The 230,686-nt window shown below is 61.5% G+C and carries 195 protein-coding genes, 5 tRNA genes, 1 pseudogene, 2 CRISPR repeat arrays and 1 riboswitch (1 of these 204 running past the window's edge); of the genes and pseudogenes, 99 read left to right on the forward strand and 102 right to left on the reverse strand.

The annotated features are described in order from the left end of the window. The 3 genes in view from cas9 to cas2 are tightly spaced (at most 19 nt apart) and all read left to right on the forward strand, a layout consistent with a single transcriptional unit that may run on beyond the window. Positions 1–3,112, forward strand: the 3' portion of a protein-coding gene (gene cas9 / locus QWU43_RS00270; RefSeq protein WP_370916846.1) for a type II CRISPR RNA-guided endonuclease Cas9. It extends 206 nt beyond the left edge of the window; the window shows 3,112 of its 3,318 coding nt (coding positions 207–3,318); its start codon lies beyond the left edge, outside the window; it ends in the stop codon at positions 3,110–3,112. Between the two features lie 4 nt (positions 3,113–3,116). Continuing rightward, entirely contained in the window at positions 3,117–4,046 is a 930-nt protein-coding gene (gene cas1 / locus QWU43_RS00275; protein ID WP_370916847.1) for a type II CRISPR-associated endonuclease Cas1, read from the forward strand. Between the two features lie 19 nt (positions 4,047–4,065). Then, positions 4,066–4,356 (forward strand): CRISPR-associated endonuclease Cas2, encoded by a 291-nt coding sequence (gene cas2, locus QWU43_RS00280; RefSeq protein ID WP_370916848.1) that lies wholly within the window; start codon positions 4,066–4,068, stop codon positions 4,354–4,356. Positions 4,357–4,406: 50 nt separating this feature from the next. After that, positions 4,407–7,644: direct repeats of the CRISPR family, unit length 36 nt; unit sequence GAAGTGTATCAGGGGTAAGGAGAAATGAACCCCAGT. A 458-nt stretch (positions 7,645–8,102) separates the two neighbouring features. Here the strand turns inward: cas2 and QWU43_RS00285 are convergent. Beyond that, a complete protein-coding gene (locus tag QWU43_RS00285; RefSeq protein ID WP_370915634.1) occupies positions 8,103–8,768 on the reverse strand; it encodes a TetR family transcriptional regulator in 666 nt (221 codons plus the stop codon). Between the two features lie 11 nt (positions 8,769–8,779). Continuing rightward, positions 8,780–9,280: a thioredoxin-dependent thiol peroxidase gene (bcp, locus tag QWU43_RS00290; RefSeq protein ID WP_370915635.1), complete on the reverse strand. Its 501-nt coding sequence runs from the start codon at positions 9,278–9,280 to the stop codon at positions 8,780–8,782. Positions 9,281–9,451: 171 nt separating this feature from the next. On the opposite strand from bcp, the gene QWU43_RS00295 reads away from it, so the two are divergent. Then, positions 9,452–9,733, forward strand: a complete 282-nt coding sequence (locus QWU43_RS00295; RefSeq protein ID WP_370915636.1) for a DUF3618 domain-containing protein — start codon at positions 9,452–9,454, stop codon at positions 9,731–9,733. Positions 9,734–9,803: 70 nt separating this feature from the next. Here the strand turns inward: QWU43_RS00295 and QWU43_RS00300 are convergent, their stop codons facing one another. Then, positions 9,804–11,015 carry an Ig-like domain-containing protein gene (locus QWU43_RS00300; protein ID WP_370916849.1) on the reverse strand — a complete coding sequence of 404 codons (1,212 nt, stop codon included), beginning with the start codon at positions 11,013–11,015 and terminating at the stop codon, positions 9,804–9,806. A gap of 410 nt (positions 11,016–11,425) precedes the next feature. On the opposite strand from QWU43_RS00300, the gene QWU43_RS00305 reads away from it, so the two are divergent. From QWU43_RS00305 to QWU43_RS00330, 6 genes are all read left to right on the forward strand, one after another. Next, a tRNA-Lys gene (locus QWU43_RS00305) sits at positions 11,426–11,501 on the forward strand. 165 nt (positions 11,502–11,666) lie between these two features. Beyond that, positions 11,667–12,719 (forward strand): bifunctional diaminohydroxyphosphoribosylaminopyrimidine deaminase/5-amino-6-(5-phosphoribosylamino)uracil reductase RibD, encoded by a 1,053-nt coding sequence (gene ribD / locus QWU43_RS00310; protein ID WP_370916850.1) that lies wholly within the window; start codon positions 11,667–11,669, stop codon positions 12,717–12,719. Positions 12,720–12,750: 31 nt separating this feature from the next. Further along, complete coding sequence (locus QWU43_RS00315; protein ID WP_370915639.1) at positions 12,751–13,353, forward strand: riboflavin synthase; 603 nt, start codon at positions 12,751–12,753, stop codon at positions 13,351–13,353. Continuing rightward, positions 13,350–14,612, forward strand: a complete 1,263-nt coding sequence (locus tag QWU43_RS00320; protein WP_370915640.1) for a bifunctional 3,4-dihydroxy-2-butanone-4-phosphate synthase/GTP cyclohydrolase II — start codon at positions 13,350–13,352, stop codon at positions 14,610–14,612. Before QWU43_RS00315 ends, QWU43_RS00320 begins: the two co-directional genes overlap by 4 nt. Continuing rightward, the gene (ribH, locus tag QWU43_RS00325; RefSeq protein ID WP_370915641.1) at positions 14,609–15,100 is read left to right on the forward strand and encodes a 6,7-dimethyl-8-ribityllumazine synthase; all 492 of its coding nucleotides are present in this window, start codon (positions 14,609–14,611) and stop codon (positions 15,098–15,100) included. Before QWU43_RS00320 ends, ribH begins: the two co-directional genes overlap by 4 nt. A gap of 114 nt (positions 15,101–15,214) precedes the next feature. After that, the gene (locus QWU43_RS00330) at positions 15,215–15,775 is read left to right on the forward strand and encodes a nicotinamidase (RefSeq protein ID WP_370915642.1); all 561 of its coding nucleotides are present in this window, start codon (positions 15,215–15,217) and stop codon (positions 15,773–15,775) included. 278 nt (positions 15,776–16,053) lie between these two features. Then, a CRISPR array of direct repeats spans positions 16,054–20,901; the repeat unit is 29 nt; unit sequence GTTGTCCCCGCCTGTGCGGGGATGGTCCC. 133 nt (positions 20,902–21,034) lie between these two features. Here the strand turns inward: QWU43_RS00330 and cas2e are convergent. From cas2e to QWU43_RS00390, 12 genes are all read right to left on the reverse strand, one after another. After that, positions 21,035–21,376, reverse strand: coding sequence for a type I-E CRISPR-associated endoribonuclease Cas2e (gene cas2e, locus QWU43_RS00335; RefSeq protein WP_370916851.1), 342 nt, complete (start codon positions 21,374–21,376; stop codon positions 21,035–21,037). A 4-nt stretch (positions 21,377–21,380) separates the two neighbouring features. Further along, entirely contained in the window at positions 21,381–22,352 is a 972-nt protein-coding gene (cas1e, locus tag QWU43_RS00340; RefSeq protein WP_370916852.1) for a type I-E CRISPR-associated endonuclease Cas1e, read from the reverse strand. A 3-nt stretch (positions 22,353–22,355) separates the two neighbouring features. After that, positions 22,356–23,015 (reverse strand): type I-E CRISPR-associated protein Cas6/Cse3/CasE, encoded by a 660-nt coding sequence (gene cas6e / locus QWU43_RS00345; RefSeq protein WP_370916853.1) that lies wholly within the window; start codon positions 23,013–23,015, stop codon positions 22,356–22,358. Then, positions 23,012–23,737 (reverse strand): type I-E CRISPR-associated protein Cas5/CasD, encoded by a 726-nt coding sequence (gene cas5e / locus QWU43_RS00350; protein WP_370916854.1) that lies wholly within the window; start codon positions 23,735–23,737, stop codon positions 23,012–23,014. The genes cas6e and cas5e overlap by 4 nt, the downstream gene beginning before the upstream one ends. After that, the gene (gene cas7e, locus QWU43_RS00355; protein WP_370916855.1) at positions 23,734–24,891 is read right to left on the reverse strand and encodes a type I-E CRISPR-associated protein Cas7/Cse4/CasC; all 1,158 of its coding nucleotides are present in this window, start codon (positions 24,889–24,891) and stop codon (positions 23,734–23,736) included. The genes cas5e and cas7e overlap by 4 nt, the downstream gene beginning before the upstream one ends. After that, positions 24,888–25,559 (reverse strand): type I-E CRISPR-associated protein Cse2/CasB, encoded by a 672-nt coding sequence (gene casB / locus QWU43_RS00360; protein ID WP_370916856.1) that lies wholly within the window; start codon positions 25,557–25,559, stop codon positions 24,888–24,890. Before casB ends, cas7e begins: the two co-directional genes overlap by 4 nt. Beyond that, positions 25,552–27,198, reverse strand: coding sequence for a type I-E CRISPR-associated protein Cse1/CasA (casA, locus tag QWU43_RS00365; RefSeq protein ID WP_370916857.1), 1,647 nt, complete (start codon positions 27,196–27,198; stop codon positions 25,552–25,554). Before casA ends, casB begins: the two co-directional genes overlap by 8 nt. A 7-nt stretch (positions 27,199–27,205) precedes the next feature. Beyond that, positions 27,206–30,127, reverse strand: coding sequence for a CRISPR-associated helicase Cas3' (cas3, locus tag QWU43_RS00370; RefSeq protein WP_370916858.1), 2,922 nt, complete (start codon positions 30,125–30,127; stop codon positions 27,206–27,208). Between the two features lie 774 nt (positions 30,128–30,901). Next, positions 30,902–30,974 (reverse strand) — tRNA-His (locus QWU43_RS00375). A 70-nt stretch (positions 30,975–31,044) separates the two neighbouring features. Beyond that, positions 31,045–31,707 carry an oligoribonuclease gene (gene orn / locus QWU43_RS00380; protein ID WP_370915732.1) on the reverse strand — a complete coding sequence of 221 codons (663 nt, stop codon included), beginning with the start codon at positions 31,705–31,707 and terminating at the stop codon, positions 31,045–31,047. A gap of 3 nt (positions 31,708–31,710) precedes the next feature. Next, entirely contained in the window at positions 31,711–32,511 is an 801-nt protein-coding gene (gene cmrA / locus QWU43_RS00385) for a mycolate reductase (RefSeq protein WP_370915651.1), read from the reverse strand. A gap of 295 nt (positions 32,512–32,806) precedes the next feature. Continuing rightward, positions 32,807–32,883, reverse strand: a tRNA-Arg gene (locus tag QWU43_RS00390). A 481-nt stretch (positions 32,884–33,364) separates the two neighbouring features. Between QWU43_RS00390 and QWU43_RS00395 the strand changes: the two genes are divergently transcribed. The 6 genes from QWU43_RS00395 (at position 33,365) to QWU43_RS00420 (ending at position 40,488) form a co-directional block, all read left to right on the forward strand. After that, positions 33,365–33,967, forward strand: a complete 603-nt coding sequence (locus tag QWU43_RS00395; RefSeq protein ID WP_370915652.1) for a hypothetical protein — start codon at positions 33,365–33,367, stop codon at positions 33,965–33,967. A gap of 457 nt (positions 33,968–34,424) precedes the next feature. After that, on the forward strand, positions 34,425–36,638 hold the full coding sequence (locus tag QWU43_RS00400) for a cytochrome c oxidase assembly protein (protein WP_370916859.1): 2,214 nt from the start codon (positions 34,425–34,427) through the stop codon (positions 36,636–36,638). A gap of 150 nt (positions 36,639–36,788) precedes the next feature. Beyond that, positions 36,789–37,355 (forward strand): single-stranded DNA-binding protein, encoded by a 567-nt coding sequence (locus tag QWU43_RS00405; protein ID WP_370916860.1) that lies wholly within the window; start codon positions 36,789–36,791, stop codon positions 37,353–37,355. A gap of 125 nt (positions 37,356–37,480) precedes the next feature. Beyond that, positions 37,481–39,151 carry an energy-dependent translational throttle protein EttA gene (gene ettA / locus QWU43_RS00410; protein ID WP_370915655.1) on the forward strand — a complete coding sequence of 557 codons (1,671 nt, stop codon included), beginning with the start codon at positions 37,481–37,483 and terminating at the stop codon, positions 39,149–39,151. A gap of 216 nt (positions 39,152–39,367) precedes the next feature. Beyond that, positions 39,368–39,853 carry an acyl-CoA thioesterase gene (locus QWU43_RS00415; RefSeq protein WP_370915656.1) on the forward strand — a complete coding sequence of 162 codons (486 nt, stop codon included), beginning with the start codon at positions 39,368–39,370 and terminating at the stop codon, positions 39,851–39,853. Then, complete coding sequence (locus QWU43_RS00420; RefSeq protein WP_370915657.1) at positions 39,850–40,488, forward strand: hypothetical protein; 639 nt, start codon at positions 39,850–39,852, stop codon at positions 40,486–40,488. The genes QWU43_RS00415 and QWU43_RS00420 overlap by 4 nt, the downstream gene beginning before the upstream one ends. A 26-nt stretch (positions 40,489–40,514) precedes the next feature. Here QWU43_RS00420 and QWU43_RS00425 read toward each other — a convergent pair whose 3' ends face one another. Both QWU43_RS00425 and QWU43_RS00430 read right to left on the reverse strand, forming a co-directional pair. Next, complete coding sequence (locus QWU43_RS00425) at positions 40,515–40,913, reverse strand: globin (protein ID WP_370916861.1); 399 nt, start codon at positions 40,911–40,913, stop codon at positions 40,515–40,517. Next, positions 40,910–41,881 carry a mechanosensitive ion channel family protein gene (locus tag QWU43_RS00430; protein WP_370916862.1) on the reverse strand — a complete coding sequence of 324 codons (972 nt, stop codon included), beginning with the start codon at positions 41,879–41,881 and terminating at the stop codon, positions 40,910–40,912. Before QWU43_RS00430 ends, QWU43_RS00425 begins: the two co-directional genes overlap by 4 nt. 59 nt (positions 41,882–41,940) lie before the next feature. Here QWU43_RS00430 and QWU43_RS00435 point away from each other — a divergent pair, with 59 nt between their 5' ends. After that, positions 41,941–42,657, forward strand: coding sequence for an SDR family oxidoreductase (locus QWU43_RS00435; protein WP_370916863.1), 717 nt, complete (start codon positions 41,941–41,943; stop codon positions 42,655–42,657). Here the strand turns inward: QWU43_RS00435 and QWU43_RS00440 are convergent. Beyond that, positions 42,654–44,591 (reverse strand): FAD/NAD(P)-binding protein, encoded by a 1,938-nt coding sequence (locus tag QWU43_RS00440; protein WP_370916864.1) that lies wholly within the window; start codon positions 44,589–44,591, stop codon positions 42,654–42,656. The genes QWU43_RS00435 and QWU43_RS00440 overlap by 4 nt on opposite strands. A gap of 26 nt (positions 44,592–44,617) precedes the next feature. Further along, a complete protein-coding gene (pepN, locus tag QWU43_RS00445; RefSeq protein WP_370916865.1) occupies positions 44,618–47,239 on the reverse strand; it encodes an aminopeptidase N in 2,622 nt (873 codons plus the stop codon). Positions 47,240–47,533: 294 nt separating this feature from the next. On the opposite strand from pepN, the gene QWU43_RS00450 reads away from it, so the two are divergent. The 3 genes from QWU43_RS00450 to QWU43_RS00460 all read left to right on the forward strand — a co-directional run bounded on the left by QWU43_RS00450 (position 47,534) and on the right by QWU43_RS00460 (position 49,716). Further along, the gene (locus QWU43_RS00450; RefSeq protein WP_370916866.1) at positions 47,534–48,178 is read left to right on the forward strand and encodes a disulfide bond formation protein DsbA; all 645 of its coding nucleotides are present in this window, start codon (positions 47,534–47,536) and stop codon (positions 48,176–48,178) included. Between the two features lie 194 nt (positions 48,179–48,372). Next, on the forward strand, positions 48,373–49,089 hold the full coding sequence (locus QWU43_RS00455; protein ID WP_370915664.1) for a hypothetical protein: 717 nt from the start codon (positions 48,373–48,375) through the stop codon (positions 49,087–49,089). Between the two features lie 153 nt (positions 49,090–49,242). Further along, positions 49,243–49,716 (forward strand): ribose-5-phosphate isomerase, encoded by a 474-nt coding sequence (locus QWU43_RS00460; protein ID WP_370915665.1) that lies wholly within the window; start codon positions 49,243–49,245, stop codon positions 49,714–49,716. 94 nt (positions 49,717–49,810) lie between these two features. Here QWU43_RS00460 and QWU43_RS00465 read toward each other — a convergent pair whose 3' ends face one another. Both QWU43_RS00465 and QWU43_RS00470 read right to left on the reverse strand, forming a co-directional pair. Then, the gene (locus QWU43_RS00465; protein WP_370915666.1) at positions 49,811–50,608 is read right to left on the reverse strand and encodes a DUF1542 domain-containing protein; all 798 of its coding nucleotides are present in this window, start codon (positions 50,606–50,608) and stop codon (positions 49,811–49,813) included. Between the two features lie 297 nt (positions 50,609–50,905). Further along, positions 50,906–51,148, reverse strand: coding sequence for a helix-turn-helix transcriptional regulator (locus QWU43_RS00470; RefSeq protein ID WP_370915667.1), 243 nt, complete (start codon positions 51,146–51,148; stop codon positions 50,906–50,908). Positions 51,149–51,863: 715 nt separating this feature from the next. Between QWU43_RS00470 and QWU43_RS00475 the strand changes: the two genes are divergently transcribed. From QWU43_RS00475 to clpX, 6 genes are all read left to right on the forward strand, one after another. Next, positions 51,864–51,938 (forward strand) — tRNA-Gly (locus QWU43_RS00475). A 551-nt stretch (positions 51,939–52,489) separates the two neighbouring features. Continuing rightward, positions 52,490–52,563 (forward strand) — tRNA-Pro (locus tag QWU43_RS00480). 143 nt (positions 52,564–52,706) lie between these two features. Continuing rightward, entirely contained in the window at positions 52,707–54,077 is a 1,371-nt protein-coding gene (gene tig / locus QWU43_RS00485; RefSeq protein ID WP_370915668.1) for a trigger factor, read from the forward strand. 258 nt (positions 54,078–54,335) lie between these two features. Beyond that, entirely contained in the window at positions 54,336–54,935 is a 600-nt protein-coding gene (locus QWU43_RS00490) for an ATP-dependent Clp protease proteolytic subunit (protein WP_370915669.1), read from the forward strand. A 39-nt stretch (positions 54,936–54,974) separates the two neighbouring features. Next, positions 54,975–55,607, forward strand: a complete 633-nt coding sequence (locus QWU43_RS00495) for an ATP-dependent Clp protease proteolytic subunit (RefSeq protein WP_370915670.1) — start codon at positions 54,975–54,977, stop codon at positions 55,605–55,607. 141 nt (positions 55,608–55,748) lie between these two features. Then, positions 55,749–57,023: an ATP-dependent Clp protease ATP-binding subunit ClpX gene (gene clpX, locus QWU43_RS00500; RefSeq protein WP_370915733.1), complete on the forward strand. Its 1,275-nt coding sequence runs from the start codon at positions 55,749–55,751 to the stop codon at positions 57,021–57,023. Between the two features lie 62 nt (positions 57,024–57,085). Here clpX and QWU43_RS00505 read toward each other — a convergent pair whose 3' ends face one another. Further along, complete coding sequence (locus QWU43_RS00505) at positions 57,086–57,823, reverse strand: TetR/AcrR family transcriptional regulator (RefSeq protein ID WP_370915671.1); 738 nt, start codon at positions 57,821–57,823, stop codon at positions 57,086–57,088. A 536-nt stretch (positions 57,824–58,359) separates the two neighbouring features. Between QWU43_RS00505 and QWU43_RS00510 the strand changes: the two genes are divergently transcribed. The 9 genes from QWU43_RS00510 to rpmA all read left to right on the forward strand — a co-directional run bounded on the left by QWU43_RS00510 (position 58,360) and on the right by rpmA (position 70,224). Continuing rightward, on the forward strand, positions 58,360–59,334 hold the full coding sequence (locus QWU43_RS00510; protein WP_370916867.1) for a malate dehydrogenase: 975 nt from the start codon (positions 58,360–58,362) through the stop codon (positions 59,332–59,334). 102 nt (positions 59,335–59,436) lie between these two features. Then, positions 59,437–62,160, forward strand: a complete 2,724-nt coding sequence (locus tag QWU43_RS00515) for a valine--tRNA ligase (RefSeq protein WP_370916868.1) — start codon at positions 59,437–59,439, stop codon at positions 62,158–62,160. Then, positions 62,161–63,735 (forward strand): folylpolyglutamate synthase/dihydrofolate synthase family protein, encoded by a 1,575-nt coding sequence (locus QWU43_RS00520; protein ID WP_370916869.1) that lies wholly within the window; start codon positions 62,161–62,163, stop codon positions 63,733–63,735. After that, positions 63,732–64,169 (forward strand): DUF4233 domain-containing protein, encoded by a 438-nt coding sequence (locus QWU43_RS00525; protein ID WP_370915675.1) that lies wholly within the window; start codon positions 63,732–63,734, stop codon positions 64,167–64,169. The genes QWU43_RS00520 and QWU43_RS00525 overlap by 4 nt, the downstream gene beginning before the upstream one ends. Positions 64,170–64,189: 20 nt before the next feature. Beyond that, positions 64,190–64,711: a hypothetical protein gene (locus tag QWU43_RS00530; RefSeq protein ID WP_370915676.1), complete on the forward strand. Its 522-nt coding sequence runs from the start codon at positions 64,190–64,192 to the stop codon at positions 64,709–64,711. 47 nt (positions 64,712–64,758) lie between these two features. Beyond that, entirely contained in the window at positions 64,759–65,169 is a 411-nt protein-coding gene (gene ndk / locus QWU43_RS00535) for a nucleoside-diphosphate kinase (RefSeq protein WP_370915677.1), read from the forward strand. A gap of 627 nt (positions 65,170–65,796) precedes the next feature. Continuing rightward, complete coding sequence (locus tag QWU43_RS00540) at positions 65,797–69,393, forward strand: translation initiation factor IF-2 N-terminal domain-containing protein (RefSeq protein WP_370917186.1); 3,597 nt, start codon at positions 65,797–65,799, stop codon at positions 69,391–69,393. Between the two features lie 210 nt (positions 69,394–69,603). Then, positions 69,604–69,909, forward strand: coding sequence for a 50S ribosomal protein L21 (gene rplU / locus QWU43_RS00545; RefSeq protein ID WP_370915678.1), 306 nt, complete (start codon positions 69,604–69,606; stop codon positions 69,907–69,909). Positions 69,910–69,957: 48 nt separating this feature from the next. Further along, a complete protein-coding gene (gene rpmA, locus QWU43_RS00550) occupies positions 69,958–70,224 on the forward strand; it encodes a 50S ribosomal protein L27 (protein ID WP_370915679.1) in 267 nt (88 codons plus the stop codon). 196 nt (positions 70,225–70,420) lie between these two features. Here rpmA and QWU43_RS00555 read toward each other — a convergent pair whose 3' ends face one another. The 3 genes and pseudogenes from QWU43_RS00555 to QWU43_RS00565 all read right to left on the reverse strand — a co-directional run bounded on the left by QWU43_RS00555 (position 70,421) and on the right by QWU43_RS00565 (position 71,377). Further along, positions 70,421–70,804, reverse strand: coding sequence for a hypothetical protein (locus QWU43_RS00555; RefSeq protein ID WP_370917209.1), 384 nt, complete (start codon positions 70,802–70,804; stop codon positions 70,421–70,423). 64 nt (positions 70,805–70,868) lie between these two features. Then, a pseudogene (locus tag QWU43_RS00560) lies at positions 70,869–71,120 on the reverse strand (NAD(P)H-binding protein); the annotation flags it as partial. A gap of 41 nt (positions 71,121–71,161) precedes the next feature. Beyond that, entirely contained in the window at positions 71,162–71,377 is a 216-nt protein-coding gene (locus tag QWU43_RS00565; RefSeq protein WP_370916870.1) for a hypothetical protein, read from the reverse strand. A 53-nt stretch (positions 71,378–71,430) separates the two neighbouring features. Between QWU43_RS00565 and obgE the strand changes: the two genes are divergently transcribed. The 3 genes from obgE (at position 71,431) to QWU43_RS00580 (ending at position 75,310) form a co-directional block, all read left to right on the forward strand. Further along, positions 71,431–72,945: a GTPase ObgE gene (gene obgE, locus QWU43_RS00570; RefSeq protein ID WP_370916871.1), complete on the forward strand. Its 1,515-nt coding sequence runs from the start codon at positions 71,431–71,433 to the stop codon at positions 72,943–72,945. Positions 72,946–73,036: 91 nt separating this feature from the next. Beyond that, a complete protein-coding gene (gene proB, locus QWU43_RS00575; protein ID WP_370915682.1) occupies positions 73,037–74,188 on the forward strand; it encodes a glutamate 5-kinase in 1,152 nt (383 codons plus the stop codon). 207 nt (positions 74,189–74,395) lie between these two features. Beyond that, positions 74,396–75,310: a D-isomer specific 2-hydroxyacid dehydrogenase family protein gene (locus QWU43_RS00580; RefSeq protein ID WP_370916872.1), complete on the forward strand. Its 915-nt coding sequence runs from the start codon at positions 74,396–74,398 to the stop codon at positions 75,308–75,310. 18 nt (positions 75,311–75,328) lie between these two features. Here the strand turns inward: QWU43_RS00580 and QWU43_RS00585 are convergent, their stop codons facing one another. Together QWU43_RS00585 and QWU43_RS00590 are read right to left on the reverse strand one after the other, a co-directional pair. Further along, entirely contained in the window at positions 75,329–78,718 is a 3,390-nt protein-coding gene (locus QWU43_RS00585; protein ID WP_370916873.1) for a UvrD-helicase domain-containing protein, read from the reverse strand. A 4-nt stretch (positions 78,719–78,722) separates the two neighbouring features. Then, positions 78,723–81,695: a PD-(D/E)XK nuclease family protein gene (locus QWU43_RS00590; RefSeq protein WP_370916874.1), complete on the reverse strand. Its 2,973-nt coding sequence runs from the start codon at positions 81,693–81,695 to the stop codon at positions 78,723–78,725. 144 nt (positions 81,696–81,839) lie between these two features. Between QWU43_RS00590 and QWU43_RS00595 the strand changes: the two genes are divergently transcribed. The 8 genes from QWU43_RS00595 (at position 81,840) to holA (ending at position 89,473) form a co-directional block, all read left to right on the forward strand. Then, a complete protein-coding gene (locus QWU43_RS00595; protein WP_370917187.1) occupies positions 81,840–83,234 on the forward strand; it encodes a glutamate-5-semialdehyde dehydrogenase in 1,395 nt (464 codons plus the stop codon). Between the two features lie 74 nt (positions 83,235–83,308). After that, positions 83,309–83,965 (forward strand): nicotinate-nucleotide adenylyltransferase, encoded by a 657-nt coding sequence (gene nadD, locus QWU43_RS00600; protein WP_370915736.1) that lies wholly within the window; start codon positions 83,309–83,311, stop codon positions 83,963–83,965. Positions 83,966–84,164: 199 nt separating this feature from the next. Beyond that, positions 84,165–84,632: a ribosome silencing factor gene (gene rsfS / locus QWU43_RS00605; protein WP_370915686.1), complete on the forward strand. Its 468-nt coding sequence runs from the start codon at positions 84,165–84,167 to the stop codon at positions 84,630–84,632. After that, a complete protein-coding gene (locus QWU43_RS00610; RefSeq protein ID WP_370915687.1) occupies positions 84,629–85,339 on the forward strand; it encodes a histidine phosphatase family protein in 711 nt (236 codons plus the stop codon). Before rsfS ends, QWU43_RS00610 begins: the two co-directional genes overlap by 4 nt. 82 nt (positions 85,340–85,421) lie before the next feature. Next, a complete protein-coding gene (locus tag QWU43_RS00615; protein WP_370915688.1) occupies positions 85,422–86,255 on the forward strand; it encodes a DegV family protein in 834 nt (277 codons plus the stop codon). A gap of 77 nt (positions 86,256–86,332) precedes the next feature. After that, on the forward strand, positions 86,333–86,998 hold the full coding sequence (locus QWU43_RS00620; RefSeq protein WP_370915689.1) for a helix-hairpin-helix domain-containing protein: 666 nt from the start codon (positions 86,333–86,335) through the stop codon (positions 86,996–86,998). Further along, positions 86,995–88,551 carry a ComEC/Rec2 family competence protein gene (locus QWU43_RS00625; protein ID WP_370916875.1) on the forward strand — a complete coding sequence of 519 codons (1,557 nt, stop codon included), beginning with the start codon at positions 86,995–86,997 and terminating at the stop codon, positions 88,549–88,551. The genes QWU43_RS00620 and QWU43_RS00625 overlap by 4 nt, the downstream gene beginning before the upstream one ends. After that, positions 88,499–89,473: a DNA polymerase III subunit delta gene (holA, locus tag QWU43_RS00630; protein ID WP_370915691.1), complete on the forward strand. Its 975-nt coding sequence runs from the start codon at positions 88,499–88,501 to the stop codon at positions 89,471–89,473. Before QWU43_RS00625 ends, holA begins: the two co-directional genes overlap by 53 nt. 153 nt (positions 89,474–89,626) lie before the next feature. Here the strand turns inward: holA and rpsT are convergent, their stop codons facing one another. Next, entirely contained in the window at positions 89,627–89,890 is a 264-nt protein-coding gene (gene rpsT, locus QWU43_RS00635; protein ID WP_370915692.1) for a 30S ribosomal protein S20, read from the reverse strand. Between the two features lie 210 nt (positions 89,891–90,100). Further along, positions 90,101–90,664: a type II toxin-antitoxin system PemK/MazF family toxin gene (locus QWU43_RS00640; RefSeq protein WP_370915693.1), complete on the reverse strand. Its 564-nt coding sequence runs from the start codon at positions 90,662–90,664 to the stop codon at positions 90,101–90,103. A gap of 170 nt (positions 90,665–90,834) precedes the next feature. Between QWU43_RS00640 and lepA the strand changes: the two genes are divergently transcribed. The 6 genes from lepA to QWU43_RS00670 all read left to right on the forward strand — a co-directional run bounded on the left by lepA (position 90,835) and on the right by QWU43_RS00670 (position 98,112). Continuing rightward, positions 90,835–92,682, forward strand: coding sequence for a translation elongation factor 4 (gene lepA / locus QWU43_RS00645; RefSeq protein WP_198736938.1), 1,848 nt, complete (start codon positions 90,835–90,837; stop codon positions 92,680–92,682). A gap of 18 nt (positions 92,683–92,700) precedes the next feature. After that, positions 92,701–93,666: a GIY-YIG nuclease family protein gene (locus QWU43_RS00650; protein ID WP_370916876.1), complete on the forward strand. Its 966-nt coding sequence runs from the start codon at positions 92,701–92,703 to the stop codon at positions 93,664–93,666. 84 nt (positions 93,667–93,750) lie between these two features. Continuing rightward, a complete protein-coding gene (locus QWU43_RS00655) occupies positions 93,751–94,410 on the forward strand; it encodes a hypothetical protein (protein ID WP_198736940.1) in 660 nt (219 codons plus the stop codon). Between the two features lie 583 nt (positions 94,411–94,993). Further along, positions 94,994–95,965 carry a diacylglycerol kinase gene (locus QWU43_RS00660; RefSeq protein ID WP_370916877.1) on the forward strand — a complete coding sequence of 324 codons (972 nt, stop codon included), beginning with the start codon at positions 94,994–94,996 and terminating at the stop codon, positions 95,963–95,965. 224 nt (positions 95,966–96,189) lie between these two features. Beyond that, positions 96,190–96,828 carry a hypothetical protein gene (locus QWU43_RS00665; protein ID WP_370916878.1) on the forward strand — a complete coding sequence of 213 codons (639 nt, stop codon included), beginning with the start codon at positions 96,190–96,192 and terminating at the stop codon, positions 96,826–96,828. A gap of 516 nt (positions 96,829–97,344) precedes the next feature. Further along, a complete protein-coding gene (locus QWU43_RS00670; protein ID WP_370916879.1) occupies positions 97,345–98,112 on the forward strand; it encodes a hypothetical protein in 768 nt (255 codons plus the stop codon). A 233-nt stretch (positions 98,113–98,345) separates the two neighbouring features. Here QWU43_RS00670 and QWU43_RS00675 read toward each other — a convergent pair whose 3' ends face one another. The 5 genes from QWU43_RS00675 to paaZ form a co-directional block, all read right to left on the reverse strand. Then, the gene (locus tag QWU43_RS00675) at positions 98,346–100,244 is read right to left on the reverse strand and encodes a protein-arginine deiminase family protein (RefSeq protein ID WP_370916880.1); all 1,899 of its coding nucleotides are present in this window, start codon (positions 100,242–100,244) and stop codon (positions 98,346–98,348) included. 143 nt (positions 100,245–100,387) lie between these two features. After that, positions 100,388–100,801, reverse strand: coding sequence for a hypothetical protein (locus tag QWU43_RS00680; protein WP_370916881.1), 414 nt, complete (start codon positions 100,799–100,801; stop codon positions 100,388–100,390). A gap of 242 nt (positions 100,802–101,043) precedes the next feature. Continuing rightward, positions 101,044–102,723 (reverse strand): alpha-keto acid decarboxylase family protein, encoded by a 1,680-nt coding sequence (locus tag QWU43_RS00685; RefSeq protein ID WP_370915699.1) that lies wholly within the window; start codon positions 102,721–102,723, stop codon positions 101,044–101,046. A 530-nt stretch (positions 102,724–103,253) separates the two neighbouring features. Next, positions 103,254–103,655 carry a hypothetical protein gene (locus QWU43_RS00690; protein ID WP_370915700.1) on the reverse strand — a complete coding sequence of 134 codons (402 nt, stop codon included), beginning with the start codon at positions 103,653–103,655 and terminating at the stop codon, positions 103,254–103,256. A 17-nt stretch (positions 103,656–103,672) separates the two neighbouring features. Continuing rightward, a riboswitch (SAM riboswitch) is annotated at positions 103,673–103,788 on the reverse strand. Positions 103,789–104,028: 240 nt separating this feature from the next. After that, positions 104,029–106,101 (reverse strand): phenylacetic acid degradation bifunctional protein PaaZ, encoded by a 2,073-nt coding sequence (gene paaZ, locus QWU43_RS00695; protein ID WP_370916882.1) that lies wholly within the window; start codon positions 106,099–106,101, stop codon positions 104,029–104,031. Between the two features lie 221 nt (positions 106,102–106,322). Here paaZ and QWU43_RS00700 point away from each other — a divergent pair, with 221 nt between their 5' ends. Continuing rightward, positions 106,323–106,676, forward strand: coding sequence for a PaaI family thioesterase (locus QWU43_RS00700; RefSeq protein ID WP_370917188.1), 354 nt, complete (start codon positions 106,323–106,325; stop codon positions 106,674–106,676). Here the strand turns inward: QWU43_RS00700 and QWU43_RS00705 are convergent. From QWU43_RS00705 to paaA, 9 genes are read right to left on the reverse strand one after another with little or no spacing between them, the layout of a single operon-like run. Then, positions 106,673–107,533, reverse strand: coding sequence for a 3-hydroxyacyl-CoA dehydrogenase family protein (locus tag QWU43_RS00705; protein ID WP_370916883.1), 861 nt, complete (start codon positions 107,531–107,533; stop codon positions 106,673–106,675). The two genes, QWU43_RS00700 and QWU43_RS00705, sit on opposite strands and share 4 nt — an antisense overlap. Positions 107,534–107,557: 24 nt before the next feature. Continuing rightward, complete coding sequence (locus QWU43_RS00710) at positions 107,558–108,316, reverse strand: enoyl-CoA hydratase/isomerase family protein (protein ID WP_370916884.1); 759 nt, start codon at positions 108,314–108,316, stop codon at positions 107,558–107,560. Continuing rightward, positions 108,313–109,539 (reverse strand): acetyl-CoA C-acyltransferase, encoded by a 1,227-nt coding sequence (locus QWU43_RS00715; RefSeq protein ID WP_370916885.1) that lies wholly within the window; start codon positions 109,537–109,539, stop codon positions 108,313–108,315. Before QWU43_RS00715 ends, QWU43_RS00710 begins: the two co-directional genes overlap by 4 nt. Before the next feature lie 47 nt (positions 109,540–109,586). Continuing rightward, positions 109,587–110,369: an enoyl-CoA hydratase/isomerase family protein gene (locus QWU43_RS00720; protein WP_198736952.1), complete on the reverse strand. Its 783-nt coding sequence runs from the start codon at positions 110,367–110,369 to the stop codon at positions 109,587–109,589. 19 nt (positions 110,370–110,388) lie between these two features. Then, entirely contained in the window at positions 110,389–111,567 is a 1,179-nt protein-coding gene (gene paaE, locus QWU43_RS00725; protein WP_198736953.1) for a 1,2-phenylacetyl-CoA epoxidase subunit PaaE, read from the reverse strand. A gap of 1 nt (position 111,568) precedes the next feature. Further along, positions 111,569–112,102, reverse strand: coding sequence for a 1,2-phenylacetyl-CoA epoxidase subunit PaaD (gene paaD / locus QWU43_RS00730; protein WP_370916886.1), 534 nt, complete (start codon positions 112,100–112,102; stop codon positions 111,569–111,571). A gap of 5 nt (positions 112,103–112,107) precedes the next feature. Next, complete coding sequence (gene paaC / locus QWU43_RS00735) at positions 112,108–112,935, reverse strand: 1,2-phenylacetyl-CoA epoxidase subunit PaaC (RefSeq protein ID WP_370916887.1); 828 nt, start codon at positions 112,933–112,935, stop codon at positions 112,108–112,110. Beyond that, the gene (gene paaB, locus QWU43_RS00740; protein WP_198736955.1) at positions 112,932–113,222 is read right to left on the reverse strand and encodes a 1,2-phenylacetyl-CoA epoxidase subunit PaaB; all 291 of its coding nucleotides are present in this window, start codon (positions 113,220–113,222) and stop codon (positions 112,932–112,934) included. Before paaB ends, paaC begins: the two co-directional genes overlap by 4 nt. A gap of 60 nt (positions 113,223–113,282) precedes the next feature. Then, the gene (gene paaA / locus QWU43_RS00745; protein ID WP_370917189.1) at positions 113,283–114,242 is read right to left on the reverse strand and encodes a 1,2-phenylacetyl-CoA epoxidase subunit PaaA; all 960 of its coding nucleotides are present in this window, start codon (positions 114,240–114,242) and stop codon (positions 113,283–113,285) included. Positions 114,243–114,629: 387 nt separating this feature from the next. Here paaA and QWU43_RS00750 point away from each other — a divergent pair, with 387 nt between their 5' ends. From QWU43_RS00750 to QWU43_RS00760, 3 genes are all read left to right on the forward strand, one after another. After that, on the forward strand, positions 114,630–115,247 hold the full coding sequence (locus QWU43_RS00750) for a TetR/AcrR family transcriptional regulator (RefSeq protein ID WP_198736957.1): 618 nt from the start codon (positions 114,630–114,632) through the stop codon (positions 115,245–115,247). Between the two features lie 396 nt (positions 115,248–115,643). Next, entirely contained in the window at positions 115,644–116,957 is a 1,314-nt protein-coding gene (locus tag QWU43_RS00755) for an AMP-binding protein (protein WP_198736958.1), read from the forward strand. A gap of 45 nt (positions 116,958–117,002) precedes the next feature. Next, positions 117,003–118,334, forward strand: a complete 1,332-nt coding sequence (locus QWU43_RS00760) for an MFS transporter (RefSeq protein ID WP_370916888.1) — start codon at positions 117,003–117,005, stop codon at positions 118,332–118,334. A gap of 17 nt (positions 118,335–118,351) precedes the next feature. Here QWU43_RS00760 and QWU43_RS00765 read toward each other — a convergent pair whose 3' ends face one another. The 8 genes from QWU43_RS00765 to QWU43_RS00800 are packed head-to-tail and all read right to left on the reverse strand — an operon-like array spanning position 118,352 to position 125,043. Next, positions 118,352–118,765 carry a PaaI family thioesterase gene (locus QWU43_RS00765; protein ID WP_370916889.1) on the reverse strand — a complete coding sequence of 138 codons (414 nt, stop codon included), beginning with the start codon at positions 118,763–118,765 and terminating at the stop codon, positions 118,352–118,354. Next, a complete protein-coding gene (locus QWU43_RS00770) occupies positions 118,762–119,082 on the reverse strand; it encodes a hypothetical protein (RefSeq protein WP_370916890.1) in 321 nt (106 codons plus the stop codon). The genes QWU43_RS00765 and QWU43_RS00770 overlap by 4 nt, the downstream gene beginning before the upstream one ends. Beyond that, entirely contained in the window at positions 119,079–120,680 is a 1,602-nt protein-coding gene (locus QWU43_RS00775; protein ID WP_370916891.1) for an AMP-binding protein, read from the reverse strand. Before QWU43_RS00775 ends, QWU43_RS00770 begins: the two co-directional genes overlap by 4 nt. Next, positions 120,680–121,504, reverse strand: a complete 825-nt coding sequence (locus tag QWU43_RS00780; RefSeq protein ID WP_370916892.1) for an SDR family NAD(P)-dependent oxidoreductase — start codon at positions 121,502–121,504, stop codon at positions 120,680–120,682. The genes QWU43_RS00775 and QWU43_RS00780 overlap by 1 nt, the downstream gene beginning before the upstream one ends. Before the next feature lie 12 nt (positions 121,505–121,516). Then, on the reverse strand, positions 121,517–122,077 hold the full coding sequence (locus QWU43_RS00785; RefSeq protein WP_370916893.1) for a 3-phenylpropionate/cinnamic acid dioxygenase subunit beta: 561 nt from the start codon (positions 122,075–122,077) through the stop codon (positions 121,517–121,519). 28 nt (positions 122,078–122,105) lie between these two features. Continuing rightward, the gene (locus tag QWU43_RS00790) at positions 122,106–123,338 is read right to left on the reverse strand and encodes an NAD(P)/FAD-dependent oxidoreductase (protein ID WP_370916894.1); all 1,233 of its coding nucleotides are present in this window, start codon (positions 123,336–123,338) and stop codon (positions 122,106–122,108) included. After that, entirely contained in the window at positions 123,331–123,684 is a 354-nt protein-coding gene (locus tag QWU43_RS00795; protein WP_370916895.1) for a non-heme iron oxygenase ferredoxin subunit, read from the reverse strand. Before QWU43_RS00795 ends, QWU43_RS00790 begins: the two co-directional genes overlap by 8 nt. Positions 123,685–123,717: 33 nt before the next feature. Next, positions 123,718–125,043, reverse strand: a complete 1,326-nt coding sequence (locus QWU43_RS00800) for an aromatic ring-hydroxylating dioxygenase subunit alpha (RefSeq protein ID WP_370916896.1) — start codon at positions 125,041–125,043, stop codon at positions 123,718–123,720. 602 nt (positions 125,044–125,645) lie between these two features. On the opposite strand from QWU43_RS00800, the gene QWU43_RS00805 reads away from it, so the two are divergent. Beyond that, the gene (locus QWU43_RS00805; protein ID WP_370916897.1) at positions 125,646–126,443 is read left to right on the forward strand and encodes an IclR family transcriptional regulator; all 798 of its coding nucleotides are present in this window, start codon (positions 125,646–125,648) and stop codon (positions 126,441–126,443) included. A gap of 140 nt (positions 126,444–126,583) precedes the next feature. Here QWU43_RS00805 and dmpG read toward each other — a convergent pair whose 3' ends face one another. The 14 genes from dmpG to QWU43_RS00875 all read right to left on the reverse strand — a co-directional run bounded on the left by dmpG (position 126,584) and on the right by QWU43_RS00875 (position 142,978). Further along, entirely contained in the window at positions 126,584–127,594 is a 1,011-nt protein-coding gene (gene dmpG, locus QWU43_RS00810) for a 4-hydroxy-2-oxovalerate aldolase (RefSeq protein WP_370916898.1), read from the reverse strand. A 26-nt stretch (positions 127,595–127,620) separates the two neighbouring features. Next, positions 127,621–128,571: an acetaldehyde dehydrogenase (acetylating) gene (locus QWU43_RS00815; RefSeq protein ID WP_370916899.1), complete on the reverse strand. Its 951-nt coding sequence runs from the start codon at positions 128,569–128,571 to the stop codon at positions 127,621–127,623. 14 nt (positions 128,572–128,585) lie between these two features. Continuing rightward, positions 128,586–129,362 carry a 2-keto-4-pentenoate hydratase gene (locus QWU43_RS00820; protein WP_370916900.1) on the reverse strand — a complete coding sequence of 259 codons (777 nt, stop codon included), beginning with the start codon at positions 129,360–129,362 and terminating at the stop codon, positions 128,586–128,588. Between the two features lie 63 nt (positions 129,363–129,425). Then, positions 129,426–130,361, reverse strand: coding sequence for a 3-carboxyethylcatechol 2,3-dioxygenase (locus QWU43_RS00825; RefSeq protein WP_370916901.1), 936 nt, complete (start codon positions 130,359–130,361; stop codon positions 129,426–129,428). 22 nt (positions 130,362–130,383) lie between these two features. Beyond that, positions 130,384–131,259 carry an alpha/beta fold hydrolase gene (locus QWU43_RS00830; protein WP_370916902.1) on the reverse strand — a complete coding sequence of 292 codons (876 nt, stop codon included), beginning with the start codon at positions 131,257–131,259 and terminating at the stop codon, positions 130,384–130,386. Between the two features lie 182 nt (positions 131,260–131,441). Next, on the reverse strand, positions 131,442–132,866 hold the full coding sequence (locus tag QWU43_RS00835; RefSeq protein WP_370916903.1) for an MFS transporter: 1,425 nt from the start codon (positions 132,864–132,866) through the stop codon (positions 131,442–131,444). Between the two features lie 211 nt (positions 132,867–133,077). After that, positions 133,078–133,776, reverse strand: a complete 699-nt coding sequence (locus tag QWU43_RS00840) for a putative quinol monooxygenase (RefSeq protein WP_370916904.1) — start codon at positions 133,774–133,776, stop codon at positions 133,078–133,080. Next, complete coding sequence (locus QWU43_RS00845) at positions 133,773–134,840, reverse strand: hypothetical protein (RefSeq protein ID WP_370916905.1); 1,068 nt, start codon at positions 134,838–134,840, stop codon at positions 133,773–133,775. Before QWU43_RS00845 ends, QWU43_RS00840 begins: the two co-directional genes overlap by 4 nt. 7 nt (positions 134,841–134,847) lie before the next feature. Further along, complete coding sequence (locus QWU43_RS00850; RefSeq protein ID WP_370916906.1) at positions 134,848–135,399, reverse strand: 3-phenylpropionate/cinnamic acid dioxygenase subunit beta; 552 nt, start codon at positions 135,397–135,399, stop codon at positions 134,848–134,850. Further along, complete coding sequence (locus tag QWU43_RS00855) at positions 135,396–137,066, reverse strand: aromatic ring-hydroxylating dioxygenase subunit alpha (protein ID WP_370916907.1); 1,671 nt, start codon at positions 137,064–137,066, stop codon at positions 135,396–135,398. Before QWU43_RS00855 ends, QWU43_RS00850 begins: the two co-directional genes overlap by 4 nt. 229 nt (positions 137,067–137,295) lie before the next feature. Then, positions 137,296–137,817, reverse strand: a complete 522-nt coding sequence (locus tag QWU43_RS00860) for an NYN domain-containing protein (RefSeq protein ID WP_370916908.1) — start codon at positions 137,815–137,817, stop codon at positions 137,296–137,298. A 282-nt stretch (positions 137,818–138,099) separates the two neighbouring features. Continuing rightward, a complete protein-coding gene (locus tag QWU43_RS00865; RefSeq protein ID WP_370916909.1) occupies positions 138,100–139,110 on the reverse strand; it encodes a YeiH family protein in 1,011 nt (336 codons plus the stop codon). A 464-nt stretch (positions 139,111–139,574) separates the two neighbouring features. Next, on the reverse strand, positions 139,575–141,470 hold the full coding sequence (locus QWU43_RS00870; protein WP_370916910.1) for an FAD-binding monooxygenase: 1,896 nt from the start codon (positions 141,468–141,470) through the stop codon (positions 139,575–139,577). 134 nt (positions 141,471–141,604) lie between these two features. Then, a complete protein-coding gene (locus tag QWU43_RS00875) occupies positions 141,605–142,978 on the reverse strand; it encodes an MFS transporter (RefSeq protein WP_370915712.1) in 1,374 nt (457 codons plus the stop codon). 131 nt (positions 142,979–143,109) lie between these two features. Here QWU43_RS00875 and QWU43_RS00880 point away from each other — a divergent pair, with 131 nt between their 5' ends. The 7 genes from QWU43_RS00880 to QWU43_RS00910 all read left to right on the forward strand — a co-directional run bounded on the left by QWU43_RS00880 (position 143,110) and on the right by QWU43_RS00910 (position 151,089). Then, positions 143,110–144,588 carry a fumarylacetoacetate hydrolase family protein gene (locus QWU43_RS00880; protein ID WP_370915713.1) on the forward strand — a complete coding sequence of 493 codons (1,479 nt, stop codon included), beginning with the start codon at positions 143,110–143,112 and terminating at the stop codon, positions 144,586–144,588. A 13-nt stretch (positions 144,589–144,601) separates the two neighbouring features. Beyond that, the gene (locus QWU43_RS00885) at positions 144,602–145,309 is read left to right on the forward strand and encodes a GntR family transcriptional regulator (protein WP_370915714.1); all 708 of its coding nucleotides are present in this window, start codon (positions 144,602–144,604) and stop codon (positions 145,307–145,309) included. Next, on the forward strand, positions 145,306–146,805 hold the full coding sequence (gene hpaE, locus QWU43_RS00890; RefSeq protein ID WP_370915715.1) for a 5-carboxymethyl-2-hydroxymuconate semialdehyde dehydrogenase: 1,500 nt from the start codon (positions 145,306–145,308) through the stop codon (positions 146,803–146,805). The genes QWU43_RS00885 and hpaE overlap by 4 nt, the downstream gene beginning before the upstream one ends. Positions 146,806–146,906: 101 nt before the next feature. Beyond that, positions 146,907–147,998 (forward strand): 3,4-dihydroxyphenylacetate 2,3-dioxygenase, encoded by a 1,092-nt coding sequence (gene hpaD, locus QWU43_RS00895; RefSeq protein ID WP_370915716.1) that lies wholly within the window; start codon positions 146,907–146,909, stop codon positions 147,996–147,998. Between the two features lie 44 nt (positions 147,999–148,042). Beyond that, positions 148,043–148,828: a 2-oxo-hept-4-ene-1,7-dioate hydratase gene (hpaH, locus tag QWU43_RS00900; RefSeq protein WP_370916911.1), complete on the forward strand. Its 786-nt coding sequence runs from the start codon at positions 148,043–148,045 to the stop codon at positions 148,826–148,828. After that, entirely contained in the window at positions 148,813–149,598 is a 786-nt protein-coding gene (locus tag QWU43_RS00905; RefSeq protein WP_370916912.1) for an HpcH/HpaI aldolase/citrate lyase family protein, read from the forward strand. The genes hpaH and QWU43_RS00905 overlap by 16 nt, the downstream gene beginning before the upstream one ends. 3 nt (positions 149,599–149,601) lie before the next feature. Continuing rightward, complete coding sequence (locus QWU43_RS00910; protein ID WP_370916913.1) at positions 149,602–151,089, forward strand: NAD-dependent succinate-semialdehyde dehydrogenase; 1,488 nt, start codon at positions 149,602–149,604, stop codon at positions 151,087–151,089. 81 nt (positions 151,090–151,170) lie between these two features. On the opposite strand, the gene QWU43_RS00915 is transcribed toward QWU43_RS00910, so the two are convergent. The 3 genes from QWU43_RS00915 to QWU43_RS00925 all read right to left on the reverse strand — a co-directional run bounded on the left by QWU43_RS00915 (position 151,171) and on the right by QWU43_RS00925 (position 154,327). After that, a complete protein-coding gene (locus QWU43_RS00915) occupies positions 151,171–151,806 on the reverse strand; it encodes a thiamine biosynthesis protein (protein WP_370916914.1) in 636 nt (211 codons plus the stop codon). 241 nt (positions 151,807–152,047) lie between these two features. Then, positions 152,048–153,469: a heparan-alpha-glucosaminide N-acetyltransferase domain-containing protein gene (locus tag QWU43_RS00920; protein ID WP_370916915.1), complete on the reverse strand. Its 1,422-nt coding sequence runs from the start codon at positions 153,467–153,469 to the stop codon at positions 152,048–152,050. 72 nt (positions 153,470–153,541) lie between these two features. Further along, the gene (locus tag QWU43_RS00925; protein WP_370916916.1) at positions 153,542–154,327 is read right to left on the reverse strand and encodes a D-hexose-6-phosphate mutarotase; all 786 of its coding nucleotides are present in this window, start codon (positions 154,325–154,327) and stop codon (positions 153,542–153,544) included. Between the two features lie 53 nt (positions 154,328–154,380). Between QWU43_RS00925 and QWU43_RS00930 the strand changes: the two genes are divergently transcribed. Both QWU43_RS00930 and QWU43_RS00935 read left to right on the forward strand, forming a co-directional pair. Continuing rightward, on the forward strand, positions 154,381–155,676 hold the full coding sequence (locus QWU43_RS00930) for an alpha/beta fold hydrolase (protein ID WP_370916917.1): 1,296 nt from the start codon (positions 154,381–154,383) through the stop codon (positions 155,674–155,676). A 98-nt stretch (positions 155,677–155,774) separates the two neighbouring features. Then, positions 155,775–155,930, forward strand: a complete 156-nt coding sequence (locus QWU43_RS00935; protein WP_370915723.1) for a hypothetical protein — start codon at positions 155,775–155,777, stop codon at positions 155,928–155,930. Here the strand turns inward: QWU43_RS00935 and QWU43_RS00940 are convergent. The 7 genes from QWU43_RS00940 to QWU43_RS00970 form a co-directional block, all read right to left on the reverse strand. Further along, on the reverse strand, positions 155,921–156,847 hold the full coding sequence (locus QWU43_RS00940) for a ribokinase (RefSeq protein ID WP_370915724.1): 927 nt from the start codon (positions 156,845–156,847) through the stop codon (positions 155,921–155,923). The genes QWU43_RS00935 and QWU43_RS00940 overlap by 10 nt on opposite strands. 557 nt (positions 156,848–157,404) lie before the next feature. After that, a complete protein-coding gene (locus QWU43_RS00945; RefSeq protein ID WP_370916918.1) occupies positions 157,405–157,602 on the reverse strand; it encodes a hypothetical protein in 198 nt (65 codons plus the stop codon). 25 nt (positions 157,603–157,627) lie between these two features. Then, a complete protein-coding gene (locus QWU43_RS00950) occupies positions 157,628–157,978 on the reverse strand; it encodes a MauE/DoxX family redox-associated membrane protein (protein WP_370913676.1) in 351 nt (116 codons plus the stop codon). Between the two features lie 50 nt (positions 157,979–158,028). Further along, the gene (locus tag QWU43_RS00955; RefSeq protein ID WP_370916919.1) at positions 158,029–158,937 is read right to left on the reverse strand and encodes a fumarylacetoacetate hydrolase family protein; all 909 of its coding nucleotides are present in this window, start codon (positions 158,935–158,937) and stop codon (positions 158,029–158,031) included. Positions 158,938–159,112: 175 nt separating this feature from the next. After that, on the reverse strand, positions 159,113–160,831 hold the full coding sequence (locus QWU43_RS00960) for a phospho-sugar mutase (RefSeq protein ID WP_370916920.1): 1,719 nt from the start codon (positions 160,829–160,831) through the stop codon (positions 159,113–159,115). A gap of 39 nt (positions 160,832–160,870) precedes the next feature. Beyond that, positions 160,871–161,533: a deoxyribose-phosphate aldolase gene (gene deoC / locus QWU43_RS00965; RefSeq protein WP_370916921.1), complete on the reverse strand. Its 663-nt coding sequence runs from the start codon at positions 161,531–161,533 to the stop codon at positions 160,871–160,873. A 24-nt stretch (positions 161,534–161,557) separates the two neighbouring features. Continuing rightward, on the reverse strand, positions 161,558–162,850 hold the full coding sequence (locus tag QWU43_RS00970; RefSeq protein ID WP_370916922.1) for a thymidine phosphorylase: 1,293 nt from the start codon (positions 162,848–162,850) through the stop codon (positions 161,558–161,560). Positions 162,851–163,025: 175 nt separating this feature from the next. Between QWU43_RS00970 and QWU43_RS00975 the strand changes: the two genes are divergently transcribed. The 3 genes from QWU43_RS00975 (at position 163,026) to QWU43_RS00985 (ending at position 166,761) form a co-directional block, all read left to right on the forward strand. Further along, entirely contained in the window at positions 163,026–163,439 is a 414-nt protein-coding gene (locus QWU43_RS00975) for a cytidine deaminase (protein WP_370913681.1), read from the forward strand. 40 nt (positions 163,440–163,479) lie between these two features. Continuing rightward, positions 163,480–164,694: a NupC/NupG family nucleoside CNT transporter gene (locus QWU43_RS00980; RefSeq protein WP_370916923.1), complete on the forward strand. Its 1,215-nt coding sequence runs from the start codon at positions 163,480–163,482 to the stop codon at positions 164,692–164,694. A gap of 234 nt (positions 164,695–164,928) precedes the next feature. After that, positions 164,929–166,761 (forward strand): flavin-containing monooxygenase, encoded by a 1,833-nt coding sequence (locus QWU43_RS00985; protein ID WP_370917190.1) that lies wholly within the window; start codon positions 164,929–164,931, stop codon positions 166,759–166,761. A gap of 56 nt (positions 166,762–166,817) precedes the next feature. Here the strand turns inward: QWU43_RS00985 and QWU43_RS00990 are convergent, their stop codons facing one another. The 4 genes from QWU43_RS00990 to QWU43_RS01005 form a co-directional block, all read right to left on the reverse strand. Further along, on the reverse strand, positions 166,818–167,735 hold the full coding sequence (locus QWU43_RS00990) for a Rib/alpha-like domain-containing protein (RefSeq protein ID WP_370916924.1): 918 nt from the start codon (positions 167,733–167,735) through the stop codon (positions 166,818–166,820). Positions 167,736–167,826: 91 nt separating this feature from the next. Further along, positions 167,827–168,804 (reverse strand): sugar-binding transcriptional regulator, encoded by a 978-nt coding sequence (locus QWU43_RS00995; protein WP_370916925.1) that lies wholly within the window; start codon positions 168,802–168,804, stop codon positions 167,827–167,829. A 93-nt stretch (positions 168,805–168,897) separates the two neighbouring features. Further along, the gene (locus tag QWU43_RS01000) at positions 168,898–170,061 is read right to left on the reverse strand and encodes an aminotransferase class I/II-fold pyridoxal phosphate-dependent enzyme (protein WP_370916926.1); all 1,164 of its coding nucleotides are present in this window, start codon (positions 170,059–170,061) and stop codon (positions 168,898–168,900) included. After that, complete coding sequence (locus QWU43_RS01005) at positions 170,062–170,772, reverse strand: 6-carboxyhexanoate--CoA ligase (RefSeq protein ID WP_370916927.1); 711 nt, start codon at positions 170,770–170,772, stop codon at positions 170,062–170,064. 115 nt (positions 170,773–170,887) lie between these two features. Here QWU43_RS01005 and QWU43_RS01010 point away from each other — a divergent pair, with 115 nt between their 5' ends. The 7 genes from QWU43_RS01010 (at position 170,888) to QWU43_RS01040 (ending at position 181,867) form a co-directional block, all read left to right on the forward strand. Continuing rightward, entirely contained in the window at positions 170,888–171,937 is a 1,050-nt protein-coding gene (locus QWU43_RS01010; RefSeq protein ID WP_370916928.1) for an exonuclease domain-containing protein, read from the forward strand. A 402-nt stretch (positions 171,938–172,339) separates the two neighbouring features. After that, on the forward strand, positions 172,340–173,074 hold the full coding sequence (locus QWU43_RS01015; protein ID WP_370916929.1) for a VWA domain-containing protein: 735 nt from the start codon (positions 172,340–172,342) through the stop codon (positions 173,072–173,074). Between the two features lie 5 nt (positions 173,075–173,079). Next, a complete protein-coding gene (locus QWU43_RS01020; RefSeq protein WP_370916930.1) occupies positions 173,080–174,771 on the forward strand; it encodes a protein phosphatase 2C domain-containing protein in 1,692 nt (563 codons plus the stop codon). Continuing rightward, positions 174,764–175,780 (forward strand): hypothetical protein, encoded by a 1,017-nt coding sequence (locus tag QWU43_RS01025; RefSeq protein WP_370916931.1) that lies wholly within the window; start codon positions 174,764–174,766, stop codon positions 175,778–175,780. Before QWU43_RS01020 ends, QWU43_RS01025 begins: the two co-directional genes overlap by 8 nt. 88 nt (positions 175,781–175,868) lie before the next feature. After that, positions 175,869–179,009, forward strand: coding sequence for an FtsK/SpoIIIE domain-containing protein (locus QWU43_RS01030; RefSeq protein WP_370916932.1), 3,141 nt, complete (start codon positions 175,869–175,871; stop codon positions 179,007–179,009). A gap of 12 nt (positions 179,010–179,021) precedes the next feature. Next, a complete protein-coding gene (locus QWU43_RS01035) occupies positions 179,022–179,876 on the forward strand; it encodes a hypothetical protein (protein WP_370916933.1) in 855 nt (284 codons plus the stop codon). Between the two features lie 902 nt (positions 179,877–180,778). After that, on the forward strand, positions 180,779–181,867 hold the full coding sequence (locus tag QWU43_RS01040) for a hypothetical protein (RefSeq protein ID WP_370916934.1): 1,089 nt from the start codon (positions 180,779–180,781) through the stop codon (positions 181,865–181,867). Positions 181,868–182,544: 677 nt separating this feature from the next. On the opposite strand, the gene QWU43_RS01045 is transcribed toward QWU43_RS01040, so the two are convergent. The 7 genes from QWU43_RS01045 to QWU43_RS01075 all read right to left on the reverse strand — a co-directional run bounded on the left by QWU43_RS01045 (position 182,545) and on the right by QWU43_RS01075 (position 188,566). Then, positions 182,545–182,895 carry a transposase gene (locus QWU43_RS01045; protein ID WP_370916935.1) on the reverse strand — a complete coding sequence of 117 codons (351 nt, stop codon included), beginning with the start codon at positions 182,893–182,895 and terminating at the stop codon, positions 182,545–182,547. Continuing rightward, a complete protein-coding gene (locus tag QWU43_RS01050; protein WP_370916936.1) occupies positions 182,896–183,084 on the reverse strand; it encodes a hypothetical protein in 189 nt (62 codons plus the stop codon). Beyond that, positions 183,081–183,338 carry a transposase gene (locus tag QWU43_RS01055; RefSeq protein ID WP_370916937.1) on the reverse strand — a complete coding sequence of 86 codons (258 nt, stop codon included), beginning with the start codon at positions 183,336–183,338 and terminating at the stop codon, positions 183,081–183,083. Before QWU43_RS01055 ends, QWU43_RS01050 begins: the two co-directional genes overlap by 4 nt. A 269-nt stretch (positions 183,339–183,607) precedes the next feature. Continuing rightward, entirely contained in the window at positions 183,608–185,227 is a 1,620-nt protein-coding gene (locus tag QWU43_RS01060) for a dipeptide ABC transporter ATP-binding protein (RefSeq protein ID WP_370916938.1), read from the reverse strand. Beyond that, positions 185,224–186,018 (reverse strand): ABC transporter permease, encoded by a 795-nt coding sequence (locus QWU43_RS01065; protein WP_267174026.1) that lies wholly within the window; start codon positions 186,016–186,018, stop codon positions 185,224–185,226. Before QWU43_RS01065 ends, QWU43_RS01060 begins: the two co-directional genes overlap by 4 nt. Positions 186,019–186,068: 50 nt before the next feature. Further along, entirely contained in the window at positions 186,069–187,013 is a 945-nt protein-coding gene (locus tag QWU43_RS01070; protein WP_370917191.1) for an ABC transporter permease, read from the reverse strand. Further along, a complete protein-coding gene (locus QWU43_RS01075; RefSeq protein ID WP_370916939.1) occupies positions 187,010–188,566 on the reverse strand; it encodes an ABC transporter substrate-binding protein in 1,557 nt (518 codons plus the stop codon). The genes QWU43_RS01070 and QWU43_RS01075 overlap by 4 nt, the downstream gene beginning before the upstream one ends. A gap of 94 nt (positions 188,567–188,660) precedes the next feature. Here QWU43_RS01075 and QWU43_RS01080 point away from each other — a divergent pair, with 94 nt between their 5' ends. Both QWU43_RS01080 and QWU43_RS01085 read left to right on the forward strand, forming a co-directional pair. Next, a complete protein-coding gene (locus QWU43_RS01080) occupies positions 188,661–189,584 on the forward strand; it encodes an AEC family transporter (protein ID WP_370916940.1) in 924 nt (307 codons plus the stop codon). A gap of 170 nt (positions 189,585–189,754) precedes the next feature. After that, positions 189,755–191,584 (forward strand): BCCT family transporter, encoded by a 1,830-nt coding sequence (locus tag QWU43_RS01085; RefSeq protein ID WP_370916941.1) that lies wholly within the window; start codon positions 189,755–189,757, stop codon positions 191,582–191,584. Positions 191,585–192,229: 645 nt separating this feature from the next. Here the strand turns inward: QWU43_RS01085 and QWU43_RS01090 are convergent. The 4 genes from QWU43_RS01090 to QWU43_RS01105 form a co-directional block, all read right to left on the reverse strand. Then, positions 192,230–193,156, reverse strand: a complete 927-nt coding sequence (locus QWU43_RS01090) for a hypothetical protein (RefSeq protein ID WP_370916942.1) — start codon at positions 193,154–193,156, stop codon at positions 192,230–192,232. Positions 193,157–193,317: 161 nt separating this feature from the next. Next, positions 193,318–193,941, reverse strand: a complete 624-nt coding sequence (locus QWU43_RS01095; protein WP_370916943.1) for a hypothetical protein — start codon at positions 193,939–193,941, stop codon at positions 193,318–193,320. Between the two features lie 914 nt (positions 193,942–194,855). Beyond that, the gene (brnQ, locus tag QWU43_RS01100) at positions 194,856–196,484 is read right to left on the reverse strand and encodes a branched-chain amino acid transport system II carrier protein (RefSeq protein ID WP_370916944.1); all 1,629 of its coding nucleotides are present in this window, start codon (positions 196,482–196,484) and stop codon (positions 194,856–194,858) included. Positions 196,485–196,655: 171 nt separating this feature from the next. Next, on the reverse strand, positions 196,656–197,783 hold the full coding sequence (locus QWU43_RS01105) for a MalY/PatB family protein (RefSeq protein ID WP_370916945.1): 1,128 nt from the start codon (positions 197,781–197,783) through the stop codon (positions 196,656–196,658). Positions 197,784–197,929: 146 nt separating this feature from the next. Between QWU43_RS01105 and QWU43_RS01110 the strand changes: the two genes are divergently transcribed. Beyond that, positions 197,930–198,481, forward strand: a complete 552-nt coding sequence (locus QWU43_RS01110; RefSeq protein WP_370916946.1) for a hypothetical protein — start codon at positions 197,930–197,932, stop codon at positions 198,479–198,481. A gap of 20 nt (positions 198,482–198,501) precedes the next feature. Here QWU43_RS01110 and QWU43_RS01115 read toward each other — a convergent pair whose 3' ends face one another. Beyond that, positions 198,502–199,380, reverse strand: coding sequence for a phytoene/squalene synthase family protein (locus QWU43_RS01115; RefSeq protein WP_370916947.1), 879 nt, complete (start codon positions 199,378–199,380; stop codon positions 198,502–198,504). Then, positions 199,373–200,458: a polyprenyl synthetase family protein gene (locus QWU43_RS01120; protein ID WP_370916948.1), complete on the reverse strand. Its 1,086-nt coding sequence runs from the start codon at positions 200,456–200,458 to the stop codon at positions 199,373–199,375. Before QWU43_RS01120 ends, QWU43_RS01115 begins: the two co-directional genes overlap by 8 nt. A 47-nt stretch (positions 200,459–200,505) precedes the next feature. Here QWU43_RS01120 and idi point away from each other — a divergent pair, with 47 nt between their 5' ends. Next, positions 200,506–201,063 (forward strand): isopentenyl-diphosphate Delta-isomerase, encoded by a 558-nt coding sequence (gene idi, locus QWU43_RS01125; RefSeq protein ID WP_370916949.1) that lies wholly within the window; start codon positions 200,506–200,508, stop codon positions 201,061–201,063. Here idi and QWU43_RS01130 read toward each other — a convergent pair. From QWU43_RS01130 to QWU43_RS01140, 3 genes are read right to left on the reverse strand one after another with little or no spacing between them, the layout of a single operon-like run. Beyond that, positions 201,056–202,318 carry a hypothetical protein gene (locus tag QWU43_RS01130; RefSeq protein WP_370916950.1) on the reverse strand — a complete coding sequence of 421 codons (1,263 nt, stop codon included), beginning with the start codon at positions 202,316–202,318 and terminating at the stop codon, positions 201,056–201,058. The two genes, idi and QWU43_RS01130, sit on opposite strands and share 8 nt — an antisense overlap. 11 nt (positions 202,319–202,329) lie before the next feature. Next, positions 202,330–204,120, reverse strand: a complete 1,791-nt coding sequence (gene treS / locus QWU43_RS01135; RefSeq protein ID WP_370913710.1) for a maltose alpha-D-glucosyltransferase — start codon at positions 204,118–204,120, stop codon at positions 202,330–202,332. 45 nt (positions 204,121–204,165) lie between these two features. Further along, on the reverse strand, positions 204,166–205,551 hold the full coding sequence (locus tag QWU43_RS01140; RefSeq protein WP_370916951.1) for a carboxylesterase family protein: 1,386 nt from the start codon (positions 205,549–205,551) through the stop codon (positions 204,166–204,168). On the opposite strand from QWU43_RS01140, the gene QWU43_RS01145 reads away from it, so the two are divergent. Together QWU43_RS01145 and QWU43_RS01150 are read left to right on the forward strand one after the other, a co-directional pair. After that, positions 205,550–205,792, forward strand: coding sequence for a hypothetical protein (locus tag QWU43_RS01145; RefSeq protein WP_370916952.1), 243 nt, complete (start codon positions 205,550–205,552; stop codon positions 205,790–205,792). The two genes, QWU43_RS01140 and QWU43_RS01145, sit on opposite strands and share 2 nt — an antisense overlap. A 65-nt stretch (positions 205,793–205,857) precedes the next feature. Next, complete coding sequence (locus tag QWU43_RS01150) at positions 205,858–206,397, forward strand: hypothetical protein (RefSeq protein ID WP_370913712.1); 540 nt, start codon at positions 205,858–205,860, stop codon at positions 206,395–206,397. Between the two features lie 398 nt (positions 206,398–206,795). On the opposite strand, the gene QWU43_RS01155 is transcribed toward QWU43_RS01150, so the two are convergent. Then, positions 206,796–206,987 carry a hypothetical protein gene (locus tag QWU43_RS01155; RefSeq protein ID WP_370917210.1) on the reverse strand — a complete coding sequence of 64 codons (192 nt, stop codon included), beginning with the start codon at positions 206,985–206,987 and terminating at the stop codon, positions 206,796–206,798. On the opposite strand from QWU43_RS01155, the gene QWU43_RS01160 reads away from it, so the two are divergent. The 4 genes from QWU43_RS01160 to QWU43_RS01175 all read left to right on the forward strand — a co-directional run bounded on the left by QWU43_RS01160 (position 206,904) and on the right by QWU43_RS01175 (position 209,273). Beyond that, positions 206,904–207,095, forward strand: coding sequence for a M3 family metallopeptidase (locus QWU43_RS01160; RefSeq protein ID WP_370917192.1), 192 nt, complete (start codon positions 206,904–206,906; stop codon positions 207,093–207,095). The two genes, QWU43_RS01155 and QWU43_RS01160, sit on opposite strands and share 84 nt — an antisense overlap. Next, on the forward strand, positions 207,058–207,363 hold the full coding sequence (locus QWU43_RS01165; protein WP_370916953.1) for a hypothetical protein: 306 nt from the start codon (positions 207,058–207,060) through the stop codon (positions 207,361–207,363). Before QWU43_RS01160 ends, QWU43_RS01165 begins: the two co-directional genes overlap by 38 nt. Positions 207,364–207,573: 210 nt before the next feature. Beyond that, positions 207,574–208,821 (forward strand): hypothetical protein, encoded by a 1,248-nt coding sequence (locus QWU43_RS01170; protein WP_370916954.1) that lies wholly within the window; start codon positions 207,574–207,576, stop codon positions 208,819–208,821. 158 nt (positions 208,822–208,979) lie between these two features. Further along, entirely contained in the window at positions 208,980–209,273 is a 294-nt protein-coding gene (locus tag QWU43_RS01175) for a hypothetical protein (protein WP_370916955.1), read from the forward strand. Between the two features lie 269 nt (positions 209,274–209,542). On the opposite strand, the gene malQ is transcribed toward QWU43_RS01175, so the two are convergent. Next, on the reverse strand, positions 209,543–211,705 hold the full coding sequence (gene malQ / locus QWU43_RS01180) for a 4-alpha-glucanotransferase (protein ID WP_370916956.1): 2,163 nt from the start codon (positions 211,703–211,705) through the stop codon (positions 209,543–209,545). 197 nt (positions 211,706–211,902) lie between these two features. On the opposite strand from malQ, the gene QWU43_RS01185 reads away from it, so the two are divergent. The 3 genes from QWU43_RS01185 to hemW all read left to right on the forward strand — a co-directional run bounded on the left by QWU43_RS01185 (position 211,903) and on the right by hemW (position 215,813). Continuing rightward, a complete protein-coding gene (locus QWU43_RS01185) occupies positions 211,903–213,732 on the forward strand; it encodes a long-chain fatty acid--CoA ligase (RefSeq protein WP_370913718.1) in 1,830 nt (609 codons plus the stop codon). Between the two features lie 204 nt (positions 213,733–213,936). Continuing rightward, positions 213,937–214,638, forward strand: a complete 702-nt coding sequence (locus QWU43_RS01190; RefSeq protein WP_370913719.1) for a hypothetical protein — start codon at positions 213,937–213,939, stop codon at positions 214,636–214,638. Then, positions 214,635–215,813 (forward strand): radical SAM family heme chaperone HemW, encoded by a 1,179-nt coding sequence (gene hemW / locus QWU43_RS01195; protein WP_370913720.1) that lies wholly within the window; start codon positions 214,635–214,637, stop codon positions 215,811–215,813. Before QWU43_RS01190 ends, hemW begins: the two co-directional genes overlap by 4 nt. A gap of 10 nt (positions 215,814–215,823) precedes the next feature. Here hemW and QWU43_RS01200 read toward each other — a convergent pair whose 3' ends face one another. Genes QWU43_RS01200 through QWU43_RS01210 form a run of 3 tightly spaced genes read right to left on the reverse strand, consistent with a single transcriptional unit; the run spans position 215,824 to position 219,442 of the window. Further along, on the reverse strand, positions 215,824–217,098 hold the full coding sequence (locus QWU43_RS01200; RefSeq protein ID WP_370916957.1) for an ABC transporter permease: 1,275 nt from the start codon (positions 217,096–217,098) through the stop codon (positions 215,824–215,826). Further along, entirely contained in the window at positions 217,095–217,787 is a 693-nt protein-coding gene (locus QWU43_RS01205; protein ID WP_232958984.1) for an ABC transporter ATP-binding protein, read from the reverse strand. Before QWU43_RS01205 ends, QWU43_RS01200 begins: the two co-directional genes overlap by 4 nt. Then, complete coding sequence (locus QWU43_RS01210) at positions 217,784–219,442, reverse strand: HlyD family efflux transporter periplasmic adaptor subunit (protein ID WP_370913722.1); 1,659 nt, start codon at positions 219,440–219,442, stop codon at positions 217,784–217,786. The genes QWU43_RS01205 and QWU43_RS01210 overlap by 4 nt, the downstream gene beginning before the upstream one ends. A gap of 220 nt (positions 219,443–219,662) precedes the next feature. Between QWU43_RS01210 and hrcA the strand changes: the two genes are divergently transcribed. Further along, on the forward strand, positions 219,663–220,691 hold the full coding sequence (hrcA, locus tag QWU43_RS01215) for a heat-inducible transcriptional repressor HrcA (RefSeq protein ID WP_370913723.1): 1,029 nt from the start codon (positions 219,663–219,665) through the stop codon (positions 220,689–220,691). A 72-nt stretch (positions 220,692–220,763) separates the two neighbouring features. Here hrcA and QWU43_RS01220 read toward each other — a convergent pair whose 3' ends face one another. Further along, entirely contained in the window at positions 220,764–220,967 is a 204-nt protein-coding gene (locus QWU43_RS01220) for a hypothetical protein (RefSeq protein ID WP_370913724.1), read from the reverse strand. A gap of 286 nt (positions 220,968–221,253) precedes the next feature. Between QWU43_RS01220 and dnaJ the strand changes: the two genes are divergently transcribed. From dnaJ to QWU43_RS01265, 9 genes are all read left to right on the forward strand, one after another. Further along, on the forward strand, positions 221,254–222,387 hold the full coding sequence (gene dnaJ / locus QWU43_RS01225) for a molecular chaperone DnaJ (protein ID WP_370913725.1): 1,134 nt from the start codon (positions 221,254–221,256) through the stop codon (positions 222,385–222,387). Further along, positions 222,384–223,163, forward strand: a complete 780-nt coding sequence (locus tag QWU43_RS01230) for a 16S rRNA (uracil(1498)-N(3))-methyltransferase (protein WP_370916958.1) — start codon at positions 222,384–222,386, stop codon at positions 223,161–223,163. The genes dnaJ and QWU43_RS01230 overlap by 4 nt, the downstream gene beginning before the upstream one ends. Positions 223,164–223,305: 142 nt before the next feature. Continuing rightward, positions 223,306–224,241 (forward strand): PhoH family protein, encoded by a 936-nt coding sequence (locus QWU43_RS01235; RefSeq protein WP_370914270.1) that lies wholly within the window; start codon positions 223,306–223,308, stop codon positions 224,239–224,241. Next, positions 224,238–224,858 (forward strand): rRNA maturation RNase YbeY, encoded by a 621-nt coding sequence (gene ybeY / locus QWU43_RS01240; RefSeq protein WP_370913727.1) that lies wholly within the window; start codon positions 224,238–224,240, stop codon positions 224,856–224,858. Before QWU43_RS01235 ends, ybeY begins: the two co-directional genes overlap by 4 nt. Positions 224,859–224,860: 2 nt before the next feature. After that, positions 224,861–226,183, forward strand: a complete 1,323-nt coding sequence (locus tag QWU43_RS01245; RefSeq protein ID WP_370913728.1) for a hemolysin family protein — start codon at positions 224,861–224,863, stop codon at positions 226,181–226,183. Positions 226,184–226,322: 139 nt separating this feature from the next. Then, on the forward strand, positions 226,323–227,243 hold the full coding sequence (gene era / locus QWU43_RS01250) for a GTPase Era (RefSeq protein WP_370916959.1): 921 nt from the start codon (positions 226,323–226,325) through the stop codon (positions 227,241–227,243). 1 nt (position 227,244) lies between these two features. Beyond that, positions 227,245–228,012, forward strand: coding sequence for a DNA repair protein RecO (recO, locus tag QWU43_RS01255; protein WP_370916960.1), 768 nt, complete (start codon positions 227,245–227,247; stop codon positions 228,010–228,012). A 19-nt stretch (positions 228,013–228,031) separates the two neighbouring features. After that, the gene (locus tag QWU43_RS01260; protein ID WP_370914271.1) at positions 228,032–228,808 is read left to right on the forward strand and encodes an isoprenyl transferase; all 777 of its coding nucleotides are present in this window, start codon (positions 228,032–228,034) and stop codon (positions 228,806–228,808) included. Positions 228,809–228,832: 24 nt separating this feature from the next. Beyond that, positions 228,833–229,924 carry a VIT1/CCC1 transporter family protein gene (locus QWU43_RS01265; RefSeq protein ID WP_370913731.1) on the forward strand — a complete coding sequence of 364 codons (1,092 nt, stop codon included), beginning with the start codon at positions 228,833–228,835 and terminating at the stop codon, positions 229,922–229,924. Between the two features lie 22 nt (positions 229,925–229,946). Here the strand turns inward: QWU43_RS01265 and QWU43_RS01270 are convergent, their stop codons facing one another. Continuing rightward, complete coding sequence (locus QWU43_RS01270; protein WP_370913732.1) at positions 229,947–230,390, reverse strand: Fur family transcriptional regulator; 444 nt, start codon at positions 230,388–230,390, stop codon at positions 229,947–229,949. Positions 230,391–230,686 lie beyond the last annotated feature (296 nt).

A 230,686-nucleotide genomic window follows, 5' to 3' on the forward strand; every position in this document is an offset into this window, starting at 1 on the left:
ACTGTTCCGAAAGCGCCGACGTCGTCTCATCCAGTTGGATAAATTCCTGGAAAAACAGGGGTGGCCGGTGTCCGCAATGGAGTCCTATGATGACCCGTACCTTCCGTGGAAAGTGCGGGCAGAACTCGCGGCACGAAAGATCGAGGATCCTGTAGAACTTGGCGAGAAATTATCGATCGCGCTGCGTCACATTGCGCGCCACCGAGGGTGGCGGAACCCCTACTCCAGGGTCTCGTCACTCATGGTCGACGCTTCCCCGAGTAGCGCATTCGAAGAGATCAGGACCACAATCACGAAGACAACCGGAGTGAAGATTCCGGAAACCGCGACCGTTGGACAGATGGTTGCGGCCACGAGCTTCGGGCAACACAAGTTGCGGGGTGAAGGCGGGCTGCTCTGTTCTCGACTACTGCAATCTGACCACGCCCGGGAAATTCGCGAAATCTGCGCCAAGCAAGGAATCGATGGGGTACTGACGCGACAGATCATCGAGAAGGTTTTTGCTGCAGAATCGCCAAAGGGATCGGCATCGGGACGCGTGGGTAAGGATCCTCTCCAGCCTGAAAAAGACCGCGCGTTGAAGGCGTCGGATGCGTTCCAGCGCTATCGGATCGCTGCGCTCATCGGTAACCTTCGGATTCGTACCGACAGCGGGAAAAGGTTGCTCACCCTCGAAGAGCGGAATCTGATCAATGACTATCTTGTGAACCTGAAGCCCAAAGTAGAGGCTGACTGGAATGGCATCGCGGAGATTCTCGGTATTGACCGGGGTGAACTCCTTGGTACTGCGACGATGACTGATGATGGAGAGCGTGCGGGTGCCCGACCACCCGTGCACGATACGAATCGACAGCTCCTCACCTGCCCGGCGAAATCTCTCGCGAATTGGTGGAAAACAGCAGACGAGGCGCATCGGTCAGTGATGCTCAAAGCACTTGCGAAAGGTGAGATGACCGACTTTGACTCCAAAGAAGGAGTTGCGGTCCAAGAGTATTTCACGGCACTTGAAGATTCAGAACAGGAAAAACTAGATAAACTCCATCTCCCCATCGGACGGGCGGCATACTCGGAGGATACGCTCCGGCGCCTCACGAGAGTCATGTTGGAAGAAGGCGTCGACCTATATCAAGCCCGGCTCCGGGAATTCGGGAAAGGGCGAGACTGGAGACCGCCGGCACCGCGGATCGGTGAACCAGTTGGAAATCCGGCAGTTGATCGGGTGCTCAAAACTGTTGCTCGGTGGTTGGAAGCCGCAATTGATACCTGGGGGGAACCCCAGAGCGTGAACATCGAGCATGTTCGAACTGCGTTCACGAGTAAAGCAACAAGCGAGAAAATTGATAAAGACATGCAACGGCGCGCAAGTCGGAACGAACAACTCTATGCAGAATTGCAGGCAAAGCTTGGGAATGGTGAAGATGTTGGGGTTTCGAAGAAAATAGCGTTATGGCGCTATCAGGCTTTCCAAAGGCAAAATGGCAACTGTGCGTACTGTGGATCAGAAATCAAATTCGACAATTTTGAGATGGATCATATTGTGCCGCGTAAAGGGCCAGGTTCGACAAATAAACGAGAAAACCTAGTTGCGGTATGTCGTGAGTGTAACCGATCGAAGAGCAATCTCCCTTTCGCTCAATGGGCGCGGACCAGTGACCGTGAAGGAGTAAGTGTTGAAGAGGTCGTAGAACGCGTCAGGCATTGGATCACGGACCCCGGAATGCGGGAGAAAGATTTTAGGAAATTTAAAGAAGAGGTTTGTAAAAGATTTGAGAGAGAAACGGCTGACGAGGAAATAGATAATCGCTCTATTGAATCAGTTTCATGGATGGCGAACGAACTTCGAGCGCGCATCTGGCAGCGCCTCCATCGTGAAGGGGAGGAATCTGCTCAAGTACGGGTTTATCGGGGCTATCTTACTCATCTAGCACGCAAAGCTGCTGGCATTGAGGAAAAAATTACCCTTATTGATGAAGCCAGTCGCAAACAACAAGATAGGCGTAAAGGTGTTAAGAAACGCCTCGATCGGCGACATCATGTAGTGGATGCCGCAACAATTGCGTTGATGTCCGCTACTATTGCTGAAACTCTCACACAAAGGGATGAACTGCGATATTCCCAAAGGATACGCCGGGAAAAGAAAACGTGGGATAAGTTTAAGGGAGTTGACTCATTTCATCGTAAGAAGTTCGCTGAGTGGGAACTCAAGATGGCGTCAATGGCGGAGATAGTTCAAAACGCATTGGATGAAGACCGAATTGTGGTGATGTCTAATCTTCGGCTCCGTCTTGGAAACGGAGCTGTTCATGAAGCTAAGATTCATCCACTGAAAGAACTAAAAGTTGGAGATGCGATTTCAGTACAAGATATTGATCGTGCCTCTAGTGAAGCACTGTGGTGTGCGCTCACGAGGCATTCGGATTATGATCCCAAAAATGGACTTCCTGAAAACTCGGAAAGAACATTACGAATCCATGGTAGGTATTTGAACTCCGAGGACACGATCACCGTTTTCCCAGTGAAGGCCGCATGCCTTGCAGTGCGTGGAGGATTCGTGAAACTGGGATCGTCTTTCCATCATGCGAGGATCTATCGTTACCCAGTTGGTAAGAAGAGTATCTACGGGGTGATGGGGGTTTATACCGTCGATCTTCAACGCTTTCGAAATCAGGATCTCTTTTCCGTGGATATTCCTTCTCAGTCAGTAACCCTTCGCTATACGGAGAAAAAGCTACGTAGAGCCATTATGGAAGGAACCGCTGAGTACCTGGGGTGGTTGGTTTCGGATGACGAGATGCTCGTAGATACATCGGCTTTCGATAATAAATATTTAGTTGAAACACAAGAAGAAGTTGGAGTAATTAAAAGATGGAAGTTTGTTGGATTTGAGTCGAATACGAAGCTCCTTTTGAGACCTTTGCAATTAAGTGCTGAGGGGCTGGATGAAGGCTCTATATTTGGAGTTCGGGAGATTTTGAAGGCTCGAGGTTGGAGAGTCGCTGTAAACAAATTGTTTGAGCATGGTTCCGTCGCTGTGATCCGTCGAGATGCTCTAGGAAATCCCCGGATGGATAGTGCTGCACATCTGCCTATAACCTGGCAGATTGAGGCGTAGTTCGATGAATCCAGGTTGGCGGGTTCTTGACTTCACGGAATTTAGCGGTCGGATACATTACCGACGGGGCTGTATCCTTGTGCAAAAAGATGGTGAATGTGAAAGAACGTCTGTGCCTCTCACTCAAGTTGCCGTTGTTCTCATCGGAAACCAAACTTCTATCTCTGGTGCTGTCTTGGCGAAACTGAGTGACTATGATATAGCTCTTCTGATTTGCAATTGGTGTGGTGTTCCGGTTGCAGGGGCTATGCCATGGCGGAATCATACTCGTATTGGTGCCCGCCAGCGCGCGCAGGCAGATTTGTCATTACCCAGGCGTAAAAATGCCTGGGCACGGATTATTCGCGCAAAGGTTCTGGGCCAGGCAGCTACAGTTAGACCCTTCTCATCTACTGTGTCTGATAGCCTCTCAGAGCTGGCGAAGGGCGTCCGATCGGGGGATCCAGAAAATGTCGAGGCACATGCGGCGAAACGGTATTGGCAAGGAATTTCACTGCTCTATTCCGAGTTTAGGAGGAATCCTGGAATCGGTGACGGTGGACTTAATGGATGCCTTGACTATGCGTATACCGTTCTACGTGGATACGGAGTTCGTGCCGCCGTTTCAGCGGGTTTATCGGGAACGCTAGCGGTGTTCCACAGAGGTCGTGACAATCCGTATGCGCTTGTAGACGACTTGATTGAGCCCTTCAGGCCTGCTGTAGACGCTCGCGTCCTGAATCTTGGTTCTAACCTTGGTTTTGACGTGAGTTTAGCGGATGTGCGTGCGGGGCTTGTATCCGCAGTTGATGCGAAGTTTGATGAATCTGGCGCTACGATTCCAACCGTACTTACCGCTTTCTGTCAACAGTATGGGCTTTATGTAGAGGGTCAGCGGAAAATGCTGGAGGTACCAACTTGGAGGGGGGAGATCTGTGCCAGCGAAGGGGGCTGATCAGGTGTGGTGTCTGGTTATGTTTGATTTGCCAGTGAAAACGAAGGGGCAACGGACTGCCGCGACGAGATTTCGGAACGAGCTACTTGATATTGGCTTCTGTATGGTGCAGCTCAGTGTCTATGTTCAGTATCTTCCGCTTGCGGCACGGCTGAGCCAGATCGGGACTGCTATCAAGGCTGCCCTACCGTCGGGTGGTGACGTGAGGATTATATGTGTGACCGATACACAGTGGGCGAAGGCCCTACGGTTTTCGAGCGCTGTTGCTGTGAAACCGGAGTCAGAGCCGTCCCAGCTAACGATTTTTTAACACCTGGGGCGGGAATAACTGCAGGTCATCAGTGATTTTTCAGGCATGCTGAAGTGTATCAGGGGTAAGGAGAAATGAACCCCAGTGTGCTGGTCCAGAAAAGGTTCCGCGGGAGAAGTGTATCAGGGGTAAGGAGAAATGAACCCCAGTGAACGCTTTAGCGGTAGCGGACCCCGCCGAAGTGTATCAGGGGTAAGGAGAAATGAACCCCAGTCGGCGCCGTCGCCATGCTCACGAACCCCGAAGTGTATCAGGGGTAAGGAGAAATGAACCCCAGTTTCGCCGGTCGCATGCGGAGACTCGCCGGAAGTGTATCAGGGGTAAGGAGAAATGAACCCCAGTCACGGTCTTGTTCGCCGCGCGCGTGCTGGAAGTGTATCAGGGGTAAGGAGAAATGAACCCCAGTGGGTGCAGCGGCGGGGGGATCTCGCTATGAAGTGTATCAGGGGTAAGGAGAAATGAACCCCAGTGCGGTGAATCGGGATGGGCGCTGGCTGTGAAGTGTATCAGGGGTAAGGAGAAATGAACCCCAGTCCTCGTTCCACTTGTCGGAGATCGCCTTGAAGTGTATCAGGGGTAAGGAGAAATGAACCCCAGTGTGAGCTGTGGGAGGACGTTCGCGCCGAGAAGTGTATCAGGGGTAAGGAGAAATGAACCCCAGTACACTTCGGCGTGTCCGCAGAAACCGCGGAAGTGTATCAGGGGTAAGGAGAAATGAACCCCAGTACGGGGTCGCCGGCGAGGAATCGGCCTAGAAGTGTATCAGGGGTAAGGAGAAATGAACCCCAGTACATCGGGTGTCACTGATCCCGCCGATAGAAGTGTATCAGGGGTAAGGAGAAATGAACCCCAGTTTCGTGCCGTAGTCGATCCCCACCGACAGAAGTGTATCAGGGGTAAGGAGAAATGAACCCCAGTACCGCCACGGACAGGTCGGATACATCGAGAAGTGTATCAGGGGTAAGGAGAAATGAACCCCAGTCCGGTGGTTGAGTTGATCGGGTGCCAGAGAAGTGTATCAGGGGTAAGGAGAAATGAACCCCAGTGCCCGTGAATGAATCCCTAACGCAGCTTGAAGTGTATCAGGGGTAAGGAGAAATGAACCCCAGTGCCAGCTGCACGAGAACCGCGACGAGTTGAAGTGTATCAGGGGTAAGGAGAAATGAACCCCAGTCTATAGCTCTGCGCCTTAAGCCCCCGCGGAAGTGTATCAGGGGTAAGGAGAAATGAACCCCAGTACACTTCGGCGTGTCCGCAGAACCCGCGGAAGTGTATCAGGGGTAAGGAGAAATGAACCCCAGTGCGTGGCGGGTCTTACCACAGCGGTTCTGAAGTGTATCAGGGGTAAGGAGAAATGAACCCCAGTGCTGACAGTCGTGACACGACAGATTGGCGAAGTGTATCAGGGGTAAGGAGAAATGAACCCCAGTCAATGGGCTTGGATGAGGCGATACGTCGGAAGTGTATCAGGGGTAAGGAGAAATGAACCCCAGTCGATTGGGAATGAGATTATCGTCATTGAGAAGTGTATCAGGGGTAAGGAGAAATGAACCCCAGTGCGCGGGGTGCTTTGGTGCCGTCAGCTTGAAGTGTATCAGGGGTAAGGAGAAATGAACCCCAGTCCGTCGTCAGGGGGGGGCAGAGCTATCGAGAAGTGTATCAGGGGTAAGGAGAAATGAACCCCAGTAGGGAGGGGATGGGGGGCCGGGCGGTCGGAAGTGTATCAGGGGTAAGGAGAAATGAACCCCAGTACGGCACAGACGGGATCGGACGCCGCTGGAAGTGTATCAGGGGTAAGGAGAAATGAACCCCAGTACTCCCCACGCCTCCCACATGTCCCGACGAAGTGTATCAGGGGTAAGGAGAAATGAACCCCAGTGTAGGTCTAGTGCAGGTAGTGCGGGCGCGAAGTGTATCAGGGGTAAGGAGAAATGAACCCCAGTACGTCTGGATCGAGAACGCGCCACGGTTGAAGTGTATCAGGGGTAAGGAGAAATGAACCCCAGTGGTTTTCCAGCGCGGCAGCTTCGTCGCTGAAGTGTATCAGGGGTAAGGAGAAATGAACCCCAGTTCGTGGCTGCGGGCGGTTTCGTCGGGCTGAAGTGTATCAGGGGTAAGGAGAAATGAACCCCAGTTAGACCAGGACAGGACCGTCACCGAAGTGAAGTGTATCAGGGGTAAGGAGAAATGAACCCCAGTGCTACAGACCCCCGACGATCTACGGCGCGAAGTGTATCAGGGGTAAGGAGAAATGAACCCCAGTCCGCCGGTGTTGTGTCCGGGGCTGGCTTGAAGTGTATCAGGGGTAAGGAGAAATGAACCCCAGTAACCAGGCTGCGAGGTATTCGGGGGTGCGAAGTGTATCAGGGGTAAGGAGAAATGAACCCCAGTGGGCTGCACGTTCAGAAAGGAACCGAAAGAAGTGTATCAGGGGTAAGGAGAAATGAACCCCAGTGCCTTCTCCGAACCCGAAGCGAATGCGTGAAGTGTATCAGGGGTAAGGAGAAATGAACCCCAGTCTGTCCATCACTCCCCCCTTACTGCGCGGAAGTGTATCAGGGGTAAGGAGAAATGAACCCCAGTTTTCCGATTCTGTTGCGTCCTCTGCGCTGAAGTGTATCAGGGGTAAGGAGAAATGAACCCCAGTGAAACGGATCAAGACCGAGCGTCCCGCCGGAAGTGTATCAGGGGTAAGGAGAAATGAACCCCAGTACGGCGCAGACGGGATCGGACGCCGCCGGAAGTGTATCAGGGGTAAGGAGAAATGAACCCCAGTGCGCGGGCGCGGTGGCGCCACTGCGCGCGAAGTGTATCAGGGGTAAGGAGAAATGAACCCCAGTCCCACGGGGGCCTCACGTACTGCTTCGGGAAGTGTATCAGGGGTAAGGAGAAATGAACCCCAGTAGGGCGGCTGCTCCTTGTTGTGGGCAGAGAAGTGTATCAGGGGTAAGGAGAAATGAACCCCAGTCAGCAGCCGTATTTACGCACTGTCACTAGAAGTGTATCAGGGGTAAGGAGAAATGAACCCCAGTATGCACAAGTTCTCCATGAACAGTCTCCGAAGTGTATCAGGGGTAAGGAGAAATGAACCCCAGTTCGAGCACGTAGTACATGCACTCGACGTGAAGTGTATCAGGGGTAAGGAGAAATGAACCCCAGTTTGCCTCCGGGCGTACCCATTCTCGCCAGAAGTGTATCAGGGGTAATGAGAAATGAACCCCAGTCCTGTCGATACTGTGGAACGGTCGTCGAGAAGTGTATCAGGGGTAATGAGAAATGAATCCCAGCTTCCACGATAGCGCCGTACGCCGTCCAGGAAGTGTATCGGTACGATTAGATATGCGCTCCAGTCTTTCCAGAATTAAAACGTTCTGCTTAGAAAGGTTTTGGGACTGGCTAAATTTGCACCATTTAATGAGCGTTAGATCGTGGGGTGGCTGAACCGTATCTCGAGAAAGAGAAATAAGTGAACTGTAGCGGTGAATTAGTGAGATGGTGCTTCATGTAGAGAAGTTTCTCTCTGCTAGGAGAGTGTGAGCTTGCTATGAAACGATCTCTACTGAGGATTAGAAAAGTCCTGGGGTCGATCGCCGAGAAGGTTGTCGCATATGCCATCTTCGACAAGCTTCTTTAAGGATCACGTTTCATCCGGGTTTCGCCCAATGTAAGCGGATAAGCCAGCTCCTGTTGGGCAGCGGTGAGCTCGCCCTCCCGAAAGTCGTCGGTTTGTGGGTCTGTGCTTAGTGCTAACCCTGCGCCACCGAGAACAGGTAGGCCACTAGCATCCGCTTGATTTCTCTGACTGTGTAGTCGAAGCGGCTGTCGTCGATGCGGGGGTCGCGGACGGCGAAGTTGAGTAGGGAGCTGGCTGTGTGGACGAGGAGCGCGGCGAGTTCTCGGCGTTGTTCTTCACTGGCGTGGCTTGCCAGTGGGCGCATGGCCTCGGCGATGATGTCGAGGACTTCGGATTCGGTGGCGGCTGCTGTGGCGCGGGTTGCCGGGGTTGACTGGATGGCGTGCCATACTGCCCGGCGGGAGGGGTCGTCGTGCCAGAGTTTCGACACGTGTTCGATGAATTCGTCGAGGAATTCGGGCCACTGGAGTGCCGGGACTTGGTGTGCGAACGTGTCCAACTCGGCGACGACTCCGGCAGTGTCCTGGCGGTCTAGTTCGCAGATGAGGACGTACTTGTTGGCGAAGAACTGGTAGAGCGTACCGATGGGTACCTCTGCTCGGCGGGCGACTTCGTCGAAGGTGAAGGACTCGAATCCGACGTCGACTAGGACGCTCCGCGCAGCCGAGAGAATACGCTCGAATCGTTCACGGGACCGTTGCTGTGCGGGGCGGCGTCGTGGAACGAGGATCTCCGTGGAGTTCTGGTCCTGCGGGGGAGTGGAGGCTCTGGACGTCATCGGGCGGCAGGTCAGAGGTTCCGCAGAACGCGGGCAACGTGTCCCGTGGCACGAACGTTGTACTGTGCCGACTCGATCATGCCGTCGGCGTCGATGATGATCGTTGAACGGGTGACGCCCTGGACGATGCGACCGTAGTTCTTCTTTTCTCCCCACGTACCCCATGCCGCCATGGTGTTCTTTGATTCATCGGAGAGGAGAGTGAACGTCAGCCCCTCCTTCTCGTGGAAGGCCGCGAGATCCTCGACCGAATCGGGGGAGACACCAAGAACCGTGATCCCTGCGTCGGAGAAATCAGATAGATTATCCCGGAAATCACACGCTTCCTTGGTGCAACCAGGGGTTCCCGCCTTCGGGTAGAAGTAGACCAGTACCCGCTGGCCGACGAAATCCTTCAGGGAAACCGTCTTGCCAGTGTGGTCCGGAAGAGTCAGTTCCGGTGCTGTATCGCCGGGTTCCAGCCGTCGGGGAGCCGCTGGCGTGTTCGCGGCGGAAGGGGAGGGTGTAGACATGAACCACACCTTACCTGGGCCCGCCGGAGACGTTAATAACCCTTTTGTTGTCACCTTTTGTCGTGGTGTCGGCATCCGGGTGGTGTCGCAGGTGCGCATCACCCCTCCCATGAACTACCGTTGGAGTTATCAGTAAGTCTGACCACCACAATTTAAACCGGGAGTTCATCCGTGGCACGTGACATCGAAGATATCCAGCGCGAACTGGACCGCACCCGTAGGCAGTTCGCCTCCACCCTGGACCAGCTCGCGGAGCGTACCCGTCCGGAGAATATCGTGGATGATGCGAAGCGTTCCTTCACCGACAAGCTGAATGACCCGAAGGTCCAGAAGGTCCTCGCCGGTGTCGCCGGTGCGGTTGTTCTCGTCGTCGGCTTTGGGGTCTACCGTTCACGCAGGAAGAGCAATGACCTCAAGGAACTGCAGCGTATGCTCTCCGAGCGGCTCTCCTAGAGTTCTTTTTCAGGCGCAGGAAGGTGTCCACCCCGATCATTTCCAGGGGTGGGCACCTTTTTCTGTCGGGTCACTGATTCTCCGTTGCGTTGCCTGCTTTCCAGGTTTCCCACGGGATATTCCAATCGCCCAGGCCGTCCCAGCCGGAGAGCGGGCCTCCCTGCGTGTTTCTGACGATGACGACGTCGCCACGCTTGACGGTGTTCTGGAACCACTGCGCATTATCCGTCGAGACGTTCAGGCACCCGTGGGACACGTTCTGGCTGCCCTGCGCCCACACGGACCACGGGGCGGCGTGGACGTAGATGCCGGAATAACTCATCTGTGTCGCGTACTTCACGTTCGTTCGGTAGCCGTCAGGGTCGTCCACCGGTGTTCCGTACGTGGATGAGTCCATGACCAAGTCCGGGTACTGGTCGCCGATGATGTAGGTGCCGTTCGGGGTGGGGAAACGGGGTGATCCCATCGAGATCGGGATGTTCCTGAGCACCTCGCCGTTTCTGGTGACCTGCAACTGTTTTGTATTGTCGTCGGCGTAGGCGATGACGGAGTCCCCGATTGTGAAGCTTGTGGCGTTGTCGGACGCCCCCCAGATACCACCGCCGAGCTCTTTACCGTAAATGTCGGCCTTGACGGTCACGTTGGTGCCCGGTACCCAGAATTCTTCAGGGCGCCAGCGCACCTCGCGGTTGTTGAGCCAGTAGAAGGCGCCCTCGACAGGCGGATCCGTGGTCACTTCCAAGGCATCCTCGGCAGCCTGTCGATCCGGAATGTTCATGCCGAAGCGGAATGCGATCGTCTGTCCGATGCCCACGGTCGAGCCTTCGATCGGGGACAGTGCGACGGTGGATGTTTGTGCGGGTTGGGCTGTGCTGAATGTGGTGGTCCGCTTTGCGCCGTTCGAACCGGTAGCGGTGATTGTGTAGGTGCGGTAGTAGCCGAGAACCTCTGCGGTTTCCCAGGTCTTCCCGTCCTCGGAAAGCGTGGACTCGACCTCGTAGCCGTCCTCGTTGGTCATCACGACCTTCTTCAGCGTTCCCTCGATCGCTTTGACGATGACGGGTTCCTTCGGATTGATGCCCGTCGCATCGTCTGGGACGCTCACCACAGGTTTCATGGGCTCAGGGGCAGGTGTCGACGTGCCTGCCGATCCGTTCGCCCCATCCCCTGCAGTATCGGAACCGGATCCTACCGTGCAGGAAGTGAGGAGTCCTGCAGCCGCGACCACAGCCAGAACGCTGGACAGACGGCCGAGGTTAGGTAGGTGCATGCTGAAGGTCATTGTTCTCCATGGTCGTTTACGTTTCTGCACGGCGTGCTTCCCGATCAGGTGTCGTGGAAGTCGCTGGGGTTACGCCGTCGGGTGAAGCTTGGCGTTGACGAGATCGCGATACAACCAGCTTACTTCCTGGGGCGTACCGTATTAGGCATCTCTCGGACGTTTGTTCTGGAGCTGTGACCTTGAAACGTCTTCTCCGCAGATGTCCGGTTGTGGCTTCCACGCCCGCGTCTCAGGGCATTTGAGACATGATCCGCAGCGCCTGAAAACTGGTGGCTTCCGTGCCCGCGTCTCAGGGCGGTGCGATGGGTGCAGGGAACCCAAGATGGCTTATGACCTGCTGATTTTACAATCATTCGGACCACTTGTAATGTGTTTATTCGTTGCCGGGAAAGAAAAGACCGCAGCAGCAAGCGCCATTAGCTCAATTGGCAGAGCAGCTGACTCTTAATCAGCGGGTTTGGGGTTCGAGTCCCTGATGGCGCACCACGTTAAACAGGCCGGAGTTTGCTCTCCGGCCTGTTTTCTTTTCCCCTGATTGTGGTTACCCGAACGGGGTTGGGACGGGCCCGCAGTGGCCCAGGGGAATCAGGCGTCATACTCACTGACATCGTACTGTGCGGTGAGGTATCACCGCAGGAAGGCGGTCTCATCATGCCACTCTTTCCCGATCTGCTGCTGGACCGTCCCATCTCCGTGGAGCTGGCGATGCAGATCGCCGGCGACGCGGCCGAGCGGGTTCGTGGTACGACCCGCCCCAACCCGCCCGTGGGCTGTGTGATCCTCGACACCGCGGGAGTGCCCCGTGCAGTTGCAGCCACCGAGCCCGCTGGTGGCCCCCACGCGGAGGCGCAGGTGATCGCCGCCGCCGGTGAACAGATCAGAGGCGGGCATGCCGTGGTCACCCTCGAACCGTGCCACCATCAGGGACGCACACCGCCATGTACAGGGGCCCTCGTACAAGCTGGTGTGGCAGCACTGACCTTCGCGGTCACCGACCCGAACCCCGTTGCTGCGGGTGGTGCGGACTGGCTGGCATCGCAGGGCCTGGCTGTCACCCGTGGCCTTCTCGCCAAAGCTACGGCGGATGCGGCGCTCCGTCCCTGGCTGCATGTGCAGGCCACGGGACGCCCCCACTTCACGCTGAAAACGGCGGCGACCGTGGACGGCCGCGCGGCCGCCACAGACGGGACATCGCAGTGGATCACCGGCCCAGAGTCCCGGTGGCGGGTGCACGGTGATCGCTCTCGACGTGATGCCATCATCGTCGGCACCGGCACAGTCCACGCCGATGATCCCCGACTGACAGCTCGTGGCGCCGACGGCACACCGCTCGGAAACCAGCCGCTCCGCGTCGTCGTCGGGCGCAGCGATGTACCGCAGGACGCCGCGATCCGGGCAGGCGCAGGAGGCTTCCTCCACCTGCGCACCAGGGATCTCACGGAGGTGGTCGCCGCGCTCGCGGAACGCGAAATCATGGACGTGCTCATCGAGGGCGGTCCGCGACTCGCCGGCGCGTTCCTCCGGGCCGACCTGGTTGATGCAATCGAGTCCTACATCGCCCCGGCCGTGCTCGGTGCCGGAACCGCGGCCGTCGACACCGGCGCTGCAAATACCATCGCAGAGATGACCCGCTTCCGAACCATCCGGGTAGATCGCCTGGGGGATGACGTGTTGATCCGTGCGCTACGAGGGGCATCCGACTGAACCAGAGACTGCGGGGGTTACGCTGGTGACCATGTTTACAGGGATCATCGAGGAGGTCGGCCACATTGCGGGAATCACTCCCGACGGTGATGTGATCCGTCTCTCAGTTAGATGTACGGACGTTGTCAAAGATGCCGCTGAAGGCGACTCCATCGCCGTAAACGGAGTATGCCTGACCGTCGCACAACTCGACGGCAACGGATTCAGTGCCGACGTCATGCCGGAAACCCTTCGCCGTTCCTCACTCGGAACCCTCGAACCCGGCGACACCGTCAACCTCGAACGCGCGCTCGCCGTCACCGGCCGTCTCGGCGGGCACATCGTCCAGGGGCACGTCGACGCCACCGGCGAACTCATCAGCCGCACACCCGGCGAGCGTTGGGAGATCCTCCGCATCTCCCTGCCTGCACAGATCGCCCGCTACGTGGTGGAGAAGGGCTCCATCGCCGTTGACGGCACCTCCCTCACCGTCTCCGCCGTTGACGAGGACTGGTTCGAGGTCAGCCTCATCCCCACCACACTCGACAGCACCATCCTCGGCAGGCTCACCCCCGGTGCCATCGTCAATCTGGAGGTGGACGTGCTGGCGAAGTACGTCGAGAAGCTGCTCCGCCGTGAGGGGCCGAAACAATGACCGGGTTCGACACCGTTGAACGCGCGATCTCAGACATCCGAGCAGGCAAAGCCATAGTTGTCGTGGACGATGAGGACCGGGAGAACGAAGGCGACATCATTTTCGCCGCAGACCGCGCCACCCCGGAACTACTCGCCTTCATGGTCCGCTACTCATCCGGCTACGTCTGCGCCGCACTCACCGGAACCGACTGCGACCGCCTCGGGCTACCCCCCATGGTCGCCCGCAACGAGGACGCCCGCGGCACCGCCTACACCGTCACCGTGGATGCCGCGACCGGAACCACCGGTATCTCCGCCACTGACCGCGCCCGCACCATCCGTCGGCTAGCGGACCCCACCACCACTCGAGTGGATTTCACCCGCCCCGGCCACGTCGTTCCCCTCCGCGCACGGGACGGGGGAGTGCTCACCCGGGCCGGACACACCGAAGCCGCAGTGGACCTCGCCCGACTCGCCGGACTACGGCCCGCCGGTGTGCTCTGCGAAGTCGTGTCCGAAAAAGACCCGACCGGCATGGCACGTACCCCTGAACTACGGGAATTCTGCGACACCCACGACCTCCCCCTGATCTCCATCGAGCAGTTGATCGAATACCGGCGCCGCAACGAAATCCTCGTCGAGAAAGTCGCCGTCACCCGGATGCCCACCGACTTCGGCGAATTCACCGCCCACGGATACCGCAGCCTCATCGACGGAATCGAACACGTCGCCCTCGTCGCGGGAAATATCGATGACAATGGGGGAGAAGACGTCCTCGTCCGAGTCCACTCCGAATGCCTCACCGGAGACGTCTTCGCCTCCCGACGCTGTGACTGCGGCCAACAACTCCACGCCTCCATGCGGATGATCCAGGAAGCCGGCCGCGGCATCCTGCTCTACATGCGGGGACACGAAGGACGCGGCATCGGCCTGCTGCACAAACTCGAGGCCTACCAACTCCAGGACTCCGGAGCGGATACCGTCGACGCCAACCTCGCCCTCGGCCTCCCCACCGACGCCCGCGAATACGGTACCGGGGCCCAGATCCTGAGGGACCTCGGCGTCCGGTCAATGGCACTCCTCACCAACAATCCCACCAAACGCAGCGGACTCGGTGGCTACGGACTCCAACTCGCCCGCCGAGTCCCCGTACCCGTCGACGTCAATGACGACAACCTGCGCTATCTGCAGACCAAACGCGACCGGATGGGTCACGACCTACCCTGGCTCGACGAGCACATCAACCGCACGGCACAACTCGACGAGGAGAAACAATGAGTGGAGCAGGACTGCCCGAAATCGACGTCCCGGACGGGACAGGCCTCACCGTAGCCATCGTCACCTCCCGCTGGAACGAAGACATCACGGGCAAACTCCAGGAAGAAGCACTGGCAGCCGCCGCTGAAACCGGGGCGACCGCCCGCGCATACGTCGTCGTCGGCGCCCTGGAAATACCCGTTGTCGCCCAGGCCCTCGCTACCAAAGTGGACGCCGTCGTCGCCCTCGGATGCGTCATTCGCGGCGGGACACCCCACTTCGACTACGTTTGCGACGCCGTCACCGCAGGACTCACCCGCATCACCCTCGACACCGGCACACCCATCGGCAACGGTGTCCTCACCTGCGACACCCACGAACAAGCGGTCGCTCGCTCCGGCGTGGAAGGCGCAACCGAAAACAAAGGTCGGGATGCGATGATCGCCGCTATCCATACCGCCGACCTCCTACGAAAAATCAACAGCTACCCCGAAACGTCAGCCACATAATCATCTGAACTCCCGGCGCCCACCGACAGGGGAACGGTGCCCATGCAGGTCGATGCAACCGACCTACACTGTGAATCAACGGCAACCAGGTCCACCCGAAAGCGAGACAACAGCATGCGCGCACTCGTCATCGTCGACGTCCAAAACGACTTCTGCCCCGGAGGAGCCCTGGGAACAGAGCGCGGAAACATCGTCGCCGAACAGATCGCCCGCCTCCAACGGGACCCCGACAACGGATACGACGTGATCGTCGCAACGCAGGACTGGCACATCGACCCCGGAACACACTTCTCCGACAACCCCGACTACATCGACTCCTGGCCCGTGCACTGCGTCGTCGGAACCGGAGGAGCCGACTTCCACCCCGCCATCGACGAAGAAACCCTGCACCAGATCTTCCGGAAAGGCGAATACACCGCCGCGTACTCCGGCTTCGAAGGACACGCCGCCACCGACGACAACACCACCATGGCCGAGTGGCTCCGCGACAAAGGAATCACAGACCTCGATATCACCGGTATAGCCACCGACTACTGCGTCAAAGCCACCGTCCTCGACGCCCTCAAAGAAGGATTCACCGTGCGGGTACTCACCGACCTCTGTTCACCCGTACACCCCGACACCGAAGCGCAAGCACTCACCGACATGAAAAACTCCGGAGCCGAGATCGTGTAGTGCCGCCTCACCTGAGAACGGACGACACCGGACCCGTATCAGCGGGGAACCCGAGAAACCGGGACGACCACGGCACACGCGCATCCTTGCGGCCTGGAACATGGTGTCCTCGAACAAGGAGGCCTGCGCCGAGCCTTCAGCTCTCCATCGCGATTACACGCATCGTTGTCAACGAGACACCCACAATCAGGGTGGCGGAGAAACCAGACGTGCGGGACAAGAAAAACCAAGTGAAGGTAAACTGGCACCCGGGACACTATTTCCGCTGGTAAAAAAGCGTTGTCCCCGCCTGTGCGGGGATGGTCCCTGCCGCCGAACTGGTTCTTCGATAAATCCGACGTTGTCCCCGCCTGTGCGGGGATGGTCCCCGGCGGTCGGCTGATGATCGGTGATCGGATCGGTTGTCCCCGCCTGTGCGGGGATGGTCCCCATATGCTGACCCCCGGCGGAACATCACTGTAGTTGTCCCCGCCTGTGCGGGGATGGTCCCCAGTCCGGCGGCAGTTTCCAGGCTCGGGCGAGGTTGTCCCCGCCTGTGCGGGGATGGTCCCTCATAGACGCACTCGAAAACGCGATCACCTGGGTTGTCCCCGCCTGTGCGGGGATGGTCCCTAGGGACAGATCACGGACACCACCGGCAAGGTGTTGTCCCCGCCTGTGCGGGGATGGTCCCCAGGTGCTCATGTCCAGCCTTAAACCGCTGATGTTGTCCCCGCCTGTGCGGGGATGGTCCCCTCCTGCGACCTGTGCCGATATATACGACGATGTTGTCCCCGCCTGTGCGGGGATGGTCCCACCCCAAACCGGGAACCGAAACCCGCAAAACCGTTGTCCCCGCCTGTGCGGGGATGGTCCCCACGACACGCCGTTTACCCTCCTTCCTGCATTGTTGTCCCCGCCTGTGCGGGGATGGTCCCCCCGAGCCGGTGTACAGGCGCTTCAGTGCCGAGTTGTCCCCGCCTGTGCGGGGATGGTCCCAAGGGCACGAAGCAGGCAAATCTGCTGGCTGCGTTGTCCCCGCCTGTGCGGGGATGGTCCCCCCACTCGGCGGGGTCAGGTTGGTGCGCTGTTGTTGTCCCCGCCTGTGCGGGGATGGTCCCATCATGGCGAGGTCGGGATCATGGCGTGAAACGTTGTCCCCGCCTGTGCGGGGATGGTCCCTCATCGGCCCAAATGAGATTGTGGCGCTCACCGTTGTCCCCGCCTGTGCGGGGATGGTCCCCGCAGGGAGGACTACCGGGGTCGGATGATTTTGTTGTCCCCGCCTGTGCGGGGATGGTCCCCGAGTCTGTCCGGTCTTTGTGGCTCCATATCGGTTGTCCCCGCCTGTGCGGGGATGGTCCCGCGCCAGCGCGCTCGATAAGACCGATGGCCTTGTTGTCCCCGCCTGTGCGGGGATGGTCCGCGAAGCAGACGAGGAAGCGAAGCAGACGAGGAGTTGTCCCCGCCTGTGCGGGGATGGTCCCTGACTGCCGACCGCCGTGTTTCCCGATCATGCGTTGTCCCCGCCTGTGCGGGGATGGTCCCGTCTGAAGAATCAACTTTGCCACCGAGAGCATGTTGTCCCCGCCTGTGCGGGGATGGTCCCAAGCTACGAGCGGCGGCTAACCCCTCCGCAGGGTTGTCCCCGCCTGTGCGGGGATGGTCCCAAATGCCACATGATTCGGATACACCGGCTCTGGTTGTCCCCGCCTGTGCGGGGATGGTCCCACCGCGCCGCTGTACGTGGGATCTGGGAAAAGGTTGTCCCCGCCTGTGCGGGGATGGTCCCTCGGCTGAGGTGCGGAAGAAGATCGACACGAAGTTGTCCCCGCCTGTGCGGGGATGGTCCCGTGACGGGCTGCTCATCACCGCGTGAGCGGGTGTTGTCCCCGCCTGTGCGGGGATGGTCCTGGCGGGAACGCGCAATCGCCGAGGATCAGCAGGTTGTCCCCGCCTGTGCGGGGATGGTCCCGTCTACGCGCATGTGCTCGGGAATGACGACGCGTTGTCCCCGCCTGTGCGGGGATGGTCCCCCCCGATGGCTGGCAAATCCGCACTGCTGTCGTTGTCCCCGCCTGTGCGGGGATGGTCCCATCTCCGGTGCAAACGAGCGGGATGTCCAGCTGTTGTCCCCGCCTGTGCGGGGATGGTCCCTCGGGCCGGTGTACGTTTCACGCCATGATCCCGTTGTCCCCGCCTGTGCGGGGATGGTCCCTCCGACGGGGGGAGCTGCGCGTGAGCCGCGATGTTGTCCCCGCCTGTGCGGGGATGGTCCAGGCATCAAAACCTCACAAACGGAGCGGGGGCGGGTTGTCCCCGCCTGTGCGGGGATGGTCCCTCTCGCAGAGTGGCGGGTATCCGGGAACGTGAGTTGTCCCCGCCTGTGCGGGGATGGTCCCCCCACGGTTCCCCCTTTCTAGACGATCAGCAGGTTGTCCCCGCCTGTGCGGGGATGGTCCCCGTTCGCCTTTGGGCACTTAGAACGGGTGTTCGTTGTCCCCGCCTGTGCGGGGATGGTCCCATTGCAGAAAATGGCCGATGGAGCGATGGGGAGTTGTCCCCGCCTGTGCGGGGATGGTCCCAGCCTCGGAAGCTGCGTCAACGCCACCCCCACGTTGTCCCCGCCTGTGCGGGGATGGTCCCATACTGAGAGGCCGCCGAAACCCCTGGCGGCAGTTGTCCCCGCCTGTGCGGGGATGGTCCCAACAAGAAAGCGATGATGTAGCACCACGTGAAGTTGTCCCCGCCTGTGCGGGGATGGTCCCGATACACGCCGAACCCGCGCTGTAATCATCGGGTTGTCCCCGCCTGTGCGGGGATGGTCCCTGACCCTATCGAGCGATACGGCGTGTCGATTAGTTGTCCCCGCCTGTGCGGGGATGGTCCCAGCTTCGTCGTACGCTCCGTGAGGCCGGTGAAGTTGTCCCCGCCTGTGCGGGGATGGTCCCCGGTGTGTCCGGCGACGCCCGGCTGGAATCCGGTTGTCCCCGCCTGTGCGGGGATGGTCCCCGTATGCTGACCCCCGGCGGAACATCACTGTAGTTGTCCCCGCCTGTGCGGGGATGGTCCCAAAAAGGACGGCGCAAAAGTCGCAGGAAACGTGTTGTCCCCGCCTGTGCGGGGATGGTCCCGTTCGTGACCTGCATCCTAGTGATGACACTATGTTGTCCCCGCCTGTGCGGGGATGGTCCTTGATTCAATCTCCGCGAGCGCCGCCCGGAAGTGTTGTCCCCGCCTGTGCGGGGATGGTCCCTGCGCGTACCCCTGCGCTCCAGCTACCGACGTGTTGTCCCCGCCTGTGCGGGGATGGTCCCTCGACCATGGCGATTCCCTTCGGATGAGTCGTGTTGTCCCCGCCTGTGCGGGGATGGTCCCTATCTAGAGCTTCAGCCGTTCGACAGCTTCTAGTTGTCCCCGCCTGTGCGGGGATGGTCCCCTGTCACTGAAGCGGTCGTCGGGTGGGCGTGTGTTGTCCCCGCCTGTGCGGGGATGGTCCCTGGGGAGATGCCATCAGATGTGCTTTCCTTTTGTTGTCCCCGCCTGTGCGGGGATGGTCCTAACAAGGTCGCTGTAGTAGGCGCTGGCGTCCTGTTGTCCCCGCCTGTGCGGGGATGGTCCCAAGTCCGTGGAACCACTCGGACCGGGCCGTCCGTTGTCCCCGCCTGTGCGGGGATGGTCCCTTCTCACCGAGCAGACCACGGACGCGATGGGGGTTGTCCCCGCCTGTGCGGGGATGGTCCCTCGGACTCTGAGGGGCGGATACCGATCGACTCGTTGTCCCCGCCTGTGCGGGGATGGTCCCCTGGTTTCAAAGCCGAGTACATGTGCATGTGGGTTGTCCCCGCCTGTGCGGGGATGGTCCCGGCTTGCCGTCCACGAGGGTGTCCGAGATAAGGTTGTCCCCGCCTGTGCGGGGATGGTCCCTGTATGTAAAGAAGATTGACAGCGTGCTCGATGTTGTCCCCGCCTGTGCGGGGATGGTCCCTGATGGGTGCGGTGCTTTTGACCTGCTGGTCTGTTGTCCCCGCCTGTGCGGGGATGGTCCCTAGCCCGGTTGAGGCTCTAAAAGACACTCTGCGTTGTCCCCGCCTGTGCGGGGATGGTCCCCGGGTGGGCCGATCCCATAGGAGGAACCATGAGTTGTCCCCGCCTGTGCGGGGATGGTCCCCACAATCCGCTGTTTTCTCCCGCGAAGTTCGAGTTGTCCCCGCCTGTGCGGGGATGGTCCCGCTTTGGCGCGGTCGATGGAGCGGTTCCGGGAGTTGTCCCCGCCTGTGCGGGGATGGTCCCACCGCCGGGAATTGATGCTGTCCACCCGGTGTGTTGTCCCCGCCTGTGCGGGGATGGTCCCTCCTGCTCCTCCGCGACGACAATCACGTGCCCGTTGTCCCCGCCTGTGCGGGGATGGTCCCGAACTGGAGTCACTCTCGGAGTAATTGATTTTGTTGTCCCCGCCTGTGCGGGGATGGTCCTCAGGCGCGGTTCCTCCGGCGGGAGGTCGATCTGTTGTCCCCGCCTGTGCGGGGATGGTCCCCGTCGAGGTCCACCACGACGGATGGCGCAGTGGTTGTCCCCGCCTGTGCGGGGATGGTCCCCGTCGAGGTCCACCACGACGGATGGCGCAGTGGTTGTCCCCGCCTGTGCGGGGATGGTCCCAATGGGATGACGCCGCAAAATGGCAACACCGCGTTGTCCCCGCCTGTGCGGGGATGGTCCCCACGGACGGATTATGCGGATCATCGGCGCCTAGTTGTCCCCGCCTGTGCGGGGATGGTCCCGAACTGCCGAAGAAGTCACGCCCCGACATCTTGTTGTCCCCGCCTGTGCGGGGATGGTCCCCACCTCGTGGCGTCCATCGATGCAGGCTACGGGTTGTGCCCGCCTGTGTGGGGATGGTCCCTGGCCTGGAATACCGGAATCCGTGGGATTTGGGTTGTCCCCGCCTGTGCGGGGATGGTCCCCAGTAAGGAAAAACAATGGCTACCGTTCGTATGTTGTCCCCGCCTGTGCGGGGATGGTCCCAGCACCCGCATGAGCCCGGCGATGTCCTGCTGGTTGTCCCCGCCTGCGCGGGGATGGCCCCCAGAGCGGTCGCAAGTCCGACGAGTCCGGTAAGTTGTCTCCGCCTGCGCGGGATGATCTAATCACTGATCTTCAGCACTAGCTATCTTTTGTTATCCTGCTTTCGAGGGATGATTATAACGGTCCAATACTGCACTATTGGTGGGCGTCTTCCTGACTTTCTGATGTCATCTCTGCTGAAGATAGGACGTCTCTTTACCTTCTTATTCTTCTCCGTCGAGAAGCGTGGGACCATCCTTTGGGTGTTTTGGTTTTTCGTTTGGATATAGGGCGCATGATAAGCTGTAATCCGTCTAGGTCGATGGTTGTCCACTCGTGGTTGTACATCAGTATGGAGAATCCCTGCTCCTTAGTTTGATCGGGATAGGTCATGATCGCTCTACCGCTGCCCACCTCTTCGATGATGATCGCCCAAATCTTTTCTCGTAAGCGAGTATTTACCCGACCTACGTACACGCCGGTTGATACTTCAATGAGCCATCGTGTTAGATATCCTTGTAGGGAAGGTGGGCAGCAAGATAGGATTATCGTAATCATGGGTCTAAGGATCTATATCGTAGTTTATTCCCGATTCAACCGAATCTACCTTGTCGTCCCATAGTTCGACTACATCGGGGAGGGGTGTGTCATCTGCTTCTCCACCATCTTTATTTTCAGATAGTAGGTGATTTACGTCCTGTGTCACACGGCTGAGTATTTTGTTCTCCTTGAAAAGATCCCGGCATCTTCGCCTGATCTCGGAGGTTAGACTATCAGGAGTTAGCTCTTCATTGTGAAGCCTAGCGACAGTATCAAATGCGACCGGGATGGAAACCTCTGCCTTATAAAGATCTGCAATGTCATATACGAAACTTCGGTCGTGCCCTGTGTGCACAAACCCGAGTCCAGGAGAACATCCGAGGGCGACTATCACTGAGTGAACGACACCGTACAAAGCAGCATGAGCTGCTGACAGGGCTTGGTTAATGTCATCACTGGACAGAAAATCATTGGGGTCATATTGCCTCTTCGACCACTTCACTCCTGTCGTTTCAGAGCATCGCCGGTACACATCTCTCACTCGTGCGCCTTCTCTACCTCGAAGCTGCTGCATCGTGAGGCCCTCAGTTGATTCACCGCAAAACCGCATCTCATACATTCGCCGTGCAACTCGGAGTCTGGATCGGGTGTTTGAAACCAGGGCCGCCTGTTGTTCGAGGAGCCGAGTGGATCTGGCGAGCGGTCGGCCGTGCGCGTAATATCGGACACCATTTTCCCCACACCAGATGACACTTGTTCCGCTGTCTGCGGCTACCAGCATGGCTTGATGCGTTATACGGGTACCCGGCCCGAGTAGAAGTGCTCCCAGCGTTGAAGTTGGGATATGAAGGGTCCCTTCCTCAGTGGTCGCAGTTAAAGCACCATCATCTCTCCCTATGGTGCAGTGTTCCAGGTAGATGAAGCTAATCCGATCACTGGCGCGGGTGAGTTCTGACGAGCGAGTCGGTTTACCGACTCCTAATCCTCGTGCCATCGTTTATCTCGCTGGTGCCAGTGTTAGTAGGCCCATGCCGAATCCTTTCGCGCGACCAATCCCATCAGTGAGGGTCTTCCGTAGCTGGTTTGGGTCTGTGACGCGCAGGATTCCGTCGTATTGGGCTGTCGCTAGGGTGACAGTGCGTTGGCCTCTGCGGAATCGTTGCAGACCTTTCTTGGTGACCTGGAACATCAGGTCTTCATCCGGTCCAGGAGAGGTAATTGAAAAGCCCTTTTCTTCTGTTCGTTCAGTGAGCCATTTCGTTTGATCCGCTAATGTCAGTAAACCGACCTGTTTCCTTTCCCCGTTGTCGGTTCGAATCGTTTTGCTCGGGTTAGCAGTGAGTCGGAATCGGTAGATATCTCCTTCCTGCATTCGATTCAGAAATGGATCGTAGCGTACCGAGTCCCAGGAGGACTGATTTTCCCAGCCAGCTTGTTCCTGGAGGTGGATGAACGAGGGTTGATCTCTGCTGACGATGATGAGGCTGATTGCGTGCTCGGAGCGGTCTATCCGCCATAGGACGCGGTGGCTATCGTCCCCGGTTAACTCAGGGGGGAAACAGCTCATTACGGCTGCGTGCATTTTCCAGGGATTGCCGAGAAGTTCTGTGGTTCCACGTCGCCGTGGATGCAAATTCATGCGGGACAGGTAGCTCATGCTTCACCTCTCAGGAGGAGCATTGGGTCGTGGTTGGGTGTAGAGGTGTTGCCCGCATTGCGGGGTTCCGTGAAACCATGGACGACTCCCCGAAGATCGTGTGCCCGGCCATTCTCTCGGAAACTCCGAGGCGCGTCCCTGATGAGCTCGTCGTATTTCTCCCCAGGTAAAGCATCGCGGTAATAATGGAGCCGTACTGATTCATTGAGTGAATCGATGTAGGCCTCGGACGCGATCCAGCGGTACTCGTTTAGCACCTGTTCAAGGGGGCCTTCTTCAACACCAAGGAATACTTTCTTGCTTGGAGGGCATGATCGGCGACCGAGGAAGAGTGGATATCTCGGTTTTTGAAGTGCTCCGGCTATTTTGGAGATTTCTCCTTCCTGCCCTTCGAGCGCTGCAAGGAACACGGCGTCGCAGAGATAGTCCCGGCGCGTTAGCGGCTTTGACGCCTTCTTAATGTCGGCACTTTGGGCTTTCATGTCCCAGTCGAGCTCCGTCTGGAAATCTGTAAGGAGCGGGCCGGGCTGATCGACCCGTGTTCCGAAACGGAGGGTGGCCAAGTCATCAATGGGCTCTTCACGTGAACGACCGAGCGCTGCTGCTACCAGTCCGATGACGCCACTTTTTGTTGGGTGATCGAGGGTCTTTCGGTGGTTGAAACGACTCTCACTGCCCCATGCTTGTAATGATCCGGCAAGTTGGAGTACAACGACCGTCATTCCGGGCTCCCAAGACGGTTTTTGACGGAATCGACGGCAAAATTCCTGATATCCTGAAAAGTTCCAAAGGTTCCATATTTATCCAATTCGCTCTTTGCCTCTGAGGTTGCGGCAGATCCGGAGACAAAATATCGAACGGCGACCGGATCAGTGCCGTAGTCGGTGTCTTCGCGTACAGCATGCTGGGCGAGCTTGATTACCGCTTTTTCTCCGTATCCGGAATCAGATTTAATCGCTTTTTCGAAAGCGCCAACGAAGTTTACAGGCTGATCTTCGCGGATCGACACCATGACGAGTTCGGGCCGAGTCCTGTTTCCAAAGGTGTTTTGTTTACCGGTTGGCATGGACAATGTGAAGCAAGCTAGGAAAGCTTCGACGGCACGGCAGGCAGCATCGAGTGATCCCAGATGCTCGAAGAGTTTGGGAACATTAATCGTCGCGTAGCGATAGAGCGTAGATGATGTGAACTCAACGGTTCCGATCATTTCAGCTTCAGCCGTATCTTTGACTCTGTTGTCATCACGAGCGGTGAAATAATCGAACTCGGTGAGAGCAGGGTGCACTGAGATCGCATGCGCAACTTGGCAGGTGGCGTCGGAATTCAACTTCTGCGTATTTGGTTTAGTGGTGATCATTCTACCGAACAGTGCAATGTCGATGGAATGATCATTAGTAATTGCTGCCTGTGCCTTTTTCTTTGTTATTGATTTACCGGAGTCGTTCGACTCGATACCGAGTTTTGCCAAGTTTATAATCTGGCGGTGAGACAGAAAGAGCAAATACTCGGTGACTGGGCCAGTCGCTTTCTCTTCGCCTTCCTTTACCTTGGGTTCTTTCACCTTGATCCCGGACGCAGTCAGGGTTTTTACTGCGAGGTCTTTGGCAGTGCCGGTTTCGATATCCGGTCGAAGTTCGTGGATTTTTGAAGCGATTCGGTCGACAGCGACGAGAGTGCGTTCACCAAGTTCGTCAGTATTGAGGTAGTTTTTGAAATTCTCTCTCGCGGCGTGTTTCCAGGCCTGACTCGACACACGGGAACGCCGTACACCACCGTAGATGGCTGATTTCGGGCTTCCGGTGTCATCCCTGTTGATGCATGACGGTGGTACGGACTGGATGATGTGGATGTCGAGGTAGAGATTATTGGTTGTCATGAGATTACCTTTCGTGGGTTATTAGGGCAGGATTCGGGATTGGTTTTCGGGGCGGTACGGTGAAGCTGTCGTCCCCAGCGAAGTCGTACCCCGGGGGCGCTCTCGGCAAACTGTAGTTCATAGAGATCAACAGTGAGTTGCGCATAGTCGAGGGGTATCTTATGCGCTCGAAACTGCTGTATGAGACCCCGGGCATGATGTCTGGATGCTTCGAAGGTTTGAGCTGTTGCTAGGGCTCGGAATCTGCGTAGCGTTGATTGTTCGAATTCCTCCGTATTCGAGGGATCTGCGAGGCGTCGAACAGCGTCTCCGAATCCGGTGCGATGCCTGGACTCCAATCCGTCGTCCCGCATGGGTACGTGCATGGGGCTACGTTGGGACTGTTGATGGATTCCATATAATCCGAAGGCTGTGTACACCGCGCTTTCTGCGTAACTCGGCTCGTTGTATTGATTGCTGGTCGCAGGTAAGCCCGAAAGAACAAGCGGCCACATGTCGGGCATGTCACCGAGTTCTCTTGTTGTACTTGATCGCATGAGTGCTAGCTGTGCCTTGGCCCGGCTTTCCTCATGCAGGTAGCGGGTTTGAAGATCGGCAATTTGGCGGTTCATCTTGGCTCTTAGAACTGCCCTCATTGAACGCTGCTGTGTGTCGGTGATGTCAGTCATGAGGATTCTCGGTTTTCCCTTCTTCAGGAATGAGGGTAGCTTCTGTTTCTTCACGGGGGAGAATTCTATTGATCTCCGCCATGTACCGGGCGTGGACCAGCGGGGAGGTGTAGATGCGACCATCATGTTCTCTGCCCGTCCACGCACTTTCACCTGCGTTCACCACGAGATTTTCTGCTAAATCCAAGGCGAGTGCGCGGAGAGATGAGGCCCATTTAACCCTTTCCGCATCTTGATCGCACTGGGCGGTGATGCCGGTGAGCCATGTACGGAACATCGGATCCACCCGACTGAAATACTGAACGGAAGCGTGCGTTCGCTGTCCTTCCGGTGTTCCTCCTGTTGCGATCGCAAGATTTCCTGCGAGATTTGTGTATTCTCGGCCGACCTGGGTTGCACGTTCGACCGCAGAAAGGACCAGCCCCTGAAGGTTCTGCGCGTCAGCGGAGGCGAGTTCGCTGGATAGACTGAGGGAGTCATGGAGGATAGTGTTGACTACGGATTTCTGGGTGCCGTACTCAATGCTCACGACGTCGAGAACGATACGGTATGCGGGTGGAAGAAAACCATTGGTTAGTCGGCCGACCCAGGTGACGTTATGTGGGGGAATGGACCCGCGAACCTTGCTCTTGTTGGGGCCCACGACCATGCTCGGATCCGGGTTGGGGAGAAGTGTTTCAAGTCCCTGCCACATGGTCTGCCCACGGGTGAGGGTTCGGGGAATGTAGATGGAGCGTTTCGCTTTATTAGATTCAGACTTCGAATATTTGAATGGGGTCATGGTCTCGTTTTGGAGTTGAGCAGCGACGTCAATTTCATCTCCGTTGCAGACCAAGGCGCCGGTGACCACGCCGTCTTGAACTCGAAGCCGAATTCGCCGCTGCGGCCAGGTAAACAGTGCCATTTGGCCTGGTGGCCGCAAATCTGGCCTCGGCCCTGAAGGTAGCGGAGGCTCCTCCCACAGCGGGAGATCATCGACTTCTGGAACTCGGCCTGCGATGAAATTGAGAAGCAGCGTTTCGAGTAGTGTGCTGCCCACGACCGTCGTTCCGCCGAGCTGTCCACACCACCCGATTCCCATGGGGGAACCTCTTCCACCTGTAACCCGGGGATCATCACACTGGCCTGATTTGATTCCTGAGTAGTCCCATGCGTTCGCGTGGATCAGCCATCGGGCCCCCTCAGCCAACGATATCGGCGTAGTCGGGTCTGTGCGGGTGTACAGGGCAGCTCCCCCGGGACTGTCCGGGATGATCACTGAGAGATCCTTCCACGTCCCGGAGGGCTTCCGAAGCGTAGCGGCCTGGAGAAATGGGTGTTCTGAGTCGCAGAGGTCGAATCTGTCATGCCAGGTATCCAGGTACTCATCCACCATCTCGGTGTCGAGACTCCTTAGATCCCACATTTGCTTCCAGTAACCGAGAGGATCGTGTTTAAGCTCCTCTCTTAGTGCACGGTAGAGGATGGCTAGGAGTATCCGGAGAATCGCGAAATCCATGGTTGGGAGTTCTCCGCCCAGTTGTCTGTAGTTAGATGCTGAATGAAGCAGTTTTCGTGCCCCAACCTCTTCCACATCCCCGGTCTGGTTGATGACTTTTATCCAGGGTTGGTCAATGAGGTTAAATGTAGGAACGCTCATGATGTAGTCATGCTCCTGAGTTTGTGCCAGCGTCTTTTTCTATATTTAGGCCAGTTTCTGTATCGTACCAGATTTTGTACTGACCAATCGTTGTTGAAAAATACTCGTCGAGGACTAATGGAAGTTGTCCCCTCAGCCAGTGAGATTTTTGCCACACATCGATGTAGTTGGTTTCTAGTATGTCAAGAACGTCATCTCCCAGTTTACCTTTAGCAAGAAAGGCGGGAAGAGTCACAGTGCACATTGCAATATTACGTGCTAGCTCATCATCGACGCCAATAATTGGATTGACGACACATTTTCCATAGTCACCCAGCCAAGGGAGTGTTATCAGGCTGTCACCTTGACGCTGAATCACAATGACTTCGTAGGTTGCGTCTGCATCCCGAACCTGTGGAACTCCGATCTTTCGGTCACCTGGCTCTTCGTCACCGATGGTGGCCCACCCGACGGTTCCACCCCGGCTGGGAGGCGGTACCAAGAATGTGGACGCGCGAGCGCGGCTCTCGTGGCGTTGCTGAGTTTCTTTTTCGTGTGCGTTGCTCCATGTTTCTGCCCACGAAGAAGGATGATTTAGGTCTGTGGAGTAGGCGCTGTCGACGAGTGAACTTACATTTGTCGGAGATGTGATGACCGTGCCATGGCGAAGAAGCGTTAGCGTTGTGCGCAGGAGCGCAGCCTCCCCGTAGACGTACCTGGAACCTTTGGGGAAACTGGGGGGATCAACAGGTATTTCTGAACGCTCTAAATCCACGCCGGTGACTCCGGAGATGTGTAATATCGCTGACCGTAGATTCACTGGACGTCGGGCATTATTGGTCTGATGGCGGTGCATCCGGCCTGCTCGTTGTATGAGCAGATCCATGGGGGCTAGATCGGACACTAGTGCATCAAAGTCGATGTCCAGGGATTGTTCTATCACCTGAGTAGAAACAACGATCAGGCGAGCTGGACGTTGACCGTTCGGTCCGAGCAGTGTGAGTAGCTTCTTTTCACGTGATCTCCGGTCGACGGCGAGGAACCTTGAATGAAGGAGAAAGATCTCCTTTTCAGGAATAGATGCTGCTAGTGTGCTGTAGATTTCTTGGGCTCTGGACACCGTGTTGGCGATAATACCTACGCATCCGCCGCCACTTGTTATCTCGAGTGCTGTTTGTGCAATATCGTCCGCAGATTCCCCGATCGAGCGGATGAAAAAAGTTCTCGTGCGTCCGGATGGAGGGGGGGTTCGTACTTTTATCTCGCCGTTCGAGACGCATGATATTGCTGGGTAAGCGGTAACCTCAGTAGCCTTCTTCCACAGGTTTTCCTCGGGGTCGGGCAGAGAATCTTGTCTCCGTGCACGACGCTCGCTGAAACTCATTGACTTTGGGCGACCGGGCACGGAGCTGAGCTGCCCCCTCGCGTAGGCCGTACACATCTCAGCGCGTCGTGCGGGGGATAGCGTGGCAGAGAGAGCGATGACTGTGGTGCCGGCCGCTCCGAACCACTCCAAGACTCTGTCAAGGTAGACAGACATATAGGTGTCAGCGGAGTGAATCTCATCCAGTATCACGACCTTTCCGGTCAACCCCAGATGTCGAAGCATGACGTGTTTTGATGCGAGAGCAGAAAAAAGTACTTGATCGATGGTCCCGACACTGAAGTCTGCTAGTGATGATTTTTTTCGACCTTGCAGCCACCAGTGTGCCGAGATCTTTCCCCATTCATCATTGTGTCCGGATTCTCCGAGATCGTCGTATACCGGATGTAGGTGGTTCCGGCTTTCCAAAAGCCCGCGATACTCATCGTTGAACTGAGCCCGTGAGTGGCAGAGCACCGCCGATGCTTTCATATTCTCTGGTATGGCACGCTTAAGCCAGGAGAGAATTCTGTTGAATATCCCGTCGCTGGTGGCACAGGTAGGCAACGCTATAACGGCTCCGCCATATTGGAATCGGGATGCGACGATTTCGGCTGCGGCGAGTGCAGCTTCCGTTTTTCCTTCTCCGGTCGGGGCTTCGATGAGAATGAGGCCGGGGCCGTCGATCTCCGAGGCTGATTCCATCGCTGCAAGCTGAATGGTTCGCGGAGTGGATCCGGGGGGAAGGTCGAAGCGCGAGGAGAAAAGGGCTTCGGGGTTGGCGGGGATAGATGGAGACCATGGTGCCGGGAGTGCGAGGTCGCGTAGAGCTTGCTGGGTTCGACTGTTCCGGTCGGCATTGCGCGTCAGCGGAAACAGATCGGCATTGGACGCGATCCAGTCACACACTATGACGAAGCCCGTTAAAGAGTGGAGCGCGGATTGAGTCGGAGTGCAACAGGCCAAGGTCTCAATCTCGGCATCTGAGAGTCCGGCTGTTGCGGCTGCGCGATCCCACCATATGAGTCGGTCTTTACTCCAATGGAGGTGTTCTTCATTGGCAAAGGCGGACACGTTCATTGGAGTGCAGGTTCCGTCAGGATAGACGCCGTGATGTCCTCCGACAACACCTGCGAGAGCGCCAGCTCCAGGAGCACCCCAGGTGCCGGACTTTGCTTCGAACCATTTGAGCATACTGAGATAACTGATTATAGAGTGAGGGGCTCTGCGCCTTTCTCCGGGGGAGAGGGGGATGAAACGCATCCCCGCGTCACGCATCCGGTCGGCAAGTGGTCGGACCTGCATGGCAAATGCTGATGAATGTTTACCGATGTCATGGCCAGCGGCGAGAAATACCGCAGCTTTTTTCGCGAGTAGCTCGGTAGTGAACGACGTCGCCACCAAGCGTCGGGTGGCTTGTGGTAGCCAGTTTTCCCACATGATGTCGGCTACAGAGGCCGTGTCATCGAGGTGTATGTAAAGGGGAAGCATCTCCGTGCTGTCCTCGCCGTAACGCCGCGGGGATTTTGCCCAGGAGCTTGTGAGGGGGTTAGGTGGAGGGGGCTGTTGGTGAAAGACGCTCTGCATACTCGCTTATCCTGCCGTCGTGGTCCGGGGTACCTGTGGGGGCAACCAATACTCTGCCAAAAGTATGGGACACGTTGCCCGGAAAGATCGAATATAAGTTCGACACCCTGCTGTAGGGGGGGCGGTTTCGACAATGTCTGAGCGGGATGTTGAACCTGCTCATTCCGAAGAAGCTCGTCTCCGGTTGGGGATAAGGGTAGGAGCCTGCTGGGAAGTGGCGCAATGGGGTATAGCATAATTATTCACGCTGATGATCATGCTCCGTTTGGGGGTATGCACAATTTATCTGGCGGCGACGGTGGGGAAGATTGCTCGAACGGTCGGGGCGTGGACACTGTAGAGAAGTCGCTAAATTGAAGCAGGAGTTCAGCTAAGTGTTATGGCAATGGCGTCCACTACTCCTTTTTCTTGTCGCGGATTTCGGTATGAGGCTGGCAGATGGCTGTAAGTGAGCTGCTCTGAATCTTTTCTGTTGCACGAACAGGGTGTGGTGACAGTCTCGAAGACCTGACGTTGCTACTTGGATCCTCCAAGTATGGTCAAGGGCTTGTTGTCACATATCGGAAGTGATTTTCGGTCTATCCCAGTTGTCTCTGTGGGTATGTTGACCAAAGTGGGTGCTCCCGGGGCACTGGAAGGTCCGGACGGGATGTTTCTTGTGGCATGGTCCGGGGTTGTTGAAAAGCGTCGGACCCAGATGAGGGAACTCGGGGACATTCTGGGTGCACAAGAAAATCCCCGGATCTAAGATCCGGGGATTTTCTTCCACTTGGGGGTGGCTGACGGGACTCGAACCCGCGACACCCAGGATCACAACCTGGTGCTCTACCAGCTGAACTACAGCCACCATTGCTGACTGCACTGTCGGTTTCCCTGACTGTGAGCAGCGAGGAACAGCTTAACCCAGATCCCTGGTTTTACAAAAACCGGGCGTAGGCGTTCTCTGATTCGGTGGCTGCAACCTGGGTTTCCTCTGTTCCGGGGCCGGGTTGTGTGACGAAGATTGCGCGGCGGTAGTAGTCCAGTTCCCGGATTGATTCGATGATGTCCGCGAGTGCCCTGTGAGCCATTCCTTTGTCCGGCTGGCGGAAGTAGACCCGTGGGTACCAGCGTCGCGTGAGTTCTTTGATGGATGAGACGTCGATCATTCGGTAGTGCAGTGTGGCGTCGAGAAGTGGCATGTATGCCCTGATGAAGCTGCGGTCGGTGGCGATTGAGTTTCCTGCGAGTGGTGCAGGGTGTGCGGGATCGCAGTGCTCGGTGATGAGGCTCAGTACCGCTTGTTCGGCCTCTTCCAGCGATACCGTGGAGGATCGGATCTCTTCTGTGAGGCCGGAGGCCCGGTGCATTTCGGACACGAAGCCGTCCATCTTGGAGAGTTCCTCTTCCGTGGCGTGGACCACTAGGTCCACGCCTTCGCCGAGAATGTTCAGGTTGGCGTCCGTGATGACGGCCGCCACCTCGACGATCACGTGCTCGGATGGGTTGAGGCCGGTCATCTCCAGGTCTATCCAGACGAGCCGGTCGTTTTTCGCCGGGATTTTCGTGTCTTCTGTTATTTCGGTCTTGTTGTGGGGCATCATTCAACCCATTTTCTTGTAGAAGGATCCCATGATCGGGGAGATGAGGGCTGTGGGGGCCACCGCACTGATCCGGTCCATCGCCTTTCCGAGGGGGCCGGGGACGACGCGACGTCGATTTCCCGACATCGCGCTGAGTGTTTCCCTGGAGCAGGATTCGTAGGTGGTCCAGAGGAAGTCCGGGACTACTTTGTCGACGATTGATTTGTTCGCTTCATCGATGACTGCATCGCGGACGGGCCCGGGGGCGAGCAGCGTACAGGAGACACCGGTTCCCTTCAGTTCATAGTGCAGGGCTTCCGTGAACGCATTGACGCCCGCTTTGGTGAAGACGTAAGTCGCGTTGTTGGGGATCGGCATGTTTCCTGCCGCGGAACCCACGTTGCAGATCGCTCCTCGACCACGGTCCAGCATGCCCGGAAGCACTGCCCGGGTCAGTTCGAAGACCGCTGCGGCGTTTAACTGGAACTGTGCTGTCTCGTAGTTCCAGTCTTGGTCCATGAAGGGGCCGAAGCTGGCGATGCCTGCGGAATTGATGATGATGGTGATGTCCCGCTCCCGGATTTCGTCGATCAGCTCGTTGCGGGCGGCGGGATCGGAGAGATCGCAGGGGCGGACCTCGACGGTCACACCGTGGGTGGCGTGTAACTCGTCGGCGAATGCTCGGAGCACATCTTCGCGCCGCGCCACGAGAATGAGATTGTGTCCGAGACGGGCCAGGTCGCGGGCCATTGCCATGCCGATGCCCTGGCTCGCTCCGGTCACCAGTGCTCGGGCATCTTCGCGGGGGGAGGGTAAGGCCATGGGGGCTCCTTCTTGGGGAACGCGGGTCCTGAATTGGGGTGACCGGCTTATCGTACCGGTCTGACACGACGTTAGTGCCAGAGTCAGGATTGCGGGATCGGGTGCGGAGTTTTTCACGCTGTGGGCTTTTTATCGCAGATGCTCGATGAGGGTGGTTGGCCCCGGGCATTCATCGTTTCCGAACCTGGTGATGGTCGCTTCATCCCGATGGTGGCCGCTGGAACTGTGCGGTGCTCTGCATGGAAAAGCGGCGCCCACCCCGAACCATCATCCGAAGTTTGGGGTCGGCGCCGTATGGTGCCCCCGGCAGGATTCGAACCTGCGACCAGCCGGATAGAAGCCGGATGCTCTAATCCACTGAGCTACGGAGGCGTGTTGAAAGCCCCTACCGAGAGTCTCATCCGGTTTCACGGGCACATTGTGCGTTGCGGGTGGAAACCGGAACCCGTGAGGTGTCCGCTCAGAGCGGCTTGTCACACGTTGGGACGTGGTCGGGATCTTTCCGATAAGAGACTCTAGCCTACATTCAAGGTCTTGCTCCAATGGGAGTCTGGATGAGGGCTTCTGTGGGTGTTGGTGAATGGTGTCGTGATGATAGTGGACTGATGATTAGTGGAGGTTTAACTCAGGTAAGCCTTGGCGAAAGTGTGAGATCTGGATGCGTTGCCGTTAAGTTCCGGGGTGGTAAATTGAAGCGTGGCTTCTTTCGGGGGGAATCTTTTACTGCGGGACGATGATTATATTCGCAGGTAGGGACGGTTCTGCGGGGAAAAGCTCAGGAAACCGTGTGCTCCTACGTACGACTTAAGTTATGCTTCTGACGAACTGTAACTCACCACTCAAGGAGATTCTCTTGAAACTCAGCAAAAAAGCCCTGGCCCTGATGGTCGCAACCGCCCTCCCGTTGACCGTTGTCGCCCCCGCGTACGCGACCGAGGACAACAAGGACAACAAGCCCGTTCTCAGCTCCGAGGAGAACAAGGACGCTGCTGTCACGAGCGAGGATGAAGAGGTCATCGAGAGCTCCGTCAAGGTTGACGGAGAAGGCTCCAGCGACAAGGACAGTGACAAGATGGGCTCCAGCGATGAGGACGGCAACCCTGTCCTCACGAGTTCGGATGAGGAAGCCGGCGAAAGCTCCGTCAAGTCCGACGACTTCAACTTCGGTTCCAGCACCACTGATCCGCAGGATGACGGCGACAGCAAGGACAAGAACGGTTCCAGCGAGGACGCCGACGGCAACAAAGTCGATCTGGGCAGCGCATTCCTGGGTCTTGTAGCTCCGTTCGCTGTCTTCGCCGGTGTTATCGGTCTGATTACCGCTGGTATTTCCTGGGCGGTTTCCCAGGGCCTGATCCCGAACTTCTTCGGTGGATCCCATGCCGCTCCGGCTCCGGCTCCGGCTCCCGAGAACACCCATCCCGCGCCGAAGGGCAAGGGTATCCCGAAGAACTGATACGTTCTTCACCCGGTGTCGGTATCCTGACAAGAGGGATCGGATTTACGTCTGAGCTTTCAAAGTCGAGTATTGATCGACATGAACGAAAGACCCCGCACTACAGTGCGGGGTCTTCGCATGCCGGAACAAAAGTGTGCGCTGGTGCCCCTGTGGTTCGCAGTCCGTGGGGGGCGGTTACGGGGAAACGCACCCTCTGATTTCCGTGCATCGGTTCTGGTGTCGTTCGACGCCATGTGATTGACAGCATCGGGTGGACCGTCGATGACGTTTGTTCCCGTCACGTGGGTCTTGTCGTGCAGGCTAGGGTATCGGGTGGAGGTCGGGATACGCTGGCAACATGCATGGAGAAGCTGTGGATGTTGTGCGGGGTGACCGGCAGGTTGGGTCGGATGAGTCTCCCCGGAGAATCCGGTCGGGTGTGAAGTCCGCACGCCGGGCCCGAGGTTCATCCGGTATGTACCTTCTGTTCCTTCTGACGGCGGGTACGGTCGGGTCGGTTATTTCGTGGGGGTTTCTCGCGGAATCTTTGGCGGCCCTGGGTATTCCTGACCCCGGTCCGATCACCACCGCCGGGCTACCCATGCTCCGGGGGATCGCGATGATGCTGGTCGCGTTGTCGGTGGGTTCGTTTCTTTTCAGCGGGTTCTTGACCTCGCCGGTGGGGAGGCCACTCGCGACGGAGGAGATCCGGGAGATTCGGTCCGGGGTTGCTCCGGGCCGTGGTTCCCGTGTTGGGGGGCAGTGGGAGGGGACAGAGCAGTCTGATCCGCCATCTGGCGATCATGAGGTCGATCAGGATGCTGGTGATGAGATCTCGGAGGAATCCGGTCCGGATAATGTGACGACTGAGAGGCTGTACGCCGCGAAGTTGGGTGTGGATGGTTCGGTCGCCGCGCGGGAGGGGTCGTTGGCGGCAGCGTGCGTCGGGTTGATCGCGCTTCTGATGATTCCGCTGTATCTGTCTGATGTTTCCGGTCAGCCGTTCACTCTCACTGTCCGTCCGGAATCTTGGCTGATTGCGTTGTCGCAGGTGCCGACATCACTGGCATGGTTCGTTGTTGCGTGCATCGCTTTCTCTACGGCGATTCTCGGGTTGTTGTCGAGTCGGTGGATGATGCAGCCGATACTGCTTCTCGGGGCGATCGGTATGGTCGTGCCCCTCGGTCTCGAGGGGCACTCCGCCACGGGGGGTGATCATGATTTCGGTACGAACTCTTACCTCTGGCACCTGCTGTTCATGACGCTGTGGGTTGGTGGTCTGATGGCGCTCATCGCGCATGGACGTCGTCGGGGCACGCAGATGGATGTCGCTGTTCGGCGTTATTCGCTGATCGCCTTGGTATCGATCGGTTTCATGACGGTTTCAGGTCTCGTGAACGCCGCGATCCGCATCCAATGGTCTGATTGGTTCACCACCGGCTACGGATTTTTGATCACCGCCAAGACTGTGGGTGTGATCGTGCTTGCCCTCTTCGGGTTCATCCACCGACGGGTGACGATCTCAGCACTCAACCAGAATCCGGCGGATCATGCCTTGTTCCGCAGGGTCGCAGTGGTCGAGGTTCTGGTGATGGCCGCGATTACCGGGGTGGCGGTGTCGCTCGGCCGGACCCCGCCGCCGCCACCGCGGTCGGCAGATCTGAACACGATGGACATTCAGCTCGGGTACAAACTCTTCGAGGAACCGACACTGTGGAATGTGTGGACGATGTGGCGCTTCGATCTGGTCTTCGGGACAGTCGCCATCATTTTTGCGCTTGGGTACGGCTGGGCGGTTCATCGTCTGCGCCAGCGCGGTGTGGTCTGGCCGATGGTGCGCACATTCTGGTTCCAGGCGGGGAATGTGATGCTGCTGTTCACCATGTGCTCCGGTATCGGGATGAACATGCCGGCGACGTTCTCGATGCACATGATCGGGCACATGATCCTCACCATGGGGGTTCCTGTGTTTTGGGTTTTGGGGGGACCGTTCACTCTGTTCCTCGCGGCGCTGGAGCCGGGGAGTCCGGATACTCCGGGGCCCCGGGAGTGGTTACTTGTCGCCATCAATAATCCTGCCGTTCGTGTTCTCACTCATCCCGCGGTGAACACGATCCAGTTCGTGGTGCTCTTCTACATCCTCTATCTCACGCCGCTTTATGACGTCGCCGTGACGGAGCATGCCGGGCACCTGATGATGAATGTCGTGTTTCTGTGGTCCGGGTTCATGTACTACTGGGAACTCATCGGTGTCGACCCAGTCCCGGTGCAGCGCAGTCCGATGGGTAAGGGGGCATGGCTGTTCTTCTCCCTGCCGTTCCACATGTTCTTCGGCGTCACCCTTATGCAGATGCAGACGGTTCTCGCCTACGATTTCTACTCCACGCTGGGGCTGCCGTGGGACATCGATCTGTTGAAGGATCAGACGGTGGGTGGCGGTATCGCATGGGCGTCGGGCCAGTTTCCGCTGCTGATCATCTTTGGGGCGGTCCTGTTGCAGTGGTGGCGTGCGGATCGACGGGAGATGCGGATCTATGACCGTCGTGCTGACGCCACCGATGACGAGGACATGGCCGCCTACAACGAGATGCTGGCCAAGATGAATGCCGGGGAGAACTACTTTGACGAGTACTACGAGCAGGACATCAGTACATCCCGGAGGGCGAACGGTCGTGACGAGGGACGATAACCCGACTGTCGATGACTGGGGATAACTACTGAGGCCAGGCGCGTCGTCCACAGGAGACGAGAGTTGAGGGTTTGATTGGTGGGCTGTGCTGCGAGAGTGGGGGCGTGCATCCGGCACCCGGCCGGGTCCGTTCCGAAAGGACTCAATCTCATGGCTCAACACAGTTTCACGCTGACCGGGAACCTCGGGGCAGACCCCACCTATCACGGGGTCAGTGACAGTAACGGCGTTGCCAAGTTCCGGCTGTGCTCGAATCGCCGCCGTCCGGGGGAGAGAGAAGGCACGTGGATCGACTACGACACCCTCTGGATCGAGGTTCAGTGCTGGGGCAGGTTGGCTGAACACGCCCGTCGGTGCCTCCGCAAGGGGATGAGTGTGATCGTGGTCGGCACGGTGATTCTCGAGACTTGGACTGATGCCGACACGGACAGCAACCGTTCACGCATTGTTCTCCGGGCAAGCCACATCGGGCCCGACCTTAACCGCTATCTCACCACAGCGGAATTGCCCGGTGGGGAGACGGTCGCGCGGCCATTGACCGGTGGATGGGTGACATCGGGGCAGGTACCCGGCAACGGAACGGCCTCTCCTGTCGGTGTCCAGGCTAGGAAGGAGGCGGTCGGTGAAACGTCGGATGGTGGTTCCCGGACACCGGAGGGCCGTGCACTTGTGGGGGCAGCCTCCGGTGGTGACGGAGAAGCTGACCCGCCGTTCTAGGAGGTGATCGCAGGCCCGGGGACACTGTGGGACACCGGGCGCGTCTGCACCTCGGGTCTGCACGGGAGGTGGGGTAACCTCGTGGGGCAGGACTGCAACCGAGTAGAAAGCACTAAGGGACAAACATGGGCGAGTTCATCTACACGATGAAGAATGTGCGTAAAGCACACGGTGACAAGGTTATTCTTGATAATGTCACCATGGCCTTCTATCCCGGCGCCAAGATCGGCGTCGTCGGCCCGAACGGTGCCGGTAAGTCATCGATTCTGAAGATCATGGCTGGTCTCGATCAGCCCTCCAACGGTGATGCATTCATCGATCCGGGTTCCACCGTCGGTATTCTGCTGCAGGAACCGCCGTTGAATGAGGAGAAGACCGTCCGGGAGAACGTTGAGGAGGGACTCGGCGAGATCTTCGAGAAGAAACAGCGCTATGAGGCGGTCGCAGAGCAGATGGCCACCGATTACACCGATGAGCTGATGGAGGAGTTCGGCAAGCTCCAGGAAGATCTGGATGCGGCCGATGCGTGGGAGATCGATTCCAAGATCGATCAGGCGCTTGACGCCTTGCGCTGCCCGCCTGGTGATGAACCCGTCACGCACCTCTCCGGGGGTGAGCGACGTCGTGTCGCACTTGCGAAGCTGCTGCTCTCGGAACCTGATCTGCTGCTGCTCGACGAGCCGACCAACCACCTTGACGCCGAGAGTGTGCTCTGGTTGGAGCAGCATCTTGCCAAATACCCGGGCGCCGTTCTCGCCGTCACCCACGACCGGTACTTCCTGGATCACGTCGCGCAATGGATCTGTGAGGTCGACCGCGGCAAGCTGTACCCCTACGAGGGCAACTACTCCACCTACCTGGAAACTAAGGCGAAGCGCCTTGAGGTCGCCGGTAAGAAGGACCAGAAGCTGCAGAAGCGCCTCAAAGAGGAGTTGGCCTGGGTCCGTTCCGGAGCGAAAGCACGGCAGGCGAAGAACAAGGCACGTCTCGCACGTTACGAGGAGATGGCGACCGAAGCCGAGAAGTACAAGAAGCTTGATTTCGAGGAGATTCAGATTCCGACCCCGCCGCGCCTGGGTAACCAGGTAGTTGAGGCGAAGAACCTGACCAAGGGTTTCGACGGACGGACTCTGATCAAGGGTCTTTCTTTCACTCTGCCGCGCAACGGCATCGTGGGTGTCATCGGCCCGAACGGTGTGGGTAAGTCCACACTGTTCAAGACGATTGTCGGGCTTGAGGAGCCGGACTCCGGAGAGGTTGTCGTAGGACAGACTGTGAAGCTGTCTTACGTCGACCAGAACCGTGAGAACATTGACGGTGAGAAGACCGTGTGGGAGGTCGTCTCGGACGGTCTTGATCACATCGTCGTCGGCCAGAACGAGATGCCCTCCCGTGCTTACCTGTCGGCGTTCGGCTTCAAGGGGCCGGACCAGCAGAAGCCTGCGAAGGTGCTCTCCGGTGGTGAGCGTAACCGCCTTAACCTGGCTCTGACCCTGAAGCAGGGCGGAAATCTGATCCTGCTCGACGAGCCGACCAACGATCTCGATGTTGAGACGCTCTCATCTCTGGAGAATGCTCTCGTGCAGTTCCCCGGTTGTGCCGTGGTCATTTCCCACGACCGTTGGTTCCTGGACCGAACCTGTACCCATATCCTCGCGTGGGAGGGCAACGTCTCTGAGGGACAGTGGTTCTGGTTCGAGGGTAACTTCGAGGAGTATGAGAAAAATAAGGTCGAGCGCCTCGGTGCCGAGGCTGCCCGTCCGTCTCGGGTGACGCACCGTAAGCTCACGCGCTGATCTGGTGTGCCTCTTCGCGGGCGCACTGAAAAACCGGCTCCGGACGGTTGGTTGACCCTGATCGTCCGGAGCCGGAAGCATTCAGTATGCTTTTGATTTTGAAATGAAAATCGTCGTGTCGATCCCTCGGCAGGTATAGGTTGGTGGTTGAGCATCACCGCAGGACCGGGAACCCGTGGGCCCGCGACTCCCCAGTACGGAAGGATCCCCGAACACATGGCCAACAGCAGTGACCGCACCGTCGGTAACGCACCCGTTCACACCGCAGAGGTCCATGTTCGGTGGTCGGACTTCGACCGATTCGGACACCTCAACAATGCCGCCTACATTGAGCTCGCACAGGAAGCCCGCAACATTTTTGCGCTGGAGGAGTTCATTGGCCGTGGACACGAGGTGCCTGCGGTGTTCATCCGTCGCCTGGACGCCAACTATGTCAGCCCGATCCTCCCCGACACCTCTACCGTCGTGGTGGAGACCCGGGTGACCCGGATTGGTCGGACGTCCTTCACCACGAGCCAGTCCATCATTGACCGGCACGGGACCGTCGCCTGCGTCATCGAATGTGTCCAGATCGCTGTTGACCTGAAGACCGCCACGCCACGCTCCATCACCGCGAATGAGCTGAAGATCCTGAATCGGGCCGCCGGTACCGAGAGTGCAGTTGAACCCGATACCGAACAGGAGGAGGCTGGCCGGGAGTGACCGAGACCATCACCGTCACCGCAGGCGCCGAAGGCCTCAGTGCGCTACTCTCCCGCGCCATTGGTATCGACGCCGACGCCTCCGCCCGGTTCCGGAAGCGCACTGACGGTACCGTCGATGTTTTCGTCACCACTCCGTTCGATGTCGTCGCGACCCGGAGGATAGGAGGTGTCCCGGGGCGGGACGGTGCGGTTGTTCGGGCTGCGGATCTCCGCGATGCCCTCACGGAACAGCGCACGGACATCGGACCTGCCCGCGACATCGCGTGGCCGGGGGCATTGCCCCCGGCCGAGGGGTATATCCTCCTCGACACTCTCCCGGTCACCGTTGTGCGGCAGCTCGCAGACCAGGGGCAGGCACTAGCCCGCCAGTTCTCCGGGCCACTCGGCCCACCGCAGTCCCTTTTGGACCAGACCGTGCTCACCGTCACGGCCCCGGAAGAGGAGTGTACTTCGGCTGAGATAACCATGCGGATGGTATTCACCTGCACCTCTCTCGGACTCATCCCCGGTCCTGCGGCGCCCGAATCCATTCCCCGGCATCTCAGGGTCTCCACCTCGGGAACCTGGGTCCGCGTGGATGCGCCCTTCGGGAGTGTCTACCGCAACACTCGCCAGTCGGTACTCCAGCTCTGATCCGGCACCGCGACGCGCGGGCCGTTTCAGTCGAAACGGTTGATCAACATGTCCGCCACACGCACCATGTGCTCCCACAGGGCCTGCCGGTAAGGTCCGGGAAGGGTCTGCTCGTCTACCGTGTCGATTGCCCTCGCCATCATCTCCAGCCACCTGTCCCGTTCAGCCATCCCAATGGAGAATGGGTGGTGTCGCATCCGTAGTCGCGGATGCCCACGGTTTTCACTGAATGTCGGTGGACCGCCCCAATACTGGGCGAGGAACCACTTCAGCCGTGCCTCGGCGCCCTCCCAATCATCGACCGGATACATTGGACCGATGAGATTATCTTCGCGTACTTGCAGGTAGAATCGGTGCACGATGGTGGAGAAAGTCTCTTCACCGCCGATCGCCTCGTAGAAACTGGTCGGTTGTTGTCCCGTCATTTCAGCTCCCCTGCTGTACCGGCCCCTGCAGAACCCCTGGCTGAATCACTGTTCGACGGAGTCCCGGTGATTCCGATGCCGTGAGGGTACGGAGTGGAGATACCCTGCTTCTGCAGATCCGTGATGATGCATCCGAGAAGTTCACGGCGGATTCTCCACTGTGTTCCGGCGACAACCTTCACCCGGACTCGAATGAGCATGTGGTCCACCGCGAGAGCATGGACGCCATCGACATCAGGTACGCCAAGCACGGATTCCCGGAGCCCTTCGAGTGCCACCGCAGATTGTGCCGCATCACCGATAGCCCGCTTCGCGGCTTCAACGTCATTGGACAACCCCACGGGGACGTCGATGCGGGCGACGGCATGCCCCTTGGTGGAATTACCCACCTTCTGGATCAAGCCGTTGCGGATAAACCACAGTGTGCCGTCAACGTCCCGGATGGTGGTCAACCGGAGAGATACGGCCTCGACGGTTCCGACGACGTCCCCCACATCAATCAGGTCACCGACTCCGTACTGGTCCTCGATGAGCATGAAGATTCCGGAGAGGAAGTCCTTGACCAGAGACTGCGCACCGAAACCGAGGGCGACGCCGACAACCCCGGCGGAAGCAACGAGCGGGCCGACCTGCACCCCGAATTCGGTGAGTACAGCCAACCCCGCCCACGCCCACACGAAGATCGCGACGGCGGAACGCGCGACGGATGAGAGCGTCCGGATACGGGCTTCCCGGCGCGCGCGGTCGAGGGCATTCTCGGGTTCGGTGGCGATGGACTCGCTGAGCAGCGAGTGTCCCGGTCCGCGTTCGATGGCGTGGCTGGAGAGTCGCTTGATCAGCAGGATCAACGCCCATTGGATTCCGATGGCGACCACGAGTATCAGCCCGAGCGACAGTGTGGTGTCGATGAGCCCCGCAGTGGTGAACCCGGGTTGATTCCTGAATGCGTCCTGCAGCGTGTCTTTCACATCTGTAGAACCTACCGGGTACCTGCCCGGTTCCCAGCTTCGGAGCTAGGGTTGGACCCATGAGTAACAGACCTGTAGCAGTCATCACCGGAGCCACCGGCGGTATCGGCCGTGCGATCGTCGACAGACTCGCACCGGAGTTCGACGTGTTCGCTCTCGGTCGGAACCACGTTCTACTCGGGGAACTGGATACGCTGAACGGTGTTCGGGCGGTGCGGTGTGATCTGGTGGACGAGCTTCTCAACGCCGCTTCTGTCGCAGGTCTGCAGGAAGTACTGGCGTTGCCACGTGTCGATGTGCTGGTGCATGCCGCTGCGGTCGGGCACAGGTTATCGGTAGAGCTTGCGGAGCCAGCCCAGTGGCGGGAGATGCTTGATCTGAACGTCGTGGTGCCTGCGGAACTCACCCGTAGGCTGTTGCCCGCTTTGCGGCGGTCGGAGGGTACCGTTGTATTCATCAATTCCGGGGCTGGGAATGGGGCTCACCCTGGGACAACGGTGTACACCGCCACCAAACATGCGCTGAGGGGTCTCGCGGACAGTTTCCGCAAGGAGGAGGCGGCTGCCGGTGTGCGGGTGACCGGTATCGCACCGGGCCCCACTGACACGTCTATGCTCCGGGGTATCGTCGAGTCTGCTGGTGGGGTCTACACACCGGAGCACTACATAGATCCCGCTGAGGTTGCAGCAGCGGTTCACCTGGCGGTGAGTGCGGGGCCGACGACTCAGCTCACCGACATTGCGGTCCGTCCCCGGATTGAATTGGCCGACCGCTAGTCCACTCCCGTCAGAGCAGCGAGGGCGTGCACGGCGGCTGCGTCCGTTGTCTGCAGCATCGTGGCGTCCGTTCCGGGCATCGGACTGATTGTGGTGTCCGGCATCTGGGCGTGGGTTGGGATACCGATGAGATGCACTCGCGGGTCTGGTTTTCCGTCTGCGCCGATGATCCGCTGTGTCACCGGATCAACCTCCGGTGACGGTGTTGGTGTTCCGTCAGACAGTCGGAACACCCGCATCCGGCCGCGCTGGAGCAGGTCCCGCATCAACGGTTCAGCGGTGTGACGGATGTCGGGCGCCGGTAGTCGGGCGTCGAGAAGTACCCGTGCGGCGGTCGGCCGCCGGGTGGTGGGGGAGTGCATGCGGAAGACCCCGTCAGACACCTCGACGGTGGGATGCGCCCCCAGGAAAGACACGATCCCGGCGTCCACGAGCGCCAGAAGTTCACGGCTGCGGAACGCCGGAGGCCCCGATCCCGCCATGCGGCCGAACGCCATCATCCACGCGTAGCACCCGCGCCGCGATTCCGGCGTGTAGCGACCGCCTGCGCCGAGTACCGAAACTGGCTTCCGCGCGGATGCTATCGACCAGAGTCCCTCCTTCAGCGCGCTGTCCCGGCCGGCAGCGGCGTGGGCGATGTCCACCACCAGGCCGGCGGCGACGGCGTCGGTGAACGCCTCCGGGGACAATTCTCCGGAGAGTCCGCGGGCCGCCAACGGGTCAGCTTCCCTCACCGGATCGAAGACGGTGACCTCGGGAAGTTCCTCCGCCAGTACCCGGGGGATGTCCTGCACCGCGGTGGTGTCGATCACCGCCACCAGTCGTTCCGGATCTGGGATCAGCGTGGGATGCGTACGGTGCAGTGCCCGGTAGTACGCCTCGTGGGCGTCCCGGGCGACCGCGGGCCACACCTGTTCCGTGAAGTCGATGGGGCCGGTGGTGGCGGAGAGTTCCCGTGCAACGGCGCGCAGCCTGCGGTGCGGCATCCGGGGTGGCAGCGTGTGGTACTCGGATTTCGGGAACAACGGGTAGCCACGACCCGATGCCGCGACGATCCGTGGTTCCTGCCCGGAGGGGATGTAACGGAGGCCCGAGCGACTGGAATCGTTTTTCACGAAGCGTCCGCCGCGGCCCACCGTCAGCAGAACCATCGCATCGAAGAACCCCATCCCCAGGCCACGGATCAGCACTGTTTCTCCTGGTACCACACGGTTGAGTGGCTGGTCGGCGGGATTGCCGGGCTTGATCCACGTCAGATCATCCGGCGCACCGAGTTTGTCGATGTTCTCCGGTGCCGAGCGCTGCCAGCCGGGGGCGATCACCGTCGCACCCGCCGTGATGACGGAACCATCCGCGAGGGTGATCTCGTCGCTTCCGTCGGCATCCGCGGTGAGAGCGACCGCACGACTCCGGTGATGGCGCAGCGTTACCTGTGGTGGAAGGGTGCGTCGAGCGATGTGGAGGAACCAACGGAGATACGCACCGTAGAGACGACGACTCGGGTTCGACTCCGGCCGGGTTGCCCGGAGCTCATCGGAGAAGGCGACCGCCACCGCCGGGACGGGGCGGTACCTACGGAACATCTCGGCCACTGGGGTATCGATCCCAGCTTCGTCAGGTTTCTCCCCGCGCAGCAACTGAATCCACTCATAGAGCGTCGGGCCTCGGAACACCGGGGCGGAAACGGTGGAACCAGGTTCGGTGAACATGGTCACCGCCCCGGCGAGGGTATTCATGCACAGCTCGCCGGGTTGGTCGGTGCGCCAGACCTCTCCCGTCCCGTGTTGGGCATCATCAATGAGATGCACCGTCAGTGCTCCCTGATCCGGAATGGCCCGGACGGCGGCGCCGAGCCGCTCCAGCACCGACGTGCCGCGCGGCCCGGCACCGATGATCGCGATGGACTGTGCGGAGCCGGAGTTCGGGGAAATCACACAGCCAGGCTAGTCGACATCGCCGTTCACTCGCCGGCGTCGACCGCCCGGTTACGCAGTGCCCGCTCGACGCGGTCCCGGCCTTCGGCGACGACGCGCTTCAGACCCGCAGGGTGGTCACCGTCGAGGAGTGCACCGGCACGCGCGATGCCTTCCTCAGTGATGTCCCACGACGGGTAGAGTCCGTTCAGCGCGGCAAGCGCCATCTCCGGGGTAGCGTCGCGCCAGAAATCGGGCGCCAGATCAAAGTAGGCGTCGTTGAACTGCTGCAGGTTCGGTGCGGCGCCGGCCCAGGTAAGACCCTCGATCTTGTGCCGGATCGCCAGGTTCGACAGGCCCGAGCCCGGATCGGTGATTTCAGTGAAGATCTCCTTCTTCCGTTCAAGGGTGTTCACTGCGGCGTGTGCGGCCCACGCCCACTTCCGGCTGTCGGAGGAGCCGTCGCGGACGAGCTCCGCCTCGATCGCGGCCTCCGCGTCCTCGATTTCCCCGGTGGCGATGAGTGCGGTCACCGCCCGCCACCGCAAGTCGTTATCAACCTCGATGCCCTCGATCGGGGAAACCCCATCCCGGATCTTCCTGAACACGGCGATCTGCTCCGGGGTGTCAGCACCGAGTTTCCCACGGGAAAGGACCTGCAGGAACGTCAGCTGCGCATCAGAACCGGACTCGGTGTTGCATGCGCCGTCGAGAAGCGCGTCCGCGAGCAGCTTCCGTCCGGTCTGTTCCGCCCATGTGGGATCCGCATAGTTAGCCAGGGCGCTCGACGCCTGCGTGAGAATCCGTTCGAGAACGGCGATCTCCGTTTCAGCAGAGGCTCCGGAAGCCACGAGCGTGATGAAGTCACGGGCGCGCATCCGCCCATCGCGGACCATCTCCCACGTCGCCGACCAGCACAACGTGCGCGGCATCGGATCCTCGATGCGGGCGATGTTCTGCATCACGAAATCCAGGGAATCGGCGTCGAGATGGGTCAGGCAGTAGGTCAGATCGTCGTCATTGACCAGGACGAGGTCGGCGCGTTCCACGCCGACGAGCTCCGGAACCTCGGTGAACTCGCCGGTGACGTCCAGTTCGACCCGTTTCACACGGCGTACACCACCGTCACGGAGAGAATACAGGCCGACCGCGACACGATGGTCCCGAAGTTCCCCGGCTCCCGGCTCCGCACCATGCTGTCGGATACCGAAGGAGACGTAGATGTCACCCGACACCTCGAATTCTGCGGCGAGTGTGTTCACGCCCGTCGTCTTCAGCCACTGATTCGCCCAGTCGGACAGATCCCGGCCCGATGCCGACTCGAGAGCACCGAGGAGATCGTCGAAGGTGGCGTTACCGAATGCGTGGGTGGCGAAGTGTCGGCGAACACCGGCGAAGAACGCGTCCCGGCCGACGTAGGCTGCCAACTGCTTCAACACGCTCGCGCCCTTGGCGTACGTGATGCCGTCGAAGTTCTGCTCCACCGTCTCGATGTCGCTCGCATCCGTGGTGATCGGGTGTGTCGACGGAAGCTGATCCTGGCTGTACGCCCAGGACTTCTCGATGTTCGCGAACGTGACCCACGCGGAGTCGTACTCGGTTGCCTCAGCCTGGCTGATCGCCGCGGACCAGGTGGCGAAGGACTCGTTTAGCCACAGGTCATCCCACCAGCGCATCGTCACCAGATCACCGAACCACATGTGCGCCAGCTCGTGCAGCACCGTGTCGCAGCGCCGCTCGTAGCGGTACCGGTTCACCTTCGAGGTGAACACGTACTCGTCCCGGTGCGTGACACAGCCGGCGTTCTCCATTGCACCCATGTTGAACTCGGGCACGAAAACCTGGTCGTACTTGTGGAAGGGGTACGCCACACCGAAGTTCGCGTGGTAGAAGTCGAACCCCTGCTTCGTCTCGGTGAACAGGCGTTCCGCGTCGAGACTGTCTGCGAGAGACTTCCGGCAGTACAGGCCCATCGGCACGGTCAACTCGTACGGTTGACCAGCCGGGGTCTCCGGGTGGTGGGTGAGTTCACCGGTCCACTCACCCCGGACCTCGTGGTAAGGGCCGACGCAGATCGCTACCAGATACGTTGATAGCCGGTAACCGATACGGGAAACGTGGGTGCTGGTCCCGTTCCCATTGTCAGTCACGGTCTGATCCGCGTTGGAGATCACCCGCCAGCCGTTCGGTGTGGTGATCGTGAGATCATAGGTCGCCTTCAGGTCCGGCTGGTCGAAACAGGCAAACATCCTCTTCGCGTCGGCCGTCTCGAACTGGGTGTACATGTACACCTCGTTGTCCGCAGGATCAACGAAGCGGTGCAGCCCCTGGCCCGTCCGTGAGTAACGGCAGTCTGCGGTGATTCGCAGGGTGTGCGCGCCGGGCTCCAACCCTTTCAAGGTGATGCCGGCGTCCTCGTCGTAGCCATCGTCACTGAGCGTGACGGCGTCAGCGGTGATGTCCCGACCGTCCAGTAGTGCCTCCCGGACGCGGGCAGCGCGTAGATCGATGAACGTGTCGCCGGCGGTGGATACGGTGAAGTCCACGGTGGTGACGGAGGAGAACTCCGTGTCTCCACCGGTCAGATCAAGGGTGATGCCGTAATTGTCGACGTCGAGGATCGACGAACGCGTCTGGGCTTCCGCATGGGTGAGGTTGGTCGAGGTCACGTGACCGGAGCTCCTATCATCGAGGCGTGCGCGGGCCATCGGTGGCCCGCTCTCTTCAGGGGTGGTGAATCACCAGTGCACGGCACCGCAGCCGGGTGTACGTGGGGAGTCAGGGGAAAAGGGGATAAGGTAACGCCCCCACGCGTCGACGACGGCACCGCATGGCCAAGGATACGGGTCACCCATGGTGGTGGAACGTACAGGCACGGAATGCACCTATCCTGGGTGTGAACCGCCGGGGAACGAGGTTTTCCGGCGGATATGACGGAAACACTGCACAGAGAGAAGGTATACATGAGTCAGCCCATGAGATTCTGGTTCGATGTCACCTGCCCGTACGCCTGGATTACCTCTCGGTGGGCCATCGAAGTGGAGAAAGTCCGGGACGTGGAGATCACGTGGATCCCGATGAGTCTCGGTGTGCTCAATCAAGGCCGTGACGAACTTCCCGAGGACTACCGGCGCAGGATGACTGCGACCTGGGCACCGGCGAGGGTCTTCGCGCGGGTCGCCACCGAGTATCCGGACAAGGTCGGTGAACTCTACACCGTACTGGGGACGAAGATCCACAATGAGGGGCAGGGGGCGGCACTCAAGGAGAACGCCGGTGACGGAGATATCTCCGATCTCTTCATTCCCCTGATTCGAGAAGCGTTGACCGAGGTGGGCCTCGACGAAGGACTGGCGGACACCGGTCTCGGGTCGGAGTGGGATGACGTGCTGAAAGATTTTCACGGACAGGCAATGTCGGCCGTCGGTGACGAGGTCGGTACCCCGGTGGTCGAGGTGTCGGGTACGGCCTTCTTCGGCCCCGTACTCACCCGTATACCCCGAGGCGACGACGCCGGAATGATTTTTGATGGCGCGGTGGCACTCGCCGGGTACCCGCACTTCTTCGAACTCAAACGTTCGCGCACGGAGCGACCCGACTTCACCTGATGTAGCGGTAGCACAGCCACTCGTCTATGGTGGTATCAAACCACGGCCCGGTCGTTTCGGGGCACCGGGGTGGGGCCCGGTGCTCTGCTTCCGGCGCCCGGCGGCCTTGACGTGGCTAACCCGTCAGGGAAATCCGCTCCGGCGGGACACCCACGGCCGGAGCACGGCCGTACCATCAATCTCAGGAGACCACCATGAGTGATCGCCCCACCGCACCTTCGGACCACACCAATCCCGGGCAGTCCAACGAAAGTGGTTCTGTTCCCGTGGAACGCCGCAGCCGGAGTATTCTCCCGTGGATTCTCGGGATCGTCGCACTTTTCGTGCTCGGAACTCTCGCCTGGGCCCTGCTCGGCGGTGATGATGACGATGACAATGCTGATCCGTTGGCAGCCTCGACGACGTCGACCAGTGCGACTATTCCGGCAAGCAGCGTCAGCAGTTCCCCGGTGACACCCACCACCACCGCTATCGCCCCTGGTTCCATGAGTCCAGCCGAGCTTGCCTCAGCGCTCGGATTCGCCAATGTCAATACCCCTGGTGACACGTACATTGGAGATCGTGGCACCATCCAGGTAACCGATATCACCCGTGGCGATGACGGCGATGTCTGTGTCGTGACCAACGTTGTCAATGCCAGTGTGAATGATGAACTGACCTTCGCCACCGACCACGTGACGATCATCGATGCAGACGGCAACGAAACCTCCGTTCCGGCGGGCACCGACTTCGTTGATTCCACTGTGGACACCGATGATGGAGTGGTCACCGTCGCCGACGGTGCCGAGGCAACCGTCACCACCTGTGTCCCGACCGATGCTGATGTCGTGGGTGTCGTCTATCACGCGGACAAGGCTGACAACACCAGTGCAGCGCTTGTCGACAACCCCGTGTGGGCCACCAACCTCTGAGGAATAACACGCACTCCGGTTTCAATTATCCGGAGGTGACATCACGCCGTATCCGAGATTACCGCCTCCGGGTGGGGCGGATACGGCGTTCTGCTGTACAACTACCCGCGTACTGCACACGACATGCTCGATGTGCACGCTAGACTCGGACACATGCGCGTATATCTTGGAGCGGACCACGCCGGGTTCGAAATGAAGAATGCCATCGCCCAGCATCTCACCGACGCCGGACATGAGGTGATCGACTGTGGGGCCCACGTCTATGATGCCGAGGATGACTATCCCCCGTTCTGCATCGAAGCTGCGTCCAGAACTGTGAACGATCCGGGGTCGCTCGGCATTGTTCTCGGTGGCTCCGGGAACGGTGAACAGATCGCCGCGAACAAGGTCAAGGGTGCGCGATGCGCTCTCGCGTGGTCGGTTGAAACCGCGCGCCTCGCGCGGGAACATAACAATGCTCAATTGGTCGGGATCGGTGGTCGGATGCACTCCGAGGAAGAGGTACTCGCGATCGTTGATGCATTCCTGGATCAGGCTTGGAGCGAAGCTGAACGGCACCAGCGCCGTATTGACATACTCGCAGACTATGAAAAAACGGGTATCGCTCCGGTGCTTCCTGAAGCCTGACGCCCAAGTACCGCAGAAGGACAGTGTGCCCAGACCTCCCGGGAGGCCTGGGCACACTGTCCTTCTGCGGTGGGAGCCGCATCGGTGCATCGAATCAGAAATCGAACCCGCCGAAATCCATTCCACCGTCGCCCCCGAAGAATCCGCCGTCCTCACCCGAAAAACCGGGGTCGGTATCCCCAAGATCCTCTCCACCCGCACCTTCAGATGCGTCCGGGCCGTCACCACCGGTGTCTCCATAACCCTGCTCGAACTCCTGTGGCCCGTAGTGAACTCCGGACATACCTCCGAAGAGCATCGAAAACATCATCACAGAGCCTGCGGTCCACATGCCGGTGCGAAGAGCTGAGGACCACCAGGGTTCGGAATACCAACCGGCCGGAACCGGACGGCCGGCGACCATTCCGCCCGGATAGTAGTTCGGTGTCTGTGGTGTTGCCGTCGGTGATGCGGTGATCTGTTTTCCTTCGTGATCGATGGTGCGCTGTTCAGTGACGGCACCAGCCTGGCGTTGTCCCTCAAGTTGAGGCAGCTCGGGGCCTGAAGGCATACCCATGATCTCGCGTGCCGCATTGATGTAGTGGAGTCCCTCGAGTGCAGATTCCCGTGCGAGTTCAGCCTGACGTACTGTCTTTGCCGTACTGATCTGGCCGGATGCCGCGTTGAATCTTTCCGAAGCGTCTGCGAGTGCCTGGGTCGATGCGGTATCACTACCGGTGAGGGAAAGCACCTGGGAGCCGAGGCGCTCAATCCAGCGACGTGCGTCGGCAACGGCGTCATCGAGTTCGGATTCCTTAGAACGGCCTCCGCCGGAAGAACCTGATCGAGACAGCAGGAGAACGACGCCACTGATTATGACGGCGATCAGGAGTAATACGAGGAGAGAGGACATTGGCAGCCTTTTCCGGGCGTTGGATGACAAGATGGAGGGGCTCGCGGGGAACGTAGGAATTACCTGGAACGTGGGTGTTCCGCAGGTGGCCCCGTCTACAGAAACAACGTCCGATGTGTGTCGGGGGTTCCCGAAACGCATGTATGGATGGGAAACGATGTCCGGGTTCCGCGTTCGGTTCCGGACCATCGGTTGACGAGAACCCCCGCAGACGCGCCAAGGCACTGCGGGGGTTGATAGTGGGCCGGAACCCGGACGGTGGAAGAATGAACCGGATGAGGCTCCGGTCGGGGAGATCTAAGCCTCGGTGTTCTCAAGTGACTTGGCGGACTTGCGGCCGTTTTTACGTTCCTCGACCCATTCATGGATGGTCTGTGAATCCCAGAGGGTGAGCCCGTGCATCTTGGCGACGGGTTTCGGGGCGCGGCCGCGGCCCGCGTAACTCGTGAAGGTTCCGCGCGCGGTACCGGAGAACCTGGCACATTCGATGGCTGTCCAGAGCTCTCTGCCGGAGTCGGAGTCAATGATCTTAGGTTGCATGGGCGCCACGATACGTCAGCCAGCTAACGGCGTCCTGAGAAAAATGTGGGTGTGGCAACGCTCCTTTTGGAATTTGTTTTATGGTGAAAGTTGGGGCAGTGGAATTGCTGTTTTGTGACTATTCAATTGGTGGGGGCTATCTTTCGGGGGGTGACCTTGCCTCAGCAGTGGGTATGTTGAATGTGTAGCACCCCCGGAGCGGTATTTAGATGCAAAAGTCAACCCCATGAAGGATAGGCTATCCCGATTTATCGAGTTGATCTACTGATAAAAAGCTAAGATTGGGAAGATTATTTCTTTGTAACTTTTTCTATGGGGTTACAAAATTGGGTATTGGTACCGTGCCGGATCTGGAAGCGAGCGTCCGGGCATCGTTGACCTTGTGTCGAGTTGTTCTCGCATACGCGCACACGACCTTCGGTGCGGTCTTATGGTGCCTCTGCTGTGGGTCTGACTGGGGAGTGGGCGGTGACATTGTGGCTTGATGTCTTTAAGTGGGGGGCGTCAAACCAAATAGGCCAGAATATGGATACATGGCGAGCCGCCGGCGCGGGTGTCTGGTGGCCGCTGAGATGCTGTGTCACCTCGCTATTTTTCATCTTGGCCGTGGTGGGTTACACTGTTGCACGCTACGGAAAGAAGCTAGAGTCCCGCTAGGGGCTATGCTTAAACTCCCATGTTAAAATTGCATTTGCAGATTTTCCGGGGCTTCTATGGGAACGTCGTATAGTGGCTAATACCTCAGCCTTCCAAGCTGAAGACGCGGGTTCGATTCCCGTCGTTCCCTCCATGGAAAAAGCATCCCCACCAGTTCCTGCACTGGTGGGGATGCTTTTTTCATGCTCGAACAGTGTCGGGAGTTGACGTGGTTGTACGCTGACACGATTGCAGGCTGTGGCCATCTGCTCTATCTGGGTGTTGGTTCTCGTCCGATGGTGGGCGTGCTGTGGTGAGAGGTGGCTTTCGACGGATTCCTGGTGACCGTGCAGTGGGCGCAATTGGTTGTGCTTAGTCGTTGTTCACCCGCTGTGTTGAAAAAAGGTGGAGGCGTCGTCGCCTCCATGCTGGAAAGCTGCTTCCGGTATGAGGTGAACGTTCTTCTCTGTCGTCGAACAGGTCCTGTACTGGGGTTTATCAGGGGGTATCTGGGTTTACTGACAAGCTGGGAGCATATGCTTGGTGTGGGTTTTGATGCTGTGGAGGGGCTCTCTGTGGTTGTCTGACGCTCTGCTGGATCTGGTGGTGGCGGAGATTTACGGGGGGCTGTTGAACCTGTGCTTGGGGGAGCCGGTACACTTCTTTGGCAGCGGCCATTGATGGGTCGTGTCGCTTCAGTGACTACGGGGTATGGCGCAGTTTGGTAGCGCACCTGCTTTGGGAGCAGGGGGTCGCAGGTTCAAATCCTGTTGCCCCGACAAGGGCCCTTTATCTGAAGGATTCCGGCGTCGGTCCCGGGCACCACCGAATTAGGTGGCGCCCGGGACCGACGCCGGAAAAACACAGCGACGAAGGTCCAGTTAGACGAATCAATACAAACATTATTCCAGGAGAGTGACTCGTGAAGAGTTCCGTCGAGCATCTGAATGACACCCGCGTCAAGATCACCGTCGAGGTTCCCTTCGAGGACCTCAAGCCGGAGTTCGACCAGGCATACAAGGCGCTGGCGCAGCAGGTGTCCATTCCGGGTTTCCGGAAGGGGAAGGCTCCGCGCCAGCTTATCGAGGCACGCGTCGGACGCGGCCCGGTTCTCGAGCAGGTCGTGAATGACATGCTGCCGAGTCGTTACGGCGCGGCGGTGGAGGAGAATGACCTCAAGGTCATTGGCCAGCCCATCGTCGATGTGACCCGTATCGAGGATGGTGAATTCGTCGAGTTCACCGCCGAGGTCGATGTCCGACCTGAGATCGCTCTCCCGGACTTCTCCGAGATTTCGGTGGAGGTCGGTTCGCTCTCCACCGATGATGAAGCTGTTGATGCTGAGCTGGAGAAACTGCGGGAGCGTTTCGGTTCGCTGAAGAGCGTCGATCGCGCTGTCGCCGAAAATGACTTCGTCACCATCGATCTCTCCGCGACCGTTGACGGTGAAACCATCGAGGAGGCGACGACTGAAGGCCTCAGCCACCAGGTCGGCTCCGGTGAACTCATCGAGGGGCTCGATGAAACACTCAACGGTATGGAGGTCGGTGAGTCCCGTGAGTTCACGACGACCCTGCTCGCGGGAGACCACGAAGGCAAGGAAGCCCTCGTCACCGTTACGGTGAGCAGCGTCAAGGAACGGGAACTGCCGGTGGTCGATGATGAATTCGCTCAGCTCGCTTCCGAGTTTGACACCGTCGAGGAACTGCGCGATTCCCTCGTCCAGCGGGTCGAGGAGAGCGGTAAGGCTCAGCAGGCCGCGGAGATTCGCGATGAGGTTCTGAAGGCCGCCCTGGAGAAGTCCGAATTCCCGCTTCCCGGCTCGATCGTCGACGAGCAGGTAAATAATCAGGTGCAGCAGCTCGTCAGCCAGTTCGGGGGCGATGAAAAGAAGCTCAACGAGCGTCTGAAGCTGGAAGGTAGCTCACGCGAGGAATTCGACAAGGACGCCCGCGAGCAGGCCGAGAACGCCGTTCGCACCCAACTGTTCCTCGATGTTCTCGCGGACAAGATCCAGCCCGAGGTTTCTCAGGAGGAGATGACCGAGCACATCATCTTCACCGCCCAGCGTTACGGAATGGATCCGAACCAGTTCATCCAGCAGCTACAGCAGGCCGGCCAGATCGGTAACCTGTTCAGTGACGTCCGCCGGGGTAAGGCTCTGGCCGCTGCCATCTGTGAAGTTAAGGTCACTGATTCCGACGGTAACAGCGTGGATCCCGCCGTGTACTTCGGTGAGGAAGAAGTCGAGGAGTCCACGGATTCCGGCGACGACGCTAATACCGCCGAATAATCTCATCCCGGCGTTCCGCCTGCCGGTGGAAAGAGCCCGACCACCACTGGTGGCCGGGCTCTTTGCGGCCTGGCATGGGACGCCATCCTTTCCGGGAAAGCTGAGAGCGAACAGAGCAGCGCCACTGTCCTTGGCGGCGGTACCCTTGCGCTTACGGAACAATCAACAATGCCCAATACAGATGCCCACCCAGGCTCCGCGCCGCCGCAGTCATTGCGGCATCGGACCAGGGCGGCGAGAAGGTAGGTTTTGGAACCCATGACTGACACCACCCGGATGGCGGCCTCCACCAGCGGGCTCAACCTGAGCGACTCGGTATTCGAGCGCCTGCTCCGCGAGCGCATCATCTTCCTGGGGAGCCAGGTGGATGACGAAATCGCTAATAAACTGTGCGCCCAGATCCTCCTGCTCAGCGCCGAGGACCCGACGCGTGACATCTCCCTTTACATCAACTCCCCGGGCGGCTCTGTCACGGCGGGTATGGCGATCTACGACACAATGAAATACGCACCGTGCGACGTTGCCACATACGGCATGGGACTCGCGGCATCGATGGGGCAGTTCCTGCTCTCCGCTGGTACAAAGGGTAAGCGCTACGCCCTCCCACACGCCCGGATCATGATGCATCAGCCGTCGGCGGGTGTTGGTGGTACCGCGGCAGACATCGCCATCCAGGCGGAGCAGTTCGCCTACACGAAACGCGAGATGGCGGAACTCATCGCGGAGCACACTGGGCAGACCGTCGAGCAGATCACGCGGGACTCGGACCGCGACCGCTGGTTCACCGCAGAGCAAGCCAAGGACTACGGATTCGTCGATCATGTCATCACCGCCGCCAGCGGTTCCATCGCCAACTAGTCCGGCACCCACCGGGATACCAGGAGAGAACAACAAGTTATGAGCAACGGAATGCAGATGCCCTCCGCCCGCTATGTGCTGCCCAGCTTCGTGGAGCACTCGGCGTACGGGGCCAAGGAATCCAACCCCTACAACAAGCTGTTCGAGGAGCGCATCATCTTCCTCGGTACCCAGGTCGATGATGCCTCGGCGAACGACATCATGGCACAGCTTCTTGTTCTGGAGGGCCAGGATCCGGACCGGGACATCACGATGTACATCAACAGCCCCGGTGGCTCCTTCACGTCGCTGATGGCGATCTATGACACGATGCAGTACGTCCGCCCCGATGTGCAGACGGTCTGTCTCGGACAGGCGGCATCCGCAGCGGCAGTCCTGCTGGCAGCGGGCTCTCCGGGTAAGCGAGCGGCACTCCCGAATGCGCGGATCCTGATCCACCAGCCCGCCACGGGTGGTGTTCAGGGCCAGGTCTCGGACCTGGAGATCCAGGCCCGCGAGATCGAGCGGATGCGTACTCTGATGGAAACCACTCTGGCCCAGCACACCGGTCGTTCGGCGGAGCAGATCCGGATCGACACGGACCGTGACAAGATTCTCACAGCGGCTGAAGCTGTCGAATACGGTCTGATCGATCAGGTCTTCGACTACCGCAAACTCTCGAATCAGCAGTAGTCGGAAGGTTTCCCTCACTGTCACCGGCCGCGCCTCGATCATCGGGGCCCAGGGCGGGGGCTAGAGTGGAGCGGACGGATCGAACCTGTGTGGACGCCTCCGCGTCCCCGGATCAAGATTGTGAGTGACTACCCGAAGGCCATGGCACATATGCAAGAAAGCTCGGACCTGCTCAAGTGCTCTTTCTGCGGGAAGAGCCAGAAACAGGTGAAGAAGCTCATCGCCGGCGGTGGCGTCTATATCTGTGATGAGTGCATCGAACTCTGCAATGAGATCATCGAAGAGGAGATGGGGCAGTCCACGGAGGCTGCTGAAGAAACCTCAGGCCGATTGCCCCGCCCCACCGAGATTTCAGCGTTCCTCGACACTTACGTGGTCGGTCAGGACGAGGCGAAGCGGATCCTGGCGGTCGCGGTGTACAACCACTACAAGAGAATTCGTGTGGAGGAGTCCCGGGCGGTGTCTGGGCGGGACGATGATATCGAACTCGCCAAGTCCAATATCCTGATGCTCGGCCCCACGGGATCGGGTAAGACATATCTGGCGCAGACTCTGGCCCGGCTTCTCGATGTCCCGTTCGCCATCGCGGACGCCACCTCATTGACCGAGGCCGGTTATGTCGGCGAAGATGTGGAGAACATCCTGCTGAAGTTGATGCAGGCCGCTGATTTCGATGTGCAGCGGGCGCAGCGGGGGATCATCTACATTGATGAAGTGGACAAGATTTCTCGGAAGTCCGAGAATCCCTCGATCACCCGGGATGTATCGGGTGAAGGGGTCCAGCAGGCTCTGCTGAAGATTCTGGAGGGTACGATGGCGTCGATTCCCCCGCAGGGAGGACGCAAACACCCAAACCAGGAGTTCCTTCAGCTTGATACCTCCAACATCCTGTTCATCGTGGCGGGTGCCTTCGCGGGGCTCGAGCAGGTCATTCAGGAACGGGTGGGTAAACGTAGTCTCGGTTTCGGAGCGCAGGTCCGTTCACTGCACGAGGATGACTCCGTGGATCTTTTCCGGGAGGTGCGTCCCGAGGATCTGGTGAAGTTTGGCCTGATTCCCGAGTTCATCGGTCGACTTCCGGTGGTGGCGACCGTCCGGAACCTGGACCGGGCATCTCTGGTCAAGGTTCTGACGGAGCCGAAGAACTCACTGGTCCGGCAGTACGAGAGACTGTTCGAGATGGACGGTGTGCAGTTGACCTTCACCGAAAGTGCTCTGGATACGATCGCTGAACTCGCTCTCGAAAGGAAGACGGGTGCCCGTGGTCTGCGGGCGATCATGGAGGAGATCCTCGTGCCCGTGATGTATGAGCTTCCCGACCGAGAGGACGTTGCAGAGTGCATCATCACTGCGGAAGTTGCTCGCGGTATGGCGGAACCGGAGCTGCTTCCCGGCCCCAGTGAGAAAACCGCGTGATCTGAGATCGGATGAGGAGGGGCCGCCCCGGTAGGGGGCGGCCCCTCCTGCCTCTTCTCCGGCTAGCTGCTGTCGGTCTCACCGTAGATGTTGACGTTGCCGGAATCATGGTCGTCCGAGTATTCTCTCCCGCCGACCGCGAGATAACTCATCGTTCCGGTTCCCGGCATGTTCGAGGTGAGGAACGAGAGTACGGCGTCGACGGCGAGACGTTCGAGTCCGGCGGTGTTCGTGTCGTCGGCGAGGTCGACGTCGTAGAGGTTTAGGTAGGTGTCCCGGTTTGAGGTGCGGAACGCGCACAGTGAGGAGATCACGGTGTAGATGTCCAGGGCTGAGATTCCGGGACGGAACGCCCCGGAATCCTGGCCGAGCATCAGTAGCCGGTCGAGTGCGAGGAGCACTGCGGATTGGTCGGCTAAAGGTGACGCCCCCGTCACTTCAGCGTGCTTGAACAGGTTCTCCAGGAGGATAAGGCGGACCGCTGCGGGTTCTGCGAACATTCTCCGGCAGATGACCTGGACGATCTTGCGTATCCCATCCACCGGAACAGTCGATGGGAGTTCCATTTCACTCGCGTCGGGTCGGATGAGAGTGACCGCTCGGAGGAGCGCCTGAACGTAGAGATTGCGCTTGTCACCGAAATGATAATGGATCATCCGCTTGGACATTCCCGATTCCTGCGCGATCGCCTCCAACCGGGTGTCCTCGAACCCGTGCCGGGCGAAACTCTCCATCGCGACGGCGACGACCTGCTCGGCGGTCGTGCCCGAGATCTCAGTGTCGGCGGGGGAACGGTTCATGCCGTGGTCCTTTCCAGAAAAGAGGCGATCACCGCAGACGCGGTGGTCGCGCGTACCCGATGACCTGAGATCATCAGGTACGCCGTCAACGTGGTTCCGTCCCGGGGTGTATACGCGGGTCGCCGCAACACCGTGGTGCCGGAGCACAGGTGCGGGACGAATCGGGGTTACTCCGTTTCATGGTGCCTTAAAACGCAGTTCCAAGGAGTCCTGATCCGGCACAATCTTGAAAAGCGCAGGTCGTATGTTGGCATCGTGGGGGGACGGGGGTGGTCAGTGGTGTGGTCGTCGATCATGAACTCACGGGGTGTGCACGTTCACATCGTTGACGTCGGTTTATCACGGCAGAACCCGGTTATCGCGGTTACCCTGGATGCTGTGCGACGGCCCTTCACGCCGTGTCAATACCAGCGTCGTCAGAAGTCGGCGGTGAACCGGAGTGGAACTGCAGTGGGCTGACGTCACACGAACTTTAACTGCGCCCGTCCGGCGGAAGACTGGTTTCGGGCGCCGACGAGAAGAGGATGATGTAACTTATGGCCACTCAAGCCAAGAAGATCACTGTCACTGGCGCGGCAGGACAGATCGCTTATTCACTGCTGTGGCGTATCGCCAACGGTGACGTGTACGGACGCGAGACCCCGATCGAGCTCAATCTGCTTGAGATCACCCCGGCTCTCGGTGCGACGGAAGGCGTCGCCATGGAGCTCTTGGATTCCGCCTTCCCACTGCTCCGTGACATCCGTGTCACAGATGATGCTGCAGAAGCCTTCAACGGTGCCTCGGCAGCGTTCCTCGTGGGTGCCAAGCCCCGCGGTAAAGGGGAAGAGCGCAGTGATCTGCTGGCTGCGAACGGTAGGATCTTCGGTCCCCAGGGTAGGGCCATCAACGATCACGCCGCCGATGATGTCCGTGTCCTCGTGGTCGGCAACCCCGCGAACACGAATGCACTGATCGCGAAGGCCAGTGCGCCCGATGTTCCCGCGGACCGGTTCAACGCGATGATGCGACTCGACCACAACCGCGCACTGAGTCAGTTGGCCACGAAACTGGGCAAGGATTCGGCTGCGTTCGAGAACCTGGTTATCTGGGGTAACCACTCTGCCACACAGTTCCCGGACATCACCTATGCGACGGTGGGGGGAGAAAAAGTTGCGGATCTGGTTGACCGTGACTGGTATGTCGATGAGTTCATCCCTCGGGTGGCGAAGCGCGGTGCGGAGATCATTGAGGTTCGGGGCAAATCCTCGGCGGCTTCAGCGGCCTCGGCAGCCGTCGACCACATGCACGACTGGATCAACGGAACCGAGAAGTGGTCCAGCGCAGCGATCGTGTCCGACGGTTCCTACGGTGTGCCCGAGGGACTGTTGTTCGGTTTCCCGACGGTCAGTCGCAACGGTACCTGGGAGATTGTCCAGGGGCTTGAGATCGATGACTTCCAGCGTGCCCGAATCGACGCGAACATCGATGAGCTCATCAGCGAGCGTGACGCTGTCTCCGATCTCCTCTAGGACCTGCTGAGCAGCGTTCCTCCGAACGCCCCGCCGACCGTTCAAGAACCGTCGACGGGGCGTTCGGCCTACTTCGGTGCGTCGTCGCAGGCACCATCTAAGATGGGCGATGTGACTTCACAGAATGAGAACCAGGACAACCGCGCCGACAAGCTACCGAAGAGCTGGGACCCGAAGACGGTCGAGGCTGAGCTGTACAGGGGTTGGGTGAACGCCGGCTACTTCACCGCTGATGCCGATTCGCCGAAACCGGGATTCTCCATTGTTCTGCCACCGCCGAATGTCACGGGGCAGTTGCACATGGGCCACGCCCTCGACCACACGTTGATGGACGCCCTCGCGCGCCGCAAGCGGATGCAGGGCTACGAGGTCCTCTGGCTGCCCGGCATGGATCACGCCGGTATCGCGACCCAGACGAAGGTGGAGGCTCACCTCAAGGAAGCCGAGGGCAGGAACCGCCACGACTACGGCCGGGAGCAGTTCGTCGACAAGGTCTGGGAGTGGAAGGCCCGCTACGGTGGGGTCATCGGTTCGCAAATGCGCGCCATCGGTGACTCGGTCGACTGGTCCAAGGAGCGGTTCACCCTCGACGAGGGGCTGTCCCGCGCGGTGCAGACCATCTTCAAGAACCTGTACGACCGGGGCATGATCTACCGGGCGCACCGCCTCGTCAACTGGTCGCCGGTCCTGCAGACCGCGGTCAGTGACATCGAGGTCGTCTACAAGGATGTCGAGGGTGAGCTTGTCTCCATCCGTTACGGTTCCCTCGATGATTCCGAACCCCACGTCATCGTCGCCACCACGCGTGTGGAGACGATGCTCGGTGACGTGGCGGTCGCGGTGCACCCCGATGATGAGCGTTACGCGGATCTGGTGGGGCAGCGTCTGCCACATCCCTTCCTCCCCGATCGGGAGCTTGTCATCGTCGCCGATGACTACGTCGACCCCGAGTTCGGTACCGGCGCCGTGAAGATCACCCCGGCCCACGACCCGAACGACTACGCGCTCGGCCTTCGCCACGATCTGCCGATGCCCGACGTCATGGACGACACCGGCCACATCGCCGGGACCGGTACCGAGTTCGACGGACTCGACCGCGCCGAGGCGCGGGTGAAGATCCGCGAGGCTCTCGCCGAGCAAGGCCGAATTGTCGCTGAGAAACGTCCCTACGTCCACTCCGTCGGACACTCGGAGCGCTCCGGCGAGCCGGTTGAACCACGCCTGTCCGAACAGTGGTTCGTCAAGGTCGACAAGCTCGCTGAGATGGCCGGTGACGCGGTGCGTGAGCACGACACCACAATCCACCCGGCGAGCCAGGAGCCCCGCTACTTTGCGTGGGTCGACGACATGCACGACTGGTGCATCTCCCGCCAACTCTGGTGGGGCCACCGCATCCCGATCTGGTACGGCCCCGACGGTGACGTGGTCTGCGTCGGACCTGACGAGACCGCTCCCGAGGGCTACATCCAGGACCCGGATGTCCTCGACACCTGGTTCTCCTCCGCCTTGTGGCCGTTCTCCACGATGGGGTGGCCGGACGCCACCCCGGAACTGAAGAAGTTCTATCCCACTTCCGTCCTGGTCACCGGCTACGACATCCTCTTCTTCTGGGTCGCCCGGATGATGATGTTCGCGACCTTCGCCGCCACCCTCGATGACAGTGAGTTGGGGACGACAGATGGCGGTCGCCCGCAGGTACCGTTCACCGATCTCTTCCTCCACGGCCTTGTCCGCGACGAGAGGGGCCGGAAGATGAGCAAGTCCCTCGGCAACGGTATCGACCCGATGGACTGGGTCGAGCGCTTTGGCGCCGACGCCCTGCGGTTTACTCTCGCCCGTGGTGCGAACCCCGGAACTGACCTGCCGATCGGGGAGGACTCCGCGCAGTCCTCCCGCAACTTCGCCACCAAACTGTTCAATGCGACCCGCTTCGCGCTGATGAACGGGGCACGGGTCGGGCAGCTTCCCCCCCGTGAGGAACTCACCGACGCTGACCGCTGGATCCTCGACCGCCTCGAGCAGGTCCGCGCCGACGTGGACCGGCAGTTGGACAACTACCAGTTCGCGAAAGCTAACGAGGCGCTCTACCAGTTCGCCTGGGGTGAGCTGTGCGACTGGTACTTGGAGATCGCGAAGGTTCAGATTCCCCGTGATTTCGACGCCGCCACGGACGAGGACGCGGCCCGGGGACGAAACACCCAGCTCGTCCTCGGTACCGTCCTCGACGTCGTCCTACGCCTGCTGCACCCCGCGATCCCGTTCGTGACTGAGACTCTCTGGAAGGCACTCACCGACGGCGAATCCCTCGTCATCGCGGACTGGCCGACCGCGGCCGACACTACGAACGGCGTACCCGTCGACGAGACAGCGGCACGCCGTATCGCGGACGTCGAGAAGCTCATCACCGAGATCCGTCGCTTCCGCTCCGACCAGGGCCTCAAACCTTCGCAGAAGGTTCCGGCACGCATCGACTTCACCGCCGCTGACCTTGAGGCCCTGGCACCAGTGGTGCGTTCCCTCGTGCGGGTCGAGGCACCCGGAGACGACTTCACCCCCTCCGCGTCCCTGGAGATCCGGCTTTCACGGGCCACGGTCACCGTGGAGCTGGATACCTCCGGGACCGTGGATGTCGCAGCCGAGCGTAAACGCCTCGACAAGGATCTCGCCACCGCGCGGAAGGAACTTGAGACGACTGGGAAGAAACTCGGGAACGAGAGCTTCCTGGAGAAGGCGCCGGCAGCAGTCGTGGACAAGATCCGCGAGCGGCAGCGCATCGCCGCCGAGGAAGTTGAACGTATTTCCCTGCGGCTGAAGGAGCTCGGATAGATGAGTGACACGATCGACCCGGACGGCTCCGGTTTCGAGGGAACCAGACCCCGGGACACCCCGGCGGATGCCGCTGCCGCACAGACCGGTGCGCTCGGTGTCGACGAAGCTGGTCTCGTCCTGCCCATCGACGTTCACGCCCCCACGAACCCACCGGCCGATACCACCATCACCCCTGAAGACCTCGCAGATCTCGCTGTAGTCGAAGCGGAGCTGGATCTCCGGTGGCCGGAAACCAAGATCGACCCGACCCTCGACCGGATGACCCAACTGATGGACCTACTCGGGAACCCGGAGCGGAGCTTCACCTCAATCCAGGTCGCTGGAACGAACGGAAAAACCTCCGTTGTCCGGATGATCGAGTCCCTGCTTCGTGCCTTCCACCGTCGGACCGGGCGCACGACGAGTCCGCATCTGCAGCTCGTCACCGAGCGGATCGCCGTGGATGGTGCGCCCATCCACCCGCGGAAGTACTGCGAACTGTGGCGGGAGATCAAACCGTACGTCGAGATCGTCGACGCGGCGTCGAAACGTGACGGTGGTCCGCAGATGAGCAAGTTCGAGGTGCTCACCGCGATGGCCTACGCTGCATTCGCCGACGCCCCCGTCGATGTAGCCGTTGTGGAGACCGGCATGGGCGGCACCTGGGACGCCACCAACGTCATTGAATCAGAGGTTGCGGTGATTACCCCCATAGGCCTCGACCACACGGATTACCTGGGGGAGACCCTCACGGAGATCGCCGGAGAGAAAGCCGGCATCATCAAGCCCCGCACCCTCGAAGAGGGTGATGTCCTCTCCCCGAGGGAGAACATAGCCATCGTCGCGGAGCAGGCGCCCGAGGCGCTGAGGGTCCTCCTTGAACGCGCGGTTGAGACCGACGCGGCCGTCGCGCGCGAGGGCACCGAGTTCGGAGTCTTCGAATCCACTGTCGCCGTCGGCGGGCAACAGCTTGTTCTCCGTGGACTCGGTGGTGACTACGATGACATCTTCCTGCCGCTCTCGGGGGCTCACCAGGCACGCAACGCTGCTTGTGCCCTCGCCGCAGTCGAAGCCTTTTTCGGGGCCAGGGCTGGGAGACAGCTCGACCGGGATACGGTCCGGGAGGGTTTCGGCACCGTTTCTTCCCCCGGGCGTCTGGAACGTGTCCGGTCCACACCGACGGTCTTCATCGACGCAACCCACAATCCGCACGGGGCGAAGGCACTCGGAGAGGCTCTGAACCGTGACTTCGACTTTCGTAGGCTCATCGCGGTTGTCGGATGCTTCGGGGACAAGGATGCCCGGGGTATTCTCACCGAACTGGAACCACATGTGAGCGAGGTCGTCTGCACACAGTCCACCTCGCCCCGTGCGCTCGACGCCTACGAACTCGCGGAGTACGCGCGGGAGATCTTCGGTGACGAGCGGGTACACGTGGAGGAGGTTCTGCCCACGGCAGTCGAGACCGCCGTGGCGCTCGCGGAGGAAACCGACGAACCCGGTGCTGCGGTTTCCGGTTCCGGTGTCCTGATCACCGGCTCCGTCGTTACCGCCGGTGAGGCTCGCACGCTGTTCGGAAAGGAACCATCATGATCGGAAAGAGATCTGGTTCCGGGGATGAGATCGAATACGGGCCCCTGGGGCCGGGGCACGCACCCGCCAAGGATCCGATGAAGGGGCTGCGTGGCGTCATGGCCGGCACTCTGGTGATGGAGTCGATCTCGCTCCTTCTCGTACTCACCGTCATCGCGCGCGTGGACGGCGGAGCGTACTGGACGACGATGAACTGGGGGTACGTCACGATTGTGGGTGTCGCCATGTTCCTTGTCGCTTTCCTGCAGAAGCGGCCCTGGGCGATGACCGTCAACTGGGTGCTCCAGGTGGCTGCAGTCGCAGGTTTCTTCGTCCATTATTCGATGGGAATCATGGCGCTCATCTTTGTGGCTGTGTGGTTCTACATCATGCACCTGCGTAAAGTTCTGATTGAGCGGATGCGTAGGGGGCTCCTGGTCACCCAGCACACCTGAACCGGGCTTACACTGGGGACATGAGTCTGTGGGTTCGGCGTCTGGTTGGCGTCCTCTACTTCGTATTCGGAATCGGCTGTCTGTGGGGCGGCTACCTCATGCTGGACGGCAATCGGGTGCAGGGGGCGGCTCTCTTCCTCGTGTGCGGTGTAGTCATGGGCGCGATTGAGGGGTGGCGCAGGAAACAGGAATCAGCGTCCGCCGCTGCCGCGATCGGCTGCCCCCTCGACACCTCGCTCCGCGAGGAAGCCATCAGGCTGAAGGGGGAGGGGGCGCGCAACCCGGCACTCGCGGTGTTCCGGAATGCGCCGCCGTGGCCCAACCTCAGTGCCTGCGAGGTCATACTCGATTCGCTTCCTGACGCTCCCGGCAAGGGCGCGGCAGGTGAGGAAGCCGACCGGGTGGGGCTGATCACCGCGGACTACCGGAAGATCGTTCAGATCCGCGATAACGGGGATCTGCCGCTCGCGGTGAAGACACTCCGGGAGAAGGTACCGCAGTTGACCATCACGGATGCTGCCCGGGTGGTCAAGAATCTCTGACCCCTGGGGTGCGTCGTTCAGCGGTTGGCTTCTGTAGAATTCGCTGCATGACTGAACGCACCCTCATCCTCATCAAACCGGACGGCGTCGAGCGCGGACTCGTCGGAGACATCATCAACCGCATCGAGCGAAAGGGCCTCAAACTCGTTGCGATGGACCTCCGGGTCGCTGACCGCGACACTGCGGAAAAGCACTACGCTGAGCACACGGACAAGCCGTTCTTCGGAGAACTCGTCGATTTCATCACCTCCGCCCCGCTGGTCGCCGGTGTCATCGAGGGACCCCGCGCCATCGAAGCCTGGCGTCAGCTCGCCGGTGGTACGGACCCGGTCTCGAAGGCAACCCCCGGTACCATTCGCGGTGACCTTGCCCTGGATGTCGCGACCAACGTCGTCCACGGGTCGGATTCCCCTGAATCCGCCGAGCGTGAAATCGGGATCTGGTTCCCTAATCTCTGATTTTCGCATCCATCGAATCTCTCCGCCCCACCCCTGTTCTCGTGACGGGGTGGGGCGGTGGTCGTTTTCGGGGGGAGGGGGACAACGTGTTTCCCGGGACCGGGTGCACCGGTTGGGTGGTGGGGACGGACCGGGGAACCTGCAATGAGGGGACGGCAACCGGATGTGTGCGACAATGGGGATGGCTCCGCACTCTTTCGTTCGCGCCCCGAGGGGTATCGCTGGAACGCTGCGGACGCCGTGAGAGACACACTTTGAATAAGAACAACGACAATTAAAGACTTCTTCACCCCGCGCGGCGGCGGCAGGAACACAAGACGAGATGAACGAGAGAAAATCCTTGTCCTGCCAGCGCCCGGGGAAGTCGCGACAAGAGGAGACCCTGTGGCTGACACCACTGGAACAGAACCGAAGAAGACCCGCCGGACCGCGAAGCGGACGACGAAGAAGACCACACCAGAACCGTCGGACAGTAGTTCCGTGACCTCCGGTGAGGCACCGGCCACGGACCGCGAGGTTCCGGCGAAGAGGCGCGCAGCCAGGAAAACCTCCCCGAAGAAGACTGATTCTGTGGCAGCTAAGGTGGACACAGAGAATGAAACCGGTGTGAAGAAGCGCACGAAGAAGGTGACTCGCCGCCGGACCACTCCGGAGACGGCACCGGTCGAGGAGATCGCCGCCGCCGCTGAGGTTCCCGCAGACGCCACGGCCCGGCTCGCCGCTGAGTTCGACAGATCGAAGCTCGGGCCCAAGACCCGCGTCCATGCACTGGCCAAACTTCTCGCCACCACGTCGAAGGATCTCATCCTCACCCTGGACAAGATGGGACTCGTCAAGGTCGCCCAGTCCTCTCTGAGTACGGAAGAAGCCAATCGACTGCTCGATGTCCTCGCCGTCCCCGCCGATGACGCCCCTGAACCACCCAACGGGGAACCTGTGGAGAAGATCCGCGCCCGGGTGGAAAAGAACGTCGCCAATGAGATCCACCAGATCGAGGCGAAGGTCGAACGCGAGCTCGCGGATACTGGGCACGAGACCGACACCGACCAGGACGCCTCCGACGAAGGCACAGTCATCGACATCGAGGAAGCCGTTCGCGAGGAACAGGACGCTGAACTTCTTGAGGATGTCATCCCCGCAGTCACCCCGGCCCCGGAGACCCCGGCGTTCATTGCACCGGTGTTTCTGCCACCGACTCCGACGGATGCAGAGGATGAGGGCGAGATTGAAGCGGATGCCACCGACGATGATTCCGACGGTGCCGGCAAACGGAAGCGTCGCGGCCGCCGCGGAAAGGGCCGTGGCCGCGGAGCCGAAGATGCTGCACCTGAGAACGACCGTCGTCACGCGGATAAGCAGGAGGCTGAGGACACCCTCGACGCTCCCGCGGATCTCCCTGATGAGCCCGTCGCGCTGAAGGGCTCCACCCGCTTGGAAGCACAGCGGCGCCGTCGTACCGAGCTCCGTGAGGAGGGACGGAAGAAACGCCACGTGGTTTCCGAAGCTGAGTTCCTCGCCCGCCGTGAGTCCGTCGAACGAACCATGGTTGTCCGGGAGAAAGCGCGGAGCGATCATCCCGGATCAGTCACCCAGGTCGGGGTCCTCGAGGATGGTCTTCTCGTCGAGCATTTCGTCACCTCCGAGACGCAATCCTCGATGGTCGGAAACATCTACCTCGGTCGCGTCCAGAACGTCCTGCCCTCCATGGAAGCCGCGTTTATCGACATCGGTAAGGGCCGCAACGGTGTGCTGTACGCCGGTGAAGTGGACTGGAAGTCCGCAGGCCTCGGTGGGCGTTCCCGCCGCATTGAGCACGCCCTGCACTCCGGTGACCAGGTACTTGTACAGATCACCAAGGACCCCGTCGGCCACAAAGGGGCGCGACTCACCACGCAGATTTCGCTCGCGGGCCGGTTCCTGGTCTACGTACCAGGCGGCCGTAGCGCCGGTATCTCACGGAAACTCCCAGAAACCGAACGTAAGCGTCTCAAGGCGATCCTGAAGGAGGTCGTTCCCTCCAGCGGCGGCGCGATCATCCGCACCGCTGCCGAAGGAGTCCACGAGAAGGAGATCGCGGCGGACGTCAACCGTCTGCACTCCCTCTGGGAGGACATTCAGGAGAAGGTCAAACAGGAGAAGAAGACCAAGGGATCGAAGCCGGTTACGCTCTACGAGGAGCCGGACATGTTGGTCAAGGTTGTCCGCGACCTGTTCAACGAGGACTTCGACACACTGGTCGTTGAGGGAAACAAGTCCTGGAATACCGTCAACGCCTACATCCGTTCCGTCGCACCGGACCTCGAGGAGCGGATGGAACGCTACGATTCCTCCGCGAACGGTGGCGTCGACGTGTTCGAGCACTACCGCATCGACGAGCAGCTACAGAAGGCGCTGAGCCGTAAGGTGTGGCTGCCGTCCGGAGGTTCCCTGGTCATCGACCGTACTGAGGCGATGACCGTCATCGACGTCAACACCGGTAAATTCACCGGCTCGGGAGGAAACCTCGAAGAGACCGTCACCAAGAACAATCTGGAGGCGGCTGAGGAAATTGTCCGTCAGATGCGCCTGCGCGACATCGGGGGAATGATCGTCGTCGACTTCATCGACATGGTTCTCCCCGAGAACCGGGACCTTGTGCTGCGTCGTCTCACTGAGGCCCTCGGACGGGATCGTACGCGGCACCAGGTCAGCGAGGTCACCTCGCTCGGACTCGTCCAGATGACCCGCAAGAAGCTTGGAACAGGCCTCCTGGAGACTTTCTCCACCGAGTGTGAGACCTGTGACGGTCGCGGTATCGTCGTGCACTCCGACCCCGTGGAGCACACGGAAGAGCTCCCCCGTGCCCGTCGTGGCGGCAGGGGCACCGGCGCTGATGAGAGCAGCAGACACCCCGATACCGGGCAACCCGCCGCTGAGAAGACGGACGAGGCTACGGAACAAGCTGCCGCCCACGATGCGGAGAGTGTCTCCATCGAGGCACTTGCCGATGCAGTCGTCGCTCCCGTGGAAGACGCAAAGGACACCGACGACCGGGTGCCGCGCCGTGGTCGCCGCTCGGGTGCCTCCCGCCGTGGCCGGGGAAACAACCGTGGCGTCACCGTGGTGGTCGAAGAGACGGTTGACAGGCCGGAAGACGCTGCCGCTGGCCGCGCCGAGTCGGCAGGGGCAGATGCGCCCACTGAAACACACGAGGAGCCGGAACCGCAGGACCGTGGTCGTCGTGGCCGCCGTGGGCGCCGTCGCACGACCCGCAGCCCCCGTACCGGTGTGGACAACGGGATGGACACACACCAGATCGCAGACGACTCGCGTGGAGTGCCCGCCGCAGTACAACCCGACGAGCGGGAGAAGACCAACAGTGTCGAATCCATCGCGGCCGCAGCCGTGGCGCTTGCCGGTGCCGAAGATCCCGACGAGCCCTCGGGAGCGGATTACCTGCCCGCCGACGGCTACCGTGAGGCTCTCGAGGCCTTCGAGAAGTCGCCGCGCAGGAAGCGCCGGACCCGTGGTAACTCGGTCTCCGATTTCCCGCCGAAACGGTCCGATTACGTCTCCGGCCCGCTGGCGGATGAGGACATCGAGGAGATCACACGTGAAGAAACACACTCGAAGAATGTGGGGCAGCACCCCGCGGATGCGGGTGAGCTGGGCCGATCCGCTGCCGAAGAACGCGATCAGTCCGCCTCGGCGGCACGTCGGGGACGTCGTCGCCTGGCGAAGAGCCTCCGGGCACGGCAGCAGGAGGATGCCACCACCAGCGCCGCCACGGATGAGACAGAAGCTGGCACCGTGTCCCCGGAGAACACAGCCTCGCGTTCCACGGAGAGAACCCCGGCGTCCGGAGCGGGTGCTTCGGCCGCACGTCGTGGCCGCCGCCGGGTCGTCAAACGCTTGACTCGACAGGAGATCGCGGACGCCGCCGAGGACGCCGCGCGCTCCACATCGGAGGAGGCCCCGTCAACGGATGGGCGTTCCCCCGACACCGGTTCCGCAGGCGGTGGAGTTCGGGTGGAGAAGCTCCGTCGTGGGCGACGCCGTATCGTCCGGCGGATCAGCACTCCCGCATCCGTGGAGAATGAACCGGGTATGCGACACGGGGAAAGAGACGACACCGGATCCGAGATATCGGAGGTTCCCGTCAGTGACGCGGATGCAGGTGCGCGCCCGCAGCGAGGTCAGCGTGGTCGGCGGCGTGTCGTCCGTAAAATCCCCGGAAAGCGGTAGGTGGTTTGTCTTTTGGTTACCGTAAGCGGTAGTCTTTGACAGTCGCTGTTCCAGACCGTATCGGCGTGCACTATCCACCGCTCGCATGGTCCGGTTCTTCACGGGTCGTGATGTCTGGAACGCAAGTGTTCAACACAGTCCATTGAAAGTGCTGCTGCTTCACCGGTGGCGCACTCAATCCGAGTTTTCAGAAAAAGGGGTAGCCCTCCTATGTATGCGATCGTCAAGACCGGCGGCAAGCAGTACAAGGTTGCCGAAGGTGACCTCGTCAAGGTCGAGAAGATCGAGGGTGAGCCGGGTTCGTCCGTGGCTCTCACCCCGGTTCTGCTCGTCGACGGCGCCGACGTCACCACCGCCGCTGACCAGCTTGCCAAGGTGAGCGTCAATGCAGAGATCGTCGAGCACACCAAGGGCCCGAAGATCAACATTCTCAAGTACAAGAACAAGACCGGATACAAGAAGCGTCAGGGCCATCGTCAGCCGCTGACCGTCATCAAGGTCACCGGCATCAAGTAAGCCCGTCGGCTTTCATCGATCTTTTCCTTTGAAGGAGGGAGACAGACAATGGCACATAAGAAGGGTGCTTCCAGCTCCAGCAACGGTCGCGATTCTGAGTCAAAGCGTCTCGGCGTCAAGCGTTTCGGTGGCCAGCAGGTCAAGGCCGGCGAGATCCTGATCCGTCAGCGCGGCACCTCGTTCCACCCCGGTGAGAACGTTGGCCGCGGCGGAGATGACACACTGTTCGCTCTGAAGGCGGGCTCCGTGCAGTTCTCCACCAAGCGCAACCGCCGCATGATCAACATCGTTGAGAACGTCCCGGCAGCGGTCTAGTACCCCCGGTCGGCTTCTCGACGAAGTGCCTGAACGGCGCCGACTTCCCTGATCGGGGAGGTGGGCGCCGTTTTCGCGTGTTCCCGACCGCCTCCACGCTCAAACCCCACCGGGTGAGACGCCGATCCGTCGGAGTCCGCTCAGCGACACGGTGACCGCGGGGTCGCCGTCGCGTGCGGTGGACACCCCGTCCGGGTCAGACGATCTCCCGGAACCAGTCGGACAGATGGTGGGTACCGGTGCACTGTCCGACCGCATCCCCCGTCATGGCCTCGGTGAAGAACCGGGCCAGGTTTCCGTGACGTTCGCTGATGCGGGACGCGGTCCATACCGCGCCGTTGAGCACCCGCCGGGGTATGCGCAGGGTCCGCGGTGTGGTCCCGGCCGCCGCGGCGGCGAGTCGGGTGATCTCCACGGCCGTCAGAACATCCGGGCCGCCCACCTCGACCCGGATACGGTCCCGCCTCGTCTGATCCGCGGAAAGATCCACGCAGAATGCCGCTAGGTCCGCGCCGTGAATCGGATTCAGCCGGATCCCCGGGTCCGGGGGAAGGAACACCACGCCCTTCCGGGCGAGCATCACGTAGAACCGCGAGGTTAGCCAAGAAATCGACGTCCCACGGGCTCGCCTTCTGGTGGGTCACCCCGAGCGCGGAGAACACCCTCGCCGAACCATCGAGGAGGCCCGCCACCCGGCCCGGGACGGTGACGTCCGCGGGCACCAGTTCCGTGCGCGGCCCGTCCAGTGCCGGGGCCCCGTGCGGGCCCGGCCGGCGCGCCGTTACGGGATCGCGGACGATGGCGCGGACCGGGTGTCCACGTCCGTCGAGCTCCGCGACGATGTGACGGCCCAGATACCCTGTCGCACCCACGACGGTGACCGGCTGATCAGACATGGCACACTCCCGCGATCGAATCTGCTGTACCGACCCTGATCCTACGCCCGGGCCTCGGCCGCGGGACCGAATCCGGTGTGGAACCGCCACGATCCACCGGGTGATCTCCACGCCCGACGGCCGACGGGACCACCGCCGGGGTCGGGTCTCCCGGGAATCTCCGGACGGGCCACTTCGCCAACCGCGGTGGACGGCACACCGTGGGGGCGGGGGACCCGGAGTACCGTGACCGCTCGGGAGTATGCCCTGAGTCGCATGTTCGGTAGGTTGGAGGGAGCATTTTTCTTCAACAAGAAAGCATTTCAACGCAATGAGCAACCGTTTCGTGGACCGCGTGGTCCTGCATCTGTCCGCCGGCGACGGCGGGAACGGCTGCGCCTCCGTTCACCGTGAGAAGTTCAAGCCCCTCGGCGGCCCCGATGGCGGCAACGGTGGGCACGGCGGTGACATCATCCTCGAGGTGACCCCCCAGGTGCACACCCTCCTCGATTTCCATTTCCGTCCGCACATCAAGGCGTCCCGTGGCGGCAACGGCGCGGGTGACCATCGCAACGGCGCCCGAGGTGAGGACCTCGTCCTCGAGGTGCCCGCAGGCACCGTCGTGTTGAACGAGAATGGCGAGGTCATGGCTGACCTCACCGCGAACGGGATGCGCTACATTGCGGCCCAGGGCGGGCAGGGCGGCCTCGGTAATGCCGCATTGGCATCCCGCGCGCGCAAGGCCCCCGGCTTCGCACTGAAGGGCGAACCCGGCGAGGAGCATGACGTCATCCTGGAACTGAAGTCGATGGCCGACGTCGGTCTCGTCGGGTTCCCGTCCGCGGGTAAATCCTCACTGGTCAGCGTACTCAGTGCCGCGAAGCCGAAGATCGCGGATTATCCCTTCACTACGTTGCGCCCGAACCTGGGTGTGGTGAACGTCGGGAACGGCACCTTCACCATCGCCGACGTACCGGGATTGATCCCGGGGGCGTCGACAGGCAAAGGGCTTGGCCTGGACTTCCTCCGGCATATCGAACGGACGGCGGTGCTTGCGCACGTCGTGGATGCAGCGACCCTCGAACCGGGTCGAGACCCGGCGAGCGATATCGAGGCCCTCGAAGGGGAACTGGCGGCCTACGAGTCCGCGTTGGACAGGGATACCGGCCTCGGTGATCTGAAAGACCGGCCCCGCATCATCATCCTCAATAAAGCTGACATTCCGGAGGCGGAGGAACTCGCTGAGTTCGTTCGCGCCGACCTGGAGGAACAATTCGGCTGGCCGGTGTTCATCATCTCCGCCGTGGCGCAGAAGGGCCTCGACCCCCTGAAGTACAAGCTGATGGAGATGGTGGAGACCCACCGCAGGGAGAATCCGATCGCCGAATCGGATGCGCGGACCATCGTGCGTCCGAAGCCCGTCGACGCGAAGGGCAAGACTCGGGACTTCGTCATCGAGGCTGATCCGGCGGAGGAGGGCGCGTTCCTCGTTCGCGGTGAGAAGCCCGAACGCTGGATCCGGCAGACCGATTTCGAGAACGACGAGGCGGTCGGCTTCCTCGGGGACAGGCTGGCGAAGCTCGGCGTCGAGGATGCGCTGTTCAAGGCCGGAGCCAAAGCGGGCTGTACCGTGACCATCGGTGAACTGTCCTTCGAGTGGGAGCCGATGACCGCCGCTGGTGTGGACCTGACCCCGACCGGCCGCGGTACGGACGGCCGACTCGAGCAGACCGGCCGCGTGTCCGCCGCGGAACGCAAGCGCGCGTCCCAGGTGCGCCGTGGTCTCATCGACGAGTTCGATTTCGGTGACGGCGAAGAAGCCGACAGGGAGCGTTGGCAGGGCTGATCCACTGCTTGTCGACGCCCGTCGCTCCCGGAAGTTACTTTCGGCGGGGCGGGCGTCCGTTGTATCCGGGTGCTGGTTCTAGACTGTCCACATGACGAGGACTCCCGTTTCCCCGACCCGATCCGATGCTGAGACCGCACTGCGGGCGCGGATCACCGCCGCCCGCCGCGTCGTGGTCAAGATCGGTTCATCATCTCTGACCGGTGCAGACAATCGGGTGGATCCGGCTGCCATCGACCGTATCGTCGATGCGGTGCAGACACGGCAGGGCGCGGGAACCCACGTGATCATCGTGTCCTCCGGTGCGGTGGCATCCGGGATGGGACCGTTGAATCTCACTGAACGTCCCACCGACCTCGCGGCGAAGCAGGCTGTCGCGGCTGTCGGGCAGGTGTATCTCGCCCACGAGTGGGGCAGATCCTTCGCCCGCTACGGGCGCCCGACCGCGCAGGTACTGCTCACCGCTTCGGACGCAGGGCGGCGGGACCGGACGCGGAATGCACAGCGCACACTGGACAAGCTGCGCCAGCTCGGGGTGACACCCATCGTGAATGAGAATGACACCGTGGCCCACTCCGAGATGCGCTTCGGGGACAATGACCGGCTGGCTGCAATCGTCGCGCACCTCGCCGGTGCGGAGGCACTCTACCTGCTGTCCGACGTGGACGGCCTGTATGACCGCAACCCGGTCGACCCGGAGGCCCGTTTCATCGGTGAGGTCCGGGATGGAAACGATCTGCGGGATGTCGTCGCGGGTGACGGCGGCCGAGTGGGTACCGGGGGAATGGCGTCGAAGGTATCGGCCGCACGCCTTGCGTCCCGGTGCGGTGTCCCCGTGTTGCTGACCTCCGCGGTGCAGATCGGTGCAGCCCTGGACTCCGGGCACGTGGGGACGGTGTTCCACCCGAAGACGACACGGATCTCGGCGTGGAAGTTTTGGGCGCTCTACGCCGCGGACAGTGCCGGTACTCTGCGCATCGACGCGGGTGCTGTGCGCGCGGTGACTGCGGGGGGTAACTCCCTCCTGGCGGTCGGCATCACGAGCATCGACGGAGAGTTCCACTCAGGTGACATCGTTGACATCGTCGGCCCTGACGGCGAGATCATTGGTCGAGGTGAAGTCGCCTATGATGCCCACACCCTCGCCCCGATGCTGGGGAAACAGACCTCTGAACTTCCGGAGGGGATGCATCGCCCCGTGGTGCACGCCGACTACCTGTCGGACTACGCGTCGAGGGCGTGAACCGGTGTCGGGCCACCACACACAGGGACTGGTTCCTCACATGCTCCCCACCACCCGGGGAGTTGGCGATCAATCCCGATCGGGTGGCGTTGCCGACGGGAAAACGGAAACGCGCACCTGCTGCCCGGGTGGACGGCTAGGTTGGAGCGACAACAGATGATTCAATGCCGCGCCGGGTGCGTTCGAGCGCGGGAAAGGAACGGCCAGATGAAGTACGTCATGCAGACCCGGGAGTGGGACAGCATCGTGGATGCGCTGTCCGGACGTGGGCACGAGCGGGTGGAGAAACTGGAGGACGCTGATTTCCTGGTCTTCAACGGTGCCCCCGATGAGTTCCCTGAGTCTCTTCCGGACAACATCCGTTTCGTCCAATTGTGTCTGGCCGGGATTGACGCGTTTTTCGAAGCCGGGTACATCGATGCTTCCCGACGGTGGGCGAATGCCTCCGGGGTATACGGTCGCCCGGTGGCGGAGTCTGCGGTGGCGTTGCTGCTTTCCGCGCTGCACATGCATGTGCACGTGGCCCGTGAGGGTTCTTTCGACACTGCGCCTGCGGTGCACGAGGGGACTGGTTGGTTGTTCGGCTCGACCGTCGCCGTGATCGGCGCGGGTGGGATCGGCCGTGACCTGATCCCCATGCTCGCTGGGTTTGGTTGCGAGGTCATCGCGGTGAACAATTCCGGTCGCCCGGTTGAGGGCGCTGTCGAGACCGTCACCGCGCAGCACACCGAGGATGTGTTGCGTCGGGCGGATCACGTGATTCTGGCTGCACCGTTGACGGAGGACACCCGCGGGATGATCAACACCCGGACACTTGGCCTGATGAAGGACACGGCGGTGCTGGTCAACGTGGGTCGTGGCCCGTTGGTGGTCACCGATGACCTGGTGGAGGCGTTGCGGCGGGGACAGATCCGGGCGGCAGGGTTGGATGTCACGGATCCGGAGCCGCTGCCCGACGATCATCCGCTGTGGGGTCTGGACAATGTGGTGATCACCCCGCACACGGCGAACACCTTCGAGAGCATGCAGCGCCTGATGCCGGACGCTGTGTTGGCGAATCTGGACGCACTGGAAACTGGGGAACGGATGCCGACTGAGGTGGACCCGAAACAGGGGTACTGATCTGCCCCGGGTTCCGGTTCACCCGGCGGCTGGTGCGCGGTGTCTGGTGATGATCTCGGGGTGGCCTTTTCGGGCCACCGCCAGTTCCAGGCGGGTCACGGGTGATCCCAGTTGGTCGCCGATGAGGTGTGCGTAGAGCGCCAGTTGCCGGAAGTACTCATCGGCGGTGGTGGCGCTGAGCCCGGCGTCGGTCTTGTAATCGAGGATCACCCAGCCGTCGTCGTCACGGTAGAGCAGGTCGATGATGCCGTCGACCGTGATGCCTCCCACGCGCCCGGCAACCGGTAACTCTCTGTGGTGCTCCCCGGCGAGCGCGCGCTGGATCAGCGGTGAGGAGAGAAAACTCTCCGCCGCCGCGCGAACGGAGGCGGCTTGTTGTCGGGGAAGTCCGGTGAGGCGTGCGGCAGCGGCGGCGAGTTCGCGGGTTTCTCCGGGGTCGGTGATACGTTCCATGACCCGGTGCACCGCTGTCCCGAATGCGGTCCCGTGGTCCTTCGACACGGGTGCCCCGGCGAGCCGGAACCCGGTGGTGGCCGGATAGTCATCAGGGAGATCGGTGAAAGCGGGGTCGCCGTGTGCGAGCCTGGTTACGGCTGCCCTGCCGGGGCGGCTCGTTGCGGCCGACACGGCGGCGTTCACCTCCTGCGTACTCCGTACGAGGTCGTCCGGAGTCTGGGTGGAGGTGCCTTCCGTTGTGGGGGCGGGAGCGATGTCCGCGAGGTGGGGGAACGTCACTTTCCCGGGGTCAAGGAGATTGTGAAGGAGGTATCCGGAACAGTTCGAGTACGCTCTCCCGGCCTTCGTCAGCTTCGGCTCCATGGGGATGACGAGCACTGATTCGGCGCGAGTTGCCGCGACGTAGAGCAGGCGGATCCACTCGGACTCTGACGCGGTCTTCTCATTCTGCGACCAGGTCTTCCAGTCAGCGGTACGGAGTTCGGGGCAGGTGGCACTCAATCGCATCGCCACTCTTCCTGATTCATCCCGGTTCAATCCGATCTCGGGGGTGTGGTTGCGTTTCTGTCCGCTGAGCCCGGCAAGGATCACCATCGGGAATTCGCGGCCCTTCGCGCCGTGAACGGTGAGTACCCGGACAGCGTCGACGTCCCCGGTGTCGTCGATGACGGGTTCCGCTAACCGGGAACTGGTGACGGCCTGGGTATCGGCCCATTCGAGATAGCTGCGGAGATCACCGCCAACCTCCCGGCTGTAGTCGTGGGCGTTGTCCCGGACAGTCCGAATCCTGTGGAGAGCCGGTGTCGGGTCGGGGTGGACGGCGGCGGCTACGGCGTCCATGTTCAGCGCATCGATGGTCGCGGCGACGGCCCGTCCGACGGGGACCCCGGTGGTTGCGGTGGCGAGGGCACCAAGTAGGGCGAGGCCTGCGGACACCGGTGATGAGGCGGTTGGATTGTCCCCGCCGTCGGTGCGGTGGTGAGGGAAGAACCGGTTCCCGTCGTCCCGCCACCGGACGAGATCATCGTCGGAGCAGCCGATGAGACTGGTGCGCAGTGCCGCTGCGACGGTGAACTCATCCGCCGGGTCGGAGATAGCCCGCAGCACCGTGTGCAGGTCGACGATTTCGGTTCCCTGGTAGATGAGGGAGGAGTTTTCACTGATGTGGGGGATCCCCGCATCCCGGAGCGCGGACATTGTCGCGCGGGCGGCCTTGTGCGTCACAGCCAGTACCGCGATGTCGCGCAGTCGGAGGGGAGTCGGTTCGGGCTGTCCGCTGCCCCTCGGGTGGTGAAGCCACTGGCCGGCGAGTGCAGCACGGATGGCGGCGACGATGTCCGTGTTCTCCGCTTCCTCGGGGTTCAGTTCGTCGGCGTTGTCGCGGTTGTTGTTCATCACGACGACGCCACAGTTCCCGGTGGGGGCGTCGGGGCGCGGGGTCAGTGTCGCGAAGGGGACGGTGGGCCGGGTGTCATCGTGGGTGTCACTGTCCGCGAACAGCGTGGCGAAGACGTCGTTGACCCAGTTGATGACAGGTGCGGTGGAACGGAAGTTGGTGGTGAGTTCGACGAGTTCCGGCTGCCCGGGGGCTCCCGTCGGTCGGGACGCCAGGTATGAGTCAATGTCTGCGCGCCGGAAACGGTAGATCGACTGTTTCGGGTCACCGACTGTGAACAGACGTCCGGGGTGTGGCTCGTCACCGTTACCGGCGATCGCCGTGATGATTCGGAGTTGCGCGGGGTCGGTGTCCTGGAACTCGTCGATCAACAGATGGGTGAAACGCCGGTGGAGTTCGTCCCGGACAGATTCGCGGGTTTCTGCAGCGATGTCCTGGACGTTTACCGGTGGCGGGGTGAGCAGACGGTCGGCGACGTAGATCAGGTCGTGGTAATCGAGGGTGCCACTGTTGATCCGACGTTGCGCCGCGGCGAGGACGTGGCACGCCATGACGTGTCGCAGAACGTTCACGTGGAAGGCAGGTTCTGCATTGTATCTGGCTGCCCAATCGTCGCCGATGGCCTGGAATCGGTCCTTGGCGTCATCGATGGGGATGTCCCAGTCGGCCTTCCGTCCGCCACGCCCGCAGGAGAATGACGGTGGTTTCAGTGACTCGGGGGCAGGGTGGGCGTGGGCGAGAAGTTCCTCCGCGTTGTTGATACAGGAAGCCACGGTGAGGGCGAACTTGTCTTCGGTGTTCGTACAGTTCCGGAGGAGTTCGCGGAGACGCCGGATGTAGTCGTCGACGTCATGTGCGGTGATCGGTTCCGGTCGGACGAGGGGAGCAGCGATGGTCGGACCGAGGTCTCCCCAGTGCTCGTCCATCCACCGGATGCGGTCCCGCACCGTGTTCAACCAGTCCCCGTGCGTCGAGAGCGCAGTGAGGCTCTCGGCGAATTGTTCCCCCCGTACGCGGCAGTTCGGCAACCCCGTGAGGTCCGGTGCGGCCCCGGTGATCGTGTCGTCGCAGAGGGTGAGAAATTCGGCGGCGAGATCATCGGAGGCGAGCAGACTGGTGAAGTCGGATGCGACCTTGATGATTGGTGGAACCCCTGCCTCGAGTGGGTGCAGGGTGATGATGCGCAGGCAGAATGCGTGCAGTGTCTCGATGGCCGCGGCCGGGAGTTGTTCGAGCGCGGCCTGGGCGTTGCGGCGGGCGGTGTCGGTGTCGGTAAAGGAGCGGACCGCGATACCTGAATCGTGTACGCCTGTTTCGGCGATGGCCTCAAGCGCGGAGCGGAGGCGCTCGGCAAGTTCACCGGCGGCTTTCTCCGTGAAGGTGATTGCCGCGATGTTATTGACGGGGACGCCTTCTTCGACGATGAGGGTGATGAGGCGCTGGACGAGGAGGTGGGTCTTCCCCGATCCGGCGCCGGCCTCGACGAAGAGGTTGATGCCGGTTGCGGTGGTGATCGTCCGACGTGCTGCGTCGTCGTGAAGCGTGGGTGTGGTCATCGGGTCACTGCTTCCTCGGGGCTGCGGTGGTGGGCGTGCTCGTGTGTGGGCCGGAATGATCCCGGGGGTGGTCGTCGGTGGTGATTTGGAGCGGGTTGAACCCGCGCAGCGCCAGTGCCGCTGCCGCCCGGTCGTAGTTTGTGGCGCCGAGCCGGAGGTAGTTCGGACGGGGGATGTTTCCGGTGTTTCCGTTTCTGCTCTGGGGCGGGAACACTCCGGTGCTGATCAGGGTGTGGAGTGCCAGGAGAGTCGACTCCAGATGCCTCAGTACGGTGTTGTCTATGGTGATTGCTGATGTGCGCGGCGAGTCCTGCGGCGTGTGGTCGGTAAAGAACAGATACCGGGATTCGATGTTTGGTGGATCGATGTCGGGGAGCCCCACGAGTGGTGCACCTGTGGTGGGGTGGCTCGGTACCTTCAGGCCGGGGAAGAGCGGGGCAGCCGCATCGAGTGCTGCACGTACGGCCGCACCGTAGAGGGCGAGCTGTAGTCGGAGGATCTTTTCGCCGGTGGGATACTCCTGATTGATCTTCCCGGAGTAGATCTGCTTTCCCGACTTGTAATCGGTGATGCGGAGAACCCGTTGTCCGGGGTGGTAATCCAGGCGATCGATAGAACCGCGGAATTTCAGGGCCGTACCCTCCGACAGACTTATTTCAAGGGGATGAACGACGTTCTGCCCGTCATGGTTGACGCCGCCAAATGCGAGCTCTGCACCGACTGGTACCCATCCTTCAACGGCGTCCCGCCGTTCTTCCTCGAACCAGGCGCCGACTGTGGTGTGCACCTCCGCACGAAACAGACTCCAGCGTGCGCCCGCGCCTGACGCAGGGGCGAGTGCGGTGAGTTGTTCATCGACGATGGCGTCCAGCCGGGACCGGGCCTGTACCCAGTCAATGTCCGCCGAGCAGGTCGGTCGGGGTGTGGCATCCAGCCAGGTTTCCCTGGTCCAGAGCTCGAAGATCCGGTGGTAGACGGTTCCCCGGTCGCGGGGGTCGATGCCGGATTCCGGGGGATTGTCCTCGAGAATTCGGCAACCGAGGATCCGTTCGATGAGGAACGTCAGTGGGGACTCCGGGTAGCTCTCCAGCGTCGTTGCGGACAGTTCCCGCTGGAACAGGTCTGTGGTGAAGTCCAGAATCCAACCGTTGTATTCACTGAAAGGCTCCCCCGCTGCGGCACCGGTTTCCCTGGCCCCGATGATGTCTGCGGCCCGCCGGATCGTCGGATCAGGTTCTCCACCGGCAAGTATCTGCGCCAACAAGAGTTCCTGATGGTCGGCTGGGACTGAGGACTCCGCTCCTGAAAGAGCCGCGATAAGTCCGCCGGAGACCATTTCCGGGGTGGATGTGATGAGACGGGAGCGGCCGACCCCACCGGAGCCGTCGCAGTGGCTCCGGGGGTAGCTGACGATGGCGTGTCCGGGTGCCGTGGCGCATGCCCGGCGAAAGACTTCGATTCGCGTGTCCTGGATGCCGTCTGGCGTCTGCCCACGCTGTGCGAAGGTGATGGCGCTGGATTCGTTGACGGAACCGGGAAGTGCCTTCTCCGTGGCACCGAGGATGATGACCGCATCGAGGATCCGTCCCGGTAAATCGTCGACCCCACCGATGGAGATCGCGGTGGCTGGTGCATCGGCAGGTTTGGGTTCATCGAAGAACGTCCGGAAGAGTTCGGTCGCGAGATCGATCCGGAACCGGGGAAGCTGCGCCCCCATGCCGGACAATCCGTCGACGGCCCTGGTGATCGTGGCGAGCGCGGCTGCCCGGTCCGGATTGTTGCCGGGGCGTAGCTGGGTGGACACGAGGACACGGAGAGCGCTGGTGAACTGATCCCAGGTCGTAGCGTTCCACAGTGCAGTGAGATTGTCGCGGAGGGCGAGCACCCACTGCCTCATCCGGTCAGTATCCGGGTGCCCGACTGTCCCACCGGAACAGGTGTCCGAAGTTCTCGGTTCCTCCCAATGGGCGAGGACATCGAAACGCTCCGCGCGCCGGGTGACCCGGTCGAAGGTGTCCCGGTGGACAGCTTCTCCGTCGATCGGGTGTCGGATTGTGCCGGTGCCGAGAATCGCGGCCAGTTCGCGGCGCGGCAGTACCTGCGGATCGAGCGCCAGAATGCGGAGGAGAGCGCGTACCTCGGGGGAATCCGACCACCGCAGGTCCGAGAACCCGGTGAATGGAACAGCGGCTCTGGTCAGGGCGTCGGAGAGTCGGTGCCCGTAGTCCGGGCTGCACCACCCGCAGGCAATCCGGTGCGGCGGTGTTCCCTCCGCCACGAGTTTCCTGATGTGGCGCACTGCCCGCATCACTTCATCGTTCTCGTCGCTGCAGGACCACACCACAGGTTCCGGGCGTTCCTCGGTGAGGCCCTGCCCGATGGTATCGATTCGGATCGCGTCCAGTTCATCCAGGAACCACCGTTGGGTGGGGTCCGCGGGAACGACGTTGACGATGACGATCGCAGTTCCGTCGGGCGGCGGTGTGAGGGCGTGCTGACACGCATCGTGCCAGGTAAAACAGTCGGGATTCAGCGCCCGGACGTGGTGTGCGATGTCGAGGCATGCACCGGGTAGGAGCCGACCGTCCGTTTGGTCCCGGAGATGTTCGGGGAGGGAGAGCAGCTCAGTGACGATAGCGACCAATGCGTTTCTCGTCGCCGGTTGGTCCGCGGTGCCGTACCTGGTGAATTCCGTTTCCATGTCAGTGAGCAACCGCATGACCGAGCCGGTGATTCGGGAACGGTCGAGGAGGACGCGGCCGGCACCACTCTCCGTCAACTCCGCCGATCTCCCGAGGATGTACCCGACGCACGAGGTGACGGTGACTCCGAGGAGAGTGCCGGTGGACGTGAGTTCCTCTAGGATGTCGCCACGGGCGGTCGGTCCGCAGAGGATTGTGACCGGCCGGAGCCGATCAGTGCGGCGGATCTCGGCGATGGCTGCGGTCAGTTGGGCTGCGACGGTGCCTGTACTCATTCGGGGATCCTTGTCGTCGCACCACCGGGATTTGTACGGAGGTGAAGTGGTGGGTATTGCTCGTTACCGGACAGCTTAATTGGGGGTGGGACACCACCCACTTTCCATATCGAACATATGTTCTATCGAGTGTTGGGCGTTCGCCTGATCCGGCGGGGAAGGGGAGATGGTTCGTGCCTCCGACCTGTGGTGAAGCGCCGCACAGTTGGTTCTGCGCTGCTAAGATTCGGCGGCATGAACCCCGCGAAGAATACCGACACGCTCATCTCTACCCGGGCCAGGGAACGCGAGGAGGTGCTGGCGAAGGCCCGCGCGGCGAAAGCCGCGGCGCGGATGATCGCCCAGGCCACGACGGACATCAAGAATGCCGTGCTTTTGGCCGCAGCCGATGCACTGGTCTCCCGCTCCGAAGAGATTCTGGAGGCGAATGCGCACGACATTGCGGTCGGGCGTGACGCCGGTATGAACGATTCCCTGATCGACCGGTTAGCCCTGGACGAGGACCGGATCGCCGGGATCGCGGGTGGCCTGCGTCAGGTCGCCGCCCTTCCCGACCCAGTGGGGGACGTCACAGGCGGGAAGACCCTGCCGAACGGTATCCGCATGCGTCAGGTTCGGGTACCACTCGGGGTGATGGGCATGGTTTACGAGGCCCGGCCCAACGTCACCGTGGACGCCTTCGGTCTAGCCCTGAAATCCGGCAACGTCGCACTTCTGCGCGGGTCGCGTTCCGCCCGTAACTCGAATACCGCGCTTGTCGCAGTGCTGCAGGACGTTCTCGCGCAGGAGGGGTTGCCACGTGAGGCCGTCCAGCTCCTGCCGTGTGAGACCCACGACAGTGTGCAGGATCTCATAACGGCCCGTGGTCTGGTCGATCTCGTGATCCCGCGCGGTGGGGCTGGGCTGATTGAGGCCGTTGTCACCGGTGCCACCGTGCCCGCGATCGAGACCGGGACCGGTAACTGCCACGTCTACATCGACGGTACGGTGGATCTCGATCAGGCCATCGCCATCGTCGTCAACGGCAAGACCCGCCGTCCGAGTGTCTGCAACGCCACGGAGACGGTGCTTCTGGACGTGGCGTTGGCCGACGCCGACAAGCTGCGTGTCGTACAGGCGTTGCAGGAGGCCGGTGTCCGGATCCACGGTGACGTTGACGCGCTGGCGGCGTTCGGTGTCACGGATGTTGAGCCTGCGACCGACGCAGACTGGTCTGACGAGTACCTGTCGATGGACATTGCCGTCGGTGTGGTTGACGGTGTCGACGGTGCTGTTGAGCACATTTCCCGGTGGTCATCGGGGCACACGGACGCGATCGTCACCACCGACATCAGGGCAGCGGACCGGTTCGTCGCGGGGGTCGACTCCGCAGCGGTGATGGTGAACGCCTCGACCGCGTTCACCGACGGGGAACAGTACGGGTTCGGTGCTGAGATCGGCATCTCCACCCAGAAGTTGCACGCCCGCGGGCCGATGGCGTTGCCCGAACTCACCACCACGAAGTGGGTGCTCACAGGCGACGGGCAGACCCGCCCCTGACCGGGTGACGGCTCCGTGGAGCAGTCACCCGGGTAGAATCACCGACCATGAACACCTCCGCAGAGTTGGCCGGTATGCACGAGGATGCCGGTGGGCGAGTCCCCGGGGTCCGGCGAATCGGGATCATGGGCGGGACGTTCGACCCTATCCACAATGGGCACCTCGTCGCTGGCAGTGAGGTTGCGGACCTGCACGATCTGGATCTCGTGGTGTTCGTGCCCACGGGGCAGCCGTGGCAGAAATCAGGTCGTAACGTGAGTCCAGCGGAAGATCGTTATCTGATGACGGTGATCGCGACGGCCTCCAATCCCCGGTTCACGGTCTCCCGTGTCGACATTGATCGAGGGGGCGCGACCTACACCGTGGACACGCTCCGAGATTTGCGGCGTCAGTTCCCCGCTGCGGAACTGTTCTTCATTACCGGTGCGGATGCGTTGGCGAAGATCGTTACGTGGCGGGACTGGGAGGAGATGTTCGTCCTCGCGGAGTTCATCGGGGTGACCCGGCCAGGATATGAACTCGATGATGACATTCTCCCTGAGGTGCACCGCCGTCGGCTGTCGTTGTTGGAGATTCCCGCCATGTCGATATCTTCGACGGATTGCCGTCAGCGGGCCGCCGAAGGTCGACCTCTCTGGTACCTTGTGCCGGATGGTGTGGTGCAGTACATCGCGAAACGTCAGCTCTACCGGCCAGGTGGCGCAGATGCCGAACATGATCCGATGCCCTGACACCACCGGGATGGATGTGTTCAGGGTGGGGTAGGGTGACGAATTTGCCCGGGTGTCCGCGTTGAAATGTGCCGTAACACGCAAACCGTGGGACACTTGGGTCTGAGAGTGTGCGCTCGGGTGGTACGGCTGCGAAAGTGCAACGTATTCCAGCCGGGCATGCACACGCGAAGTAGAAGACCCTCACGGAAGAGAACCTGTGCCTGCAACCACCACCTCCATCAAACTCGCCACCGTTGCCGCACACGCGGCGGCAGAGAAGCTCGCTGAAGAGATCGCCGTCATCGACGTCTCTGGTCAGCTCATCATCACGGATTGTTTCGTCATCGCGTCTGCCGCCACTGACCGCCAGGTCGGAGCCATTGTCGACGAGGTGGAGGAGAAGCTCCGCGAGGTCGGTGCCAAGCCGATCCGTCGTGAAGGTGTACGCGAGGGTAGGTGGGCGCTTCTCGACTATGGTGAGATCGTCGTCCACGTTCAGCGCACCGAGGAGCGCGAGTTCTACGGTCTGGATCGTCTGTGGCGTGATTGCCCCTTCATCGAGATCGAGGGTATCGAGACCCCGGAGCGCCCCGAAACCTGGTCGAACGACGTCGATGTCCGTGCCGTCGGTTCCATCGATGAGATCCCGCTCGCGTCCGAGGAACCCGACGCGAACGAGCTGTGACCCGCAGACTCATCCTGCTCCGCCACGGTCAGACCGACTACAACGCGACCGGCCGGATGCAGGGGCACTACGACTCCACACTCTCCGATATCGGGCGTGCGCAGGCACGTGCGGTCGTCGAGCCACTCCGTTCTTTCGGCATAACCCGGGTTCTCTCTTCTGACCTGACCCGAGCCCACGACACGGCGACGCCGTTCGCCGAGGCCCTCGGGCTCACGGTGGAGAAGGACCGCCGTCTCCGGGAGACGGATCTGGGTGAATGGCAGGAGAAGACGAACATCGAGGTGGATGCCGCGCATCCCGGTGCCCGGGCTATCTGGCGTCGGGACGTGAACTGGGCACCGCCGGGCGGGGAAACTCATCTTGAGGTTGGTGCCCGGGCGCGGGAGGTCGTCGATGAGCTGATGCGCACGTACGACGACTGGGATTCGGGCGCTGTGCTCCTCGTCGCCCATGGTGGCACCCTGAAAGCGTTGACAGCGTCGTTGCTGAACATTGCACCGGAGCAGTTGCCGCTGTTGAACGGGCCGAACAACTGCCACTGGGCGAAGCTCACCGCCCGGCCGCCGTTCTATCCCGGGAGCCGCGATGCTCTCGGTGATGCGGATCAGATCATGCCCGAGGCGATCTTCACCCCGGACAACGTCACCCGTGCGCGTTGGTATCTCGATGTCTGGAATGCCGGAGTCACCTACAGCGCGCACTGATCGCTTTCGGGTCCTGCCCTCACCGGTGCTACGTTTAGGTGAACTAAATCCGGAACCGTCACCGTGAGGAGTTCTCACCCCTATGCCCGTACGTGTCGTCACTGATTCGGCGGCCTGTCTGCCTGATGTGGTCGTCGATGACCTGGACATCACGGTGATTGACCTGCACATGATGCGTAACGGCAAAGATAGTTCCACCTCTGGGTTGTCCGCACTCGAACTTGTGGCGGTCTATGCCCGGCAACTTGAGCGTGGCGGGGACGGGGGTGTTCTGGCCCTGCATCTGTCAAAGGAGCTGTCCTCGACCTGGTCCAATGCGGTTACTGCAGCCGCCGTCTTCGATGATGATCTGGTGCGTGTGGTCGACACGTCATCCATGGGGATGGGGGTGGGGGCTGCTGTCATGGCGGCCGCCCGACTGGCCCTGGACGGGGCGGATCTGGAGACCTGCTACGCTGCCGCGGTCGATGTCCTGGACCGCGGTGACATGTGGTTGTACGTGCATCGGATGGATGAACTCCGCAGGTCAGGAAGGTTGTCGACCGCGACGCAATTGATCTCGACCATGCCGACGGGGCTGGCTAATCGCCCGATCCTGCATCTGAAGGACGGGCGTCTGGAAATCCTCGCGAAGACCCGAACCCAGTCTAAGGGGATGACGAAGCTCGTGGAACTCTCGTGTCACGGTGTCGGTGACACACCGGTGTTTGCGGCGATACAGCAACACGAGGCGAGGGAAGCGTCCAGGGCACTGGCGCAGATGCTCACCGAGCGGTTGCCCGAGGGCTCCACACTGATGATCGTCGACATGGATCCGGTGCTCGCCGTGCATTCGGGGCCGGGTGCGGTCGCACTGTCCATGGTCTATTCTGCGGACGCCGCGGAGCTCGCCGATGGGATTTCCACAGGCGACTAGCTGGCCCGATTCAATTGGTGCACAGGTTGATTTCCATTCCCGGGCAGCGTTGATCAGCCGGGATCTACCGTGTCGGCATGGCTCAACGGATCAGCGACAGACTTGCGGAACTCTCCCGTCCGACCGGAGAGGAGGAGCTTCTCGACGTCGCTTTTCCGACACCCAGGCTGCACGTCACCCTCCGGCAGGGAGTGCTCGCGCTCGTCGGCATCATGTTTCTCATCGGGGGGTGGCTGATGCTCCGGGGACCTGTTCCCACCGACACCGGTGCGCAAGTGAGCCCGGTGGTTGTGGATACCGGTGAGACTCTTTCGCCGGAACCGGAACCGGAACCGTCGATCGTGGTTTCTGTGGTCGGAGCCGTGGAACACCCGGGGCTCCATGAGTTGCCGGGGGACAGTCGCGCCGCTGATGCCCTCGTGGCGGCTGGGGTACTCCCGGATGCTGATACAAGGCACATCAACCTGGCTGGGCGGCTCGTCGACGGGATGCAGTTGATCGTGCCCGACCCCGGTACCGCACTTCCGCTGGAAGTGTCCGGAGCCGCCACCGGGCCGGTGTCGCTGAACTCCGCCAGCGCGGAACAACTCGAGGCACTGCCCGGGATTGGTCCGGCGACGAGTGCGGCGATCATCTCGTACCGGACTGACAACGGGGGATTCACCACGATCGAGGATCTCACGGCTGTACCTGGGATTGGACCGGCGAAGCTCACCCGACTCGAGGGACTGGTCACCCTGTGACAGAGCTCCGACTCCTGCCCGCGGCGGCTGTCGTCTGGATTGCGGTCGCCGTCGTTCTCGTCAGTAGGTCTTGGTCTACGGGGATAGCAGTGGTTGTAGTTGCCGGTTTGATCGCGGTGGGATTCCGGGCTCCCGGGCAGTGTCTCCTGATACTCGGAGCAGGGGGCGCGGCAGTGGTCACCTCCCGGTGCCGTCTGGCGGCAGCGGATCGTCACCACCTGAATTCGCTGGAACACGTCACCGTGGAAGGCAGGACCGTGACCGGACCCGTCCGGGTGGGTGATGACGGTTGGCTTCTCCGCCTGCACGTGCCCGGTCATCCTGCGGAGATACCCGTATTCATCCGCGGTGGAGAGGAGATTCCGAAATCTGCGGGGACACTGATCCGGGTGACGGCGGACACGGGGGCTGCGGACCGGCCGGGCATAGGTACGCTTCTGCTCAATGCGCACTCCGTGACGGTACTGCACGGGCCTTCGGGACCAGCTCGTGCCGCGGCGCACGTGCGCGACTCCTTCGCAGACACCGCCGCCCGGTATCTTGACCCGGAATCTGCCGGACTCGTCCGCGGGATGGTACTCGGGGACATCACGGGACAGGGGGACAGTCAACGGCAGATGTTCCTCGACACCGGCCTGTCGCATCTGTCCGCGGTGAGCGGATCGAACGTCGCCATCGTCACCACCACCGTCGTCATCCTCACCCGGCTGTTGGGCGTGGGTCCTCGTGTCCAGGTCGCCGGAGCGGGATGTGTGCTCGCGGCCTTCGTGGGGCTCGTCGGCACGGAACCGAGTGTGCTGCGCGCCGCAGCAACCGGGATCGTCGGTCTCGTGGCCGTGCTCGCCGCAACCAGGGCGGAACCGGCGCACGCACTCTGCCTCTCCACCATTGTCCTGCTGCTGTGGCGCAGTGACCTCGCGGTGTCCTACGGGTTTGCGCTGTCCGTGGCGGCGACCGCAGGAATCATCGCTCTGCACCCACTCCTGCACCGGCCCCTCGCCGCCACCGGCTGGCCCGCGATCATCGTCCGGGCGCTGTCCGTCGCTATCGCCGCCGACATTGTGACGATGCCGATCATCGCGATCATGGCGGGTCGGGTTTCGCTGGTCTCCGTGGCAGCGAACGTATTCGCTGCGGTGGCGGTACCACCGATCACCGTCCTCGGACTCGTTGCGGCGCTTCTTGCCGCGTTTCCCGGCCCCGGACCTCAGCTTGCGGGCGCATGCCTCTGGATGCTCACACCATTGCTCCGGTGGATCAACGGAGTCGCCGGGGTATTCGCGGGACTTCCGCACGCCACTGTTCCGGTCGCCGCTGGATGGCTCGGCGTGGCGTGGGTGATCCTCGGTTGCTGCTGGACCGTTTGGGCGATCTATGCGGGGCAGGTCCGGGTGCTGGTTCTCGGAGCTGTGCTGCTCACCCTGATTAGTGTGGTGTTCACTCCGCACCGCTCGGAACATCCGGTGGTGACCAGTGGACCGTCCGTGGGGATGTGGCACGATGGAGCGCGTGAAACCGTCACCCCCCGCCCCCGTGCACCTGATCCTCGGTGAGGAGGAATTCCTCGCCGAGCGCGCCCGCATCGCGGTCACCACCGCCGTCCGGGAATCCCTCCCGGACGGCACCGAGCTACCTGTGACCACCATGCGGGCCGGGGATGTCAACGCCAATGAACTCGCGGAACTTCTCAGCCCCTCCCTGTTCGGCGAGGATCGGGTTCTCATCCTCACCGGCACACAGGACGCGGGAAAGGATGCGGCGGACCTCATCCTGTCCGCGGCGGGCAGCCCCGCGCCTGGGATTTACCTCATCATCCTGCACACCGGGGCCGGTCGGACCAAGGCGATGGTGTCGAAACTGTCCAAACTGGCGGAGGTCCACCGGGCGGACAAGATCAAGCCCAGCGAACGCCCGACCTTCGTCAACCAGGAGTTCCGCAACCACGGCGTGCGGGTCACCTCCGACGTCGTCCGTGCCCTGTTGGAGGGGGTGGGGTCGGATCTGCGGGAACTCGCTAGCGCCGTGAGCCAACTCGTCGCCGACACCGGGGGAGAGGTCACCGAAGCGAAGGTCCGTGACTATTACGTGGGAGTGGCCGAGGTCTCAGGGTTCGACATCGCGGATCTAGCCTGTTCCGGGCAGATGCAGCGTGCTGTCGCTTCCACTCGCCGTGCTCTCCAGCTTGGATTGTCACCGGTGATGCTCGCCGCTGCGCTGTCCACCACCGTCGGTTCCATTGCCCGCCTGTACTCCACCCGAGGCCGGATTGATGCCAATGGTCTGTCCCGGGTCGTGGGGATGCCGCCGTGGAAGGTGGAGAAGACCGCCCGCCTCGCCCGAACGTGGAACGGTGAGGCTGTATCGGAGGCCGTGATCATCGTGGCGGACCTCGATGCGGCGGTGAAGGGGCAGGCCGCTGATGATGGTTACGCCATCGAGCACGCGGTACGGAGGATAGCTGAGCTGGCGGGGTGAGTCCGAGTGCCCCCACCGCTTCTTCGGCTGGAATGAAGGCGGCATAAAAAAAGACCCCTTCCCGGTCGAAGCCTGAAGAGGGGTCTTGACATGTTGTTCTTTGCACCTCTTCACCGACACGATGCGGTGGTGGGCAGAACAAGCAGATGAAAATTAGTCCATCTTGTTCAGCGCGGACGCCATCTTGGACTTCTTGTTGGCGGCGTTGTTCCGGTGGAACACACCCTTGGTGACGGCCTTGTCCAGAGCGCGGGAAGCGATGCGGAGCTGAGTGGTGGCCTCGTCTTTGTTGCCCTCTTCGACCAGCGCACGGAACTTGCGGATCTCGGTGCGGACGGCGGAACGCACGTGCTGATTGCGCTGGCGGCGCTCCTCGTTGGTGCGGATACGCTTGATCTGGGACTTGATGTTAGCCATTGAAAAATACCTCTTGAACTCGTGGTTGGTTGTGTTGAAACCACCGGCCGGATCTGTCCAGATCACGATCGCTGTGGATCATGATCGCGGTGGATGCGTTCTATTGAGCGGACCCAAGGTCCTGACCGCTCCGGCAGCCACGCCCGGAAAGTGAATAACAGCTTGACAGAGTATCAGTGTCCGATGCTCCGGACAAACGGCGCAACCTGGTCATCCCCACCCGTATCGTGACCGTAGTCGGTTCGCGATCCTTTCGAAGCGGTGCCTGGGGATGATTGCTCCCTGGCGGCGGATCCCCAACTCAGGAACTTCAAGAACCTTGTCCATCCGTACCCAGCACTGCCTGCCGGACTCATCCCACGGGCCTGACCCGATACCCAGCCAGTTATCTTCTTCGGCGTGTCCCGGGTTTGGGGAGATCACGAGGCCGAGCATGTGCTGCCTGGATCTGCCGATGACGATGATGGCCCGCTCCTTGGCTGGGGAGCCTGGGCCGTCGGTGTCCACCCAGATCCACACGACTTCGCCGGGATCAGCTTGGCCGTCCATATCCGGTGCGTAGTAGATGCTTCGGGCCATGCTCGCGGTTGGTTGCGCGGCATAAGTCGTCGCGGATTTGGTGCTCCGATGCGCCGGGGTTCCGCTATCCGGGTTGAGCCCCAATCGGTCATTGATCACCTCGAGGCCCTGGTTCAGGGCACTGTCACCTCGCCCGAGCACAGATGTTAGTGCGCGGTGGAACCAGCTTTCCTCGTGTCGTCTATCGTCATCCACAGGACAACAGCCTAGCCACTCCGTGTGTTCCGCGGGCTGGACATCGGGTTCTCCGTCGCTGTGGTTGCCTCTACCGACGTCCGGGAGGTTGGGCGTCGCTACGCATGGGATGCGGCTGCACGGTCGGGTAGTGTCAGGAGAGCTCCAATAAGGAAGGGACCGTCACACACATGGCCGCCAATTTTGCCGAAGCTACGTACACAGACCCCAAGCAGATCCGTAACTTCTGCATCATCGCCCACATCGACCACGGGAAGTCCACCCTCGCAGACCGGATTCTGGGTCTGACCGGTGTGGTCGACGCCCGGGACATGCGTGACCAGTACCTCGACAACATGGACATCGAGCGTGAACGTGGCATCACCATCAAGGCGCAGAACGTGCGCCTGCCGTGGGTACCGCGCTCCGGGGCGCACGAGGGCGAGCAGATCGTCATGCACCTCATCGACACCCCCGGTCACGTCGACTTCACCTACGAGGTCTCGCGCGCGCTCGACGCCTGCGAGGGTGCGGTCCTGCTCGTCGACGCCGCGCAGGGCATCGAGGCACAGACGCTCGCGAACCTGTATCTCGCCATGGAGAACGACCTCGAAATCATTCCCGTCCTGAACAAGATCGACCTGCCCGCCGCGGACCCCGACAAGTTCGCCGAGGAGATCGGACACATCATCGGCTGCGAACCCGAGGACGTTCTCCGGGTGTCCGGCAAGACCGGTGAAGGCGTCCCCGAACTCCTCGACCGCATCTGCGAACTCGTCCCGCCGCCAAGTTCCGACAAAGGTGCCGACGCCCCCGCGCGCGCCATGATCTTCGACTCCGTCTACGACACCTACCGTGGCGTGGTTACCTACATCCGCATGGTCGACGGCACCCTCGAACCCCGTCAGAAAATCAAGATGATGTCTACCGGGGCCACCCACGAACTTCTCGAAATCGGCATCGTCAGCCCCACCCCGAAGAAATGCGTCGGACTCGGTCCCGGCGAGGTCGGCTACCTCATCACCGGTGTGAAGGATGTCCGCCAGTCCAAGGTCGGCGACACCATCACTTGGGCCAACAAGGGTGCCGAGGAAGCCCTCAAGGGCTACGCGGAACCCAACCCGATGGTCTACTCCGGACTGTTTCCCATCTCCCAGGCGCAGTACCCGGATCTTCGCGACGCACTCGACAAACTGCAGCTCAACGACGCCGCACTCGTCTACGAGCCCGAGACCTCTGTCGCCCTCGGATTCGGGTTCCGCTGCGGCTTCCTCGGCCTGCTCCACATGGAGATTACCCGTGACCGGCTGCAGCGCGAGTTCGACCTCGATCTCATCTCCACCGCACCATCCGTCAGCTACCGCGTGGTCACCGAATCCGGCGAAGAAATGACCGTGCACAACCCCTCCGACTGGCCCGGCGGCAAACCGAAGGAGGTCTGGGAGCCCATCGTCAAGATGACGGTCATCGTTCCCGCCGAGTTCGTCGGCACCACCATGGAACTCTGCCAGGCCAAACGCGGCCAGATGGGCGGCATGGACTACCTCTCCGAGGATCGCGTCGAACTCCGCTACGTCATGCCGCTCGGCGAAATCATCTTCGACTTCTTCGACATGCTCAAGTCCCGCACCCGCGGCTACGCCTCCCTCAACTACGAGGAAGCCGGGGAGCAGGAATCCGATCTAGTGAAGGTCGACATCCTCCTCCAGGGTGAACCCGTCGACGCGTTCAGCGCCATCGTGCACCGCGACAACGCCCAGTGGTACGGCAACAAGATGACCGTCAAGCTCAAGGACCTCATCCCGCGCCAGCAGTTCGAGGTGCCGATCCAGGCGGCCATCGGGTCGAAGATCATCGCCCGCGAGAACATCCGCGCCCTGCGCAAGGACGTCCTCGCGAAGTGCTACGGCGGCGATATCTCCCGAAAGCGCAAGCTCCTGGAGAAGCAGAAGGAAGGCAAGAAGCGGATGAAGAACATCGGTTCCGTCTCCGTTCCGCAGGAGGCCTTCGTCGCGGCGCTCTCGACGGACGAGGGATAGAAGGCTCGGTGGGGCGTGGTGTTCTCGTCCAGAGAACTGAGGTACCGGCGATGGACAGTTTCGGATCTGACCAGTATCGCCCCATTGTTGCCTGGTTCTGCAGGAGGAATCTACATCCTCGGTTTCACGGATGGCTCGTGTTATGTCGGGCAGACGACCGACATGGTGAGGCGTTTTTCTGCCCATAGGCACGGTTCGAGGCATCATGCAGCGTGGGTGGATATTGAGACGCTACTCTTCGCCGTTGTCCCGTCAGATTCTCTGGATACCGTGGAGCGTTCCGAAATCATCCGGCTCCGCAGAACAGGTAAATCGCTGCGGAATCGGGCATGGAACAGGGGACACCGCCAGCCTTCCTCACTTGACGTCATCATCAGTGTTGACGATCAGAGTCACTGGGCGACAGGCGGAGAAGAATACACAACCATGTCCGTCGGAATGGTGCCCATGCCAGATCCTCGGGGGTGCGGTGCCTCACGTTTACGTCGTTACACGGATTCCCGGGGGCAACATCTGACGTATCGGAAGGTGATCAGCGATTTTCACTGTGCACTTTCGCTGTTGATCCCCTCATGCGAAGAACTAGAGGGGGTCTGGTGGACGGTCTTGGATCTGCCGTCTACAGCAGGCGGCAGATACGCGACCCTGACTGTCGGGAATCTTGAACTGCTTTACGCCCCACGCACCGAATCCAGCTCATCCCCGGTGTGTGTACTTAACTGCCCTCCCGGTGTCGTGGGGAGACGGTGGTGGTCACAGAAGAAACACCAGGGCGTCCTGTTCCGACGGCACTACCGATCTGCGACGGTGGATGCGCTCACATTTCCGGCAGGATCGCTCCATAACCTTATCCGCGATACTCCTGGACTGCTCAGTGAGCTGCGGGGTTTCGTTCTTTCGTTGATGAGGCAGGCGTCAGCGGCGAAAATCGGCCGGTGGCACAGTCCTCAGTTGGTCTCCGAGGTGAGAGCGGTTGGTTCGTAGGGCACTCCCAGATGACTCACAGCATCATCGTCTAAGGTTCCCCCGACCTGTTTCATGAGACACGCGAGGGGTGCAGCCGTAGAGATGGAAGTCAACAGTGTTCCGGTGATCATCGAGCGGACCCTGGATTTCTTCCAGGGCTTTCCAGTGGAGATCATGGCAGTGATCGAGCTGGCGGTACTGATCATCGCGGTGATCAAGTTCCGTGGGTTCCGGGCGAAGAGTCCGAATCCGGCTCCGTCGGTTGCCCGGTCGACGGAGAACCGGCATCTGCTCATCCGCACGATCACTTATTCCGATTTCAGCCGCTCACTCATCCCGCTGGTGGTGACGACGCTGTTCCCGTTCCTGATACTCGTGCTCGTGGTTGGGCTGATACCGGCGGGCTTGTTCATTGGTGGCGGAAGTGGTGTGCTGCCGTTGATGTTCCTGGTGATCAACCTGATGGCGGTTCCATCGGCCTTCATCTTCTACTTCTGGCTGGTGACCGAACGCGTCTGGCCGGAGGTCCCGGAGAGTGACAAGGACACTCTGATCCATGAATGGAACAGGGTGTTCGCCATCGGGGTTTACGCCCTCACTCTGGTGATTTCGCTGCTCTGTTATCAGTATTCACGGGGTGGAGACATCTTCGTTCTAGGTGACAGTGTGAAAGCACTGTTCACCCTGATCATCGCCGTGTACTCCTTCGAGATGACCCGGCTCGCCGCGAGTATCTATTCACAGCTTTCTGTTCGGGTGTGACGGGGAACTGATGTCCTTCGGTCCGATATCCGGTAGATCTCGGTGTGGAGTGGGTCAGCCCGGGTTGTTGGTGGAGCTTTTGGAAACGGTAGTGGCCTCGGATTGGTAGCAGCGAGGTATGCGGGGTTCGTCGTTTATAGTCCAAGGACCGGTACGTCGGTTCGGGTAGCACGTCGTGACCTACGCCGCTTGGAATAGAAGGTCGTCAACGTCAAGCGGGAGAATGTTCGTCTCGTAGGTAACTAACAAGTCATGCTGCTGGTGGTGATGTGGGTGACCCGAAGATGGACCGTGCCGGGAGAATGGAACGAACGTTCACGGTGCTCTGCAAGACGTGTTTCTCGCCGGAAGGGCGAAAACCGGGGACATCTCCATCCGGTTGAGCAGGGCCCCAGAGATGTCCGACCAGGACAGTGGTGGCGTCGGCGAGTCTCTTTGAAGGAGTCCAGAACTCGAGATGAGGGCCTGTGTGAGTTCTCAACCTAGTCTGTGAAAGGATCAAGATACCCGCAGTGACGGGAGCCGGATAGCGGTGCTGCCCGGCGTCCTTCACATCAGAAACTTGGACAACGAAAGTAACCACATGACCGACTATCCGATGGGTTTCGTCGACATCGGCGCCGTCGCCATGCTCACGAACCCCGACAGTGGGCACGGTCGTGCGCGGCATTCCACCGAGCGTGCGATGGCGGCGTTTCGCGATGCGGGTGTCGAGGTTCTAGCTTTTCAAGGGCGGACGACGAAGGATTCCCGGCGGTTGACCCGGGAAGCCGTTGAATCGGGGCGCTTTGACGCGATCGTGGTTTGTGGCGGCGACGGCATGATCAACCTCGTGCTCCAGGAGACTACAGGGAAGAAGATCCCGGTCGGGGTCATACCTGCAGGTACCGGAAATGATCACGCCCGGGAGTACAACCTTCCTCGGACGAGCCCGGAGGCCGCTGCGGAGGTCATTGCGGCGGGTTTCACGGTGACGACAGATCTGGGGCGGATCACCGATTCCACGGGGAACGAACGGTGGTTCGGAACAGTGATGACCGCTGGATTCGATTCCCTGGTCAGTGATAGGGCGAACCGGATGACCTGGCCGCACGGCTCCGCCCGCTACAACCTCTCCATCGCCGCCGAACTTATCAGTCTTCGCCCGCTGTCGTTTTCCATGGAATTGCACGGCAGGCACCCTGTTCCCGGTGATGTCGGAATTGAGGAAAATAGCTCGTTGACGGTCCGTGGTGCCGCGATGCTCGCGGCCTTCGGCAATACCCGTACCTATGGGGGTGGGTTGCCGGTGTGTCCCTTCGCCAATCATCGGGACGGGTTACTCGATGTGACGCTGGTGGATCCATCCGGGAGGGTCCGGTTCGCCTCTTGCATGGGGAAGATCATCAAGGGCACGCATGTGGAACTCCCGGAGGTGCACAGCTACCGGGTGCGTAGTGCGGACGTGTGGGTGTACGGCGTCGATGCGTATGCGGATGGCGAGCGGATGTCGGCGCTCCCGGTCACTGTTGAGGCGGTTCCGGCAGCGGGGCGTTTCATCGTTCCTGCTCCCTGATTGAGACCTAGGTGTGCCATGGTGTGACCTTGGTGAGCGCCCGAAAGCTCACCTCCCCGCCACCGAAGTGAATGACGGTCATGGGCGGTGTTTCAGGGTGGGGTGAGTGTGATAGAGCGCATAGTAATTTCAAACCACGCAGCTCTCATCCTTCTTCACTGAGTGAAAGTATGGTGCTGGTTAGTGGCGTGCCGGCTTGAACATTGCAAAAGGGGGCGTGGTCCATGGGATCGTGGAAAACGGGAGCGGCACTGGTCTGTGCGATAGTGATGCTCATCGGTTGCTCAGCTATCGGCGGGGAAACTGATTCGGAGCAGGGGACCACGGGAAGCGGTTCCACGCCGGAGGCTCTCCCCGTGACAGCGGACCAGCTCATGAACGCCTGGATTCCTTCGGTGTGCCGCCACGAAGCGGGACATCTGGTCGACGGTGTTTTGCCCGTAGAAGACGAACGAAAGGGGTCCGCGAATATCGCGGGTGTTGGAGGGGGAAAACGGCCCGCGATCGTCATCGGTGATGTCACCGGTGACGGTGTTGATGACGGGGTTGCCGACATCGTGTGCAACGCCGGAGGGGTCGGATGGCCGTCCACCCTCGTCTTCTACACTAATGGTTCAGAATATCTCGGTTCGGTACACCGGTCTGACATTGTGGACAATCCCGGCAGGGGTCCGGTGGACGAGCTGACCATCGAAGATGGGTGGATCAGTTTCAGCTGGTACGGGCCGAAGACACCGAGTGAACCCGCATGCTGTCCGACACAGTATCTGAAGGCGCGGTTGATGTACGACGGCACGGAACTCGTCGTGGCAGACATCCAGCTTGACCGTCTGAAAGACCGAGACGAGCTCTATGGTGGTTGAGTGATCCCCGATATCACTCAACCACCAGAGCCAGAGAGGTGTGGACAGCGGAAATTCGCCGACTCGAGTACGCGCGGCGAAGTGCTCAGCAGGCGGGGTGAGCGCTGGAGCTTCCCGGATGTGGTGAAGGCGGCAACAACGCCGGAACCGTCCCTGTCGCGCCAACGATTTAACTCTGAGTATGCCTCCAATACTGGCCCACAGACGCCTGTCCGGGTGGTCCTCCGAAGTTCACAGGGGCCTCTTGATCCGGCGCGGTCTAGTGGCGGGCCTGCCGGTCACGGTCGAGGTGGTGTTCGCTGCCACGAGGTTCATCGCACAGGCGCCCTGACGAGACGGGCACAGCAGACGGCCTGTCCACCCGCCCGCTGAGGGCGCGCCGCTTCGAGTGGGTGACCACTGATCGGGGTGGGAGCGCGAAGATTCCACTTCGAGGCACCTCGCTGCTCCTACACTTGAGAAACGGATGATCCGTCCGGAACTCCACTGATCCGACCACCGCGAGGGGCGTTCACAATGAGAATCAGACGAGTGGGAGCTGTACTGTTCGGCGTGGCACTGACGGCGTCGGCGTGCAACGGCGCCGATGAGGGTGCCGAGCCGAGTACGGCTGTCGACACGGCGACCGTCGCCGGAGCCACCGACGACAGCGGTGCGGATGTCCCGCAGACGACCGGGCACCGGACGATTGCGCCCAACGGGGAATCGGAGACAGCGGGCGCGCCGTCCAGTGAGAGCCCGGCTAAACCAGTGGCGCTTCCCGTGTCAGCTGAGCAGCTCATGAACGCCTGGATCCCCCCGGTCTGCGGGCACGATGCGGGCCAACTGGTCGACGGTGTCCTCCCGGTCGCGGACCAGCTGAGCGGTTTCGCGAAAATCGCCGGGGTCGATCCGTGGGACGGCTCGCCCCCGGATCCGGCGATCGTCATCGGCGACGTCACTGGCGACGGTGTCGATGACGGGATGATCGACATCTACTGCAGTGCCGGAGGTGTGCCCTGGCCGTCGGTCCTCGTCTTCTACACCAACGGTGGGGAGTATCTCGGCGCGGCACCCCGATCCGAGGTCGTTGAGAATCCCGGCCGGGGCCCGGCCGATGAGCTCACCATCCAGGACGGCCGGGTCAACTTCAGCTGGTACGCGCCGGGGCCGAATGACGGTGCGTGCTGCCCGACGCGGTTCATGAAAGCGCAGATGGTCTACGACGGTGGGGAGTTCTTGGTGACGAACGTCCAGATGGACCCGTCCCGGGACCGCGCCCCCGAGTTCTATCAGGCGAAGTGACCGACGCTTCCGAGCCGGGGCACAGTCGCCGGGGGTGTGCCCCGGGATCCAGCTACGACCCGTCCGGCTATCCGCGGGCACCATCCGTGGTCCGGTCGAAGCCGCTGGGTCCGGCCGTCGCGGGGTGGTGGAGGCTGCAACCGTGGACCGGTACTCCGGTGTGGTTGCATCTCACTCCCAGGGCCTGCAGGTCGGCGCACCGGGCGCGGGGATTCGGCCCGGTGCGCCGCCCTCTACTTCTTGTACCAGGGATTCATGGCGCGGATCTGGTTGGTTCCACAGTGGATCTCACCGGTTCCACGGTGGAGGTAGTCGTAGTCATCGACGAAGATGACCGCGTAGCCAGCTTTAGCCATTTCCTTCGTCAAGTGGTCAGCGAACGCATCCGTCCCGTTGATGTTGGGGCCGTATGTTTTTGGAGAGAGGTACGTCTTTCGGTCCCGGACGATACCGTTGACGGCGTTCGGCGTGAAGGATGCCATCGGGTAGATCTTCGTGGCGTCGTAAGCGTCGTGCAGATCCATCCGATACCAGGCGGGTTGCCGGATGATGTCCTCCTCGCCCAGACCAGTTTCGGCCTTCAGCGTGGCGATGTTTCGGTTCATCACCTCGATGGCAACCGCGTGCTGGCGCTGCATCATCTCATCGGTTGCTTCAGCCACTGTCGTCCGGGCCTGCGGGTGATCCACCAGTTGGACGTCACCATGACCATTTGCGACGAGATCCTCAAGCATCACCTTGCCTAGTTGCGGATCGGCAACCAGAAGCTTGAAACCTGCGGCATTGTCCGCTGGGAGAACATGAACGAACTCGTCGACGTGTCCGACCGCAAGGAAGCTGGTGTCCAGGATCAGCGGATCGGTGTAGCCCTGGGCGGCCAGGAAGAGGATCTGCTCATTCGTCGGACTGTTGTCGTCCTGGTGGTCATGTGCACCGCCATCCCCGTGATCGTGTCCATCATCATCGGCGACCAGATCCGGGTGCTGGCGGACACCGATGATGGCGCGGCCCTGCGGGTGGGCGGGCGTCGGGGGTAGGAACTCAAGGTTGCCGCCCGCACTGGAATCGGAGTGCTTGCCGTCTGTGTCGACCTCGGCGACGGCGACATCCCGCCCCTGTAGGTGATACATCGCGTTCTGTCCGTCGTCACCTTGATCGAGTCGCATGATGACGCGCATGTACTGCGGTCCTTCTGCACCGGGGAGTGCGGTGTAGAAGATCTCGCTTCCGTCCTGCAGCCATTGGACATCCATGTCCGGGATCTTCCGGAGCTCGACGTCATCGCCGAGAGCGGCGTCGAGACGGGCATTGAACGGTGCGGCATCCTTGAAGGAATCGTCCAGGGTCAGCACCGTGCGTAGATCCTGGGTGTGGTCGTGGGCGCGCAGTGGGGCCTGCTGAAGCTGGACGTTGTCTGTTGTCGACGCCCCGTCGTCGGTGGTGGTGAGTGTCACGGTGAGTCGACCGTCCCACTCGGCGTGATTGCGCATCACGTCGAGCCCCTCAACGCCGAGGATTGCACCGGAGCGCAACTGCTCTGCGTTCAGCGTGGTGGTGGTTGTCACGGGTGCCCATGAGCCGTCACCGGTGAGAAGGAATACGCGGGCCCGGTTCGTGTCATACGCCAGGGTCGCGGCCGCAGAATCGGACAGGTCCCGTGTTGCTTTGACCTCGAGGCGAGCCAGGTCGAGAGCATCGGCCCCACCGTTGACGACATCGTCGGCAGCGTCATTGCACGCAGCGAGTTCCGCCCGGGAGGTGTCTGCGGAGTAGGCGCACCGCCCGGAATCATCGTCGATGTTCGCGAGGAAGATCGCGCCCTCGTTGACGTTGGCCGTTGTCCTGCCCGCGTGGTCGGCGTCGGTGATCCGGCCGTCGCGGTTCGTGTCACCGACGATCGTGGCGAGGGGCGGGGCTGTCGGGGTTCCACTGCTCCCAATTCCACTGCTCCCGGAGCTGAATCCCGAGGTCAGTCGATCGGCCAGGCCTCGCCACTCGGAAGAGATGGTGGTGGATCCGGTGGCTGTGGTGATGGAGTTGATGTAGTCGACGGGGTTGCATGCGGTGAGTGCGAGGGATGAACAGGCGAGAGCAGCGAGGGTGCCGCCGGTGCGCAGACGATGGAAATTCAAGTGAAAAACCCTTCCGGTAGTGTTGACCGGAATAGCCTACTGCGAGGTTTTTTCATTAGGCAAGGGCGGTGGGCGTGGGGGTGAAAACTGTGTGTAAGCTGGGAAAACGCAGGGTGCCGCCCGGGTCGGGCGGCACCGAATCGTCACCTGTCGTCGTCGCGGCAGCAGCGGCCGACCTGTGTGCCCTGGCGTAGGTCAACCAGGAACCCGATGTCCCCGATCTCAACTTTCAGCATGCGGCGACCGGGTGACCACAGAGTCAGCGCGGCAGGCTCAAGCATTGCGATGTCTGCGACCGCGCGCAGACGCTCGGCGTTGTGCGTCCAACGGCGTTCGACGGCGTCCTGGTGGGCGAACGTCAGGAAATGGCCTTCGACGGCGATGATGCGGGCTGGCTCCAGGACCTCATCGGTGGGCGCAGTCAACGCAATGTACCCGTGGCTGTGCGTGGAACGGTGTTCAACACAGTCGAAGGATGGGGCGAAGCCGGGGAATCCCGGAAGTGAATCCGGGGTGGTGTAGGTGTTGGTTTCCCCATCGGCGGTGTACTTGCTCATGTGTTCTCCTCCTCGAACCGGGCCCGGGACAGAGATGTCCTGCGGCGGGTGTGTGAGGAGGGGTCCGTTTTGCCGGACCGGGGACTGCACTCGTTGGCGTGACCGGTGGAAAAGGTGCACGGAGTGTAGAGCCATCTTGATTTTAGCAGCGAAGTGGAGAGTGCGGAAGGAGAAAATGTGGGGAGGGCAAGCCGGCCGACGGCTCCACCATCGCTGTGGTGGAGCCGTCGGGATGCCGTCGACTAATCCTTCCTGCCGAGCGTCTCGGTGAAGTTGCGCATCATCTGCGGGTAGTCGTCGCGGTCGGTGTGCACCTCGATCATCACGAGCTTGTCGCGGTTCCGGTCGGCCTGTTCCAGGGCCGCGTCGAGGGTCGCCGGGGTCGGGGCATCGATGACTAGGCAGTTGTCCTCGTTGCCGCCGAAGGCGCGGGGGATGTCCTGCCAATTGAACGGGGTGATGTCGTTGTAGACCTCGTCGGGGCCGTGGATGGCGCGTTCGATGGTGTAGCCGGAGTTGTTCACCAGGATGATCAGCGGGTTGATGCCCTCGCGGAACATGGTGGCGATCTCCTGCACCGTCAATTGTGCCGATCCGTCGCCGACGAGGACGACCATGCGCCGGTCACGGTTCGCCATACCGGCACCCAGGGCCGCGGGGATGGAGTAGCCGATCGACGCCCATAGTGACTGGCCGATGAAGCTGACGCCGAAGGGCAGCGGACTGTCGGCCATGCCGAAGAAGCTGGTGCCCTGGTCCGCGATGACGAGGGAATCCTCGGGCAGCCACTCGGAGACTTTCGACCACAGAACATTCTGGGTCAACGGTTCGTTCGGGTCCGAGTGGGGTGCGGCGGGAACGTGACGTTCCTTCAGTTCGTGCGGTGTGACCTCGGTGTCGGCGAGGATGCGGGCCAGGGCGTCGATTGCGTCACCCATCTGCAGCGGCGCGAAGGTGCGGCCTCCGATGGTGGACTGGGTGGGTGAGATGTCCAGGACCCGCTCGACTCCGAGGTTCATGGAGAACCCGGCGGTGGTGGAGTCGGTGAACTCCACGCCGATGGTGATCAGCCGCTCTGCGTTCTCCACCGCGTCCTTGGCGCGTGGTGAGGAGGCGGCACCGATGTAGATTCCGGCGAAACGGTCACTGCGCTCATCGACGAGAGTCTTGCCCCATGTCAGTGTGGCGTAGGGGAGGTCGTTGGCGTTGATCATCCGGTCGAAGTTCCCGATGCAGCCCACGCGGTGGACGAGCAGGTCGCCGAGCACCGTGGCGGAGTGGCCGTCGAGGAATTCTGTCGCGGCCCGTTCAAAGGCTTTGAGCGCGGCGCTGGAGGACCGCTTCCGGGCGATGTCGATTTCCAGGGGCTCATCGGACGGGTACACCTCGGCGGCGGCGACATCGGGGGAGAGTACGAGGTACGCCGGGCGGCGCTGTGCGAGCATCTCGGTGATCACGCGGTCAATCTCACTCGTCGCATTCGACGGCGTGAGCCACGCCTGTGCGCAGGTGACGTGACCGGCCATCTCATAGAAGTGGGTGAACACCCCGTCGCCGAGGCTGTGGTGGATCTTCTTCCGGGAGGTGAGGATCTCCGTGACCGGTGCCCCGACGATGTGGAGGACCGGGACATACTCGGCGTAGGAGCCGCCGGTGGCGTTGATCGCGGAGAGCTCGCCCACCCCGAAGGTGGTGACCATCGCCGCGGCACCCTTGAGTCGGGCATAGCCGTCGGCGCAGTATCCGGCGTTCAGCTCGTTGCAATTGCCGACCCAGGTCAGGCGATCGTGTGCGGTGACGGTGTCCAGGAACTTGAGGTTGAAGTCGCCGGGGACACCGAAGATGTGGTTGATGCCGATCTCCGCGAGCCGGTCGAACAGGTAGTCCGAGACAGTGTAGCCGCTGCTGCCGGATTGGGTCATGGTGCTCCTTTGTGGGTCTGTCGGAGGTGGTGTGGGCGGGCTGCCGTGGTGTCGGGCCGACCGAGACGGGAAAACTCCGGGATTCACCTACGGGTGGTTGGAAAGTGGCCTGGCTCACGACTCAGGTTACGGGCTGTGGCAAGGCCTAGTGGGGTGGGGGAGCATCCTCCGGGATCATCCCTCGTCAGAGGCACCCCCGGAACTACACCCGTTAGCCGAATGTCGCCATGGTGGTATCTTTAAATGTGGTTCCCATGATGTGGGAGGCGAGCGCTACGCTGCGTGGAGTTCGTTGTCGGTAGTGGGCAACCGTCGGCCCCGCCGTTCCGGAAACTGGTTGTATTTCCTGCGGGTATAGTCCAGTTCAGCGTTTCTCTCGCCCAGGACTGTCGTCGACACGTCTGAGGGGGAGCGGTATCCCGGATGTGGGATGGAATGTGGATGAGGGAATCTCCGCTACCCCCGATCTTGTTCGTGGATTCCGAACACCGGACAGTGGTGTACGCGCCTGCTATGTCGGGGGAAGGCTGCTATTGCTTCTGGCAGGGGGAACCGTCGTGTTCATCGAGACCCAACAACCAGGCTTTGGTGCCGATGGTCACCTTGAGGATGCTGTACCGGTCTGACCACAGGACTTCCGCGTCAGGCTCCAGCATGACGAGGTCTGCGATGGCCCGCAGGCGCTCCGGATCGTGGTTCCACCGCCGTTCCTTCGTGTCCCCGTGGGTGAAGATGAGATGGTTCTCCCTGGCCCCGAGGATGACGGCGGGTTCCCAGTCCCCACTCGCGGCATGGTTCATTCTGATCCAGTGCACCGAATGCCCGGTGCCGTAGAGCGTGCATCCGGAAGGAAGCGCGGTGGCTCCCAGCTCCGGCAGATAGTCCGGGGTGCTGGTGATGTTCCGATGTTCGGGGTTGGTGTGCTCACTCATGTGAACTCCTTGAGATAGTCGCATACTTCCACTAGACAGATGTGTCCTGTGGCGGATCTTCCACCGGGGGCACCGAGCGCGATACGCGGTTGCCAGTCGACGAGCCGGGGACTTGACGTCGAACTTCTTGATCAAAAACGAGAATAGCAGCGGTGTGATTACCGTGTCATCTGTCCGGATTCGGGTACCCCTGTCCCAACCAGGATCGTTCGTGTCTGGGAGCGGCCGGAGCGGCTCTTCACCGCCAGCCCGTGAGCGGATGTGTGCTTTCCCACTGAGCCGCGATGAGGTCTTATTCGTTCGTGCAGCTCCGTGGGGTCATTGAACACGCGGCCTAATGAGGCGCCCCGGATCGTCAGTGAACTACCACTGATCAACGCTCCTTCGCCACCAGTGTGAGGACGTCGTAGGTGGCCACGACCTCGTCGTTCTGGTTGTACAGGATGGCATCCCAGCAGACCTCGCCGTAGTCGTCGGTGACGCGTGGCGTGATCCGCTTGGCGGTCAGTTCCACCCGGATGGAGTCGTCGTAGGTGACCGGGGTGAGGAACCGGAGGTTCTCCAGTCCGTAGTTGGCCAGGACTGGGCCGGGGGCGGCATCAACGAACAGCCCGGCGGCCCAACTGACCAGGAGGTAGCCGTGGGCGACGCGCCGGGGGAAGAAGGGATTGGCGGCGGCGGCTTCCTCGTCGGTGTGGGCGTAGAATCTGTCTCCGGTCTCCTCTGCGAAGGCCGTGATGTCGTCCAGTGTGACGGTACGCAGGTCGGAGGCGAATTGGTCGCCGACACGGATTTCCGCGAGGGACTTACGGAACGGATGGATACCGGTCCCGTTGTCCACGTCCGCGCGGGTCACCCGCTGGACATCGGCGCCCGTGTGCCAGATTCCGGTGACGGCGGTGAGGTGGTTCGGGGTGCCCTGGACCGCGCTACGCTGCATGTAGTGCTTCACGCCGCGCACACCGCCCAGCTCCTCGCCGCCACCGGCGCGGCCAGGGCCGCCGTGCACGAGGTGCGGCATGGGGGACCCGTGGCCGGTGGAGGTGTGGGCGTCGTCACGGTCGAGCAGGTGCACACGCCCGTGGTGGGCGGCAATCCCCCGGGTGAAGTCGCGGACGGTGTCCGGTTCGTGAGCGCACAGGGTGGCCACGAGTGAGCCGCGACCGTACGTGGTCAACCGGATGGCGTCATCCAGCGTGTCATAACCCAGAATCGAAACGACCGGGCCGAACGCCTCGGTCGAGTGGACCGCGGCCCCGGGATCGGCTGCGGTCGCGGGATCGAACGTGAGGATCGTCGGGTTGAGGAATGCGCCCTCGGCGGTCTGTGGTCCGCCGGTGTGGACGGTAGCGCCTGCCGCGATCAGTTCGCACAGGGCATTGATCACAGCGTCGCACTGTTCCGTGGAGACCAGTGGCCCCATGGTGGTGCCCTCCGCGTCCGGCGCGCCGACGGTGACCTTCTCCGCGATCATGGCGCCGAGTGCGTTGGCGACGGTGCCGACGAAGGGAATGGGTACTATGGCGCGGCGGATAGCGGTGCACTTCTGGCCGGCCTTGGCGACGAGTTCCCCGAACAGGCAGCGGATGTAGGCGGTGAACTCGGGGGAGCCCGGGGTGACGTCCGGCCCGAGGACCGCGGCGTTGAGGGAATCCGCCTCGGCGGTGAACCGGACCCCGCCGCTCAGGATCGCGTCGTGGGAGCGCAGGATGTTCGCCGTCCGTGCGGAGCCGGTGAAGGCGAGGTGGTCGCGGTAGTCCAGGTGTTCCAGGAGGTCGACGCTCCCGCCGGAGATCAACTGCAGGGACCCCTCGGGCAGGAGACCGGACTCCACCATGAGTCGGACACAGCGTTCGGTGACGTAGCCGGTCTGTGGTGCCGGCTTCACGATTGTCGGGACACCGGCAATGAACGCGGGTGCGAACTTCTCCAGCATGCCCCAGACGGGGAAGTTGAAGGCGTTGATCTGCACGGCCACGCCGGGGATGGAGGTGTAGATGTGTCCGCCGATGAAGGACCCATCGCGGGAGAGCTGTTCGGTGGGGCCGTCGACGATTACCGTCGAGTTTGGCAGCTCGCGCCGGGATTTCGAGGAATAGACGAACATTGTGCCGATGCCGCCGTCGATGTCGATGCCGTTGTCCCGTTTCGTGGCTCCGGTGCGGGTTGACAGCTCGTACAGTTCGGCCTTGTACTCGTCGAGATGGAGCGCGAGCTGCTTGATTCTCAGGGCGCGCTCGTGGATGGTGAGCTGCTGCAGGCTCCGCTGTCCAGTGGTGCGTGCGAACTCGACGGCTCCGGCGATGTCGAGTCCGTCTGCGCTGACGCGTGCCACGGCATCGCCGGTCGAGGGGTCCGTGGCGGTGAGGACGGCGTCAGGGTTCTCCGGGGTCACCCAACCGCCGTTGAGGTAGCTGGGAACGATGGGTGGTGTGGTGGAAGACATGGGGACCTTTCTCTGTGGTGCCTCAGTGGGGTTGGCGGAGGGGGAAACAAATGGGAAATAACTGACCGAACGGTCGGTCATCGAGGGTAAAGTATAACGTGGATCACATTTAAGAGGGGTTCCTGGACTCGGGCACCCCCGTTCAACAACCACCAGTGGAGGACAACGTGAATGAACAGTACGAACCCTGGACCGTCACACCCGGCGAATTTGACCGAAAAATGGGTATTGAGGTGCTGGAACAATCCGCCGAGAAGGTTGTCGCCAGAATCCCGATCGACGGGAACAGGCAGTCCCACGGGGTGCTCCACGGTGGTGCGATGATCGCCCTCGGTGAAGCGGTGGCCGGATGGGGTGCCCTGATCTACGCCTCATCCTTCGGGAAGATCGCTGTAGGTGTGGACATCAACGCCACCCACCATCGGTCCGGTGTCGCCGGTTACGCCACCGCGACCGCGACTGCGCTCAAGTTGGGTCGGAGACTGGCCACCTATGAAGTGGTGGTGCTCAACGATGGGGGCAAGCGACTGTCGACGATCCGGGTGACCAACGCGATCATTGATCCGCGCGACTAGCTGTCGGAGTAGTCGTAGAAGCCCCTGCCGGACTTCCGTCCGCAGTCACCCCGGGTGACCATGTCCTTCAACAGTTGCGGCGGGGCGAAACGCTCACCGAGTGTCGAATGCAGATAGTCGGCGATACCGAGCCGGACATCCAGGCCGACGATATCGGTCAGCTCCAGCGGCCCGACTGGAAACTTGTAGCCCAGCACCATGGCGGCATCAATGTCACGGGGGCTGGCCACGCCTTCCTCCACCATGCGGATTGCCTCCAACGCGATGGCGACACCGAGACGAGAGGACGCGAAGCCGGGGGAGTCCCGGACCACGACGGGCGTCTTTCCCAGCGCTTCGACCCAGCCGCGTGCGGTGTCCACCAGGCGTTCATCCGTGGTGTCAGCGACCACGATCTCCACGAGTTTCGACGCCGGGACCGGATTGAAGAAGTGCAGGCCGATGACATTGCCGGAGCCGTCGACGGCACCGGCCAGCTCCGTCACGGACAGCGACGAGGTGTTCGTCGCGATCACCGCGTCCGGTGCATGCTCCCGGATGGAGGCGAAGGCGTCGGCTTTCAGCCTGGGATCTTCGGGCACGGCCTCCACGACGAGGTTACAGTCGGTGAAGTCGGCATGGTCGGTTCCACAGCTCAACCGGTCGAGCCATTCCGAGGGAGGCCCAGGGGCTCCGCGTTCGATGGAACCGTGAACCGCCTTCTCTATACGGTGTCGCGCAGCGGCGGCGGCGCCGTCGTTAATGTCGATGACGGTGACGGTACTGCCTGCGGCGAGGAAGGCATGGGCGATACCTGCGCCCATGCGTCCGCCGCCGAGGACACCGACGCGATTCGGGATGCGGGGTGTGTCGTTCATAGGGTTCCTTTGTTCTAATCGTGGCTACTTGTTGTTTCGGCGGTCGAGGAACGCCTGCATACGAACGTGTTTCTGTTCGGATTCGAAACAGATGGCCTGGGTGATGTTGTCGATGGCCGGATGCGCCGAGGCTGGCATGGCGAACAACTGCTTCGACAGGCGGACCGCCAGCGGATCCTGCTTCGCGATCCGGTCGGCCAGGGCATCGGCCGCATCGATCAGCCCCTCCGGGTCATCGACGACCTCGTTGACCAGGTGCAGGTCCAGTGCCTCTCCGGCGTCGAGAATCCGGCCGGCGAGCAGGATCTCCTTGGCCACGGTGGGGCCGATGATCTCCTTCAGCCGCCACAGCCCACCGGCGGCGGCGATGATGCCCAGACCGGTTTCCGGCTGGCCGAACTTCAGATTCCGGGTCGCGATCCGGAAATCGGCGGCGAGCGCGAGCTCCGCGCCCCCGCCCAGCGCCCAACCATCCAACGCGGCGATGACCGGCATGGGGAGCGCGGCGATACGGTTGAAGATCGCCGAGTTGATGCCCCGCAGGGCGTCGTCACGCGACCGCTCCTTCAACTGTTCGATGTCCGCGCCGGAGGCGAAGATCCCGCGCCCGTCGACCCGGGTGCCCGTGAGGATCAGGATCTTCGGTTCGCGTTCCAGTTCACCGCACAGTTCGTGCAGTTCAGCGACCATCTGGTCGTCGATAGCGTTGCGCACCTCGGGCCGGTTCATCGCCACGACCAGCCGATCAGCGCGCCTTGAGACGTCGAGGGTGGTGTACGTCATCGGTCCTCCCCGCACAGTTCGAGGGCGAGTGCTGCACCCTGCCCAACGCCGATGCACATCGTGGCCAGCCCACGCCGTGCCCCCTCGTGCTCCATGCGGTTGAGCAGGGTGATGGCGATCCGGGAACCGGAGGACCCGAGCGGGTGTCCCAGTGCGATAGCCCCGCCCCACGCGTTGACGATCTCCGAGTCGAGTCCGAGATCACGGATGCAGGCCAGCGACTGCGTGGCGAACGCCTCGTTCAGTTCGACCGCCTCCAGATCGCCAATGTCCCAGCCGATGCGGTCGAGGAGTTTCCGGGTCGCAGGGATCGGGCCGAGGCCCATGATCTCAGGTGCGACACCGGCGGACGCGCCACCGACGACCCGGGCACGAGGGGTCAGCCCGAAGCGTTCAACGGCGTGTCGGGAGCACACCAGCACCGCTGAGGCGCCGTCGTTCAGTGAGGAACTGTTGCCCGCCGTCACGACCTCACCTCCGGTGACGACAGGTTTCAGGCGGGCGAGTACTTCAGTGGTGGTGCCCGGGCGTGGGCCCTCATCGGTGTCCACCACCGTCACCGCTCCCTTACGTCCGGTGACCTCGACGGGAATGATCTCGTCGCCGAAATGCCCCGCATCGATGGCAGCCGCTGCACGCTGCTGTGATTGTGCGGCAAAGGCGTCGGCGTCTGCGCGGCTGATCCCGCAGACCCGGGCGACCTCCTCGGCGGTCTCCGGCATGGAGAACGTCGCCTTGTCCCGCGCGGCGAGAACGGGGTTGATGAAACGCCAGCCGATGGAGGTGTCGGCAATCTCCCCAGGTTTCGCGAACGGGCCCTCGGGTTTCGCCAGTACCCATGGGGCGCGGGACATCGACTCGACGCCACCGGCGATGACGATGTCGGCCTCTCCGGCGCGGATCATGGTCGCGGCGAGGGTGATGGCGGACATTCCGGAGGCACAGAGCCGGTTCACGGTGATGCCGGGAACACTGTCCGGGTATCCGGCGAGCAGCCAGGCGAGTCGGGCGACGTTGCGGTTTTCCTCACCCGCGCCGTTGGCGTTGCCGAGGATCACCTCATCGACCGCCTCCGGCGGGATCCCGGCATCCTCGACGACAGCGCGGAGGCACAGGGCGGCGAGGTCATCAGGCCGGACGGTGGACAGTGCGCCGCCGTAGCGGCCGACAGGTGTGCGTTTACCGGTGACGATGAACGCGGAGTCACGGTGTGGTGCGGTCATAGTTTCTCCTGGGTGATCGGGCGGGTTGTGCGGTGACCGGGCAGGGATCAGTACCCGTGGAACGTGGGGTGCCGCTTTGCCTTGAACGCCGCGAAACCCTCGGCGTAGTCGGCGGAGGAACAGAGCTCGCCCTGGGCGATGTTCTCGGCGTGCACGGATTCCCAGAGACCGACACGTTCGTCACGGATCATGCGGACGAGTTCGCGGGACGCGAGGAACGCCTTCGTCGCACCGGAGGCGGCACGCTCGGCGGCGGCGCGAGTGAAGGAATCCAGATCCTCGGCGGGGACAGACCTGGAAAACAGACCGGCGGACACCGCCTCCTGACCGCTGATCAGATCCCCGGTGACGATGAGATCCATTGCCCGGTGGGGGCCCAACCGCTCGACGAACAGCCAGTGCCCGCCCGAATCAAGGGTCGCGCCGAGGTTGGCGAAGGGGGAACCGATCTTGGCGTCGTCGGCGACATAGACGATGTCGGTGGCCAGTGCGAGCCCCAGCCCGACGCCGAGACATGCGCCTTGGACTGCTGCGAATGTGGGGGCGGGGAACGCGGCCATCTGCTTGAGCAGCGGTGTGACCTCGTGGTCCAGGTATGCGGTGGCGTCATCGGTGGCGGGGTCGATGCCGACGATGTTGCGCCCGGCGCAGAACCCCCGTCCCTCCCCGCGGAGCAGCAGTGCGCGGACGCCCTCGTCTGCGGCTCGGGTGTAGGCGTCGGCCAGGTCACTGACTGCCGCGGAGTCGAGAGCGTTCATCGCCTTCGGGTTGTTCAGGGTGACCACGGCGACGGTTGTGTCTCCGGCGGGGTGGAAATCGAGTTCGATCATGGGGAGTCCTCGTGAGGGGTCAGGCGTCGTAGTCGACGGTGATGGAATCCGTGGTGGGGCGGGTCTGGCAGGTCAGTACGTAGCCGCGTTCGACCTCATCGGGTTCGAGGGCAAAATTCTCGTCCATCTCGTACTCACCCGCGACGACCTTCGCGCGGCAGGTCCCGCAGACTCCGCCGGCGCAGGCGAAGGGCACATCGGGACGTTTGCGCAGCGCGGCGTTGAGGATCGTCTCCCGGGCGGATTTCGGCGATTCGACGGTGCCGCTCAGCCCATCCAGGCGGAACTCGATGGCATAGTTGTCGCCCTCCGGATCGGCCTCGACGGCGCGGCCGGTCTGGCCCGGCTGCGGACCGGAGGTGGACTGCCCGGTGGTGAATAATTCGAAACGGACCTTCTCGGCGTCGACACCCGTGTCCGTGAGTGTGTCCCGGCAGAGCTGCACCAGTTCGAAGGGTCCGCAGAGGAACCACTCGTCGACGTGCTCCGGCTGCAAAACCCGGCCCAGCAGCAACTGCAGCTTTTCGGCGTCGATACGCCCGGAGAACAGTGGATTCACGCGGCTCTCCCGGGAGAGAACGTGGTGCACGGCGAAACGGGTGGGGTAGCGGTCTTTGAGATCGCCGAGTTCCTCGGCGAACATCACGTCGCCAGACCCCTTGTTGGCGTAGACGAGTTCGAAGGTGGCGTTATCGGTCGCGGCGAGGACGGTCTGCGCGATCGCCATGATCGGGGTGATGCCGGAGCCCGCCGCGACGGCGACGAGGTGGGTTGCGGTCGCGGTCGTGCGCTCCGTGTCCCGTGCGCGTTCCGCGATCCCTTCCGGATCATTCATCGAGGTGGTGTGCACCTTGGAGGTGAACGCCCCCTGGGGATTCATCACATCGATGGTGAACCCCGGCTCCAGGATCTCATTTGCCCAGGTGGAGAACACGCCGCCCGGAGTCTTCTTCACCGCCACGCGGATCACTCCGCGACGGGGGATGTCACAGATGGAATAGGAGCGACGCACCTCCCGCCCGTCGATGTCGGCCCGTAGCGCCACATACTGTCCAGGCATGTAGTTGTAGTCGTCGGCGAGGTGCTCGGGAACAGTGAACGTGACCTCGACGGAGTCCTCGGTCAAGCGCCGGACACGGGTGACTTCGAGGGGGTTGAAGGAGGTTTTCCGTCGGGTTCCGGTTGTGGTGGTGGACAAGTCAGTGCCCCTTAAAGTAATCGAACGGCTCGTGGCACTCCCGGCAGGAGTAGAGCGCCTTGCAGGAGGTGGAGCCGAAACGGCTGGATTCTGTGGTGTTCATTGAGCCGCAGAGCGGGCACCGTACCGCCGGGGTGAGGGTGATGGGGATGGGGCCGGTGCTTCGTTCCCGAGCTATGGGAGGCGCGATACCGTATTCACGCATCTGTTGTTTCCCCAGTTCGGTGATCCAGTCGGTGGACCAGGCGGGCCGGAGAACGGTCTCGATACGGGGACGGGGATAACCGGCCCCGGTGATCGCGGCGGTGACGTCCGCGGTGATCGTGCCCATCGCGGGGCACCCCGAGTACGTCGGGGTGATCACGATGACGGGGATCTCGCCGTCGAAACGCGCGTCACGCAGAATCCCGAGGTCAGCGATGGAGACCACGGGGATCTCCGGGTCCGGGACAGTCGATGCCGTGTCCCACAGCAGCGCAGCGGCCGGGTCCTCCGGTCGGAGCGGATGGACGGTGTTCGTGTTCGTTGCGGACACGGTAATCACCAGGTCGCGCCCGGATGCTGACGAGCCAACCACTGCATCTCTGCGAGGATGAAGCCACGGTGTTCGGAGAACCGCCCGGTGCGCTGGCCGGACCGGGCCTGCGGATAATCGGGGATCTCCAGGCCAGCCTCGGCGACGATGTGGGCGATCCGTCCATCGAACTCCTCCCGCAACGTTGACGGGGGGATGGCGATTCCTTTGAGTTCCGCGTGCACGGGCAGATCTTCGAAGAGTTCATCGAGGTAGGGCCACATGTAGTTCAACCCGGTCTGCATCCGGCGATGCGATTCCTCGGTACCGTGACCGAGCCGCAGGAGCCACTGGCTGGAATGGTCGACGTGATACTCGACCTCCTTGATGGCCTTCTCTGCGATGGCCGACAGCGTCTCATCCGTGGAATCCTGCAAACGGGTGTAGAGACCGTAGGCGTAGTAGGAGAAGAGCAACTGCCTGGCGATGGTGTGGGCGAAGTCCCCGTTCTCCTGTTCCACGAGTCGGCAGGAACGGAATTCCTCCTCGGAACGGAAGTACGCGAGATCGTCTTCCGTCTTGCCCCACGCGGTGCCGGCGTAGGAGAGCAGGAATCGAGCGTGGCCGAGTAGATCAAGGGCGATGTTCGTGAGGGCGATATCCTCCTCCATCTCCGGAGCGCGGGAAACCCACCATCCCAGACGCTGGGCGAGGATCAAGGAGTCATCCCCGAGCATCAGCGCGTAACGGGCGACGGGATCGGAAGCGATCGCACCCGAGGCCTGGATGTCCTCGGCTGTGATGGCATCACCCATCCAGTGATGCGTTGCGGTGTCAGTGTTCGGTGTACTCACAGGTGCTTCACCCCTTCGCTCCGCGTGTAATAGGTGGCGTGCCGGTAGTTCTTGCCCTGCGCGGACTGGAAGAAGCCGCCCTTGGCGTCCGGGTCGGAGGCGGTGATCGCATCGGACGGGACCACCCACACGCTTGAGCCTTCGTTGCGTCGGGTGTAAAGGTCCCGGGCGTTGCGTAGCGCCATCGTTGCATCGGGTGCATGGAGGGAACCCGCGTGGACATGGGAGAGCCCACGGGAAGAACGGACGAAGACTTCCCAGAGGGGCCAGGTGGTGGAATCGGGCATGGTGTTCCTCTTTCGTCTGGGCTGGTGAGGGGGAATCAGATACGAGGTGGTGGGTCGGACTCAGGCGACGCGAAGGCCACGTTCCGTCGGGCTTGTTGCGGCGGTTTTCTCGGCGTAAGCGGCGGCGGCTTCGCGGACCCACGCGCCCTCCTCGAACGCCTGCCGACGCCTCTGGAGGCGCTGGACATTGCACGGACCGGAGCCTTTTATGGTGGCCTTGAACTCGGACCAGTCGAGCTCACCGAAGTCGTAGTGACCTCGCTCCTCGTTCCACCTGAGATCGGGATCCTCGAAGTGAAGCCCGAGTGCTTCGGCCTGCGGGACGATCATGTCGACGAACCGCTGGCGCAGCTCATCGTTGGAGAAACGCTTGATGTTCCATGCCATCGACTGCCGCGAGTTGGGGGAATCATCGTCCGGAGGCCCAAACATTTGCAGTGCAGGTCCGTAGAAGCGGTTGATCGCCTCCTGCGCCATCTGTTTCTGCGCCTCGGTGCCGTGGGACAGGGAGTAGAGGATCTCCCAGCCCTGGCGCTGGTGGAAGGACTCCTCCTTGCAGACCCGGATCATTGCCCGAGCATAGGGGCCGTAGGAGCAGCGGCAGAGAGGAACCTGGTTGCAGATCGCTGCGCCGTCGACGAGCCAGCCGATGGCCCCGATGTCGGCCCAGGTCCGCGCCGGGTAGTTGAAGATCGACGAGTACTTGGCACGCCCGGTGAGTAGCTGTTCGACGAGTTCGTCACGGCCAGTGCCCAGGGTTTCCGCAGCGGAATAGAGGTAGAGACCGTGTCCGGCTTCATCCTGGACCTTGGCCATGAGGATGGCCTTCCGCTTGAGGGAGGGGGCGCGGGTGATCCAGTTCGCCTCGGGTTGCATGCCGATGATCTCCGAGTGGGCGTGCTGGGAGATCTGTCGGGTGAGTGTGCGGCGGTAACCGTCCGGCATCCAGTCGGTGGGTTCGATGCGGGAATCCTCGGTGATGATCCGGTCGAAATGCTGCTGGCCCTCGTTGTTGGTCACGGGGTTTGTGGTGCTGGTTCGGGGGGTGGCGGGGAATGTCACGGTGTTCTCCTTCGGAGTCCCGCAGAGTGTCCGGGCGTGTTCGAGATGCTGCGGGTGACGGTGCGGCGTTCGCCGCTGGTGCGGGGCGGTCTGGCGGCTGGAGGCCGGTGCCCGACGATTGCATGTCTGAAAAACTGATCGTTCGGTCAGTATATGAACGAGTGTGATGTGTGTCAATGGCTTTTGTGATCTGCGACTCACCCCTGTCACCCTCGCCTGCGAAAGGGGATGGTGTCCGGTGTTGGGATGGTTTCCACCGGTCTTGGCTGGTGGCGGTTGCCACCGGCATCCAATACTCTGACCTGGGGTGGAATGTATCGGTGGTGGTACCGGAAGGCGGATGAGATGCGACGGGGTCGGGCTGTGCTGGAATCGGGCGGTGGTCGGGGGCGTCCCGGGTATTCGCGGGAGGACATACTGCGCGCGGCAGTCGATGCATTCAATGCTGCAGGTTATGAAGCGACGTCGATGGGGGCGCTCGCGGATCGTCTCGGGGTGACGAAGTCTGCGCTCTATCACCATGTCTCGTCCAAGGAAGAACTGCTCGGAGAGGCTCTCGATCACGCGTTGGGGGCGCTCGGTGGGGTTATCGACGAGGTTACGGAGTTCGATGGGACTGATATGGAACGGCTGCGCCTCCTGGTTCGTGGCACCACCCTTGCGCTTTGTGCGGAGGCGCCCTCCGTGACTCTGCTTCTCCGGCTCCGGGGTAACTCCGATGTGGAGCTCCGTGCAATGGATCGACGACGCGCCTACACGCGAACCGTCGTTGACCTGGTTTCCGGTGCGCAGGCGGACGGGGACCTTCGTGCAGATGTCGATCCGCCGACGGTCGGGCGCCTACTCTTCGGCATGGTCAACTCCCTGGTGGAGTGGTATCGCCCCAATGGTGATCTATCTCCGGAAGAGTTGGCGGAACTGATCGGGAAGATGGCTTTCGGCGGACTCGTTCCGCGCTCCTGATTCCTTTTCCGTCGGGTCCTGCGGTTGAGGGGTTCGCTCATCTGCTGTGTGTGGGGGTGGTCGGGACACGTGTGAAGTGCAGAGTATTCGCATTTGTCTGGCCATTTTTGGCGATCTTTAGGATTGCTGTTCGGGGGTGGTTTTGTGGTTGATTCGGGAATTTCTGGAAAAAGAGTGGTCCGTATCACCCTCTCTATGTATCGTGGATCACACAAACTGACCAAGTGGTCGGTAAATGGGGGTTCGCTGCTCTCGCCGCTGAACCCCGGACACCCGCCAATCTCCCCGCGCGCCCCACCGCCACGGCACTCCCCGTCGGTGCAGCGAGGGATTCCATCTGACGGTCTACGACCGAAATCCGTGTCGCAGGCCCCCACCCAGAGAAGAGAATCGACTGTGACCTCCCTGTACGACATCACATCCACGATCCACGGCCCGGAAACCGGCATTGAATTCGCCTCCCGCGACGAGATCACCGCGCTACAGACCGCCCGCGCCAAGAACACCCTGCGGCACGCCTACTACAACGTCCCGCACTACCGTCGTGCTTTCGACAAGAAGGGCGTTCACCCGGACGATTTCCGCGAGCTGGCCGATCTCGCGCTCTTCCCGTTCACCGACAAAAACGACCTCCGCGCCGAATATCCCTTCGGTATGTTTGCCGTGGGCCGCAACCAATTGGTTCGCGTCCATGCATCCTCCGGCACCACCGGGCTACCCACCGTCGTCGGTTACACCCGCCGAGACATCGAGACCTGGGCCGATCTCGTCGCCCGCTCACTGCGTGCAGGTGGCGTCCGCCCCGGCGACAAGGTCCAGGTCGCCTTCGGCTACGGCCTTTTCACCGGTGGACTCGGCGCGCACTACGGCGTCGAGAAGCTCGGAGCCACCGCCATCCCCACCTCCGGCGGCATGACGGAACGCCAGATCCAGATCATCCAGGACTTCAAGCCGGATGCCATCATGGCCACCCCGTCATACATGCTCAACGTGCTCGACCAGATGCGGAAAGAGGGCATCGACCCGGCAACCACCTCTCTCACCCACGGAATCTTCGGCGCGGAACCCTGGAGTGAGGGCATGCGCCGTGAGCTCCAGGACGGACTGGGCATCGACGCCACCGACATTTACGGACTCTCCGAGATCATGGGTCCCGGCGTCGCCCAGGAATGCGTGGAGACAAAGGACGGCTTGACCCTCTGGGAAGACCACTTCTACCCGGAGATCGTGGACCCCGAAACCCTCCAGCCGGTCCCCGACGGACAATTCGGCGAGCTCATCATCACCCCGCTAACGAAGGAGGCATTCCCGGTCGTGCGCTACCGCACCCACGACCTCACCCGCCTGCTGCCCGGAACCGCACGCTCCATGCGCCGCCTGCAACGCATCTCCGCCCGCAACGACGACATGATCATCCTCCGCGGAGTCAACTGTTTCCCCAGCCAATTCGAGGAGCTCATTACCGAGGACACGAACCTGCGCCCCCGCTACCAGTGTGTTCTTGAGCGCAAGGGACGAATGGACGCACTGCGCCTGCTCGTGGAATCCGCACCGGACCGAACCAGCGAGGAAAGGGAACAGTCCAGAAATCACCTCGTCCGCCAGATCAAGAATCGAATCGGCATCAGCGTCATCGTCGAGATCCACGACCACGTCGACTGTGGTGAAGGAAAAGCCAAGCGCCTCGTCGATAACCGGCCCAAAGACTGATCGCCCACCGGGACACCATCCCTCTCACCCGCCAGGAAGGTCACCATGACGACCAATATCACGACCGGGCAACCCAAGAACTCCTTCTCCGGTCCACTGACAAAAGAACACAAGAAGGTTCTTGCCGGTTCGATGGTCGGAACGACCGTCGAATGGTTCGACTTCTTCATCTACGCGCAAGCCGCAGGCCTGATCTTCGCCTCCCAGTTCTTCAACCCCGCAGGCAACAACTCACCGGCCCTGGCACAAATCGTCTCCTGGGCATCCCTCGGCCTGTCCTTCCTCGTCCGTCCCCTCGGCGCCGTTGTCGCCGGACACCTCGGGGACCGGAAAGGCCGGAAATTCGTGCTCACCCTCACCCTGCTGGGAATGGGGGGTGCTACCGTCGCCATCGGTTTCCTGCCCACCTACGAACAGATCGGCATGGCCGCCCCCCTTATCCTCATCGGCCTCCGACTCCTCCAGGGCTTCTCCGCAGGTGGTGAGTGGGGCGGTGCCGCACTCCTTGCTGTCGAACACGCCCCCGTCCACCGACGCGGCTACTTCGGTTCCTTTCCACAAGTAGGTGTGCCGTGCGGCATGATCCTCGCGACCCTGTTCATGCTCGTGCTCACCACGATCACCACACCCCAGCAGTTTGAGTCCTGGGGCTGGCGCATCCCGTTCCTCTCATCGGTGGTCATGATCATCATCGGCTACCTGATCCGGAAAATGTGCGAGGAATCCCCGGTCTTCGCCGAGCTGGAGAAACTTCAGAAGGAATCCTCGGCGCCCCTGAAGGTTCTCTTCTCCGGGCACAAGAAACCGGTGATCCTCTGCGCCATGATCTTCGCCGCAGACAACGCAGCCGGTTACCTGGCGATCGCCTTCTTCAGCTCCTACGGGGCGAAAATACTGGGAATGCCCCGGTCAACGGTTCTATTTATATCCCTGGCCGGAGCCGTATCCTGGACCGTCGGCACCATCCTCTGGGGTGCTCTCTCCGACCGGCTCGGTAGACGGAACGTGTTCACCTGGGGCTACATCATCATGGCACTGTTCGCCATCCCCATGTGGATCATGATCGACACCGCCAACGTGTTCTTTTTCGGACTCGCGGTGGTGATCCTCGGGCAGCTTCTCGGCGCCACCTACGGACCACAGGCCGCGCTCTACGCCGAGATGTTCCCTGCGAAAGTCCGGCTCTCGGGCATCTCCATCGGATACGCGGCGGGATCCATCATCGGAGGTGCATTCGCCCCGATGATCGCGCAGCTCTTGCTGAACGAGACCGGGACGTCCTTGTCCATCGGCGTCTACCTCATCACCATCTCGCTGTTCTCCCTGTGGGGCGTCCGGATGGTCAACCCCAAGGTGGAGAAGTGCGACCTGCACTGAGGTTAACGATTTCCAAATTACCTACCTCGCGGAACCGTGTAAGTGGTCACCACCTTCGCGAGGACGGAATCGTCAACGGAGGAACGTACCGTGGTGTCCGTGACGATCACGGTACGACCGGCGCGGACGATCTCGGCGGTTGCCACGGCGTCCCCCTCCCGCGTGTTCGACACCACGTTTACCGAGGAGGAGACAGCCAGCGGGAACACCCCCGGCTCGACCTGCTGCATCGCGAGCCATGTTCCGGTGATGTCAGCGAGCCCGAAGAGTGCCGGTGCGGAGAACATCCCGGCGGGTTGGGTGATCGCCTTGTGTAGCGGCATGCCCACGGTGACGTGTTCCTTGTCGCCGGACACCGGGTACAGCTTGAGCGTAACAGCGACGTCGTCTACTTTTGCGTAGAAACGTTCCCATTGTTCGGTGAAGTTCATTTCAGATCCAGTTCAGAGATGTCGGTGGACTGTCGGGTGAGCCAGTCAGGCTCGGCGACCATGAGGGATACGTCGGCGCCTTCTCGGGTCTCGACGTCGACGACGTAGCGGAGACCCGCTGCCTCGCACTCGGAGATGGCCATGAGGTCTCCTTCCGGCACTGCGATGACTATCCGCCGACACTCCGGGTGCGCGGCGAAAACCTCGCCCACACCCGTGCGCATCGACTCGACCGTCCCGAACGGCAGCTCCATGTCGTCGCTACCGTAGGGGTAAGTGTGGCGGAGTGGAGACCGGGAGATGTGGACCGCGCTCACTGCTCCTGCTCCTTCGAATCGCGGACGATCTGCCGGATGGCGATCTTGTCGACCTTTCCGGCGGAGTTGCGTGTGATTTGATCGACCATGATCACTCGCTTCGGGAGTTTGTACCGGGCGAGGTGATGCCCGCAGTGGTCACGCACCTCCTCGAGCGAGAACTCATGGCCCGATTCCGATTCGATGACCGCGACCACGATCTCACCCCACTTCGGGTCGGGTTGTCCGACGACGGCGCTTCCGCGGACACCGTCAATTTCGGCGAGGACGCGCTCCACCTCCGCCGAGTAGACGTTCTCGCCACCGGTGATGATGAGGTCCTTGAGTCGGTCGATGATGTAGTAGTATCCGTCTTCATCTTTGCTCCCGAGATCACCGGAGTGGAACCAGCCCGCGGTGTAGGCCTTCTCGGTGGCTTCGGGGTTGTTCCAGTATCCGGTGGCGACGTTCGGACCCCGGACCCACAGTTCACCGGTCTCACCGGCGTTCTTCACTTCTTCGCCGGTGTCGGGGTTGACCAGTTTGATCTCTGTATAAGGCATCGGGATCCCGCAGGAGCCTGCCTTCTGCTCGGTCATCCGGGGCGGGAGATAGGTGGCGAACGGGGCGGTCTCGGTCAATCCCCAGGCCTGCTGCACGTTGACGCCCTTGGCCAGGTATCGACGGATGAGGACCGGGGGTACGGGTGCGCCCGCGCAGATCGTGGCTCGGAGCGTCTTCAATTCGGAGTTCGCGAAGTCTGGGTGGGAGTACATCGCGTCGAGTTGTGCGGGGACGAGGAACGCCGACCCGACCTGGTAGTGGTCGATATCCCGCAGTACCCGGGCGGGGTCGAAGTGGCGGTGGATGAGCAGTCTGTTTCCGCGGACGAGAGCCCGGATCGCGAAGGAGTTCAATGCCCCGACGTGGAACAACGGTGCGGTCGCGAGCGTGGTGTCACCCGGGCGCGAGTCGACCATCGTGTCGACGTTGATGGCATTCCACCAGAGGTTGCCGAAGGTGAGCTGGGCGCCCTTGGGGAGCCCCGTCGTGCCGGAGGTGAATAGCAGTAGCGCCAGGTCCGCCATCGTCATCGGGCGTGGGCGGGTGACCATTGTCGTGTCGAGATCCGGCAGCGCGCAGGACGTTCGCTTCCAGTAGATCGGTATGTCGCCGTCGGCCGCCGCGTGCGGGTCATCGTCGATGACGAGCACGTGGTGCCTGTCGATTCCGTAGATGTGCCTGGCCATGTCGAGGTGGCTGCCCTCCACGACGATGGTGTGCGGGGTGCCCTGCAGCAGCAGCTGGGTGACCTCCGGTGCGGAGAGCCGGAAGTTGAAGGGCATGAAGGTGGCACCGAGCCACCAGCTGGCCAGCATCGTCAGGACGAAGGACTTCGAGTTCATTCCCAGGAACGCCACGCGGTCGCCCTGCCTGACACCGGCTTCATCGAGGTGGGCGGCCCAGACGCGGGTCTCCGCGACCAGGTCCGCGTAGCTGGTGGACTCGTCCTCGTAGACGACCGCCACCTCTTCGGGCTGGTAGAGGGCGTGGCGGAGGATCTGGGAACAGGGGTTGACGTCGAGTTTCTCGGAACTGTGGTGGACTCCCGTGATCATCACAGGTCATCGCCTCCTGCTGAGTTTCTGAAGCCTCGGGCGGCGATTCCGCCGTCGGCGTTGATGATGGCGCCCGTGACTGCACCGGCGTCGGTGGGTGACGCGAGCAGGACGTAGGGGCCGGTGAATCCCGTAGGATCCGTGGAGATGTCGTGGAGCGGGATGTAGGGGTTTGAGGTGCCGGAGCGGCGTCCGATGGTGTCGGAGAAGCTCCGGGAGTCGAGACCGATCGCCTTGGGGCCGCGGAGATCGGTCTGCATTCCGCCGACGGCGACACCGTTGACGCGGACCTTGGGCGCCAGTTCGTGGGCGAACTCGAGCATGAGTCCTCGGTCGGCGAACTTGCTGGCCGTGTAAACCGGACCGCCGCCGTCGGCGTAGAAGGACGCGTTGGACAGGGTCATCACGATTGAGCCGCGGGTCTTGACGAGTTCCCGCCAGGTTGCTTCGACGGTGAGAAGATAGCCCTTGACGTTGACGGCGAAGATCTCGTCGAACATGGCTGAGAGTTCCTCGCCGTCCAGGCGGGTGAGGGAGCGCTGATAGTCCCAGATCCCTGCGTTGGGGATGACTGTGTCGAGGCGCCCGAAGGTACCGATGGTCTCATCGACCGCGGCGTGCAGGTCCTTCGGTGTCCGGACATCGGCGGCGAGGGGGAGCGCGGATCCGCCGTTGGATTCGATGTCCGCGGCGACGGCCCGAGCCCTGTCCAGGTCGATGTCGAGGACCGCGACGTTGGAGCCCTCCCGTGCGAAGCGCGCGGCCAGGGCCGCCCCCAGTCCGGAGCCGGCGCCGGTGATCAGTGTCGTTCTGCCGGGTGTCATGGTGTCTCCTCTCTAGAAGAACGTGGAGATGTTCTTGCTCGGCAGCACGTTGATGTCGAGGAGGATCCGGCGGTCGAAGATCCGGAAGCCCTCGTCGGTCCGACGGAGGAGATCCGTGCGCGTGCCGACGAAGATGTCGCGTTCGCGTTCGAGTCGGGTCCGCCACACGAGGAAGTTCGTTCGGACCTCGATGATGTCGGGTTCGTCTTCGCCGCTCGCGTGTCGGGCACTCAGGTTGGTGATGAGGTGCCGGGTTCGGGACGGCGGGTCCTCTGCCCAGGCCATTCCGGAGTCGAAGCGGCGGATGCGCCAGGCCAGGGAATCGTGGGTCTCGTCGTAGAATGCTGCCTCGTCTGGCCCGGCGATCGCGAGTGCCTGTTGGCGGCGGAGCCGGTTCGTCCGGGTGGGGGCCCAATAGTAGAGGTCGGGTGCGAAGTGTTCGAGCCAGTCGACGTACCGCCCCTCGTCGAGGAGGTCGGCCTCGTCGTTGTAGAAGTTGACGAGTTCGTAGTAGAGGGCGTGGTCCACGCGCTCGCCGACGGTGATGTCTTCGCGCCGCAGGTAGTCGGTCATGGTGTTCTCCTTCTCCGCGTCCGGTCGGTCACCGGGCGAGTTTCTTGATGTTGATTCCCGGATCAGCGAGTTTCTCCGGGTCCGCGACGATGCCGCGGTCGATGATCCGTCGGGCCGCGCGGACGGCCATGCCGTTGTCGTAGGCGGCGCAACCGGCCATGGTCCCGTCCGGGTTCAGTCGGAAGACAATGTCGGGATTGCCGTCACCGGCGGGTCGGATGATGGTGTTTCCCTCGGCCGTCATCGAGCCGACGCATTCGACGTGAACCCCGTAGCGGTCGGTCCAGAACCAGCTCGCACCGTGCTCCGGCAGCGGGCGGCCGAGAATCGACGCGGCGGCGGTCTGCGCTTCGAACACCGCGGATTCCCAATGCTCGTGCCTGCGCTCCAAGTGGCCGTCCGCGGTGCGCAGTCGGGCGCAGTCGCCCACGGCCCAGATTCCGTCTGCCGTGGTTCGCTGCGCGGAGTCGACCAGGATGCCGCCGTCGCAGTCGAGTTCGGCGGATTGCGCGAGGCGCTCTTCGGCGACGATGCCCACCGCGAGCAGGACGCAGTCAGCTTCGATGCTGTCATGCCCGTCGACGTCGATAGTGAAGGTGCCGTGGTTCTCGTGGATACCCGTTGTCATACCCTGCACGTAGGCGACATCGTTGACGGCGTGCAGGTCGTGCAGGCGGTGTGCGATCTCCGCACCGACGGCGGGGACGAGGGCGACCGGCGCCGGATCGATGAGGGTGACGGTGGCCCCCAGGCTGATCGCGGAGGATGCGACCTCGGCACCGATCAGGCCCGCGCCGATGATCGCCAGGTGTGTTCCGCGCTTCAGGTTCTGGCGCAGTTTCCGGGCGTCGTCCAAACTGCGGAGGACCAGGAGATCGGGATTGTCGAAACCGGGGATGGGGAGTTGCCGGGGGATGCCGCCGGTTGCGATGACGAGATCGTGGAAGGGGCGTTCCCCGGAATTTTCCAGCACCAGGGTCCGGGCCTCCGGATCGATGCGGACGACCGAGTCGCGGAGCAGCTCGATGTCATTGTCCCCGTACCAGCTGCGTGCCGCGAGGAGCAGCTGTTCGGCGTTCTTCTCTCCGGTGAGCATTTCCTTGGAGAGCGGCGGTCGGTCATAGGGGTGTCCCTCGGGATCGATGATGACGACCGGGCCGGTGTAGCCATGGTTGCGGAGTTCACTGGAGACGGTGAACCCGCCGATGCCGCCGCCGATCACGGTCACGGATTCGGGGTTCCGTGCTTGGGAGTCACTCATCGTCGTTCTCCTCTGCGGGGACGCCCGGGTAGAGCCAGATTTCGTCATCCCGGATCTCCACCTTGTGCGTGTTGGTGTCTTCGACGGCGGGCATCGAGAGGACCTTGCCGGACTTCAGGCAGAACTTCCCGGCGTGCATGGGGCACTCGACCTCACGGCCTTCGATCCAGCCGTCGGCGAGGGAAGCGTCGGCGTGCGTGCAGATGTCGTCGAGCGCATAGAACTCGTCTTCATCGGTGTGGAAGACGGCGATACCGACGGGATGACCGGACGTTTCCGGATCGATGACCAGGGCTTCTTCCTGATCGATGTCGTCGACTGTGCCGACTCTGATGGGTTCAGACATGTTCGGACCTTTCAGAATGAGGGGCTGCTCGGATCACGCTTCGTGCCAGGCTGGGGTGGACATCAGTTCGCGCCAGCGGCGGTAGAGTCCCCGGCCGGCGGCATCGGAGTACAGCTCGGAGGTCGTGCCCGGGTATCCCGGGTTCTCCTGTTCGGTGCCGATGCCCATCTGGTAGTTCAGGGCCGTGTTTCCGACCATGAAGGCGTGGGCATTGGCCTGGCATTCGGACCAGTTCTCCCCGTCGTCCTGCTCGAAGATGCCGGAGGGACCGAAGGTGCGGAGGTTGTAGAGCCGCTGTGCCCGGCGGACGTCCTCGGGCATCGACTTGTCCAAGACCGTCCAGGACCAGACCTCCATCCGATTTGGTCCCTTGGGGTGCCACACGCGGATGGAGCCGTTGACCGGGAGGTAGGAGAAGTTCGGGAACACCGTCGCGTGCCCGTTGGTGAGTGGTCCGGTGACCTGTTCCGGTGTGAGACGCTCCCTGAGGAAGTCGTAGTCGTAGTACTCGTGGACTGGCTGGGCGTCGAACCGGTTCCTCGGGTGCACGGGGAACCCGGCGCCGTTCCCGTGGTCGTCGGTGTACTGCTTGCCGGACCGCTGGGCGATCTCCTTCTTCGGCCCCTTACCGGTGGGGGACATGACCATCAGTGCGGAGGCGTGGGACATGTTGACGTGGTACCAGTCGGTGGCGAACTGCTCGGCGGCGAGTTTCCAGTTGCCTTCGAGCACCCACTTCGTCACCCCACCGACGACACAGGTGCCCTCCGGGTCGCGGTCCATGAACGCGTCGATGTACCACTTCATATCGCCGAGGGCATCGGCGAGTGGTTCCGCGTCCGCGTCCCAGTTCGCGAAAATCAGGCCCTTGTAGCTCTCCACACGAGGAGCGGTGACCAGGCCCCAGTCGGCGGGGTTGAAGGTATCCGGGTAGGAGTCCTGGGCGGGAACGTTGGACAGGTTGCCGTCCAGGTCGTAGGCCCAGCCGTGGTAGGTGCAGGTGAAGTTTTTGGTTTTGCCGTAGTCCGCACGGCAGACGCGGGCGCCGCGATGGCGGCAGTTGTTGAGCAGGACCCGGTACTCGCGTTTCTTATTCATGGTCGCGATGACGGGGTCCTCACCCATGTACGTCTGGAAGAAGTCACCGGGTTTCTGGAGCTGATCCTCGTGGGCGATGAACAACCAGCTTCGTGCGAAGATTCGGCGCATCTCCTGCTGATAGACCTGCTGATCAGCGAAGATCCGACGGTCGATCAGACCACCGTCGGGGTCAACCATCCCCGAGACGTCGAGTGGTTGGTCGAGACCGGTGGGGCGGGACAGGGTTCCGCGGGGGAGTGGGCTGGTGGATGCAGACACGGTGAAGGTCTCATCTCCTCGTCTGTTCAGGGAGCCGGAATCGATCTGGACTGCGGGATGAGTCGGGTAGTGATCGGGTCCGGCGGGGCGGGTGTTATATGACTCACATCTGAATGTGTCTACAGCTTGCCGACACAGTTAGCTGGGGGCAGGTCTTGTTCCGTTGGGTGGAACGGTCCCGACATTCGGGTGGGGCGGTGTCCTCGGGACTTTCAGTGACAGGACTTTTTCGGGCAGGGGAAGTGCCTAGTCAGAATGGGTTTCCATCGGTCATCTCCAGCCTTCCGATTGTCTGTTACGGGTGCCCCCGATTTGCGATTGTTTTGCTGTACTACCTTCGCAGTGCACTGGAGTTCCATGTCGTCCTGCGCTCACGGAGCCTCCCCCTGCTGGGTCGGCGTGCATCTCAGGCATACGCTGTTCGCGATAGTCTTATCTCACGTCGTCACCTTTTTTGTGGAGGAGGTGGAGGTTTGTGCGGTACCCCCGCCGGTGTGCCACATCGTGGAACGGCGCCCGCCGTAGTTGTGTGACGGTGAGCACAATGGATGGCATCGAGTCGCCACGACTGCCAGGACGACGTTTCACCAGGAGAAGAACCGATGACGCCCACCAGCCCCCAGTCCGACCCCCGTAGTGCGGTCGACAAGGCATTCAGCCTGCTCCGGAGTTTCAGTGACAACGATTCACTCGGCGTCGGGGTGAGCGAACTGGCGCGCCGGGCCGACCTGCCAAAGTCCACGGCACACCGTCTGCTGAGCACACTGGTGGCCAACGGTGCCGTGGAACGGGCTGGGGAGGTCTACCGACTGGGGCCACTCTGCTACGAGCTGACGAGCGAACGTGGTTCACGGCATACAGAGTTCATCAGTGAGGTGCTTACGCCCTTCCTCGCCGGACTTTTCGAGGAGACCCGTCAGACCGTTCATCTCGCGTTCCTCCAAGGGAACGAGGTGGTCTACGTCAACAAGCTCTTCTCCGCGCGGCGCGTCACCTCACCATCGCGGATCGGAGGCAGGGCGCCGGCCTATTGCACGGGAGTAGGAAAGGCTCTGATGGCCTGGGACGAGATGCGGATTGAAGCCGCCATCAAGGGCGGACTGCACCGGTGGACCCCCTATACGATCACAGACCCAGATGCGTTCCGCGAGGAACTGAGGCAGGTCCGCCGCGATGGAGTAGCATTCGACCGACAGGAGATACTCGTTGGGCTGAGTTGTGTTGCTGCGCCGATCTACGGCCGCTACAACCTGCCGGTGGCCGCCATGTCGGTTTCCGGCCCCGCCAGTCAGTTTGATCCCGGAGCTCACATCCCGGCCCTGAAACGGATCTGTGCCGCAGCGGGAAAGGCCGTTCTCTTCCACCAGATGCAACAGGAGCAGGTGGCGTCCTCTGCCTGATTCCGCTCTCCCCTGGGCATAACCGGAGCCGCCCGGCGGGATAGGCGCCGCAGCAGGATCTCAACGCGACCGCACAAGAAAACCGGGGTGTGCCCAGCCCGTTCGCCGGGCTGGGCACACCCCGGTTTCTGGCTCTACGGTCACGCTGCGGCGTCGCTCAGATGCACTGCCACATCAATGATCATGTCCTCCTGGCCGCCGACATAACCCCGGCGACCAACTTCGCGCAGGATGTCGGCTGTCGGGACACCATACCGTTCACTCGCCCGCTCGGCGTGCAGCAGGAAGGAACTGTAGACACCCATCTGGCCCTGTACGATGGAGCTGCGGTCGATAGCGGGTAAGCGCGGGACCATCGGCTTAAGGACGTCCTCGGCCGCAGCTTGGATTTTCGCCACGTCCACGCCGGTCTCGATCCCGAGGACCGTGAAGGACGTGGCGACGACCTCGGTGGGGGAGTTGCCGGCACCTGCGCCCAGCCCGGCGAGTGAGCCGTCGATCTGGCGTGCCCCGGCGCGAACCGCGAGCACGGAGTTCGCGACCCCGAAGGACATGTTCTGGTGTCCGTGGAAGCCGACCTGGGCTTCGTCACCGATCTCATCGACGAGCGCCTTCACACGATCTTCGGCCTGATCCATGATCAGCGCTCCCGCGGAATCGACGACATAGACGCACTGGCATCCAGCGTTGACCATGATTCTGGCTTGTGCAGCGAGTTCCGCTGGACTGAGCCGGTGGGAGAGCATGAGGAAGCCACCCGTCTCGAGACCGAGTTCCCGGGCGGCCTGGAAATGCCGGATGGAGATGTCCGCCTCGGTGCAATGCGTGGCGATACGGACCATTCCGGCACCGCGCGCATGGGCCTCCTTCAGGTCCGCCACCGTCCCGAGTCCGGGGAGCAGGAGGACAGCGATCTTTGCGTGGCGGGCCTCGTTCACCGCGACCTCGACGAGATCGAGGTCGCTGGTGTGGGAGAACCCGTAGTTGAAGGACGATCCACCGAGGCCGTCGCCGTGGGTGACCTCGATCATCTCGATGTTCGCGTCATCCAACGCCCGCACCACCGCGCGCACCTGTTCTGGCGTGTACTGGTGGCGGACGGAATGTGAGCCGTCGCGGAGGGTCGTGTCGTTCAGTCTTATTCTGGTCATGTCGGTTCTCTTCTTCTCTGTCGGGATCATCGGGCTGCACTGACCGGTGCGGTGGTGGCGTTGTTCCGGCGGAGGAGGTCGGCGTAGGTGTCGGCGGTCGCGACCGCCGCCGCTGTGATGATGTCGAGGTTTCCGGCGTACTCCGGCAGGTAGTCGGCGGCGCCCTGTACCTCAATGAGGACGGTCACCCGGCCCCATCCCCGCCAGTCGGAACGTGCGGTGTCGAACTGGGGTTCCGCCGTGAGGTGGTAGCCGGGAACGTATTTCTGGACGTCGGCGACCATCTGCTGCACGGATTCACGTATCCGGTCCTGGAGCGGCCCGGGCTCTGCAGCCTCCGGGGGAAGGGCGCAGTAGACCGTGTTGCGCATGAGCATCGGCGGTTCCACCGGGTTGAGGATGAGAATCGACTTCGCGCGTTTCGCGCCGCCGACCTTCTGCAGGGCAGCCGAGGTCGTCGCCATGAATTCGTCGATGCTGGCGCGGGTTCCCGGACCTGCGGACTTGGAGGATATGGACGCCACGATCTCCGCATATTCGACGGGCACCACCCTCGAGACGGCGGCGACGATCGGGGTGGTCGCCTGACCACCGCAGGTGATCATGTTGACGTTGTCCACCGTGCGCAACGTGTCCATGTTCACGGACGGGCACAGGTGGGGGCCCACGGCGGCAGGGGTCAGATCGATGGCCCGGATACCCGCCTCCCGGTATCGGGGGGCGTTCGCACGGTGCGCGCCGGCGGAGGTCGCCTCGAAGACGATGTCCGGGAGCCGGTCACGGGAGAGCAACCAGTCGACACCACCCGGTGATGCCTCGACGCCGAGCTTCTCCGCGCGGGCGAGACCGTCGGAGGTGGGATCCACGCCGATCATGTAGACAGGTTCGATGTTGCGGGAGTTCTTCAGCAGTTTCATCAGCAGATCGGTCCCGATGTTCCCGGGGCCTACGATGGCTGCGGTGTATTTGTCGCTCATGTGCTTTCTTCCCTTTATGTGAAGGATGTGGTCAGGGTTCCGAGAGATCCGTAGTCGACTTCCACGACGGTGCCGGGCGCGATGGGTGCGGCGGCGCAGAAGCTACCGGTGAGGATCAGGTCGCCGCGGCGGAGCGTGACCCCCTGTTCACCCAGGACTCCCGCGAGCCAGACCAATGGTTCGAGGGGATGCCCCATCACGGCGGCGCCGGTGCCTTCACCGGTCAGTTCGCCGTCCACACGCATCGCGGCGGCAACCGACGGGAGCTGGTCCACCGGAACATCGACGGGGGAACCGCCGATGACGACCGCACCGCAGGACGCGTTGTCGGCGATGGTGTCCACGAGTCGAATGTCCCAGTCGCGGACCCGGGAATCGATGATCTCCACCGCGAGATACGTTTCATCGATGGCGGCGACGACATCGTCGAAGGTCGCGTCGGAGGCCAGGTCCGAACCCAGCCGGAAACCGAGCTCCGGTTCGATCCGGGGGGCGATGAACTGATCCGCGGCGATCGGTTCGCCGGCACGGTGGACCATGTCCTGGGTGAAGAACCCGAAGTCGGGACTGTCAACACCGAGCTGCTGTTGCATGGCGGCCGAGGTGAGACCGATCTTCCTGCCTGCGATCCGCTGACCGGCCGCGATGAATGCGGCCTCCGTCAGCTGTTGGATGCGGTAGGCGCCGTCGACGTCGAGACCGTCGATCACGGTGCGGGGTGGGGCGACGGGCCGTCGGGTGCGGTAGGCGGCGGCGAGTTCATCCGCCATCCGCTGGTACTGATCTGTCATGGGTGAACGTGACTCCTGCTCGGGCTGGATTAGAGGGGAGAGATGGTGGGAATGGGGCTCGTGTCATCGGGCGGACATGATGCCGAAGCCGGCGATGAATTCCCGGATGGGCCGGTAGTACTCGTAGGTCACGCGGTAGCCGCCGGTGGCTGCGTGGAGCGCGGAGAACGCTGCGACCCAGGAGCGGACCTCGTGGGAGGAGTGGCCTGCCTCGGCATCCATCTCATCGGCGGTGTACCGGTCGAACCGTTCTGGATCAGAGGCCGCGCAGGCGGCCATGAAACCTCGATCCCATTCGGGGTTGAGGTCGAGGATGTCGGCCTCACCTTCGGCGAACTTCTTCGCGGTGTCGATGACCCGTTGCTGGCGTGCGTTGCGTGCCTCCTCGGTTGGGTGGCGGCCTGCGAGCAGGAGAGCGCGCTGTTCATCCGTGGCGGTGGCCCACTGCGGGACCGGGGGATCGTGGCTGAGACCACCGGATGCGATGAGCAGGATCCGCTCGTCGCGGCCGGCCAGGAACTCGCCCACCGCTTGGCCCATTCTGTGGACCCGGCGCATCGGGACGAAGGGCCGGGCGACACCGTTGACGTAGATCGGGATGGTTGGCTTCGCGGCGATATCGTTCCAGAGCACCTCGAGCGGTTGGACGGCACCGTGGTCGATCTCCATACGGCGGGAGATCGCGATGTCGACATCCCGGTCTATGACGAACTGCGCCATCTCCTCGCTGATTCCGGTGGGCACGTCGAGTGGACCCGACTTGGAGTCGTAGTCTCCGACGCTGAGCGCCTCGTAGCCGATGCAGTAGGGCGGCATCAGATCGTAGAAGAATCCGTTGTAGTGGTCGGGGGCGAAAGTGACGACGAGCTCGGGGTCGAACTCATCGACCGCAGCGCGAACCGTAGCGAAGGCCTCGTCGAGCTCGGCGGAAACATCGGCGGGTGCGTCGGCGATGCCGAGCAAGGGGCTGTGCGACATGGCCAGCAGCTGGATACTCATGTGGTTCTCCTTGATTCGCTGTTCAGGACGTCCGGTCGAGCAGGAAGTCCAGCTGGATTTTGTTGAAGGTCTCGGTGTCCTCGTACTGGGGCCAGTGTCCACAGTTCTCCATCACGGCGAGCTGACCGTTCGGGATGAGTTCCGAGATCCGGCGTCCCTCGTCAACCGGGCCGGAGGGATCCTTGGTGGTCCACAGGACGAGAGCTGGCGCCTGGATCTCGCGGAGATCATCGTCCGAGAGCATGTTCCGGCGGCGGATCTCCGGATCCTGGAGTGCCATGTTCATCTGGCAGGCCATCTTCCAGTCGTCCTGCTCGAAGATCCGCTGCCGGGTCCGGATGAGATCGGCGGTGACCATCGTCGGATCCGCCATCAGCCACTCCAATCGGGCTTTGACGCGCTCCCAGCTCGGATCCTCGGCGGCTTCGGTGGACAGGGTGAGTAGGCGTTCCATAACCTTCGGATTGGCCATCGTTCCGCCCATTGTGTTCAGAACGATGCGCTCGACGCGCTCCGGGTGCTGTTGCGCCAGGCGGGCGGTGGTCCATCCACCAAGTGATTCACCGGAGAAGTACGCCTTCTCGACGCCGAGCTCATCCATGATGTCGAGGACCTGGCCGATGTAGTGCTTGATCTCCAGCGGGTGCTCCGGCTTGGAGCTGTAACCGTGGCCGATGAAGTCGATGGCGTACACGTTAAAGTGCTCCGCGTGGGCGGCGAGGTTCCGGGCGTAGGCCTCTGCGTGGCCGGTGATCCCGTGAAGCATGAACAGGGTGGGCTTGTCCGGAGTTCCGGCGTGGAGGTACCGCGTACGGTAACCGCCGGCCTCAATGTATCCCTGATCGAATGCCACCTCGGCGAGATCGTCCCAGGTGCTGGTGTAACTACGGGGGGTCATCTTTATTCTCCTTGGAGCGTGGGGTGGTGAACGCCGTTGGGGCCCGGGGCCTGGGTTCGACCGGCGCGTGACGGGTAGAGACCGGTATCAACCGGTATCACCGGTGGTAGGACCGATCGTATGGCCCCCGGGAACTGCCCTCAGTCGGTGTTCCGCTCCGTGGAACACCGGCTGAGGGGTGGTCAAGCCTTGAAAACCGCGGTCTCCTGGAAATGCTCCTCCGGGGTCTCCCGGTGGGCGGTCTCCTTGGAGACGTAGATCGCGATCGAACTGATGATGAAGAGCATGGTCGCGTAGATCGCGACCGGGGTCAGGTCCGTGTTCGTGCCCATCAGTTTGTTGGCGATGAGCGGGGCGGTTCCGGCGCCGAGGATCGCGGAGACCTGGAACGTGATTCCGGCTCCCGTGTAGCGGTGGGCCGGATCGAACTTCTCGGAAAGGAAGGCGCCGATGGGGCCGTACTGGGCGGGCTGGACGACACAGACCATCAGGATCATGCCGATCCACACGTTGGATGGGTCGCCTGTCTGGATCATCCGGAGGACGATCCAGAGACCCACCACCGAGACCAGACCACCGAGCAGCATGACGCGGCGACGCCCGAACCGGTCTGAGAGCGCCGCGAGTCCCGGCATGACGAAGATCGCGACCACCGAGCCGATGGTCAGCATCATCAGTGCATCTCCCCGGGAAATGGGGTCGGCGGAGTCGGCGCTCTGGCGGACGATGTAGGGCACCATGAAGGATGCCTGGAGCCCCTGGATGAACAGTCCGGCCATGCCGGCGAGGGAACCGAGGACCAGTTCGCGGGGTGAATTCTGGAGCATCTTCACCAGCGGTACGCCGGTGTGCACGCGGCCCTCGCGCCGGGCGGCCTCGAACTCCGGCGACTCGGTCACCCGTGAACGAAGGTAGAGGCCGAACATGACGATTCCTGCGGAGAACAGGAAGGGCACGCGCCAGCCCCAGTCGGTGACGAAGTACTTCTCGGGGTTCGCGAAGTTGTCCCCGGAGATCTTGGAGAAGACCGCGAGAACGAGGGTGGAGAGCACGGCGCCCGCGGGGCCACCCGCGATGGCGAGGGACGCGCCGAAACCCTTGTTCTTCCGTTTGGAGTGTTCCATCGCCATGAGCGTCGCGCCCGCCCATTCACCGCCGACAGCCAGCCCCTGCACCGTCCGCAGGACGACGAGGATGATCGGTGCGGCGACCCCAATCTGATCCGCTGAAGGCATGAGTCCGATGGTCACCGAGACGAGGCCCATGGTCAGCAGGGTGACGACGAGCACGTTTTTTCGCCCGTACTTGTCGCCGAAGTGTCCGAATGCCATCGAGCCAATCGGCCTGGAGATGTAGCCGATCAGCAGAATGAGGAAGGAGAGTGTCGTGCCGAGCTCCGGGCTCAGTGAACCGAAGAACAGCTTCGGGAACACGAGGCCGGCTGCCGCGGCGTAGAGGAGGAAGTCGTAGTACTCGACGGTGCTGCCGAGGAAACTGGAGATAACGGCGCGCCGTCGCTCGCGGGGATCGGTGCTCTCCGGGACGACCGCGCTGGCCGTCGCGGCGAGATCCGTCGGGTCGGTGCCCGCCGGGGTGGACTGTGTCATGGGTGCTCCAGATGAAGGTAGGGAACGGTGTGTGACCCAAGAGAAACATCCGTGTCGACTGTGAGCTACAACTCGTTCCGGTGGGTGGTACGGTGTTTCATCAGGCGGAATGCTGGGCCGCGGCCCGGGCTCACGGGTGCCCTGACTGAATGGGTGAGGCGCCACCCGCGAATCGCGGATGGCGCCTCACCCCCGGCGGACGTCTCAACGGTCAGCTCGCCGACCACTCCACGGTCTGGGAGTAGGCGCGGACATCGATCGGCAGCATCCGCCCGTAGTGGAACTCGAACCTTTGGCTCCGGTAGAACTCCCGGACTGGTTCCCCTCTTTCCGGTGGCGTGGGACGCCGACCCGAATCACCGCGGTACGCGGACGTCGCCGTGCGCCCAAACCAGTGCGCATCGTAGATCTGCTGATCGGCCCACGTCTCCAGGAGCATGAGGTGATTCGGAAGCTCGATGTTCTCGTACCACGCATAGGCGAGGCAGCCGGGTTCCCGTCGGGTGTCGGAGATCTCCCTCGCGGTCAGACCGCGCATCCCTGGTTCGTCCTCGTAGGCACCCTGAATCACGATGTCTACCGGCCCGCGGGCGGGCCACACCACTGCTGGATCGGGGCGTTCGAGAGGTCGCCAGACGGCGCCCTCCAGCGCATAGGGAACCTGCCGGTAGATCGCGGTCCCGGTCCCGTCACTGCGGAGCAGATCGTGCAGGATCGGATGATCCGTGATCCCGCGGAGCAGGTCCCCGTACACGCGATCGTCGGGCAGCAGCAGTGCGAGTGCGTGTTCCTCTTCGTCGGCTGCGAGAGTGGAATAGACCTCCGCCTGCTCCACCCGCCCGCGGAGCGCTCGGACCTCGTCGACGAGACCGTCGGGAAGGGGGCCGAAGGTGTGGATGACGCGGATCATCGCTGCTGCCCGAAGTCGACGACCCAGTCGGGTCGCAGGTACTCCGGCGCCGGCGGACGTCGGCGCAGCACTCCCTCGATGAGGTATCCGCCGAGATCATCGAACACGTCGAAGTAACCGAACTCGGCGGCGTGTCCCCGCAGGGGAGATCCCATGCACAGTCCGTGGCCTGCCTCAGTCATCGCCGCGACCGTGTCTTGCCATTCCCCTTCGTCCGTAGTCATCCAGCTGAACATGTGGTGTATCCCGGGGCCGCGGATGTCCGAGAATTCGCGGTTGTAGTGACTCGGTCCGTGCTTGCACTGGATGATCTCGAAACCGAAGTCCCCCGCCGTGCCCTGTGCAGTGAAGTAGCCGTGATCGACTTTCTCCCCGCGATACTGGGGATCATCCAGTCGACCGCGACCTGTCTGCCAGGTTTTGCACTCGAATCTCGTGATCCCGAAGATGTCCCGGTACGCCTCGAGGTTCTCGAGGACGTTGTCAACGATGACGCCGAAATGGTGGATTCCCTGGAGCGGGGGAAGGACTCCGCCGGTGGGTTCCCGGTCGGTGGCGTCCGCCGTCGGTTCGGCTGCCCCGGTGACCATCTCCACGAGGAATCCCCCGAGAGCGGCCCGCGTGTCGTAGAAGGTCCGTCGGGATCCGCCGATGTTGGCACTGTAGATGGCGGGGACACCGAGCCTGTCGAAATGCCCGGGGACGTCGTCGCCGCCGGTGGCGAGGACCCGGATGAAGCAGATCCCGGGCCCCTTGATGAGCAGGTACTCGTTGAATGGCGATTCCCCGCTCGTGGGCTCGATGAGTTCGAAGGTCACGGGCCGGGCGGGGCCGCCCCCGGGGCCCGTCGCGGCAGGTGCGGGCCAGGTCGTCCCGACCGCGGCCCGCCAGGTCCCGGGGGTGGTCGAGGTCGTGCGGCCGTAGCTGACCGCGGACGAGGTCTGCTCCGCGTCCACGCGGGAGACGTCCCAATCGGTGATGCCGTGGAGACGGCGGTAGCTGTCCATCGCGGCATCGAGGTCGGTGACGACGATGCCGACGCGCAGGAGGTTCGTTGTCTTCATGGTTCTCCTAGTAGAAGAGGCTCAGGTTCTTGATCAGGATGGTCGCCATGTCGAACCGGATCTCCCGTTCGAGGATGAGGAAACCGCAGCGCGCGGACTCGTCGCGCACGATGATGTCCCGGCGCTCACCGGAGATGTGGTCCTGGTACCGCTCCCCGCGGGAGCGGTAGATGTAGAAGTTCGACCGGACGTTGAAGTTGCCGTCTTCCCGCCCGTCGACCCGGACGTTCGTCACGAGATGGCGCGTGCGGGACGCGGGCTCCTCCGCCCAGGCTTTCTGCGTCTGCAGACGGAACACACGTTGGCGGAGGTACTCCCAGTTCTCCTCGAAGTACACGGAGGTCCCCCGCGGGTAGAACTCGTGTTTCCGTTCCCGGAACACCCTGTTCTCCCGGACCGGCGCCCAGTAGTAGACATCCGGGTGCATGGTCTCGAGCCAGGCATCCCACTCCATGTTGTCGACGAGTTCAGCTTCGTCGTAGAGGAAACGGGTGATTGCCCGTTCGGTCCCCGCGGTAACGGGGATACGTTCCGCCAGTGTCGGGTTCGGGCTGGTCACTGCTGCTCCTTAGGATCGGTGGCTGTGGGGTGAGCGGTGGTACCGGCCATCGTGTGCTGACGAGACTCGGCCGCTGCCTCGGCGCGGACGATGTCACGCATCGTCGCCGCCGTGGGGCCGTCGTGTTCACGGGTTGGAGTGCTGCTTCCGTCGACGCCCCGGGCTGTGGCGTCCGACTTGCCGGCGGCTCCGGTCGGTGTGGCCTCCGCGCGCGCCGCCGGGATCCGTGCGGCCGCATCGGCCGCTGCGTCGAGTGCCGCATTCGCTTCGTCGAGTGCCGCATTCGCTTCGTCGATGCCGAATTCCGCCTCGGTGTTGAGTGCGTCGACCCCCTCCGCCATGACCGCGGAGTAGTCGGCGTTCCTGATCTCCGGTTCGCCACCACGCATGGCCTTGAGATCCTCCCAGCTGGCTCCGCTCATGAGATCCCGGTAGAACCCGTACATGTTGAGCGCGGCATTATCGGAGTAGACGTGGGCGGTGGAACCACCCGGGTAGCCGTCCTCGTCCGCACTGACGGGAACTCCGCGCATGTTGTAGGTGAACCCGGTTTTTCGGGCCATCGCACCCTGGAGAATGTGCTGCATCTCCTCCCAGTTCTCGGCGTCGTCCTGCTCGAACATGCCGCCGGGGGAGAAGGTGCGCATGACGTCGACACGGATCGCCTCCTTGACGGATTCTGGGGCGTCCTTGGGGACGAACGTCCAGGACCAGATCTCCATTTCGTTCGGTCCGCGCGGATGGGTCACCCGGAACGTGTAGTTGCCGAGGAGCATGAAGTTCGGGAAGACGTTCATGTGCCCGCGGATCTCGCGGAACTCGCCCAACCGTTCCTCGATGGCTCCGCGGACTGAGTTCTCCCATTCGATCAACGCGGGCGCGGTGTTCGGGATCTCCCTGCCGCGGCGACCGAACCAGGCGCCGCCGTGACCGTAGGGGCTGAAGAACTGGCGTCCGGTGGGGATCTTCTCGCGGCCTCTCTTCCGGTCGAAGGTGTCGGACCCGCTGGCGAGGGCCTCCACCGCCGAGATGTGGCTGATCTCGGAGTGCTGCATGTCGGAGGTCGGCTGCTCGACGTTGAACTTCCAGTTCGCGGGCAGCACCCATTTGTGGACCGCGATCGCCTCCATACCGCCCTCGTAGCGGTCGAGGTATCCGTCCAGGTAGTATTTGGCGTTTCCGAGGTACTCCTCGAGCGGAGGGATGGTGTCATCCCAGGAACCGAAGATGAATCCCTTGTAGTTCTCGATGCGGGGCACCTTGATTGCACTCAGCTTGGACTTGTCGATTCCCTGCGGATACGCGGTGTCCTCGTGCGGGATGTCGATGAGATTGCCGGCCAGATCGTACGCCCAGCCGTGGAACGAGCACATGAACCCCTTGGACAAGCCCCGGTCGGCGCGGCAGATGCGCATGCCCCGGTGGCGGCACTGGTTGAGAAAAACCCTAATGCTGTTGTCCTTCTGCCGGACGACAACGATGGGGTCTTCACCGATGTATGTCTGGAGGTAGCTGCCCTTCTTCGGCAGCATGGAGTCGTGTGCGAGGAACACCCAGGTGCGTTGCCACACCTGTTCCAGTTCCTGCTGGTAGATGTCGTCGTCGACGAAGATCCTGCCGGAGACGTATCCTCCTACGGGATCGATGAGTGAACCAATGTCAGGCACGGCGTGCTCCTTGGGCTGTGGGGTGGGTCATGCTGTGTGCCCAATGTAGGAGGTGCCACACTGGCGAAGGTGGCTTCGTTCCGGGTTGTGGAACACGGAGGCTGCGTGAAGCAGGATCGCGTCGGCCAAGAAACACGATGCCTCAATGTGGAGCTACGTGTGCTGCTGCTCGTAGAGGGGATCCGGATGCCGAGGGGTATCTCGCTCTGCAGACCGTCTCCTGTGTAGATCAGGCGCTGTCCCTCAATACCTGATCAGGGTCGGCAAGGGGGATGTCCGGGAACTGATTGAGTAGAACGACGTCGTCGGCTGCGAGAGCGAGCCGCCAGGAGAGTAGTTTTCCGCGGCTCATCACGGTGACGTGGATACCGTGTTCCTGGAGTTTGTGCACGTCCTCCAGGAAACAGTCATCACCGCTTGCGATGACGGTGTGGTCCCGGTGTCCGTCTTCGAGGAAGTCGTCGATCATCCGGGATATCTGTTCTCTTGTTCTGGCGGATCCGTGGAATCCCGCGAGGAAGGTGGCGTCCCGGAATCCACGTACCCCGATCTGCGCGGCGAGTAGGTTGGACCGCCTGGAACCGACGTACCAGAGGTCCCGGGGGCCCCATGGATAGGTGTGGAGCATGACGTCTGTCATTCGTCCGGCGATCAGCTCATCCGGTGTGTTCGTGTCACATAGGTTCTCTATGTCGAGAAAAGCGACCGTTCGAAGGTGTCGGGTGCGGGGAGAATCTGTGCGGTGGTTCATCTGAGAACTCCTGTCCAGAAGATGTGTTCGGGAATCCCGTTTCGGGTGTTCCTTCCGCATGCCGTGACATCGTCGGGGCGGGAATCCCTGCCCAGGCCGGTCGCGAGGACTCCGGTTGAAGGAGTGGAACAGCAGATGAACGGGCGCTGTCCGGAGCCTGTTCCTCCCGAGTATGTCCTTGTGTCGGAAGTGGTGCAAGCTCCCCTAGTTAGCTGGTTTTCACCTGGTGTGTTTATTCGCTGGTGGGAGCCATATGATGGGGGCTGCCGGGTGGGCCTCAGCCTAGGCGAGGAGAGCTCCGAGAACCCCGGTGGTGGCGACGACGAGTGTCACCGAGATAGCGAAGAGGAATGGTCGCGAACCGGCCGCCCGGATGGTGGCCGCTGTCACGCCGGTCCCCTGAGCGAACATCGCTGCAGCGAACATCCAGTGTTGGGTGGCTCCGACAGTGTCGATGAGGGAGGTCGGGAGGGGGACGAAGGTTCGGAGGAGGACAAGCCCGATGAAGGCTGCGACGAATGCGGGGACCAGCGGGGGAAGAGCTCCGGTGATCTCCCCGGCGGCTGCGGCTCGGGCCGCGTGCCGACGTTCGAGTGCCGCGAGGATCATCATCATCGGGGCGAGGAGCAGGACACGACCGAGTTTGACGGTTACCGCAATCGGTAGTACTGCTGCTCCTGCGAGGCCTCCCGCTGCGACGACCTGACTGACCTCGTGGACGCTCAAACCGATGAAGATCCCTTCCTGCCGAGGATCCCACCCGGCTAGATGCCCGATGACGGGCGCCAGTGCCAGGAGGATCGTGCCGAGGAGGGCGATCACCGCGATGGCGGTGACGAACTCGTGTTCCTTCTTCTTCGTCAGGACACCGTCGACCGCTCCGATCGCCGCCGCACCACAGATGGAACAACCAGCTCCGATGAGCAGAGCCTGTTGGCGGCGGAGGCCGAAGACGGGAGCAAGGATGAGTGTCGCTGCGAACCCGAGGACGACGGTGAGGACCGCGACGATGAGAACGGGCCAACCGAGTGCGAGCACCGTGGCTGCTGGGACGCCGAGGCCGAGGAGTGCGACACCGATCTTGAGGATGATCTTCGATGAGACTGCAACACCGGGCAGCATCCGTCCGGGGATCGTCCAGATATTGCCGACGATGCTGCCCAGGATAATTGCCACCAGTAGTAGGACACTGATTCCGGTGGCTTTCTCGATGAAGGTGTCCACCACGAAGGATGCGGCTGCTCCCACCAGACAGAGCAGCAAGCCAGGAATCACCTCACGGGTTTTATTCATGGCACAACACTAGTCGTACCTCACTCACGGTGGAGTGGTGAATCTGCCAGGTACGGTTGTGACGTAGCTCTTACCGGATCTGCGTGGGGGAAGCCGGGACCCGCCGGTCGTTACTGCCGATGAAGCCGGGGGCAGGAGGCCATCGGGGAACTCTGGTGCTGGATGAGCTCATTCATGCTGGCGTAGTGGGGCAGGTTCGACCGGAGAGGATGAAAATTATCCCGTGGGAAGGACACGAAAGAAGTGAGGGCCAGGCCCGCGTCGAGGTGATGGTGTTCGCTCCGCAGGAGCTCCCTCCGTCGATCTGACCCTCGGATAGGGGCGTGGAAAACCCGTTTTCCCGGTCGTGCAGCACCCGGACCGAATGGCGGCTGGGGGACGCTGCTCAGCGCATTAACTGAACTCGTCCCCGCTTGCCGCCGGGTCGGTAGGCACCCAGGCGCTTAAGTCGGGTCGAAGAGCCGTCAGCCGCCGAATACCGGGCGGAAGAACGCCCCCAGTGCCTCTGGCTCATTGAGGGGGAGGACCGCCGCGACGTATTGGTCAGGCCGCACGACGACGACCGCGCCGTCCCTGCTGATCCCGCGGTCGGTGAAGATGTCGTCGGAGGTGGTGACGCCGAAGACCTTCTCCATGTTGGTGAGCCGGAAGGGCCCGACCTCGGGGAAGAACACCCTCGGAACCTTGTTGATCAGGATGTCCGCGTGGAGCTGCTGGTAGATCACCCGCAGATCGAGGAGACTGTCATCGTCCGGCCCTGGTTTCGGGCCCCACACCAGGGGTGAGTTGGGGTTGGTGGACACCCACTCCGCCCACGTTGCCACGGCGGAGTCCTGCGTTCCCGCGGGTGCACCATCGGCGAACACGTACACGCGCCAGCGGCCGTCGGCGGTCGCCTGGTGCCCCAGGTGGATCGGGTTGGTGTCGCAAACACGGCTGACGATCGCGGATTTGAATCGCTTACCCACCGGATAGCCGGTGGCGAGCTCCTGGTGCTCGGTGCCGCCGGTGATCAGCGAGGGGGCGTACTCCGTCATGAAGCCGGCCGGGAACTCGGCGGTCTTGACGTAAAAGTCCTCGAGGAAGGATGGATCATCGAACTCCTCCGGCGGGGTGGCCATGAGGGTGGACCAGGTGCGGTCGAAGTCGATGAGGTCCTTCGCCACCACCTGGCGCTCGGCGGAGTAGGTGTGGAGCAGGTCAGCGGGGGAGGTACCGGAGAGAACGGCTCCGAGTTTCCATCCGATGTTGAAGCCGTCCTGCATCGAGACGTTCATGCCCTGGCCGGCCTTCGCGGAGTGCGTGTGGCAGGCGTCGCCGGTGATGAAAACGCGGGGTGCGCGCTCGTCATCATCGACGTCGTCGAATTTGTCGGTCAGCCGGTGGCCGACCTCGTAGACGGAGTGCCAGGCGACGTGCCTGACATCGACGCTGTAGGGGGTGAGGATCTCGTTGGCCTTCGCGATGATCTCCTCGATCGTCGTCGAGCGGATGGTGGCCTTGCGCTCCTCGGTAACGGTGCCGAGATCGACGTACATGCGGAACAGGTGCCCACCCTCCCGGGGGATCAGCAGGATACTGCCGCCGGAGCGGGACTGGATGGCACACTTCAGACGGATGTCGGGGAAGTCGGTGGCGGCGAGCACATCCATGACGCCCCAGGCGTGGTTGGCCTGGTCCCCTTCCAACTTGCGGCCTATCGAAAGGCGTACACCGGAACGGGCGCCGTCGCAGCCGACGACGTAGCGGGCACGGACGGTGCGCTCGGTGTCGGTGTTCGGGTTCTCGGCGCCCGTGCGCCGCAGTCGCACTTCGACCGGGTAGTCGGTGGCGTCGGGATCGTCGGCGACGGTGAGGTCGACGAACTCCCAGCCGTAGTCGGGGTGCATCCGTGACGGAGAGTTCTCCATGAACTCGGCGAAGTAGTCCAGGACACGGGCCTGGTTGACGATGAGGTGCGGGAACTCGGAGATTCCTGTTTCATCGTCGATCGCGCGATTGGCGCGGTAGATGTGGTTCGGGTTTGCGGGGTCAGGCTTCCAGAAGGCCATTTCGGTGATCCGGTAGGCCTCGTCGGTGACTTCACTAGCGAATCCGAACGCCTGGAAGGTCTCGACACTCCGGGCCTGGATACCGTCGGCCTGACCGACTTCCAGCCGGTGCGGCCGACGGTCGATGATCCGGGTGGATAGGTTCGGGAACATTGACAGTTGTGCTGCGGTGATCATTCCGGCGGGTCCGGCGCCCACGACGAGAACGTCCATTGTGTCGGGCAATTCGTCGGGTCGGTTGAGCCCCACTCCCGCTGCAGGGTGACGGCGGGGATCGCCGGAGACATATCCGTGGTGGTGGAACTGCATGGTGTTTCTCCTGTGGTCGGTGGGTGATCAGAGGGGCCGGGTTCAGTTCGGTCGAGGAGAGAGGTGGATCAAATATGATCTGATCATTTAGTGACCCATCTCTCTTCAATCTTTAGCACACCCTAAAGGGGGTATTAAGTGCGTGAGAGCCAACGGATGGGACTGACGCTCTGTTCCGCTTCGTGCTCGGGGCCGAGCGGGATTCCACTCCGGTCCCGGAGGGAGAGAACGGCGGCAAGCCCGATCAGGGTCATCGCGCCGAGGTAGACGGTGACGGCGTTGGTGGTACCGGTGGTCTGGACCAGCCAGGCGGCGATCATCGGCGCGAATGCACCGCCCACGATTGCGCCGATGGCATAAGAGATGGATACGCCGGAGAACCGGATGGAAGCGGGGAAGATCTCGGCGTAGAGCGCGGCCTGCTGGCCGTAGGTCAGGCCGAGTCCCAAGGTCAGGAAGCCGATGCCCAGGAAGAACAGGCCGACATTAGCGGTGTTGACCAGTGGGAACACGACGAGAACACCGAGGAACTGAAGGATGAAACCGATGATGTAGGAGGTGCGGCGTCCCACCCGGTCACTGAACCAGCCGGCGAACAGGGTGAAAATCAGCCAGGTGACGGCCGAACCGGTGACGGCCCACAGCACATCATCCCGGGACAGGCCGACGGGGCCGTCGGGGTCGGTTGCGTAGCCCTGGATGTATCCGCCGGTGGTCATGTAGCCCACCGCCGAGTTGCCGGCGAAGATGAGTGCGGCGACAAATACCAGCGGGGAGTGCTTGCGGAACAGGGTTTTGACTGGCGCGGACTCGGTCTCCGCGAGCTCGGCCATCTCAACGAATACGGGGGATTCCTCCACGCTGTGCCGGATCCAGGCGCCGACGATGATCAACAGGAACGACAGGAGGAAGGGGACACGCCAGCCCCAGGTGAGGAAGGCGTCGCCGGGGGCGATCTGGCTCATCACCGCGAGCACGCCGGATGCCAGGAGTAAACCTGCGGGGACACCGATCTGGGGGCAGGCGCCGTAGAGCCCGCGTTGTCTGACGGGAGCATGTTCGACGGCCATGAGGACTGCGCCGCCCCATTCGCCACCGGCGGAGATGCCCTGGATGATGCGCAGTGTGATCAGCAGGATCGGGGAGGCTGCGCCGATTGTTTCGTAGGTGGGCAGCAGGCCGATCAGGGCGGTGGCTGTGCCCATCACGATGAGCGTCAACATGAGCACCTTGCGGCGCCCGATCTTGTCGCCGTAGTGGCCTGCGAGGAATGCCCCCAGTGGGCGGAACAGGAAGCTGATTCCCACTGTGAGGAAGGCGACGATGGTTGATGCTCCGGAGCTCAAGCCACTGAACATGAGTTGGCGGAACACCAGGGCCGCAGCCATGGCGTAGAGGAAATAGTCGTACCACTCGATGGCGGTTCCGATGATCGTCGCCGCCGCGACGCGCCTGTGCTCAGTATCCCGGGCGGGGGTGATTTCTTCTTCCGGTGGTGAATGGTGCACGGAATCTCCTCGGGGCTTGTTCTGTGGTCTGGGGTGACATAGAGGCATAGTGTGTTCTGCGTTACTTGCCGGTCTGACTCCGGATCATATACGATCTCGGTCAGGGATCAAGACCCAATCAAGGAGGATCTGTGAATCACCCCCAGCCCCTACCCGTCACGCCAGGGAAGATCATCGCGGTTCACACCGCATTCTTTTCCCGTGCCGATCAGCGGGGCAGGCGCCCTGCCCGCCCCTCCTATTTCCTCAAGGCCTCCAGTTCACTGGGGGCCTCCGGCGACGTGGTCACCCGGCCCGAGGGCTGTGAACTCCTCGCCTTTGAGGGCGAGATAGCACTGGTCATCGGGCGTCCGGCCCGCAATGTCACCCTCGATGAGGCCTGGAGTCACGTCGCCTGGGTCACCGCTTCCAACGACCTCGGTGTCTACGACTGGCGTGCCCAGGACAAGGGGTCCAACATCCGTTCCAAGAGTCGGGACGGATTCACTCCGGTCGGTCCCGAACTGATTGACGCCCGTACCGTTGACCCCACCGAACTCCGTATCCGGACCTGGGTCAATGGTGAGCTTGTGCAGCAGGGCGGCACCACTGAGGAGGATCTGATCTTCCCGCTCGCCCAGTTCGTCGCTGACCTCTCCCAGCATTTCACTCTCGATGAGGGGGACGTGATTCTCACCGGAACCCCCGCTGGTTCGACCGTCATCGTTCCCGGCGACGTCGTTGAGGTCGAGGTCGACGCGCCCGGCGTCGCGGGTAATCCCACGTCGGGGAGGCTGCGCACCACCGTCGAACAAGGGACGGGAGCGGTTGATCCGGGGATCGGTATGACTCCGGCCATCGACGATAAACAGCGTGAAGAGGCCTGGGGTTCGCGGGCGGAGGCCGGGTTACCCGAGGATCCCACCGCCATCAGTGACGAACTCCGTGAAAAGCTGCTGGCGGCACCCACCGCCGGGTTGTCGGCGCAACTGCGGTCCCGGGGCTTGAACCAGGTCGTCATCGAGGGCGTGCACCCGCAGACCCGGGGAACGAAGATGGTCGGTGTCGCCAAGACGCTGCGTTTCCTGCCGGGCCGAGAGGACCTGTTCACATCCCATGGCGGTGGATACAATGCCCAGAAACGCGCCTTTGACTCACTCAAGCCCGGCCAGGTCCTCGTCATCGAGGCCCGCAACGAACCCGAATCGGGCACCCTCGGTGATGTGCTCGCGCTTCGCGCGAAATGCCTGGGTGCCGCCGGAATCGTCACTGACGGGGGGATCCGTGACTATGAACCCGTCCGTGAGATTGGACTGCCCGTCTTTGGGCGGGGAGCGCACCCTGCGGTTCTCGGGCGTCGTCACGTTCCCTGGGAGTCGGACACCGCCATCGCCTGCGGCAACGCGACCGTGCTCCCCGGTGACATCATCGTCGGCGACGATGACGGCGTGATCGTCATTCCGCGTGATCTCGCGGACGAGGTCGTGGACGCGGCACTCGCCAAGGAACGGGAGGATGAGTGGGTCGCCGCCCGTGTCGCCGAGGGCAACCCCGTGGACGGTCTTTTCCCACCGGTCGGGGCGTGGCGTGAACGCTTCACCGCCGACTCCACCGCCGGTGAAGAGGACTAGGAGGTCCGTGACCATGACTGTCCCGCCAGCCGCAGGTGGCTCTGACCCGGTGAAACTGTCCAAGACGGAGCAGGCCCACGAGTTGATCCGCGCGAAGATCACCTCGGGGGAGTACACCCCGGGGCACCGTCTCGTTCTATCCTCGATCGCCGAGGAACTGGGAGTATCCGTCGTTCCGATCCGCGAGGCAATCCGCCAGCTTGAGGCCGAGGGGCTGGTCACCTTCGAACGCAACGTCGGAGCGAAGGTACGCATGATCGATCGGAACCAGTATCTCGACTGCATGCAGACGCTCGCGGTACTGGAGGGACACGCCACCGCACTCGCCGCGCCCTTCCTCACCCCGGGTGAATTGGCGAAGGCCAGGGAACTGAACGAGAAGATGGAAGCCACCCTCCGGGACTTCGACGCGGTCGAGTTCACCATCCTCAACCGAAAGTTCCACCGCACTCTCGTCGGACGCTGCCCCAACCGTCATCTCATCGACCTGGTGACCCAGGAATGGGCGCGCCTCAGCCACCTCCGCGAGTCGATCTTCGCGTTCGTTCCCGACCGGGCCAGGGAATCCGTCGAGGAGCACTACCGGATACTCGCGATGATCGAGGTGGGCGCGGACCCCGAGTACATCGAGAAACTCGTCCGCCAGCACCGTCTCACCACACTTGACCACTACCTGAACGCCGACAAGACAGACAAGACAAAGGACAACACAGACAGATGAGCACTGACCGCCTCCCCGCGAACCTGCCCGAGAAGATCCGCCACTACATTGGCGGCGAATTCGTAGACTCCGCAGACGGGGACACCTTCGATGTCCTGGACCCCGTGACCAACGAGACCTACATCCAGGCGGCCTCCGGCAAGCAGGCCGACATCGACGCCGCTGTGTCCGCCGCAACGGCCGCCTTCAACGAGGGCCCCTGGCCGCAGATGCTCCCCCGCGAGCGGGCGCGCATCCTCATGCGCGTCGCCGATATCGTCGAATCCCGCGACGCCGAACTCGCCGAGATGGAGTCCTTCGATTCCGGTCTCCCGATCACCCAGGCCAAGGGGCAGGCCCGCCGCGCCGCCGAGAACTTCCGTTTCTTCGCGGACCTCATCGTTGCCCAGACCGATGACGCATTCAAGGTTCCCGGTCGCCAGATCAACTACGTCAACCGCAAGCCGATCGGCGTCGCGGGCCTGATCACCCCCTGGAACACCCCGTTCATGCTGGAATCCTGGAAGCTCGGCCCGGCGCTGGCCACCGGAAATACGGTGGTGCTCAAGCCCGCCGAGTTCACCCCGCTGTCCGCGAGCCTCTGGCCCGGCATCTTCGAGGAAGCCGGTGTACCTGCGGGAGTCTTCAACCTGGTCAATGGTTTCGGTGAGTATGCCGGTGACGCCCTGGTCAAGCACCCCGATGTCCCGCTGATCTCGTTCACCGGGGAGTCTCGCACCGGCCAGATCATCTTCGGCAACGCAGCCCCTCACCTCAAGGGCCTGTCGATGGAACTCGGCGGCAAGTCCCCGGCCATCGTCTTCGCCGACGCCGATCTCGACGAGGCGATCAACGCCACCATCTTCGGCGTGTTCTCCCTCAACGGCGAGCGCTGCACTGCCGGCTCCCGCATCCTCGTCGAGCGCTCCGTCTACGACGAGTTCGTCGAGCGCTACGCCGCCCAGGCCAAGCGCGTGAAGGTCGGCCTGCCCTCCGATCCAGCCACCGAGGTCGGCGCCCTCGTCCACCCCGAACACTTCGACAAGGTCATGTCCTACGTCGAACTCGGCAAAACCGAGGGCCGACTCGTCGCCGGCGGTGGCCGCCCGGAAGGCTTCGAGAACGGCAACTTCGTCCAGCCCACCGTCTTCGCAGACGTGCCCGCCGACGCCCGCATCTTCCAGGAGGAGATCTTCGGCCCCGTCGTCGCCATCACCCCCTTCGACACGGAACAGGAAGCCCTCGAACTGGCGAACAACACCCGCTACGGGCTGGCCGCCTACGTCTGGACCGGCGACCTCAAACGCGCCCACAACTTCGCCCAGAATGTCGAGGCCGGAATGGTGTGGCTCAACTCCAACAACGTCCGTGACCTGCGCACCCCGTTCGGCGGCGTGAAGGCCTCCGGTCTCGGGCACGAGGGCGGCTACCGCTCCATCGACTTCTACACCGACCAGCAGGCCGTTCACATCAACCTCGGCGAGGTGCACAACCCCGTCTTCGGCAAGCAGGACTGATCAGACTTACCCACCACCGCCGTCAGACGCCGCCCCCGACCGCACCCACTGCGGGAGGGACGGGCGTCGACAGGCGCCCCTGAGCACCAAGGAGAGAGTACGTGTCCAACCCCATCACCACCCCGACCTCGCCGCCGCCGGACGTCCTGCGCTGCGCGTACATGGAACTCGTCGTCACCGACCTGAAGCGGTCCCGCGATTTCTACGTCGACGTCCTTGACCTCGTGGTCACCTACGAGGATGACGAGGCGATCTACCTCCGCTCCATGGAGGAGTTCATCCACCACAACCTCATCCTCCGTAAGGGTGAGACCGCCGCCGTCGCGGTGTTCAGCTACCGCGTCCGCAGCCCCGAGGACCTCGACCGTGCCGAGGCGTTCTACCGGGAACTCGGCTGCCGGGTCGAGCGCAACCCGGACGGCTTCGTCCGCGGCATCGGTGATTCCGTGCGCGTCCAGGACCCGCTGGGCTTCCCCTACGAGTTCTTCTTCGACGTCGAACACGTCGAGCGGCTCTGCTGGCGCTACGATCTCTATACCCCAGGTGCTCTCGTCCGGCTCGACCACTTCAACCAGGTCACCCCGGACGTTCCGAAGGCCGTCAAATACATGGAGGATCTCGGGTTCCGCGTCACCGAGGACATCCAGGACGGTGACGGAACGGTCTACGCGGCCTGGATGCGCCGCAAGCCCACCGTCCATGACACCGCCATGACCGGCGGCGACGGCCCCCGCATGCACCACGTCGCCTTCGCCACCCACGAGAAGCACAACATCCTGGCGATCTGCGACAAGATGGGTGCCCTGCGGCTGTCGGACCGCATCGAGCGCGGGCCCGGGCGCCACGGCGTGTCCAACGCCTTCTACCTCTATCTCCGGGACCCCGACGGACACCGCGTGGAGATCTACACCCAGGACTACTACACGGGTGACCCGGACAACCCGCGTGTGACCTGGGACGTCCACGACAACCAGCGTCGGGACTGGTGGGGAACCCCCGTCGTACCGAGCTGGTACACCGACGCCTCCCGGGTCCTCGACCTCGACGGCAACCTCGTTCCCCTCGTGGAACGCACCGACGCCTCCGAAATGGAGCAGACCATCGGCGCCGACGGGTTCTCCTACACCCGCGCCGATGACGAGGACATGCCTGACTGGAAGAAGGGCGAGTACAAGTTGGGTCACCAGCTCTAGCCACCCATCGACTCCCCGAACAACCGGCCCACGCAGGAGGCACCATGCTCGACAGCAAGACCATTGAGGCGATCGCGGATGAACTCCGCGACGCCGAAAACAACCGCACGATGATTCCCTTGCTCACCGCCCGACACCCGGAGATGACGGTGGAGGACTCCTACGCCGTACAGAACGAGTGGCGGCGCCGCGGTATCGCCGCCGGGCGTCGCCCGGTCGGCCGCAAGATCGGGCTCACCAGCAAGGTGATGCAGGTCGCCACGGGTATCACCGAACCGGACTATGGCGCGATCTTCGCGGACATGGTGTACGAGTCCGGCTCGGTCATTGAGCACGGTCAGTTCTCCAATGTGCGTATCGAGGTCGAGCTCGCCTTCCAACTTAAGGAGGGCCTGCGGGGGCCGGACTGCACGGTCTTCGATGTGCTGCGCGCCACCGAGTACGTCGTACCGGCTCTGGAGATCCTGTCCTCGCGGATCGAGATGGAGGGCCGCACCATCGTCGACACCATCAGTGACAACGCGGCGATGGGGGCGATGGTCTACGGGGGGCGCCCGGTGGCGCCCGATGCGGTGGACCTGCGCTGGGTTCCCGCACTGCTCTACCGCAACGAGACCATCGAGGAGACCGGCGTCGCGGCCGCGGTCCTCGGTCACCCCGCCACGGGTGTCGCATGGTTGGCGAACAAGCTCGCCGAACACGGTGACCACCTGGAACCTGGGGAGCTCATTCTCGCCGGTTCCTTCACCCGCCCGATGTGGGTGGAACCCGGGGACACGGTCCACGCGGACTATGGCGAGTTGGGGAGCGTGACATGTCGTTTCGAGTGAGCCTCCCCGAACCCTTCGGTCGACGTCTCGCGGGTGCCGACCGGCCGCTCACCGGTCTGTGGGTGTGCTCCGGGTCGCCCGCGATGGCGGAGATCATGGCCTGCAGCGGTGCGGACTGGCTGCTCATCGACGGCGAGCATTCCCCGATCGGGTTGGAAACCATCACCAGCCTGCTGCGTGCCGTTGCCCCCTATCCGGCGATCCCGGTTGTGCGGGTACCGGTGCTCGACACCGCCCTGATCAAGCAGTACCTCGACCTCGGCGCCCAGTCGATCATGGTGCCGATGGTGCACACCAGACAGGATGCGGAGGCGGCCGTCGCGGCGATGCACTACCCGCCCCGAGGTGTCCGTGGGGTGGGCAGTGCGCTGGCCCGGTCTTCCCGGTGGAATGCGGTGCCGGACTACCTGGGCACAGCCGGGGAGACCGTGAGCTGCATCGTGCAGATCGAGTCGCCGCAGGCGGTGGAGAATGCCGCCGAGATCGCGTCCGTCGCCGGGGTTGACGCCGTGTTCATCGGCCCGTCCGACCTCGCCGCTTCAATGGGGGTTATCGGCCAGCAGTCCCACCCGGATGTGCTCGACGCCGTCTCCCGGGCGATGTGCGCGGTGAAGGACGCGGGTGTTTTCGTCGGCGTCAACGCCTTCAACATCGAACAGGCGCGGCAGTACATCGACGCAGGAGCCGATTTCGTCAACATCGGTGCCGATGTCCAATTGGCGGCCACCGCGTCCCGGGCCCTGGTCACCGATTTCAGAAAAGAGGATTAGGTGATGAACACCGACACCATCGACGTCTCCGCCCTGGTGCGGAATGTTCCCACGGGGCTGCTGATCGACGGCGAGTTCATCGAGGCCGCCGACGGAGCGACCTTCGATGTGGTCAACCCGGCGACGGAGGAACGCCTCGCGACGGTCGCGTCGGCGGGGGAGCGGGAGGCCCTGGCTGCCCTCGACGTGGCGTGCCGGGTGCAGAACCGGTGGGCGCGGACCCCGGCCAGACAACGCTCGGAGATTCTGCGCCGCGCCTTCGAGCTGGTGCGGGAACGCGCGGAGGAGTTCGCCACGCTGATGACCCTCGAGATGGGCAAACCCCTCGCCGAGGCCCGCGGTGAGGTCACCTACGGTGCGGAGTACCTGCGCTGGTTCGCCGAGGAGGCGGTGCGGGCTCACGGCCGTTTCGACGCCGCCCCCGAGGGTGGGCTGCGGATGCTCACCCGCCGCAAACCCGTGGGTCCGTGCCTGCTGATCACCCCGTGGAACTTCCCGCTCGCCATGGCGACCAGGAAGATCGCCCCTGCGGTTGCCGCCGGGTGCACGATGATTCTCAAACCCGCTGAACTGACTCCGCTGACCAGCCAGTTCCTCGCCCAGACGTTGATGGATGCGGGCCTTCCGGCAGGCGTCCTCGCGGTACTGCCGGGGGCTGACCCCGCGGCGGTGTCGGCCCCGCTGCTTGCCGACGCCCGTCTGCGCAAGGTCTCCTTCACAGGTTCCACGCGTGTGGGCAAGCTGCTGCTGCGGCAGGCCGCCGACGGCGTGCTGCGCACCTCCATGGAACTGGGGGGAAACGCCCCGTTCATCGTCTTCGACGACGCCGATCTCGATGCGGCGGTGGACGGCGCGATGGCCGCGAAGATGCGCAACATCGGTGAGGCGTGCACAGCCGCGAATCGGTTCCTCGTGCAGGAGAGCGTGGTAAACCAGTTCGCCGCCCTGTTCGCGGAGCGGATGAACACCGTCAAACTCGGGAACGGGATGGAACCCGGAATCACCTGCGGGCCGTTGATCTCCCGGCAGGCCAGAGACCGGGTCGCGGGCCTGGTTGATGATGCCGTCGAACGTGGTGCGACGGTGCTCACCGGTGGTCGTCCCGTCCCGGGGCCGGGCTGGTTCTACCCGCCGACGGTCCTGGTGGATGTGCCAGCGGGAGCCAGGGTGCTCACCGAGGAGATCTTCGGTCCCGTCGCGCCGATCATCACGTTCCGCGACGAGGACGAGGCCCTGGCCCTGGCGAACGACACGGAATACGGGCTCGCGTCCTACGTGTTCACCACCGACGCCTCACGGATGTACCGGATGGCGGACGGCCTCGACTTCGGGCTGATGGGATTCAACGCCGGGATCATCTCGAACGCGGCGGCACCCTTCGGTGGGGTGAAGCAGTCCGGTCTTGGTCGGGAGGGCGGCGCCGAAGGACTCGACGAGTACACCAGTATCCAGTACATCGGTGTCACCGACCCCTACGCTGAACGGGAGTGATCCTGATCCGGGACCTATTCCCGGCCAGAACAATGATGACGGCCCACCGTAGAGGGGGCCGTCATCATTGTTCTGCGTAGATCAGGACGCGAAGGTCACCGGGACCTCGACGACGTCCTTGAATCCCTCGGAGTGGTCACCGAAGACCTTGAGCACGCACTCGTCGGTGAGACAGTCGACGCCGTCACCGGAGGGGCTCGCGGTCAGGGTGAAGGAGGCGGTTCCGTCCTCGGAGATCTTCGCGTTGCCGCGCTCGTTCTGCAACCACGCCTGACTCTCCGTATCGCCCATCTCGCCGGTGCAGACCGGAACGGGGGAACCTTCGGGGCCCTTCGCCGCGCAGATCGCGGCGTAGTAGCCGGATTCGGGGTTCAGCCCGGAGACCTCAACGGCGACGGTATCGCCGGCCTTGATGCCGTCTGCATTGTCGACGGTGATCTCGACGTCGGAAGACCCGGAGGCAGCCTTCGCCGAGGTGGAGGACGGCTCTGACTTCTCGGAGGACTTCTCCGAGAGACCTGCGGAGGCAGACTTGCTCATCTCGGAGATACTGGAGCTGACCTCGGATGCGTCGGTTGTCTCGGAGGTCTCGGAATTCGAGCACGCGGCGAGCGGTGCCACGAAGATGAGGGATGCGGCAGCGAGTGCCGTGGTACGTGTGGTGAAGAGTTTGTGCATGGGATGCCTTTCGTCGGTGATGCAGGTGTCACTGATCATTGCCGGAGCGGTCCGGCATCTCGTCAATACGGTGCTGATCGGTGGAACTGACGAGGTTCTGGGCGGATTCTATCGCGATTTGGTTTCTTCGGTACCCCGGAGTAGCAATGACAACCCCGGTAGGGGTGATCACCGATGATCTCGGGGCCGGGTGGGGGAGAACCGTCGCGCCCGGTCGCCTGAGGAATATTGCATACGGCGGTGGTATCTACCGCGTTAACCGAGCAGCAGTGGCGGGAGGTCAGGGACTGGCAGGTGTGGCCCGGGGTGGAAGATCGCTGCGGGTCGCCTTCCCGATGATCCACCGCAGCAGACCCTCGAGCGGGCCACGGCGGAACCGCCACCGCCACAGGGATGAGATGAGCAGAGCCCCGAGCGCCGTCACCCCGAAGCCGTCCACGTCGAACCCGTTCTGCTGCGCTGGCAGCGGTGCACCGGCATCCCCCTGGTTTTCTTTCTCCCGGATGTACTCGTCGAAAAGTCGCTCCTGTTCAGAGAGGAAATCCTCCCACAAGTGTTCCTCGCGGGAACGAAAGTCCTCCCAGCCCGTCGACTCGCCGACGGTCCGCTGATACTCCTCCCACGCGGGTTCGTTCGGGAACTCGACAGCCGATGAGGACGACGGATCTCCGTCGTCCAGAGAGGCGTCCAGGGTCCACCCTGCATCGTGCTCCGGCCGATCGGAGGAGGAATACCCGTGTCCGATTAACGTCATGAGGGAGAATCCCGTGAGCATCGTCGCGGTGAGAACGTGGGCGACATAGACGGTGAGTGCCATCGACCCCGTGGCGCGCAGCGGGTAGAGCAGCACCTCGGCCCAGCGGACATGGCACGCCAGCAGACAGAGTCCGACGGTGGTGACGGCGGCACCGACGCTGACGAGCACATCCCCCAGACCACCGCTGTGCGGCGCCGCGGAGAGGAACAGATCCCGGGCGACGGTGAGATCGGGGTCGTGGAAATCGAAGAAGGGTGAGTCGTGCCCGATGTCGAGCACGTCGAGGCGCCACCACCAGATGCCCAACCCTGCGACCACCGCCCCGATCGTCGCGGTGACCGTCCATGCTCTAGGTCCGGAGTAGATGAGATGACGGTGCATCAGGATCCCGGTGATCCCGTACAACAGCCAGGCGGGGAGCGGATAACCGAGGGTGATCAGCATCGGATAGAAGTCACTCAGCCGTAGCAGGGTGGTCACTGCCGCGCCCGCGAGAAACAGTACCGACCACCAGATGAGAAGAGTCCTGGTCCGCCAGCGTACCGCCGGGGTGAGCAGGATGATCTCGATACCGATCGCCATGAGCACGACGGCGATCCTGGACTGCGTATAGGTCAGACCCAGTCCGATCGCGACGACGAGCATGCCCCGCACGTAAAGTTTGCTCCGCGAGTTCGCGAGGCATTCACCGCCGGCGATGGCCCCCGATTGGCCCATGAAACCCAGCGAGACCCCTGTGAGCACCGCGAAGAGCGCGGAAGGCAGCCCCGTAGCTAGTATGTGCGCCGTATTTCCGGTAAAGGAATCTTCGGATATACCGATGTGGGCGAACATCATCCCGACGATCGCGAGCGCCCGCGCGACGTCGATACCCGCCACCCGGGAACCTGTCCGGACCTGCACAGGCGGGGATTGCGTGACGGTCACGGTGTTCGCCTGGGGCACGGGGTTCTCCTTCGTGGGGGTCCCGCCGGAGCGGGCTGACGAGGTGGAACCTTACCAGCGTCTGAGAGCTTCTCAGCCTGCCTCCGGGACAGTGAGCTGCGCCGTCATCCCGATCGTCACTGTCTCCCCGGGTGCCACGGACATGCCCGCGAGATCCGGGCCCAGGAGTGCGGGTTCGACGCACACGAAGCGCCGCCATTCGCCCTCCCCGAGGTCCCGCATACCCGCGGCCGACTGCGCGCCGGGATTCCAGACGATGATCGAGTCCGTCCCACGGCCCGTCACATCCACCGTCCGGGTGCCGTCAGTCAGTGTCGCGGTCGTACCCGCGGGCGCGGTGACGATGGTGTCGTAGAGGCCGTCGAAGGAGATCGCGCCCTCGACGGTTCCGACGTGGTCGGTGACGCGGTCGAGAACCGGTGAGCCGTCGAGTCCGGTCACCGTCGCCTGATCGATGTCGTCGATCAGGTAGTACGGGTGGAACCCCAACTGCAGCAGACGGTCGGCATCGGCGTCATTGTGGGCGGACAGCTCCACGAAGACGCCGTTTGTCGTCGGGTCCGCGGTGAACGACAGGCGCCAGTCATCGTGGTCCAGTGTCGCGGCAAGGCCGGTGTCCGTCCTCCGGCAGTCCCATGCCATGCGCCGCGCGAAGCCGTGGGCGGGTTCCTCACCCAGGAGGGTCCCGAACCACGGGGCGAGCAGCGGAATCCCGCCACGGATCGGGGTACCGACCCCGCAGCCGGTGGTGGAGCTGACGAAGAGCAGTTCACCTCCCGGGGTCTCCACCGACACGAGGTGAGCACCTGCGGGGTGGAAGGTCAGGCCGTTCGAGGTGATCAGATCATGAGTATCCATACCTCCCGAATGTAGTCTCCCGGGCACCGGGGAGGCCGCTATCCTGGAACCTTATGACGGTCACCACCACCAGCCGACGGTTCGGACACACCTTCCGCAGCCACACCCTCTCCGTCCCCTGGGATCCGGCGGCCCCGGGACGGGGAAACCTCGACCTCTACGCCCGTGAGATCATCCCGGATGGCGGGGAGAACCTTCCCGTCCTCATCTTCCTGCAGGGCGGCCCCGGCAACCCTGCTCCCAGGCCCACCGGCATCAGTGGCTGGATCGCTGAGGTACTGAAAACCCACCGCCTCGTCCTCCTGGACCAGCGGGGAACCGGGCGCTCCGGCCGGATCGACGCAGCCTGCCCGCACATCGACGCCGCGGACCTCACCGAACGGCTCACGCTGCTACGTGCTGACCTCATAGTCGAGGACTGTGAACGGCTCCGGGAGTACCTCGGTGTGCAGCGGATTTCGCTCTACGGGCAGAGCTTCGGCGGCTTCTGCATCACCACGTATCTCTCCCGTCACCCTGATCGCGTGGACACCGCACTGCTCACCGGCGGACTGCCGACCATCAGCCGGAGCATCGATGACGTCTACCGCGCGACCTACACCCAACTAGCCCGCCGCCACCGGGACTTCTACGCGCGCTTCGACTGGGTCGAAGACCGGATCCGCGAGGTCTGTCACCACCTGGACAACTCCGACGAACGACTCCCCACCGGTGAACGCCTGAGCTCCAGAAGGCTCCGGCTCATCGGAACCGAACTCGGTCGCGGCGCCGGATTCGACACCCTCTCCTACCTCTTCGAGCAGCCCTTCCACGAGGTGAAGGGGGAGAAGCGGCTGCGCCGGGACTTCCTTGACGATGTCGGTGGGCGAGTCAGCCTGGAACGGCACCCGCTCTACGCGGTGATTCACGAGTCGATCTACGGGGGCACCGTCCCCGGCGCCACCGACTGGTCCGCGCACCGCATGCGCACCACGGTGGAGGGCTTTGCCGAGGACGCCGACCCCCGCGACCTCTCCGAACCCTTCTACCTCACCGGCGAACACATCTACCCCTGGCAGTTCGAGGAGGACCCGGCTCTGGTCCCGTTCCGGAGCGTTGCCGAGGATCTTGCGGTGAAGGATGACTGGTCTCGCCTCTACGACGCCGACGTGATCGCGTCCTCTCCGGCCGTCGCCGCAGCAGCGATTTACGTCGACGACATCTACGTTCCCATGCAGATGTCCCTGGAGACCGCGGAGGTCTACCGGGACCTCAGACCCCACATCACCAACCGGTTCCAGCATGACGGCATCCACCACGATGGCGCGGGCATCCTCGGTCGCTTGCTGGAACTGGCACGGGATCACTGAGGGAGGTTGTGCAGTGGCCGCCACGCGCTAGGGTGGAGGCACCCCCGGATACCGGGACGATTCGGAAATGACAGACACCGTCACGGAGGACACACCACGTGAATGACAAGGACCACCTCGACACCGGGGCATTCGACGCAACCGGACACGGTGCCGATATCCCGGACAACCTCGAGGGCCTGTTCGAAGTTTTCCGGATCGACGAGGAGCATGTGCTCGACCTCGAACGGATTTTGCCGCAGGCCTACTCCTGACCGGGTAGCTCCACGCCGGGCCCCGGGTAGGAATCCTGGGCGCCGTGCCCCGTGACCGCGAACGCGCCGACCCGCACCGCGTGCCGCGTGGCCGTCACGAGATCATCCCCGGCGGCGAGTCGGGCCACGCACGCCCCAGCGAACGCGTCCCCCGCACCGGTGGTGTCCACCGGGGTGACTGACGGACTCGGGATCCGCTCGCAGCCCTCGGGCGTCGCCACCAGTGCGCCCTCCGCACCGAGCGTCAGAATGACCGAGGAGAAACCCGCCTCCACGAGCGCCCGGGCACAGGACTCCGGGCCGGCCGCAACCGCAGCGGCACCGTCTGCACCCAACTGCGTAAGGATCAGGCCGGCCTCATGCTCATTCGCCATCAACGGATCGGCCCGCAGCAAAGCGTCCCGGTCGACCTCCACCACAGGCGCGAGATTGACCACCACCCGCCCCGTGGCCGCATCCACTGCAGCGTGAAAACCGGATGCCGGTATCTCACCCTGCAGGAGAACGATCCCAGCCTCAGCCACCGTTCCACGCCACCTGTCGACGAGATCCGCGTCCACCGCGCCGTTCGCGCCGGGAATGACCATTATCGAGTTCTCCCCGGTCGGATCCACGGTGATCACCGCGAGGCCGGTTGCGCCGGGAAACTTTTCCACCGCAGCCAGGTCCACACCGGAGGACCGGAGGACCGCCGTCGCCGGTGCGGCGTACGCGTCATCGCCCACGGCACCCACGAAATGGACTTCTGCACCCTGCAGCGCGGCGGCGACCGCCTGATTCGCCCCCTTGCCGCCGGGGGAGATGCTTCCACCCGACGCCATGACGGTTTCACCTGGTCCGGGGCGCCGTGCGACTGAGACGGTGAGATCGGCGTTGATGGAACCGACGACGGTGACGGAAAGTGGCTGCGCATTCATGATTCTCCTCCGTGTTTCGGTGGGATGGGACTGGATCCGTATTGTGTCCCGACATTCCTTCGGGTCCATTGTGTCAGGGGAACGATCCGTACGGTACAAGTCTTCGTCCTCCGTTTCATGAAGGTGGAGGAAGTCTGAGAATCGAGGTCCTTCGTGTCGATTTAGGTGACCAGTTTCGTTGAAATTTCGGGAATACGGGGAGGGATTTTTATGTTTTTCATGCTTGAGGTTACGGCGTCGGAGGTAGCTGAAATGCGGAGAGCTTTATAAAAGTGCAGTTCAAATGTTTTTCCTTCCCATATTTTGCACACCGCTGGCTTGATTACTTGTTTTTGGGCCTGGATGGAAAAGGCCTTTACCCGAGAAATTTAGTATTTAGTGAAACTAAATGTATGGAAAGTCCATATGTGGCAAAAATCAAACTTCTGCGAGGTTCGATATTTTGGACTCGCAATGTTGGGAGATTGTATAAGGGGAAAAGTGAGAAGTGGCGGAAGTAAGGCTGGGGTCCTGCTTCTGGCGGTGATGCTCATGGTGTTTGGGTTGGCGGTGCCGACTCAGTAGGTGTATGCGGTCAGGCCGGGGTGCCGGAACCAGGAATGGGGGAGCAGATTTATGAGGGCCATGAGAAATAGGAGCGTTTCCCGGTTCACATCCGGTGTGTCACGAAAATGGACCACACCGAACTCCGTCATCACACCGGAGTAGGGGGTGGCGGAAGTTGCCTCCACGTCGACAATGAAGTAGCGGCTCATGAATTGACGTTCGGAAAAGACTCGCTTACTGCTCCCGCCATATGCGTAGTCCGGCCCGGATAAGAGGAATTTGGAGCGGGAGTCGGAGAAACGCTATTGAGCGCAGCCAGGGTGATTTTCGGCGGAAGTCCCACGCCATCTTCATGTTCCCCGGCCACACACCGAGCATGAGGAAGGTGGTCACCAGTCCGCCGATACGGCGGGTACCCGGGATCGCCAACAGAAGTGCGGTCGCGAGTTCGAGGTAGCCGGATCCGTAGGTCCAGGCTCGTTGAGCGCCGGGAAGCTGCTCGGGGACGAGCCTGTCGAATCCATCGGGTCGCAGGAAGTGCATCAATCCGGCAAAGCTGAACAACACGATCAGGAAACGTCTCATGGAATCTCAGTTTAGCGACGGCAGGAACTACGGCTGAGCCGGGAGACGGCTCAGTTGACCCTGATCCGGTTTGCTATGCCACCCATTCCGGTGATCTGCACGGTGACGGTGTCTCCGTGGATGAGCATTTCCCGGGGAGACCGCGCCCAACCGACCCCGCCTGACGTTCCCGTCGCTATCACATCACCGGGATGGAGATCGATGAATGTACTGATGAACTGCACCAGGGCTGCGGGGTCGAATACAAGCTCCCGGATATTCGCCCGCTGTTTCACCTCTCCGTTCACCCGGGTGATCAAGGTAGCTTCGGACGGATCACATTCGTCAGTGGTCGTGAGCCAGGGGCCGAACCCGGATGCGGAACCCAGGTTCTTTCCCTGAAGCCATTGTGCTGTCCGATACTGGAGATCCCGCATCGTGAAGTCATTGAAGACCGTGTAGCCGATAACCGCAGCACCGGCGGTGGCCTCGTCCGGTGAGCTGTTCATGGGGACGTGGTTGCCGATGACCACTGCGAGTTCCCCCTCGAAGTCCAGAGCATCCGCGTTCGCACGCGGAACGTGGACCTCGTCGAAGGGGCCGGTCAGTGCATCAGCGAACTTGGCGAAGAGCGTGGGTACGTCGGGGAGGTCGTGGCCCATCTCGGTGATGTGATCTGCGTAGTTCAAGCCAGTGCAGAGCATTTTGCCGGGATAGGTGATCACGGGGCGGATATCAGACCCCGTGATTTCGGTGGTTTCCCCGAGTGCCGTGGCAACCAGATCGCGGCGGTGCTCGTGCCGGAGAAGATCCCCGACGTCTCTCAATCGGATGTCTGCGATGGGATGGATTCGGAAAACCGCATCCCGGGCCATCCCTGACGTGAGTGCTTCATCCAGTACTTTTTCGGCGGCCTCTGGTTCCGCGAGGAAAGCTGGGTGAGTTCTCCCGTCCTGTCCGAGGTACGTCAACAGCTTCATTTGATGATCGTATATCAGAAGGGGCTGGTGGAGTGACAGTTTTTGAGGCGCCGGGAAAGCCGGGGCGACGCGCATGACGAGCACCGGACACGAGATGAATGAGTCCCAGTTTCAATGTCGAGAAGTGGAGGAAGTCTTGTGCGGCGAGTGGCTGAGAACGGCTGCCTCGTCACCGTCACGCGGGATAGGTCATTCCGCTTGCAACGGCCACATCTGCCTTGAGCCGCTCCAGACGGGCGGCAGCGGCTGCGTGCGGGACACCATCGTTGGCCGCTACCGGCAAGACCACCTCGAGATAGCACTTGAGCTTCGGTTCGGTTCCGGAGGGGCGCACGATGACGCGATCATCGTCGCGGGTGACCAGGAGCATGCCGTCTGTCGGAGGCAATCCCCGGTAGCCGTCGAGGAGATCCACGCACTCGACGACGGGGGATCCCGCGAGCTGGCTCGGCGGTGCGGAACGCAGCGTGCGCATGCCCTCCGTGATGAGCGACGTGTCCGCCACCCGGAACGTCAGTGGGGCCGTGGCGTGGAGACCGTGGGCGCGAGCGAGATCGTCGAGTTCATCGCGGAGCGTTCTACTCCGGGACTTCACCTCCGCCGCCAGGGCACACAGGGTCACCGCGGCGGTTACCCCGTCCTTGTCGCGGACGAAGTCGGGGTCACAGCAGTATCCGATGGCCTCCTCGTAGCCGAAGATCATGCCCGGGGTTCGGGCGATCCACTTGAATCCGGTCAGGGTCGCCTCGTGCCGCAGACCGTGGGCCTCCGCGATCCGGGCGAGCAGACGACCGGAGACGATGGAACTCGCCAGCACCGTGTCTTCCCCGGTGCTACCGTTTTCCCGCCGGGCCGCCAGGAACTCGCCGAGGAGAGCCCCGATCTCGTCGCCGGTGAGCTGCCGCCACCCGGCGAGGGCCTCCGCGTCCGGAATAGCGGCGGAACACCGGTCTGCATCCGGGTCGAGCGCGATGATGATGTCGGCGTCGATCTCCCGGGCCAGCTCCATCGACAGGTCGAGTGCCCCAGATTCCTCCGGGTTCGGAAATGCGACGGTGGGGAAGTCGGGGTTCGGCTCAGCCTGGCCGGGAACGAGGTGCACGTCCGTGAACCCGGACGCTTCCAGGGCGCGGATAGCGGTGGACCCACCGACGCCGTGCATCGGGGTGATCACCACCTTGAGGTCCGAACGGGCCTTGTCCGGTGCCGGGAACGCCCGCCCGATCTTCGCCGCGCGCGCCAGGTACTCGTCTAGAACATCGACGTGTTCCACTTTCTCCCACGCGAGAGCGATCTCATCCGCAGGTGGCGCAGTGGCGATGGCCTCCGCGATTTCGGTGTCGGCGGGGCTGATGAGCTGGACACCTTTGGCCGGGCCCCGGGCGACGCGACTACCCAGGTAAACCTTGTAGCCGTTGTCGTCCGGGGGATTGTGAGAGGCGGTGACCATGATTCCCGCGTCGGCACCCAGGTGCCGGACAGTGAATGCGGTGACCGGGGTGGGCAACTGAGCGGGCAAGACCAGTGCCCGACCTCCGGCTGCGGCGACCACACCCGCTGCGGCCTTCCGGAAGTCGGCGGAACCGTGGCGGGCGTCGCAGCCGATCACCACCGTGGGGGAATCACCGATCTGTTCGCGCAACCAGGTCATCAGCCCGTGGGTCGCTCGGGTGACCACGGCCCGGTTCATCCGGGTCTCCCCGGCACCTACTCTGCCCCGTAGTCCGGCGGTGCCGAAGGTGAGGGGACCGGAGAACCGGGACTCCAATTCCCGAATGGCGGCACTGTCAGAGTCACCGTTCGTCGCGGCGTTGATGAGCTGGTTGAGTTCCTCCCGCGTCGCCGGGTCAGGATCATGGGACGCCCAGGTGCGGGCACGGTCGATGAGGGTCATTCAGGTCACGTCTTTCTGGCGAAATGGGGGTGGTTCGTGTCAGTCTTCGAGCCCGTCGAGGATGACCGCAGAGGAGGAGAGGCCCAGTCTGGTCGTACCGGCCTCAACCATCGCGACCGCTTCCTCGGCGCTGCGGATGCCGCCGGAGGCCTTGACCCCGAGACGACCACCGACGGTGTCAGCCATGAGCTTCACCGCGTGGACGCTGGCGCCACCGGCCGGGTGGAAGCCGGTGGAGGTCTTGACGAAGTCGGCACCGGCGGCCTCCGCAGCGGCGCAGGCCGCGATGATCTCATCGTCGTCGAGTGCGGCGGACTCGACGATCACCTTGAGCACGACGGGGGAGGGGCATGCCCCGCGGACTGCGCGGATCTCCGACTCCAGGGCGTCGAAGCGCTTCTCTTTCGCCAGGGCGATGTTGATGACCATGTCGATCTCCTCGGCGCCGTCCGTGACTGCACGGGCTGCTTCGGCTGCCTTGATCTCGGGCTTGACGGCTCCCGATGGGAACCCGACGACGGTGGCGATGTGCAGTCCCGCCGGAACCTCGACCGGGAGCTGCGAGGGGGAGACGCAGACCGAGTAGCAGCCCAGCCGGTCCGCCTCGGCGACAAGTGCGGCGACCTGGTCCGCGGTGGCCTCCGGTTTGAGCAGGGTGTGGTCGATGATGCGGGCGATCTCCGTGCGGGGGTGTGCGGTCATGTCTTTCAGTTCTCCTTGGAAGGGTCAGTTGATGCGGTCGAGGATGGCGGATACGCGGGGCGGGACGTCCTGTCCCACAGGCGCGAGGCTGTAGCCACCGGCGAGGGCTTCGATGGCTCGGTCAAAGCGTTCCGGAGTGTCGGTGTGCAGGGTGAACAGTGTCTGACCTGCGGTGATTCGGTCTCCGGGTGTCACATGGATCTCGATACCGGCTCCAGCCTGCACACTGTCCTCCTTGCGGGCACGTCCGGCGCCGAGGCGCCAGCTCGCGATGCCCACCGGTAGAGCGTCGAGGCGCTCCAGAACGCCATCTCTGTCGGCGGTGATCTCGTGGGTGTGGGTGGCGGTCGGGAGTGCGGCGTCCGGGTCGCCGCCCTGTGCGCGGATCATCTTTCTCCAGGTGTCCATGGCCCGGCCGTCGGCCAGTGCCGCCTCGACGTCGGCATCCCGGACACCTGCGGCGTCGAGCATCTCCCGGGCGAGTGCCACGGTGAGTTCGACGACATCCGACGGTCCGCCGCCCGCCAGAACCTCCAGGGATTCCCGCACTTCCAGGGCGTTGCCCACGGTGCGGCCGAGAGGAGTGGACATGTCGGTGAGCAGGGCTCGCGTATCGACGTCTGCGGTGCACCCAAGGTCGACCATGGTGCGGGCGAGCTCGCGGGCGGTGTCCAGATCCTTCATGAAGGCCCCGTCACCGACCTTGACATCGAGGATTAGCGCGGAGGTTCCTTCCGCGATCTTCTTGCTCATGATCGAGCTGGCGATCAACGGGATCGAATCGACGGTACCGGTGATGTCACGCAGCGCGTAGAGCTTGCGGTCGGCCGGGGCGAGCCCCGTCCCGGCGGCGCAGACGACACAGCCCGGGTCACGCAGGATCTCCATCATGCGTTCCGTGGAGATGTCCGCCTGCCAGCCGGGGATCGCCTCCAGCTTGTCGAGGGTGCCGCCTGTGTGCCCGAGACCACGCCCGGACAGTTGCGGGACAGCGACGCCGAAGGAAGCGACGAGCGGGGCGAGAGGCAGGGTGATCTTGTCGCCCACGCCACCCGTGGAGTGCTTGTCCGTTGTCGGTTTCCCCAGCCCGGAGAAGTCGAGGCGGTCACCGGAGTTGATCATTGCCCGGGTCCACCTGCTGGTCTCATCGGTGGTCATTCCGTTGAGGAAGATCGCCATGGCGAGCGCGGCCATTTGCTCGTCCCCGACACGATCTTTGGTGTAGGCGTCGATGATCCAGTCGATTTGTGCTCCGCTGAGTTCACCACCGTCCCGCTTGGTCCGGATGATGTCCACGGTGTCGAACGTCGTTGCCATGTACTTCTCCTCGTGCTGACTGTGGGGCCGATCTGTGGTGGTGTGACCTGGATTAAATCCGAAAAACTCTTGTGCGGTGGTGCACAGCCCGATTATCATGAGGCGGTGAACAAATGTCAATGAAAATATTGACAACTGTTCATGTGATTTCCGTCCCCACCCCGAAGGGTCCGACATGGCTGTCTCCGACGCAGAACTCCTTGATCGTGCGCGCAGTGCCGCACACGGTGCGTATGCGCCCTATTCCGGATTTCCGGTGGGCGCGGCACTGTTGCTCGATGACGGTCGCATCGTCACCGGCTGCAACGTCGAAAACGCATCCTATGGCCTGACGGTTTGTGCGGAACGTACCGCCGTGGGCCGGATGATCGCCGAGCGTGAAGGAGTGGGCGGGGCCACTCGGCCACACATCGTCGTCGCTGCCGTCGTGGGGCTGAAAGCCGCTCCCTGCCATCCTTGCGGTGCGTGCCGCCAGGTGCTGGGGGAATTTAGCTGTCACCGCGTGATCGTCGAAGGGCCCTCCGGCGGACCGGTCAGCATCGCCTTCGCGGATCTGCTGCCCCACGCATTTGGTCCCGATTCCCTCTGACTCTCCCCACGAAAAACCACTCTGACAACTAGGAGCCTCCATGGACCGCTTCCAGGGACTGCTGGGCATCGCCCTCATCTTCGGCCTGGCGATACTGTTCTCCCGACATCGCTCCGCCATCAAGTGGCGCACTCTAGGGGTCGGACTGCTCCTCCAGATCGCCTTCGCGCTCCTCGTCCTGAAATGGGACGTCGGATTCAATGTCCTGAAATCCATCGCGCACGGGCTGGAGAAACTCACCGAGTTCACCAACGTGGGCACCCAGTTCGTGTTCGGCGGATTGTTCGGCGGAGACAACGGCTTCATCTTCGCGCTAAACGTCCTGCCCGTCATCATCTTCCTGGGGGCGATCATCGGTGCCCTCTACTACCTCCGGGTGATCCAGTACTTCGTCGACATTCTCGGCGGCGCACTCAAGTGGCTGCTCGGCACATCCAAGGTGGAGAGTGTCTTCGCCTCCACGGTGATCTTCCTCGGCCAGTCCGAGGCGCCACTGGTGGTGTCCCCGTACCTCCCGAAGCTGACTCGCAGTGAACTCTTCGCGTGCATGACAGGCGGTTTCGCATCCGTCGCTGGCTCCACCCTCATCGGCTACTCACTCCTCGGAGCCCCGCTGGAATACCTGCTCGCGGCATCCCTGATGAACGCGCCGGGCTCCCTGATTGTGGCCAAGGCTTTCATGCCCGAAACCGAGGAATCTGATCTTGACGCCAGCATCCGGGACGTCCGTGACACTGAATCCAAGAACATCATCGACGCCATTGGCTCCGGTGCGATGGCGGGTGGCAAGATCGCCATCGCCGTTGGCTGCCTGCTCATCGCCTTCATTGCCCTGATCACCATGCTGTCGGCGATCATCGGTGGAATCGGGGGGTGGTTCGGGCAGGACAACTGGTCGCTGGAAGCAATGTTCGGAGTGTTCTTCGCTCCTGTCGCCTGGCTGATCGGTGTCCCCTGGTCGGAAGCGCTCGACGTGGGCAACTTCATCGGGCAGAAGACGGTGATCAACGAGTTTGTCGGCTTCTCATCCTTCGGCCCGCAGGTCGATTCCTTCTCCCCGAAGACCGTGATGATCACGACCTTCGCGCTCGCCGGATTCGCGAACTTCAGTTCCATCGCCATCCAGATCGGCGCGATCGGCGGCCTCGTGCCGGAGCGTCGTGGTGAGGTTGCAAAGCTCGGCCCCTGGGCGCTCCTCGGTGGGTTCACCGTCAACATGCTCAATGCCGCCATCGTCGGTGTGGTGGCCTTCTGACACCTGAATGCCTGAATCAGAAAATGCCTGCACGGCTAACAGTCCGTGTGGGCATTTTCCTATTCGGGATCGTGGTCGACTCTGCCCGTCGGAAAATGGTTGTGACGGTGAGTATTTTGCCGAGAAAATTAAAATGTGACGCAAGGCACTATCCTGGGGGTTATTGTGGTGGAAACACACTGCGGGGCCGGTGTTCGCCCCATACCCGAATGAGGAGGCGATCTCGTGACAACCATGACAACCCGAATGACGGAGGACCCCGGTGACCTGATGCCGGAGGCGGTTTGTGCATGGGTCGAGTCCCTGGCCGCAGTTACCGCCAGGGCAGATCAACTGGGCCCGGAAGACGCGGCGACGGAACTTGCGGCGCTGTTCACCGAGGATGCCTGCTGGCGTGATCTGGCTGCGTTCACCTGGAACATACACACCGCCGAAGGGGTGGATGCGATCACCGAGATGATCCGGGACACCTGGCCCCGCTGTGCGCTGCGCAATGTGAAGATGGTCGACCCTGGGGAAGCCAACGACTGGTCCTTCCTCACCTTCGACACCGCAGACTTCCACTGTCGCGGCGTGGTCCGGCTTCGCGACGGGCGCGCGGTCATGCTCACAACCTCCGCGCAGGAGCTGATCAATCACCCGGAACCGGCCGGTCGTCGGCGTGAGCCGGGGGCCGAACATGGACGTCCGGGGACGGACACCCGCAACTGGGCTGACCGTCGGGCGGACCGGCGGGCTGCTCTCGGGATCACCGAACAGCCTTTCACCCTGATCGTCGGCGGGGGACAGGGCGGAATCGCACTCGGGGCACGGCTGAAAAGACTCGGCGTACCGACACTGATCATCGACAGGCACCCGCGCCCCGGCGACCAGTGGCGCAGCCGCTACCACTCGCTCTGTCTGCATGACCCCGTCTGGTATGACCACCTGCCCTATCTGCCGTTCCCCGACCACTGGCCCGTATTCACCCCCAAGGACAGGATGGGGGACTGGTTGGAACATTATGTCGGGATCATGGATCTCGACTACTGGTCGGACACGTCATGTATCTCGGCCGGGTTCGACGAGTCGGAGGGCCGGTGGAGCGTCACGGTGAATCGGGGCGGGGAAACACTCACGCTGAGTCCCGAGCATCTTGTCCTGGCCACCGGCATGTCGGGCGTACCCAATGTACCGACGCTACCCGGGCAGGAGAACTTCGCGGGTGAGATCCGGCACTCCTCACAGCATCCCGGGGGAGGCATGGACGCGGGAAAGAACGTGATCGTGCTCGGATCGAACAACTCCGCCCACGACATCTGTGCGGATCTTCATGCGCATGGGGCGCACCCGGTGATGATCCAACGCTCGTCGACGCATATCGTGCGCTCCGAATCGTTGATGCGTGAGGTTTTCGGCCCGCTCTACTCGGAGGACGCGCTGGAAGCGGGAATCGACACGGACACCGCTGATCTGCTGTTTGCCTCCATCCCGTACCGGCATCTCGCCGACGCGCAGAAACCGGTATTCGACCGCATCCGGGAACAGGACGCCGACTTCTACCGGCAGCTCGCAGATGCCGGATTCCTCCTCGACTTCGGGGAGGATGAATCGGGCCTGTTCCTCAAATATCTCCGCCGTGCGTCCGGTTACTACATCGACGTCGGAGCGAGCCAGCTCATCATCGACGGCGACATCGAGTTGCACTCCGGGGTGACGATCGCGGAGGTAAAGCGCGACTCGGTCGTGCTCACCGACGGCACCGAACTTCCGGCCGACATCATCGTCCTTGCCACGGGATACGGCTCCATGACCGGATGGGCCGCCCAGTTGATCTCCCCGGAGGTCGCGGAGCTGGTGGGGCGCTGTTGGGGTCTGGGATCGGGAACGACCCGTGATCCGGGGCCCTGGGAGGGGGAGTTACGCAATATGTGGAAACCCACCCGGCAACCCCACCTGTGGTTCCACGGCGGGAACCTGCACCAGTCGCGCCACTACAGTCGTTATCTGGCGCTGCAGCTCAAAGCCCGGATGGAGCGGATGGAGACCCCGGTGTATGCCCTGGCTGAGGTCCATCATCCGGAGTGATGTGTGGTGCCCCGGCGCACCGGAGTGCCGGTGCGCCGGGGTGCGTCGCCTGTCGGTCAGCGCGGTAACGGAAGACCCGGAATTGTCAGGGGATGGGTCTTGAAGAAGTGGATGATTCCGGCGACCAGGGCGATCAGGGCACCGGCGCCGAGGATGGCGGAGCCCGTGTTGCCACTGCTACCGAAAAAGCCGGGGGTGGGAGTGTTCGGTTCGTCGCCGTGGTGCCCGTGATCGTGGTGGAACACCTCGAACGGGGCGTCGGCGTGGGCGTGGCTCTCGTCCGGATAGAACACCACGACGGGGACGTTGACCGTCGTGTTCGCGTCCGATTCCGGTGCGGTGAACGTGACGACGCCCGTCGCTGGATCGATCTCGGCGTCCCGGGCCTTCCTGCTGAGCTTGAACACCGCGCCCTCCGGTGCGGCGAGGGCCTCGACCTCATCGGTTGACGTGTCGTCGAACGTTGGCGCCTTAGAGACGGCTTTCTCACCCGTGTGGGCGTGGGTGAGGGTGTAGTTCACCGTGTACTTCTTCGCGGTACCGCCGTGAGGATCGGACACCACGAAGTAGACGGCGCCCTGGTCGGTTGATTTGTCGGAGTAGATCACCGTGACCGGGATCTCAATGACCTTGCCGGCGTCATCGTGGGTCGGGGTGTAGGTGATCACTCCGGTGGCTGGATTGATCTCGGCGTTTTTCGGTGCCCCGTCACCCAGTGTGAAGGTGGTGTTGTCGGGAGCCGGTGCCTCATCGAGATTCGTGGTGGTGCTGTCGTCGAAGGTCGGTGCCGTGCTGGGGGAGGGCTTTCCGACGGTGGCCCGAGCTTCACCGAAGAGCGGTTCGAAGCGGTCGGTCAACGTCGTGTTCGTGCCTTCGTCGGCGACGGCCACCGTGGCGGTGATCGGGGCGATGAGGGTGAGTGCAAGACCGGCCGAGCACAGTGCGCGGCGGCTGCGGATGTGTGAGGTGTTCACGGGAGGATACTTCCGTTCTTCTCGGAGGAGTGAGACAGACGAAAGCTTACTAAATGAAAGTAATTATCAACAACTTTATTGGTTGTTGTTTCTATTTAGTGTCAGGTGGTGCGGAGGCTGGATTTCCCTGGCCCGCTGCATCCAGCACCCGAAGCGCCGTTGGCCGGTCAATCACCAGGTGTGTCGCCAACCCCATGTCCAGCGCCGTCGCGATGGCGATCGTTTTCGCCGCGCCACCGGCGATGAGCAGGCGGATCGGCCGGGCGGCGAGTTCCTTCAACTCGATTCCCACGGTGCGGTTATCGATACTCGGGACCGCGACCTCACCATCCGCAGTGAAGAAGCGGGAGCAGGCATCCCCGACCGCGCGCTCGAGCAGTTGGTCGATCTCGTTCTCCGACAAGTGCCCCAGATTCAGCAGCAGGGAACTCCGTTGAACGTCACCCACGGTGAAAATAACCAGATCGGTTTCCCGACCGGCCCGGAGTATCCGGGCGATGTGCCGGTCCTGCTCGACAACCTGTTTCGTGGCCACCGAATCGAAGATCACCGGCAGTGGGAGCGTCCGCGCAGTGGCGTTGAACGCCAGACAAAAGGAGTTGATCGTCTCGATGTCAAAGGTGGAACGCTCTGAATGGGATGTACCGCCCTTCAACTGCACCATCTCGACGCCGTGTCGGTCAGTGCGGGACAGATGCGCTGACACTGAGTACATCGTGTTTCCCCAGGACACCCCGACACTCATGTCATCCGCAACAAGATCCTGCAGCATGGAAGCTCCGAGTTTCCCCAGTTCCCGCAGTAGATCGGCGTCGGTCTCCCTGGGTAGGTGTGCGAGACGCACATCCACCAGTCCGAAGCGGGAGGTCAACTGTTGCGCCAATGCGGAATCAGCTTCCCTGGGATCGTGGATCTCAATGGTCACGAAACCTCGCTGCTTACCCAGTTGAATCAACTTGGCAACAGTCGGCCGCGACACCCCGAGTTCCGCAGCGACCTCCGCCTGGGACATGCCGCGCTCGAAATACAGTTTGACCGCTGTCAATGCCTGTTCGTCGCGTGCATCCACGGGAAACTCCTCGGGATTGTGGTCGGTGCTGGTAAGAAGTTGAGGGCTGCACACTCATCGTAACCGGTGGCCGCGACACCGACGCCTTCGGCATCAGCCGACGATAGGAAGCGGGATCAGGTCGTTCAATACGGTGATGAGCGCCTCGATGTGATCCGGAGTGTGCCCCGAAGTCACCGTGACCCGGAGAATGGCAGCACCACGGGAGACCGTCGGCCACCGGATTGCGGGGACAAAGAAGCCGCGCTCCATCAGGGCATCCGACACCCGGACCGCACGCTGTTCGTCGCCGACCGGAACGGGGATGATCGGACTCACCTGCCCGGCTACCCCCAGGGCGGCGGCGCAGTCACGGATGGTGGAATGCAGCCGGGCGACCACATCCGGTGACCGGTCGAGCACATCGACCGCAGCCACCACCGCCGCGACAGTCGGAGCGGACGGCGCCGTCGAATAGACGAACCCACGGGCCTGATTCCGCAGCAGCGTGCCCACCGCCGAGGAACACACCACGAAACCGCCCTCCCCGCCGAGCGCCTTACTCGCGGTACCGATGAGTAGATCGGGACGGACCCCGTGGTGCTCGACACTCCCACGCCCGGTAGCGCCCAGCACGCCGACCCCGTGGGCGTCATCAATCATCGTCCACGCCCCATGTCGCGCAGCCGTGGACACCAAACCCGGCAGATCCGCCAGGTCCCCGTCCATCGAGAACACCCCATCGCTGACCACGAGCGCATGAGGCGTGGAACGACACCCGAGCATCCGGTCCAGTGCGGAGAGGTCTCCGTGCGGAAACACCTCCACCGAAGCCCGCGCCAACCTGCAGCCGTCGATGATGCTCGCATGATTCAGGGAATCCGAGAACACCGTCACCTCCGGCCCCGCGATCGTCTGCAACACCGCCAGATTCGCCTGGTAGCCCGTGGCGAAGAACACCGCGTCGTCGTGTCCGTCGCCGCCGAAGAACTCCGCCAAACGCCGTTCGAGCCTCGCGTGCAGCTCGGTGGTGCCGGTGGTCAGCCTCGAACCACCGGACCCGGCGCCATAAAGGTCGAGCGCACGGCGGGCCGCCAAAACCACCTCGGGATGGGTAGACAGCCCCAGATAGTTGGAAGAGGAGAACACCACCAGCTCCCGACCGTCGACACGCGCGACAGGTTCCTGCGGCCCCGTGAACTCCCGGAGAGTCCGCGACAACCCCGCCGGGCCCCAAGCGGCGTTCCGGGCCTCGGCGATCCGGTCCAACGACGGCATCTACAGACCCTCCACCAGCACGACGTGATTCTCCAGCCAGTCGATGCACTCCCCGACCTCCGACACCGGACCGTCATACAGGAACAGTCTGGTCCCCACCGGCGAACCCGGTTCCTTCATCGCCGGAATCCGGATATAGGTTCCCCCGCACGCCAGATACCCGGTCGTGTACTCCGGATCGTCGGAGATGCAGAGCTCCGCGACGATACGCGGATGCGCCGTCACTTTCGTCGCCAGGGCTATCGCCTCCCGATAATGAAGCTTTCCCGCCACGCCGGTGTCCGCGGACACGTGATCCAGGTTGCTCACCCGGACCCCACGCTCCTTGTCAGGCTCCAGTCGCTCGCCGGAGGCGGCATCGACGAGCATCGCGCCCCGCAGGCCGGTCACCGTGGTCAGCAGCTCCCACATGCGCGCCGGGTTCCGGACACCCAGACGGTCCAGCTCGGCAACGACGAAAGCACGCGCCTCCGCCGGCGAACCGACATCGACCTCCCGGGTCGCCAGGACCGGGAGCACCTCGATCCGCGACTCGTCGACAGCACGAACCGTCACCGTCACCTCGTCCGGTGTCCCCTTCGGGTGGCCCAGCGCCCGCTGCGTCAATGCTGTGACGCAGCCCGGCACCGCATCACCGGGGACGATCCGTTCGGCACCAGAGATGTGCCGCCCCTCGGCGCTCGCGCGCATCTTCACGGAATACGTGGTCATGTGGGTTATTGTACGGTGTTCAGCCGCACATCTGTGCGGACGGGAACGCACCGGAATCCGCCGAGCGCGATAGGCTAGCGCAGTTCCCACCGACACCACCGCAAAGGCCCGCGACATGACCCGCCCCCGCTTCGCAGTCATCGACCTCGAGACCACCGGATTCCTCCCCACGGATCGCATACTCGAGATAGGTATTGCCCTCACCGACGCCGACGGAAACCTGGAACGCACCTGGCAGACCCTCATCCAGCCCGACCGACACTTCGACAACACCCACATCCACGGGATCACGCCCGCCGACGTTGCGGATGCACCCCTGTTCCCGGAGCTCGCGGCAGAGCTCGCCGACCTTATCGACGGCCGGATCATCGTCGCTCACAACGCGTCCTTCGACACGAAATTCCTGGTGCGGGAATTCGCCCACTGCGGCGTCATCCTCGGTGACCCGCACGACTGGTCCGTGTGCACGATGCGCACCGCAAAAGAGGCGCTGCCCGGGTCCCCGCAGAAACTCGCTGACTGCCTCGCACAGATCGGCGCCGTGAACTGCACCCCACACGCCGCGCTCGCCGATGCCGTCGCCACCGCTGAACTACTCGAACACCTGCTCCGCACCACCGACGTCGTACGCAGCCGCACGCCGCTGGACTTCTCGGTAGACCACCGCCAGACCCTGAACAACCTCGTCGCTGTTCCACCGGTCGAACGGGGGCACCACGCACTGAGCGCCACCGACGGCCAATGGCTCGATGCACTCGCCGCGAAACTGCCGGACACCGGTGACTGCGACGTCGACAACTACATCCGCCTGCTCCGCGCTGCCCTGGCCGACGGCAAACTCTGCACCTCCGAGATCCGCCAACTCATCTGCCGCGCCAGGGAACTCGGCATCGACCGCGAGGAAGCCGGCGAGATCCACGCCCGATTCATCCGGCAACTCGCCGTCGAAGCGTGGACCGACGGTGTGGTGACCGACGCAGAACGGGACGCCGTGACCACCGCAGCACGCCAACTCGGAGTGGACGGCGCGCTCGTCGAAGCCCTGTTGTCGACCCCGATCGAGGGGGGCGATGAGAATCCTTCGGTACAGCGAATACGCGTTAGAGGTACCGATAAGAGACTAAAAGCCAACCAAGCGACTGATTTGGGTTCAATAGTTAATTAATAGTTTCATAGCGACAAAAACCACAAAATCCAGTGAGCAATCGGGAGTGGTACGCAAAAACCGAGTTCAAATACGATATACACTGAAAGTGTGGCGCCGCGCCATCCACTCTCTGGAGACGGCACACCACGGGTTGGCGGGGGGGGGGGGTCGAAGATGTTTGCGAACAGGGAGATTGCTAAACAAGGTAAATCGAATCAAAAAACTATCAAAATAATGATACTCCCAGGAAAAACCTTTGAAACCCAATGGTCCTAAATATCATCTTTCAAATTCTTAAAAATTCTATTGCATCGCTCGGTAGGGTGTGGTTAGTATCGAAACCGAAGCGTCAGTCGTAGAAATACCCTGTACATCTTTACTCTACGGCTGTAGCGACCGACCTCTCCAGAAAGGAACGTCATGACAGACGACAGGTACCTCGACAAACTCCAAAATGACGCCAAGTTCGTCCTTCCCTTGTATATCCTCGTGGATCATTCATATTCGATGGCCATGAAAGATGAATGTAATCAAGCAATTGACGCGGCTAACGATATGATACCGACAATCATGGATGTCTGTTCCAAAGCCCACAATGCTGATGAAAGAGCACGATTCTGCATTATAGGATTCAATAGTAAAGCGGAAGTCGTGGCACCGCTATCTAGGGGGACTGACCTTCAGCCGCATAAATTCGAGGCTGAATATCAAACCGACTACGCGGAAGCATTTCGGCTGTTACGGAAACGGCTCGAAGAAGACTACTACTCGCTCAAGCAAGATGACTTCAAAGTCTACCGTGCTATGGTGTTCATGATAACCGATGGTCAGCCAACTTCTGATCCGACTGAAGCATTTAACGAGTTAAAAGATCCTGATTTCCAACGAAGCCCAAATCTGACGATCATCGGAATCGGAAAATATGTCACTATAGAAGACATTAAGCCTTATAAGATCGGCAGGGGAAAAGCTCTACTCATCAAAGACACGAGTGCGGAAGAAGCACTAAGTGCTATTGTAAAAGATCTTATACAAACTGTTGTCAACACTGCGAACCAAGATTCATTCAATCAGGGGTCCGGTGATGATGATGAAATTGATGGCTTTATCGAGGACTTGCTAGAAGAAACCGATATGTATTTTGAGGAAGCATAACTGCGGTGGGTATTTTTGAATACTTCGGATTGAATTTACCTCAGTCAATGAACGCTAAATATCGGCACGACGAAGAGGTAGATCTGGACTGTTCAGCGGCTTCTAGAGGACATTATGTTCGGCGTGGAAGGGTAAACAAAGAAGAACTAAGCATATATCGAATAATTCTACAGGAAAAAAAGCGAATGTCTCCGTCTGGCGATAAAACAAATAGTGAATCCGGCGCGGAAACAAAACCCGAAATCCTGCATAGGTATCAGAACAACCAGCACGGCTGTGCAGCGGAACGTGCACAAGCCTCGACTAAGGTTGTCAATGACGGGGGTGGCATGGAACCAGAACCGAACCCATACGCGGGGAATACTGACGCAGCCATGCCAAAAACCCACGACCAAAATGCAGCACGCGCAGGCAGTCGAAACCCCACCGAATACCAAGACGACAACCTCAACCAAAATCGAAGTAATAACAATGACCAAACGGCGCCTCTCAATGACGAGAGGAGTACAGACCCAAAACCGAGCCCATACGCGGGGAATACTGACGCAGCCGTGCCAAAAACCCACGACCAAAATGCAGCACGCGCAGGCAGTCGAAACCCCACCGAATACCAAGATGACAACCGCAACCAATACCCTACGGGGGATCAAATAGCCAATGATCTAGATTGGCAACCCTCATGTGAATCCGAAGAGTCGGCTAGATCAAGAGCTGCGCTTGGCATAGACAGCTTCGAATGGCTTCGTCCTGGGCTACCAAGTTATAGCACAATACAGTCCGGACTACTTACTGGAAGAATAGTAGTCGGAGAAGGCGGAGATAACTCAAGGGTTTTGCCGTCCTTTACGACAAAATTTCCTTCAGCGAACATCTCTGATTCTTCAGTAGACGTGGGCATTATAAATAATCAGTTGTCGGCCGGTGCAGTAAGCGTTAAAGGTACCCTCCACCATGTTAGCGGGATGCCACGTCAAGACGCTTATAATATTGCGAGTAGCGAAGATTGGACAGTACTCGTTATTGCGGACGGTGTTTCTGCGGGGAACTACTCTCATTATGCTGCCCTCGCAGCAGTACGAGCAATATCTGGACGTGCTCTTACGATGTTAAATACTAGTTCACCGGATAAGGTTGAATGGTCGGAGGTAGGTAGGTTTGGGAAAAACGCCGTCGTCGAAGAATCTAGAAAGCAACTTATTTCGCGGAAACCAAGCAAGACTGCAGAAATACAAAGAATGTCCCTGCGCCAAATTGCAAGATTAATGGCTACAACCTGCGACATGTTAATAGTGCCAAATCGTGAAAACTATGAAGCTACTCCGGTTTGGAGAGTGCAATTCGCTGGCGACAGTAGTTTGTATTTGATTGATCCCGATAGAGGTTGGTGTTGTATTAGCAAAGGGAAGAGCGAAACCGCGGGATTGGTGGATAATTCGTTGTCAACTCCGATGCCAATTGGCGGTGATAATACCGTTGTGACTCGATATATGTTGGATAAGGGACAATCAGCTATACTATGTACAGATGGTTTTGGCGACGTCATTGATACAGGTGCACGCCCAGTAGGTAGATTCTTGTTTGAGGCTTGGAAGAATCCAATTACCACAGAGAATTTGTTGCGCACAGCGTCGTTTGCGAATATAAATGCAGATGACGATCGGACTGCGGCTATCGTCTGGAGGCATGCTCATGCCTAGCACGTTGGCTGACGTAAAAATTGAACTTAGCAAACTAGGAAAGCTGGAAAAGCTTGCGTCCGGTGGACAGGGTAAGATATATCTTTGCAAAAATAAAATCGATGGTATCGCTGAGTCGACAAATGTAGTAAAAATATATAAGCCAAAAACGCTAGAGCAGTCGCAGGTCGCTCTCGAAGCGTCTATGGGGCAACTCATCCTCTATCCGATCAACAATTTCACTCTTAAAGACCGGCAGCTGCTCTACGCCCGGACGGTATGGCCTCAACGTTTGGTTTATAAGGAAAATAAACCCGTGGGTGTCGTCATGCCCTTAATTCCTGATGACTATTATTTTGATATTTACCTGAAAGGCCGGGATGACTATGAGAAACAACTTTTTGAGATTCAGTATTTGATCGGACATAAAGATAAACTAAAGGCTTTGAATGTTCCCCAGCTTACTGAACGAGAGAAAGTCGGGTTGATAGTTCGTCTTGTTCGAACAGTAATGTTTTTGCACGAAAAACAGCTCGTCATTGGCGATCTTAGCGCGAACAACATAGTTGTGACCAATCCTTCGAATGTCGGAGGAGGAAGGCCTCGTGCTTTTTGGCCGCGATTTATCGACATTGATAGCTTTAGGTTTGTCGGTTCCGTTCCGGCACTAGAGCAAGGACACACTCCTGGTTGGAAAACTCCCGAGCGAAAGCGGGCAGAGGATAGGCTTAAAGATTTGCAAGAACGAAAAGCCGGAGCGGCTGAAATATCCAAAGCGAAAGCTGACTTGAAAGTTATTACACAAAAATCCGACATATTTAAACTTGGTTTACTGATTCAACGCTTGTTCCATTCTCCTGAATCTATTGACGATGACGTCCATTCTATATACTCGTCTGAATCGGCAGACAAAGCGCTATTCAGTATTTTCGGTAAGTCGAAGGTTAGCTTATTTACCGAAATGTTAGCAAATGATCCAAAGGCAAGGCCGACGGCATCAGATGCTTTCAAGCGTTTAAGCGAGAAATAGTGATCACTTTTGTATGTAGATTGGACGGGTTGCTATGACCGTTAGAAAGAATCGACCTCTTCTTTCATATGTAGAGAATCAGCGTCCAATGAAAGAGCTGATTCTCGAAATTGAACGGGCACTTGATCGTGTACGCTCCGAGATTCTGTCGGTGGGCCAAAAGCGCATAGAAACTGCAAGCGAATGGCACGATATTCAAAAAAACTTTGTTGAGAAGTTCGAGCTTATAAAAACGTTTAATGAAATGTGGGGTCATAGAAGGCCGGACGTTCTAATAGATGAGGAACCCACAACTTTTTCTCGCGGTGGGCTTGACCCAGTTTTTTCTTCCGTTCAAAAGATTCGAAGCACGATTATACTCCCTTTTGGTATTCGTCATGTCGAGGCATCGAACAGGGATAGGAAGTTCGTGTCTCAACGACTGAACGATTTGAAAAAAGAAATCGATGAGAAGTTAACTAGGTTAATACAGGCACTGATTGATAGTTTTCCATTAAAGAAAACCCAAAAGTGGTGCATACCGAGTTTTCCGCCGGGACTGAGGGATACGGACGAGAAGTTAAATTCCATTCGTGCAGGGTATGGGCCGTTAGTATTGGAAGTTGGCCATTACTCTTTTGAACCGGTATTAGTTCCGAAAAAGTATAGTGGTTATCACTCAGTTAATGGATATGGAGGTAGTGGATTCGAAAATCGTACCTTTGCTGCAGCCGAGTCCGAGGCTTTCCCCTGCGTTATTGATCTTGTGGAGGACGGTGGCTTCGCTACAAACGATTTCGATGCTGTAACATCATTTGTTATTCGGTTTTGTGCGTTGTTGCCAGCTAATTCCGTAAAAATACACCTGTTTGATCCGGTCAAACTGGGAGGGTCGCTACGCTCTTTGAACGATCTCTCGGCGGAGGCGCTCGCCAAACTGATTAAAATTAGCGTTGAAGAAAATGATTTTGAGGCTGAGCTGAATGTACTACTGTCGGTAGCTTCCCGCATCACACAGCAGTGTTTAGGAAACCGATTTGCTTCGCTGGTCGATTACAATAGCTCGGTTTCCTCGGGTAAGGAACCGTACCATTTGCTTTTATTGATGGACCATCCAAAGGGTGTGACCAACAGTAGGATTTTCGAGAAAATATCTACATTAGCAGCATCGGGTCCGAAGGCGGGTATCTTCACGATTGTCTTTAACGCTCCCGACAACAAAATTGATGATGACTTGAATCGATACCGGGGTAGTACCCAGAACTTTTCTTACGGTTTGCCTCAGCTTCACTCGGAAAAACTACAGCCCGTCGAATATTTTACGGGGCATACATCAGTAGTTTCCGCATTACAATCTGAAGACTATCTAGTGTCTGGATATTATGGCTCGGTATCGGAGTATTCCCTAGAGGATCTTTCTGACAGGCAGTTCGCCACTTTGTTTGACGTAAAATTTTATTGTATCTGGCACGGGCCTCAATGGGCACCAGATACTTCCGTAGAAGTGCGGAAATTTGTCAGATCGTTTGACGCGAGGCTTCGTAAGGCAGAATATAAATCCGTACTACCCCAAGATGTCGCGTCAAGAGTTTCGAGTCACGGTTCTGCTGATCCGGCGGATCCTTCGACCTGGTGGAAGAGGACCTCCGCGTGCGGATTGGAAGTAAATATTGGCCTGGAGGGCGACCGAAATCTCGCTACTATTTCTATTGGTTCGCGTCAGGGTATGCCTATTGGGCTTATCGTAGCAGGGCAAACTAACTCTGGAAAATCCGTAGGCCTTCACGCAATTATCTGTGACCTCATCCGAAACTATCCACCCCAGGAAGTTCAACTTTATCTTTTGGATCATAAGGACGGTGTCGAGTTTCAAGTCTATGCGGAAGCGAAATTACCCCATGCCCGAGTAGTTTCTATTCAAGCCCCCGAAATTTCCACTGCTCTTGTTCTTCAAAGTTTGCTTAAGGAACAAAAAAAGCGAGCTGCTTTATTCCGGAAATCCAGGTTGCCAAACGGTGGTGTTCCTGTCAACTACGACGAGTTTCGTTCAGTACAAAGTAAGCTTACGCAATTGCCGCGTATCGTGGTTATCGTGGATGAGTTCCAAAACCTGTTTTCCTGTTCGGATGACGATATATCGGCTCAAAATGCATCGATATTTGACACCATGGTAAGACAGTTTCGTGCTTTCGGTATCCACTTGATTTTATCTAGTCAAAGCCTTTCCGGAATCCGCAGGCTTCCTTCTTCAGTACTGTCGAGTATTCAACAATGTCTTTTATTTACGTTAAGTGATGAGGATTCTAGAATATTTTTGGGCCCGCAGAATAGTGAAGCTACTCAGCTTGTGCCAGGTACTGGTCAAGCAATTCTGCGGAAACATAACGACCGACGAAATGTGCAAGTGGCATTAGAAGATAATATTTCTAGATCAGAAACATGCAAAAAAGTTGCGAAACTCTATTCTGGAGAAGCTTCGCCAATCGTACTCGACTTCTCTGAAAGAAAACTCCCTAAACGATTGGTGAAAGCGCATGGCCAGGGACATACCAGGGTTCTCCTTGGAAGGGGATTCGGTACTAACGAATCAGTATCTACTAGTTTGGCCTTCAATGACGATGGTAACTTGCTCCTAACGACGCCAGGAGCTAGTAGCCTTGAGGCACTCGATACCTTCAGTATTCTCGGCACAATTTTGAGTGGCTTGTTGAAGAGTAAAGTGCCGGTTCACCTAGTTGACTTCGGTGACGAGAATACGGAGTTCGACAAAGAAGTAAATCGTCTGCTCCGAAGCTGCCGTTCCTATCCGCTGTCATATAGTAGATCTGATCAGGCATTAAAGGTCCTTGAAAGGGCGTTGACCTACGCGCAAGCACCTAATGGACGGTCGAATTGCAAAGCGGTGTTTTTCTTCTTGAATCTAGATCGGTCCGTAGACTTTCATGCCGGTGGTGAAATGGTGGACAAATTAGGTGAACTTATCAAATGTGGTCCAAGGAATAAGGTTCACTCGATAGTACATTTAGGGGAGGGGCGTGGAGTAGATCGTCTATTTTCGTTGACTGGTCGCTATAGGTTTGGTAGTGTGCTGAGCGGTAGAATCAACTCCGATTCAAGTTACGAGATCTTCGGTTCGAATTTGGGGTCAAACATCGACTTCGATTACGTACTGGTTGACAGCGTAGGTTCAAAAACCTACTGCGTTCCATTTAAGAAATTCCCCCCTGCCTTCTGGGAAAAAAAGATCTGAGGTCGGACCTTAATGCCTTACGTCGATCCGCGCATGGTTTCCCGGTTGCGCGATGAATTGAAAACTTTAATCGTCGATATTCGGGAAATTCAAGCGGCTCAAATACAATATGGGTTCAGAGTCGTAACCGAGTTGGAACGCGAAGTTGAGATCTGCCGGCGCAAGATTACAGAGTATGAACGGTACGATAAAAACGACAATACCCACCATCAAATGTCGAGAGAGTACGATGCCCTCAATGCTCAGTTGCAGAACGCGATGGCGGCTCTCAATATAGCAGAAGCTGGGTTGATAAACTACAGAACAAGCAGCCGAGCTTCTCTTCAATCAATACAGTTCTATGTCGACCAAGGTGTTAGGTACTTACAGGATAAGTTGAACGTGGTTCTGTCACTGAATGCGGAAAGTAAATCGGATTACGCTGCATCGACGGGTTCAGGTATCCAGAACGGTAGACGATGCGAGCTAACCGACTGCTATACAGCCCTACCAGTGGGCTTTACGTTGGTTGCGGTATCGGAAATTGATCAGTCCGAAAACCCTATAGTTGGCCCTCAAGATTTTGGTAAGGGATACAGTATAGAAGATTTGAGCAGAGCCTTTGATCTCTTAGAACGGTACGTGTTACCGGGAATGGATCGAGGGTGGGGTAAAGAAGAATTCAAAAATATAGACGAAAAGTTAGAGATGTCAGGGTGTCGTTCGCTATCGGATACATACTCGGGATTTTTCGACGAACATGCGGGAAACTATATCCGCCTTGAAGCGAGGTCCGATGGTAAATATGGGATTATTAACGGGCGGCATCGTATTTATGTGGCTGAAAAAACAGGCCGCACGGTTGTCCCTGCGAAGATTTCGAGGTAGCGTCATGTCCGGAGATCGGATAGGCTTTTCAACAGCATGGTCCTCGTTTTTAAAAACTGTCGAGGCTTCCCGGGAATCGTTCAATGACGAAACTAGAAAAAGAAAGTTCGACTATGAAATAGTGGCACAATTACAATTATTTGTGGAAGAAAACACCAGAAGCTCGGAACTTTTCTATTCGGAAATGGATCGAGCCCTTAGGCGTTTGGGCGGAGGAATTTGAAATCGCGGCGTGAGAGAATTCAGACCAGCGCTGCCTCGCTACAACGAAGAAATGGAGACTTTTTCAGTTCTTCTCTTTAGGGAACTTCTGGAAGTCGATCTAGTTGAAGATTGTGTGCATCGCGGTTAATTTTATGTATTGATGCGGACCCCTTTGAGTCGGTCTAATATTGTGACAAAGATATCTTGCGTTATCGTTTCCATTCGTGATGCTTGTTTGGCAAATAGTTTGTCGAGAAAGGTTGTATACATGGCGGTTTATGGTGACCCAAATCAGTTACGGCAAGCTGCGAATCAACTCCAAAAGTTGGCCGCTGAATCGGCTGCGATGGGTGAATCTGCTAGAAAGCTCCACTCCGCGTTGGACTATAGAGTAAAGGGAAAACAAAACGTGGATTCTATACTGGTTAACGCAGTGGGGGAGTATAAGAAAGCTGCTGGTACTCTCGAGGATGCTAGTAGAAAACTGAAGGCGATTGCGGCCGAACTGGATCGATTGAATGGTAATTAGTTTCCGGGTATGTCCGTAGTAATGGTTTAATTATGTCAAATCAACTAGTTTAGCTTGTTAAAAACATTCGGCTAGGTATGATATTTGGATATTATATCAGTTGATATGGAGGCGAAGTAATACTTTTGGTAGCGACAACTTAACGTCTCTGTTTTTGGAAAGGAAATGTATGAACTCAATGAAACCGCAATCGGTTCCTTCGAAGTTAGTTGTAGTTATTATTGAACAATCCGAGAACGCGGCGCTATTCGATTGGGATAAATTTCGAGACTTGATTGCTAGGGGTTCTTTTCTATTTTCTCTATTAGTCGTAACTAAGAGCGGAGTAGATCGGCAAGTTCTTCCCGGATGTAGTCCTGAGCTATTGCCTAGTTCGATAGATTTGAAGAATAGTTCGGTGCATGATCAGAATACTGCCAACAAAATTGCTGAGCAAATCTATTCTTTTACGCTCTATTGTGACTCAATAGTCGGAACGAAGTTGTACGTCTACGGAACAGCTGACTTGTTTCACCAGCTTGCTGCAGTGTTTTCAGCAGACCAGAAGATTGAGGTTTTTCGTGCGAAGCGGGAGAGTGAACGCATCCCAGCGGCTAGCCCGGCCACAGCGCCAGCGTCTAATGAAAGTAGCAATGTGCTACAAGCGGTCCCAATCGATATCAGTCCAGCTGTGGATTCCCCGAAGGATTCGCCAACTCCGGAAAGCCCTAGCGCGCTGGTGAAAGATGTCCGGGCCAGTCGATTTTGTATCGCAAGATTACTTCTTTTCATTCTTCGGTGTGTTAGCGGATATTTCGCAATGGTTTTGTCGATGTTTTGCACTTTCGTGGTTTTTCATTTATTTACTGGGAATTCGGAACTTCGTATATTCGAATTCGGTCGCAATCTTCATCTCATGTTTCCATTGTTTATCGGGCTTGCAGTGTGCGGTGTTAGTTTATGTTATATATCTAAAAAGAATTCCACGAAGGGCTGGGTCGCCGTCCTATTTGGACTTTTTGGCGCTTTTGGTAGTAATGTAGATGGTATAGTGATTCGATACGGCATTTTTGAGATAATGCCCGGTTGGTTAGAGCGGCTAATTTGGCCCGAATTTTTGTGGGACGGAACCGGGAAACTTGTTGATTTTTCGATCCGTATCCTAGAGTTTTTAAGGCTTGTGAATTCTACAGTTCCCGGTTTGGTTTTTTCGGCATTTTTTTCCTTCGGTCTTTTTTCGTTGGTTTTTATGCCGATGTCTTTGCGGAGATGCACTTAAATTACCGGCGTTTGCAGTAGCTTCCTAAGGCAAGGAATCTGAAAGTTTCGGTTCGTCTCATGTTTGTTCTGGCGGCGACATTTGGGTTGGATTTCAGACCAAGGCTTTGATCTGCGATAAATCGATCTAGGAAAGCGGTATCTTGTTAATCTAACTCTAATCTGTTTGTTTTGGCGGCGGGTTTTGTTTCGTAACCTGAGGATTGAAGAGACCTTGTCTTTAATTAAGTTGTTACTCGGAAATTTAATTTTTGGGAATAGCTTCGACTGGCTCTTGAGAGCGGCTCTCCGGGTGTTCCTCTGTTTTCGTCAAGAGGTCGGGGCGGTATACTAGTCGAGAGGTTTCGGGGGTAATGTACCGCTGGCCGTCGGGCATGACTGATCAGCTGGCCGAAGTGACTGCTTTCGACCAGTTGATCAGGTCAAGGTCAGTGTTTAGGCGACGGTTCTGGCAGGTAGCTCGCATAAGAACTCTATGTGGGTCAGCATCGCGTAGATGACAGTGCACCTCCGCCTGGACAGGCACATGATCGCCGCATTATGGCGTTTGCCCTCGGCCCGTTTTCGCTCGTGGTAGGTCTTGGATGGCTCGTGGAAACGAATCGAGGCGAACGTGTAGTAGAACAATGCATTCTTTAGCCGCTTGTTACCAGCCTTGGTAGGGAACTCGCCTCTGATCTATGTGTCTGACCTTCGGTTGACCGGGGCGATCGCGGCGTATGCTGCCAGGTGACCTGCCGATCGGCAATCGGAGAAGTCACCGATGGCCAGGAGGATATTGGTTGCGGTCTTGACGCCGACTCCTGGCGTGGACATCAAGACCTCGGAAAGAGGGAAGTCCTCCAACAATTCCTCGACTTGTTTTGCAATCGTGGTGCGTTGTTCCAGCGGGACCTTGATGTTGGTGGCCAACTGCGGGATCATCATCTCAGTGGCAGTAGTGGCAGGTACCGTGATCGTTTGAGCCTTGAGGCCGTCGAAGATCGCGTCCACCAGTTTGAAGGGGTCTTTCTTGACTCGCCTCCGCATCTAGTCTAGTACCCGATGGTAGCCGGCTTTCTTCAGCTTTGTCGGCCCTCCGTGGTGGATGAGCGTCTCCAGCGCCAGCGGCCTGGTGATGACGCTGCCTGGCAGAGCGGGTTCCAGGTTGGGGTAGATCTGGGTGAGGACGCTGCGCAGTCGGTTGATGGTCGGTGTGGCGTCCCTTGGCGATGTCATCGTCGAAGCCAGACAGCATCGTTTAGTGCTGACAGCACTCCGTTGTCGCGATCGACGGCAGGCAGGGTGTGCGGCACTATCCGTGCCGTGTTGGTGATGATGAACGCGTCGCTGCGGTTGGTCTTGGACCTGTCGGGGTGCAGGTCCGAGGCTTTGTGCATGGATAATCCCGGCAGGTAGCCGACGAGGCAGTCGGCGTCCCGTGCGACAGCGATGGGCAGGGCACCGATGATGTTGGGTTGATCGACGACCACCAGGACTGTGCCTTGTTCCTGCAGGCCGGTGAAGATCTTTCGTAGCTGGTTCTCGTCTGGGGTAGGGGTTTGTTATGGATAGAAGTAGGGGTTGTAGTTTGCCTTTTCTTAAGTTAGGGGAGGTTGCCTAATTTTTGAGAGGTTAGTACGCTTACTAAATTCTGTCGATTTGTTCGTTTAAGAAGTTTAAACTATATCGGCTGAGATTATGTTCAGTTTGTAAATATGTTGGGTTTTTAGGAGTTGTGAGTAATATCCACGAACCTACCTCACCTCCCCACCAGTCTCGGCACGGCCGCGAGCAGTTCCCGTGTGTAGTCAGCTTGTGGGTTAGCCCATATGCGATCGACCGGGCCCGCCTCGACGACGTCCCCGTGGTTGAGTACGAGGACGTCGGAGCACATTTGGCGGATGACGGAGAGGTCGTGGGAGACGAAGAACAGGGCCAGCCCGTAGTCGGCGACGAGGTCGCTGAGCAGGTTGAGTACTTGGGCGCGGACGGAGACGTCCAGGGCGCTGACCGCTTCGTCAGCGAACAGGACGTCAGGTTTCACGGACAGGGCGCGGGCGATGGAGATACGTTGGCGTTGTCCGCCGGAGAATTCGTGGGGGTACCGGTTGACGGCGTCGGCGCCGATCCCGACTTCGCCGAGCACTTCGGAGACCCTGGTCCGCCGCTCCTCACCGGATAGCCCGAGTCCGAGCAGTGGTTCTTCGACGATCGCCCCGATGCGCATGCGCGGATCGAGTGAACCCATGGGGTCCTGGAACACGACCTGTGCGCGTTCGGCGTGGGTGACTGTGCCGGTGGTTGGGGAGTCCAGGCCCGCGAGGATCCGGAGGAGGGTGGACTTCCCGGAGCCGGAACTGCCGACGATCCCGAGGCGTTGTCCGCGTCGGAGTTCCAGTGACACGTCCCGGAGAGCCTCCGTACGGCGCCGGGGGCCGAAGAATCCGCGCCGTTTGCCCACATAGGTCCGGGATACGCCGGTGGCGGACAGCACGACCTCGCCGATGGGGGGCACGGCGGGCGCTTTGTGGATTTGGCCGGGCCGGTAGTCGCCGGTGGTGGCGGTCTCGACGGTGTAGAGGTGGCCGTCGGGGTCGCGGGCGTCGAGGTCACTGGCTGCGATCAGCCCCCTCGTGTAGTCGTGGGCCGGGTCGGTGAGGATGTGCTCGGTGGTGCCGCTTTCGACGAGGTTGCCGTCGCGCATGACCAGGATTCGCTCGCAGACCCCGGACACCAGTGCCAGGTCGTGGGTGATGAACAGCAGGCCGGTGCCGCGCCGCTCGACGAGTTCGAGGATCAGTTCGACGATCTGGCGTTGCACGGTGACGTCGAGGGCGGTGGTTGGTTCGTCGCAGATCAGCAGGTCGGGATCGTTGGCGAGGGCTATCGCGATGAGGACGCGTTGGCGCTGCCCGCCGGAGAGCTGGTGTGGGTAGGCGCCGTAGATGCGTTCTGGGTCGGTGATGCGGACGTCGGCGAGCAGCTCACGTGTACGGTCGCGTGCCGCAGCATCGGAGTCGACGGTGCCGTGGTGGGTCATCACTTCGGCGATCTGCGCGCCGACGGTCATCAGCGGGTTCAGGGCGGTCATGGGTTCCTGGAACACCATGGATACCCGCCTGCCGCGGAGTGTGCGCATCCGGCGGTCCGGGTAGTCGATGAGGTTCCCGGTTTCCCCGTCGAGTGTCATCTGTCCGTGGGCGGAGAGCTCGTCGGGTAGTAGGCCCATCAGGGAGAGGGCGGTGAGTGATTTCCCGGAGCCGGATTCCCCGATGAGTCCGACGCGTTCGCCGGAGTCGATGGTGAAGGAGACCTGTTCGATGAGGGTTTCCCCGCGTCGCGTGTCGACGCCGAGATCGGTGACGGTGAGCAGGGTCATGAGCGTTTCCTCGTCTTCGGGTCGAACACGTCGCGGAGGCCGTCACCGAGTAGGTTGAATCCGAGGACGGTTCCGGCGATGGCGAGACCGGGCCAGAATGCGAGCATCGGGGCGGACCCCAGGGATGCTTGGGCGGACTGGAGCATCCGGCCCCAGGACGGGTCGGGGGGTGGGGTGCCGAGACCCAGGAAGGACAGCGCGGCTTCGGCGAGGATCGCCAGGGCGAAGGATACGGATGCCTGGACGATGAGCATGCCGGTGATGTTGGGTAGGACGTGCCGCCACGCGATCGCGGGGCCGGAGCGTCCGGCTGTGCGGGCTGCGGCGATGAAGTCGCGGGACATCACCTGGAGGGTTCCGGCGCGGGTGACGCGGGCGAATCCGGGGACGGTGGCGATGCCGATGGCGACCATCGCTGAGACCGTCGAGGCGCCGTAGATGGCGCCGGCGACGATGGCGAGCAGCAGCGCGGGGAAGGCGAGAAGGAGATCTGCCCCGCGGAGCACGATCGTTTCCGCCCAGCCGCGCCGCATTCCGGCGAGGACGCCGAGCGGCGTGCCCACGAGGACGCCGATGCCAACGGCGACGAGTCCGACGAGCAGCGTGATGCGGGAGCCGGCCATGATCCGGGAGAACACGTCCCGCCCGTAGCGGTCGGTGCCCATGAGGTGCCGCAGGGACGGGCCTTCGAGGCGGTCGGCGGGGATCGCGTGGATCGGATCGTAGGGCGTCCAGATCAGGGACATGAGGCCGAGGGCCACGACGAGGGTGACGATGCCGAGTCCGATCATTCCGGGGGTCGGGAGTCTGCGCAGGGTGCGGGTGAGTCCGTTCACGGTGTTCACCGTCCTGTCCGGGGGTCGAGTGCTGTGGCGAGGAGATCGACGAGCATCGTCACGGCGAGGGTGAACAGCACGAGGACCATCACGATGGTCTGCACCGTGGTGAGGTCGCGGGTGCTCACGGCGTCGAGAAGCATCGATCCGAGGCCGGGGATGACGAAGACCTGCTCGATGACGACCGCGCCGATCACCAGCGTCGCCAACTGCACACCGGTGACGGTGATCACGGGTAGCGCGGCGTTGCGCAGGCCGTGGCGTGTGAGTGCCTGCCAGGGGGACAGCCCCTTGGCGCGGGCGGTGCGGATGAAGTCCTCGGAGAGGATCTCCAGCACGGCGGAGCGGACGTAGCGCGTCATGATCGCGCCCTGCACTGCGGCGAGCGCGCACACCGGCATCACCAGCCGCTGCAGGAACAACCCGACGCCCTGGTTGGGGGGCACCCAGCCGTTGGCGGGCGCCCAGCCGAGGCGCACGGCGAACACGCTGACGAGGAGGATCGCCGCGAGGAAGCTGGGGACGGCGATTCCGACCTGGCTGACGGCGGTGATGGCGATGCCGTCGGCGTGCCGGTGGCGCAGCGCGGCCCAGGTGCCGAGCGGAATCGCGACGGCGAGGGCGAGCAGCATCGCTGTCCCCACGAGGATGAGGCTGACCTGCAGGCGGTCGATCACCAGAGGGGAGATGTCCTGCCCGCTGGTCAGGGACAGCCCGAAGTCACCCCGGAGCAGGCCACCGATCCAGGAGAGATATTGACTGATCAACGGCTGATCCAGGCCGAGGGCAGCCTGTTTCGCCGCGATGAGTTCCGGGGTCGCGCTCACCCCGAGGGCGACGGCCGCTGGATCGCCGGGGACGACCCGCATGAGCGTGAACACGGCGACGGAGGCGATGAAGATCGCTGCCAGGTAGCGCAGGACATGCCTGCCGAGGGTGATGAGCATCAGTCCCGCTCCTCTTCCACACTGATCGTCGCGAGTTCCAGTGCATCGTCGACCGCGTCGGCGTTGACGCCGGTTACCCCGGGCGCGGTGATGACGATGTTCGGATAGTTGAACAGAGTGTCGGCCGCAGCCTCCTCCATGATGGTGTCCACCGCCGCGCGCATCCCCTCGATGTACTCCTCGGGGGTCCCGGCGTCGGCCTGCGCGATGTTCTCGCGGACCTCCGGCGAATCGAAGCCGAGATAGTACTCGGGGGCACCGAACAGGGCCGGAATGTCGCGGGCCTCGATGTGCAGGATGATCGACATGTCGTAGTCGTGCTGCTTGAACACCTTCTGCAGCCAGACGGCCGGGAACTCGGTGGACTCGATCCGGGCGTCGAGCCCCACGTCGCGCAACTGGGAGACGATGATCTCCGACACGGCGTTGGCGTAGGGGCGCGACGGCACCGAGATCACGACCCGGTTGTTCGTCCCGTCGATCCCGGCCTCCGCGAGCAGTTGCCGAGCCTTGTCGGGATCGTAGGGGTAGCGCTCGGATTTCCGGTACCAGGGGTCGGTCGGTGGGACCGGGGTCCCGCCGGTGTCGGTGCCGAACCCGTCCCACGCGGTGTCGATCACGGCCTGCCGGTCGATGGCGTACATGACGGCGCGACGGACCCGGACATCATTGAAGGGGGCCCGTCGATTGTTCATCGACAGCAGCACCTCACCGTTGGTGGTGCCCACCTCGACGGTGTACCCGCCGTGAGCGGTGATCGTGTCCAGCAGTTCGGGGGACTGCATGGAATAGACGGCGTCGACATCACCCGAGCGGAGCGCATTCGTTGCACCTACGGCGTCCGCGAAGTAGCGGATCGCTGCGGCGGCGTTCTTCGGTGGCTCACCCCAGTAGTCATCGCGGGCGGCGAAGGAGATGGACTGGCCGAGCGCGAAGTCGGTGACGGTGTACGGGCCCGTGCCGATGGGATCGGTCGCCAGGGCATCGACACCATCGGGAGTCATCATCGCCCCGACGAAGGTACCCATGGCGAACAACCACTGATTCGATGGCGCGGTCAGCGTCACCTCAAGGGTGTGCATGTCGACGACGCGGGTGTCCGTCACGGGGGACATGAGTTTCTTCAAGCCATTGGTCCAGGCGTCGGAGAGCACCCTGTCGATGGAGAACTTCGCCGTCTCCGCGGTGAACGGGGACCCGTTGGCGAACGTCACGCCCTCGCGCAGGTGGAACGTGTAGACGGTGCGGTCATCGGACACATCCCACCCGGTGGCGAGCCACGGGATGATGTGGCCGTCATCGTCGATACGCACCAGCGTCTCGTAGACGTTCGACATCATCGCCTGCGGAATCGCCGCACCACCGGTGGTGGTGAAGTCGAGCGTCGCCGGTGTCCCGGAGACCGCGACGACCACGGCACCACTGTCCGCGATCGCAGTGGTCTGTGTTGCCGTCGAACCGGCGGAACACCCCGCGAGCGCGAGCGTCGTCCCGGCTGCCACCAGGGTCGTCGCCGCCCCGTGACGAATCCGATCATTGAGGTGGGTCACATCCATGACGAACAGGGTAGCGCCTCCGCTCCGGGCAACCGATACCGCCCCTGTTGCAGGACAGGTATGTATCTCGGGGTGCCGGTGCAACAATGGGCAGGTGACTGACGTGGCCGCTGGATTCAGCATGGTGTTCGGCGTCATCGCCGTCGGCGCGCTCGTCGGCAGACTCCGGGTTCTGGGGGAGAACGCCCCGCAAGTACTCAACCGCTTTGTCTTCTTCGTCGCGCTGCCGGCCCTCGTCTTCGGGCGGGTGGCGGTGGCGGACTGGTCGACGATCATCGCCGCGCCCTTGGCTGTGATCGTCACCTCGGGTCTCTTCGTCGGAGGTGGTGTCGCTCTGATCGGCAGGCTCATCCCCGGTGGCGCGGGTCCTGGAGCGATCATCACCGGACTCGCTGGTTCCTACTGCAACGCCGCAAACCTGGGACTGCCCCTTGCGGTACACATCCTCGGTGACGCGACCTCCGTCGTGCCGCTGCTGCTCTTCCAGATAGGTTTCTACGGTCCCCTCGCCCTGACGTTACTCGAAGCCTCCGTTGGCGGTCGCGCACTGTCGCCGCTCGTGCTCGCCAAGGCGGCGTTCGCGAATCCGATCGTCATCGCCGCCGTCGCCGGAGGTGGCTGGAATCTCACCGGATGGACGATCCCCGGGCCCGCTGCTGCGGCGGTGACGACACTCGCTGCTGCGGCGGTTCCCGTGGCGCTCATCGCGTTCGGCATGTCGCTTGCAGCGACGCGGATTCTCGATTCTGATGAGGTACCGCGCAAAGTGCTCGCGGTTGCGGTGGTGGGCAAGAATATTCTGCACCCCATCGTCGCCGGTGTACTCGCGGTCGTTTTTGGGTTGGAGGGGCATGCGTTGCTGACGGTCATTGTCCTGGCTGCACTGCCCACTGCACAGAATGTGTTCGTGTACGCCGACAGGTACGGCGTCACCACGGCTCTCGCGCGTGACGCAGCCGTTCTCTCCACCCTGTTCTCCATTCCGGTGATGGTGTTCGTCTCCGTGTTCTTCGGCTAGTGGTCACATCTCTTTCGAGCAGGGAAAAGGGGCCTGGAAAAACGCTTTATGCTGTGGTGAAATCTGTTAGCCGCGTCTGGGGGTGTCTGCCGTACCGATTCGGTACATGGTGTTTGGTGTTTCTAATCTGGATCGCGTTCCCTGACAGCCACCCCATGAAGGCGTGATCCATGAAGTCGCCCGGACATTCCGGCCCAGAACCGACCACCCCACCTGAAAATGCCCCGAAGGACGACATACGGCGTAGCGGCCTCCTCGGAAGCCTCAGCACCGATCCGTTCATCTTCCTCATCTCCGGGGGCATCATCGTCGCATTCGTCGCGGCCGCCGTCATCTTCGGGGAACGCGCCCGCGTCACCCTTGAAGGCGTGGCGACGTGGCTCCTGACGGATCTCGGCTGGCTCTACATCGGTGGCGTATCCATCTGTGTGGTGTTCCTGCTCGGTGTGTTCGTCTCCCATTTCGGTCGGATGCGCCTCGGCGATGACGACGACGAACCCGAACACTCCCTGCCGGCCTGGTTCGCGATGCTCTTCGCCGGCGGCATCGGCGCTGTCCTCATGTTCTGGGGTGTCGCTGAGCCGCTGCACCACATGACCAATCCACCGATGGCTGACGTCGAACCCGGTTCCCAGGCGGCGGCTATCGAAGCGATGGCGTTCACCTTCTACCACTTCGGTGCACACATGTGGGTCATCATGGCTCTCCCCGGTCTGGCGCTCGGATACTTCATCTACAAGAGAAAACTGCCTCCGCGCCTGAGTTCCGTCTTCGCGCCCGTCCTCGGTGCCCGGATCTACTCGTGGCCCGGAAAGCTCATCGATGTTCTGGCGATCGTCGGCACCGTCTTCGGTATCGCCGTATCCGTCGGCCTGGGTACCCTGCAGATCAACGCGGGGATGAACATGCTCTGGGACGTCCCGGTCATCGGACCCGTTGAACTGGGGATCATCGTGTTCATCACCGTTGTTGCCTCCATCTCGGTGGCCAGTGGCCTGGAGCGGGGCATCAAGGTGCTGTCCAACGTGAACATCGCCATGGCAGTGCTCCTGATGGTGTTCGTCCTGATCACCGGGCCCACGCTCACGCTGCTCCGCTCCACGGTTCAGAGTTTCGGCATCTACGTTGACCGCGCTCCCAGCCTGATGTTCTACACGGACGCCTTCGCCAACAACCCCGGCTGGCAGGGCTCCTGGACGGTGTTCTACTGGGCGTGGACAATCTGCTGGTCCCCGTTCGTCGGCATGTTCGTCGCCCGTATTTCCAGGGGGCGCACGGTCCGCGAGTTCATCGCCGGGGTTATCTGTCTACCGGCGATCTTCTCCGTCATCTGGTTCGCCGTCTTCGGCCGTGCCGGTTTCGAGATCGAGGCACTTGATCCCGGTGCACTCGTCAAGCCGGTGGTCGAAGACGGCAACACGGCTGCCGCACTGTTCACCTTCCTCGACTATTACCCGGCGACCGGCGTCGTCAGCATCTTCGCACTGGCGATCGTCGTGATCTTCTTCATCACCTCGATTGATTCGTCCGCGATGGTCACCGACATGTTCGCGACCGGTGAAGAAGACTCCTCTCCCGTCTACTACCGAATCATGTGGGCCTGCAGCATCGGTTCGGTTGCCGGTTCACTTCTTCTCATGAGCCCCGACACCGGAATCGAGACCCTGCAGCAGGTCGTCATTATCGTTGCGCTCCCGTTCTTCATCATGCAGTTCGTGATGATGTACTCCCTGCTGAAGGGAATGATCGATGACGCCGCCGCGAAACCTAAAATGCTCACCCGGCAATGGGAACAGACGGATTCTCCGGAGAAGCTCGCTGAGCAGGAGAATCGTCCCGCACCCGGATATGACGCGGACGGCAACCCACTGCCTCCGCTGGTCTACGGATATGACGGGGACGGCAGTATCGTCATCTCCGGAAACGTCGTCGTCGACGGGGAACTCGACGTCACAGGCGGGAATAATTCTGCGGAATCCTCCACTCCGGGCCGACGCTGACTCGGAGTGCTGAAACATCCACTTCTCGGGAAGCGGATCCGGACGTTTCTCACTGTGTCTCTGGTGGGGTGGTGCGTGCCCAGTCCCCGATCACAGGCGGGACCGTCAATGGCGCAGGGCCAAGAATTTTCTCCAGATTCCCCGACCGCTCCACCTGAGACAACACCGCGGACGGTTTCCTCCGATCCCGGCCACCACCAGCACCCGCACCAGCCATCGGCACGCCACCGGCAACACCACCACGTCCCACACCAGCAGACTGTGCACCCCCTGCAGTCTGGCCCTGTCCGCCTGAAATCGTCCCCGTGGATTGACCACCCAACCCACCAGGCACCCCAGAACGAGGCGACACACCGCCAGCGACCCCGGCACCGCCTCGGGAGGAACCACCGCCAACACCTGTGCCGTACCCACCGACCGGACCGCTCACCGATCGAACTGCACCACCAGTCCCGACACCAGCACCCTGAGCGTTGACAACACCAGCACCAGTACCGGTATGGCCTGGCGATAAAACGGTCCCACCACCTGTACCCGCGCCCGTGCTCACACCTGTACCGGTACCGGTGCCACTGTGAGCAGCAGACACCACCGGAGACAACCCACCACCGGAACCGCCAGCAGGGGCCGCCATAGAACCAGCCCTCACCGGTGGGGTCCCTCCCTGCCCGGACGCAGAGGTTCCAACCTCGCTGGGGTGTAACACACAGGCACCACTGGTCTGGGCAGAGTCAATCTGTCCTGCTGTCCCACCACCAGCACCGGCGACGGCACCACCGGTGATCGATGGCGCCGCATCCGGTATCCCGATTGGGCGGCTACCAGTGCCGGTATTCCCGGAGTGGCCGACGGCGGCTGGTTCCACATCAAGTGACTGATCGGTGGAACCGCACTCGACACGACGGAAGGCAACCTACCTCCGAGAAACGACGAGACCCATACCTTTTCGGCGACGGCACGCTCGGCAGGTTCTTCGATCAGTGCTATCTCCGCCTGCGCGAGGGCGATTTCTGCTTGAGCCCAGGAATTGATCGGGTTGAGACCGGCAATACTGTTCCCCATGATCCGGGCATTACCGGAAAACACCCGAGCACTGTCTGCGACGGTGGTGATGGTGTGTGCAGCCTGCTCGAATGACTCCCCCTCGGTGAGATCACGGATTTGTGCGGCAATCGCATCAAGCTCATCGGCTATCTCCCCGGTGTGGGTGGCTATCTGATTCCAGGTATCAGTCGCCCGGTCTGCTGCCGCGGTGTTGGTTGTGGAAAACGCGGCGGCCAAGCCAGCAAGTGTTCCCCCGCCGCCGATGGCAGGAATATTGAAGGTGAAAGGTCGGTAGTCTGCCGCGGGCCGATCAGGAAAGGGCAGGTCTGCTGGTGCGAGGTCTGGCCCCGGTGCGCCGGTGACCAGTTGGATATGGGTGACTCCGTCGATGGTCTCCATTGCCCGTGCCGTTGAATGCAATGCTTCGGCCAACCATTGGGCCTGCTCACGGAAGACAGCGAGTACATCATCGGCTGAACCGGTCGCTCCGGCAAAAATCTGTGCATGCTGCCGCCCGAGATCACCCAACCCAGGGGCCGAGGAATATGCGCTGATACGTGGCCCGAAAACAATATGATGTCTAGTGTATTGAATTTTCTTTTGCTGTTCTTGAAGTGATCTAATGATATTTTTCACTTGCGTGATATCGAAATGAAGTAGCATTATATGTCCCCATTCTCTTCTTTTATCTATCGCTGTTTGAGCCAAGAAAATCCGTCAGTGGCCTCATATGTTTTATCAAAATATTTCAACGCTAGGGTGCAGGATTCTTTCCAGGTCCACGTTGTTGGCCCGGCGACCATTATTCCTAGTCTTCCCCGGTGGGTATGTGCCCCTATGTAGCAGCTACTCTTATCTTCGGGAGAAAAAGTGTAGAAATAGGCATTGGGTACTTGTGATTCTGCTGCATCTCTAATGAATAGCCCTTCCTCTTTGATATATTTTTTGTTGACATTGTCACTGTAAAAACCCTGGATGGTCACTTCTTCATTTTCCGATATTGAATCTACATCGCAGCTTATTCCTTTTCCCAATAATTCATCATTTAAGCCATATGTTTGTCTTTCGTAGTTACTTTTGAATCCGATGTCGTTGAGGGTCTGTTTGGACAATTCCCTGCAGGGGTCTGGGAGGTTACGTCCTGCTTCCCAGGGGTCGAAGATAATGGGGCTGCCATCTGCGTTGGCGGTCGCGGATGACATATCTGCTGGTTCTCTGTCATCGGCCGGGGGCTGGTTTGTTGTTGAGATTGCCGGTTCGTCTTCCGTGATTGCCGGTGTGTTGGGGTGTGTTTGGCAGGCGCTCAAGACCATGGCTGCGATTGTGCTGCATAGCGTGAGGGTGGTGATGATTGTGGTTCTGGTCAATGGGTTCTAGCTTTCTCTGATGGAGGTGGTGTGTCGGGGTGGGTTGGTGGTGTTCATCAGCATCAGACTGCCTGTGTGGTGGAAAGGTTCCATTGCGTGGCTGATTGGTCGGGTGCGGGGGTGGTTTGTGGATGAAATACCAGTACATCGCTACCCCTTGGGGTTGTTAGGGGATCGTGGCGCGAGCCGCGCCATGGGGCTCTCCGAAAATTTCCCGAACGGTGTCCGGGAATGGGGGGATTCCTCGCGGTTTTCCGGTTACCCACATGTTTGTTGATCGAATAATTTCAGCACGGGACGGAATCTTCCTTGTTCTTCACCTGAGTGCAGCTATCGGGTTCAGATTGCGGTGGCCGGTATGGGTGCTGATCCGGTTCAAACTCGGGGGAGAGGGCTGATGGGGCAGGTGATGCCGATTTTCCACTCAGGGCGATATCATTTTCGGCTCAGTCTTTCTCGACATTGTTCGTATCGGGGAATCTTGGTGGCGTTGTGTTGAGTGCTGGGGCGTGATGTATGCCCGTTTTCCTTTTGGAGCCGGTCTAGCCTCGTCCATGGTGGTGTGCGGTCGTGTATGAATCCGGTCTCGTTCGACGCTTGTGCGGATAGGTCTGGGCTGGTGACGGCGTTTCTGATGGGTTGGTGTGATTGCTCAGGGAACAGGTGGTTGTGCACTGGGTGGTGCTGGTGTGGCGAGGTACCGGTTATTGCGGAGGAAGACACGTGGTGCCGATCTCTGCTTTTCCGGAGATGCGGGGAGAAGGCTCCTTTAGACAGATGGAGGCCCGGCACATCAATGTGCCGGGCCTCCATCTGTCGGGAAACGACTGGATTTGTGTGGGCGTGATCCGTGTGGTGGATCAGTGCTGGTTGGGTTTCAGTTGTTTGTCGGTTGAGTCTCGTAGTTCCTCGGCATGTTGTTCTGCGAGTTCCTTCGCTTCGTCGAGTGCCTCCAAGCGTGCGGCTGTTTCGGTGCGTTCGCGTTCGATGACGTTGATTCGGTGGGAGATCACGTCGAGGGCATGGTTGGCGTCTGGGGCATTCACCGCGGCGATGTCGTCCGGATGGTGGGTGATCACGGCTTCTTCGAGTGCTTCGGAATCCCGGTGCCCGCTTCGTAGTTCAGCTTCGAGTTGGTGTTCGCCGCCGACGGGTACGGCACGGGTGGGGCGGAGAATGAGATCGGCTGTGTAGCCCGCGATGATTGCGATGAGGGTGGGCACGACCCACCCGAGTTTCTGCCCGTGCATGGGTGCCCAGTCGATCAGTGGATCGACAACGGTGGTGGCCCAGCCTATGGAGGACACCGTCATCAGTGCGGCCCAGAAAACAGCGACTGCCAGGGAGAAGAGGAATGTGTAGTGGAGTTTCCGGCGGAAGACAGGTTCGATGAGGGTAAGGGAAACGAGGGTGATCGCGGCGGGGTAGAGGAATCCGATGATTGGTGCGGCGATAGCGAGAACGGTCTCGAGACCGAGGGTGGACACGGCGAGAGAGATCACCGCGAAGAGGATCGCCCATGCCCGGTATGAGATGCCGGGCATGATCCGGTGGAAGAACTCACTGGTTGCGCCGATGAGACCTGCTGCGGTGGAGAGGCAGGCGAGGAACACGATGAGTCCGAAGACGACCATTCCGGCGAACCCCATCGTTGATTGCGCGGCGTGGGAGAGCAGCGTTGCTCCGTCTTCGTAGTTCAGTGCGTCAGGAATGCGTCGTCCGACTATGCCGAGGCCGATATAGATGACACCGAGAAGTGCCCCGGCACTGATCGCGGCTGTTCCGACGCTGCGGACGAGTTTTGGACCGCTGGGTACACCCTTGTATCGGAGTGATGAGATGACCATGATGCCGAAGGCGAGTGCAGCGAGGGAATCCATCGTCAGATAACCCTCGATGAGGCCTGCTGACAGTGGGTGTCCTGCGTACTTCTCGATAGCGGGGGTGGGGGAACTGCGCAGCGTGAGGACGGATAAGGTCACGAGGGCAATGAGCAAAATGAGCAGCATGGGGGTGAGATATTTGCCGAGTTTGTCGACGAGCCCCGATGGGTCGAATGCGAGTGCCAGGGAGATTGCGAAGAATACTGCGGAGAAGGCTGCTGCTGCTGCGGTGGAGTCGAAACCTGTCAGGGGTGTCACTGCTGTGGAGAAACTCACGACCGCTGTGCGGGGCAGTGCGTAGAATGCCCCGATAGCGAGATAGACCAGAACGGGGAATAGTAGGCCGAACATGCGGCCACCCCGCTGTGCGAGGTCGTAGATGTCATCGCCGGTGATGGCGACGGCGATGACGCTGAGAACCGGAAGAAGGACCCCGGCCGCGAGGAAACCTGCGATGGCGAAAGGGAACCCCTGTCCCGATTCCGCGCCCAGCATCGGCGGGAAAATGAGGTTACCGGCCCCGAAGAACATCGAGAACAACATCAGGGATGCTACTGCGATGGCGCTCGTGGTGCTTGTCGGACGGGTTGTTATTGATGTGCCCATGGTTACCTTTCACACAGATGCGCCCGGCTTCGGGTCGCAGGATGCACGGAGACAGGGTTCCGCTCGGAAACGAACACAGTGATTCGGGTGGTTCTCACGCAAGAACACTACTGTCTGACGCGCTCCGGTTCGTAGCCGATGCGCAGTTCAGCCTCGGTGCAGTGGTGAAGATCACGCCTGATCAATGGCCTGTGTAATGCGGTAAACAGCTTCAGTCAGTGTCTCCCGCGAGCAGGCGAAGTTCAGTCGTGCATGTCCGGCTCCACCCGGGCCGAAGTCCGTTCCCTCATTGAGGGCCACTCGTGCGTGTGTGAGTAACCATGCCGCTGGATGCTCAGGAATTACGGTGTCTCGGAAGTCCAGCCACATCAGGTATGTGGCATCCGGCACAGTTGTCCTGATTCCGGGTACCCGCGCCGGGAGTTCCGCCACCAGCCAGTCCCTGTTTGATCTCAGGTACGTGAGCTGCTCGTCGAGGAAGGATTGCCGCGCACGGTAGCAGGCTTCACCGGCGATGAGACCGAGGGTTGAGTACCCACCGCGGAGCAGAGGATTCAACTTTCGCCATGCCCTGATGTCATCCGGGTTGGTGAAGATCATTTGCGCGCATTTCAGCCCCGCGACGTTCCAGGCCTTTGACGCGGCAGTCACCGTGACACACACTCGGGCTGCGGTGGTGCCGACCATTGCGGCCATCGTGTGGGATCCGTCGTAGACGAGGTGCGAGTGGATCTCATCGACGAGAATCCGACCGTTGTATCGGGCGGCGATCTCCGCGAGGGCCCGAAGAAATTCCGCGTCAAACGTGTAGCCGAGTGGGTTGTTCGGGCTGCAAAGCAGGAGTGAACCGGCACCACTGCGGAAAGCGTGTTCGATTTCCCCGGGATCGAGACCGCCTTCTGCACCGACGAACACGACGTCGCGTTCCGTGACCTTGGGCAGGTCCAGGAAGGGGGGATAGCATGGAACCGGGATGATCACCGGTGATCCGGGTCGGGTCAAATGGTTGATCGCAAGCTCCAGTCCACGGAGGACATCGGGTACCGCGAAGATTCCCTCTGGGTCGAGTGTCACTCCGTACCGGGACAGGTAGAACGAGACCAGCGCAGAACGCAGAGCGGAGGGCTCCGGAGGATACCCGAATGCTTCGTGACGTACGGCGTCGGCAAGCGCCTGCTTAACCTCGGGACACGTTCCGAAATCCGATTCCGCGACCCACAGCGGCAGGACATCATCCGGGTAGCGCGTCCACTTCTGGGTGTCACGTCCGCGGAGCTGATCCAGGGGAGGGAAATACATGTACCCGAATCTAGTCCCCGAATCTGCCGAGGGGTCGGAGAAACCGGTGTAGCTGACGAATACTAGACTGAGGTAGCCCGTCACTGCCGGGATATACCCGGTGGTACGTCCAGCAGAGACCTCCCCGTGGAAGGTGTGGTGCAAGAATGAGAACCAGGAACCGGTACGCTGCCCGAATCACAGCGGCAACCGTCGCCGTCGCGGCCCTCGCCGCCTGCTCCGGTGAAGACACACCCGCACCGGAGATGGAGGAAGCAGCCCCCACCACGGCCATCGCCGAGGAGACAACCCCGTTCACCCCGCGGAAGGTTGATCCGGTTCTGGTCGATCAGAACCTCTCCGAACCGGCCCATGACCCCGGGTTGAACGTCGACTGGCAACTGATGTCGATGAACTACGGAAACTATGGGGGAGTGGTTATCCACGTTCTTGTGACCAACCGCAACGATGTAGCACTTCCGGCTGATGCTTTCAGTTCCCCGAAGTTGTCCATCTCCGACTACGCGGGCAACCTCACTCCGGTCCAACAGATGACGGAGGAGCAGTACCCGGGGCTTGTTTCCGAACTTGACCTGCCGCTCGGTCCAGGGGCATCGACCAATCTGGCTTACGCCTTCCAGACTTCCTACGGGACGTTGTACAACGCTGAGTTCCGTATCGGCAACGTGATCTTCAAGGGGTCTCTGCCCCGCAACTGAGTTCCCCGGCATGCCTTCCGTCACGAACGCAGACGAGTGGCCCCGATGAGTGCACGAACCGGGATTGTGGCCTTCACCCGAGTGGGAACGGATACCCGTCGCCGCATGACCTCGGTCGCGGGTGTCACTGCGAGCCGTTCCGTCAACTCCCGGTAGAGGATGAGCGCTGCGAGCACCCCGGCACGTACCCGTGTCGGGAGGAGATGCACGGTTTCCTCGGCGACGGCGAGGTCCGCACGGACAGTGGCGATGAGGGAATCCCGGATATCGTCCGTCAGCGGTCGGCCGTCACCGAGGTATCTCCGGCCGAGTTCTGTCGTGTCCTCGTGGAGATCCCGCAGAAAATTGATGTTCTGGAAGGCCGCCCCAAGCCGACGCGCCCCCGTGGCGCAGCGTGCGAGTTGCTCCGGTGGAAGGTCACGTCCGGACACGAAGATAGTCAGGCACATAAGGCCTATTACCTCCGCTGATCCGTACACGTAGGCGTCGCGTTGCACCTCGTTATAGACCGCGGATCGGTTCAGATCCCGGCGCATGGAAGAGAAGAACGCCGTCAGGTGCTCCGAGTCGATGTGCGTGCGTCGCGCGGTACCGGCGAAGGCATGGACGGTGGGATTGGTCGAGAACCCGGTATCGATCGCGCGCATCACCTCCTCCTGGAATGCGTCGAGTTCCCGGTGTATTTCGGTGCCGGTGAGTCCTGCGTCGGCCGCAGTTCCGTCGACGATCTCATCCGCGATACGTACCACCGCGTAGAGGTTCCGGATGTCTGCGCGTGTGCGGGGATCGAGCAATCTGGTCGCCAGTGAGAAGGAGGTGGAGTAGGTCTCCATGACACGTGCGGAGGCCCGTGTGGACATCGCATCGTAGTCAGCCATCGAGGTACTGCGTTCAGACATCGAGACTCTCCTCGATGCCATCAAGGACGGTGGAGAAAGCGGCCCGCGCCTCTGGGGAGGGTAACGCCCCGGATTCCGCCAGGATGGCGCGGGCATCGGTGAGATTCCGCCGAGCCCGGTTCACGATGTCTTCCACGGCACCACAGGAACGCAGAAGATCCCGGATCCTGTCCAATCTGGTGTTGTCATCGCTTCGGAGAATGCTCTCGAGTTCGTCTCTGACATCAGTAGCCCCGGCTGCGGTCAATAGCGGAGTTGCGCGCCCCAGAATCAGATCCCCGGCGGTGCTCTTCCCGGTACGGGAACTCGGAGAAAAAACGGACTGCAGATCATTGGCGAGCTGAAATGCGGCCCCGGCCTCGTGCCCGATTCTGCGCAGCGCAGCGGAGTCCCCGTCACGGTCTGCTAGCAGTGCACCGGCAACGAGCGGAGCACCGAAGGAATACGGCGCCGTCTTCAGGCCACTCGCGGTGCACACGGCGTCGCCGCCGGGATGGACCCCCGGCAGCGAATAGTGCACGTCCAGGAATTCACCCACCATGGACAACCCCGCAGTATCCGTGAGGAGCCGGATCAGATCCACCGTGGTCGAGTCTCCGGCCCCAGAGTCTGCGACCAACCGGATCGCTCCGGTGAGAGCCGCAGTACCGGAGAGTACCGCCACTGAACGTCCGTAGTGCGAGGCGTCAGGCGATTCGCTGGGAGTGTTCGTACCGTACTCACGCACCGCCCGATCCCTCGCCGCGGCATGTATGGTGGGCTGCCCGCGTCGGGTTTCATCGGCGTCAATCACATCGTCGAGAATCAGGAATGACCCGTGCAGCAGATCGAAGGCGGCGGCCACCGCGATGTCGGGGTGTGGCACCGGGCCATCGGGCCGGTCCGCACCGATGTGGACCAGGAGAGAACGCAGGTGTTTCCCACCCGTGCAGATATCCCGCGTGTCGACGAGCGGCATGACTGCGTACGGGTCGATCTCGGTGAGTGCCCCGGAAATGGCGGAGAACCTGGAGTGGAGAAAATCGACGGACCGCCTGCTACGTTCCCGGAACATCGGGGCGGTGGTCGGGGAGATCATGTTTCCCATTGTCTCATGGCGCCGGGGTCTGCGGTTAAGCTGGTCGCATGAGCAACGCACCTGAACTCGTGGTCCTCGCCGATGACTCGGGTAGGCCGATCGGAACTGCACCCAAAGCCACGGTGCACAGCGCCGATACCCCGCTCCACCTCGCCTTCTCGTGCTACCTCATCGGTGGAGCCGGAGAGATTCTGCTGACCCGACGTGCGCTCGGGAAGAAGACATGGCCGGGGGTCTGGACGAATACCATGTGCGGACACCCCGGCCCAGGAGAGGACACCGTCCGTGCGTTGCTGCGGCGCGGTACCCAGGAACTCGGGCTCGCAGCGGACGACCTGACTGACATCACCTGCGTCCTACCCGAGTTCCGGTACCGTGCGGTCGATTCCTCGGGAATCGTCGAGTTCGAGATTTGTCCCGTTTACACCGCTCTGCTCGCGCCCGGGGCGAAACCGGACCCCCTGCCCGCTGAAGTCGACCACACGGCGTGGATCGCTCCCACCCGTCTGGTCGATGCGGTACGCAGTGCACCGTTCGCGTTCAGCCCCTGGATGGGACAACAGCTCGCGTACCGTGAACTGCGTACCGCTCTCGGGGTCAGATGATCCCGGTCAGGCGCTTGACCGCGGTCAGCGGAATCTCGAGCCAGTCAGGTCGGTTGTTGGCCTCATAGGCCACCTCATAGAGAGCCTTGTCCAGACGGTAGGCCTCAAGGAGTGCCGTGTTCCCGGTGCCGTAGCCCTCAAGGAAGGCATCGACGCAGTCACGCGCCCACGCAGCCGGATCAGTCGGTCCCAGAGCGGTTGAGTCACTCTGGGAGTGGAAGTGCGCGGCGTAGTCGAAGGAACGGATGATACCGGCGAGATCCTTCAACGGGCTGTCGGGTTGAAGACGCTCAGCGAGTGGGCGTGCGGGTTCCCCCTCGAAGTCGATGAGCAGCCACCCCGAATCAGTATGCAGAACCTGGCCGAGGTGCAGATCTCCGTGGACCCGCTGCACCGGTGTCGTCGTGTCGGCATCGAGCCCGTCATAGACGGACCGTGCCGCATCCTGGTAGGCACCTATTGCTGGTACATCACCGGCGAGCTCTGCGAGCCGCTCGGTGAGATGGTTCCGCACCTCGCCGACCCCGGTGACACCGGTGTCGAAGGCGCATGCGAGATCGGCGTGTACACGGCGTACCGCACGCCCCAGTTCGCGTGCTTCCTCGGTGAAGGACAGTCCTTCCGCCGCATGATCGAGGGCGAGCTTCCAGCCGTCGGTCGCGCCACTGGCGAAGTCCTGGACCATCGCTGTGGTGAATTCCCACCCGTCGATATCGACGGTCACCCAACCACGCAATGGGGCGATGTTCGGGCAGCCCACCCGGGACAGACCTTCCAGCAATTCGACATCGGGGTTGACCCCTGGCTGGAGCTTCCGGAAGTACTTGACCATCAGGCTGTCCCCGTCAGCGTCCCCGAAAACCAGTGACGTATTGGACTGCTCTCCGGCTATCCGACGCCCACGCAGCCCGGGAGGCATGACGCGCCCGGCGAGTTCGCCAGGCTCCTGTACCCCGTCGGCACCGCCTCCGGAGCCGCCACCGACGACGTGCAACGTCCCTCCACCGGCTGGGCGGCCCTCCGCGATGGCGGCACCGAGGGCCGTTGCCACCTCCGGGGTTCCCAGAACATCGGGAAGTGATTCATCGGACTCATCGACGAGCATCTGGTACAGCCCGTCCGGGGTTCGCACCACGAGCCATCGCCCACCGGCGGCTTCCGCAGCGGCGACCACCTCGACGGTATCGAGGGGGTGGGATTTCGCTCCGTAGTAGCGACTGGTGGACAGCGTGGCGGCCAGAGCAGCGGGCTTCACGTCGGGGGCTCCTACTTGTTGTTGGGGGAAGACAGGTCGAACCAGAAGAAACCGTGCGGGGCGAGAGTGACCACCCAGTCACGACCCGATTCGATGACGGGGAACCGTTCACCACCGGTGAGCTCCACCGGAATGCGGTCAGCGAACTCCGACAGATCCAATGAAACGGCCTGCGGGCGGGTGGACAGGTTGTTCACGCAGAGGATCACGTCACCACCATTCTCCCTGAGATAACTCAAAACAGCACCGTTCGTGGAATCCACCTCACGGTAGCTACCCAGGCCGAAGGCCGGATGCTGCTTCCGGACCTGGATCAGTCGACGGTTCCATTGCAGGAGCGAATTCTCCTGCACGAGCTGACTCTCCACGTTGACCGCGGAGTAGCCGTACTGGGCGTTCTGGATCGCGGGAAGGTAAAGACGCTCAGGATCCGCCTCCGAGAAACCACCGTTACGGTTGTCGGACCACTGCATCGGGGTGCGTACCCCGTCACGGTCACCCAACCAGATGTTGTCGCCCATTCCGATCTCGTCACCGTAATAGAGCACCGGGGAACCCGGGAGACTCAGCAACATACCGGTGAGGAGCTCAAGCTGATTGCGGTCACCGTCGAGAAGCGGAGCCAGGCGGCGCCGGATGCCGACATTCGCGCGCATACGCGGATCCTTCGCGAACTCCGCGTACATGTAGTCCCGCTCCGCGTCGGTGACCATCTCCAGAGTGAGCTCATCATGGTTGCGCAGGAAGATGCCCCACTGTGCGGTCTCCGGGATATCAGGCGTCGCCGCCAGAATTTCACTGATCGGGGCTCGTGACTCCTGCCGCACCGACATGAAGATTCGGGGCATCAGTGGAAAATGGAATGCCATGTGGCACTCGTCGCCCGTGGTCTTCTCCCCGAAATACTCGACGACATCCTCCGGCCACTGGTTTGCCTCCGCGAGCAGCACCCGGCCCGGGTACTCATCCTCGACGAGAGCGCGGCACCGCTTGAGGAACTCGTGGGTCTCCTGCAGATTCTCACAGTTCGTGCCCTCCCGCTCATAGAGATAAGGCACGGCATCCAGACGGAACCCATCCAGACCGAGATCAAGCCAGAACCGGAGGACATCGAGCATCGCCTCGCACACATCCGGATTGTCGTAGTTCAGGTCAGGCTGGTGGCTGAAGAAACGGTGCCAGTAGTACTGGCCACGCTCAGCGTCCCACGCCCAGTTCGAGGTCTCCGTGTCAATGAAAATGATGCGGGTGTCCGCGTACTTCTTGTCCGAGTCGCTCCACACGTAAAAGTCACCGTAGGGGCCATCCGGGTCACGCTTCGACTCCACGAACCACGGGTGCTGATCACTCGTGTGATTGAGAACCAGGTCCGTAATCACCCGAATACCACGCCGGTGCGCCTGGTCGATGAGCTCAACGAAATCGTCGACCGTACCGAACTCGGGGAGAACCTCACGGAAGTTACGGATGTCGTAGCCGCCGTCCCGCAGAGGGGAATCGTAGAACGGCGGAAGCCAGAGGCAGTCCACACCGAGCCACTGGAGATAGTCGAGCTTCTCCGTCAAACCTTTCAGGTCACCGGATCCGGTGTTCGTCGAATCATTGAACGCCCGGACCAGAACCTCGTAGAACACGGCCTGCTTGTACCACTCGGGTTCGGACTTCTCGTTCGGTGCATCACCCGGCGCCGGTGCCGGAGTATCGAACTCGTCGGAAGAATGCTCGACAACGAGACCCTCCGCATTGATCTCCGGCTCGGGAGCTTCTTCAGTGGTGTGCAGTTTCAAGGGATCGTCAGCCATGCCCACCAGACTAGAAAACCCTATGCCCCCCGTGCAGAACCGGGGTCAAGGAAATGCCCTCCGGACATACCCCAGGGGGTCCACCGTGGAACTTGTTTCACCGGTGGTGATGTCGAGAGTACGACTGTACCTGTCGCCGTCGGTGTCGAACTCCCGCCACCCCGGGCGCTTACAGGCGGCGAAATCCAGAACCATCCGATGTACCCGGTTAGCAACCGGCTGCAGGCGCCCGGAGGCACCGACACCCAGAAGAGCGTCGACACGCGCGGGAAGCGTATCCAGGCAATCGAACACCAACGGCAACTCCGCGCAATGCAGTGCTGGCTGGTTGCCGTCGCCAGTGAACTCCAGCATCCACAGTGGCCCCGGTGCGGTCTCCGCGATGGAGCTCACCCACCGTCGAATCGTTGAATCACCGATCAACCGGCCCGCGATGCGGCCCGCGTCGATCTCTCGGCAGGCGTCGATGTACGCGCCGGGATCAAGAGTTGCCCCAAGATGACGAGCCAACAAACGGGCGAAACCCGCCCCCATACCCCGGGCGTCACACCAGGAACCGACAGGCTCGAGATAGAACTCATCGGAGGTGTGCGTCAGCAGGATAGGAACGTCGACGAGCTGGCCACCATCGAAAGGACTCGGCCCGACCGCCGGGTCCGTGATGTAGCACGTACGGTAGCGACGATAGAGAGCGGAGCGTTGTTTCGGGGAGAGGGACGTCAGCTTCTTCCGGGTTGCGGAACCGCCGAGGAAGGGCAGTACGCGGCACCGCTGATTGAAGGACCGGCGCGGATACCCTGGGGACAGTGCGACGATCCGGCGGAACGCACCCCGGTAGTGGTCCCGGCGGGCCAACCACACGGCCATACCCCCACCCGCGGACTGACCCATCAACGTCACATTCGTCGGATCACCGCCGAAAGCCTCGATGTTCCGCTGAATCCACTCCAACGCCATGATGGCGTCATCGGTGCCCCGGTAGTGCGACGGCTCCTCATCATCGAAATGCGCGAACCCCTCGAACGCCATCCGGTACCCGATGGAGACAAACACCACCTCATCCCGGGCGAAGGCCTGACCGCCGTACCAGGACCCGTCATGGTGCCCCGACTCGTAGCGCCCGCCGTGGAGAAAAGCGATCACGGGCAGATCCGGCGGCAGTGATGAGGTATCCGAGGCCGCGCGGACAGCCGACACCGGGGCGCTGACCGTCAGACCCACCTGGCGCGTCTTCGGAACCGTCGCATCGACGGTGACCCGTTCCCGCAACGGCTCCGGGGATGCGAAGGGGGACGGGATGTGCGAGTAGGGCAGCGAATAGAACGTGACGATGTCCCGGTCCCGCTGTCGTCCTCCACCTGAAGGGGAACTGATTACACCAGTGGCGACCGTATCAGGAGCCTGGACCTTCAGAGTTGGGGAGGAATCCATGAGCCACAGGCTAGCAACCAGAGGGGAGTCGTGCCCCGCGCTGTGCCGCCAGGATTGCTCCCCATGTACTCGAGCCCAGCAGTCATCTCCGATCCTCAATCCGCCGACCCTAGAACACGGATTGTCCCGGTTCGCTAACATCGACGATGACCTGGTCTGGGACGCCTTTCCTGACGCTCTGCGCAGGCACCGCGAGAAAATCCGTGCGATCGCCGACAACGTGGATTATCCCACCTGGTAGAACACCGTCGAGGTGCTCGAGGCCTCCGGCAGGAGGTGGACCGCCGCACCGCATAGTTGTTCAACATGCTTGGCACCGACTCGACGGGGACCGGGCAGAAGACCACCAAGCAGGTCAGCCAGGAATTTTCCGCGCACAGTAATGTGTTGTACACCGACACCGCTATGGATGCCCGGCTCAGGGCGGTCACCGCACCTGACGGGGTAGGGAAAGCCTGCGGCTCCGCCGTTCCTGCTGCGCCGGTTCGCCCGCCGCGGTGCCAGCGGGAACTCGCGTCTATCAACGAGCGCTTGTCCGTGCTCTCAGCCGCCTTTGGCAACAACCTACTCGCCGACCCGGCGCACACGCCCTCTATGTCGCCGATGTTGCGATACCCGAAGGGTGCTCTACCCGTGGCTCGGATCTGCGCCTCCCGTAACGCCGTTGAAGTGGAAGTGGAGAACGGATACCTCCTGACCCGCGAACTGCTCACGGTGCAGTCCATGATGATCGACTTCACCGATCCAATGACCCGGGCTGCGCTCCACGAGGTCAGACAGCGCCGCTGGGCGGTGAATCCGACCGTCCTTCTGGAGATGGTGAAACTCGGGGCGCACCGCGCGTAACCTCTTGGGTGCGATCCGCACTCCGACTACGTTATCGAGGAAGGGGCCGCTGGAACTGCGGATGCCGTCCGTCGAATGCTCACAGCTCTTGAGCCTGCTGCTGCAGCGAACGCGGCGGCGATGCGCAAACATCCTCAGCGAACTCGCTGGCTCCGAGGTCACCGGTGTGGACTGGCTTTCTGAGGAGCGAAGCTAAAGGTACGTGACTACGAACCTCGACAAGGAGAGGCTATGCCGCCATTTCCCGCTGGGCCGGGTGCTGCACGACGGCGTCTTCTTCGTGGTGAACTGCCTCTACGACGTTACGGTGACCGATCGCTCCGGTCTGGAGGAGTACCGCCCGGGTGCCGATGTCTGGGAGGCGCGGGACGTTGACGTGGCCAGTCTTGGCCTGTTCATCACTGACTACTTAGCTTGGCCGGTAAACGTGGTGGAGCGTGGATGGCCAGCTTCACCGAGCAGTCCAGACTGTCCGGGAGCACCCCGTCGTTACCAACATCAACGTGATGTCCATCGTCCGCCCGATCGACGGATCCGAACCACTGCTCACCCTCGACAAGGGAATCACCATCTTTCACGAGTTTGGGCATGGGCTGTACGGACTACTCGCCGACGTCCGCTATCCGATGTTTTCTGACACAAACATACCTCGCGACTGGGGTGATCCCGTCTCAGATAAACGAGAATTGGGCCTTTGAGCCAACGGTCATCAAGTACGCGCGCAACGTTGACACGGGTGAGGTGACTTTGGGGCGTCTGCTCACCGCGATCAGCGACGCCCAGCGGCTCGGTCGGGGTTTCGCCGCCGGTGAGTACCTGGCCGCTGTGACAGATCTCATTCTGCCCCATGTTGATGTCGACGACTTCGGGATCACATTCGCCGCTTTCCATGGATGTCGGAAGGATGTCTCGCTGCTTTTGTCCCGGCGTGATTTGTTGGAAAGTTTCAATGGAATGGTTCTGTAAACAATAATGTAAGGTCGCCTACATTTAGAATGCGGAGCAAATTGGTGAATGGAGGGTATTGGGTGTATTTGGAGGGGGTGATTGCTTTTCGTTGGCTGGAGTTCTGTAGAAGAATCACTTATTTTATTAGTGACAAGTGCTGACTGTTAATGAAGATCGGGTCGGCAAATGTCTATAAGTCATACCATTCTAAACGGAGAGGGGTCTTTCATGAATTTCCGTCGTTTCACTGTCGTTTCTGCTGGCGTGGCTCTAATGGCTTCTACTGCTGTCGCTCCGGCTTCTGCTGGTGTTGTTACAAAAACCGGTACTGCTTCTGATGGTCGACCTATCTGTGTAATGGAGCTGACCGGGGTTGACGCTACCCTGTCTGGCCTGATGATGGTGTCCCGACAAGTGCCACTCAAGATCAGCGATCGTCCAATCGGAAATGTGCGGACTCAGCAACTCCTGAGTGATTTACGCAGATCGGCGAATAGATACGGAAGTGGTGGATATGGTATCCAGAGTAGGTTCAATAGGCAGAAGGAGGAGGCTAAGGTCAATCTTCTCGATCTAGGCTTTTCTCCGAAGTGGGCAGATACCATCATCAAATCATTTGTTATAATACCCGATTTTGTGGAAGCGGCCAGGGATAGTTCAAACAAGGCTCGATACCTTGCTGATGGAAATGGTATGTTGACAGATGTCCTACTGTTCAAGTGGTACGATCTGATTGACTATCCAAGCTACGATTCTATCTATGTCTTGGAGTATCCGGATACGATTCGTTACAAGCTGGATAAATGGCTGGAATCGGAGGAATCATTCAATGAATTCAAGTCCAAGGACTTGGATGATTTGATTAATGATTTTGCTCTAGTTGGTACGGCGAAAGACAGGGAGCTTTTCGATGAGATGTTCCCCGAATTCCCGGCTTATGTCAAAGATCTTCAGGAGCGTTCCTGGGGCGAAGTGGCTGCGGCAAAAGACAAGCAACCTCTTGGCAGCTATGAGTGGTATGACTTGCAGGGGACATGCAACTTGTGGCTCGATGGCAGCATAACTGCCGATGGACTGAAAGATTACGGAGGTGACGCCGGTACGGTGTCTCTGAAGGATTCACTTCCGTATCTGGTACTGGGTGATGACGCACCGCCGTCTGAACCCTCGGAACCGTCTGAACCTTCGGACCCCTCTGAACCTTCGGATCCCTCGGAACCGTCTGAACCTTCGGACCCCTCGCCTGGTGTTGACGGAAGTTCGTTGAATTCCGGAGGAAGTTCCAGCGGATCGAGCGCGGGATCCGCCGGAAAACTGAATGTACTGTCTACGCCAGATGGTTCCTCTAGTGGGGTTGGGATGGTTGTTGGTTTGCTGGGTGTACTCGGCCTTCTTGGAGGTTTCTTTGCATGGTTGACTGGCGCTATGCGTAGCGTGCTTCCGAACTTCTCTCTTCATGTAGAGGACCGGACCTGACTGTATGGTCTTTTGATCGACGAATACCTCGACAGTGGAGTGTAGAATTGCCCGCTATCGGGGTCATCCGTCGATTCAGCGGGGCAGGGGTTGGCAAAGTGCAGGCTTGGTGAAGGTTCTATAACTATCTTCCTGTTGACACTAGACTCCACATCATCATGAACATTCAGACGACTGTCACTTCGGTGCTGGACCAGGTTGGTCAGTGGCTCACCGGTGCACCATTGTGGGTACAGACGCCTTTGGTGATGTTTGCGGCGATTTTGATCTGTGTGCCACTTGCTGCGGTGTTGCTCAAGTTCGTCAATATGACGGCCAACATGGTGGAGCGGGTGACCGGCCGTGGAGATGGGGGTGTGGCACCGTCGCAGCTTGTCCCGTATTCAGGATCGAGGGCCTCCGGTGGCGTTCGGATCGTGTCGGCGTCGGAGCCGGAGGTGCCGGGTGGCTAGACTGGTTTTCTGCGGCTCCGTTCAGTGACGGGGCGTATGTACGGAGATGCACTTACACGAGAAAGCAGTGGCCGAAGACCGGTATGAGTAACCAGACACCGAAGAAGAAGCGCGATTATGGACGTTCCCGCGTGAAGCTGGCCCTGGTGGTGTTGCTCTTGCTCGTGATTATCGGTTGGTTGGTTACGTTGATCTAGCCGTCCATGACATGAAGATGAGGAAGGGGTGGGCACGTGGAACTCCACGTGCCCACCCCTTCAACCGGAGAGTCAGCGCTTCGACGCCTCGGCTACGGCTCGGAACCAGGTGTTCTCGGGGAGATCCTCGATGAATACCACGTCGCCGGAGCTGTCGCAGAGCGGCACACACCAGTTCGGGTAGAGCTCGTGTGTCGTGCCGGGCTGGTTCTGGGCTCGGACGTCCCCGACCATGTCGACCAGTGAGGTGCAGGCGAGGGCGGAAGGGGTTCCGGCTATGAAGCGGTGCATGCCGACGAGAAGTTCGCGGATTGCTCCCCTGTCACCGCGTTCCGCACCGTGGAAGCTGCGTCCTTCAACCGATGTTCCCGCGAAACAACCGTGTTCGGCGATGCGTGCCAGCACGTCGTTCTGCCACGCGAGATCCCCGCGGTCTGCTTCTGCGGGGTCGGTGGTGAACAGTCCGAGTCGTTCGCGGAGCTTGATGTGTTCGCCACGGAGCATCCCGGCGGTCGGTGGGAGGTCGTGCGTGGTCACCGATGTGAGTGCGAGTTCGCGGTAGCGGTCCTGTCTGCGTGGGCCGGTGATTTCGGGATCATGCTCGAACCACAGGATGGATGTGCCCATGATTCCGCGGCTGGCCAGAACCTCCTGCACCCATGGTTCGAAGGTTCCGAGATCTTCTCCGATGACGACGGCGCCGGCGCGTTCGGCTTCCAGGGTGAGGATGCCGACGAGGGCGTTGTAGTCGTAGTGGACGTAGGTTCCGGTGGTCGGTGCCTGCATGCGGGGTATCCACCAAAGTCGGAACAGGCCGAGAACGTGGTCGACGCGGATGCCGCCGGAGTGTCGGAGGACCGTGCGCAACATGTCGCGCCAGGGGGCGTACCCGCACTCGGCGAGCCGCTCGGGGTGCCAGGGTGGCTGGGACCAGTCCTGGCCCTGCTGGTTGTAGTCGTCCGGTGGGGCACCGACGGAAGCGGCTTGGACGAGGACATCCGAGAGATTCTCCGCGTCGGCACCACCGGGGTGGACGCCGACGGCGAGGTCCGCCATCACACCAATGGACATTCCCGCGTCAGTGGCGGCTTTCTGTGCGGATTCGAGCTGGTCGTCGCAGATCCACTGGAGCCAGCGGTAGAAGCCCGCGGCTTCCTCGATGGTGCGATCCTGTGTGGGATCAACTCCGGGGACCGTTCCACCGTCCGCAAGAACGTCGAGTTCGCGGCGTGCGCACCAGGTCGCGAAGTCGTCTAGACCGTGTCCCTCCTTCTCCAGGTATGCGCTGAATGCCTCGGCGCGTGTGGGGGTCATCGGGAGTTCGTAGATGTCGCGGAGGGCTTCGAGTTTTGCGGTGTAGATCGGGTTCCGGCTGATTTCATCCGGGGAGGTGTTGTCGGCCTTGAGCTGTGTGGAGATGCCTTCGATGCGGACGCGGTCAGCGGGGGCGAGTAATCCGTATTCTTCGATGTCCTCGACCCGGATGTAGAGGGGGTTCGTGAATCTACGGGTGGTGGGGAGGTAGGGGGAGTCCTCGACGGGGGGGAAGGGTTCAGCGGCGTGGAGCGGGTTGATGAGCAGGAAGTCGGCTCCTGCGTTGCGGGCGAGGGAGGCCGCGAGATCCCTGAGATCGCCGAAGTCACCGATACCCCAACTGTCGTGGGAGCGTGTGGAGTAGAGCTGCGCCATCACGCCGGTGACCGGGTGCCGGAGGAATCTGTCGGCTGTGGTGAGTCGGTTCGGGGTGACGATCAGGTGGCTGGTGCCGCTGACCCCACCGGTGGATTCCATGGACAGGGTGTGCCAGCCGAGTGGGAGGTCGGTGGGAACTGCGAAACTGGCTTCGCCCCAGGTGACGCCATCGATGGTGCGGGCCTGGACGAAGTTGTCCACCTGCTCCGGGACCACGGTGCCGCCATCCTCGAGGGTGATCGTCACGGTGACAGGTTCGCCGTCGTGCACGTGGACGGTGAACTCGTGGGGTTCGCCGGTCACCGTTACTACACAGGGGGGGAGGGGACGCGTGAAACGTGAGTCCAGGTAACTGTGTCGTGCGGCGGCTAGTGTCTCGGATGTGGGTTCATCCCCACCGCGGAGAATGTCCACCCCGAGGGCGGTGAGGGTCTTTGTCAGGGTATCCTCCGATACCTCGACCAGTTCACCTGACGCGGTGTGGTAGCTGGTGGCCACCCCGTACAGGTCTGCCAGGGACTTCAGCTCATTGATGTAGGTCACGGGCACCTATCTTGCCATCCCGCGGTCTTGGCCTGCACACCTCACCCCGTGTACCTGAGAGGTGTCGACCGGAGTGGGACGCCCCACACCGGGGGGCTGCGGGGTAAATTTACCGGGAAAGACATTCGAGCGATGGCGGTTCCCGCCTCACGGTTTTCGCCCGTGAACCGCGGGACACCGCATGCGGAAGGATCACAGTGCAGGAATATTCCACCCCGGCGAAATACGAGATCGGACCGAACGAGACGTGCCTGACCGCGTTGATTGATCTGGTGAAGGCCCGACCGTATGGGGTGATGTTCACCAGGCCGCAGAACTTCGAGTGGGTGAGTGTCACCGCGCAGGAGTTTCTGGATGAGGTGTATGAGGTGGCCAAGGGTTTCATCGCGAACGGGGTGCAGCAGGGCGACCGGATTGCACTGTTGAGTGAGACGCGTTACGAGTGGGCACTGCTCGATTTCGCGATCTGGGCTGCCGGTGCGGTGAGCGTTCCAATCTACGGGTCCTCGTCGTTGAGTCAGGTGCAGTGGATCATTGAGGATTCGGGTGCCGTGTTCGCTGTGACGGAGACCCGGGAACACACTGATCTGATGCGGCACCTGGAGTTGGGGGCGGATGGATCTCCCTCTCTGAAGGGGTCGACGTCACAGTTGCGGCGTATCCTGGAGATAAACGCCTCGGCGATCAACACGCTCAAGTTTGAGGGGCGCCCGATCGACGATTCCGAGGTGGATGAGCGGATCGCGGCGACGAAGGCGACTGATCTCTCGTCTCTGGTGTACACCTCGGGTACGACGGGTCGCCCGAAGGGGTGTCGGCTGACGCACCGGAACTGGCTTGCGGAGACGCGGGCGCTGATGACTCATCCTGTGGGGGCCATCGCTGCGCCCGGCACGCGGGTTCTGACGTTCCTTCCGTTGGCGCACGTGTTCTCCCGTGCGGTGAGTCTCGCGATCACGATCTCGGGTGCGGCGCAGTCCCACTGGTCGGATTTCTCCACTCTGTCCGTCGAGTTCCAGCGGGCGCGTCCCAATCTGATTCTCGGTGTGCCGCGGGTGTTCGAGAAGGTGCGTAACGGTGCCGCGGCGAACGCCCAGGACAATGGGCCGGTTCAGGGGGCGTTGTTCCTGAAGGCGGAGAAGGTCGCACAGGATTACTCCAGGGCACTGGATACGGAGGAGGGGCCCTCGCGGGCGCTGCGTTTGAAGCACAAGGCCTTCGACAAGCTCGTGTACTCCAAGATCCGGGCGGCGATGGGGGCGAGCGTGAAGTACTGCATTTCCGGGGGGTCCGCGATGAGTCCCGATCTTGCGCACTTCTTCCGTGGTATCGGGGTGACCGTCTACGAGGGCTACGGCCTGACGGAGACCACTGCCGCGGTGACCGTGAACTTCGAGGACAACATCATCGGTTCCGTGGGGCGTCCCATCGGTGGGATGGCTGCCCGGGTGAACGACGCCGGAGAGATTCTCGTCAAGGGGGAGATGGTGTTTGACGGGTACTGGCATAACGAGGAAGCCACCGCGGAGACCTTCGAGGAAGAGTGGTTCAATACGGGTGACCTCGGGGAGATTCTGGAGTCTGGTCACCTGGTGATTACCGGCCGCAAGAAGGATCTCATTGTCACGGCCAGTGGGAAGAATGTCTCTCCGGGGCCTATGGAGGATCGTCTGCGAAGCCATCCGTTGATCAGTCAGGCGCTGGTCGTGGGGGACGGTAAGCCATTTGTCGGGGTACTGATAGCTCTCGATGAGGAGGCGTTCCGTCGCTGGAAGCTGACCCGGAATTTCCCGGAGTCGAGGTCTGTGGCGGACATGGTGACAGATCCGGTGCTGAGGGCGGAGATCCAGGATGCGATCAACGACTGCAATTCGACGGTCAGCCATGCTGAGGCGATTAAGAAGTTCTACATCCTCGATCGGGATCTGTCGGAGGAGGAGAATGAGCTGACACCGACGATGAAGATCAAGCGGAATGTCGTGGCGCAGCGGTTCAACGAGGAGATCCGGCAGTTGTACAAGCGCTAGATCGTGGGCTTGTGTCGCACACCCCCACAATCACACCCGCCACACCAGTAACATTGATGTGGCGGGCGTGTCATCGGCGAGGCACCCACACGAAGCCGGGGAATGCGCTTAGAGTTCTGTAATCGGAGTCCCCGCCGTCGGCGGGAGAACCACTGATGTTGACCGACCTCCCGATTCGCCGGGAAGATCCACCGAGGAGCAGCCTTGCCACACTCTGACGCCCTGCTGCGCCACCGTGAGCTGACCCAGGAGGTCTACAACATCGGGGATGAGGTCGCGGAATACATCGAGCATCTCGCGCAGGCGATCGCCGACTACGACGAGGAACTGGTCGCTGACTGTCTGGCGGAGCTGGAACTCATCATCGATGAGGCCCGCACTGATTCCCGGCGCACCATCGCCGAACTCATCGGACTCCGCCAGGCGTTGACCTCCGGCCTCCGCTCCGGTTCCGTCAGCGTGCGGGGGGCGGTCGCCCGTGCACCCGAGGTTCAGCGTCCCGACCTGCTCGATGCCACGGTGCTGGTCACCGTCCATCCGCTTTCCGTCGCCCCGATGATCGTCCGCGAGCTCAGCGATTCGCTGTCCGCCCGCACCCGGGACGTCGTGCAGCAGCTCGAGGACATCGTCGAGTGGGTACTCGACCAGACGGCAGTCGCCGCCGATGATCTCGACGCGGTCAGCCTGCCCCTGATGTTCGCCCACACCCGGACCCTCGTCGATGCCGCCGCCGACGGCTGGCTCACCACCGTTGCCCGGCGACATCCGGCGTACTGCCGCACCATGCGGGGATCGAATCCCCCGACCTTCCTGCTGGAACGTGCGCGTGTCGACGCCGTCGTGGCGAAGGTCGCCCGCAAGCTCGCGCGCAACAGGGGTGCACACGGCGGTGGCTTCGCATCGTGACCGGAGCTGACCCGGCGACACCCTTCGGGGTGTACGTCCACGTGCCCTTCTGCGCCAGCCGGTGCGGCTACTGCGACTTCAACACCTACACCCCCGGCGAACTCGGCACCGGTGCCGACCCGGAGAGTTATCTCGCCGCACTCGACATCGAACTTCGGCTCGCTGCGGAGCGGATGGACAATGACGGGATCCTCCGCCCCGCAGAGACCGTGTTCGTCGGCGGCGGTACCCCGTCCATGCTGGGGGCCGATGGCCTCACCCGGCTCCTCGCAGGCGTCCGGACCCACATCGGCATCGCCCCAGGCGCCGAAGTCACGACCGAATCCAATCCGGAATCCACGTCACCCGAGTTCTTCGACCGGCTGCGGGGCGCGGGGTTCACCCGGGTCTCCCTCGGTATGCAGTCCGCAGCGGGCAACGTTCTGGCTGTCCTCGAACGGCGGCACACACCGGGGCGGCCCATTGCCGCGGCACGCGAGGCCCGGGCCGCCGGGTTCGAGCACGTCAACCTCGACATGATCTACGGAACCCCCACCGAGACCGACGATGACGTCCGCGCCACCCTTGACGCGATTCTCTCGGCGGAGGTCGACCACGTCTCCGCCTATTCGCTGATCGTCGAGGACGGCACCGCCATGGCGCGCAAAGTGAACAAGGGGCTGCTCCCCGCACCTGACGAGGATGTGCTCGCCGACCGCTACCAGCTCATCGACGATGCCCTGCGCGGCGCCGGATTCGACTGGTACGAGGTGTCCAACTGGGCCCGCCCCGGTGGGGAGTGCCACCACAACATCGGCTACTGGCGTGACGGCGACTGGTGGGGTGCGGGACCCGGCGCCCACTCCCACCTGGGTGGGGTCCGCTTCTTCAACGTCAAACACCCGCGCACCTACGCGGCCGCCTGTGCGCGGGGTGAGCTGCCGGTCAAGGACTCCGAGCGTCTTTCAGACATCGACCGGCACACCGAGAAACTGATGCTCGGCCTGCGGCTACGCGACGGTGTTGATGAGTCGGATCTGCGCCCCGGCGCTGAGCAAGTCATCGCCGGGTACGTGGAGTCCGGTCTGCTCCGGTGGATCTGTCGTGCCGAAGGTCGGCGTCGGCTGGCGCTCACCGACGGCGGGCGGCTGCTCGCCGATGGCATCATCGCGGACATTCTCGTCGCTGAGGATTAAACTGTCGCCGTCACTCGTGGCGCAGAGCCTCGATGGGGTTGAGGCGCGCGGCACGGGCGGCGGGGTAGAACCCGAAGAAACCGCCGATTGCCACGGAGAACCCGAGTGAGAACAGCACACCGGCGATGGGCGGGAACACCATCGTGCCCATCAGTTTCGCGCCGATGACACCGAGCGCCGTGCCCAGCAGCACACCGATCACACCACCGAACAGGCAGATGATCATCGCCTCCACCAGGAACTGCAGTCGGATGTCCCGGTTCCTTGCCCCGAGCGCCTTGCGGATACCGATCTCCCGGGTCCGCTCCGTCACCGTGACCAGCATGATGTTCATGACCCCGATTCCTCCGACGAGCAGGGAGATACCCGCGATGACGGATAACCCGATACTCAGCGAGTCGATGACCTGGCGGAAGGAATCGATGTCCTTCTTCATGTCGGTGACCTTCGCCGTGAAATCCGGGTCCGTCGTGTACTCGGCGGCCGCGAACTCCGACAGTTCCCTGCGGAAAGACTCCTCGTCGGTGCCTGCCACGGGGCGCACCGACAGCCGGGTCCATGTTCCGGGGTCGCCGCCGAGACGGTCCTCCAAGGACCACGGAATGTAGAGCGCCGGTGTTTCGTTACCACCGGCGCCGAATATCCCACCGCCGGAGGATTTCCCGGTAACACCGATGACAGTGAGTGAGATGATTTGCCCGTTCGTCGCCTCAACGTCGACGGATTTTCCGGGGGCACCGGCGGTGTCCCCGCCGAAAAGGGCGGTGACGAGTTCCGGGGAGACGACCGCAACAGGTCGGGCACCGGCAACATCGTCATCGGTGACGGGACGGCCTGCGGTGACGCCAGTGGTTCTCATCGTGATGAAGTCGGGGTTCACCCCGTGAATACGGGCGCGTTTCGTGGTCTGCGGTTGGTCTGAGAGGCTGACCGTTCCAGAGAGATCAGAGGTCTCGCCGATCGGGATTCCGACGATCTGGCCGGTGAACTTCGTCCGCAACCGGTCGATAAGCTCCGGGGTGATCTTTGATGTGGCGGGTACCGGAGTGGGGGATAAGAAGTCATCACCGCTCTCGGCGGTGCGGGACTCGACCTGCAGTGAGAAGTCGTTGGCCCCGGAATCCGCGAGACTCTTCACCAACTGTGTCTTCAGTGAGGAACCGAGGGTGAGGACGATGATGACCGAGGTGATACCGATGATCACACCCAGCAGCGTGAGTAGTGCCCGCAGCTTGTTGCCTGCGATGCTGCCGACCGCGAGTCGCAGGGCTTCGTTGAAGTTCACTGGAGCAGGTCCCCTTCGGAGATGCGGCCGTCACGCATGGTGACCACACGGGTGGTTTCCGCTGCGAGCTCGGGATTGTGGGTGATGAAAACGATGGTCTTGCCCTGATTCCGGTTCAGGTCGTGGAACATGTCCATGACCAGACGACCGGTGTGCGAGTCCAGAGCGCCGGTGGGTTCATCCGCGAGGATGAACTCCGGGTCGTTGGCCAGGGCGCGGGCGATCGCGACGCGCTGTTTCTGCCCACCAGACAGCTCATTGGGCCGGTGATCCAAGCGCCCGCCCATGCCGACCATCTCCAGCAGTTCGACGGCCCGCTCAGTACGTTCCGCGCGCGATACACCGGCGTACATCATCGGCATCTCCACGTTCCGTCGGGCGCTGATCCTGCCGATGAGGTTGAAGTTCTGGAATACGAACCCGATCGACCTGCTGCGGTGCTCCGACAGAGCATCGCTGTCCAGCTCCTGCGTATCGACGCCCGCGAGATGGTAACTACCGGACGTCGGCCGGTCGAGCAGCCCGATGATGTTCATCAGCGTCGACTTACCCGAACCCGAGGCACCCACCACGGAGACGAACTCGCCGTGCTCCACGGTGAAGTCACACCCCGGGAGCACCGTCAGCTCCCCCTCGGTACCGATGTTGTACGTCTTGACGATGCCCCGCATCTCCACCAGTGGGCTCATGCGGCGTCCCCGAGCGTCACCGTGGTACCCAGCAGATCACGACGGGTCGACCCCTGGCTGATCACGTTCTCACCCTTCTTCAGCTCGCCACCGGTGACGGCGACGGTGACGTCCCCCTCGGTACCCGTCTCGACGCGGCGTTCCTCCACGGTGCCCTTCGACCCGGGGCCGTCGGCACCTGTGACGACGAGAACCGCCTTCGAACCATCGGCACGCTCGAACACCGCTTCACGGGGCACCGCGAGACCACCTTTGTCCGCCGCAAGCACGATCCTGGCCCGGGCGCTACCGCCGATCCGCAGATCCTTCGTGTCCCCCTCGATCGTGATCTCCACCGGGAACGTCGGACGCTGCGCACCGGAAGAAGCGGTACCGGACGTCCCAGCCTGCTGGGTCGCCGGAACACCCACCTGGACTCCCGCCACGGGGGACACCCGTGCCACCTTTCCACGGAACGTCTTGCCCCCGGTCGCCGCCGTCGTGAACGTGACCTCCGCGCCGGGTTTCAGATCAGCCACATCAACCTCCGGAACCTCGGTGCGCAGAATCATCCCGGAATCATCCGCGAGGGTCACCACGGAACCGGCGACAGGGCGGCCGACCTCCGCACCGACGTTAACCACCACCCCGGTGAACGGTGCCCGGATTTCTCTCGCGTTGATGTCCCGCGTCAGATGATCGGTGCCCCGACCGACGGACTCCCGGGCTACCTGGGCCGCACGCTGGGCCTGTTCGACACCACTGGCCAGGGACTCCAACTGTTGACGGGCGGTCAGCTTCGCCGATTCCACGGAGACAGCGGCTTCTTTCTTCGCTTCGAAGGTTGAAGCGACCGACCGCTGAGCCTCCGCCAGATCACGGTCCACCGCCTGGAGTGCGGTTGTGTACGCAGCTTGGCGGTTGTTCAGATCTTTCACCGAGTTCTGCAGGGCGGTCGCTGACTCCACCGTGCCGATGTGGGTGGTCACGGACTGCTGCACGCCCTCCACCGAGGGGTCGGTCTGCAAGGCTGCGGCGGCAGATGCAACACCGGCCCGAGCCAAGTTGATCTCCCCGTTGAGCACCTGCTGGCGTGCCTGTTCGAGGGCACGCTCCTGTTCGACCAGGCGCGGATCACTGCCGTTGAGTGCATCCGCTTTCTTCATCTCGAATGCGCGCACGGCGTCCTCGTGTGCGGCCGTTGCCGTGCGCAGTGCCGCCTGTGCGGAGTTCACCTCCGGATTCAATGACTGATCGAGTCCCTCCTTGTACTGGCGATGCTTCTGCTGCGCCTGCTCCAGGGAGTTGAGTTCCGAGGTCAGTGTCGTCGCCTGCTGTGACTTCTGATTCGCGAGTTCCCTCTCCACAGAGGACACATCGACGGTCGCCAGCAACTGTCCGGCCTCGACCCGGTCTCCGGCTGTCACTGACAGGGAAGTGAGAGGACCGATGAGAGCGGTGGTCACGGCTTCCGTCTTCGCGGCCGTCACCGTCGCGGTGGTCTGGATCGCCCGGCTCACATCCTCAACCTCCGCCACCCGGTACTCGTGGGCAGCCAGGACTGTGCCGTCCCCGCTCCCGGAACAACCCGTGGCGGCGAGACACAACGCTGCGGCCGCCCCGGTGAGTAGTAGACGGTGTGGGCGGGGGACACGGAGAACGGAGGAAAGTGACATCGGAAACCAGGGCCTTTCGGTCTTTCGGATACTGCGACTCGCACAGGTCGGTTGAAATGTCACGCTAGGGTGCCTTCCCGGGGTGCAACCGGGAGGAAGCTGGGGGAAAGCTGTGTATCTGTACCGGCCCTTATACTGGAGCACTGACAGTGGAAGAAGATTTCCGGTGATGTCGCACACCCGACCACCGCCGGGAATACATCAGGGGAGAGGATCGGACATGGCCGGAGCCACCGACCAACGGCGCGCCGAGGTACTGCGCGCCATCGTCGCCGACTACATTGCCTCCCACGAACCCGTCGGTTCCAAGGCGCTGGTTGAACGCCACCGACTCGGGGTCAGCTCCGCCACTATCCGCAACGACATGGCTGTCCTCGAGTCAGAGGGCTACATCGTGCAGCAGCACGCCAGCTCCGGACGGATCCCCACGGAGAAGGGGTACCGGCTCTTCGTCGACTCGCTCCACGAGGTCAAGCCACTCTCTCCGGTGGAACGACGCGCGATAAAGAGTTTCCTCGAGGATGGCGTCGATCTGGAAGACGTCCTCCGTCGTGGCGTGCAACTGCTCAGCCAGCTCACCCGTCAGGCCGCCGTCGCACAGCTCCCCACCCTGAGTGTCTCCCGGGTTCGGCACTGTGAGGTGGTACAACTCACCCCCTCCCGTATTCTGCTGGTCCTCATCACCGACACAGGGCGTGTCGATCAACGTAACGTTGACACAGATGTCGAACTAACCGCCGATCAAGTGGCGAGACTCCGTGATGTACTCAACCAGGCGCTCGTGGGCAAGACCCTGGGCGATGCCTCCGTCTCGATGGCCGATCTCGCTGTGAATGCCCCTGCGGACATCAGAACCGCTGTCATCCGGGCATCCACCACACTCATTGAAACACTCGTCGAAGCCCCCAGTGAGCGGATGGTCCTCGCCGGTGCCTCGAATCTCTCCCGTATGACTGGTGATTTTCCCGCAGGTCTCCCCACGGTCCTCGACGCTCTGGAGGAACAGGTCGTGGTGCTCCGACTGTTGTCCGGGGTCACCGCACACGGAGTCGTACACGTGAGTATCGGTGAAGAGAACCAGGACGACCAGTTGCGGGGCGCCTCCATCGTCAGCACTGGATACGGGACCACCGGTGCGACCTTCGGTGGTCTCGGCGTCGTCGGCCCGACCTATATGGATTACCCCGGCACCATCGCCAAAGTCCAGGCCGTCGCCCGCTACGTCTCCCGCGTTCTCGGCGGGGATTGATGCTGCTTTCTACCGGCCGAACGCCCCACCCCGCAGTACGGAACTGGCGGGGTAAGACACCCGGAAAACGGGTCAGCGCACCCGGGGTTTCTTGTTCGGGGTGCTTTTCGCGCCTCCGCGCGCAACGATGTTTCCTGAACCGAATTCTCCCCAGGCGGACCAGGCGATGAGAATGACCAGGAATATGGCTGTCCAGGCGGTGAGTCCGAATAGAGCGGATAGCAGGGCCAGGATCATGAGTCCGAGTGAAATGTAGAAGTGTTGTGTGTTGGCCATGTCAGAACCTCCTGAGTGGCGTGTCGTGACGATGAGGCGGACAGTGTCTGTGTTCACATGGTGGAGGTCATTGTAGTCACGCTCGCCGCGTCAGGTAAGGCCCAGTTTCGGTGGGGGTTTTCCCGGGGAGCAGCATCGGTGCCGGGCGGCTGGTCCCCGCTTAGGTGAAGTGGCGCATGCTCACTAATATGAAAGAGATGCGGGGGTTACCCCGTTCCCGAACACGCAACCAAGACCCTCATTCCGGCCCCAGCGCGGCCGGTGACAGAAGGAAGTATCAGACAACGTGGCTCGTGACTACTACGGCATTCTCGGCGTCGACCGTTCCGCCTCGGACTCGGAGATCAAGAAGGCCTACCGCAAACTCGCCCGCAAGTACCATCCGGATGTGAATCCGGGGGAGGAAGCCGCGGAGAAATTCCGGGAGGTGTCGCTCGCCTACGAGATTCTCACGGATGCGGAGAAACGGCGCATCGTCGACCTTGGTGGTGACCCCGCAGAGCAGGGGAGCGCTGGTGGTTTCGGCGGTGGTTTCGGCGGCGGTGGTTTCGGCGACATTTTTGATGCGTTCTTCGGTGGTGGCGGTGGTGGACGTGGCCCCCGGTCCCGTGTTCAGCCGGGCGCCGATGCACTCCTGCGTACCTCGATCACCTTGGAGGACGCGTTCGTCGGGGTGCGCAAGGACATCACCGTCGACACTGCTGTTCTCTGCGCGGAATGCACCGGCTCAGGTTCTGCGTCCGGCTCGAAGCCCGTTCCGTGTCAGACTTGTTCCGGTACCGGTGAGCTGCAGGAGATGCAGCGCAGCTTCCTCGGCAACGTGATGACGAGCCGCCCGTGTCCGAATTGCCAGGGCACCGGAGACGTCATCCAGGATCCCTGTAACCGGTGTCATGGTGAGGGCCGGTGCAGGGCACGACGTGATCTCGTGGTCACGGTGCCCGCTGGTATCGACGACGGAATGCGGATTCGGATGGCGGGGCAGGGCGAGGTCGGTCCCGGTGGTGGGCCAGCAGGTGACCTCTATGTGGAGATTTCGGTTCAAGGGCATCCCGTGTTCAGTCGTCAGGGGGACGATCTCCATCTCACGGTGCGCGTGCCCATGGTCGATGCGGCTCTCGGGACTGAGGTTCAGGTGGAATCTCTCACAGGTGAGCCGATGACCATCACACTCCAGCCGGGTTCCCAGCCAGGGGACCGGATTCGGCTCGCCGGTTCAGGTATGCCGCGCCTGCGTTCCGAGGGGGCGGGTGATCTCGTCGCACATCTCGATGTCGTGGTCCCCCGGGAACTGGACGATCGCTCCCGCGCACTGCTGGAACAGCTCCGTGACCACCGGGAGGACTCCGCCGAGGTCAACCGTGAGGGCGATGGCGAGGAGACCCTCTTCAGTCGGCTACGCAATCGTTTCCGGCGATGACACTTCCCGTCTTTCTCTCGGACCTCGATGCGGTCCTCGCGGGGACGGAACCCGAACCGCTACCGGGCCCCGGGGAAACCATCACCGTCACTGGCCCGGAGGCACGACATGCGGTGAGCGTGCGTCGCCTCGGTGTCGGAGATGAGCTGGTTCTCGTAGACGGGCGCGGAAATGCTGTCCGCTGCACGGTGCGGGACACGGGCGGCAGGGACACCATGAGTCTGATTGCGGCGGAGACGCTGGCTCCGGTGAACCGGGTTCCTCGGGTCACGGTCGTCCAGGCGATCCCGAAATCTGAACGTGCAGAGCTCGCCGTCGACCTCGCCTGCCAGGGTGGGGCGGACGCGATCATCCCGTGGCAGGCGGAGCGCTGCATCGCCCGCTGGTCCGGGGCCAAACGGGATAAGGGGCTCAACAAGTGGCGGGCCGCCGCTGTCGCAGCGGCAAAACAGTCGCGGCGGGCCGATGTTCCACTCATCCCCTTCCTCGCAGAGGTAAGGGATGTTGAGAAACTGATCCGGGAAACCGTTGCCTCGGGTGGGGTGGCAGTGCTTCTCCACGAGGAATCGAGTGTTCCCTTCGCCACGATCAACTGGGAGCAGTCCCGAGATGTGGTTCTGGTTGTTGGACCGGAGGGAGGTCTCTCTCCGGCGGAGGTTGAGCGGTTCACGGTTGCCGGGGCGTGCGCTGTCCGGCTCGGTCCCGAAGTTCTGCGCACGGCGACCGCCGCACTGTCGGCGCTCTCAGCCATCGGGGTGTCCAGCTCCCGCTGGTAAGGTCCACTACGAGTCCACCGGCCCCACGGTCGGCGCACAGCCCTTGTCGAACACGTCCCCGAAAGCAGGCGAAGACCCACACGTGGCAATCTACAACACCACCGAGAGTGTCTCCGAGACCTTTGATCTCGACGCGGCCCTCGTGCCGAACGTGCTCGGTACCACCGACGGCAACCTGAAAGCGCTGGAAAAGTACGTCGACTGCGATATCTTTGTCCGTGGCAATGCCGTCACTCTGACCGGACCCGCGCACGAGGTGTCCCGTGCCCGTCGGGTTCTTGATGAGCTCCAAGCCACCGCGCGTCGGGGCGGGCACATCAGTCCGACGGCCGTGAAGCACGCCGTCAACCTCATTACCAGTGAAGCGCCGCAGTCGGTTGCCAGTGTCCTCGCCAGTGACATCATCGCGCGTCGGGGCAAGGTGGTCCGGGCGAAGTCCCTCGGGCAGAAGGAATACGTCGACGCCATCGACGACAACACCATCGTGTTCGGCCTGGGTCCCGCAGGTTCCGGCAAGACGTATCTGGCGATGGCGAAAGCGGTACAGGCGCTGCAGACCAAGCAGGTTAGCCGTATCATTCTCACTCGACCGGCGGTCGAAGCAGGTGAGAAGCTCGGGTTTCTGCCCGGAACACTCAACGAGAAGATCGATCCGTACCTGCGGCCGCTCCATGACGCCCTGCGCGACATGGTTGAACCGGAGATCATCCCGAAGCTCATGGAGGCCGGGGTGATCGAGGTGGCCCCGCTCGCCTACATGCGTGGTCGTACGCTGAATGACGCCTTCGTCATCCTCGACGAGGCGCAGAACACCACACCGGCACAGATGAAGATGTTCCTGACGCGGCTCGGATTTGGGTCGAAGATGGTTGTCACGGGCGACGTCACTCAGGTGGATCTGCCCGGTGGACAGCGTTCTGGGCTGCGTTTGGTCCGGCACATCCTCCGTGGTGTTGAGGGGGTGCACTTCGCTGAACTGTCGAGTGAGGATGTGGTCAGGCACCAACTCGTCGCCCGAATCGTCGATGCGTACGACGACTGGGAAAACACCGAGACGAAGGGACAGGGTCTTTCATGAGTATTGAGGTATTCAACGAGGCGGCGTACGGCGACGTGAATGAGGAAATGCTCATCGATGTCTGCAGCTACGCACTTTCACGGATGGACGTGCACCCGCAGGCGGAATGCTCCCTGTACATCGTTGACCCGGATATTATCGCTGAACTCCATGAACGTTGGCTCGATCTTCCCGGTCCGACCGATGTGATGAGTTTCCCGATGGATGAACTCACACCGGGTTCCGGGCGGCCTGACTCCGCAGATCCCGGCCCCGCGATGCTGGGGGACATCGTGCTGTGCCCCGAGTTCGCTGAAGGCCAGGCCGCTCGTGCGGGACACAGCCTGGACCATGAACTGTCCCTGCTCACCGTCCACGGGGTACTGCACCTCCTCGGTTACGATCACGTCGAGCCTGATGAGGAACGGGAGATGTTTGCGCTCCAGAACGAGATTCTCGCTGACTGGTATGACGATCTCGTCGAACGTGACGTCAGCTACCAGCCCAAACCCTCAGGCCCCGGTGCGTTCCCCACAGCCTCGGAGCGGGAGGCCCTCGATCACGTGAACACCGACGGCACCATACCGGTGATTGCTGAACCCACCACGGATGAACCAGATACGACGGAGAAGAACTGACCGTGAATCCAGTCATACTGGCTTTCGGCGCAGTAACGGCCCTGGTAACCTCCGGTGCGCTCGGCTCCGTCGAATCTGCCGTGACCTCGATTTCCCGCGCCCGGGTTGAGGAACTCGTCAAAGATGAGCATCCGGGTGCGGCGAAATTGCTCCATGTCATCGACCGCCGTGCGGACCACATCAATCTGTTGGTGCTACTCCGGACACTGCTCGAATCGACTGCCGCGGTGTGCACCGGTGCTCTGGCGTTCCACCTAGTTCCCTCACAAGGGTGGGCGATGGTTGCGGCGATCGGTGTTCTCACCCTGATCACTTTCGTCGTTGTCGGTGTCTACTCCCGGACCATCGGGAGGCAGAATCCCTACACGGTGTCCCTCAAATCGGCTCTCGTGTTGTCTCTGCTGGCGCATCTGCTGGGCCCCGTGACGAAGGTCCTCATCTGGATCGGGAATATTCTCGCCCCCGGTTCAGGTCTCCGCGACGGTCCGTTCAACACTGAGGTCGAGCTCAGGGAGATGGTCGACATCGCTCAGGAACACGGAATCGTCGAGGTCGGTGAGCGGCGCATGATTCAGTCGGTGTTCGATCTCGCGTCGACCACCGCCCGCAGTGCCATGGTGCCCCGCCCCGAGATGATCTGGATCGAATCGGATAAGACTGCAGGTCAGGCGACAGCGCTGTGTGTCCGTTCCGGGTTCTCCCGCATTCCGGTGGTGGGGGAGAACGTCGATGACATCGTGGGTGTGGTCTATCTCAAGGATCTCGTTCAGCGGACGTACTCGTCGAGTGACAACGGGCACAGCGTCAGTGTCGTGGATGTCATGCGGCCCGTCACCTTCGTTCCCGACTCGAAGAACCTCGATGATCTCCTACGGGAGATGCAGCTGAACAGGAACCACATTGCTCTCCTCGTTGATGAGTACGGCGGTATCGCCGGTCTCATCTCCATCGAGGACATCCTTGAGGAGATCGTGGGCGAGATCGCCGACGAGTACGATTCCGCGGAGGTCGCACCGATCGAGAAGCTTGACTCTGGCCGATACCGGGTTGTCTCCCGGCTCACCCTTGAAGACCTGGGGGATCTCGTGGATGAGGATCTGGGTATCGAGCTGGAATTTGGTGAAGACGTCACGGACCAGGTGGAAACCGTCAGCGGCCTCATCGCCTACGAACTCGGTAGGGTACCTTTACCTGGAGCGACTGTTCAGACCTGCGGGTTGGAACTCACAGCCGAGGGTGGGCGGGACCGACGCGGCCGGATGCGTGTCCGGTCCGTCATCGTGACAGTTCTCGATTCGGGATTGGGGAGCATCGAGTCACACTGATCGCAGAGCGGCTGTGGTGGCGCGGCCACGGGGTACGATGGAGTTTCGTCCGGGGATGGACACGTATCGATGTGCCACCCGCGGATTCCACCCATCGACAATCCGGGGCCGTTCGGCTCCGTGGAGGACTAGAACAACGTTGACTTCATTCACCGACACCCCCGAGGGGTTCCGTTCCGGTTTCGTCAGCTTCGTGGGACGGCCCAACACAGGCAAGTCCACCCTGACGAATGCACTGGTCGGCGAGAAGATCGCCATCACCGCCAACCAGCCGGAGACCACGCGCCATCCGATCCGTGGCATCGTGCATCGGCCCGATGCGCAGATCATTGTCGTGGACACTCCCGGTCTCCACCGACCGCGGACTCTTCTGGGGGAGCGGTTGAACGAAATGGTGAAGGAAACTTACTCGGACGTCGACGTCATCGGCATTACGGTGCCTGCGGACGAGAAGATCGGTCCCGGCGACCGGTGGATCCTCGATGCGGTGAAGAAGGTTGCCCCGAAGACCACCATCGTCGGGATCGTGACCAAGGTCGACAAGGTCTCCCGCGACAGCGTCGCCGTACAACTGATGGCCCTGCACGAGATGCTCGGCGGTGACTGCGAGGTCATCCCGGTTTCCGCTCAATCCGGTGAACAACTCGATGTCCTGGTTGATGTCCTGACGGGAGTGCTCCCTGAGGGGCCAAAGTTCTATCCGGATGATCATGTCACCGATGATGACCGGAACACCCGTATGTCGGAACTCATCCGTGAGGCCGCGCTCGCGGGTCTCAAGGATGAACTTCCGCACTCCGTCGCCGTCGAGATCGACGAGGTCCTGCCGAACGAGGAACGCCCCGATGTCCTCGACATCCACGCGGTCCTCTATGTGGAACGTCCCGGCCAGAAGGACATCATCATCGGTAAGGACGGTCGGCGTCTGGGCAGGATCATCCATAATTCCCGTAAGGAGATCATCGAGTTGATCGGCCAGAACATCTACCTCGATCTACGGATCAAAGTACTGAAGAACTGGCAGTCCGATCCGAAGGCGCTCGGCCGCCTCGGCTTCTAGAATGCGTGCCCCGAGCTTCCGCGACCGGGCGCTCGTGGTGCGGACCCATGATTTCGGTGAAGCAGATCGCGTCATCGTTCTTCTCACCCGTGGACACGGCCTCGTGCGTGGTGTAGCGAAAGGGGTACGGCGCATACGCTCCAGGTTTGGTTCCAGGTTGCAGCCTTTCGTGGAGCTTGACGTTCAGCTTCATCCGGGGAGGAATCTGCACAGCATCACCGGGGCGGACACCGTGGCCTATCACGGATCGGGACTCATCGAGGATTACACGCGTTACACCTGTGCCTGTGCGGTCCTTGAATCCGCGGAGCGTCTCGCTGTCGCGGAGTCGGGGGATGATCCGTGGCTGTTCGATGCCGCTGCCGCCACACTACCCAGACTCCGCACCGTCATCGACCCCACGGTAGAGCTCGACTCCTTTCTCCTCCGCGCTATGGCGCACGCCGGATGGTCCCCGAGTCTGTTCGACTGTGCGCAGTGTGGACGCCCAGGTCCGCATCATGCTTTTCATCCGGCATCCGGTGGCGCCGTGTGCGGGACATGTCGACCACCGGGGGCTGCGACACCGGATGCAGCGGTGCTTCGGCTCATGTGGTGGCTGGCTCATAATGCCTGGCCTGCGGTGGATGCTGCTCGGCTCGCCTCCGAACGGTCCGGGGATGGGTTGTTCACCGACTTCGCGGGGCAGGCGCACCAGTTGATCCGGGCGCATCTGCAGTGGCATCTGGAGCACCGCGTTCGTTCCCTGGACCTGCTTGATCAGGGATGAACCGGAGCACGCCACCGGGATGGTTCCCAGGGGCAGATGCGGGTGGCACAATGGAGCGGTGACTGCGAACACCACTCCGCCAGAAATTCCCGCCGAGTTCCTCCCCAAGCACATTGCTCTGGTGATGGACGGTAACGGCCGCTGGGCCACGAAACGTGGTATGAAGCGTACGGAAGGGCACCGACGGGGGGAAGCGGTGCTTCTCGATGTCGTGGATGCCTGTATCGCTCTCGGAGTGCCCTACCTCTCGGCGTATGCGTTTTCGACGGAGAACTGGCGGCGGTCCACCGATGAGGTTCGGTTCCTTATGGGTTTCAACCGGGATGTCCTGCGCAGACAGCGTGACGGTCTGCACGCCAAGGGGGTGCGCGTTCGATGGGTCGGGAGGCGACCGCGGCTGTGGCGGTCGGTGATTCGTGAGTTAGAGGCTGCGGAGGAACTGACCAAGGACAACACGACGATGACGCTCGCGATGTGCGTGAACTATGGTGGGCGAGCCGAGATCATCGATGCAGCCCGGGCCATCGCGGTGGAGGCAGCGGCGGGTCGGCTGCGACCTGAGCAGATCACCGAGACAACGTTCCCGAACTTCCTGGATGAACCCGATATGCCCGATGTCGACCTCTTTCTGAGGCCTTCGGGTGAGAAACGTACCTCGAACTTTCTGCTATGGCAGTCCGCTTATGCGGAAATGGTTTACCAGGACAAGTTGTTCCCCGACTTCACGCCGCAGGATCTCTATGATGCCGTCATCGAGTATGCACACCGCGACCGACGATTCGGTGGGGTCCGGTAGATGACAGAGGAAAATGGTTGTCCTATGGACCAGACGCCATCCCGGGCGCAGATCAAACGGTGGCAGCGCTACCTGGCGAATGAGCGTGCGGAGGCCGCCGTCTACCGTGAGCTCGCCCTCCGCAAAACGGGTGAAGAACGGGAGATCCTGCTGGCTATCGCTGAGGCGGAGGCTCGCCATGAGGAGCACTGGCGCACGCTACTGGGAAACTACGTGGGAATGCCCCGACGTCCCGACTACTCCACTCTCCTGATGGGTTTCCTCGCCCGCCGTTTCGGCAGTGTATTCACTCTTGCGTTGATGCAGTCCGCGGAACAGCGGACCCCGTACCTGGATGATGAAGATGCCACGGACCAGATGACGGCGGATGAGTGCATCCATGCCGAGGTTGTCCGTGGACTGGCGGCGCGAGGACGGGAGCAGTTGTCCGGTAACTTCCGTGCGGCTGTCTTCGGGATGAATGACGGTCTGGTGAGTAATCTCGCGCTGGTCCTCGGAGTCGTGGGAGCAGCCACCGGGAACGGTGTGATCGTTCTGACGGGGTTGACCGGACTACTCGCGGGGGCGCTGTCGATGGCTGCCGGGGAATACGTCTCGGTGTCGTCGCAGCGGGATCTTCTCGATGCGTCGACAGCCGACCCGATGGCCTCCGCGCAGCTCCCCCAGTTGGATGTGAACTCCAATGAACTCGAACTCGTGTACCGGGCACGGGGAATGAACGGTGAGGAGGCGCGGGCGAAGGCTGCTGCGGTGTTCGCTGGAATTCAGGCGAACCGGCCCGTGGAACGGGAGGCAATCTCGACGGTTCCGGTTGGTGCGGCACCTGCTGACTCGGAGGTCGTCGGCTCTGGAGTGTCAGCGGCTATGTCGAGCTTCTTGTTCTTCGCGTCGGGCGCGCTGATCCCCTGTGTGCCGTTCTTTTTCGGGTTACCGATCATCACGGCGGCCGTGGTGGCATGTGTACTCGTCGGTATCGCGCTCCTGTGCACGGGTGCCGTCGTAGGTTTACTGTCTGGCGTCCCGCCGGTTCGGAAGGCTCTTATACAGCTCGTGATCGGACTCAGTGCGGCAGCGGTCACCTTTGCACTGGGCAATGCGATCGGTGCGGTGGTCTGACACTTGACTGCTCGCTGTTCCGTCAGCTACCGGTGTCGGCCCTGTCGCCGATCCGACAGTCCGCACATACGCCGAAGACCTCAGCGGTGTGCCCGGTGAGTTCGAAATTGTTGCGACGTGACTCCTCCAGCGCCCACTTCTCCACCGGACCCCCCTCAATTTCGATGGTGTGACCGCATTCGGTACAGACGAGATGGTGGTGGTGCGCTTCGGTATCGCAGTGCCGGTAGAGGGATTCCCCAGTGGCCATATGGAGAACATCGACTGCGTGGATATCGGCGAGTGACTGGAGCGTTCGGTACACCGTGGTCAGCCCGACTTTGTGGTTGCGTTCGCCAAGTTCACGGTGGATGGTCTTCGCGGAGGCGAAGGTGTCGAGGTCGCGGAGAACCTCGACCACGGCAGCGCGTTGCCGGGTGCTGCGAACACCCAGCTTCGGAATCGTCGAGTCCTGGTTGGCGGACATGTGTGGGGTCCTTCCTGCAGGGTGCGTGGTCAGATGGCCGGGTTTTACCCGGGAATCCAGCTTCCGGCCGCCGTGGCGGATGATCGTGGGACAGCTTGTTCCCCACATGATAGCGCGTCCGACTCATCCGTACCGTCTGCGTTCCTTTCACGGGGAGTCAACCATGGGCCAAAACTCCGGGTGGAGCCTGGACACCAAGAGCGGCGGGCTAGACTGGACTGGAGCTGGTGCAGGGTAAGAACCCCGTGTCGGCGGCGCACCGGGATGACCAGGTAATCCGGTGTGGTTAGGCCGCC

This window comes from Corynebacterium sp. CCM 9204 (genome assembly GCF_041357695.1).
Classification (GTDB): domain Bacteria; phylum Actinomycetota; class Actinomycetes; order Mycobacteriales; family Mycobacteriaceae; genus Corynebacterium.

Excerpts from the sequence above, each read along its gene's own strand:
- cas1 (WP_370916847.1), top strand. The coding sequence starts at position 3,117 with ATGAATCCAGGTTGGCGGGTTCTTGACTTCACGGAATTTAGCGGTCGG.
- cas2 (WP_370916848.1), top strand. The coding sequence starts at position 4,066 with ATGTTTGATTTGCCAGTGAAAACGAAGGGGCAACGGACTGCCGCGACG.
- QWU43_RS00285 (WP_370915634.1), bottom strand. The coding sequence starts at position 8,768 with ATGACGTCCAGAGCCTCCACTCCCCCGCAGGACCAGAACTCCACGGAG.
- bcp (WP_370915635.1), bottom strand. The coding sequence starts at position 9,280 with ATGTCTACACCCTCCCCTTCCGCCGCGAACACGCCAGCGGCTCCCCGA.
- QWU43_RS00300 (WP_370916849.1), bottom strand. The coding sequence starts at position 11,015 with ATGACCTTCAGCATGCACCTACCTAACCTCGGCCGTCTGTCCAGCGTT.
- ribD (WP_370916850.1), top strand. The coding sequence starts at position 11,667 with ATGCCACTCTTTCCCGATCTGCTGCTGGACCGTCCCATCTCCGTGGAG.
- QWU43_RS00315 (WP_370915639.1), top strand. The coding sequence starts at position 12,751 with ATGTTTACAGGGATCATCGAGGAGGTCGGCCACATTGCGGGAATCACT.
- QWU43_RS00320 (WP_370915640.1), top strand. The coding sequence starts at position 13,350 with ATGACCGGGTTCGACACCGTTGAACGCGCGATCTCAGACATCCGAGCA.
- ribH (WP_370915641.1), top strand. The coding sequence starts at position 14,609 with ATGAGTGGAGCAGGACTGCCCGAAATCGACGTCCCGGACGGGACAGGC.
- QWU43_RS00330 (WP_370915642.1), top strand. The coding sequence starts at position 15,215 with ATGCGCGCACTCGTCATCGTCGACGTCCAAAACGACTTCTGCCCCGGA.
- cas2e (WP_370916851.1), bottom strand. The coding sequence starts at position 21,376 with ATGATTACGATAATCCTATCTTGCTGCCCACCTTCCCTACAAGGATAT.
- cas1e (WP_370916852.1), bottom strand. The coding sequence starts at position 22,352 with ATGGCACGAGGATTAGGAGTCGGTAAACCGACTCGCTCGTCAGAACTC.
- cas6e (WP_370916853.1), bottom strand. The coding sequence starts at position 23,015 with ATGAGCTACCTGTCCCGCATGAATTTGCATCCACGGCGACGTGGAACC.
- cas5e (WP_370916854.1), bottom strand. The coding sequence starts at position 23,737 with ATGACGGTCGTTGTACTCCAACTTGCCGGATCATTACAAGCATGGGGC.
- cas7e (WP_370916855.1), bottom strand. The coding sequence starts at position 24,891 with ATGACAACCAATAATCTCTACCTCGACATCCACATCATCCAGTCCGTA.
- casB (WP_370916856.1), bottom strand. The coding sequence starts at position 25,559 with ATGACTGACATCACCGACACACAGCAGCGTTCAATGAGGGCAGTTCTA.
- casA (WP_370916857.1), bottom strand. The coding sequence starts at position 27,198 with ATGAGCGTTCCTACATTTAACCTCATTGACCAACCCTGGATAAAAGTC.
- cas3 (WP_370916858.1), bottom strand. The coding sequence starts at position 30,127 with ATGCAGAGCGTCTTTCACCAACAGCCCCCTCCACCTAACCCCCTCACA.
- orn (WP_370915732.1), bottom strand. The coding sequence starts at position 31,707 with ATGCCCCACAACAAGACCGAAATAACAGAAGACACGAAAATCCCGGCG.
- cmrA (WP_370915651.1), bottom strand. The coding sequence starts at position 32,511 with ATGGCCTTACCCTCCCCCCGCGAAGATGCCCGAGCACTGGTGACCGGA.
- QWU43_RS00400 (WP_370916859.1), top strand. The coding sequence starts at position 34,425 with ATGTACCTTCTGTTCCTTCTGACGGCGGGTACGGTCGGGTCGGTTATT.
- QWU43_RS00405 (WP_370916860.1), top strand. The coding sequence starts at position 36,789 with ATGGCTCAACACAGTTTCACGCTGACCGGGAACCTCGGGGCAGACCCC.
- ettA (WP_370915655.1), top strand. The coding sequence starts at position 37,481 with ATGGGCGAGTTCATCTACACGATGAAGAATGTGCGTAAAGCACACGGT.
- QWU43_RS00415 (WP_370915656.1), top strand. The coding sequence starts at position 39,368 with ATGGCCAACAGCAGTGACCGCACCGTCGGTAACGCACCCGTTCACACC.
- QWU43_RS00425 (WP_370916861.1), bottom strand. The coding sequence starts at position 40,913 with ATGACGGGACAACAACCGACCAGTTTCTACGAGGCGATCGGCGGTGAA.
- QWU43_RS00435 (WP_370916863.1), top strand. The coding sequence starts at position 41,941 with ATGAGTAACAGACCTGTAGCAGTCATCACCGGAGCCACCGGCGGTATC.
- QWU43_RS00450 (WP_370916866.1), top strand. The coding sequence starts at position 47,534 with ATGAGTCAGCCCATGAGATTCTGGTTCGATGTCACCTGCCCGTACGCC.
- QWU43_RS00455 (WP_370915664.1), top strand. The coding sequence starts at position 48,373 with ATGAGTGATCGCCCCACCGCACCTTCGGACCACACCAATCCCGGGCAG.
- QWU43_RS00460 (WP_370915665.1), top strand. The coding sequence starts at position 49,243 with ATGCGCGTATATCTTGGAGCGGACCACGCCGGGTTCGAAATGAAGAAT.
- QWU43_RS00465 (WP_370915666.1), bottom strand. The coding sequence starts at position 50,608 with ATGTCCTCTCTCCTCGTATTACTCCTGATCGCCGTCATAATCAGTGGC.
- QWU43_RS00470 (WP_370915667.1), bottom strand. The coding sequence starts at position 51,148 with ATGCAACCTAAGATCATTGACTCCGACTCCGGCAGAGAGCTCTGGACA.
- QWU43_RS00490 (WP_370915669.1), top strand. The coding sequence starts at position 54,336 with ATGACTGACACCACCCGGATGGCGGCCTCCACCAGCGGGCTCAACCTG.
- QWU43_RS00495 (WP_370915670.1), top strand. The coding sequence starts at position 54,975 with ATGAGCAACGGAATGCAGATGCCCTCCGCCCGCTATGTGCTGCCCAGC.
- clpX (WP_370915733.1), top strand. The coding sequence starts at position 55,749 with ATGGCACATATGCAAGAAAGCTCGGACCTGCTCAAGTGCTCTTTCTGC.
- QWU43_RS00505 (WP_370915671.1), bottom strand. The coding sequence starts at position 57,823 with ATGAACCGTTCCCCCGCCGACACTGAGATCTCGGGCACGACCGCCGAG.
- QWU43_RS00510 (WP_370916867.1), top strand. The coding sequence starts at position 58,360 with ATGGCCACTCAAGCCAAGAAGATCACTGTCACTGGCGCGGCAGGACAG.
- QWU43_RS00515 (WP_370916868.1), top strand. The coding sequence starts at position 59,437 with ATGGGCGATGTGACTTCACAGAATGAGAACCAGGACAACCGCGCCGAC.
- QWU43_RS00520 (WP_370916869.1), top strand. The coding sequence starts at position 62,161 with ATGAGTGACACGATCGACCCGGACGGCTCCGGTTTCGAGGGAACCAGA.
- QWU43_RS00525 (WP_370915675.1), top strand. The coding sequence starts at position 63,732 with ATGATCGGAAAGAGATCTGGTTCCGGGGATGAGATCGAATACGGGCCC.
- QWU43_RS00530 (WP_370915676.1), top strand. The coding sequence starts at position 64,190 with ATGAGTCTGTGGGTTCGGCGTCTGGTTGGCGTCCTCTACTTCGTATTC.
- ndk (WP_370915677.1), top strand. The coding sequence starts at position 64,759 with ATGACTGAACGCACCCTCATCCTCATCAAACCGGACGGCGTCGAGCGC.
- rplU (WP_370915678.1), top strand. The coding sequence starts at position 69,604 with ATGTATGCGATCGTCAAGACCGGCGGCAAGCAGTACAAGGTTGCCGAA.
- rpmA (WP_370915679.1), top strand. The coding sequence starts at position 69,958 with ATGGCACATAAGAAGGGTGCTTCCAGCTCCAGCAACGGTCGCGATTCT.
- QWU43_RS00555 (WP_370917209.1), bottom strand. The coding sequence starts at position 70,804 with ATGCTCGCCCGGAAGGGCGTGGTGTTCCTTCCCCCGGACCCGGGGATC.
- QWU43_RS00565 (WP_370916870.1), bottom strand. The coding sequence starts at position 71,377 with ATGCGACTCAGGGCATACTCCCGAGCGGTCACGGTACTCCGGGTCCCC.
- obgE (WP_370916871.1), top strand. The coding sequence starts at position 71,431 with ATGAGCAACCGTTTCGTGGACCGCGTGGTCCTGCATCTGTCCGCCGGC.
- proB (WP_370915682.1), top strand. The coding sequence starts at position 73,037 with ATGACGAGGACTCCCGTTTCCCCGACCCGATCCGATGCTGAGACCGCA.
- QWU43_RS00580 (WP_370916872.1), top strand. The coding sequence starts at position 74,396 with ATGAAGTACGTCATGCAGACCCGGGAGTGGGACAGCATCGTGGATGCG.
- QWU43_RS00585 (WP_370916873.1), bottom strand. The coding sequence starts at position 78,718 with ATGACCACACCCACGCTTCACGACGACGCAGCACGTCGGACGATCACC.
- QWU43_RS00590 (WP_370916874.1), bottom strand. The coding sequence starts at position 81,695 with ATGAGTACAGGCACCGTCGCAGCCCAACTGACCGCAGCCATCGCCGAG.
- nadD (WP_370915736.1), top strand. The coding sequence starts at position 83,309 with ATGCACGAGGATGCCGGTGGGCGAGTCCCCGGGGTCCGGCGAATCGGG.
- QWU43_RS00615 (WP_370915688.1), top strand. The coding sequence starts at position 85,422 with ATGCCCGTACGTGTCGTCACTGATTCGGCGGCCTGTCTGCCTGATGTG.
- QWU43_RS00620 (WP_370915689.1), top strand. The coding sequence starts at position 86,333 with ATGGCTCAACGGATCAGCGACAGACTTGCGGAACTCTCCCGTCCGACC.
- holA (WP_370915691.1), top strand. The coding sequence starts at position 88,499 with ATGGAGCGCGTGAAACCGTCACCCCCCGCCCCCGTGCACCTGATCCTC.
- rpsT (WP_370915692.1), bottom strand. The coding sequence starts at position 89,890 with ATGGCTAACATCAAGTCCCAGATCAAGCGTATCCGCACCAACGAGGAG.
- lepA (WP_198736938.1), top strand. The coding sequence starts at position 90,835 with ATGGCCGCCAATTTTGCCGAAGCTACGTACACAGACCCCAAGCAGATC.
- QWU43_RS00655 (WP_198736940.1), top strand. The coding sequence starts at position 93,751 with ATGGAAGTCAACAGTGTTCCGGTGATCATCGAGCGGACCCTGGATTTC.
- QWU43_RS00660 (WP_370916877.1), top strand. The coding sequence starts at position 94,994 with ATGACCGACTATCCGATGGGTTTCGTCGACATCGGCGCCGTCGCCATG.
- QWU43_RS00665 (WP_370916878.1), top strand. The coding sequence starts at position 96,190 with ATGGGATCGTGGAAAACGGGAGCGGCACTGGTCTGTGCGATAGTGATG.
- QWU43_RS00670 (WP_370916879.1), top strand. The coding sequence starts at position 97,345 with ATGAGAATCAGACGAGTGGGAGCTGTACTGTTCGGCGTGGCACTGACG.
- QWU43_RS00680 (WP_370916881.1), bottom strand. The coding sequence starts at position 100,801 with ATGAGCAAGTACACCGCCGATGGGGAAACCAACACCTACACCACCCCG.
- QWU43_RS00685 (WP_370915699.1), bottom strand. The coding sequence starts at position 102,723 with ATGACCCAATCCGGCAGCAGCGGCTACACTGTCTCGGACTACCTGTTC.
- QWU43_RS00690 (WP_370915700.1), bottom strand. The coding sequence starts at position 103,655 with ATGAGTGAGCACACCAACCCCGAACATCGGAACATCACCAGCACCCCG.
- paaZ (WP_370916882.1), bottom strand. The coding sequence starts at position 106,101 with ATGTCTTCCACCACACCACCCATCGTTCCCAGCTACCTCAACGGCGGT.
- QWU43_RS00700 (WP_370917188.1), top strand. The coding sequence starts at position 106,323 with ATGGGTATTGAGGTGCTGGAACAATCCGCCGAGAAGGTTGTCGCCAGA.
- QWU43_RS00705 (WP_370916883.1), bottom strand. The coding sequence starts at position 107,533 with ATGAACGACACACCCCGCATCCCGAATCGCGTCGGTGTCCTCGGCGGC.
- QWU43_RS00710 (WP_370916884.1), bottom strand. The coding sequence starts at position 108,316 with ATGACGTACACCACCCTCGACGTCTCAAGGCGCGCTGATCGGCTGGTC.
- QWU43_RS00715 (WP_370916885.1), bottom strand. The coding sequence starts at position 109,539 with ATGACCGCACCACACCGTGACTCCGCGTTCATCGTCACCGGTAAACGC.
- QWU43_RS00720 (WP_198736952.1), bottom strand. The coding sequence starts at position 110,369 with ATGATCGAACTCGATTTCCACCCCGCCGGAGACACAACCGTCGCCGTG.
- paaB (WP_198736955.1), bottom strand. The coding sequence starts at position 113,222 with ATGCCCGATTCCACCACCTGGCCCCTCTGGGAAGTCTTCGTCCGTTCT.
- QWU43_RS00750 (WP_198736957.1), top strand. The coding sequence starts at position 114,630 with ATGCGACGGGGTCGGGCTGTGCTGGAATCGGGCGGTGGTCGGGGGCGT.
- QWU43_RS00760 (WP_370916888.1), top strand. The coding sequence starts at position 117,003 with ATGACGACCAATATCACGACCGGGCAACCCAAGAACTCCTTCTCCGGT.
- QWU43_RS00765 (WP_370916889.1), bottom strand. The coding sequence starts at position 118,765 with ATGAACTTCACCGAACAATGGGAACGTTTCTACGCAAAAGTAGACGAC.
- QWU43_RS00775 (WP_370916891.1), bottom strand. The coding sequence starts at position 120,680 with ATGATCACGGGAGTCCACCACAGTTCCGAGAAACTCGACGTCAACCCC.
- QWU43_RS00780 (WP_370916892.1), bottom strand. The coding sequence starts at position 121,504 with ATGACACCCGGCAGAACGACACTGATCACCGGCGCCGGCTCCGGACTG.
- QWU43_RS00785 (WP_370916893.1), bottom strand. The coding sequence starts at position 122,077 with ATGACCGACTACCTGCGGCGCGAAGACATCACCGTCGGCGAGCGCGTG.
- QWU43_RS00790 (WP_370916894.1), bottom strand. The coding sequence starts at position 123,338 with ATGAGTGACTCCCAAGCACGGAACCCCGAATCCGTGACCGTGATCGGC.
- QWU43_RS00795 (WP_370916895.1), bottom strand. The coding sequence starts at position 123,684 with ATGTCTGAACCCATCAGAGTCGGCACAGTCGACGACATCGATCAGGAA.
- QWU43_RS00805 (WP_370916897.1), top strand. The coding sequence starts at position 125,646 with ATGACGCCCACCAGCCCCCAGTCCGACCCCCGTAGTGCGGTCGACAAG.
- dmpG (WP_370916898.1), bottom strand. The coding sequence starts at position 127,594 with ATGACCAGAATAAGACTGAACGACACGACCCTCCGCGACGGCTCACAT.
- QWU43_RS00815 (WP_370916899.1), bottom strand. The coding sequence starts at position 128,571 with ATGAGCGACAAATACACCGCAGCCATCGTAGGCCCCGGGAACATCGGG.
- QWU43_RS00820 (WP_370916900.1), bottom strand. The coding sequence starts at position 129,362 with ATGACAGATCAGTACCAGCGGATGGCGGATGAACTCGCCGCCGCCTAC.
- QWU43_RS00825 (WP_370916901.1), bottom strand. The coding sequence starts at position 130,361 with ATGAGTATCCAGCTGCTGGCCATGTCGCACAGCCCCTTGCTCGGCATC.
- QWU43_RS00830 (WP_370916902.1), bottom strand. The coding sequence starts at position 131,259 with ATGACCCCCCGTAGTTACACCAGCACCTGGGACGATCTCGCCGAGGTG.
- QWU43_RS00835 (WP_370916903.1), bottom strand. The coding sequence starts at position 132,866 with ATGACACAGTCCACCCCGGCGGGCACCGACCCGACGGATCTCGCCGCG.
- QWU43_RS00840 (WP_370916904.1), bottom strand. The coding sequence starts at position 133,776 with ATGATCCGCGTCATCCACACCTTCGGCCCCCTTCCCGACGGTCTCGTC.
- QWU43_RS00845 (WP_370916905.1), bottom strand. The coding sequence starts at position 134,840 with ATGAAGACAACGAACCTCCTGCGCGTCGGCATCGTCGTCACCGACCTC.
- QWU43_RS00860 (WP_370916908.1), bottom strand. The coding sequence starts at position 137,817 with ATGAACCACCGCACAGATTCTCCCCGCACCCGACACCTTCGAACGGTC.
- QWU43_RS00865 (WP_370916909.1), bottom strand. The coding sequence starts at position 139,110 with ATGAATAAAACCCGTGAGGTGATTCCTGGCTTGCTGCTCTGTCTGGTG.
- QWU43_RS00870 (WP_370916910.1), bottom strand. The coding sequence starts at position 141,470 with ATGCAGTTCCACCACCACGGATATGTCTCCGGCGATCCCCGCCGTCAC.
- QWU43_RS00885 (WP_370915714.1), top strand. The coding sequence starts at position 144,602 with ATGACTGTCCCGCCAGCCGCAGGTGGCTCTGACCCGGTGAAACTGTCC.
- hpaE (WP_370915715.1), top strand. The coding sequence starts at position 145,306 with ATGAGCACTGACCGCCTCCCCGCGAACCTGCCCGAGAAGATCCGCCAC.
- hpaH (WP_370916911.1), top strand. The coding sequence starts at position 148,043 with ATGCTCGACAGCAAGACCATTGAGGCGATCGCGGATGAACTCCGCGAC.
- QWU43_RS00905 (WP_370916912.1), top strand. The coding sequence starts at position 148,813 with ATGTCGTTTCGAGTGAGCCTCCCCGAACCCTTCGGTCGACGTCTCGCG.
- QWU43_RS00910 (WP_370916913.1), top strand. The coding sequence starts at position 149,602 with ATGAACACCGACACCATCGACGTCTCCGCCCTGGTGCGGAATGTTCCC.
- QWU43_RS00915 (WP_370916914.1), bottom strand. The coding sequence starts at position 151,806 with ATGATCAGTGACACCTGCATCACCGACGAAAGGCATCCCATGCACAAA.
- QWU43_RS00925 (WP_370916916.1), bottom strand. The coding sequence starts at position 154,327 with ATGGATACTCATGATCTGATCACCTCGAACGGCCTGACCTTCCACCCC.
- QWU43_RS00930 (WP_370916917.1), top strand. The coding sequence starts at position 154,381 with ATGACGGTCACCACCACCAGCCGACGGTTCGGACACACCTTCCGCAGC.
- QWU43_RS00940 (WP_370915724.1), bottom strand. The coding sequence starts at position 156,847 with ATGAATGCGCAGCCACTTTCCGTCACCGTCGTCGGTTCCATCAACGCC.
- QWU43_RS00945 (WP_370916918.1), bottom strand. The coding sequence starts at position 157,602 with ATGAGCCGCTACTTCATTGTCGACGTGGAGGCAACTTCCGCCACCCCC.
- QWU43_RS00950 (WP_370913676.1), bottom strand. The coding sequence starts at position 157,978 with ATGAGACGTTTCCTGATCGTGTTGTTCAGCTTTGCCGGATTGATGCAC.
- QWU43_RS00955 (WP_370916919.1), bottom strand. The coding sequence starts at position 158,937 with ATGAAGCTGTTGACGTACCTCGGACAGGACGGGAGAACTCACCCAGCT.
- QWU43_RS00960 (WP_370916920.1), bottom strand. The coding sequence starts at position 160,831 with ATGACCCTCATCGACCGTGCCCGCACCTGGGCGTCCCATGATCCTGAC.
- deoC (WP_370916921.1), bottom strand. The coding sequence starts at position 161,533 with ATGACCGCACACCCCCGCACGGAGATCGCCCGCATCATCGACCACACC.
- QWU43_RS00970 (WP_370916922.1), bottom strand. The coding sequence starts at position 162,850 with ATGGCAACGACGTTCGACACCGTGGACATCATCCGGACCAAGCGGGAC.
- QWU43_RS00975 (WP_370913681.1), top strand. The coding sequence starts at position 163,026 with ATGGCTGTCTCCGACGCAGAACTCCTTGATCGTGCGCGCAGTGCCGCA.
- QWU43_RS00980 (WP_370916923.1), top strand. The coding sequence starts at position 163,480 with ATGGACCGCTTCCAGGGACTGCTGGGCATCGCCCTCATCTTCGGCCTG.
- QWU43_RS00985 (WP_370917190.1), top strand. The coding sequence starts at position 164,929 with ATGACAACCCGAATGACGGAGGACCCCGGTGACCTGATGCCGGAGGCG.
- QWU43_RS01000 (WP_370916926.1), bottom strand. The coding sequence starts at position 170,061 with ATGCCGTCGTTGGACCGGATCGCCGAGGCCCGGAACGCCGCTTGGGGC.
- QWU43_RS01005 (WP_370916927.1), bottom strand. The coding sequence starts at position 170,772 with ATGACCACGTATTCCGTGAAGATGCGCGCGAGCGCCGAGGGGCGGCAC.
- QWU43_RS01010 (WP_370916928.1), top strand. The coding sequence starts at position 170,888 with ATGACCCGCCCCCGCTTCGCAGTCATCGACCTCGAGACCACCGGATTC.
- QWU43_RS01015 (WP_370916929.1), top strand. The coding sequence starts at position 172,340 with ATGACAGACGACAGGTACCTCGACAAACTCCAAAATGACGCCAAGTTC.
- QWU43_RS01025 (WP_370916931.1), top strand. The coding sequence starts at position 174,764 with ATGCCTAGCACGTTGGCTGACGTAAAAATTGAACTTAGCAAACTAGGA.
- QWU43_RS01030 (WP_370916932.1), top strand. The coding sequence starts at position 175,869 with ATGAAAGAGCTGATTCTCGAAATTGAACGGGCACTTGATCGTGTACGC.
- QWU43_RS01035 (WP_370916933.1), top strand. The coding sequence starts at position 179,022 with ATGCCTTACGTCGATCCGCGCATGGTTTCCCGGTTGCGCGATGAATTG.
- QWU43_RS01040 (WP_370916934.1), top strand. The coding sequence starts at position 180,779 with ATGAACTCAATGAAACCGCAATCGGTTCCTTCGAAGTTAGTTGTAGTT.
- QWU43_RS01045 (WP_370916935.1), bottom strand. The coding sequence starts at position 182,895 with ATGCGGAGGCGAGTCAAGAAAGACCCCTTCAAACTGGTGGACGCGATC.
- QWU43_RS01050 (WP_370916936.1), bottom strand. The coding sequence starts at position 183,084 with ATGACATCGCCAAGGGACGCCACACCGACCATCAACCGACTGCGCAGC.
- QWU43_RS01060 (WP_370916938.1), bottom strand. The coding sequence starts at position 185,227 with ATGACCCTGCTCACCGTCACCGATCTCGGCGTCGACACGCGACGCGGG.
- QWU43_RS01065 (WP_267174026.1), bottom strand. The coding sequence starts at position 186,018 with ATGATCGGACTCGGCATCGTCACCCTCGTCGTGGCCCTCGGCCTCATG.
- QWU43_RS01075 (WP_370916939.1), bottom strand. The coding sequence starts at position 188,566 with ATGGATGTGACCCACCTCAATGATCGGATTCGTCACGGGGCGGCGACG.
- QWU43_RS01085 (WP_370916941.1), top strand. The coding sequence starts at position 189,755 with ATGAAGTCGCCCGGACATTCCGGCCCAGAACCGACCACCCCACCTGAA.
- QWU43_RS01095 (WP_370916943.1), bottom strand. The coding sequence starts at position 193,941 with ATGGTCTTGAGCGCCTGCCAAACACACCCCAACACACCGGCAATCACG.
- brnQ (WP_370916944.1), bottom strand. The coding sequence starts at position 196,484 with ATGGGCACATCAATAACAACCCGTCCGACAAGCACCACGAGCGCCATC.
- QWU43_RS01105 (WP_370916945.1), bottom strand. The coding sequence starts at position 197,783 with ATGTATTTCCCTCCCCTGGATCAGCTCCGCGGACGTGACACCCAGAAG.
- QWU43_RS01110 (WP_370916946.1), top strand. The coding sequence starts at position 197,930 with ATGAGAACCAGGAACCGGTACGCTGCCCGAATCACAGCGGCAACCGTC.
- QWU43_RS01115 (WP_370916947.1), bottom strand. The coding sequence starts at position 199,380 with ATGTCTGAACGCAGTACCTCGATGGCTGACTACGATGCGATGTCCACA.
- QWU43_RS01120 (WP_370916948.1), bottom strand. The coding sequence starts at position 200,458 with ATGATCTCCCCGACCACCGCCCCGATGTTCCGGGAACGTAGCAGGCGG.
- idi (WP_370916949.1), top strand. The coding sequence starts at position 200,506 with ATGAGCAACGCACCTGAACTCGTGGTCCTCGCCGATGACTCGGGTAGG.
- treS (WP_370913710.1), bottom strand. The coding sequence starts at position 204,120 with ATGGCTGACGATCCCTTGAAACTGCACACCACTGAAGAAGCTCCCGAG.
- QWU43_RS01145 (WP_370916952.1), top strand. The coding sequence starts at position 205,550 with ATGAGCCACAGGCTAGCAACCAGAGGGGAGTCGTGCCCCGCGCTGTGC.
- QWU43_RS01140 (WP_370916951.1), bottom strand. The coding sequence starts at position 205,551 with ATGGATTCCTCCCCAACTCTGAAGGTCCAGGCTCCTGATACGGTCGCC.
- QWU43_RS01150 (WP_370913712.1), top strand. The coding sequence starts at position 205,858 with ATGCTTGGCACCGACTCGACGGGGACCGGGCAGAAGACCACCAAGCAG.
- QWU43_RS01160 (WP_370917192.1), top strand. The coding sequence starts at position 206,904 with ATGTCCATCGTCCGCCCGATCGACGGATCCGAACCACTGCTCACCCTC.
- QWU43_RS01155 (WP_370917210.1), bottom strand. The coding sequence starts at position 206,987 with ATGCCCAAACTCGTGAAAGATGGTGATTCCCTTGTCGAGGGTGAGCAG.
- QWU43_RS01170 (WP_370916954.1), top strand. The coding sequence starts at position 207,574 with ATGAATTTCCGTCGTTTCACTGTCGTTTCTGCTGGCGTGGCTCTAATG.
- QWU43_RS01175 (WP_370916955.1), top strand. The coding sequence starts at position 208,980 with ATGAACATTCAGACGACTGTCACTTCGGTGCTGGACCAGGTTGGTCAG.
- QWU43_RS01205 (WP_232958984.1), bottom strand. The coding sequence starts at position 217,787 with ATGAGCCCACTGGTGGAGATGCGGGGCATCGTCAAGACGTACAACATC.
- QWU43_RS01210 (WP_370913722.1), bottom strand. The coding sequence starts at position 219,442 with ATGTCACTTTCCTCCGTTCTCCGTGTCCCCCGCCCACACCGTCTACTA.
- hrcA (WP_370913723.1), top strand. The coding sequence starts at position 219,663 with ATGGCCGGAGCCACCGACCAACGGCGCGCCGAGGTACTGCGCGCCATC.
- QWU43_RS01220 (WP_370913724.1), bottom strand. The coding sequence starts at position 220,967 with ATGGCCAACACACAACACTTCTACATTTCACTCGGACTCATGATCCTG.
- QWU43_RS01230 (WP_370916958.1), top strand. The coding sequence starts at position 222,384 with ATGACACTTCCCGTCTTTCTCTCGGACCTCGATGCGGTCCTCGCGGGG.
- ybeY (WP_370913727.1), top strand. The coding sequence starts at position 224,238 with ATGAGTATTGAGGTATTCAACGAGGCGGCGTACGGCGACGTGAATGAG.
- recO (WP_370916960.1), top strand. The coding sequence starts at position 227,245 with ATGCGTGCCCCGAGCTTCCGCGACCGGGCGCTCGTGGTGCGGACCCAT.
- QWU43_RS01260 (WP_370914271.1), top strand. The coding sequence starts at position 228,032 with ATGGTTCCCAGGGGCAGATGCGGGTGGCACAATGGAGCGGTGACTGCG.
- QWU43_RS01265 (WP_370913731.1), top strand. The coding sequence starts at position 228,833 with ATGGACCAGACGCCATCCCGGGCGCAGATCAAACGGTGGCAGCGCTAC.
- QWU43_RS01270 (WP_370913732.1), bottom strand. The coding sequence starts at position 230,390 with ATGTCCGCCAACCAGGACTCGACGATTCCGAAGCTGGGTGTTCGCAGC.